224 protein-coding genes, 6 tRNA genes, 1 other RNA gene, 10 pseudogenes and 1 riboswitch (1 of these 242 only partly in view) are annotated in these 230,686 nt (G+C 44.1%); of the genes and pseudogenes, 140 read left to right on the forward strand and 101 right to left on the reverse strand.

Translation table 11 applies throughout. From position 1 onward, the window contains the following. From sufB to IPP67_05345, 3 genes are all read right to left on the reverse strand, one after another. On the reverse strand, window positions 1–514 hold the start of the coding sequence (gene sufB, locus IPP67_05335; protein MBL0338591.1) for a Fe-S cluster assembly protein SufB. 968 nt of this gene lie to the left of the window's left edge; only the first 514 of its 1,482 coding nucleotides appear in the window; its start codon is at window positions 512–514; the stop codon falls past the left edge of the window. After that, window positions 511–996, reverse strand: coding sequence for an SUF system Fe-S cluster assembly regulator (locus IPP67_05340; GenBank protein ID MBL0338592.1), 486 nt, complete (start codon window positions 994–996; stop codon window positions 511–513). Before IPP67_05340 ends, sufB begins: the two co-directional genes overlap by 4 nt. A 161-nt stretch (window positions 997–1,157) precedes the next feature. After that, a complete protein-coding gene (locus tag IPP67_05345; protein MBL0338593.1) occupies window positions 1,158–2,252 on the reverse strand; it encodes a cobalt-precorrin-5B (C(1))-methyltransferase in 1,095 nt (364 codons plus the stop codon). 187 nt (window positions 2,253–2,439) lie between these two features. On the opposite strand from IPP67_05345, the gene IPP67_05350 reads away from it, so the two are divergent. Continuing rightward, on the forward strand, window positions 2,440–2,862 hold the full coding sequence (locus IPP67_05350) for a hypothetical protein (GenBank protein ID MBL0338594.1): 423 nt from the start codon (window positions 2,440–2,442) through the stop codon (window positions 2,860–2,862). 249 nt (window positions 2,863–3,111) lie between these two features. Continuing rightward, complete coding sequence (locus IPP67_05355; GenBank protein ID MBL0338595.1) at window positions 3,112–4,353, forward strand: MFS transporter; 1,242 nt, start codon at window positions 3,112–3,114, stop codon at window positions 4,351–4,353. Between the two features lie 97 nt (window positions 4,354–4,450). On the opposite strand, the gene IPP67_05360 is transcribed toward IPP67_05355, so the two are convergent. Then, window positions 4,451–5,671: a D-alanyl-D-alanine carboxypeptidase gene (locus tag IPP67_05360; protein MBL0338596.1), complete on the reverse strand. Its 1,221-nt coding sequence runs from the start codon at window positions 5,669–5,671 to the stop codon at window positions 4,451–4,453. Window positions 5,672–5,962: 291 nt separating this feature from the next. Here IPP67_05360 and clpS point away from each other — a divergent pair, with 291 nt between their 5' ends. From clpS to IPP67_05375, 3 genes are all read left to right on the forward strand, one after another. After that, window positions 5,963–6,337, forward strand: a complete 375-nt coding sequence (gene clpS, locus IPP67_05365) for an ATP-dependent Clp protease adapter ClpS (protein ID MBL0338597.1) — start codon at window positions 5,963–5,965, stop codon at window positions 6,335–6,337. 2 nt (window positions 6,338–6,339) lie between these two features. After that, window positions 6,340–8,619 (forward strand): ATP-dependent Clp protease ATP-binding subunit ClpA, encoded by a 2,280-nt coding sequence (gene clpA / locus IPP67_05370; GenBank protein MBL0338598.1) that lies wholly within the window; start codon window positions 6,340–6,342, stop codon window positions 8,617–8,619. A gap of 61 nt (window positions 8,620–8,680) precedes the next feature. Further along, window positions 8,681–9,562 (forward strand): sel1 repeat family protein, encoded by an 882-nt coding sequence (locus IPP67_05375; GenBank protein ID MBL0338599.1) that lies wholly within the window; start codon window positions 8,681–8,683, stop codon window positions 9,560–9,562. A gap of 174 nt (window positions 9,563–9,736) precedes the next feature. Here IPP67_05375 and IPP67_05380 read toward each other — a convergent pair whose 3' ends face one another. Together IPP67_05380 and IPP67_05385 are read right to left on the reverse strand one after the other, a co-directional pair. Beyond that, the gene (locus IPP67_05380) at window positions 9,737–10,933 is read right to left on the reverse strand and encodes an acyl-CoA dehydrogenase (protein ID MBL0338600.1); all 1,197 of its coding nucleotides are present in this window, start codon (window positions 10,931–10,933) and stop codon (window positions 9,737–9,739) included. Between the two features lie 85 nt (window positions 10,934–11,018). After that, the gene (locus IPP67_05385) at window positions 11,019–11,411 is read right to left on the reverse strand and encodes a hypothetical protein (GenBank protein MBL0338601.1); all 393 of its coding nucleotides are present in this window, start codon (window positions 11,409–11,411) and stop codon (window positions 11,019–11,021) included. Window positions 11,412–11,637: 226 nt separating this feature from the next. Between IPP67_05385 and IPP67_05390 the strand changes: the two genes are divergently transcribed. From IPP67_05390 to rplQ, 47 genes and pseudogenes are all read left to right on the forward strand, one after another. Next, the gene (locus IPP67_05390) at window positions 11,638–12,552 is read left to right on the forward strand and encodes a branched-chain amino acid ABC transporter permease LivH (GenBank protein ID MBL0338602.1); all 915 of its coding nucleotides are present in this window, start codon (window positions 11,638–11,640) and stop codon (window positions 12,550–12,552) included. Window positions 12,553–12,832: 280 nt separating this feature from the next. Continuing rightward, entirely contained in the window at window positions 12,833–14,053 is a 1,221-nt protein-coding gene (gene livM, locus IPP67_05395) for a high-affinity branched-chain amino acid ABC transporter permease LivM (GenBank protein MBL0338603.1), read from the forward strand. Next, window positions 14,053–14,922, forward strand: a complete 870-nt coding sequence (locus IPP67_05400; GenBank protein MBL0338604.1) for an ABC transporter ATP-binding protein — start codon at window positions 14,053–14,055, stop codon at window positions 14,920–14,922. The genes livM and IPP67_05400 overlap by 1 nt, the downstream gene beginning before the upstream one ends. Window positions 14,923–14,945: 23 nt before the next feature. Beyond that, window positions 14,946–15,683 carry an ABC transporter ATP-binding protein gene (locus IPP67_05405; GenBank protein ID MBL0338605.1) on the forward strand — a complete coding sequence of 246 codons (738 nt, stop codon included), beginning with the start codon at window positions 14,946–14,948 and terminating at the stop codon, window positions 15,681–15,683. A 31-nt stretch (window positions 15,684–15,714) separates the two neighbouring features. Continuing rightward, entirely contained in the window at window positions 15,715–16,068 is a 354-nt protein-coding gene (locus IPP67_05410; GenBank protein ID MBL0338606.1) for a hypothetical protein, read from the forward strand. A 127-nt stretch (window positions 16,069–16,195) separates the two neighbouring features. Then, window positions 16,196–17,332, forward strand: coding sequence for a branched-chain amino acid ABC transporter substrate-binding protein (locus tag IPP67_05415; GenBank protein ID MBL0338607.1), 1,137 nt, complete (start codon window positions 16,196–16,198; stop codon window positions 17,330–17,332). A 115-nt stretch (window positions 17,333–17,447) separates the two neighbouring features. Continuing rightward, on the forward strand, window positions 17,448–18,539 hold the full coding sequence (locus IPP67_05420; GenBank protein ID MBL0338608.1) for a branched-chain amino acid ABC transporter substrate-binding protein: 1,092 nt from the start codon (window positions 17,448–17,450) through the stop codon (window positions 18,537–18,539). A 267-nt stretch (window positions 18,540–18,806) separates the two neighbouring features. Then, window positions 18,807–19,286, forward strand: a complete 480-nt coding sequence (gene rpiB / locus IPP67_05425; protein MBL0338609.1) for a ribose 5-phosphate isomerase B — start codon at window positions 18,807–18,809, stop codon at window positions 19,284–19,286. 74 nt (window positions 19,287–19,360) lie between these two features. Then, window positions 19,361–20,656 carry a serine hydroxymethyltransferase gene (locus IPP67_05430; protein MBL0338610.1) on the forward strand — a complete coding sequence of 432 codons (1,296 nt, stop codon included), beginning with the start codon at window positions 19,361–19,363 and terminating at the stop codon, window positions 20,654–20,656. Between the two features lie 79 nt (window positions 20,657–20,735). Continuing rightward, window positions 20,736–21,212, forward strand: coding sequence for a transcriptional repressor NrdR (nrdR, locus tag IPP67_05435; GenBank protein MBL0338611.1), 477 nt, complete (start codon window positions 20,736–20,738; stop codon window positions 21,210–21,212). A gap of 3 nt (window positions 21,213–21,215) precedes the next feature. Beyond that, complete coding sequence (gene ribD, locus IPP67_05440) at window positions 21,216–22,346, forward strand: bifunctional diaminohydroxyphosphoribosylaminopyrimidine deaminase/5-amino-6-(5-phosphoribosylamino)uracil reductase RibD (protein ID MBL0338612.1); 1,131 nt, start codon at window positions 21,216–21,218, stop codon at window positions 22,344–22,346. Between the two features lie 80 nt (window positions 22,347–22,426). Further along, on the forward strand, window positions 22,427–23,020 hold the full coding sequence (locus tag IPP67_05445; GenBank protein ID MBL0338613.1) for a riboflavin synthase: 594 nt from the start codon (window positions 22,427–22,429) through the stop codon (window positions 23,018–23,020). Between the two features lie 90 nt (window positions 23,021–23,110). Continuing rightward, the gene (ribB, locus tag IPP67_05450; GenBank protein MBL0338614.1) at window positions 23,111–24,226 is read left to right on the forward strand and encodes a 3,4-dihydroxy-2-butanone-4-phosphate synthase; all 1,116 of its coding nucleotides are present in this window, start codon (window positions 23,111–23,113) and stop codon (window positions 24,224–24,226) included. Window positions 24,227–24,261: 35 nt separating this feature from the next. Then, entirely contained in the window at window positions 24,262–24,771 is a 510-nt protein-coding gene (locus IPP67_05455) for a 6,7-dimethyl-8-ribityllumazine synthase (protein ID MBL0338615.1), read from the forward strand. Continuing rightward, window positions 24,771–25,268, forward strand: coding sequence for a transcription antitermination factor NusB (nusB, locus tag IPP67_05460; GenBank protein MBL0338616.1), 498 nt, complete (start codon window positions 24,771–24,773; stop codon window positions 25,266–25,268). Before IPP67_05455 ends, nusB begins: the two co-directional genes overlap by 1 nt. After that, window positions 25,240–26,256 carry a thiamine-phosphate kinase gene (gene thiL / locus IPP67_05465; protein MBL0338617.1) on the forward strand — a complete coding sequence of 339 codons (1,017 nt, stop codon included), beginning with the start codon at window positions 25,240–25,242 and terminating at the stop codon, window positions 26,254–26,256. The genes nusB and thiL overlap by 29 nt, the downstream gene beginning before the upstream one ends. Window positions 26,257–26,674: 418 nt before the next feature. Then, complete coding sequence (locus IPP67_05470) at window positions 26,675–27,046, forward strand: 30S ribosomal protein S12 (protein ID MBL0338618.1); 372 nt, start codon at window positions 26,675–26,677, stop codon at window positions 27,044–27,046. 38 nt (window positions 27,047–27,084) lie between these two features. Then, window positions 27,085–27,555 (forward strand): 30S ribosomal protein S7, encoded by a 471-nt coding sequence (rpsG, locus tag IPP67_05475; protein MBL0338619.1) that lies wholly within the window; start codon window positions 27,085–27,087, stop codon window positions 27,553–27,555. Window positions 27,556–27,592: 37 nt separating this feature from the next. Continuing rightward, window positions 27,593–29,668 carry an elongation factor G gene (gene fusA / locus IPP67_05480; protein ID MBL0338620.1) on the forward strand — a complete coding sequence of 692 codons (2,076 nt, stop codon included), beginning with the start codon at window positions 27,593–27,595 and terminating at the stop codon, window positions 29,666–29,668. Between the two features lie 41 nt (window positions 29,669–29,709). Continuing rightward, window positions 29,710–30,919 (forward strand): annotated as a pseudogene (tuf, locus tag IPP67_05485) (elongation factor Tu). Between the two features lie 23 nt (window positions 30,920–30,942). After that, window positions 30,943–31,257 (forward strand): 30S ribosomal protein S10, encoded by a 315-nt coding sequence (gene rpsJ, locus IPP67_05490; protein MBL0338621.1) that lies wholly within the window; start codon window positions 30,943–30,945, stop codon window positions 31,255–31,257. A 91-nt stretch (window positions 31,258–31,348) separates the two neighbouring features. Then, on the forward strand, window positions 31,349–32,026 hold the full coding sequence (rplC, locus tag IPP67_05495; protein MBL0338622.1) for a 50S ribosomal protein L3: 678 nt from the start codon (window positions 31,349–31,351) through the stop codon (window positions 32,024–32,026). Between the two features lie 19 nt (window positions 32,027–32,045). Then, window positions 32,046–32,666 (forward strand): 50S ribosomal protein L4, encoded by a 621-nt coding sequence (gene rplD, locus IPP67_05500; GenBank protein MBL0338623.1) that lies wholly within the window; start codon window positions 32,046–32,048, stop codon window positions 32,664–32,666. After that, window positions 32,663–32,992 carry a 50S ribosomal protein L23 gene (locus IPP67_05505; GenBank protein MBL0338624.1) on the forward strand — a complete coding sequence of 110 codons (330 nt, stop codon included), beginning with the start codon at window positions 32,663–32,665 and terminating at the stop codon, window positions 32,990–32,992. The genes rplD and IPP67_05505 overlap by 4 nt, the downstream gene beginning before the upstream one ends. 5 nt (window positions 32,993–32,997) lie before the next feature. Then, a complete protein-coding gene (gene rplB, locus IPP67_05510) occupies window positions 32,998–33,819 on the forward strand; it encodes a 50S ribosomal protein L2 (protein ID MBL0338625.1) in 822 nt (273 codons plus the stop codon). A gap of 18 nt (window positions 33,820–33,837) precedes the next feature. Continuing rightward, complete coding sequence (gene rpsS / locus IPP67_05515; protein ID MBL0338626.1) at window positions 33,838–34,116, forward strand: 30S ribosomal protein S19; 279 nt, start codon at window positions 33,838–33,840, stop codon at window positions 34,114–34,116. 2 nt (window positions 34,117–34,118) lie between these two features. Continuing rightward, the gene (gene rplV / locus IPP67_05520; protein MBL0338627.1) at window positions 34,119–34,508 is read left to right on the forward strand and encodes a 50S ribosomal protein L22; all 390 of its coding nucleotides are present in this window, start codon (window positions 34,119–34,121) and stop codon (window positions 34,506–34,508) included. Then, complete coding sequence (rpsC, locus tag IPP67_05525) at window positions 34,509–35,195, forward strand: 30S ribosomal protein S3 (protein ID MBL0338628.1); 687 nt, start codon at window positions 34,509–34,511, stop codon at window positions 35,193–35,195. Window positions 35,196–35,221: 26 nt separating this feature from the next. Further along, a complete protein-coding gene (gene rplP / locus IPP67_05530; protein ID MBL0338629.1) occupies window positions 35,222–35,641 on the forward strand; it encodes a 50S ribosomal protein L16 in 420 nt (139 codons plus the stop codon). Between the two features lie 3 nt (window positions 35,642–35,644). Next, the gene (gene rpmC, locus IPP67_05535) at window positions 35,645–35,851 is read left to right on the forward strand and encodes a 50S ribosomal protein L29 (protein ID MBL0338630.1); all 207 of its coding nucleotides are present in this window, start codon (window positions 35,645–35,647) and stop codon (window positions 35,849–35,851) included. 41 nt (window positions 35,852–35,892) lie between these two features. Further along, window positions 35,893–36,177, forward strand: a complete 285-nt coding sequence (gene rpsQ / locus IPP67_05540) for a 30S ribosomal protein S17 (protein MBL0338631.1) — start codon at window positions 35,893–35,895, stop codon at window positions 36,175–36,177. Window positions 36,178–36,179: 2 nt separating this feature from the next. Continuing rightward, on the forward strand, window positions 36,180–36,548 hold the full coding sequence (gene rplN, locus IPP67_05545; protein ID MBL0338632.1) for a 50S ribosomal protein L14: 369 nt from the start codon (window positions 36,180–36,182) through the stop codon (window positions 36,546–36,548). 82 nt (window positions 36,549–36,630) lie between these two features. After that, window positions 36,631–36,951 carry a 50S ribosomal protein L24 gene (rplX, locus tag IPP67_05550; protein MBL0338633.1) on the forward strand — a complete coding sequence of 107 codons (321 nt, stop codon included), beginning with the start codon at window positions 36,631–36,633 and terminating at the stop codon, window positions 36,949–36,951. Window positions 36,952–36,962: 11 nt separating this feature from the next. After that, window positions 36,963–37,502 carry a 50S ribosomal protein L5 gene (gene rplE, locus IPP67_05555; protein ID MBL0338634.1) on the forward strand — a complete coding sequence of 180 codons (540 nt, stop codon included), beginning with the start codon at window positions 36,963–36,965 and terminating at the stop codon, window positions 37,500–37,502. A gap of 24 nt (window positions 37,503–37,526) precedes the next feature. Beyond that, a complete protein-coding gene (gene rpsN / locus IPP67_05560; protein ID MBL0338635.1) occupies window positions 37,527–37,832 on the forward strand; it encodes a 30S ribosomal protein S14 in 306 nt (101 codons plus the stop codon). Between the two features lie 18 nt (window positions 37,833–37,850). Next, entirely contained in the window at window positions 37,851–38,249 is a 399-nt protein-coding gene (gene rpsH / locus IPP67_05565; GenBank protein ID MBL0338636.1) for a 30S ribosomal protein S8, read from the forward strand. Between the two features lie 12 nt (window positions 38,250–38,261). After that, window positions 38,262–38,801, forward strand: a complete 540-nt coding sequence (rplF, locus tag IPP67_05570) for a 50S ribosomal protein L6 (protein ID MBL0338637.1) — start codon at window positions 38,262–38,264, stop codon at window positions 38,799–38,801. 46 nt (window positions 38,802–38,847) lie between these two features. Further along, complete coding sequence (gene rplR, locus IPP67_05575; protein MBL0338638.1) at window positions 38,848–39,210, forward strand: 50S ribosomal protein L18; 363 nt, start codon at window positions 38,848–38,850, stop codon at window positions 39,208–39,210. A 46-nt stretch (window positions 39,211–39,256) separates the two neighbouring features. After that, window positions 39,257–39,820 (forward strand): 30S ribosomal protein S5, encoded by a 564-nt coding sequence (gene rpsE / locus IPP67_05580; GenBank protein ID MBL0338639.1) that lies wholly within the window; start codon window positions 39,257–39,259, stop codon window positions 39,818–39,820. A gap of 2 nt (window positions 39,821–39,822) precedes the next feature. Continuing rightward, complete coding sequence (gene rpmD, locus IPP67_05585; GenBank protein ID MBL0338640.1) at window positions 39,823–40,035, forward strand: 50S ribosomal protein L30; 213 nt, start codon at window positions 39,823–39,825, stop codon at window positions 40,033–40,035. 55 nt (window positions 40,036–40,090) lie between these two features. Further along, entirely contained in the window at window positions 40,091–40,579 is a 489-nt protein-coding gene (locus IPP67_05590) for a 50S ribosomal protein L15 (GenBank protein ID MBL0338641.1), read from the forward strand. Between the two features lie 62 nt (window positions 40,580–40,641). Next, window positions 40,642–42,003, forward strand: coding sequence for a preprotein translocase subunit SecY (gene secY, locus IPP67_05595; GenBank protein MBL0338642.1), 1,362 nt, complete (start codon window positions 40,642–40,644; stop codon window positions 42,001–42,003). After that, entirely contained in the window at window positions 42,000–42,677 is a 678-nt protein-coding gene (locus IPP67_05600; protein MBL0338643.1) for an adenylate kinase, read from the forward strand. The genes secY and IPP67_05600 overlap by 4 nt, the downstream gene beginning before the upstream one ends. Window positions 42,678–42,755: 78 nt before the next feature. Then, window positions 42,756–43,130 (forward strand): 30S ribosomal protein S13, encoded by a 375-nt coding sequence (gene rpsM / locus IPP67_05605; protein ID MBL0338644.1) that lies wholly within the window; start codon window positions 42,756–42,758, stop codon window positions 43,128–43,130. A gap of 63 nt (window positions 43,131–43,193) precedes the next feature. Next, window positions 43,194–43,589, forward strand: a complete 396-nt coding sequence (gene rpsK, locus IPP67_05610; protein MBL0338645.1) for a 30S ribosomal protein S11 — start codon at window positions 43,194–43,196, stop codon at window positions 43,587–43,589. A gap of 51 nt (window positions 43,590–43,640) precedes the next feature. Beyond that, the gene (locus IPP67_05615; GenBank protein ID MBL0338646.1) at window positions 43,641–44,672 is read left to right on the forward strand and encodes a DNA-directed RNA polymerase subunit alpha; all 1,032 of its coding nucleotides are present in this window, start codon (window positions 43,641–43,643) and stop codon (window positions 44,670–44,672) included. 77 nt (window positions 44,673–44,749) lie between these two features. Then, the gene (gene rplQ, locus IPP67_05620) at window positions 44,750–45,175 is read left to right on the forward strand and encodes a 50S ribosomal protein L17 (protein MBL0338647.1); all 426 of its coding nucleotides are present in this window, start codon (window positions 44,750–44,752) and stop codon (window positions 45,173–45,175) included. Window positions 45,176–45,269: 94 nt separating this feature from the next. Here the strand turns inward: rplQ and gstA are convergent, their stop codons facing one another. Further along, entirely contained in the window at window positions 45,270–45,875 is a 606-nt protein-coding gene (gene gstA, locus IPP67_05625) for a glutathione transferase GstA (GenBank protein ID MBL0338648.1), read from the reverse strand. Window positions 45,876–46,034: 159 nt separating this feature from the next. Between gstA and IPP67_05630 the strand changes: the two genes are divergently transcribed. After that, on the forward strand, window positions 46,035–46,502 hold the full coding sequence (locus IPP67_05630; GenBank protein ID MBL0338649.1) for a winged helix-turn-helix transcriptional regulator: 468 nt from the start codon (window positions 46,035–46,037) through the stop codon (window positions 46,500–46,502). 46 nt (window positions 46,503–46,548) lie between these two features. On the opposite strand, the gene IPP67_05635 is transcribed toward IPP67_05630, so the two are convergent. Next, a complete protein-coding gene (locus IPP67_05635) occupies window positions 46,549–47,181 on the reverse strand; it encodes a hypothetical protein (protein MBL0338650.1) in 633 nt (210 codons plus the stop codon). A 138-nt stretch (window positions 47,182–47,319) separates the two neighbouring features. Between IPP67_05635 and IPP67_05640 the strand changes: the two genes are divergently transcribed. From IPP67_05640 to IPP67_05665, 6 genes are all read left to right on the forward strand, one after another. Further along, a complete protein-coding gene (locus tag IPP67_05640; protein MBL0338651.1) occupies window positions 47,320–48,945 on the forward strand; it encodes a hypothetical protein in 1,626 nt (541 codons plus the stop codon). Window positions 48,946–49,057: 112 nt separating this feature from the next. Next, window positions 49,058–49,300, forward strand: a complete 243-nt coding sequence (locus IPP67_05645) for a hypothetical protein (protein ID MBL0338652.1) — start codon at window positions 49,058–49,060, stop codon at window positions 49,298–49,300. Continuing rightward, window positions 49,290–50,819, forward strand: coding sequence for a hypothetical protein (locus tag IPP67_05650; protein MBL0338653.1), 1,530 nt, complete (start codon window positions 49,290–49,292; stop codon window positions 50,817–50,819). Before IPP67_05645 ends, IPP67_05650 begins: the two co-directional genes overlap by 11 nt. A 54-nt stretch (window positions 50,820–50,873) precedes the next feature. After that, window positions 50,874–52,271: a PQQ-binding-like beta-propeller repeat protein gene (locus tag IPP67_05655; GenBank protein ID MBL0338654.1), complete on the forward strand. Its 1,398-nt coding sequence runs from the start codon at window positions 50,874–50,876 to the stop codon at window positions 52,269–52,271. A 203-nt stretch (window positions 52,272–52,474) separates the two neighbouring features. Then, the gene (locus IPP67_05660; GenBank protein ID MBL0338655.1) at window positions 52,475–53,584 is read left to right on the forward strand and encodes a site-specific DNA-methyltransferase; all 1,110 of its coding nucleotides are present in this window, start codon (window positions 52,475–52,477) and stop codon (window positions 53,582–53,584) included. Window positions 53,585–53,822: 238 nt separating this feature from the next. Next, a complete protein-coding gene (locus tag IPP67_05665; protein MBL0338656.1) occupies window positions 53,823–54,119 on the forward strand; it encodes a hypothetical protein in 297 nt (98 codons plus the stop codon). 100 nt (window positions 54,120–54,219) lie between these two features. On the opposite strand, the gene IPP67_05670 is transcribed toward IPP67_05665, so the two are convergent. Continuing rightward, window positions 54,220–54,468: a helix-turn-helix transcriptional regulator gene (locus IPP67_05670; protein ID MBL0338657.1), complete on the reverse strand. Its 249-nt coding sequence runs from the start codon at window positions 54,466–54,468 to the stop codon at window positions 54,220–54,222. A 296-nt stretch (window positions 54,469–54,764) separates the two neighbouring features. Here IPP67_05670 and IPP67_05675 point away from each other — a divergent pair, with 296 nt between their 5' ends. Further along, window positions 54,765–55,316, forward strand: coding sequence for a helix-turn-helix transcriptional regulator (locus tag IPP67_05675; protein ID MBL0338658.1), 552 nt, complete (start codon window positions 54,765–54,767; stop codon window positions 55,314–55,316). A 56-nt stretch (window positions 55,317–55,372) separates the two neighbouring features. On the opposite strand, the gene IPP67_05680 is transcribed toward IPP67_05675, so the two are convergent. The 7 genes from IPP67_05680 to IPP67_05710 all read right to left on the reverse strand — a co-directional run bounded on the left by IPP67_05680 (window position 55,373) and on the right by IPP67_05710 (window position 61,513). Continuing rightward, window positions 55,373–55,840, reverse strand: a complete 468-nt coding sequence (locus tag IPP67_05680) for a molybdenum cofactor biosynthesis protein MoaE (protein MBL0338659.1) — start codon at window positions 55,838–55,840, stop codon at window positions 55,373–55,375. 5 nt (window positions 55,841–55,845) lie between these two features. After that, complete coding sequence (gene moaD / locus IPP67_05685; GenBank protein ID MBL0338660.1) at window positions 55,846–56,097, reverse strand: molybdopterin converting factor subunit 1; 252 nt, start codon at window positions 56,095–56,097, stop codon at window positions 55,846–55,848. Window positions 56,098–56,220: 123 nt separating this feature from the next. Further along, window positions 56,221–56,772, reverse strand: a complete 552-nt coding sequence (gene pgsA / locus IPP67_05690; protein ID MBL0338661.1) for a CDP-diacylglycerol--glycerol-3-phosphate 3-phosphatidyltransferase — start codon at window positions 56,770–56,772, stop codon at window positions 56,221–56,223. Between the two features lie 136 nt (window positions 56,773–56,908). After that, the gene (gene uvrC, locus IPP67_05695) at window positions 56,909–58,792 is read right to left on the reverse strand and encodes an excinuclease ABC subunit UvrC (protein ID MBL0338662.1); all 1,884 of its coding nucleotides are present in this window, start codon (window positions 58,790–58,792) and stop codon (window positions 56,909–56,911) included. Window positions 58,793–59,180: 388 nt separating this feature from the next. Further along, a complete protein-coding gene (locus IPP67_05700; GenBank protein ID MBL0338663.1) occupies window positions 59,181–59,525 on the reverse strand; it encodes a dihydroneopterin aldolase in 345 nt (114 codons plus the stop codon). Window positions 59,526–59,542: 17 nt separating this feature from the next. Beyond that, complete coding sequence (locus IPP67_05705) at window positions 59,543–60,337, reverse strand: SDR family oxidoreductase (GenBank protein ID MBL0338664.1); 795 nt, start codon at window positions 60,335–60,337, stop codon at window positions 59,543–59,545. Between the two features lie 36 nt (window positions 60,338–60,373). Continuing rightward, window positions 60,374–61,513, reverse strand: a complete 1,140-nt coding sequence (locus IPP67_05710; protein ID MBL0338665.1) for a succinylglutamate desuccinylase/aspartoacylase family protein — start codon at window positions 61,511–61,513, stop codon at window positions 60,374–60,376. Window positions 61,514–61,671: 158 nt separating this feature from the next. Between IPP67_05710 and IPP67_05715 the strand changes: the two genes are divergently transcribed. Both IPP67_05715 and IPP67_05720 read left to right on the forward strand, forming a co-directional pair. Then, window positions 61,672–63,918, forward strand: a complete 2,247-nt coding sequence (locus tag IPP67_05715) for a UvrD-helicase domain-containing protein (GenBank protein ID MBL0338666.1) — start codon at window positions 61,672–61,674, stop codon at window positions 63,916–63,918. 9 nt (window positions 63,919–63,927) lie between these two features. Further along, complete coding sequence (locus IPP67_05720; protein MBL0338667.1) at window positions 63,928–64,845, forward strand: 50S ribosomal protein L11 methyltransferase; 918 nt, start codon at window positions 63,928–63,930, stop codon at window positions 64,843–64,845. Window positions 64,846–64,929: 84 nt separating this feature from the next. On the opposite strand, the gene IPP67_05725 is transcribed toward IPP67_05720, so the two are convergent. Continuing rightward, a complete protein-coding gene (locus IPP67_05725; protein MBL0338668.1) occupies window positions 64,930–65,325 on the reverse strand; it encodes a hypothetical protein in 396 nt (131 codons plus the stop codon). A gap of 668 nt (window positions 65,326–65,993) precedes the next feature. On the opposite strand from IPP67_05725, the gene IPP67_05730 reads away from it, so the two are divergent. Next, window positions 65,994–67,943, forward strand: a complete 1,950-nt coding sequence (locus tag IPP67_05730; GenBank protein ID MBL0338669.1) for an aminopeptidase P family protein — start codon at window positions 65,994–65,996, stop codon at window positions 67,941–67,943. A gap of 96 nt (window positions 67,944–68,039) precedes the next feature. Here IPP67_05730 and ligA read toward each other — a convergent pair. From ligA to rnpB, 22 genes and pseudogenes are all read right to left on the reverse strand, one after another. Next, window positions 68,040–70,134, reverse strand: a pseudogene (ligA, locus tag IPP67_05735) (NAD-dependent DNA ligase LigA). Beyond that, on the reverse strand, window positions 70,131–70,373 hold the full coding sequence (locus tag IPP67_05740; GenBank protein ID MBL0338670.1) for a hypothetical protein: 243 nt from the start codon (window positions 70,371–70,373) through the stop codon (window positions 70,131–70,133). Before IPP67_05740 ends, ligA begins: the two are co-directional and overlap by 4 nt. A 3-nt stretch (window positions 70,374–70,376) precedes the next feature. Beyond that, window positions 70,377–72,110: a DNA repair protein RecN gene (gene recN / locus IPP67_05745; protein MBL0338671.1), complete on the reverse strand. Its 1,734-nt coding sequence runs from the start codon at window positions 72,108–72,110 to the stop codon at window positions 70,377–70,379. A gap of 9 nt (window positions 72,111–72,119) precedes the next feature. Continuing rightward, window positions 72,120–72,896 (reverse strand): outer membrane protein assembly factor BamD, encoded by a 777-nt coding sequence (locus IPP67_05750; protein MBL0338672.1) that lies wholly within the window; start codon window positions 72,894–72,896, stop codon window positions 72,120–72,122. A 146-nt stretch (window positions 72,897–73,042) separates the two neighbouring features. After that, window positions 73,043–74,722 carry a cell division protein FtsZ gene (gene ftsZ / locus IPP67_05755; protein MBL0338673.1) on the reverse strand — a complete coding sequence of 560 codons (1,680 nt, stop codon included), beginning with the start codon at window positions 74,720–74,722 and terminating at the stop codon, window positions 73,043–73,045. Window positions 74,723–74,869: 147 nt separating this feature from the next. Beyond that, window positions 74,870–76,125, reverse strand: a pseudogene (gene ftsA / locus IPP67_05760) (cell division protein FtsA). Between the two features lie 172 nt (window positions 76,126–76,297). Further along, window positions 76,298–77,203, reverse strand: coding sequence for an FtsQ-type POTRA domain-containing protein (locus IPP67_05765; protein MBL0338674.1), 906 nt, complete (start codon window positions 77,201–77,203; stop codon window positions 76,298–76,300). Further along, window positions 77,191–78,120 (reverse strand): D-alanine--D-alanine ligase, encoded by a 930-nt coding sequence (locus IPP67_05770; GenBank protein ID MBL0338675.1) that lies wholly within the window; start codon window positions 78,118–78,120, stop codon window positions 77,191–77,193. The genes IPP67_05765 and IPP67_05770 overlap by 13 nt, the downstream gene beginning before the upstream one ends. A gap of 13 nt (window positions 78,121–78,133) precedes the next feature. Next, entirely contained in the window at window positions 78,134–79,093 is a 960-nt protein-coding gene (gene murB / locus IPP67_05775) for a UDP-N-acetylmuramate dehydrogenase (GenBank protein MBL0338676.1), read from the reverse strand. Continuing rightward, window positions 79,093–80,511: a UDP-N-acetylmuramate--L-alanine ligase gene (locus IPP67_05780; protein MBL0338677.1), complete on the reverse strand. Its 1,419-nt coding sequence runs from the start codon at window positions 80,509–80,511 to the stop codon at window positions 79,093–79,095. Before IPP67_05780 ends, murB begins: the two co-directional genes overlap by 1 nt. A gap of 12 nt (window positions 80,512–80,523) precedes the next feature. After that, complete coding sequence (gene murG, locus IPP67_05785) at window positions 80,524–81,651, reverse strand: undecaprenyldiphospho-muramoylpentapeptide beta-N-acetylglucosaminyltransferase (protein MBL0338678.1); 1,128 nt, start codon at window positions 81,649–81,651, stop codon at window positions 80,524–80,526. Then, window positions 81,648–82,808: a cell division protein FtsW gene (locus IPP67_05790; protein MBL0338679.1), complete on the reverse strand. Its 1,161-nt coding sequence runs from the start codon at window positions 82,806–82,808 to the stop codon at window positions 81,648–81,650. Before IPP67_05790 ends, murG begins: the two co-directional genes overlap by 4 nt. A 1-nt stretch (window position 82,809) precedes the next feature. Then, the gene (locus tag IPP67_05795) at window positions 82,810–84,198 is read right to left on the reverse strand and encodes a UDP-N-acetylmuramoyl-L-alanine--D-glutamate ligase (GenBank protein MBL0338680.1); all 1,389 of its coding nucleotides are present in this window, start codon (window positions 84,196–84,198) and stop codon (window positions 82,810–82,812) included. 2 nt (window positions 84,199–84,200) lie between these two features. Then, on the reverse strand, window positions 84,201–85,289 hold the full coding sequence (locus IPP67_05800) for a phospho-N-acetylmuramoyl-pentapeptide-transferase (protein MBL0338681.1): 1,089 nt from the start codon (window positions 85,287–85,289) through the stop codon (window positions 84,201–84,203). Beyond that, complete coding sequence (locus IPP67_05805) at window positions 85,279–86,061, reverse strand: hypothetical protein (protein MBL0338682.1); 783 nt, start codon at window positions 86,059–86,061, stop codon at window positions 85,279–85,281. Before IPP67_05805 ends, IPP67_05800 begins: the two co-directional genes overlap by 11 nt. A 113-nt stretch (window positions 86,062–86,174) precedes the next feature. Next, window positions 86,175–86,693, reverse strand: a complete 519-nt coding sequence (locus IPP67_05810; protein ID MBL0338683.1) for a hypothetical protein — start codon at window positions 86,691–86,693, stop codon at window positions 86,175–86,177. A gap of 7 nt (window positions 86,694–86,700) precedes the next feature. Next, entirely contained in the window at window positions 86,701–88,152 is a 1,452-nt protein-coding gene (locus IPP67_05815; GenBank protein ID MBL0338684.1) for a UDP-N-acetylmuramoyl-L-alanyl-D-glutamate--2,6-diaminopimelate ligase, read from the reverse strand. A 6-nt stretch (window positions 88,153–88,158) separates the two neighbouring features. Further along, window positions 88,159–89,886, reverse strand: a complete 1,728-nt coding sequence (locus IPP67_05820; GenBank protein ID MBL0338685.1) for a penicillin-binding protein 2 — start codon at window positions 89,884–89,886, stop codon at window positions 88,159–88,161. 57 nt (window positions 89,887–89,943) lie between these two features. Further along, window positions 89,944–90,387 (reverse strand): hypothetical protein, encoded by a 444-nt coding sequence (locus IPP67_05825; GenBank protein MBL0338686.1) that lies wholly within the window; start codon window positions 90,385–90,387, stop codon window positions 89,944–89,946. Window positions 90,388–90,390: 3 nt separating this feature from the next. Then, window positions 90,391–91,350 (reverse strand): 16S rRNA (cytosine(1402)-N(4))-methyltransferase RsmH, encoded by a 960-nt coding sequence (gene rsmH, locus IPP67_05830; GenBank protein ID MBL0338687.1) that lies wholly within the window; start codon window positions 91,348–91,350, stop codon window positions 90,391–90,393. A 1-nt stretch (window position 91,351) separates the two neighbouring features. Next, complete coding sequence (locus IPP67_05835; protein ID MBL0338688.1) at window positions 91,352–91,810, reverse strand: division/cell wall cluster transcriptional repressor MraZ; 459 nt, start codon at window positions 91,808–91,810, stop codon at window positions 91,352–91,354. A gap of 429 nt (window positions 91,811–92,239) precedes the next feature. Continuing rightward, window positions 92,240–92,610: RNase P RNA component class A (gene rnpB, locus IPP67_05840), an RNA gene on the reverse strand. Window positions 92,611–92,727: 117 nt separating this feature from the next. Between rnpB and IPP67_05845 the strand changes: the two genes are divergently transcribed. Beyond that, window positions 92,728–93,381 (forward strand): hypothetical protein, encoded by a 654-nt coding sequence (locus tag IPP67_05845; protein ID MBL0338689.1) that lies wholly within the window; start codon window positions 92,728–92,730, stop codon window positions 93,379–93,381. A 123-nt stretch (window positions 93,382–93,504) separates the two neighbouring features. Further along, window positions 93,505–94,197 (forward strand): N-acetylmuramoyl-L-alanine amidase, encoded by a 693-nt coding sequence (locus tag IPP67_05850; GenBank protein MBL0338690.1) that lies wholly within the window; start codon window positions 93,505–93,507, stop codon window positions 94,195–94,197. Between the two features lie 124 nt (window positions 94,198–94,321). On the opposite strand, the gene IPP67_05855 is transcribed toward IPP67_05850, so the two are convergent. The 4 genes from IPP67_05855 to ugpB all read right to left on the reverse strand — a co-directional run bounded on the left by IPP67_05855 (window position 94,322) and on the right by ugpB (window position 98,547). Continuing rightward, complete coding sequence (locus IPP67_05855; GenBank protein ID MBL0338691.1) at window positions 94,322–95,386, reverse strand: sn-glycerol-3-phosphate import ATP-binding protein UgpC; 1,065 nt, start codon at window positions 95,384–95,386, stop codon at window positions 94,322–94,324. Between the two features lie 15 nt (window positions 95,387–95,401). Further along, the gene (gene ugpE, locus IPP67_05860) at window positions 95,402–96,250 is read right to left on the reverse strand and encodes a sn-glycerol-3-phosphate ABC transporter permease UgpE (GenBank protein MBL0338692.1); all 849 of its coding nucleotides are present in this window, start codon (window positions 96,248–96,250) and stop codon (window positions 95,402–95,404) included. Next, window positions 96,250–97,134, reverse strand: coding sequence for a sn-glycerol-3-phosphate ABC transporter permease UgpA (gene ugpA, locus IPP67_05865; GenBank protein ID MBL0338693.1), 885 nt, complete (start codon window positions 97,132–97,134; stop codon window positions 96,250–96,252). The genes ugpE and ugpA overlap by 1 nt, the downstream gene beginning before the upstream one ends. Before the next feature lie 90 nt (window positions 97,135–97,224). Then, entirely contained in the window at window positions 97,225–98,547 is a 1,323-nt protein-coding gene (ugpB, locus tag IPP67_05870; protein MBL0338694.1) for a sn-glycerol-3-phosphate ABC transporter substrate-binding protein UgpB, read from the reverse strand. A 348-nt stretch (window positions 98,548–98,895) separates the two neighbouring features. Between ugpB and IPP67_05875 the strand changes: the two genes are divergently transcribed. From IPP67_05875 to IPP67_05885, 3 genes and pseudogenes are all read left to right on the forward strand, one after another. Next, a complete protein-coding gene (locus IPP67_05875; GenBank protein ID MBL0338695.1) occupies window positions 98,896–100,479 on the forward strand; it encodes a lysine--tRNA ligase in 1,584 nt (527 codons plus the stop codon). Between the two features lie 50 nt (window positions 100,480–100,529). Then, window positions 100,530–101,590: pseudogene (locus tag IPP67_05880) on the forward strand (quinone-dependent dihydroorotate dehydrogenase). Between the two features lie 102 nt (window positions 101,591–101,692). Then, window positions 101,693–102,346, forward strand: coding sequence for a hypothetical protein (locus tag IPP67_05885; protein MBL0338696.1), 654 nt, complete (start codon window positions 101,693–101,695; stop codon window positions 102,344–102,346). A gap of 178 nt (window positions 102,347–102,524) precedes the next feature. On the opposite strand, the pseudogene tgt reads toward IPP67_05885, so the two are convergent. The 7 genes and pseudogenes from tgt to IPP67_05920 form a co-directional block, all read right to left on the reverse strand. Beyond that, a pseudogene (gene tgt / locus IPP67_05890) lies at window positions 102,525–103,717 on the reverse strand (tRNA guanosine(34) transglycosylase Tgt). A 2-nt stretch (window positions 103,718–103,719) separates the two neighbouring features. Beyond that, a complete protein-coding gene (locus tag IPP67_05895; GenBank protein MBL0338697.1) occupies window positions 103,720–104,520 on the reverse strand; it encodes a queuosine precursor transporter in 801 nt (266 codons plus the stop codon). Window positions 104,521–104,748: 228 nt separating this feature from the next. Continuing rightward, window positions 104,749–105,048, reverse strand: coding sequence for a 50S ribosomal protein L28 (rpmB, locus tag IPP67_05900; protein ID MBL0338698.1), 300 nt, complete (start codon window positions 105,046–105,048; stop codon window positions 104,749–104,751). Window positions 105,049–105,214: 166 nt separating this feature from the next. Further along, complete coding sequence (locus tag IPP67_05905; GenBank protein MBL0338699.1) at window positions 105,215–105,742, reverse strand: DinB family protein; 528 nt, start codon at window positions 105,740–105,742, stop codon at window positions 105,215–105,217. A gap of 158 nt (window positions 105,743–105,900) precedes the next feature. Further along, window positions 105,901–107,745, reverse strand: coding sequence for a cobaltochelatase subunit CobT (locus IPP67_05910; protein ID MBL0338700.1), 1,845 nt, complete (start codon window positions 107,743–107,745; stop codon window positions 105,901–105,903). Beyond that, window positions 107,742–108,788, reverse strand: coding sequence for a cobaltochelatase subunit CobS (gene cobS / locus IPP67_05915; GenBank protein ID MBL0338701.1), 1,047 nt, complete (start codon window positions 108,786–108,788; stop codon window positions 107,742–107,744). The genes IPP67_05910 and cobS overlap by 4 nt, the downstream gene beginning before the upstream one ends. Before the next feature lie 170 nt (window positions 108,789–108,958). Beyond that, complete coding sequence (locus tag IPP67_05920; protein MBL0338702.1) at window positions 108,959–109,546, reverse strand: J domain-containing protein; 588 nt, start codon at window positions 109,544–109,546, stop codon at window positions 108,959–108,961. A gap of 389 nt (window positions 109,547–109,935) precedes the next feature. On the opposite strand from IPP67_05920, the gene IPP67_05925 reads away from it, so the two are divergent. Further along, entirely contained in the window at window positions 109,936–110,295 is a 360-nt protein-coding gene (locus IPP67_05925) for a hypothetical protein (GenBank protein ID MBL0338703.1), read from the forward strand. Between the two features lie 520 nt (window positions 110,296–110,815). Here the strand turns inward: IPP67_05925 and IPP67_05930 are convergent. From IPP67_05930 to IPP67_05940, 3 genes are all read right to left on the reverse strand, one after another. Then, complete coding sequence (locus tag IPP67_05930; protein ID MBL0338704.1) at window positions 110,816–111,178, reverse strand: hypothetical protein; 363 nt, start codon at window positions 111,176–111,178, stop codon at window positions 110,816–110,818. A gap of 26 nt (window positions 111,179–111,204) precedes the next feature. After that, window positions 111,205–113,325: a hypothetical protein gene (locus tag IPP67_05935; GenBank protein ID MBL0338705.1), complete on the reverse strand. Its 2,121-nt coding sequence runs from the start codon at window positions 113,323–113,325 to the stop codon at window positions 111,205–111,207. A 96-nt stretch (window positions 113,326–113,421) separates the two neighbouring features. Next, window positions 113,422–113,937: a hypothetical protein gene (locus tag IPP67_05940; GenBank protein MBL0338706.1), complete on the reverse strand. Its 516-nt coding sequence runs from the start codon at window positions 113,935–113,937 to the stop codon at window positions 113,422–113,424. Between the two features lie 264 nt (window positions 113,938–114,201). Between IPP67_05940 and IPP67_05945 the strand changes: the two genes are divergently transcribed. The 4 genes from IPP67_05945 (at window position 114,202) to IPP67_05960 (ending at window position 118,900) form a co-directional block, all read left to right on the forward strand. Further along, window positions 114,202–115,611, forward strand: coding sequence for a Do family serine endopeptidase (locus IPP67_05945; GenBank protein MBL0338707.1), 1,410 nt, complete (start codon window positions 114,202–114,204; stop codon window positions 115,609–115,611). A 65-nt stretch (window positions 115,612–115,676) separates the two neighbouring features. Continuing rightward, the gene (locus tag IPP67_05950) at window positions 115,677–116,942 is read left to right on the forward strand and encodes a replication-associated recombination protein A (protein MBL0338708.1); all 1,266 of its coding nucleotides are present in this window, start codon (window positions 115,677–115,679) and stop codon (window positions 116,940–116,942) included. A gap of 283 nt (window positions 116,943–117,225) precedes the next feature. Next, the gene (locus IPP67_05955) at window positions 117,226–118,152 is read left to right on the forward strand and encodes an RluA family pseudouridine synthase (protein ID MBL0338709.1); all 927 of its coding nucleotides are present in this window, start codon (window positions 117,226–117,228) and stop codon (window positions 118,150–118,152) included. A gap of 64 nt (window positions 118,153–118,216) precedes the next feature. Then, window positions 118,217–118,900 (forward strand): hypothetical protein, encoded by a 684-nt coding sequence (locus IPP67_05960; GenBank protein MBL0338710.1) that lies wholly within the window; start codon window positions 118,217–118,219, stop codon window positions 118,898–118,900. Window positions 118,901–118,938: 38 nt separating this feature from the next. Here IPP67_05960 and IPP67_05965 read toward each other — a convergent pair whose 3' ends face one another. Genes IPP67_05965 through IPP67_05980 form a run of 4 tightly spaced genes read right to left on the reverse strand, consistent with a single transcriptional unit; the run spans window position 118,939 to window position 125,006 of the window. Beyond that, complete coding sequence (locus IPP67_05965) at window positions 118,939–121,167, reverse strand: VacB/RNase II family 3'-5' exoribonuclease (GenBank protein MBL0338711.1); 2,229 nt, start codon at window positions 121,165–121,167, stop codon at window positions 118,939–118,941. A gap of 31 nt (window positions 121,168–121,198) precedes the next feature. Continuing rightward, window positions 121,199–122,374, reverse strand: a complete 1,176-nt coding sequence (locus IPP67_05970; GenBank protein MBL0338712.1) for a PLP-dependent transferase — start codon at window positions 122,372–122,374, stop codon at window positions 121,199–121,201. Between the two features lie 8 nt (window positions 122,375–122,382). Continuing rightward, on the reverse strand, window positions 122,383–123,750 hold the full coding sequence (locus tag IPP67_05975) for a pyridoxal-phosphate dependent enzyme (GenBank protein ID MBL0338713.1): 1,368 nt from the start codon (window positions 123,748–123,750) through the stop codon (window positions 122,383–122,385). Then, the gene (locus tag IPP67_05980) at window positions 123,747–125,006 is read right to left on the reverse strand and encodes a threonine ammonia-lyase (GenBank protein ID MBL0338714.1); all 1,260 of its coding nucleotides are present in this window, start codon (window positions 125,004–125,006) and stop codon (window positions 123,747–123,749) included. Before IPP67_05980 ends, IPP67_05975 begins: the two co-directional genes overlap by 4 nt. A 246-nt stretch (window positions 125,007–125,252) precedes the next feature. On the opposite strand from IPP67_05980, the gene IPP67_05985 reads away from it, so the two are divergent. The 7 genes from IPP67_05985 (at window position 125,253) to IPP67_06015 (ending at window position 132,562) form a co-directional block, all read left to right on the forward strand. Next, complete coding sequence (locus IPP67_05985; protein MBL0338715.1) at window positions 125,253–126,428, forward strand: type III PLP-dependent enzyme; 1,176 nt, start codon at window positions 125,253–125,255, stop codon at window positions 126,426–126,428. Between the two features lie 52 nt (window positions 126,429–126,480). Then, entirely contained in the window at window positions 126,481–127,467 is a 987-nt protein-coding gene (locus IPP67_05990) for an alpha/beta fold hydrolase (GenBank protein MBL0338716.1), read from the forward strand. 265 nt (window positions 127,468–127,732) lie between these two features. After that, on the forward strand, window positions 127,733–128,989 hold the full coding sequence (gene clpX / locus IPP67_05995; GenBank protein ID MBL0338717.1) for an ATP-dependent Clp protease ATP-binding subunit ClpX: 1,257 nt from the start codon (window positions 127,733–127,735) through the stop codon (window positions 128,987–128,989). A gap of 172 nt (window positions 128,990–129,161) precedes the next feature. Then, window positions 129,162–131,582, forward strand: a complete 2,421-nt coding sequence (gene lon, locus IPP67_06000; protein ID MBL0338718.1) for an endopeptidase La — start codon at window positions 129,162–129,164, stop codon at window positions 131,580–131,582. Between the two features lie 173 nt (window positions 131,583–131,755). Further along, complete coding sequence (locus IPP67_06005) at window positions 131,756–132,037, forward strand: HU family DNA-binding protein (protein ID MBL0338719.1); 282 nt, start codon at window positions 131,756–131,758, stop codon at window positions 132,035–132,037. A 66-nt stretch (window positions 132,038–132,103) separates the two neighbouring features. Further along, window positions 132,104–132,179, forward strand: a tRNA-Val gene (locus IPP67_06010). 125 nt (window positions 132,180–132,304) lie between these two features. Then, entirely contained in the window at window positions 132,305–132,562 is a 258-nt protein-coding gene (locus tag IPP67_06015) for a BolA family transcriptional regulator (GenBank protein MBL0338720.1), read from the forward strand. Window positions 132,563–132,603: 41 nt separating this feature from the next. On the opposite strand, the gene IPP67_06020 is transcribed toward IPP67_06015, so the two are convergent. Next, window positions 132,604–133,923 (reverse strand): HlyC/CorC family transporter, encoded by a 1,320-nt coding sequence (locus IPP67_06020; protein ID MBL0338721.1) that lies wholly within the window; start codon window positions 133,921–133,923, stop codon window positions 132,604–132,606. 295 nt (window positions 133,924–134,218) lie between these two features. On the opposite strand from IPP67_06020, the gene IPP67_06025 reads away from it, so the two are divergent. From IPP67_06025 to IPP67_06065, 9 genes are all read left to right on the forward strand, one after another. After that, window positions 134,219–135,916, forward strand: coding sequence for a hypothetical protein (locus IPP67_06025; GenBank protein ID MBL0338722.1), 1,698 nt, complete (start codon window positions 134,219–134,221; stop codon window positions 135,914–135,916). A 57-nt stretch (window positions 135,917–135,973) separates the two neighbouring features. Then, window positions 135,974–136,963 (forward strand): site-specific tyrosine recombinase XerD, encoded by a 990-nt coding sequence (locus tag IPP67_06030; protein ID MBL0338723.1) that lies wholly within the window; start codon window positions 135,974–135,976, stop codon window positions 136,961–136,963. 114 nt (window positions 136,964–137,077) lie between these two features. Continuing rightward, window positions 137,078–138,034 (forward strand): acetyl-CoA carboxylase carboxyltransferase subunit alpha, encoded by a 957-nt coding sequence (locus tag IPP67_06035; GenBank protein MBL0338724.1) that lies wholly within the window; start codon window positions 137,078–137,080, stop codon window positions 138,032–138,034. Window positions 138,035–138,119: 85 nt separating this feature from the next. Continuing rightward, the gene (locus IPP67_06040; protein MBL0338725.1) at window positions 138,120–138,737 is read left to right on the forward strand and encodes a LysE family transporter; all 618 of its coding nucleotides are present in this window, start codon (window positions 138,120–138,122) and stop codon (window positions 138,735–138,737) included. 248 nt (window positions 138,738–138,985) lie between these two features. Beyond that, window positions 138,986–140,962 carry a right-handed parallel beta-helix repeat-containing protein gene (locus IPP67_06045; protein ID MBL0338726.1) on the forward strand — a complete coding sequence of 659 codons (1,977 nt, stop codon included), beginning with the start codon at window positions 138,986–138,988 and terminating at the stop codon, window positions 140,960–140,962. Window positions 140,963–141,252: 290 nt separating this feature from the next. Next, complete coding sequence (locus IPP67_06050; GenBank protein MBL0338727.1) at window positions 141,253–142,668, forward strand: aspartate aminotransferase family protein; 1,416 nt, start codon at window positions 141,253–141,255, stop codon at window positions 142,666–142,668. A 19-nt stretch (window positions 142,669–142,687) separates the two neighbouring features. Next, window positions 142,688–143,911 (forward strand): 5-aminolevulinate synthase, encoded by a 1,224-nt coding sequence (gene hemA / locus IPP67_06055; protein ID MBL0338728.1) that lies wholly within the window; start codon window positions 142,688–142,690, stop codon window positions 143,909–143,911. A 198-nt stretch (window positions 143,912–144,109) separates the two neighbouring features. Next, entirely contained in the window at window positions 144,110–145,174 is a 1,065-nt protein-coding gene (locus tag IPP67_06060; protein MBL0338729.1) for an aldo/keto reductase, read from the forward strand. Window positions 145,175–145,225: 51 nt separating this feature from the next. After that, window positions 145,226–147,016 carry an ATP-binding cassette domain-containing protein gene (locus IPP67_06065; protein MBL0338730.1) on the forward strand — a complete coding sequence of 597 codons (1,791 nt, stop codon included), beginning with the start codon at window positions 145,226–145,228 and terminating at the stop codon, window positions 147,014–147,016. Between the two features lie 15 nt (window positions 147,017–147,031). Here the strand turns inward: IPP67_06065 and IPP67_06070 are convergent, their stop codons facing one another. After that, window positions 147,032–147,328 (reverse strand): hypothetical protein, encoded by a 297-nt coding sequence (locus IPP67_06070; protein MBL0338731.1) that lies wholly within the window; start codon window positions 147,326–147,328, stop codon window positions 147,032–147,034. A gap of 468 nt (window positions 147,329–147,796) precedes the next feature. Here IPP67_06070 and efp point away from each other — a divergent pair, with 468 nt between their 5' ends. Further along, entirely contained in the window at window positions 147,797–148,369 is a 573-nt protein-coding gene (efp, locus tag IPP67_06075) for an elongation factor P (protein ID MBL0338732.1), read from the forward strand. Between the two features lie 41 nt (window positions 148,370–148,410). After that, a pseudogene (locus tag IPP67_06080) lies at window positions 148,411–149,180 on the forward strand (inositol monophosphatase). A gap of 720 nt (window positions 149,181–149,900) precedes the next feature. Here the strand turns inward: IPP67_06080 and IPP67_06085 are convergent. The 10 genes from IPP67_06085 to IPP67_06130 form a co-directional block, all read right to left on the reverse strand. Continuing rightward, entirely contained in the window at window positions 149,901–150,224 is a 324-nt protein-coding gene (locus tag IPP67_06085) for a hypothetical protein (protein MBL0338733.1), read from the reverse strand. A 175-nt stretch (window positions 150,225–150,399) separates the two neighbouring features. Next, window positions 150,400–151,032, reverse strand: a complete 633-nt coding sequence (thiE, locus tag IPP67_06090; GenBank protein ID MBL0338734.1) for a thiamine phosphate synthase — start codon at window positions 151,030–151,032, stop codon at window positions 150,400–150,402. Continuing rightward, window positions 151,033–151,953 (reverse strand): class I fructose-bisphosphate aldolase, encoded by a 921-nt coding sequence (locus tag IPP67_06095; GenBank protein MBL0338735.1) that lies wholly within the window; start codon window positions 151,951–151,953, stop codon window positions 151,033–151,035. It lies immediately after the preceding gene. A gap of 55 nt (window positions 151,954–152,008) precedes the next feature. After that, complete coding sequence (locus tag IPP67_06100; protein MBL0338736.1) at window positions 152,009–152,416, reverse strand: hypothetical protein; 408 nt, start codon at window positions 152,414–152,416, stop codon at window positions 152,009–152,011. Window positions 152,417–152,473: 57 nt separating this feature from the next. Further along, window positions 152,474–153,484 carry a type I glyceraldehyde-3-phosphate dehydrogenase gene (gap, locus tag IPP67_06105; protein MBL0338737.1) on the reverse strand — a complete coding sequence of 337 codons (1,011 nt, stop codon included), beginning with the start codon at window positions 153,482–153,484 and terminating at the stop codon, window positions 152,474–152,476. A 12-nt stretch (window positions 153,485–153,496) separates the two neighbouring features. Then, window positions 153,497–155,509, reverse strand: a complete 2,013-nt coding sequence (gene tkt / locus IPP67_06110; GenBank protein MBL0338738.1) for a transketolase — start codon at window positions 155,507–155,509, stop codon at window positions 153,497–153,499. Window positions 155,510–155,747: 238 nt separating this feature from the next. Then, the gene (locus IPP67_06115) at window positions 155,748–156,671 is read right to left on the reverse strand and encodes a DMT family transporter (GenBank protein MBL0338739.1); all 924 of its coding nucleotides are present in this window, start codon (window positions 156,669–156,671) and stop codon (window positions 155,748–155,750) included. 80 nt (window positions 156,672–156,751) lie between these two features. Further along, window positions 156,752–157,078 (reverse strand): hypothetical protein, encoded by a 327-nt coding sequence (locus IPP67_06120; protein MBL0338740.1) that lies wholly within the window; start codon window positions 157,076–157,078, stop codon window positions 156,752–156,754. Window positions 157,079–157,254: 176 nt separating this feature from the next. Next, complete coding sequence (locus tag IPP67_06125) at window positions 157,255–157,920, reverse strand: hypothetical protein (protein ID MBL0338741.1); 666 nt, start codon at window positions 157,918–157,920, stop codon at window positions 157,255–157,257. A gap of 152 nt (window positions 157,921–158,072) precedes the next feature. Further along, window positions 158,073–158,813: an alpha/beta hydrolase gene (locus tag IPP67_06130; protein MBL0338742.1), complete on the reverse strand. Its 741-nt coding sequence runs from the start codon at window positions 158,811–158,813 to the stop codon at window positions 158,073–158,075. Between the two features lie 334 nt (window positions 158,814–159,147). Between IPP67_06130 and cysE the strand changes: the two genes are divergently transcribed. From cysE to IPP67_06145, 3 genes are all read left to right on the forward strand, one after another. Further along, window positions 159,148–159,885 (forward strand): serine O-acetyltransferase, encoded by a 738-nt coding sequence (gene cysE / locus IPP67_06135; GenBank protein MBL0338743.1) that lies wholly within the window; start codon window positions 159,148–159,150, stop codon window positions 159,883–159,885. Window positions 159,886–159,962: 77 nt separating this feature from the next. Continuing rightward, window positions 159,963–161,054 carry a cysteine desulfurase gene (locus IPP67_06140; GenBank protein ID MBL0338744.1) on the forward strand — a complete coding sequence of 364 codons (1,092 nt, stop codon included), beginning with the start codon at window positions 159,963–159,965 and terminating at the stop codon, window positions 161,052–161,054. 39 nt (window positions 161,055–161,093) lie between these two features. Then, a complete protein-coding gene (locus IPP67_06145; protein ID MBL0338745.1) occupies window positions 161,094–162,230 on the forward strand; it encodes an aminotransferase class V-fold PLP-dependent enzyme in 1,137 nt (378 codons plus the stop codon). 72 nt (window positions 162,231–162,302) lie between these two features. Here the strand turns inward: IPP67_06145 and IPP67_06150 are convergent, their stop codons facing one another. Next, on the reverse strand, window positions 162,303–162,854 hold the full coding sequence (locus tag IPP67_06150) for a DUF2569 family protein (protein MBL0338746.1): 552 nt from the start codon (window positions 162,852–162,854) through the stop codon (window positions 162,303–162,305). Window positions 162,855–163,317: 463 nt separating this feature from the next. On the opposite strand from IPP67_06150, the gene IPP67_06155 reads away from it, so the two are divergent. The 5 genes from IPP67_06155 (at window position 163,318) to IPP67_06175 (ending at window position 166,931) form a co-directional block, all read left to right on the forward strand. Continuing rightward, window positions 163,318–163,647, forward strand: a complete 330-nt coding sequence (locus IPP67_06155) for a ferredoxin family 2Fe-2S iron-sulfur cluster binding protein (GenBank protein MBL0338747.1) — start codon at window positions 163,318–163,320, stop codon at window positions 163,645–163,647. Between the two features lie 3 nt (window positions 163,648–163,650). After that, window positions 163,651–165,048 (forward strand): hypothetical protein, encoded by a 1,398-nt coding sequence (locus IPP67_06160; protein ID MBL0338748.1) that lies wholly within the window; start codon window positions 163,651–163,653, stop codon window positions 165,046–165,048. A gap of 176 nt (window positions 165,049–165,224) precedes the next feature. After that, the gene (gene mnmA / locus IPP67_06165; protein ID MBL0338749.1) at window positions 165,225–166,289 is read left to right on the forward strand and encodes a tRNA 2-thiouridine(34) synthase MnmA; all 1,065 of its coding nucleotides are present in this window, start codon (window positions 165,225–165,227) and stop codon (window positions 166,287–166,289) included. Window positions 166,290–166,429: 140 nt separating this feature from the next. Then, a tRNA-Leu gene (locus IPP67_06170) sits at window positions 166,430–166,515 on the forward strand. A gap of 74 nt (window positions 166,516–166,589) precedes the next feature. Continuing rightward, window positions 166,590–166,931 (forward strand): gamma-glutamylcyclotransferase, encoded by a 342-nt coding sequence (locus IPP67_06175; GenBank protein ID MBL0338750.1) that lies wholly within the window; start codon window positions 166,590–166,592, stop codon window positions 166,929–166,931. 27 nt (window positions 166,932–166,958) lie between these two features. Here the strand turns inward: IPP67_06175 and IPP67_06180 are convergent, their stop codons facing one another. From IPP67_06180 to IPP67_06200, 5 genes are all read right to left on the reverse strand, one after another. Beyond that, window positions 166,959–167,606 carry an FMN-binding negative transcriptional regulator gene (locus IPP67_06180; protein ID MBL0338751.1) on the reverse strand — a complete coding sequence of 216 codons (648 nt, stop codon included), beginning with the start codon at window positions 167,604–167,606 and terminating at the stop codon, window positions 166,959–166,961. Window positions 167,607–167,718: 112 nt separating this feature from the next. Further along, window positions 167,719–168,336, reverse strand: coding sequence for a GNAT family N-acetyltransferase (locus IPP67_06185; GenBank protein ID MBL0338752.1), 618 nt, complete (start codon window positions 168,334–168,336; stop codon window positions 167,719–167,721). A gap of 29 nt (window positions 168,337–168,365) precedes the next feature. Then, window positions 168,366–168,824, reverse strand: a complete 459-nt coding sequence (locus IPP67_06190) for a VOC family protein (protein ID MBL0338753.1) — start codon at window positions 168,822–168,824, stop codon at window positions 168,366–168,368. A 94-nt stretch (window positions 168,825–168,918) separates the two neighbouring features. Then, window positions 168,919–170,175 carry a putative Na+/H+ antiporter gene (locus tag IPP67_06195; GenBank protein ID MBL0338754.1) on the reverse strand — a complete coding sequence of 419 codons (1,257 nt, stop codon included), beginning with the start codon at window positions 170,173–170,175 and terminating at the stop codon, window positions 168,919–168,921. 421 nt (window positions 170,176–170,596) lie between these two features. Next, window positions 170,597–170,686: transfer RNA gene (locus tag IPP67_06200), tRNA-Ser, on the reverse strand. Window positions 170,687–171,089: 403 nt separating this feature from the next. Between IPP67_06200 and IPP67_06205 the strand changes: the two are divergent. From IPP67_06205 to IPP67_06225, 5 genes and pseudogenes are all read left to right on the forward strand, one after another. Beyond that, window positions 171,090–171,485: pseudogene (locus IPP67_06205) on the forward strand (septal ring lytic transglycosylase RlpA family protein). Window positions 171,486–171,612: 127 nt separating this feature from the next. Beyond that, window positions 171,613–172,361, forward strand: a pseudogene (locus IPP67_06210) (RNA methyltransferase). A gap of 252 nt (window positions 172,362–172,613) precedes the next feature. Then, window positions 172,614–173,228: a 30S ribosomal protein S4 gene (rpsD, locus tag IPP67_06215; GenBank protein MBL0338755.1), complete on the forward strand. Its 615-nt coding sequence runs from the start codon at window positions 172,614–172,616 to the stop codon at window positions 173,226–173,228. Between the two features lie 82 nt (window positions 173,229–173,310). Then, window positions 173,311–173,387: transfer RNA gene (locus tag IPP67_06220), tRNA-Asp, on the forward strand. Between the two features lie 438 nt (window positions 173,388–173,825). Further along, a pseudogene (locus IPP67_06225) lies at window positions 173,826–173,966 on the forward strand (IS1595 family transposase). An 86-nt stretch (window positions 173,967–174,052) separates the two neighbouring features. On the opposite strand, the gene IPP67_06230 reads toward IPP67_06225, so the two are convergent. From IPP67_06230 to IPP67_06265, 8 genes and pseudogenes are all read right to left on the reverse strand, one after another. Then, complete coding sequence (locus IPP67_06230; protein ID MBL0338756.1) at window positions 174,053–174,406, reverse strand: hypothetical protein; 354 nt, start codon at window positions 174,404–174,406, stop codon at window positions 174,053–174,055. Further along, window positions 174,403–174,990: a molybdenum cofactor guanylyltransferase gene (locus IPP67_06235; GenBank protein ID MBL0338757.1), complete on the reverse strand. Its 588-nt coding sequence runs from the start codon at window positions 174,988–174,990 to the stop codon at window positions 174,403–174,405. Before IPP67_06235 ends, IPP67_06230 begins: the two co-directional genes overlap by 4 nt. Window positions 174,991–175,155: 165 nt before the next feature. Beyond that, window positions 175,156–176,436 (reverse strand): molybdopterin molybdotransferase MoeA, encoded by a 1,281-nt coding sequence (locus tag IPP67_06240; protein MBL0338758.1) that lies wholly within the window; start codon window positions 176,434–176,436, stop codon window positions 175,156–175,158. Then, a complete protein-coding gene (locus IPP67_06245) occupies window positions 176,420–176,707 on the reverse strand; it encodes a hypothetical protein (protein MBL0338759.1) in 288 nt (95 codons plus the stop codon). Before IPP67_06245 ends, IPP67_06240 begins: the two co-directional genes overlap by 17 nt. Beyond that, window positions 176,704–177,408 (reverse strand): cyclic pyranopterin monophosphate synthase MoaC, encoded by a 705-nt coding sequence (gene moaC / locus IPP67_06250; GenBank protein MBL0338760.1) that lies wholly within the window; start codon window positions 177,406–177,408, stop codon window positions 176,704–176,706. The genes IPP67_06245 and moaC overlap by 4 nt, the downstream gene beginning before the upstream one ends. A gap of 5 nt (window positions 177,409–177,413) precedes the next feature. Beyond that, a pseudogene (moaA, locus tag IPP67_06255) lies at window positions 177,414–178,393 on the reverse strand (GTP 3',8-cyclase MoaA). Further along, window positions 178,381–178,530: riboswitch (molybdenum cofactor riboswitch) on the reverse strand. Its footprint overlaps the pseudogene before it by 13 nt. A 36-nt stretch (window positions 178,531–178,566) precedes the next feature. Next, a complete protein-coding gene (locus IPP67_06260; protein ID MBL0338761.1) occupies window positions 178,567–179,085 on the reverse strand; it encodes a helix-turn-helix domain-containing protein in 519 nt (172 codons plus the stop codon). A gap of 56 nt (window positions 179,086–179,141) precedes the next feature. Next, window positions 179,142–180,107, reverse strand: coding sequence for a nitrate- and nitrite sensing domain-containing protein (locus IPP67_06265; protein MBL0338762.1), 966 nt, complete (start codon window positions 180,105–180,107; stop codon window positions 179,142–179,144). A 163-nt stretch (window positions 180,108–180,270) separates the two neighbouring features. Between IPP67_06265 and ubiM the strand changes: the two genes are divergently transcribed. Beyond that, a complete protein-coding gene (gene ubiM, locus IPP67_06270; GenBank protein ID MBL0338763.1) occupies window positions 180,271–181,506 on the forward strand; it encodes a 5-demethoxyubiquinol-8 5-hydroxylase UbiM in 1,236 nt (411 codons plus the stop codon). Window positions 181,507–181,692: 186 nt separating this feature from the next. Here ubiM and hemN read toward each other — a convergent pair whose 3' ends face one another. Next, the gene (gene hemN / locus IPP67_06275) at window positions 181,693–183,060 is read right to left on the reverse strand and encodes an oxygen-independent coproporphyrinogen III oxidase (protein ID MBL0338764.1); all 1,368 of its coding nucleotides are present in this window, start codon (window positions 183,058–183,060) and stop codon (window positions 181,693–181,695) included. A gap of 142 nt (window positions 183,061–183,202) precedes the next feature. Here hemN and IPP67_06280 point away from each other — a divergent pair, with 142 nt between their 5' ends. The 12 genes from IPP67_06280 to IPP67_06335 all read left to right on the forward strand — a co-directional run bounded on the left by IPP67_06280 (window position 183,203) and on the right by IPP67_06335 (window position 197,809). Continuing rightward, entirely contained in the window at window positions 183,203–184,522 is a 1,320-nt protein-coding gene (locus IPP67_06280; GenBank protein MBL0338765.1) for a NarK/NasA family nitrate transporter, read from the forward strand. Between the two features lie 16 nt (window positions 184,523–184,538). Continuing rightward, window positions 184,539–185,852, forward strand: coding sequence for an MFS transporter (locus tag IPP67_06285; protein ID MBL0338766.1), 1,314 nt, complete (start codon window positions 184,539–184,541; stop codon window positions 185,850–185,852). Between the two features lie 10 nt (window positions 185,853–185,862). Beyond that, window positions 185,863–189,639: a nitrate reductase subunit alpha gene (locus tag IPP67_06290; protein MBL0338767.1), complete on the forward strand. Its 3,777-nt coding sequence runs from the start codon at window positions 185,863–185,865 to the stop codon at window positions 189,637–189,639. Between the two features lie 10 nt (window positions 189,640–189,649). Then, window positions 189,650–191,176, forward strand: a complete 1,527-nt coding sequence (gene narH / locus IPP67_06295; GenBank protein ID MBL0338768.1) for a nitrate reductase subunit beta — start codon at window positions 189,650–189,652, stop codon at window positions 191,174–191,176. After that, window positions 191,166–191,894: a nitrate reductase molybdenum cofactor assembly chaperone gene (gene narJ / locus IPP67_06300; GenBank protein ID MBL0338769.1), complete on the forward strand. Its 729-nt coding sequence runs from the start codon at window positions 191,166–191,168 to the stop codon at window positions 191,892–191,894. Before narH ends, narJ begins: the two co-directional genes overlap by 11 nt. Beyond that, the gene (gene narI, locus IPP67_06305) at window positions 191,891–192,580 is read left to right on the forward strand and encodes a respiratory nitrate reductase subunit gamma (GenBank protein MBL0338770.1); all 690 of its coding nucleotides are present in this window, start codon (window positions 191,891–191,893) and stop codon (window positions 192,578–192,580) included. Before narJ ends, narI begins: the two co-directional genes overlap by 4 nt. A gap of 2 nt (window positions 192,581–192,582) precedes the next feature. Beyond that, window positions 192,583–193,614, forward strand: coding sequence for a YncE family protein (locus tag IPP67_06310; protein MBL0338771.1), 1,032 nt, complete (start codon window positions 192,583–192,585; stop codon window positions 193,612–193,614). 2 nt (window positions 193,615–193,616) lie between these two features. After that, window positions 193,617–194,087, forward strand: a complete 471-nt coding sequence (locus IPP67_06315; protein ID MBL0338772.1) for a hypothetical protein — start codon at window positions 193,617–193,619, stop codon at window positions 194,085–194,087. Window positions 194,088–194,255: 168 nt separating this feature from the next. Next, the gene (locus IPP67_06320; GenBank protein MBL0338773.1) at window positions 194,256–194,588 is read left to right on the forward strand and encodes a multidrug efflux SMR transporter; all 333 of its coding nucleotides are present in this window, start codon (window positions 194,256–194,258) and stop codon (window positions 194,586–194,588) included. A 199-nt stretch (window positions 194,589–194,787) separates the two neighbouring features. After that, on the forward strand, window positions 194,788–195,822 hold the full coding sequence (locus tag IPP67_06325; GenBank protein MBL0338774.1) for an adenosine deaminase: 1,035 nt from the start codon (window positions 194,788–194,790) through the stop codon (window positions 195,820–195,822). After that, window positions 195,819–196,316, forward strand: a complete 498-nt coding sequence (locus IPP67_06330; GenBank protein MBL0338775.1) for an isochorismatase family protein — start codon at window positions 195,819–195,821, stop codon at window positions 196,314–196,316. The genes IPP67_06325 and IPP67_06330 overlap by 4 nt, the downstream gene beginning before the upstream one ends. An 83-nt stretch (window positions 196,317–196,399) precedes the next feature. Then, entirely contained in the window at window positions 196,400–197,809 is a 1,410-nt protein-coding gene (locus IPP67_06335) for a DUF4139 domain-containing protein (GenBank protein MBL0338776.1), read from the forward strand. A gap of 209 nt (window positions 197,810–198,018) precedes the next feature. Here IPP67_06335 and IPP67_06340 read toward each other — a convergent pair whose 3' ends face one another. After that, the gene (locus IPP67_06340; GenBank protein MBL0338777.1) at window positions 198,019–198,192 is read right to left on the reverse strand and encodes a hypothetical protein; all 174 of its coding nucleotides are present in this window, start codon (window positions 198,190–198,192) and stop codon (window positions 198,019–198,021) included. Window positions 198,193–198,373: 181 nt separating this feature from the next. Between IPP67_06340 and IPP67_06345 the strand changes: the two genes are divergently transcribed. From IPP67_06345 to IPP67_06355, 3 genes are all read left to right on the forward strand, one after another. Beyond that, window positions 198,374–199,063, forward strand: coding sequence for an aspartate/glutamate racemase family protein (locus IPP67_06345; GenBank protein MBL0338778.1), 690 nt, complete (start codon window positions 198,374–198,376; stop codon window positions 199,061–199,063). Window positions 199,064–199,289: 226 nt separating this feature from the next. Beyond that, window positions 199,290–200,630, forward strand: coding sequence for a UDP-N-acetylglucosamine 1-carboxyvinyltransferase (gene murA, locus IPP67_06350; GenBank protein ID MBL0338779.1), 1,341 nt, complete (start codon window positions 199,290–199,292; stop codon window positions 200,628–200,630). 331 nt (window positions 200,631–200,961) lie between these two features. Further along, complete coding sequence (locus tag IPP67_06355; GenBank protein MBL0338780.1) at window positions 200,962–201,405, forward strand: VOC family protein; 444 nt, start codon at window positions 200,962–200,964, stop codon at window positions 201,403–201,405. A 134-nt stretch (window positions 201,406–201,539) separates the two neighbouring features. On the opposite strand, the gene IPP67_06360 is transcribed toward IPP67_06355, so the two are convergent. Then, window positions 201,540–202,874, reverse strand: a complete 1,335-nt coding sequence (locus IPP67_06360; GenBank protein ID MBL0338781.1) for a hypothetical protein — start codon at window positions 202,872–202,874, stop codon at window positions 201,540–201,542. Between the two features lie 318 nt (window positions 202,875–203,192). Here IPP67_06360 and IPP67_06365 point away from each other — a divergent pair, with 318 nt between their 5' ends. Then, window positions 203,193–203,798, forward strand: coding sequence for a Fe-Mn family superoxide dismutase (locus IPP67_06365; GenBank protein ID MBL0338782.1), 606 nt, complete (start codon window positions 203,193–203,195; stop codon window positions 203,796–203,798). A 98-nt stretch (window positions 203,799–203,896) separates the two neighbouring features. Further along, window positions 203,897–204,403, forward strand: a complete 507-nt coding sequence (locus tag IPP67_06370) for a hypothetical protein (protein ID MBL0338783.1) — start codon at window positions 203,897–203,899, stop codon at window positions 204,401–204,403. Between the two features lie 290 nt (window positions 204,404–204,693). Here the strand turns inward: IPP67_06370 and IPP67_06375 are convergent, their stop codons facing one another. Further along, a complete protein-coding gene (locus IPP67_06375) occupies window positions 204,694–204,900 on the reverse strand; it encodes a cold-shock protein (GenBank protein ID MBL0338784.1) in 207 nt (68 codons plus the stop codon). 396 nt (window positions 204,901–205,296) lie between these two features. Here IPP67_06375 and IPP67_06380 point away from each other — a divergent pair, with 396 nt between their 5' ends. The 5 genes from IPP67_06380 (at window position 205,297) to IPP67_06400 (ending at window position 208,450) form a co-directional block, all read left to right on the forward strand. Next, window positions 205,297–205,695 (forward strand): hypothetical protein, encoded by a 399-nt coding sequence (locus IPP67_06380; protein MBL0338785.1) that lies wholly within the window; start codon window positions 205,297–205,299, stop codon window positions 205,693–205,695. A gap of 261 nt (window positions 205,696–205,956) precedes the next feature. Then, window positions 205,957–206,514 carry a CHAP domain-containing protein gene (locus IPP67_06385; GenBank protein ID MBL0338786.1) on the forward strand — a complete coding sequence of 186 codons (558 nt, stop codon included), beginning with the start codon at window positions 205,957–205,959 and terminating at the stop codon, window positions 206,512–206,514. A 472-nt stretch (window positions 206,515–206,986) separates the two neighbouring features. After that, window positions 206,987–207,081 (forward strand) — tRNA-Ser (locus tag IPP67_06390). 185 nt (window positions 207,082–207,266) lie between these two features. Beyond that, on the forward strand, window positions 207,267–207,989 hold the full coding sequence (locus tag IPP67_06395) for a hypothetical protein (protein ID MBL0338787.1): 723 nt from the start codon (window positions 207,267–207,269) through the stop codon (window positions 207,987–207,989). 32 nt (window positions 207,990–208,021) lie between these two features. After that, the gene (locus tag IPP67_06400) at window positions 208,022–208,450 is read left to right on the forward strand and encodes a hypothetical protein (protein ID MBL0338788.1); all 429 of its coding nucleotides are present in this window, start codon (window positions 208,022–208,024) and stop codon (window positions 208,448–208,450) included. Window positions 208,451–208,540: 90 nt separating this feature from the next. Here the strand turns inward: IPP67_06400 and IPP67_06405 are convergent, their stop codons facing one another. After that, complete coding sequence (locus IPP67_06405; GenBank protein MBL0338789.1) at window positions 208,541–208,762, reverse strand: type II toxin-antitoxin system HicB family antitoxin; 222 nt, start codon at window positions 208,760–208,762, stop codon at window positions 208,541–208,543. A 5-nt stretch (window positions 208,763–208,767) separates the two neighbouring features. Then, the gene (locus tag IPP67_06410) at window positions 208,768–209,025 is read right to left on the reverse strand and encodes a type II toxin-antitoxin system HicA family toxin (GenBank protein ID MBL0338790.1); all 258 of its coding nucleotides are present in this window, start codon (window positions 209,023–209,025) and stop codon (window positions 208,768–208,770) included. Window positions 209,026–209,174: 149 nt separating this feature from the next. Between IPP67_06410 and IPP67_06415 the strand changes: the two genes are divergently transcribed. Together IPP67_06415 and msrA are read left to right on the forward strand one after the other, a co-directional pair. Continuing rightward, window positions 209,175–209,432, forward strand: a complete 258-nt coding sequence (locus IPP67_06415; protein ID MBL0338791.1) for a hypothetical protein — start codon at window positions 209,175–209,177, stop codon at window positions 209,430–209,432. A gap of 265 nt (window positions 209,433–209,697) precedes the next feature. After that, complete coding sequence (msrA, locus tag IPP67_06420; protein ID MBL0338792.1) at window positions 209,698–210,234, forward strand: peptide-methionine (S)-S-oxide reductase MsrA; 537 nt, start codon at window positions 209,698–209,700, stop codon at window positions 210,232–210,234. A 77-nt stretch (window positions 210,235–210,311) separates the two neighbouring features. Here msrA and IPP67_06425 read toward each other — a convergent pair whose 3' ends face one another. The 6 genes from IPP67_06425 to IPP67_06450 form a co-directional block, all read right to left on the reverse strand. After that, entirely contained in the window at window positions 210,312–212,540 is a 2,229-nt protein-coding gene (locus tag IPP67_06425; protein ID MBL0338793.1) for an AAA family ATPase, read from the reverse strand. After that, on the reverse strand, window positions 212,537–212,740 hold the full coding sequence (locus tag IPP67_06430) for a hypothetical protein (protein ID MBL0338794.1): 204 nt from the start codon (window positions 212,738–212,740) through the stop codon (window positions 212,537–212,539). Before IPP67_06430 ends, IPP67_06425 begins: the two co-directional genes overlap by 4 nt. 9 nt (window positions 212,741–212,749) lie before the next feature. After that, complete coding sequence (locus tag IPP67_06435) at window positions 212,750–214,360, reverse strand: TROVE domain-containing protein (GenBank protein MBL0338795.1); 1,611 nt, start codon at window positions 214,358–214,360, stop codon at window positions 212,750–212,752. Window positions 214,361–214,959: 599 nt separating this feature from the next. Then, window positions 214,960–216,174 (reverse strand): multidrug effflux MFS transporter, encoded by a 1,215-nt coding sequence (locus tag IPP67_06440; GenBank protein MBL0338796.1) that lies wholly within the window; start codon window positions 216,172–216,174, stop codon window positions 214,960–214,962. A 163-nt stretch (window positions 216,175–216,337) separates the two neighbouring features. Further along, on the reverse strand, window positions 216,338–218,215 hold the full coding sequence (locus tag IPP67_06445) for a heavy metal translocating P-type ATPase (GenBank protein MBL0338797.1): 1,878 nt from the start codon (window positions 218,213–218,215) through the stop codon (window positions 216,338–216,340). A 279-nt stretch (window positions 218,216–218,494) separates the two neighbouring features. Further along, a complete protein-coding gene (locus tag IPP67_06450; protein ID MBL0338798.1) occupies window positions 218,495–218,998 on the reverse strand; it encodes a DUF1993 domain-containing protein in 504 nt (167 codons plus the stop codon). 194 nt (window positions 218,999–219,192) lie between these two features. On the opposite strand from IPP67_06450, the gene IPP67_06455 reads away from it, so the two are divergent. The 6 genes from IPP67_06455 (at window position 219,193) to IPP67_06480 (ending at window position 222,050) form a co-directional block, all read left to right on the forward strand. Then, on the forward strand, window positions 219,193–219,453 hold the full coding sequence (locus IPP67_06455) for a hypothetical protein (GenBank protein MBL0338799.1): 261 nt from the start codon (window positions 219,193–219,195) through the stop codon (window positions 219,451–219,453). Further along, a complete protein-coding gene (locus IPP67_06460; protein ID MBL0338800.1) occupies window positions 219,450–219,854 on the forward strand; it encodes a hypothetical protein in 405 nt (134 codons plus the stop codon). Before IPP67_06455 ends, IPP67_06460 begins: the two co-directional genes overlap by 4 nt. Window positions 219,855–220,158: 304 nt before the next feature. Further along, on the forward strand, window positions 220,159–220,380 hold the full coding sequence (locus IPP67_06465) for an antitoxin VbhA family protein (GenBank protein ID MBL0338801.1): 222 nt from the start codon (window positions 220,159–220,161) through the stop codon (window positions 220,378–220,380). Next, a complete protein-coding gene (locus tag IPP67_06470) occupies window positions 220,373–221,350 on the forward strand; it encodes a Fic family protein (protein ID MBL0338802.1) in 978 nt (325 codons plus the stop codon). The genes IPP67_06465 and IPP67_06470 overlap by 8 nt, the downstream gene beginning before the upstream one ends. Before the next feature lie 110 nt (window positions 221,351–221,460). Then, window positions 221,461–221,688 carry a CopG family transcriptional regulator gene (locus tag IPP67_06475; GenBank protein MBL0338803.1) on the forward strand — a complete coding sequence of 76 codons (228 nt, stop codon included), beginning with the start codon at window positions 221,461–221,463 and terminating at the stop codon, window positions 221,686–221,688. Window positions 221,689–221,735: 47 nt separating this feature from the next. Then, window positions 221,736–222,050, forward strand: coding sequence for a type II toxin-antitoxin system RelE/ParE family toxin (locus IPP67_06480; protein ID MBL0338804.1), 315 nt, complete (start codon window positions 221,736–221,738; stop codon window positions 222,048–222,050). A 94-nt stretch (window positions 222,051–222,144) separates the two neighbouring features. Here the strand turns inward: IPP67_06480 and IPP67_06485 are convergent, their stop codons facing one another. Continuing rightward, window positions 222,145–222,945 carry a DNA alkylation repair protein gene (locus IPP67_06485; GenBank protein MBL0338805.1) on the reverse strand — a complete coding sequence of 267 codons (801 nt, stop codon included), beginning with the start codon at window positions 222,943–222,945 and terminating at the stop codon, window positions 222,145–222,147. A 241-nt stretch (window positions 222,946–223,186) separates the two neighbouring features. Here IPP67_06485 and IPP67_06490 point away from each other — a divergent pair, with 241 nt between their 5' ends. Next, entirely contained in the window at window positions 223,187–223,936 is a 750-nt protein-coding gene (locus tag IPP67_06490) for a cation:dicarboxylase symporter family transporter (protein MBL0338806.1), read from the forward strand. 32 nt (window positions 223,937–223,968) lie between these two features. On the opposite strand, the gene IPP67_06495 is transcribed toward IPP67_06490, so the two are convergent. Next, window positions 223,969–224,520 (reverse strand): GNAT family N-acetyltransferase, encoded by a 552-nt coding sequence (locus tag IPP67_06495; protein ID MBL0338807.1) that lies wholly within the window; start codon window positions 224,518–224,520, stop codon window positions 223,969–223,971. Between the two features lie 114 nt (window positions 224,521–224,634). Here IPP67_06495 and IPP67_06500 point away from each other — a divergent pair, with 114 nt between their 5' ends. Together IPP67_06500 and IPP67_06505 are read left to right on the forward strand one after the other, a co-directional pair. Then, complete coding sequence (locus IPP67_06500; GenBank protein MBL0338808.1) at window positions 224,635–225,261, forward strand: hypothetical protein; 627 nt, start codon at window positions 224,635–224,637, stop codon at window positions 225,259–225,261. A gap of 152 nt (window positions 225,262–225,413) precedes the next feature. Beyond that, window positions 225,414–225,489: transfer RNA gene (locus IPP67_06505), tRNA-Lys, on the forward strand. A gap of 33 nt (window positions 225,490–225,522) precedes the next feature. On the opposite strand, the gene IPP67_06510 is transcribed toward IPP67_06505, so the two are convergent. Next, window positions 225,523–226,158, reverse strand: coding sequence for a cation transporter (locus tag IPP67_06510; GenBank protein ID MBL0338809.1), 636 nt, complete (start codon window positions 226,156–226,158; stop codon window positions 225,523–225,525). A 205-nt stretch (window positions 226,159–226,363) separates the two neighbouring features. On the opposite strand from IPP67_06510, the gene IPP67_06515 reads away from it, so the two are divergent. Beyond that, window positions 226,364–226,921, forward strand: coding sequence for a manganese efflux pump (locus IPP67_06515; protein ID MBL0338810.1), 558 nt, complete (start codon window positions 226,364–226,366; stop codon window positions 226,919–226,921). A 6-nt stretch (window positions 226,922–226,927) separates the two neighbouring features. Here the strand turns inward: IPP67_06515 and IPP67_06520 are convergent, their stop codons facing one another. The 3 genes from IPP67_06520 to IPP67_06530 form a co-directional block, all read right to left on the reverse strand. Next, complete coding sequence (locus tag IPP67_06520; GenBank protein ID MBL0338811.1) at window positions 226,928–227,785, reverse strand: NAD(P)-dependent oxidoreductase; 858 nt, start codon at window positions 227,783–227,785, stop codon at window positions 226,928–226,930. 56 nt (window positions 227,786–227,841) lie between these two features. After that, window positions 227,842–228,960, reverse strand: a complete 1,119-nt coding sequence (locus tag IPP67_06525) for a nucleotidyltransferase domain-containing protein (GenBank protein MBL0338812.1) — start codon at window positions 228,958–228,960, stop codon at window positions 227,842–227,844. A gap of 229 nt (window positions 228,961–229,189) precedes the next feature. Further along, a complete protein-coding gene (locus IPP67_06530) occupies window positions 229,190–229,828 on the reverse strand; it encodes a hypothetical protein (protein ID MBL0338813.1) in 639 nt (212 codons plus the stop codon). Window positions 229,829–230,083: 255 nt separating this feature from the next. On the opposite strand from IPP67_06530, the gene IPP67_06535 reads away from it, so the two are divergent. After that, window positions 230,084–230,584, forward strand: a complete 501-nt coding sequence (locus IPP67_06535; protein ID MBL0338814.1) for a YbjN domain-containing protein — start codon at window positions 230,084–230,086, stop codon at window positions 230,582–230,584. Window positions 230,585–230,686: the final 102 nt, after the last annotated feature.

A 230,686-nucleotide genomic window follows, 5' to 3' on the forward strand; every position in this document is an offset into this window, starting at 1 on the left:
TTTGTACCGCTTCGGAAATGGAGCAAAAAACAACCCCGACTTTGGCTAACTCTTCCCGAAAAGTGGTTGCAACGGAAACGCTGTCAAATACCGCATCAACTGCAACCCCTGATAATTGCTGCTGTTCATGCAGCGGTATCCCTAGTTTCTCATAGGTTTGGCGGATTTTAGGATCAATCTCATCCATGCTTTGTAAGGAGGGTTTTGATTTGGGAGCGGAATAATAATGGGCGTCTTGATAATCAATTTTGCTATAATTCAATTTTGCCCAAGTGGGTTCAACCATGGTTTGCCAAAAGCGAAAAGCTTTTAATCGCCAATCCAGCAACCAAGAAGGTTCATTTTTTTTTGCTGAAATGAACCGAACAATATCTTCATTCAGGCCTTTGGGCGCCGTATCGCTTTCAATATCTGTGATAAAACCATATTTATATTTTTCTGCCATCACCGATTCAACGGATTGGTTAAGATTTTTTGGGGCTGAGGGGAAGGTTTTCAAATCCGCCTGTTTCATAATTTTATCCCGTTTATTTTAGGGTGTTCTTGAAAAATTTCAAAAACAACCGCTGAAGACGAAGCAACCGGCGGCTTCGCTTTTTGGACAAGGTCAGCCAAGGGTACCGCTGCAAAAATCTGCCGAATAGCCTGATTAATTTTTTGCCAACTGGCACGCGATTGACAACTATCTTCCAAAGAGCAGCGAATATTTAGATGATCAGCGCATAAAGTTAAACTAATAGGGCCATCAATAGCCGTAATAATATCAGCCAAAGAAATGTCTGACATATTTTTATTTAGGCAATACCCACCTTTTACACCACGATGGGAGGCTAAAACATCTTTTTTACGCAAACAGGTCAGAATTTTGGCAACTGTTGTTTCCGGTAAATTGGTTAGATGTGCTAATTCCTGGGAATTATAGATGGAACGAGGGGATAAGCTTATTTGGCCCATAATCGCCACGGCGTAATCAGCCAATCGGCTAAGTCGGATCATATCTAGTAACTTTCACATATAATCAAGACCTTTTTAGTCTTGATTGAAAAATAACATACTGAAGGCCGAAGTCAAGGATTGAAAAAATAAATGCAATATTTTTTGCATGGGGAAAGTGCTGAGGATACTAAAAAATAATGGGCAGAAATATTTATAACGGTTCAAGAAGGTAAGGGGGATCTGCCAATTAAATGAGCTTGCCTATCAAAGATTAATATTTCGATATCCATTTGATGTTTTGCCGTATCCAATGCAATTTGCCTTGCATCGCTAGCCACCGCACTGGCTAAAGGAAGCTGATGTTTTTCTGCCTCCAACATAATTTCTAGGGCGCTGTTACCCTCTAGGGCCTTTTGTTGCAAGACTGACGAACCACCTAATTGACCCAGAGTTTTTGCCAAATAGGGGCGATCAATTTGGCTGCGACCGGAATGTAAATCCAAAAATCCAGCCGCCAGTTTGGAAATCTTAGCAAAACCACCTGCAATGGTTACCGTTGGGATGGGGTGGCGGGATAAATATTTTAACATCCCACCAGCAAAATCTCCCATATCAATCATGGCTTCATCCGCAGGCTTGTATAATTGCCGCACACCCGTTTCAGAAGTGCTACCGGTGCAGGCAAAAGCGTGTTGAATATCATTGGCCCGGCAAACATCAATCCCCTGGTGGATAGAGGCAATCCAAGCGGCACAACTAAAGGGGATCACAATCCCTGTCGTGCCCAATATGGAAATCCCACCAATAATCCCTAATCTTGGGTTCCAGGTGTGTTTGGCCAGCTCCAAGCCGTTATCAACAGAAATTGTAATTTCAGCTCCACCGTGATAATTATATTGCTGAAAAATTCGTTTCATTTCCTCCGTCATCATTGCTCTAGGTACCGGATTAATAGCGGGTTCGCCGATGGCCAGGGGTAACCCTGCTTTTGTGACGGTTCCAACCCCTCTGCCCGCTATAAATTGTATGATTTCTGGGTTAGGGGTCAATTTAACGGTTGATACAATCAGCGCCCCATGGGTCACGTCAGGATCATCGCCTGCGTCTTTAATAACCCCTGCTTGGGCATAATTAAGGTTATTACTGGTATAAGCTAACGTAAAATCGGTATGGCCGCCACGTGGCAAATGTATGGAAACCGGATCAGGAAAGTCGCCCGTGAACAGTGCTATACATGCAGCCTTACTAGCTGCTGTGGCGCAGCTGCCTGTTGTCCAGCCTCTCTTGAGGAGTGAAACCTGGGGCTTGATGATCATCTATTCCACCAATTGTTAGGTAAAAAATTAATTTTCTGCATCCTACGGATTATCATGACTTGAATTTTTTAGAGCATAAACAGGCTAGCGAATAAAAATTAAATAGTGGTATTAAATCAAATAATGGTATTGTAGGATAATCAAGATATCTTTATACGGTGCGGATAATATTTTAAGGGAAAAAAAGATGAGAAAATTAAACTTAATGATGGTTTTAGGTGGATTTTTATTTTCTTCGGTTAGTTATGGGCAAACCAGTAACCCAGCTCAAGATAACTCTATTTCCGTGGTTTTACCAATTGATGTGGTCATTGAGGGAAGTTATCAGGCAACGGGCGTGAATCCAGATGGAGGAAGATACGAAGCTGTCGTAGCGGTGAGTAAGTCAGGCCAAACTTATAAAGTTGCTTGGGCGGTTGGCGATCAGCAATATGTAGGTACGGGTATACTTCAGGGAGATTCTTTTGCCGTTGTATGGGTGGGAGGCAATGATCTGCCGCCGGGGTTGGTCGTTTACAAGGTTAATGCAGATCGAACTTTTGATGGCACATATGCGTATTTGGGAAGCACCCAATTGGCTTTCGAAACGTGGAAGCCCCGCAAACGCTAAGTTGTTATTCCCCATTGATTGGTAGTGGGGAGCATTTTTTATAACCATAGGATGGCCCCGGATATTTTGCCGGGGCTTTTTATTTAGGCATAGCGTGATTGCTAAAATTGATTCGGACTATCCATTGCTTGTTTTGATCTTTCTTATCTTTATTTTCTTATTTGCATAAATAAGGATTTTCTTATAAAAACAAAAAAAGCCTGCATATTCCATGAAAAGATTTTGTTCACAAAAATTAGGCACTAAATAATGCATCTCATCCGCTCCATTGCCCCCTTGTTAATTGGTATTGGCATCCTGATTATTGGCAATGGGCTGGCGGGGATTGTGTTGCCAATCAAAATGAGTGATTTGCATTATTCCGAACAAGTTTCCGGGCTGATCATGGCTTGTTATTACATTGGTTTTGCCTTGGGTGCCAGAATGGCCCAACGTATTATTAGCAATGTCGGCCATGTCAGGGCTTTTGCTGCCTTATCGGCAACCGTCGCGGCAGCGATTTTGGCTTATGGCTTAGTGCCGGAAGCAATATCTTGGGGAATGTTACGCGGCCTGAACGGTTTTGCCATGGCCGTGCTTTTTGCAATCATTGAAAGTTGGTTGAGTGAACGCAGCGCCAACCATAATCGTGGCCAGGTTTTATCTTTGTATATGGTGACTTCGTATTTCGGCAGCGGTTCTGGCCAATTGTTGGTCAATGTGCAACCGACCACGGGGATTGAATTATTTTGTTTGGCCGGATTGATTGTGGTTGTTTCCTTAATTCCGATTGTTCTGACAAAAAACGCCAGTCCTGATGTCAAACAAATTAAACCCCTATCATTTCGAAGTTTGTACCGGTTGTCGCCTTTGGGAATAGTTGGCACAATCGGGGCGGGGTTGCTCAGTGGCGGATTTTACGGGATGGGGGCGATTTTTGCTGATAAAGCTGGCTTAGATACGCTCGAGAAATCATTATTTATGTTTTCTGCCATCCTCGGCGGCTTATTAATCCAATGGCCGATTGGGAAATTATCTGATCGTTATAACCGACGTCAAGTATTGTTATGGATTGCAGCTTGTATCAGTATTATTTGTATTTTTGCTTTCAGCTGGTCATTTATTTCCGCCTATTACTTCCATATTTTATTAATTATTGCTTTGATATTTGGGGGTATGGCTGCCACCCTATATCCTCTATGTTTAGCCCACACATTTACTTATGTTGAAAAAAGCAATATGGTATCTGCGAATAGCGGGCTACTGTTGACCTGGGCGCTTGGCGCTTCCTCAGGGCCAGTATTGGCAGGGGTGTTAATGCGGAATTTAGGGGAATCGGGCTTTTTTCTTTACCTTGCTGTAGTTTCTGTATTCCTGGTAGGCTTCATTAAGTACCGGATGGGCCGCCGACCCCCCAAACCTTTGGAAGAACAAGCGGTCTTCCTGCCCATGCCAGAAAATGCTTTAGAAACAAGCGCTTTAGACCCGCGTGCGAGGAATCAAGAACAATAAGAGATAAGGCTTAACCTAAGTGCTTCAATCATTTTAGGGGTTGCTGAACGATGATTGGCTAAAAGCAGTATCAAAAAAAGGGAAGGCGCGACTAAAACTAGTGCCGCTCAGCGGTTGCCGGGACGTTTTTAACCAGGAAACAACTGAAGGTTTTTTTGACTAACAATTTGCAAGCTTCAGATGCTTTTTGATTGGTTAAACCCAGCAACCTGGCGCGATAAAATGTCTTTCCTTTACCTGCCTGATAAACGGTTATGTTGGCTTGCCCATAAGATGATTGCCCCAATACGGTAATCGCTTGATTTAGCTCGTCCTGTGCTAAATTATAGGTTGCAAAAGCGCCTATCTGAATGCCCCAACTCTTTTCCTGGCCCGACGGCTCAGCATATATAGCAACACTTGGTTTCAGAGCAGGTTTTAAAGAAGCAGGATTGGGTAATGGTTTGGAATTTCGGACTGGCTGACGATTGATAGGGGCAAATAAAGTGCTTTGCTGGGTGAGAGGTTTATTAATCTCTTTAAAACCCATATTTAATAAGCGAATCATTTGCTTTGTACGCAGAGCTGAGGAACGAGCACCCATCACAACGACGACTAAGCGATTGTTGCCACGTTGGGCTGACGTAATCAAATTATATCCCGACGCCCGGATATAGCCTGTTTTTAACCCGTCAGCGCCGTCATATTCTTTTAATAAACTGTTATGGGTAAAAAACTGCCGGTTATGATAGGTAAAGCTTTTTTTAGAAAAATATTGATAATACTCTGGATATTCCCGAATAAGGGCCAAAGATAATCTGCCCATATCTGCGGCTGTGGTCACCTGTTTAAAGTGGGGTAGGCCTGAAGCATTACCAAAAGTTGTTTGGATAAGGCCAATTTTTTTTGCCTTCTCATTCATCAACTTTACGAAACTGGCCTCACTGTCAGCCAAGTTCTCTGCGATAACAACGGCCGCATCATTAGCTGAATGAATGATCAATGCTTGGATGGCATCTTCAACTGTAATCGTATCCCCTGTCTTTAGACCGACTTTTGTCGCGGGCATAATCGAGGCACGATGAGAAATTAAAAGTTTTTGATTCAGTTTTAATTGCCCTTTATCCAAGGCATCAAAAACCAACATCAACGTCATCACTTTGGTTAAAGAGGCAGGATAAGTAACGACATTAGATTTTGATTCGGCGATTACCAAGCCGTTGCTGGCATTGACAATGACATAGGAAGAAACGGGCGTACGGGCCTGGACAAAATTTAAGCTGGCAATGATTAAATGACAGGCAGCCAACAATAAGAAAACGGGGGAAAACCGTCGCATAATAGGGTGGGATTGCAACTTTACAGGTGATCCTGAAAATGTAGTTTTTAAGAAATAAAACATGAATGCGCAACATATGTATTTTTATAATAATGTAAAAAGCTAAGTGATTTGCTTTAATCCCGCAACTATAAAAATAATCGAAAGATTTGTAACCATTTTATGGGATGGATGTTGAGAGGATGTATAACAATTAATTCCACGGCCTTGAGATTTTCTGATTTTATGACTACATTAGCACTATCGGTGCGATCATATTTTTGTAAAGCTTAAGGATAAACGATTTATTACATGGACAATACAGCATTTTCCCCGGTGGATAACGGTATGGGTAGCCAGCATAATAAGATGGGTGGTTTAGAACATCACCAAACTGCCGTATTGATTAAAAGTAAGCCAAAAGCTCAAACTAAAAAGCCGCCTAAATATAAAGTTTTGTTGTTAAATGATGATTTTACTCCAATGGAGTTTGTGGTAAATGTATTGAAAAAATTCTTCGATAAAGGTTATGAAGAAGCAACCTACATTATGCTGCAAGTTCACCAAAAAGGGTTGGGAATATGTGGGGTTTATGTATATGATATTGCAGAAATTAAAGTAACCCATGTTAATGAATTTTCTCGTCATCATGGATTCCCTCTTCAATGCACTATGGAGAAAGAATAAACATGCTTAGTGTTCATCTTGAAAAAACTATTCGCCGTGCTTTTGACTTGTCTATCAAATATGGGCATGAATATACAACACTTGAGCATCTTTTATTTTCCTTAACGGATGATCCAGACGCCTTAGCTGTCTTGCAAGCCTGCCAGGTAAATATTGCAAAATTAAAGGCAGATATTACCGAATTTATTGAAGATAATTTTGGCGCCATTATGCTCACTGAAACCAAAGAATCAAAGCCAACTATTGCTTTTCAGCGTTCTATCCAACGGGCTGTCTTGCAAGCAAAATCGGCGGGTAAGCAGGAAATTAGTGGGGCTAATTTGCTAATCGCGATGTTTTCTGAAAAAGAAAGTGCCGCCATTCATTTTCTAGAGCAGCAGGATATGTCCAGGCTTGATGCGATGCAATTTGTCAGCCACGGAATTGGAAAAAATTCTTCCGCCAGTCCTTTAAAAACGGCTAATCATTTGGAAGGCGATATAAGCCCAGACCAAACCGATAAAACAACCAAAAATAACCCGCTGCACACCTATTGTATCAACTTGAATAAGAAAGCCCAAGATGGAAAAATTGATCCCTTAATTGGCCGGGATGTCGAATTGGAAAGAACGATCCAAATTCTTTGCAGACGAACCAAAAATAATCCCTTATATGTAGGGGATCCAGGGGTTGGTAAGACAGCGATGGTGGAAGGCTTGGCTTACAAAATTATCCATCAGCAAGTGCCTGAACCGCTGGCCCAAGCGGTTGTCTATAGTTTAGATTTGGGTGCGTTAATTGCCGGGGCAAGGTACCGCGGGGATTTTGAAGAGCGCTTAAAGGCAGTTCTGAATGCTTTGCAAGCGCAACCACATGCTATTTTGTTTATCGATGAAATCCATACCATTATTGGGGCAGGGGCGACAGGCGGCGGCACTATGGATGCAGCTAATTTATTAAAACCAGCTTTAGCCAGCGGCCATGTGCGTTGCATTGGGTCTACCACATTTCGGGAGTTTCGTACCTATTTTGAAAAAGATCGTGCCTTACTGCGCCGCTTTCAAAAAATTGATATCCAGGAACCTTCTTTGGAAGACAGTGTGAAAATATTGCAGGGAATTAAATCAGCCTACGAGCGCCATCACCAAATTTCCTATACAGACCAAGCGGTCCGTAGTGCAGTGGAATTATCCGTTAAACATATCCATGACCGAAAATTACCCGATAAGGCTATTGATGTTTTGGATGAGGCAGGGGCTGCACAACGCCTAATAGCCGTCGATAAACGGAAGAAAATTATCGATCTCGCGGATATTGAAAGCATCGTGGCCAAGATTGCTCGTATCCCCGCTTCTTCAGTTTCCAGTAACGATTTACAGATGTTATCAAATATTGAACAAAATCTGAAACAAGTGGTCTTCGGCCAAAACCCGGCAATTGAGTTATTAAGCAGCTCAATCAAAATGTCACGGGCAGGTCTTAGGGAGTTAGAAAAGCCCGTGGGAAGTTATTTGTTCGCAGGACCTACGGGGGTTGGTAAAACGGAATTAGCAAGGCAACTGGCCCGCTTCTTAGGGGTGGAATTATTACGTTTCGATATGTCGGAATATATGGAAAAACATACGGTTTCCCGTCTTTTAGGTGCTCCTCCCGGTTACGTGGGATTTGATCAGGGTGGATTACTGACTGATGCTGTCGACCAGCATCCTCATAACGTTTTGTTGTTGGATGAAATGGAGAAAGCCCACCCGGATTTGTTTAATATCCTCCTGCAGGTGATGGATCATGGCAAATTGACTGACCATGTAGGAAAATCCATCAGTTTTAGAAACACTATTTTAATTATGACCACCAATGCGGGGGCTGCGGATATGCAAAAGCAAGCGATCGGTTTTGGTCGGCAACAGCCCTTTGAGCAGGTGCAGGACGCTATCCAGCGAATTTTTTCACCCGAATTTCGTAACCGCTTGGATGCCATTATATCATTCGCCCCATTATCTTTAGACGTGATTGAAAAAGTGGTTGATAAATATTTGACCCAATTATCTGCACAATTGATAGAAAAGCGTGTTGCCATCGAATTTACCAAGGCTGTCCGCCAGTGGTTAGCGGAGGTGGGCTACGATATTGTTTACGGTGCACGGCCTTTAGCAAGGACAATTCAAGAATATATTAAGAAACCATTGGCAGATGAATTGCTTTTTGGTAGACTTAGCAAAGGCGGCAAAGTAATTGTTGATTTAGAGGGGAAAAAGCCGTCTTTTGCTTATGAAAATAAAAACGAGCCAGTGTATCAGATTTAGGGATTAAGTTTTTCAGGCGCTCAAAATGATAGGGATGATTTTTAAGGTATCGCATAGAAAAATGGTTGGTAAAAGAATCAGAAATATTTTTTCAACGGTAGCAGCCAAAGCTATTTTGGCTGTTTTTCTGTTATTTTGTAGCAATGCAACTATATACGCAGCTGATTTAAATAGTGGCTATCTGGCTTTAAGGCAGGGCGATTATGACTTGGCAGCCCAAATATTTAAAGAGTTGGCCGATGCTGGGGATGCACAGGCACAACATGAATTGGGTTATCTCTATTCTCTTGGCTTAGGTGTACCGAAAGATTGGAAAAGAGCCACTGCCCTTTATACGCAAGCAGCTCGGGCAGGATATAGCCCAGCCCAAGCTGCTTTGGCCTATAGCTATAGCTTTGGCTTAGGTGTTCCTCTTGATAGGCAAAATGCAGAATATTGGAATGAGCAAGCCGCCGCCGCTGGCAATTTTATGGCTATCAACAACCTGGCTTTTGTTTGGGCGGATTCTGATAGAAATCTCGAAAAAGCTTTGCGAATGATCTCCATGGTATTGGAGGAGGAGCCTAATGAGGCTGCTTATCTTGATACTTATGGGTGGGTTTTATATAAAATGGGGCGTTATCAAGAGGCCATTTCCCCTGTTTGTCAAGCTGCCCTAAATGAACCCGGCAGCCCAGAAATCCGCCTTCATTTGGGTGATATTTATTGGCGAAATGGACTGAAAGAGAAGGCAGCCGTTGAATGGCAAAATGCTTTTGAATTGACAAAAACCGGCCAGTTTCTAAGTGAATCCGGGCAACATTTTGTTGGCGCACTCAAACTTGAAGAATGGAATGCCTTAATTACAAAAAGACTAAAAGAAGGTTTAGAGGGACCAAGTGGTAGTCCAGATGAACTACCGCAGGACTTCTTAAAAAGCAATTGTTTGCGCCCAATTTCTTAAAGAACGGTTTATAAGGTTATAAACATTGAATGCTGGTAAGGCGATAAGCTAATACCTAAATTGGGGATAGCAAGATTATTAAAGGCCAGCAAATGCTGGCCTTTTTTTTGGGTGGGGTGGGGTTAATAGAAGGGTTTCCGCAACAGTTAGGGATTTCAAAATCATTCGGGATATTTAATCGGCATTACTAAACGCTTGAATGCCAGTCTGGGCGCGACCCAAAATCAAAGCATGGATATCATGTGTCCCTTCATAGGTATTAACCGCTTCTAAATTGAGCATATGGCGGATGACATGGTATTCATCGGCAATGCCGTTACCGCCGTGCATATCCCGGGCAACCCGGCTGATGTCTAAAGCTTTGCCACAGGAATTGCGTTTGATTAGGGAAATCATTTCAGGGGTTGCCTTGCCTTCATCTTTTAAACGGCCTACTCTTAGGCAAGCTTGTAAACCCAGGGTAATTTCTGTTTGCATATTGGCTAACTTTAATTGGATCAGCTGATTGGCCGCTAATGGTCGCCCAAACTGCTTGCGGTCTAAAGTATATTGCCTGGCCGCATGCCAGCATGCTTCTGCTGCTCCCAATGCTCCCCAACCAATGCCGAAGCGGGCATTGTTTAGACAGCTAAAGGGTCCTTTTAAACCCGTCACCAAGGGTAAAAGATGCTCTTTCCCTATCTTCACCCGATCCATCACAATTTGGCCGGTGATCGAACAGCGTAAAGACATCTTCCCTTCGATTTTAGGAGCGGACAATCCTTTCATGCCTTTTTCTAAAATAAAGCCACGAATTAAGCCTTGAGGATCTTTAGCCCACACAATAAAAACGTCGGCAATTGGGGAATTGGTAATCCAAGTTTTGCTTCCCGTTAAAATATATCCGTCGCCTGATTTTTCTGCTTTCGCGACCATACTTCCAGGGTCAGATCCATGATCAGGTTCGGTCAATCCAAAACAGCCAACTTTTTCACCTGTAGCTAGGGTTGGCAAATATTTTTGTTTTTGTTCTTCGCTGCCAAAAGCATCAATCGGGTACATGACCAAACTGGATTGTACGCTCATGGCAGAACGGTATCCTGAATCAACCCGCTCAATTTCCCTGGCAATCAAACCATAACTGACATAATTCGTGCCAGCGCAACCATATCCCTCAATCGTTGATCCCAAAAGGCCCAAAGATCCTAGTTCGCGCATAATGGCGGGGTCAAATTTCTCGTGCCGGAAACTATCTAAAACCCTGGGCATCAAATGCCCTTGGGCATATTGCCTAGCCGTATCCCGGATGAGTTTTTCATCTTCCGCCAATTGTTCTTCTAAAAGCAGGGGATCTTCCCAATTAAAACTGGCAGCTGCTGGTTGTTTTTGCATGTGATACTCCCCGCGTAAAAATGACTATGTGTAAGGTTTAAAATTATTCTTAAAGAAATATAGGAAAATGGTTCCAATTATGAAATTATCGGACAAAGGTCTTAATCTTATCGCGCAATAAAGGGATAATTCTTGTTATATCCCCATCTGCTTCAATAGCAATAGAAATATGGGCTGATTCAGCTATCGGGGTAACAAATTGAAAAAAATTACCGTATCTTACCAAAACATATTCGAAGCCACCACAATCCAATGCTCCTCGCTGAGTGAGGATCTTCATGAGGGTAGGATTTACAAAAAGCTCTTCGTACAAATCAGAAATGCTGCCCGATGGTTGCAGCAGGTCTTGGCGTTGATGGGACAGCACTTTTATACCATCACATACGGCAACATAGCGGATCTCCAGCCCTACGGCCAATATTTGGTGGATCAGTGCTTCTGTTTTTTTTGGATCAATCTGTTGGGTTTTCTTAATCATCAGCCAAAAATATCCCCTTTGCGATTAAAACGTCTATCAACATTCAATTTCTCCTTCCCGCAAAAATAGCCTTGCCATATTTATTGTGTTCGTAATAGGTTAAAATAATTAATTTTAAAAATAAAGAAATTGCAGCAAAAGTAATATCAAAATAATAAAAACCAATACATGAAATGACTTATAAGATTTGGCGGCTTTGCATATATGCAAGAAATGGCAAGAAGTAATGGGATATTTTATCGAACAATTGATTAATGGCCTTAGCCTTGGCTCGGTATATGGACTAATTGCAATCGGTTATACCATGGTTTACGGCATTATTGGCATGGTTAATTTTGCCCATGGCGAAGTTTTTATGATTGGGGCTTTCCATGCCCTTATCACCTATTTACTGTTACAAACATTGGGTGTTGCGATACTGCCTGTGGCTATTATTATTGTTTTGGTGGTTTCCGTTACATTGACCGCAACTTACGGCTGGGCGATTGAAAGGATTGCTTATCGCCCGTTGCGCGGCTCCTTTCGCCTGGCACCTTTGATTTCCGCGATCGGCATGTCAGTTTTTTTACAAAATTATGTTCAATTATTGCAAGGGGCTAGGCCAAAATCCATCCCGCCCGTCATCCAAGGCAGTTTGCATTTGTTTGAAGGGGAGGATTTTTCTATTTCCATCAGTTATTTAAGGCTGTTTATTATTATCGCCACCGTGATCTTGATGATTTTTTTCACGTTGTTGATTACCAAGACTTCCCTTGGCCGTTCCCAACGGGCCTGTGAACAAGATATGAAGATGGCGGCGTTACTCGGTGTTAATGTCGACCGCGTTATCTCCATCACTTTTATTATTGGCGCATCTTTAGCGGCCATAGCCGGGTTGATGTTCATGTTTTTTTATGGCGTGGTTGACTTTTATATGGGATTCATTGCTGGCGTCAAAGCCTTTAGCGCGGCAGTCTTGGGCGGTATCGGCTCCCTGCCGGGGGCTATGCTGGGCGGCTTGTTGTTAGGGGTCATTGAGTCTTTGTTTTCGGGATATTTTTCCGTTGAATATAAAGATTTGGCAGCTTTTAGTGTGTTGGTACTGGTATTGATTTTCCGGCCCACTGGGTTACTGGGCAGGCCTGAGGTTGAGAAGGTGTAACATGGATACAACGCTTCCAAAGCCATCTTCCCCATCCCCTATTGCCAAAATTTTGGGTGATTCAGCTATCATGTCATTGGTAGGGGGAATACTCGGATTTTTACTAATAGGGTTTAAAACGGAGGCGCGGGGGATCAACCTTGAACTAGATTGGCGTTTATCCCAAGTTTTAGCGCTGGTGGTTTTTGTGTTTGTTGGCCGTCTTTGTCTGGGCCTGCGGCAATTTCATTATCGCTTGCCAGCTATCTTCTTGGCTGGGGTAGTCAGCGTTTATTTTGTCATGGGCCTTTTACTAAGGGAGATGTATGGCTTTTCCGACCTACCATTACCCTATATTGATAATAAATTGAATTGGATGACAGCGGCCATTTATATGGGATTAGTTATTTATTTGGCTGCAACGTATAACTCGAAAAAGTCGGCACGGGAGAAGAAAATTGTTCTGCCTACTTCTCCCCCCAAGATTTATTTATCACCCATTTTCCGCTGGATGATAGCTATCGCTGTTCTTTTTATCCTGATTTCTCTGCCTTTTTTGTCGGTTATTGACCGACGTTACCTTAATATTCTAACCCAAGTTCTCTTATATGTGGTGTTAGCTTGGGGTTTGAATATTGTCGTTGGGTTGGCAGGGTTATTGGATTTGGGGTATGTCGCTTTTTATGCGGTGGGTGCCTATAGTTATGCCCTTTTATCGCAATATTACGGCTTTAGTTTCTGGCTTTGCCTGCCATTGGCGGGGCTACTAGCGGGCGGTTTTGGGGTGATGTTAGGGTTTCCTGTTTTGCGGTTGCGGGGAGATTATTTAGCAATTGTCACGTTAGGTTTTGGTGAGATTATCCGTATGATTCTTGTAAATTGGTATCAATTTACAGGGGGGCCGAACGGACTTAATCAAATCCCCAAACCATCATTGCTCGGTTATGTTTTTGAAGAACCGAACGGCCAAGGAAACACCGTATCTGAATGGTTGGGGCTATCTTACAGCAGTGAGCATTTTTACATATTTATGTATTTATTGATTTTAGGTATTGCTATGTTCGTGTTGTGGTTTGTCAAAAAATTGCGCCGGCTTCCGATCGGCCGGGCATGGGAAGCCTTGCGGGAGGATGAAATTGCCTGTCGGGCGCTAGGGTTAAATCCTACCAATGTAAAATTGGCAGCCTTTGCCACCGGTGCAATGATTGCGGGTGTCGCGGGGTGTTTTTTTGCCGCTTACCAAGGTTTTATTAGCCCTGAAAGTTTTACTTTTATGGAATCTGTTACTATTTTGGCAATTGTAGTATTAGGGGGGATGGGCAATCAATTGGGGATCGTCTTGGCAACCGTTATTTTAATTTTTATGCTTGAATTTCGTGATTTGGAACAGTTCCGCATGCTGGCATTGGGCGGATTGGAAGTTTTTATTATGATTTGGCGCCCCCGCGGGCTTATTTCCCGGCGGTATCCGACGATTTTTCGTCGTTTTGCCAGCCCTCCTTTTTCGTTGAATGCCAGATGATGAATACAAAAACACCCATCCTGGATGTTGAACATTTAACGATGCGGTTTGGCGGGTTGACCGCCATCGACGATGTTTCCTTAACTGCTGTTAAGGGGGAGATCACTGCCATTATTGGGCCTAATGGAGCGGGGAAAACCACCCTTTTTAATTGCCTAACCGGTTTTTATAAACCGACAATTGGTCGATTAAGCTTACATCAACCAGCAAAAACCTTTCTTTTGGAGCGGATGGAAGGTTTTAAAATTGCGCGAATAGCTAAGGTCATCCGTACCTTTCAAAATATTCGCCTATTCCCAGCGATGACCTTACTTGAAAATATGATGGTTTCGCAACATACAGCTTTAATGAAAGCTTCCGGCTTTAGTTTATTGGCGCTTCTATCCAGTTCGAATGCGTTGAAAGACAAAAATGGTTTTTATCAAAAATGGCAAGATTTTCTTAAACTTTCCTTCTATGTTAACAAAGAATGTCAGGCAATTGATAAATGTTGTTTTTGGTTAAATCAGGTTGGATTGCTTGAAAGGGCAGATGAGCCAGCTTCTTCCTTGCCGTATGGTGCGCAGCGGCGTTTGGAAATTGCCCGTGCCATGTGCGCGGATCCAACCTTGTTATGTTTGGATGAACCGGCAGCCGGACTGAATCCTAAAGAATCCGCTGAATTAAATAATTTGTTGCTTGAAATTAAGAATAATCATGCGACCAGTATTTTGTTGATAGAACATGATATGAGTGTGGTGATGAAAATTTCTGATCACCTGGTCGTTTTGAACTATGGAAAAAAAATTGCTGAAGGAACGCCTGAAGATATTCAAAAAAATCCCACCGTTATTGAAGCTTACCTTGGACATACTTTAAATGATCAATGACCTTAATGTAATAATTGATGAAAATGACTGAAACCAGCAACCCGGAACCACAAAATATTTTAGAATTAAAAGCTGTCCATAGTTTTTATGGCCATGTGGAAGCATTGCGTGGGGTCAATTTGCAGGTCAAGGCAGGGGAAATAGTGTCGCTGATTGGGGCAAATGGGGCTGGAAAAACAACCTTGTTAATGACTATTTGTGGAAAACCCAAACCCCAACAGGGAGACGTTTTATTTCTTAATCGATCGATCGTTTCTTTGCCGACCCACCAGATTATGCGCTTAGGTATTGCCCATTGTCCGGAAGGACGCCATATCTTCCCAAAAATGACGGTGATGGAAAACTTACAAATGGGGGTGACAAATATCTCCAAAGATTTTTTTGAAAAAGATTTACAAAAGATTTTTGACCTGTTCCCTATTTTATACAATCGCCGCCGCCAGCGCGGGGGGACTTTATCGGGTGGGGAACAGCAAATGTTGGCGATCGCCCGTGCTATCATGAGCCGTCCGAAATTGTTGTTATTGGATGAACCTTCTTTAGGGTTAGCCCCGATTATTGTGCAAAAGATTTTTGAGATTATTCGTCAACTGAATCAGGAATTTAAAATGACCATTTTGTTGGTCGAACAAAATGCCTATCATGCTTTGAAATTGGCGCATCGGGGCTATGTATTGGCGAATGGGCAAATTGTTATTCAAGGAACGGGTCAGGAATTATTGAATAATCCTGATATTAATAAAGCTTACCTCGGCGGCTAAAGCTATAAAAATACAAGGACCAAGTAGAAATATGGAAGAGCTTCTCATAAAATTTGATTTGGCATTGCCAGAATTTTTAGGGGTTACTGTTTTTCTGTTTGGTTTTGCCGCTTATGCGACCGGCCAAGCGGTGGCAGGTAAATGGCAGCCTTGGTGGTATTGTATAGGATATTCCGCCTTGCTCGGATTATTTGATCGTTTTATGCACTATGCTCTCTTTGCAGGGGTGTTGGATAGTTATGCCGCCTATATAGTAGATACGCTGGTTATTTTTCTGATATCTTTAGGGTCTTACCGGCTGACCAAGGTATATAAGATGATCCATCAATACCCTTGGTTATATCAACGTACTTTTATATTTTTCTGGCAAAACAAAGCAAATTGATTGGTCGGCGTTTTAAATAAAATATAATAAAGTTACAATATAAATCGAATTATTGCATTGATTACCTTATAATGAGGGCTAATACTAATAATATTATTATCGGAATCATTTAAATCTGGAGAAAAAAATGGCTAAAAACTTATTTTCGGTTGCTCTGGCAGCGTCTATGATTTTAGTGGGCATGGCCCGCATTTCAGCTGCCCAATCCCAAGAAGAAGTATTGATTGGCTTTGCCGGTCCAATTACCGGCCCTGTCGCGGCACTGGGCGAACAAATGGTCAAAGGGGTTGAGATGGCGGTTGCGGACATTAATGCCCGGGGTGGGGTATTGGGTAAAAAGTTGCGGCTGGTGATTGGCGATGACGTTTGTGATCCTAAACAAGCGGTTGCGGTTGCCAATGACATGGTGAAGAGGAAAGTTGCTTTGGTTGTGGGGCATGCTTGTTCCTCATCTTCTATTCCGGCATCAGCTGTGTATGCTGCGGAGGGGATTTTGCAAATTACCCCAGCTTCAACCAATATTGCCTTAACAGATGATGCCGCTAAAAAAGGCTGGACAACGGTGATGCGGACTTGTGGTCGTGATGACAAGCAGGGAGATTTTGCGGGGCGCTGGTTGGCGCAAACCTATCCAGGTAAGAACGTCGCGATCTTGCATGATAAATCAACCTACGGCAAAGGATTGGCGGATGAAACCAAAAAAAACATGAATGCCAGCGGTCTACGCGAGAAAATGTTTGAAGCTTACAATGCCAATGAACGTGATTTTTCTGCTCTAATTAGCAAAATGAAAAGGGACAAGATCGAAATAGTCTATGTGGGTGGCTATCACAATGATATCGGTTTGTTGGCACGCCAGGCCACTGAACAAGGATTAAAGATAATGATTGTGGGTGGCGATGCCCTGAACAGTTCAGATTTTTGGGCGATCAGCGGGGCTGCGGGCGAGGGGACACGTTTTAGTGATTCTTCCTCTGCCTTAAACTTACCAGCGGCGAAACCAATTGTCGAAAAGTTCCGCAGCCAAGGCTATGAACCGGAAGGCTATACCTTGTCCAGTTATGCAGCTATTCAAGCCTGGGCGGCGGGTGTTGTGAAGGCCAATAGTTTTGATGGTAAGAAAGTGGCTGCTGCCTTGCGTGGGATGAATGTCGAGACGGTCATTGGTACCTTAAATTGGGATCAGAAAGGTGATTTGAAGAATCCTGTTTATGCTTGGTTCGTATGGAGTAAGGGAAAATTCGCCCAGGAAGTAAAAAAATAGTGGCTAAAATTAGGAAGAGTTATAGAGTAGAAAAACGGATTGTATTTTTAGGTTTATTTAGGGAGAGAGAAAAGTGAAAAACAAATTATTAAAAAGTTTAGCGTTTGCTGCAACTATGATGTCAGTTTCCTATCCAATAACTGGGCAATCCCAGGAAGAAATACTTATCGGGGTAGCAGGGCCTATGACGGGATCTATTGCGGCATTTGGGGAGCAATTACGGTATGGGGCTGAACAAGCCGTTGCAGATATCAACGCCCGGGGTGGGATATTGGGTAAAAAGTTGCGGCTGGTGATTGGCGATGACGTTTGTGATCCCAAGCAAGCGGTTGCGGTTGCCAATGATATGGTAAAGAGGAAAGTTGTATTTGTGGCTGGGCATTTTTGTTCTTCCTCCTCCATTCCGGCATCGGCTGTGTATGCTGCGGAGGGGATTTTGCAAATTACCCCGGCTTCAACCAATATTTTGTTAACGGATGATGCCGCCAAAAAAGGTTGGACAACGGTGATGCGGACTTGTGGGCGTGATGATAAGCAGGGAGATTTTGCGGGGCGTTGGTTGGCGCAAACCTATCCGGGCAAGAATGTGGCGATTTTGCATGATAAATCAGCCTATGGTAAAGGATTGGCGGATGAAACCAAGAAGAACATGAACGCCGCTGGTCTACGTGAAAAAATGTTTGAAGCTTACAATGCTAATGAACGTGATTTTTCTGCCCTAATTAGCAAAATGAAAAGGGATAAGATCGAAATAGTCTATGTGGGCGGCTATCACAATGATATCGGTTTGTTGGCACGCCAGGCCACTGAACAAGGACTAAAGATAATGATTGTGGGTGGAGATGCCCTGAACAGTTCAGATTTTTGGGCGATCAGCGGGGCTGCGGGCGAGGGGACACGTTTTAGTGATTCTTCCTCTGCCTTAAACTTACCAGCGGCGAAACCAATTGTCGAAAAGTTCCGCAGCCAAGGCTATGAACCGGAAGGCTATACTCTGTCCAGTTATGCAGCTATTCAAGCCTGGGCGGCGGGTGTTGTGAAGGCCAATAGTTTTGATGGTAAGAAAGTGGCTGCTGCCTTGCGTGGGATGAATGTCGAAACGGTCATTGGCACCTTAAATTGGGATCAGAAAGGTGATTTGAAGAATCCTGTTTATGCTTGGTTCGTATGGAGTAAGGGAAAATTCGCCCAGGAAGTAAAAAAATAAGGGGCTGAGTTTTTTAAGATCAAAAGGAAAGGCCGGTATTCTTTACCGGCTTTTTCTTTTGGCTAACAATTATCGTGAATTTTTTATGTGCTTGAAAAAGATATAGAAAAAAATATAATCTGACGAGCTGAATAAATAATTTGCAAAAAAACACCCAACAACCATACTCAAAATATAAAATTATAGCCGATCAATTTGGTACGGAACATCCATTTTATAGGATTTTCAACCTGTAAATTTTTTCTATTATAGGGCGAGAAGAAGCCAATGAACAGCCTATCCCCCACAAGTTTACCCGCACTTGATTTAAAAGCTACATTTTCTCATGTCTTCTGTGCTGCTGATCATGCGGGTTTTCAATTGAAGAAACAACTGGTCGGATGGCTGCACTCTATCAATTATCCGGCCACGGATTTGGGGGTTTTTGATGAAGTTTCGGTTGATTATCCCGATCTGACCCATCTGGTATGCCAAAAACTTCAAGAAGACGTAAAGGCGGCAGGCTTACTTGTTTGCGGCTCAGGAATCGGGATGTCCATGGCTGCTAACAGATTCAGGCATATCCGGGCTGCGTTATGCCATGAACCGTTGTCGGCGCATTTATCAAGGGCCCACAATAACGCCAATGTATTATGTTTGGGCGGGCGGTTGATTGGCGAAGAAATGGGCAAAGAATGTGTCGTGAAGTTTTTGCAAACTGCCTTTTTAGGTGGCAGGCATCAACGCCGGATACAAAAATTAGGATAAAAGAAAGTTGATTTTATCCCCTTATCTCTTCTTTTTTTATTATTTTCTGATAGCTTTTTAAACAGGTGACTTTTATGAAAAAACTTTCTCAAGCGGCCTTAAGTAAAACTGACTTAAGTAAAACTGACCCCAAAATCTTCAAAATAATTGGGGCAGAAAAACGGCGCCAACAAAACCAGATTGAATTGATTGCCTCTGAAAACATCGTCTCCCAAGCTGTGCTAACGGCCCAAGGTTCCGTATTAACCAATAAATATGCGGAGGGTTATCCCGGCAAAAGATATTATGGGGGATGCAGATTTGTTGATGAGGTAGAAACGGAAGCGATGGAACGGGCCCAAAAACTTTTTGATTGTGGCTATGTCAATGTCCAGCCCCATTCCGGTGCACAAGCCAATCAGGCAGTTTTCCTGGCGTTACTCAACCCAGGTGATTGTATTATGGGCATGTCTTTAAATGCGGGTGGACATTTAACCCATGGCGCTGCCCCCAATCTTTCAGGCAAATGGTTTAAATCGGTGGGGTATCCCGTACATCCAGATGATGACATGATTGATTTTGCGGCTTTAGAAAGTTTAGCCCTGCAACATCGCCCTAAATTAATTATTGCTGGCGGCTCAGCCTATCCCCGAATTATTGATTTTCAAAGGATACGGAGGGTTGCTGATCAGGTGGGTGCTTATTTAATGGTGGATATGGCCCATTTTGCAGGGTTAGTGGCCGCCGGATATTATTCAAATCCGTTCGCGCATGCCCATGTTATCACGACTACCACCCATAAAACCCTTCGCGGGCCAAGGGGAGGGATGATTTTAACCAATGACGAAGACTTATCCAAAAGAATCAACAGCGCGGTTTTCCCCGGTCTTCAGGGTGGGCCCTTAATGCATGTGATTGCAGCCAAGGCGGTAGCGTTGGGCGAAGCGTTGCAACCATCTTTTAAGAAATATATCAAAGGGGTGGTAGAAAATATCCAAGTTCTTGCGAAGCAATTGCAAAATTTAGGCTGGCGTTTGGTTTCAGGGGGTACTGATACCCACCTTATTTTACTTGATTTAAGGTCCAAAAAATTAACCGGTAAAGTTGCTGAAGAATCTTTGGAGCGTGCTGGTATCACATGCAATAAAAATAGCATCCCTTTTGACCCGCAAAAACCGACCATCACTTCGGGTATCCGGTTGGGGTCGCCTGCCGTTACCACCCGCGGGTTTGGTGTCAAAGAATTTGCCCAAATTGCCGAGTGGATTGATTACGTCTTAAACGCAGCGAGGAAAGATCAAGAAATAGAAAAAGCCGAAAAAAAAGTTTTAAGACAGGTGCGAAAACTGTGCCAGCGGTTTCCTATTTATTCCGATGACAATCAAGAATAAACCCCCTATATTACTTCTCGCTTATGGTATTTTATGAAGGGGTTAGTTGCTCTTCAATTTTTTTTAAAGAGTTGTTTTCATGCGATGCCCTTTTTGCAGCACGGATGACACCCAAGTTAAAGATTCCAGGCCAACGGATGATTTTGCAGCCATTCGCAGGCGGCGGCAATGCGTTTCCTGTGGGGCGCGATTTACAACTTTTGAACGCATTCAATTGCGAGAACTGACTATTGTGAAACAAAATGGTCGTCGTCAACCTTTCGATCGGGATAAATTATCACGCTCGATGCAAATTGCTTTGCGCAAAAGGCCGATTGATTCCGGACGATTGGAAAGGGTTATCAACGGTATTGTCCGACAATTAGAAAGTTTGGGCGATACGGAAATTACCAGCCAGACCATTGGCACGATGGTAATGGATGCCCTGTATAATTTAGATCCAGTCGCTTATGTCCGTTATGCCTCTGTTTACAGGAACTTTAGGGAGGCAAAAGACTTTGAAAATTTTATTGAAAATTTGGCAGTGGCGGAACCGAATAAACAAGAAGAACCTTGATTAATGCCTATTGTTCCTGAGCAACCTCAAGACCAACTATTTATGAATCAGGCGTTGCGTTATGCCGGGCTTGGCTTAGGTGAGACTTGGCCCAACCCTTCGGTTGGATGTCTTATTATAGACGCCCAGTCAACCCTATATATTTCACGCACCGCTCATACAGGTAGGCCCCATGCAGAGGAGAGAGCGCTTTTAAAGGCAGGCTCCAGGGCATTTGGGGCAACTTTATATGTGACTTTGGAGCCCTGTGCCCATACTAGCCAGCGCCTATCTTGTGTAGATGCAATTATTCAGGCGGGGGTAAAAAGGGTGGTGATCGCTACAATTGATCCCGATCCGCGCACCAATGGCCGGGGAATTGAAAAGTTTTTGCAAGCTGGGTTGTCGGTGACCACCCCTTGTTTAGAAGACGTTGCGAAAAAATACCAAGCTGGTTTTTTATCTATCCAAAAAAGGCAACGTCCATGGATAACCTTAAAAATGGCCGCTTCCTTAGATGGAAAGATTGCGGATGATACTGGAAATGGCCGGTGGATTACCAATGAGCGTTCGAGAAAACGTTCGCATGTACTGCGTGCTTTTCATGATGCCATCCTGGTTGGTATAGGAACGGTATTGAAAGATGATCCTTTATTGAATTGCCGCTTGAAAAGATTTGGACATAGGCGGGCGTTGCGCATTGTTTTGGATAGCCATTTGCGTATTCCGCTTGACAGTCAATTGGTTCAAACGGCCAGCCAATATCCTACGTGGATTATTTGTTTATCCGGGCAAAATCCTTTGAAATTCCAACAATTGACGGAAAAAAGGGTGGTTGTTTGGCCGCATGCGGATTTATCGATCCCCCATCTGGTTCGATTTCTGGCAGAACGGGGGTTAACGAGGGTTTTAGTGGAAGGAGGAGGAACATTAAACGCTGCTTTTTTGAAGGAAAAAATGGTAGATCAACTGATTATTTTCCGTGCTCCTATATTTTTAGGGGAACAAGGAATCAGCATGACCAAAACCCTATCTCCTGTTTCCATCCACCACCCCTACCGATTTCAACGCTTGAGAATCAAAGATTTATCAGGCGATATCTTTGAACAATACCAAATGATTTCAGCGCCTGATCTTGATAAGGTGGTTGATTGATTGAAGGCCAATCCCTATAACAAGATTGTATGATTTTATAAGGTATATTTAATCCAGATTTAAATGCAGGTCAGGGTATTATGTTCACGGGGATCATTACGGATAAAGGTACTGTTCGTAAAATTGAAAATAAAGGGTTACTAAGGATAGATATCCAAACTTCCTATCCCACGTCAGAAATTGTTTTTGGCAGTTCTATCGCTTGCGATGGCGTGTGTCTTTCAGTGGTTGCTATGCAAGGCCATCACTTTACGGTGGAAGTTTCCGTGGAAACACAAAAATGTACCAATATTTCCACCTGGAAAGTGGGAACCGTGATTAATTTGGAACGGTCATTGAAAGTGGGCGATGAAATGGGGGGGCATTTTGTCAGTGGGCATGTGGATGCGGTTACAACCATCCAAGATGTGTTAACTGAGGCAGGCAGTTTACAATTATTCGTCCGTATCCCGCCCTCTTTGCGTGGTTTTATTGCCCCGAAGGGGTCCATTACGATTAATGGCGTGTCGTTAACGGTAAACCATGTTTCAGAAGGTGTTTTTCAAGTTAACCTTATTCCCATTACGCAGCAAAAAACCAATCTGGGATTATTAAGAATTGGTTCGCTTGTTAACATCGAAATTGATATGTTGGCGCGCTATCTTGCCACCTATCTCAAGGAGCATGGCCGATGAACGATTTTCATGAAGATTTTTCTCCCCCCCCCCAAAAAAGGAAAAAGGGGAAAGAAAGGGGGGGGGTTTTTTTTTGCCATATTCAGCGCGATGAACGATTTTCATGAAGTTATTTCCTCTATTCCCGAATTAATTGAGGATGCCCGAAAAGGAAAAATGTTCGTATTGGTGGATGATGAAGACCGGGAAAATGAAGGTGATCTCGTTATCCCTGCCCAGATGGTAACTCCGGTATCGATTAATTTTATGGCCCGTTACGGAAGGGGGCTTATTTGTTTGGCGTTAAACCGGGAAAGGGTTGAGCAATTACGCCTTCCCTTAATGTCAGCTAATAATCAAACTCGCCATCAAACCGCATTTACGGTTTCCATTGAGGCGAAAGAGGGGATATCCACCGGCATATCAGCAGCCGATCGCGCCAAGACAGTGGCGGTGGCTATTGATCCTGCAAAAGATTCCCGCGACATTGTAACCCCTGGCCATATTTTCCCATTAGTTGCACGGGATGGCGGGGTGCTCGTGCGGGCAGGGCATACGGAGGCTGCAGTCGATATTGCAAAATTAGCAGGCTTAAATCCCGCGGGTGTTATTTGCGAAATTCTTAATGAAGACGGCACCATGGCCCGTCGCGATGATTTGGTCAGGTTTGCCCAATATCATCATTTAAAAATTGGTACCATTGCCGATCTTATCGCCTATCGCCGACGTTCTGAAAAAGTGGTGGAACGTAAAATGCAGACTATTTTACACAGTTCTCATGGCGGGGAATTTCAAATGTTTGTCTATATCAACCGCTTTGCTTATGCCGAACATATTGCCTTGGTAAAAGGGGATATCCGGCAGCCAGGTCCGGTTTTGGTGCGCATGCACGCCCTAAATATCCTGGAAGATGTTCTAGGCGATCAGAGATTCGCCAAAAACAGCCCATTGCAGCTGGCTATGCAGGAAATTTCTAAGGAAGGAAAAGGGATATTGGTTTTGATCCGTGAGCCTTCACCAACCAGTTTAAGCGATCGTATCCTAAGGCGAGAACAAGAAGAAGTGAAAGATACGAACGAATTAAGGGATTACGGTGTTGGAGCACAAATTTTAAGCGATTTAGGTGTTAAAGAGATTGTCTTGCTTAGCAATCACATTCGCAATATTGTCGGGATTGAAGGGCATGGGTTAAAGATTATGGGTCAACGGCCTTTATATCCTTTATAATTTTTTTAGAGAAAGGGCTTGCTATGGTAGCCAGTATGTCAAACGATCGGAAAAAACCAGCGATCCCGATTCTTTTATCATCGCCTGCACATGTTTTGATTGTAATTGCAAAATTCTATCATGATATCTCAGAAGAATTGCTGCAAGGGGCGTTGGCGTGCTTAAAACAAAACAAAGCTTCTTATGACTTGTTGGAGGTGCCGGGTGCTTTTGAAATTCCTGCTGCAATCCATATGGCATTGGCTGCCAGCGATTATAGGAGTAATCAATTAAAACAAAAAATTGAGGGATCGATTGCGTTGGGATGTGTGATTCGCGGTGAAACCAGCCATTATGATTATGTGTGTGGCGAAAGTGCCAGGGGATTGCAGCAGGTTGCTTGCCAACAATTACACCCCGTAGGAAATGGGATTTTGACGGTTGAAAATAAGAATCAAGCCTGGGACCGTGCCAAAAGGAATAAGCAAAATAAAGGCGGGGAAGCAGCAGCTGCTTGTTTGTCCATGATTATGACTAAACGCCGTCTCTTTCAGGATAAAAAATAATGTCGGTTGTCTCCAAAAAATACCACCCCATGCAACGCCATTTGACCAGGTTAGCTGCGGTTCAGGCCTTATATCAGCAAGAAATAACGCACGAATCGATCAAGCACATTATCAGTCAATACCGCCAACATGATTTGGTGCATTGGTCGGATTTGTTAAATAATGTCAAGTTAGATTGGCCTTTTTTCGATCTATTGGTAACGGGAGTGGCAGATAATCAAGAAAAAATAGATCAATTATTGCGTAATAATCTGGAGAAAGAGTGGCCGATTGATCGTTTGGAAACTGTTTTGCGGGTTATTTTACGTGCCGCAACCTTTGAATTTAGTAATTTTTCTGATATCCCAATTAAGGTAATTATTACGGAATATGTGAACATTACGGGTTGTTTTTATGAAAGTAAAGAAATCGGCTTTATCAATAAAATTCTGGATTTGATTTCTTCTCAAATTAGACCTACTAGCCCCCATGACCAGCCAGAAAAAACCAGCCTCTAATTTGCCGGGCGAATTTGAAGTTATCCGCAGGTATTTCTTACCTTTAGCGGCCGCGTATCCGGCAAGCTTACGCTTGCAAGATGATGCGGCGTTGCTTTCCCTGGATCAGGCTGCCCGCTTAGTAATAACGGCTGATGCTGTGGTTGCGGGCGTTCATTTTTTTGCGGATGACCGGCCTGATTGCATTGCCCGCAAGGCTTTACGCGTCAATATTTCTGATTTGGCGGCAAAAGGGGCGGAACCTATTGGTTATTTGATGACGATTTCTTTGCCCTCTAATATTTCGGAGGCATGGATTAGCAGTTTTGCAAAAGGGTTGTTCCAAGATCAGCAGGAATTTGGCATTGGCTTGCTGGGTGGCGATACCGTTTCGACCCCCGGGCCTCTAACCATTTGCATTACCGCCATTGGCCAATTGTCGAAATCAGCCATACAAATGCCGCAACGACAGCATGCCAAACCGGGTGATTTATTGCTGATGACGGGTACATTGGGTGATGCGGCGTTGGGGCTAAAACTATTGCAAAAAACTTTAACAGTCGAATCGGAAGATTTTTATCAATTTTTAACACAGCGATATTGGGTCCCGCAGCCGCGCTTAAGCTTGGGAATAAAATTAGTTCAAAATAACCTGGTCCACGCGATGATGGACATATCCGATGGCTTGCTCGGCGATTTGCAGCATATTTGCCAGGCTTCCGGCGTGGGGGCCATCGTTAGAAGCAGTCTTATCCCATTTTCTCCAGCTACCAGTCTCTTATGCCAGCAAGAACCTGACCTCCTTGAAACTGTTTTAACGGGGGGAGATGATTACGAATTATTACTTTCCGTCCCAAAAGAAAAATTACCTCTTGTCAAAAAAATAGCCCAGCAAGAACAGGTTTTGTTGAATGTTATAGGGGAAATAACGGCAGGAAAGAATATTGAGGTGTTTGACCTGCTAAATAAAAATTATCCGATTGCGGTCAAAGGTTTCCAACATTTTTGAATATGAATATGTTGATTTGATAGGTTTTAAGGAATCATAAGCGCCTTGGTAACAAAGCCTTCAGCAAACCCTTCTTTCGCCCTATCATTAATTTCCAGCGCAATCCTGGGGCGCATGATAAGCGTGGTAAAATTTATAAACACCAGAAATTAAGGGAATATTTAGGCCTTTGCGGGGTTTTTTCTGCAAGGAAATATGCAACCCATGAAGATTCGTGCTTGACGGGAAGAAAACATGTTCATATTATGCAGCAACATTGTGAAACTAGCTGTAGGCGCGACCAGGCTTAGACGTGGTTTCTTCGTAAGATTGAGCTGAAAATTTCAAGGAAATTCTTGGCTTTCGGTCAGCCGCTCGAAGATTTTAGCTTCAGAGCGGTTATTGTTTGTTATTATAGTCTGTGATAGGAAATTTTTGAATGCCAACGATCAGTCAGCTTATTCGTAATCCTCGTCAGGAACGTAAAAGAAGAGAAAAAGCCCCTGCTTTGGGCGAATGCCCGCAGAAGCGAGGCGTTTGTACCCGTGTTTACACGACAACGCCAAAGAAGCCTAATTCCGCTTTGCGTAAGGTCGCGCGTGTGCGCTTGACGAACGGAAATGAAATTACCGGTTATATCCCAGGTGAAGGGCACAATTTGCAAGAACACTCTGTCGTGTTAGTGCGTGGCGGCCGTGTGCCTGATCTGCCGGGGGTGCGTTATCATATCATCCGTGGATCTTTGGATACACAGGGAGTTAAGGATCGCCGTCAAGGTCGCTCGAAATATGGTGCTAAGAAGCCTAAGTAGTTTATTGATAGTTTATTATTGAAACAAAGGAGTCTCTAATGTCGCGTCGCCACTCTGCTGAAAAGCGCGAAATTATTCCAGATGCAAAATACGGTGATGCCGTTTTAGCAAAATTTATGAATGTGCTAATGTATGAAGGCAAAAAATCGGTTGCAGAAAAAATCGTTTATGGGGCGTTTGATCAGATCAATCAAAAATCTGGGAATGATCCCTTGGAAGTTTTTAAGCAAGCTTTAGAAAATGTTTCTCCTCAAATTGAGGTGCGTTCAAGACGGGTTGGTGGCGCAACGTATCAGGTGCCGGTTGAAGTAAGGGCGCAGCGATCTCAAGCGTTGGCCATCCGCTGGATTATCTCTTCTGCCCGGGCACGCTCGGAAACAGAAATGACTAAAAGGTTAAGTGCTGAATTAATGGATGCCTCCGCTAATAAGGGAGCTGCCGTTAAAAAACGTGAAGATACGCATAAGATGGCAGAGGCAAACAAAGCGTTCTCTCATTATCGTTGGTAATAAATTGGATTTGATGCAATAAGATTGGGTATTTAGGATGTCACGAGTTACGCCGATTGAACATTATCGCAATATTGGAATTATGGCTCATATTGATGCCGGTAAGACCACTACGACCGAACGTATTCTTTATTATACGGGTAAATCCTATAAAATGGGTGAAGTCCATGAGGGTACGACGGTGATGGACTCGATGGAGCAGGAGCGTGAACGTGGTATTACGATTTCAGCGGCGGCCACCACTTGCTTTTGGCGCAAGCACCGCATTAATATCATTGATACTCCGGGTCACGTCGATTTCACGATCGAAGTTGAGCGGTCCTTGCGTGTCCTCGATGGAGCTGTGGCTGTTTTTGACAGTGTTTCAGGGGTTGAGCCGCAGTCAGAAACTGTTTGGCGGCAGGCAGATAAATATAAAGTGCCGCGGATTTGCTTTATTAATAAAATGGATCGAGTTGGGGCTGACTATCCCCGTTCTATCGAAATGATCAAGGATCGTTTGGGGGCAAAACCGCTGGTGCTGCAACTTCCGATTGGTGAAGAAAGCTCTTTCACCGGCGTGGTGGATTTGGTTTCCATGAAGGGAATCGTCTGGAAAGATGAGACCTTGGGGGCGGAATTCGTTGTTGGGGAAATCCCTGCCAATTTAAAGAAAAAAGCTCTCGAGGAAAGGGCTAAACTGATCGAAATGGCCGTGGAAGTCGATGATGCGGTTATGGAAGCTTATTTGGATGGGGTTGAGCCGGATGAGGTGAATTTACGCCGCTTAATCCGTAAGGGTACGATTAAAGGAAATTTTTTCCCAGTTATTTGCGGCAGTGCCTTTAAAAATAAGGGTGTGCAATTATTGCTGGATGCCGTGGTGGATTACTTACCCTCACCTAAGGATGTTGGTTCGGTAATTGGTCATAGTTTGGACGGGGCGAAAGAGATTGAGCGCCGGTGTAATGACGATGAGCCATTTTCAGGATTAGCCTTTAAGATTATGGCGGATAAACACCGTGTTCCCTTGACTTATGTCCGTATTTATTCGGGGATTCTCTCGACTAGTTCGACTGTCTTGAATACGGTAAAGGATAAAAAAGAGCGAATCGGGCGTATGTTATTGATGCATGCTGATGAGCCTGAGGAGATTAAAGAAGGCCGGGCAGGGGACATTGTGGCGTTAATAGGATTAAAAACAACCACAACCGGTGATACGTTATGTGATGTGACGAACCCAGTGCTGCTGGAACGTATGGAATTCCCCGAGCCCGTTATTGAAGTGGCGGTGGAGCCTAAAAGCAAGGCTGATCAGGAGAAGATGGGTGTTGCTTTAAACCGATTGGCACAGGAAGATCCGTCTTTCCGTGTCAGCGTTGATCAGGAAAGTGGCCAAACTGTTATTAAGGGGATGGGTGAATTACACTTAGAAATTATTATTGATCGGATGAAGCGCGAATACAGTGTCGAAGCCAATGTGGGTGCGCCACAAGTTGCGTACCGTGAAACGATTACCAAAATGATTGAGTATGATTATACACATAAGAAACAAACCGGTGGATCTGGGCAGTATGCGAAAGTCAAAATCCGTTTTGAGCCTCTCCCCGCTGGCAGTGGATTTGAGTTTGTGAATGCGGTAGTGGGTGGTGCGGTTCCTAAGGAGTATATACCGGGTGTTGAAAAAGGCTTGACGGCGGTAAAGGAAACAGGGGTGATTGCAGGGTTTCCGGTCATTGATTTTAAGGCAACCCTAATTGACGGCGGATATCATACCGTTGACTCTAATGCTTTAACTTTTGATATTGCCAGTCGCGCTTGTTTCCGTGAAGCTATGCCGAAGGCCGGTGCACGGTTGTTGGAGCCGATTATGCGAGTCGAGGTCGTGACTCCCGAGGACTACATGGGCGATATCATTGGTGAATTAAATAGTCGGCGCGGTCAAATTAACAATATGACTGCCCAAGGAAACGCTAAAGTTATTGCTGCCATGGTTCCATTGGCAAACATGTTTGGCTATGTCAATAGCTTGCGTTCAATGAGCCAGGGGCGTGCGCAATACACGATGCACTTTGATCATTATGAACAAGTGCCGCCAGCGGTTGCCGAGGAAGTTAAGGCTAAATACGCCTAAAAATTTAGTATGATGATTGTTTAGCAATAAGGAATAAAGAGATGGCGAAAGCGAGATTTGAGCGGACGAAGTTGCACTGTAACGTAGGGACGATAGGGCACGTTGATCATGGTAAGACGACGACGACTGCGGCGTTGACGAAGATCTCTGCGGAGGTATATGGGAAGACGAAGTATGTGGCGTATGATGAGGTAGCGAAGGCGTCTGAGTCGCAGGGGCGGAGGGATCCGACGAAGATATTGACGATTGCGACGTCGCATGTGGAATATGAGACGAAGGGGCGGCACTATGCGCATGTGGACTGTCCTGGGCATGCGGATTATGTGAAGAACATGATAACGGGTGCGGCGCAGATGGACGGGGGCGATATTGGTGGTATCAGCGGAAGACGGGCCGATGCCGCAGACACGTGAACATATATTATTGGCGCGGCAGGTGGGTGTGCCGGCGTTGGTGGTATTTTTGAACAAAGTGGACAAGGTGGATGATCCGGAGTTATTGGACTTGGTGGAATTGGAGATTAGGGATTTATTGACGCATTATAACTACCCTGGGGACAAGATACCGATTGTGCGAGGGTCTGCGTTGAGTGCGGTGAATGGGACTAATCCGCAGCTTGGGAAGGAAGCGATACTGAAGTTGATGGAAGCGATTGACACGTATATTCCGCAGCCTGTGCGTCCGAAGGACAAGGCATTTTTGATGCCGATTGAGGATGTGTTTTCGATCTCTGGGCGAGGGACGGTGGTGACAGGGCGAATTGAGCGGGGTGTTGTGAAGGTAGGGGAGGAAGTGGAGATTATCGGGTTGAAGGATACGGTTAAGACGACAGTGACGGGAGTTGAGATGTTCCGGAAGTTGTTGGACAGTGGAGAGGCAGGGGACAATGTGGGGGCGTTGTTACGCGGGACGAAGCGAGAGGATGTGGAGCGTGGGCAGGTATTGGCGAAGCCTGGGTCGATTACGCCGCACACGAAATTTAAGGCGGAGGCGTATATTTTAAAGAAAGAAGAGGGCGGGCGTCATACGCCGTTCTTTACGAATTACCGGCCGCAATTTTACTTTCGGACGACGGATGTGACGGGAGTGGTGCAGTTGCCTGCTGGTACGGAGATGGTGATGCCGGGTGATAATATAGCGGTGGATGTGCAGTTGATTGCGCCGATTGCCATGGATGAGGGGTTGCGTTTTGCTATCCGTGAGGGCGGCAAGACTGTTGGTGCCGGTGTCGTCACCAAAATCGTCGAATAATTAACTCTTGTAAGATGTAGAAAATGGAAAATCAAAATATACGTATTCGTTTAAAAGCTTTTGACCATCGTTTGTTGGATCAATCAACTAGCGAGATTGTAAATACTGCTAAAAGAACGGGTGCAAAAATTAGGGGTCCGATCCCCTTGCCAAATCAGATTGAAAGATATACAGTCCTGCGCTCACCACATGGTGATAAGAAAAGTCGTGAGCAATTTGAAATTCGGACTCATAAAAGGTTAATGGAGATTGTTGAGCCCACACCGCAAACGGTTGATGCTTTAATGAAACTAGATTTGGCCGCAGGCGTGGATGTGGAAATTAAGTTAAGAAACTAAGGCTAGGGGAAGTTGTTCAATTAAGTTGTTTTATTTGAATGATGGCTATTAAAAAAGTTAGTAAAATATAATTTTTTGATTTGGTGGTTTTATGCGTACTGGTTTAATTGCCCAAAAAGTGGGTATGACACAATATTTTCAGCAAGATGGGACGCCTGTTCCGGTAACGGTTTTGAAGATTGAATCTTGCCAGGTTGTCGCAGTGAAGACGCAAGAAAAAGATGGATATAGTGCCATCCAACTTGGGGTTGGTAAGGCGAAAGTCAAAAACGTCAGCAAGCCACAACGCGGCCATTTTGCAAAAGCTAAAGTTGAGCCGAAGCGTAAGCTTGCAGAATTCCGGGTTTCAGATGATGCTTTATTGCAGGCGGGTGTGGAAATCACTGTAGATCATTTTGCTACCGGGCAGTTTGTTGATGTGGCGGGCATTACAATCGGTCGGGGATTTGCTGGGGCTATGAAGCGCCATAATTTTGGTGGGTTAAGGGCCAGCCACGGTGTCTCCGTTTCTCACCGTAGTCATGGTTCTACAGGTAATCGCCAAGATCCTGGACGTGTTTTTCCGGGTAAAAGAATGGCTGGTCACATGGGCCAGGTGCGTGTCACCGTACAGAATTTACAAGTTGTTATGACCAATAAAGAAAAGGGGTTGATTTTAATAAAAGGTTCTGTCCCGGGTGCAGAAGGTGGGTATTTATTGGTGCGTGATTCGGTTAAGAAGATCCACAAGGATTTACCTTTCCCGGCCGCTATCGCCCAAACAGTATAATCGAATAACAGGTATCATTATGAAAGTTCAGCTTTATTCTTTGGATAATCAACAAGTCGGTGAAATTGATTTGTCCGATCATGTCTTTGGGTTGCCTAGTCGTAAGGATCTTCTGTCCAGGACTATTAATTGGCAATTAGCTAAGCGCCGTTCTGGAAACCATAAAAGTAAAGAAATTGGTGATATTAGTGGAACGACCAAAAAGCCATGGGCGCAGAAAGGAACTGGTCAAGCGCGTCAAGGTAGCTTGCGTTCGCCGCAGTTCCGTAAGGGAGCCGTGATTTTCGGTCCGGTTGTTCGTAGCCACGCTCATGATTTGAATAAGAAAGTTCGTAAACTTGCTTTAAAAACCGCTTTATCTGTCAAGCAAGCAGAAGGTAAATTATTAATTTTGGACAATGCTGCTTTAGATTCGGCAAAAACTAAAGATTTAGCTATGACGGTTGAAAAATTTGGTTGGAAGTCAGTATTGCTTATTGATGGCAACGAGTTAAATGAAAATTTGGTGCGCGCGTCTTCTAGTTTATCTCATTTTGACATTTTACCACAGCAAGGGGCGAATGTTTATGACATTTTACGTCACGATATGCTGGTGCTAACTCAGTCGGCTGTGCGTAGTTTAGAGGAGAGATTGGCATGATAAAGAAGAAAGAAGCCGCTGTTGAGGACAATAAGAACTTAGCATCGATGTATGACATGATCCGCTCGCCAATTATTACGGAAAAAGCAACTTTTGTTTCGCAATTTCGGCAATTTACCTTCCATGTTCCTTTGACAGCAACCAAAATTGAGGTTCGGGAAGCAGTCGAGACGGTTTTTAAAGTGAAAGTTGTTGCTGTAAATACGCTGCGTCAGAAGGGCAAGGTGAAATTGTTTCGCGGTCGCCGCGGTGTGCGTTCTGATTATAAAAAAGCTATTGTTACTTTGGCAGAAGGCCAAAGTATTGATGTAAATACTGGAGTTTAGGAACTATGGCATTAAAAACTTATAGGCCGGTTACCCCATCCAGTCGCGGACTTATTTTAGTTGACCGTTCTGATTTATATAAGGGGCGGCCTGAAAAATCTTTAACAGAAGGTTTGCGAAAATCAGGTGGGCGTAATAACAACGGCCGTATTACCGCTTGGCGGATTGGCGGCGGTCATAAACAACTGTATCGTTTAGTTGATTTTAAGCGTCGTAAATTTGATATGCCAGCAGTTGTTGAGCGGTTGGAGTATGATCCAAATCGCACCGCTTTTATTGCTTTAATTAAGTACGAAGATGGTGAGCAAAGCTATATTTTAGCGCCGCAACGCTTGAAAGCTGGTGATCAAGTGATTTCAGGTGAGCGGGTTGATGTGAAGCCGGGAAATGCCATGCCTTTAAAAAGCATCCCAGTTGGTACGATTGTACATAATGTGGAATTAAAACCAGGTAAGGGCGGCCAGTTTGCTCGTGCCGCAGGTTCTTATGTGCAAATCGTCGGTCGTGATGGGTCTTATATCCAGTTGCGGATGAGTTCAGGCGAGTTGCGTATTGTCCGGGCTGAATGCATGGCAACAATTGGCGCAATTTCAAATCCTGACCAACAAAACGTCAAAATTGGTAAGGCGGGTCGTCATCGTTGGATGGGTGTTCGGATGACCGTTCGTGGTAACGCCATGAACCCAGTTGACCATCCTCATGGGGGACGTGGTAATAAAGGAACGCATCCCAAGACTCCTTGGGGTAAGGGAACAAAAGGTAACAAAACGCGCCATAACAAGAAAACCGATGGCTTCATTATCCGCAGCCGTCATGTTGTGAATTAGGTAAGGAGATTATAAGGTATGCCCCGTTCGATTTGGAAAGGCCCTTTTGTTGACGGTTATTTGTTAAAGAAGGCTGATGTATCGCGTGCTTCGGGTCGCAATGAAGTCATTAAGATTTGGTCTAGACGTTCGACTGTTCTTCCTCAATTTGTAGGATTAACTTTCGGTGTTTACAATGGCCGTAAGTTTTTGCCGGTATTTGTTACGGAAAATATGATTGGTCATAAATTTGGTGAATTTTCTCCAACACGCACCTTTGTGGGTCATGCTGGTGATAAAAAGGCTAAAAGGACATAAAAATGAGTAAGAAGAAAACAGTTCGTCGCTTCGCCGATACGGAAGCTGTGGCAAAAGTTTATAATTTAAAAGGCAGTCCACAGAAGTTAAATTTGGTGGCTCAGATGATCAGGGGATTGCCTGTTCAGCCAGCCCTTGCCCATTTAACATTGTCGAAACGTCGAATCGCCAATGAAGTTAAGAAAGCCTTGCAGTCAGCCATCGCGAATGCAGAAAATAATCATCAATTAGACATTGATCGTCTCTATGTGTCGGAAGCTACGGTTGGCAGAGCTTTTATCATGAAGCGTTTTCATGCCCGCGCGCGTGGACGTGGGGCCCGGGTAGAAAAAATTTGGAGCCACCTTACCGTCGTGGTGCGTGAGCAAAGTCAGCAGAAGGAGAATTCTTAAATGGGTCAGAAAGTTAACCCTACCAGCTTACGTCTGGGAATCAACAAGACGTGGGATTCACGCTGGTACGCCCCAGCCGGTAAATATGCAGAGTTATTACATCAAGATTTGGAATTACGCCGTTATCTGATGAAACGTTTGGAACAAGCTGGTGTTAGCCGTATCGTTATTGAAAGGCCAACCAAAAAGGCTAAGATTACTATTCATAGTGCGCGCCCTGGGGTTGTGATTGGTAAAAAGGGAACGGATATTGAAAAATTACGTAGCGATCTTAGTAAGTTAGCGAAAAGCGACGTCAGTTTAAATATCGTGGAGATTCGCAAACCGGAGCTCGATGCTAAATTAATTGCGGAGGGTATTGCGCAACAATTAGAGCGTCGGGTTGCTTTCCGCCGTGCCATGAAACGGGCTGTGCAGTCCGCCATGCGTTTAGGGGCTTTGGGTATAAGGATCAATTGTGGCGGCCGCTTGGGCGGCGCAGAAATTGCGCGGGTTGAATGGTACCGTGAGGGGCGTGTTCCCTTACATACATTGCGTGCCGATATCGATCATGGCCAGGCAACGGCAATGACAACGTATGGAACATGTGGAATTAAGGTTTGGGTTTATAAAGGTGATATTATGGCCCATGACCCAATGGCACAAGATAAGAAGCTGCAAGAATCATCACCTACGAAAGCGGTATAAGGAAAACGGGTAAAAGGTAGTTTAACATGTTAGCACCAAAAAGAACGAAATATCGTAAGGCTCATAAAGGGCGCATTCATGGGTTGTCGCGGTCTGCGACTTCCCTGAATTTCGGCTCCTTTGGCTTAAAGGCAACGGAACCTGGGCGAGTATCTGCAAGGCAGATTGAGTCAGCCAGACGAGCCATTACTAGGCATATGAAAAGGTTAGGTCGTATTTGGATCAGGATTTTTCCGGATGTCCCTGTGTCGGTCAAGCCCGCTGAAGTCCGGATGGGTAGTGGCAAGGGATCGCCCGAATTTTGGGTGGCACGGGTGAAGCCTGGGCGGATAATGTTTGAGATTGATGGGGTTCCGGTGGATTTAGCTAAGCGTGCTTTTGAGTTAGCTTCCGCTAAATTACCTATAACAACGCGCTTTATTGCTCGTTTTGTTGAGGAGAAGTAAGTTATGAAGCAAGAAGATTTGCGTGGGAAAACGGTAGATCAATTACAGGCTGAACTCGTTTCTTTGAAAAAAGAAAGTTTTAATTTGCGTTTTCAGCAAGTCAATGGTCAATTACAAAATAGCAACCGCATTCGTGTAGTGCGTCGTCAGGCTGCTCGTGTATTAACGTTTTTGAATCAACAACATCAGGCTACCAAAGAGTCAAATTAGTTTATCGCTTTGGCTATAGAATTTATTAAGGATTTTTTAAAATGTCGAAACGTGTGTTACAAGGAGTTGTGGTTAGCGATAAGATGCAGAAAACCGTTGTTGTTCAAGTGGAACGCCGAGTCATGCATTCGCTTTATCATAAATATCTGCGCAAGTATAAAAAGTATTCTGCCCATGATGCAGAAGGTGCCTGCCGGATGGGAGATGTTGTTGAAATTCAAGAATGTCCGCCGATTTCTAAAACCAAGAAGTGGGAAGTGATTTCTCGCAAAGGGACACAATCAAACGGCGCGAATGAATCAACAGCTTCGGCCCAGGAGATATAATTATGATTCAAATGCAATCAAATTTAGAAGTTGCCGATAATTCTGGAGCCAAGCGGGTTCAGTGTATAAAAGTTTTGGGCGGCTCTATGCGGCGCTATGCAACAGTTGGTGACATTATTGTCGTTTCTGTTAAAGATGCCATCCCTCGCGGTCGTGTTAAAAAGGGAGATGTCCATCAAGCGGTTATTGTGCGTACCTCACGCCATATACACCGTAATGACGGAACCTCCATCCGTTTTGACGCTAATGCAGCAGTATTAATTAATAAGCAGCGTGAGCCGATTGGAACCCGTATTTTTGGTCCCGTCACCCGAGAACTAAGGTCAAAGAATTTTATGAAGATCATTTCTTTAGCCCCAGAGGTTTTGTAAAGCTAAAGGTTATCTTGATTAGTATTCATCAATAATTATTGTATGTTTTGGTTAGCAAGAAAGATAAATATAGGTTCTTAATATGCCAGCGAAATTTAAAATTAAAAAGGGCGATAAAGTTGTTGTGATTTCAGGTCGCAGCAAAGGGCAGCAGGGCGAAGTCCTAAAAGTCTTACGGGAAGATGAGCGGGTCATTGTGCAAGGTGCTAATTTGGTTAAAAGGCACACGAAGCCATCTGCAAAATCCGCTGGTGGAATGGTAGAAAAAGAGGCAACTATTCATATTTCTAATGTTGCCCATATTGATCCAGTTGAAGGGAAGCCGACAAAAGTTGGCTATCAAATTTTGGAAGGTCGTAAGATTCGCGTTGCGCGTCGCTCCGGCCAACCTATCGATCGTTAAAGAGGTAAATTATGGCACGCTTTAAAGAAAATTATTATAATGTGATCCGCCCAAAGTTGATGAAAGATTTTGGTTACAAGAACGTGATGCAAACTCCCCGTTTGGAAAAAATTGTGGTCAATATGGGGGTTGGTAAGGCGGCACAAGACAGTAAAAAAATTAATACCGCTGTTGAAGAATTAACATTGATCACGGGGCAGAAGCCTGTTGTAACAAAGGCAAGAAAATCAATTGCGACATTTAAACTGCGCCAAGGGATGCCCATTGGTTGCAAAGTCACGTTACGCGGCAACCGGATGTATGAATTTTTGGATCGCTTGGTAACCATCGCTTTACCCCGTGTCCGCGATTTCCGCGGTATTTCTGGTAAAAGTTTTGATGGTGCTGGCAATTATTCTTTCGGATTAAAAGAACAGATCGTGTTTCCTGAAATCAATTACGACAAAATTGATCAAATCAGAGGAATGGATATTATCATCGTGACGTCTGCTAAAACAAATGATGAGGCAAAAGCTTTGTTAAAGGCTTTTGATATGCCTTTAACCGCTTAATTGAAATGTCTTAAGGGAGACAAAATGGCAAAGACTAGCTCAATTGAAAATAATAAAAAACGCGAACGGCTAACCCAGCAATATGCTGTTCGCCGGCAAGTGTTGAAAGATTTGATTATGAATGCTGATACCCCGATGGAGGAACGTTTTACGGCTCAGATGAAACTGGCCCAACTTCCAAGGAATTCATCAAAAACACGTGTCCGCCTGCGTTGTTTGTTGACGGGTCGTGCCCGTGGGAATTATCAGAAATTTAAATTATCACGATTATCACTTCGGAAGCTGGCCTCAAATGGTCAGATCCCTGGTATGGTCAAAGCTAGTTGGTAAGTAATTGAGGACGAAAAGATGTCAGTAACAGATCCTTTAGGTGATATGCTCACTCGTATTAGGAACGGCCAAAAGGCTGGTTTATCCAAAGTTTCCGCCCCTAAATCTAAATTGCAGGAAAACGTTCTTGCGGTTTTGAAAAAGGAAGGTTACATTCGCGATTACCAGGCAATTGATGGAGATTCAGGAAAAAATTCTTTAAATATTGAATTAAAGTATTTTGAAGGCCAGCCTGTGATTCGCGAAATTACTCGTGTATCGAAACCCGGGCGCCGCATTTATGTGGGTGTCGTTAGTATTCCAAGGGTTTATAATGGATTGGGGGTTGCTATTTTGTCCACACCGCAAGGAGTGATGACGGATAGTGAAGCTCGTGCTGCCCATACAGGTGGCGAATTACTATGTCGCGTTTTTTAGGAAAATTTGATTATGTCTCGTATTGGAAGAAATCCCGTTATACTCCCTGCTGGTGTTAATATCCAAGTGGTTGGAACAACGGTGAAAGCAAAAGGTAAAATGGGTGAGCTTGCGTTGTATGTAGGTGATCAGGTCAAGATTGAGCAACAAAGCGATAAGCTAATTGTCAGCCCTGTCAAGGATAATAAGCAAGGGAAAGTTATGTGGGGAACAGCCCGTAATTTACTGCGGAATTTGGTAATGGGGGTTTCAGAGGGATATTCAAAAATTCTTGAAATTAATGGTGTTGGATTCCGTGCTGCCGTCCAAGCAAAGTCGTTGCAATTGCAGGTTGGCTATAGCCATGATATAGTTTACCCGATTCCTGCGGATGTGACGGTTAAAGTTAGTGGAGATAAAGCTAACGTTGTTACGGTGAGTGGGCTTGATAAGCAGCGTGTTGGCCAGGTTGCATCCGAAATAAGATCTTTTAGGCCGCCTGAGCCTTACCAGGGCAAGGGGATTAAATACAGCACAGAAAAAGTCCGGCGTAAAGAAGGCAAGAAGAAGTAATTGCTTATTGGTTGTTTAATGTTTTTTTAGATGTAGAGAGTTAGCCATGTTGACAAGACTTGAATTAAAAGAGCGCCGTAGCCGTCGGTTACGCAAGCAGTTGCGTGAGAAGTCCGCGGGTCGTCCACGCTTATCTGTGTTTCGCTCCGGTAAAAATATTCACGTACAAGTGATTGATGATAGTCGTGGCCATACGGTTGCTGCTGCTTCCTCCCTTGACCAGACTTTAAAAAGCCAGTTAAAAACGGGTGCTGATATTGAGGCTGCTCAAGCGGTTGGCAAGTTAATTGCTGAAAGGGCCATTGCAGCTGGTGTCAAAGAAGTTGTTTTTGACCGCGGAAGTTATATTTATCACGGCCGGGTCAAAGCCTTGGCTGATGCCGCAAGAGAAGGCGGACTAGCGTTTTAGGTATTAATTTACAAATATATCACAGAAGATAGAGAACAGAAACAATATGGCCAAGAATGATCGTAACGACCGTCGGGATCGTAGTCGCGAAAGAACGAAGGATGAGGCAGAGCTAATTGAGAAGTTAGTCGGCATCAACCGTGTTACCAAGGTAGTAAAAGGTGGTAAAAGGCTTGGTTTTGCTGCCATTGTTGTGGTTGGTGACGGGAAGGGACGTGCTGGTTATGGGGCTGGGAAAGCTAAGGAAGTGCCAGAAGCTGTACGTAAGGCTACGGAACGTGCGCGCCGGACGATGGTGCGCATTCCTTTAAGGGAAGGCCGCACCATCCATCATGATATTAAGGGTAGATTTGGCGCAGGCAAAATTATCTTGCGTTCAGCGAAACCTGGGACGGGTATTATCGCAGGTGGGGCTGTACGGTATATATTTGAAGCTTTGGGTGTTCAAGATATCGTTGCCAAATCTGTCGGCTCATCTAATCCGCATAACGTTTTGAAAGCTACTTTTGATGCCTTGACTTCTTCTAATTCACCACGCCACGTGGCCACTAGACGCGGAAAGAAAGTAACGGACATCCTTAGTAAAAGACAAGCAGAGGTTAGGGAATAATTATGGCTAAAAATAGCAACGCTGCTGCACCTGCGAAGCAGTTGAAAATCACCCAAATTGGTAGCGGAATTGGTCGAGAATATAGCCAGCGCATAACATTGCAAGGATTGGGATTAGGAAAAATGCATCGTTCGCGTGTACTGCTTGATAATCCTTCTATCAGGGGCATGATTGTTAAAGTTCAGCATTTGGTAAAAGTTGAGGCGGTTGACTAAAGTTATATTGATTCGTAAGTAAAATTACCCTTTGCATGTTTTTTAGAGGACTATAATGAAATTAAATCAATTATCAGATAAACCTGGGGCAAAAAAGAAGCCTATCCTTTTAGGAAGAGGTATTGGTTCGGGTAAGGGTAAAACTGCTGGACGTGGCGGTAAAGGACAGACGGCACGCAGCGGCTGGTCAGGAAATGGTTTTGAAGGCGGACAAATGCCTTTGCATATGCGTATGCCCAAGCGCGGATTTAATAATTATACCCGCCGTCGGCATGTTGCTGTTAATCTTGGCCGAGTCCAGGAATTTATTGATCAGGGTCGTTTGGATATTAATGAAATGATTACGGGTCCAATGCTGCGTGATGCAGGTGTTATTGGGCATGACCGGGATGGTGTTCGGTTGCTTGGGGCTGGGGAATTAAAAAGCAAAATTAATATTTTAGTTGCAGGCGCTTCTGTGACTGCTATCCAAGCGGTTGAAAAATTAGGCGGCACCGTCACAGTGGAACGGGCACCTCGAGCCAAGCTCGAGGAAGAAAAATAACCGAATAAGGTTGTTTTGGATTATCATTTTGAAAAAGTAAAAAGTATAGGTTAAAAAGAAAAATGGCTTCTGCTGCCGAACAACTTGCTTCAAATATAAATTTAGGCGCCTTTGGTAAAGCTAAGGAATTAAAGAAGCGCATTTGGTTTACCTTAGGCGCTTTGTTAGTTTATCGGTTGGGTACATATATCCCATTGCCGGGAATAGATACCAACGCTTTTTCTAGTGTTTTGCAGCAAAATTCGGGTGGTATATTCGGTATTTTTAACTTGTTTAGTGGCGGTGCTTTACAGCGGATGACCATATTTGCTTTGAACATTATGCCCTATATTTCTGCCTCTATTATTGTCCAATTGTTGACGGCCGTGTTACCGCGCTGGGAAGCCTTAAAAAAGGAAGGGGAAGCGGGCCGTAGAAAACTAAATCAATATACCCGGTTGGGGACTGTTGTTCTGGCTGCCTTGCAAGGGTTTGGTATCGTAACTTTTATCGAAAGCATGAGAACCCAAGGCGGTGCCTCAATTGTGCTTGATCCAGGTTTGTTCTTCCGTGTTAGTGTGATTGTTACCTTGGTGGGCGCCACCATGTTTTTAATGTGGTTGGGGGAACAGATTACGGCCCGTGGTATCGGCAATGGCATATCCTTGATTATTTTTGCAGGTATTGTTGCAAATTTCCCCTCTGCTATTGCTAACCTTTTCAGTTTGGCGCGCGCCGGTTCCATAAAATTTTTGGGTAGCCCAACATTGGCTTTATTAATGACACTGGCATTTATTGGGTTGGTTGTGTTAATCGTAGTGTTTTTTGAACGTGCCCAGCGTCGTCTGGTTATTCAGTACCCTAAGCGCCAAGTAGGTAATAAGGTTTTAGGCGGCGATAATTCGCATCTTCCTTTAAGGTTGAATACGGCTGGCGTTATTCCACCGATTTTTGCAAGTTCTTTATTACTATTGCCGATCAGTATTTTCCAATTTTCTGCTTCAGGCCAAGGTGGTATGCTGGCGTGGTTGCAAAATAATTTGAACCATGGGACTTGGTTATATATTGCTTTATATTTGCTTTTGATTTTGTTTTTTGCTTTTTTCTATACAGCTATTGTTTTCAATCCTGAGGAAACTGCCGATAATTTGAAAAAAAACGGGGGCTTTATCCCTGGTATACGTCCTGGCAAAGCAACGGCTGAATATATTGACTATGTTTTGACAAGATTAACGGTTCTGGGCGCTCTTTATCTCGCCTTTATCTGTGTTTTACCGGAAATTGTTATCGCGGACAGCAGCTTACCTTTCTATTTTGGGGGCACTAGTTTATTGATTATTGTTTCTGTTACCATAGATACGGTGGGGCAAATACATTCGCACTTATTAGCCAATCAATATGAAGGATTGATCCGCAAGTCAAAATTAAAGGGATCACGCGGATGATTGTGGTGTTGTTAGGTCCCCCTGGTGCTGGCAAAGGAACCCAAGCTAAATGTTTGGAAGAAACAATGGGTTTGGTGCAATTGTCTACAGGTGACATGCTGCGAAAAGAAGTGAGCCTGGGTAGCTCGTTAGGCAAGCAAGTGAAGCAGGCTATGGATGAGGGGAAATTAATCTCTGACGAAATCTTGATCGCTATGATTAAAAAAGAATTACAAGTCAGTCGGAAAGGGTTTGTCTTCGATGGGTTTCCCCGCACTTTAGTCCAGGCAAAGTCTTTAGATGAAATGTTGGGGGCACAAAAAAAATCTGTAAATGCCGTGATTGAGCTGTTGATCCAAGAGGACATTCTGGTACAAAGGATTGCTGGCCGGTTTCAATGTAAGAATTGCGGCGCTGCTTATCATGAACAGAATAAGCTGCCTGTACATCAGGGTATATGTGATGTTTGTAAGGGGAAAGAATTTACCAAAAGAAAAGATGATAATGCGGAAACTGTTCGTGCCAGATTGCAGATTTATCAGCAGCAGATAGGGCAAATTCTGCCTTTCTACCAGAGCCAAAAAAAATTATACCGGGTAGATGCAATGCAAAAGCCAGGTGAAGTCAACCAACAAATTCTAAAAATAGTTAAATCTTTAGAAAGTAAACCGTCAACCACGCAGATTCTTCATTGACAGGCAGCCAATAATTTCTTATAAACTGCCCTTCAATGTTTATTTTTCTGTCTATTGAATAGTTAAAGGAGATCCCCTGTGGCGCGTATCGCTGGTGTCAATATTCCCACTCAGAAGAGAGTGCATATTGCCCTAACCTATATTTACGGTATCGGTCGTATTAATTCCTTAGAAATTTGTGAAAAAGTCGGTATCCCTATTGAACGCCGTGTTCACCAATTGTCTGATGAAGATGTGCTGAGAATCAGAGAAGTCATCGACCGCGATTATCGCGTCGAGGGCGATTTGCGCCGCGAAATTTCTATGAATATCAAGCGCTTAATGGATATGGCTTGCTATAGAGGGTTGCGTCATCGCAAGGGATTGCCAGTGCGTGGACAACGAACAAAGACTAATGCTAGGACCCGTAAAGGACCGATTAAAACGGTTGCTGGTTCTAAGAAATCCGTTTAAGAGCATTGCATACAATTAATCCGTATTTAGCCAGATTTTAAAAAATAATAATTAGGGTGATAAATGTCTAAAGCAGCTGCTGCCCCACGCTTGCGTCGTAAGGAAAGAAAAAACATTGGTGCCGGTGTCGCCCATGTGAATGCGAGTTTTAACAATACTGTTATTACTATTACTGATTTACAGGGCAATACAGTTGCCTGGTCGTCTGCAGGTGGGGAAGGTTTCAAAGGATCGCGGAAATCAACGCCCTATGCCGCCCAGATGGCTGCCGATACAGTTGCAAAAAAAGCGAAAGAGCATGGCGTAACTTCCTTGGAAGTTGAGGTCATCGGACCTGGTTCTGGTCGTGAATCAGCTTTGCGTGCTTTGCAAGCTGCTGGTTTTGTCATTAGTTCGATTCGTGACATAACTCCTGTGCCTCACAACGGTTGCCGCCCACCGAAGCGCCGCCGCGTATAGGGCGTCGACAGATCAAAAGAATTAGTTATCAAGTTAAGGCAAGGAAAGAATATGAAGTCTTTTTCCGCTATCCAGAAAAATTGGACAGAGCTTAAGAAGCCTGAAAAATTGAGTATTACCCCAGGTCCTGATGCAACGAAGGAAGCGACCATTGTTGCCGAACCTTTAGAAAGAGGGTTCGGTCTTACCTTAGGTAATGCGCTGCGCCGCATATTGCTTTCATCTTTGCAAGGTGCTGCCATCACTAGATTTCAGATTGAAGGCATTTTGCATGAATTTTCTTCTATTCCGGGTGTACGCGAAGATGTAACCGATATTATCCTGAATATTAAATCCATTGCTTTAAGAATGCATGGCGAGGGCCCTAAACGGATGCGTTTGCGTGCGGACAAGGCTGGTGAAGTCACTGCCCGTGCAATTGAAACCGGCCATGATATTGTCATTATGAACCCGGATTTGGTAATCTGCACTTTAGATCAAGGGGCAAAAATTGCCCTAGAATTTACCGTTGAAAATGGTAAAGGTTATGTATCTGCCACCCAAAATCGCCCGGAAGATACAGTGTTGGGGTTGATCCCGGTAGACGCGCTGTTTAGCCCTGTCCGCAAAGTTACTTATAAAGTGGATAATACCCGTGTTGGCCAACAAACAGATTATGATAAGCTGACGATGCAAATTGAAACCAATGGCACCATTTCTCCGGAAGATGCGTTGGCACGCGCAGCTTATATTTTGAAAGACCAAGTGCAGCTTTTCATCAATTTTGATGAACCAAAGCCTGTCCAAGTTGATAACCGTCCGGCGGAGCCATCGTTTAACCGTAATTTATTGCGGCGCGTGGATGAGCTTGAGCTTTCTGTCCGTTCAGCCAATTGCTTAAAGAACGATAATATCGTTTATATTGGCGATTTGGTGCAAAAAAGTGAAACAGAAATGCTGCGCACCCCTAATTTTGGGCGTAAGTCTTTAAATGAAATTAAAGAAGTGTTAGGGCAAATGGGACTGCATTTGGGAATGCAGATCCCGAATTGGCCGCCAGAAAATATTGAAGAAATGGCTAAAAAATTAGAAGAGCCATTTTAAATAAAAGCTGATACAAATTGTTGATGTTCTTTAAAAAAGTTGATTTAAAAGTTTTGCAGTGAAATGGAGAGTCTGTCATGCGGCATCAAATGCGCGGGCGTAAATTAAACCGGACCAGTACCCATCGTATGGCGATGTTTGAAAACATGGCAGTTGCCTTGTTGAAGCATGAGCAGATTAAAACAACTTTGCCGAAGGCAAAGGATTTGCGGCCCTTTGTTGAAAAGCTTATCACGTTAGGTAAAAAAGGTGGATTACATGCCCGTCGTCAGGCAATATCCTGCCTGCAGGATGAGGGCGTGGTTGCCAAAATGTTTAGTACGTTGGCAGATCGTTATCGTGAACGCGCTGGCGGTTATACGCGCATTGTCAAAGCTGGTTTCCGCTATGGCGATACAGCGGATATGGCTGTTATCGAACTGGTTGACCGTGATCCTGAAGCAAAAGGCAAAGATTCTGGCCCCACTGCTGAAAAGCAGTCTGAAGATACTGCTAACGCTTAAGATTTTTTAGTTGTTCTGTTGATAGATAATAGAAAAATTTTTGGACTGCTATAGGAATATAGCAGTCCTTTTCTGTTGATAAATAGAATATCAATTATTTGGATTTTTCAGCTGTGTGCGCTGCTTTTACAGCGGGCCGATCACCAACCCGTTTTACAAAAGCTTGTAAAGATGGCCAGCGGTTTAGGTCTATGCCAACATAGCCTGACCATGTTAAAGTGGTATATAAATAGGCATCAGGTGCTGTGAAATCATTGCCCATTAAAAAGTTGTTTTTGGTTAATTTGTCACTGAGATAGTCAAAACGCTTCCCTAAATTTTCCTTGACCATTGTTTTATAAGCATCGGGAACGGCTGGGTTAAATAACGGGGAAAAACCCTTATGAATTTCGGAGGTGATAAAATTCAGCCATTCTTGTAAACGGTAGCGTGCCATCGTTCCTGCGGCTGGGGCTAATTTGCTGGTTGGGGCCTGATCGGCAATATATTGCATAATGGCAGGGCCTTCGGTTAAAACCTCGCCATTATCTAATTGCAGGGTTGGAACATAACCCTTTGGGTTGATTTTCTTAAAATCTTCGCCTTTTTCGGTGATTTTGGTTTTCAGGTCAACCTTTTCCAAGGTATATTTTGCTTTGCTTTCCTGCAGTAAGATGTGCGGTGCTAAAGAACAGGCACCGGGACTGTAATATAGTTTCATAGTTCTATCCTTAATGTTAATGATAAAATTCTTGTAAGTCGTGATTAAAGTAGGTAATTTAATGCAATTGCATCTTAATTAATGTAGTTGCATTGAATTGTCAAGCCTCACATTAAGGGAATTTATTTGGTGATTTTATCAAAATTGAAAAAGAATGATATTCCGTTATTGCCAGTGGATGAAAAAGTGGTGGCCGTTTGGATTAAACTGTTTCGCTTGGAGCGAAGCTTGCTCAATACCGTCAACCAGAATCTGCGAAAAGCAGGCTTTCCGCCGCTTGGTTGGTATGATATTTTATGGGAATTAAAAAAAACTCCCACCCATAGATTGCGCCCCCTAGAAATTGAACAACGCGTGCTTTTAACGCAATATAATTTGTCGAGGCTGATTGATCGAATGGTAAAAAAAAGCTATGTCAGCCGCGAGTCCTGCGGTAATGACAAAAGAGGACAATGGATTGTTTTAACAGAGCAGGGAAAAGTCCTGCGAGAGCAGATGTGGCCAATTTATGCGGCTTCAATCCAGCAATATCTGGGTTTACGGCTGCAAGTAGAAGAGGTTAAATTTTTAAACGACATTTTAACAAAATTGCTGGTTCAAGAAAAAGCAGCCAACGGGGCTAGCTAACAATTTGTCAGACGGCAACCGGCCAATTTTTTATGGGATAAGAAAGTTATTCGCTTGGCAAGGCAAATTGCCAAGCCAAGAATTTCTCGGAAATTTTGACCGCTTTGCTATCAACCAAGCCGCTGGCACGACCCGCCCCGATAACTTTTGTGCCGTTGAACTCACCCTCTTTTGGAGAAATAGCCCATAAAGCATTGCGTTGGTCCAATAAGGGTCGTACTCGATCAAAATAGGCGGTGAGGGGTTCCATACGCAAATAAACAAAAATCAGGTCAAAACGTCCTGGCATTTTTGCTAGTTCTGCGGCGGGCGTGTTTTCGGCAAAAGTTGCAAAAGCCTGGGTATTTTTTTCAACCGTGCTGATAATTTCAGCGGGTAGAACACCCAACAAAGCAATCTTATGGGAATGATCTATGCCAAGTTTTTGGCTAAGGCTGCTGGGATTGGTGATTTTATCCATCCATTTTTCGACAGTAGCCTGACCTAAGTTTAGTTGAATTTGGCCTTGCAATGTATCAAGCCGCAACCATCCATCCTGTGCCTGACAGTTAAAAATTTGTTTGAACGGCAGATCGAAGCGAAAAGGTCCACGAAACGAAATAAAAGCAGACTCTAGTTTTACCAACCCTTGTCCTTGTTGATTTTGATAAATGCAGGTCGATTGACATTCAATTTCCATGGTACAAATCCCCCTCGCTATTTCATCACTTTTAATCAGAACATCTGAAGCACTATTATGTTTATTTGTCACGATAAAAACATAATTTTGCCATAATTGAGGGGTTAAATGTCAAAGTTACTAAAACAGGAGAATCAAATGAGAAGAATATTATTACTGTCGACCTTACTAACTACGGCCAGTTTAATGACAGTATCAGCCCACGCCCAACAGGCGATCCTATCAGGAAACGACAGGGTTGAACGGTTAAAAACAACGATACCTGCAGAAGTTTTACAGAATTACCGGGTTAATGCTTGCTCATTCTTGCAATCCCCCAATCAAAGCCAGGTTTTTTTGCAATGTAGGATGGAACCTGCTTATCCCTTGAATGTACCAACAGAAACCTCTGATATTAGAACGCTGACTGATCCCACAGAAAATCCAGAAACACCTGTTACGGATGGTAGAGTTGCGGCAAAGGAAAGAAAGGAAGATTTAACTTCTGAGGATTTTACGGCGGATCCAAATAATAATTTGGGTGCTACTACAAGGGATGAGGCAATAAAGCCTGCCTATATATCCGAGGCCGATATATCCGAAGGGGAAATGGGATGCGGCGGTGGGGAATGGATACCCAGCGCGTTATGGGTTGGAAAAATTGATGCCCAGGGCACATTAACGCAAAACTGGTTGGTTAACGAATCGATCTTAACTGAAAAAAACTTCAGTAGCATTGATAGCGTCAGTGACCAAGGCCAATTATTTGCTTTATCAAGTGGTTTCGATAATGCTGACGATCATTTATTAACAAAGATCTTGGGTTCTTTCACCAACCAACCAGAGCTTTCTTTTCAAGAAACCACTGTCTTAAAAGGGGATTTTACCTTAAAGGTTCTTGCTAATCAGCAAATAATTGGTATGGAAATTTCTGAAGAGGAAGGAGTAATTTTTGCCAACATCAAACGTATGCAGCCCACGGATGGCCAAGTTTTGTGGAATGTGGATATAGCCAAATTGGCCGCCGACAATCATTGGCACTTAAGTTATGTTGCGTATGATGTTACGGAACGGCCTAATCATAGCCTGTTGGTTTATGGGGCAATGGAAATGCCAGAGGAAAAAGAGCAATCAAGACAAAAGAGGGACCAACCGAGTGTTTTGTCTTTGGATCAGTTAAATGCCCAGCCAATCGATGAAGAGATAAGCCCAGAATTTTTATTATGCTTATCAGAAGCCGGTCAAATCATGGGTGCTGGTATGATCCAGCAAGAATATTCCCAGGTTGTTACCATGCCAGATAATACGGTGCGCTTCATCAGCATGATTGACCCGGATATGAGCAACAAATATCCCCAGTTGGTATTGCGTAGCGTTGATAACAATTGCCATGTTTCTGCGCGCCAAAGTGTTAATTTACCAGCGCGGCCAATTCAGGACGGAGTGGAAATATATGTTGTGCTTGAGTCAATTGTTCTGTTAACCGGTAATGAAATGGCGGTTCTTTACAAGCAAACCACGATTGCAGATGCAAAACAGGAGACAATTGTCTATATGCTGGCCAAAATTGATCAAAATGGCAAAGTGGTTTTGGATATTCCCATAACCGAAGTTTTCAATGATACAGATGGAAATTTTGGCGGCTTAAATGCCAATCTCTTAAGCATTCCTTCGGTAAACCAAGTGTTCATTGCGATCGTGAACGACACCATCTTGGAAAATGCGGCGGACCCAGAAAGATTCCTGGCCGTTCCCAGATTATACAAAGTTAACTTGAATGAATAAGGGATATAAAACTTAGAAGTTAAAAAGGTGGCTTATTTAAAAATGAAATAAGCCCCCTTGCATTTGAGACGAAATTCTTCTTTTTAATGGGCGAAGGTTTTGGAGCACCAAGATGGGCTACAGAGGTTTTTGTTTCATCTTTTCTTTTATGCTTTGTGCAGGGAATGCGCTTGCCCAAGAATTAACCATTGAAAGCATTGCGCCTGCCTTATCCTGCTGTGAATGGCAACAGGCGGAGGGGGTTCAATCTTTACCCTATATCCAACCCCCCTTGCCAGCGCAGATCAGTAATTTGAAAGACCGGATTGATTGTAGGATTAATAAGTTTTGTAAGGAGAGAAAACGTGGCTTTTAATCGCATTTGGCCTAGCCTGATTTTGATGGGCTTAACCCTTGGCAGTATGGCAGCGGTTGCACAGCAACCGGTGAAAACATTCTTGCCAATGCCCCCGGATTTTAATGACGAACGGTACCGTAGTCCGGGTATAGCTTATGTTGAGCGTTTATGGGCTTTGCCTGATTGCCAGCTGCAAACGGCTGCCGGAAGCGGCCAGCTTTTTTGGGCTTGCGTCATCTCGAACCCCCATCCAAGCCCCCATGATGGCTGGATGTGGATTGGGGAAATATCGCCCGGGGGGCAATTGCTGCATTCTGGGTATCTAAGTGGCGGGGATAAGGATTCCCAAAGCTTGGGTAAGGGAAAAATATTGGCCTTATCCCATAATATATTGATCCTAGGTCAAGGTACTAAATTGCTGGCTTATCAATTATCCAATGATACTGAAACTCAACCGTTGAAACCAATGTGGGTAGTTGATGTGGGGTTTGAGATTGCCGAGGCCAACATCGGCGCTAATCAGCAGGTTTTGATTTGGGGATATGAAAAACAAGAGGGTCAAATCCAAAAAGTCCTGATCAAAGTATTTGATGCAAAAGGCAAGCTAATCAATGAAAAAATTGAAATGGTTGATACCAGTGCCAGTAAAATCATAGACCATCAGTTTTTCCTGACGGATGATGGGCAAATCCAAGTGATCGGCCAGCAAAATAATTATATCAGGCAATCCGGGGAAGTGCCTGGGTTGCCAGGTTCACGGTTGCCGCAAGATTGCCCGCAAATAGAGGGGTTGGGTTTAGATATCAATGATTTTCCGGCATGCTCAGCTGAAAACATTCTGGAAGAATGTAGGGATTTAGAAGAAAAATGCCCGGTTCCGGCACCACCGGAAAAAGATGAACCCTATTATTTGTGGATTGAAGAATACAGGGAAAATTTCTTTTCTTGTATTTCACCAGATGAGAAAAAGGAAGTCGAGTTTGAGGAATATTTTGAATTGCCAAATCAAGCTGTTCAAGCAGGTTTTCAATATAAGAACTTTGCCTATGCGTTTTTTATCATTAATACAGAAAAGGTTAAAAATAGCCTGCAGATATACAGCTACCCAACTTGCGGCGAGTTTTCCAATAAATTCGCCGCCACAATATTTTTAATGTCTTTACCGGCGGACCTGATCGATGCTCAAATCAAACAGGTGAAAATACTACCGGATGAAACGGTGTTAATTGCCTATACAAGCGTAGTGGGGGACGGTTCGCAAATGCAATTGCTATTATCAAGAGTGGATTTGCAGCAGCAACAAATCCTGTGGACGAAGATGGTGATGCCTGCAACCCCTACAAATGATGCGTATTTGCGCTTGCATGAGGATAAAGGAAAAGTGCAAATTGCAATTGCTTATGATGAGAAAACCAAGCAAATCGGGGTGGCAGTTTTCAACAATTCCATCAATCCAAACAACTGGGATGATTTTCCAAGACCGTTGGATGATCAGGAATTTTTTCCAAGGATTTATACTTTCCGGTCGGATCAGTAGTTGATCGAAAATATAAGCAGTTAAAATTAGTTTATTTTAAACAGGGAAAAGAAAATGCGGTCGAATGGTTCTAGTAAGGTTCGGCAATATATATGGTCCATGTCAGTTATTTTATGCTTTTGGCCCATTCAATCGAGTATGAGTCAAACTCCCCAGGTTTTAGCAATTCCTGAACTGGCGGTAGACAAATCTTATCAAGCGGACAATTGTAAATTTATTGGCGAACACGCAAACTTAGCGTGGGTTTGCCTGATGACGGAAAAGCTTAAAATGCAAGCACGGCTTCCGCGCCATCATATCCGTGTTATTTTTTGGGATATATATGGCGGCAAAAACCGGCAGGTATTTTTAGGCCAGCAAGAATGGGCAGAACAAAATTTACAAAATATCTTAGCCATTTCAAGCAAAGGACTATTATTGGCTGCCGCTAATCAAACTCAAGACCGTATTGTTGCCTTCGATGCTGCCGGGAAAAAAATTGTTTGGCAGGTGAAATCTTTAGAGCATGCGTTTCGGACAGTCCCCACATCGGACGGGGGTTTTATCCTTTTGGAATTGAAGCATGGCCAAAATTGGGATAAGGATGGCTTCAGCCTCCATAAATTTGATGCCCAGGGTAAAAGAATTTGGCAATATGACGATAGCCAAATCACGGGGTTCTTGGCGGCAATCAAAGCCAAGCAGAATATGGCGGGAATACAGATAAGCAAAAACCTGATTATCGGGCCTGATAACCGGGTGGTTATCTTCGGTAAGGCTTGGCAACCGCAAAAAGGCAATCCGAACGGGGTGATGGGTTCATTCGTCTTATGCCTGGATGCAAGTGGCAAAAAAACCGGGCAAGGTTTTTTTGAAGGACGCGATTGGCAGCAAGCCGTATTCAATTCTTCCGGCCAATTGGTTTTCCTGGATCAAATTATCATGTATGACACCGATTGGTTGCGTTTAACCATGCTGAACCAACAATGTCAGAAAACCAGCGAAAGAATCTATGCTGGCTGGATACCAGGCAATCCGGCGCAGGACGATGCCCCCATGGTTGTTCATCAGCCGCTGATGTTGCCAGTCAATTTATCTGATAAAGGCCTATGGGTGGTTTACCCTGCCTGGCAAGAGCAACCGCAAGTGGATGGCTCAAAAGATCGGGCCAAAATATACCGTGCCGAGCTGATGGGGGCTTTACTCGCAGATAATGGCAAAGTAGGTAAAATTATTTCTTTAGTGGACAAAAATTCTTTAATCTCCTGCCGATATGAGTTCCTGGATGATTGGAGCAGCTTAAAACCTTTATTCCAAGAAGGGATAAAAATAAGCGTGACCCAAACTAATCAAGGATATGTGATTGGAATTTTTGCGCCGGAATCAGGAGTTTGCAATATCTTAACTGACCGTGCGCATCCCTTAGCAGAACAAGATAGATCATTATTTATTGTATGGCCGTTTAAAAAATAGGTATTTGGGATTGTTGCTAGGTTGCCAAGGTGTGTGAGATTTTTTAGGGATCCAACGCATAGGATGTGCATAAAAACAGGATGGACATTCGGAATCGGATCAGTCAATCATAAAAAAGATTGCCGTAGGTAGCTTGGCTATTGGCAAAAATATAAAGGATGATTGGGTCCGGTGCCGTGAAAAAAACACCTTCTTCCGTCTCTATGCAATTAACGTCAGCAACTTATGCGCTTGATCAGATCCATCAAGCGGATTGTATTGAAGCCATGGCTAAATTGCCGGAAAAATCAATTGATATGATTTTTGCTGACCCCCCTTATAATTTACAGTTACAAGGGGAATTGCGCCGGCCGGATGATAGCCAGGTGGATGGGGTAACTGAGGAGTGGGACCAGTTTTCCTCATTCCAGGCCTATGATGATTTCACGCGTTCCTGGTTAAAGGTCTGTCGTCGTTTATTAAAAGATGAGGGTACCATCTGGGTGATTGGCAGTTACCATAATATATTCCGGGTCGGTTTTATCATGATGGATTTAGGTTTTTGGATACTAAATGATGTTATTTGGCATAAAACCAATCCGATGCCTAATTTTCGGGGCACCCGTTTCCAAAGCGCTACCGAAACCATGATCTGGGCCAAAAAATCGATCAGCCAGAAAAAATATTATTTCAATTATCGCGCCATGAAAAATTTAAACGATGATAAGCAAATGCAAAATGTATGGCATATCCCCATTTGCCAAGGGGGCGAGCGGCAAAGAATTAACGGTCGTAAAGCGCACCCCACCCAAAAACCAGAGCAATTGCTATACCGGGTGATTGCGGCGGCAACCAAGCCCGGTCATATTATCTTAGATCCTTTTATGGGGACGGGGACAACCGCCGTCGTTGCCAAAAAAATGGCCCGTCGTTTTATCGGTTTTGAACAAGATGCCCATTATGTGGAAATTGCGAGGCAGCGGTTAAGTTCTGTACGTATAGATCCTGCATCCATTGAATTATTAGAAACTAGGAACCGCCGAGACCAGCCGCGGGTTAAATTTGGCTCACTCATTGAAAGTGGCTTATTAAGCATCGGCCAAACATTATATTGTCAAAATGGACGGTATGAAGCCTCGGTTAAAGCGGACGGTACATTGTTGACTAGTGAGGGTACTTTATCCATCCACCGGGCTGCCGCCAAGTTACAAGGAAAAAATTCCTCAAATGGCTGGGATTTTTGGCATATCCGCCACATCGATGGCAATTTATATTCGATTGATCAATTGCGGCAAAGCTATTTGGCACGCCAATTAACCCTGCCTGGCATGTGAAAAAATTCTTTCTAGGCAGTTAGGAAAAAGGTAAGGCCAAGGGATTTAGCCACAATCATCCCATTTCCTCCATATATTATTCGCGTGACGATCCATTCATATAAAAATTATATTCTTGTTAATCTTTCATTAACTATTTTTATATAAAAATTCTAGCAACAGTAGTAAAGGCATCATCGTTTTGCAAATCAAGCAAGGTGATAGAGGATAGCAATAATTTATAATAGTAAGGAATATCATGATGAAAATTTTTGTTCAATATATAGTCTTTGGGGTTGCTTTATTAGCATCACCTATTTCTGCACCAGTCGCCCAAGAAGTTAATGGCGGACAATGCAGTTTTTCCTATGCAAGTTTGGACAAACCCGAGTGCCAAACCTTATCAATCACAATTTTGAATGAACGCATGGGTTTAAGAGATGGTAAGTTTTCTGGCCATGAAGGTGGGACAGGCAGTCCATCGTCAACGTCAGGCGTTGGGCGTAATCTTGAAGTAAGGCCAAGGGAAGGACCGATTTGTGAGTGCGCTCCATAAATCTTTGCGAGAGCAATTTATCATCCCTTGATCAATACCCCCGAACTGGGGGTATTGGTTTTTATATCCATTGACAATCATAGAAAATTGGTTCAGTCCTTTATTTTTCTGGCATCTGCTGGGGTTCGTAGAATGTTAATAGATGAACGACCGATGTTTTTAAAGCTGTTGCTAGTGTCTCTAATGTGTTTAATGTTATATTTCTTTCGCCGCGTTCGACCGATCCGATATAGGTCCGGTGCAACCCGCACCGATGTGCTAGTTCTTCTTGTGATAACCCCATACCCCGGCGCTGGCGGCGCAAATTTTGGGACAATGTTTTTTGTAATGGCGGTAAGTTTTTGTTCATTATACCGATAATAAAAAAAGTTTCTATAAAAGTATTGTAATTAACATGCAAAATTTCTCTTTATAAACAATAAAAATTGCGCTTTAACCGTCTACAGACTATAAGTAGCTAAGTCCTTAAACAACTGAATAAAATAGCGGAACAAAAATTTAATAGAGCAGGTGAACTATGATCGCTTACCGATACAATGTTAAATTGTAGCCGCAATTATCCGACTGATAATCCCCTGGAGGATTTGGACTGTTCAATAGGCAATCACTTTACTAACAAAAAACTTTTAAAAGGAGAGAACGATAGTGGCGAGGCAAGATGAAAACAGCCCGGAAAATCGTCCGCTTACAACAAATGAAATTAACCAGATGTTGGGCAAACGATTGAAGGAAATACGAAAAGCACACCATATAACACAGCAATCATTGGGTCAGCATTTAGGCGTTAGTTTTCAGCAGGTTCAGAAATATGAAAAAGGCACTAGTGCCATGCGCGTTGAAACCCTGTATGAAATTTGTGAGTATTTGGGGGTTCACCCTGGATTTTTTATGTATGCCATTCCATTTGCAATGATGGATCAAGATCCCACAGAAGAAAAGCAGGAGACATATGACATACAAAGATTAGTGGGTGCTGTTGTAAAATTTCCGCCTGACCTTCGGGGGCCATTTGTGAGTTTATGTGAAGTGATCCCAACTATTAAGAGTTGGTACGCACGATCCAAGAACATGCCAACAGAAAATATGGAAAAAATAGCGGAGGAATATAATACTTCCCCCAACCCATCTTATAATCCTGCCACTTACCAACGAAGCTTCAGCATCTCTTTCCCGAAGAAAAAAGATCAAGATAAATAAGATAGGGTCCACATTTATGAAACCTGCTATTATCGTTGCTTAAAACAGCAAAAAGATTAAACCTCTAAACCTGGAAGGCGCCCCCATTTCTGGGCGGCTTCCAGGTCAGAGGCCCTGGTTCCAATCCAATCACTGTTTAGACCTTGCTGTTCTTTTTTCCAAATGGGCACGTTTACCTTAACCATATCCATGATAAACTGGCAACTATTAAAGGCGTCAGCGCGGTGAGAAGACAGGCTGACAGCCAGGACAATCCTAGCACTAGGCTGTAAATAGCCGTAACGGTGAATAATAAGGCAGTCAATCAAACTCCAGCGTTTTTTGGCTTCCTGTTCAATCATATGTAGTTGTTGCAAAGCCATCGATTGGTAACATTCAAGTGTCATGGAATCTAAGGGTTTGTTTAAAGAATCACGGACATACCCCACAAAACTAACCACGGCGCCAATATGGCGGTTACCACGTAATAACGTTTCTGTTTCATGGTCTGGGATAAAATCTTCAGGTTGAATACGATAAGGCAATTATTTTATCCTCCACTGATCGGTGGGAATAAAGCAATCTCATCGTTTAATTGAATGGGATGCGAAAAACCCACATATTTTTGGTTGACCGCAACTTTCACAACCGTGCGGTTCTTTAATGCTGCCTGATAATTGGGACCTTTTTGCTCCAGCCAGTTTAAAAGATGTTCAACTGTCTGAATTTGGGCAGGTGGATTGATAATCTCTTCTGCTAATCCCACCTTACTTCTAAGCCAAGCAAAATAAATGATCTTCATTGCATCGTTCCTGGGTTTTCTTAAAGTCTTTGTCAATTTCCCAATGATTGGGTTTTCGGTTAATTAATGGATCCTAGAGTTGTTGCAACCATATCCAAAGATTCAGGTTTATGGGATGCTATATTATTTAGGACGCAATTGCTTAACGCTGGCCATCAGATAATCATACCCAGTAACAAGGGTTAATCCAGCGGCCATCCACAGGCCTATAATCGCTGCTTCTAAAAGATAATTTGGGTACAGGGGAGCAAGCAGCAGCATGCCTAAGGAAACCATCTGTACGGCGGTTTTCCATTTTGCCAAACGGCTGACCGGCAACCTGACTTGCAATTCTGCTAAAAATTCACGAAGCCCAGAGACAAAAATTTCCCGGCTTAAGATAATTAAGGCGGCGATGACAGTCCAGCCTTCAATAATTTGCAAGGCCGTCAACATCATTAAAACGGTGGCCACTAGCAATTTATCTGCAATAGGATCAAGCAGCCGGCCTAGAGGGGATACTTGTTTCATCCTTCTTGCGAAGTAACCATCCAAATAATCTGTAATACAAGCGAAGGAATATAAAACAATACTTAGGTAACGGGCCCAATCATAGGAAATATACATGAGCCCCACCAGTATGGGCAAAACGCCAATACGTAAAAAAGTTAAGATATTGGGTAAATTTGATGGCATCATTCATCCTAATTTTTTAGTGGTCTACCCATGCTGCCTAATTTTGCCTATGAAAACAAGGTAAAAGTATGTCAAGGGCCTGAATTATAAAATTGGGTAGGTGGGGAATAAATATTCTACCTGGTGCCCCCCGATGTTATTTATTTTCAGCCAAGTCATGAAAATATGAATATACGCGTTTGGCAATATCCTGGCTAATTCCTGGTATTCTTTGCAAATCCTCAACGCCTGCCCTGGATACTTCGCGGGCGGAACCAAAGTGAAGGAGCAATAATTTTTTACGTTTAGCACCAATTCCCGGAATATCATCTAAGGCCGATTTATATAGTTGCTTTTGACGTCTCTGCCGATGGGCGCCGATTGCAAAACGATGGGCTTCATCCCGCAGCCTTTGCAGAAAATAGAGTAAAGGATCTTGGGGTTCTAATGTAAAAGGTTCTTGGCCGACCAAGAAGAACCTTTCCCGACCCGCATTCCTATCCGGGCCCTTGGCAATGGCTATTAAAAAAATGGACGTAATCCCAAGCTCTTCTAAAACCTGATTGACAGCTTGTAGTTGTCCTTTGCCGCCGTCAATCAGCATTAAATCAGGCCAATTCTGGGTTGCATCAGTTGAGGGAGAAGGATCACACTTTAAACGTCTGCGTATGACTTGGCGCATCATCCCATAATCATCATTTCCCATGGTTCCGTCATCCGTCCGAATCGCAAATTTGCGGTAAGAACTTTTGATAAAGCCTTCCGCACCTGCGGCGATCATGGCGCCAAAGGCATGGGTTCCCATTAAATGGCTGTTGTCGTAAACCTCAATACGCGCTGGTACTTTAGGCAAGTTGAAACGGGCGGCAAGCTTTTGTAACATATCCGTTTGCAATGATACATCCGATTGCCGACGTTGTAGTGATTCCCGGGCATTTTGTTCCGCATGTTCAATGATTTTATATTTTCCACCCCGTTTAGGAACGGAAAAATGGACGGGATAACCGGCTTTGCTGCTGAGAGCTTCCTGCAAAAGGGATTGATCTTTTAAAGATAGGGACAACAAAATTTCCCGAGGTGGCAATTTATCCGCATAAAACTGGCCCACAAAAGCGCTTAGGATTTCATCCGCGCTGGCTTCTGCAGGGTGACTGGGAAAATAAGACCGGCTTCCATAATTTCCGCCACCCCGGTATAAAAACACCTGAATGCAACTTTGCCCAGCTTGCTGGTAAAATCCTAAAACATCGGCTTCGGTTATGCCTTCAACAAAAATATGTTGGCGTGCCTGGATTTGGGTAAGGGCTTGCAACCGATCCCTGAAGCCCGCGGCGGCTTCAAAATCCAATTGGGCGCTGGCTTCTTGCATTTGCTTGGCCAGCTGTTCTTGAATAATCACGGTTTTACCGGATAGAAAATTTTGTGCTTGTTGCACCAGCAAGCTATAATCTTCGTTGCTGATACGTTGGACACAAGGTGCTGCACAGCGTTTGATCTGATACAGTAAACAGGGGCGATTCCGGCTGGCATATATGTTATCCGAGCAGGAACGTAACAAAAAAGCACGCTGTAAATCCATCACGGTGCTATTAACCGCTTGCCCGGAAAGGAATGGCCCATAATAACTTCCAGGAATTGTCTTGGCACCCCGATGTTTCAGAAGTTGGGGGGCAGGATGGTTATGGGTAATTACAATGTACGGGAAAGATTTATCATCGCGCAGCAAAATATTATACCGGGGCAAGATTTTTTTAATGAGGTTGCTTTCCAGTAATAATGCCTCAGCTTCTGTGTGCGTGATTGTCACTTCAAGCGACCGGGTTTCTGCAATCATGCGTTGGATACGTAATGTTAAACGATCAGGAACGGTATAATTGGTAACCCTTTTCCGTAAATTATGGGCTTTGCCAATATATAAAACTTCCCCCTTGTCATTCAACATTTGGTAAATACCAGGTTTGTTACCTAAAAGCTTGATTTGCTTTTGTAACACGGCAATACCTTGACTCAAAGGGTTCAAGTTTTCTTGTTTCTTATTCATTGTGACGATTTCCGACAACTAAAAATATACAATTAATTATTTATCAATATGTTACAAAAAAAGCTTAATCCGGCAGTTTTCGGGAAATATTTAAAAACCTGTTCTTAACGTGGGCTCACAGTTGCACGGATCTGTGGATAAGTTTGTGGATAACGTCCAGTCAATAGCGGTTATCTGTCATCTAAATCATGTTGAACAAATTTTAGCACCGAATTGATCATTCGCATCAATATTATGTTTATCTTATTGATAAATATCAATATTTAATCTTATTGTAAAACTTCTATTTTATGTGGATTAAAGCCGTTTCTTTAAAAAAACCTGCATCTTAACAGGCATGTGCATAATTTCTGCCATTTTCCACCGTTTTACAGATTAAGGGCCTGTTTTAATCCCGATGCCGGTTAACTTCAACCGCGACAATACAGTCATTGTAAACATCTAATTTCTCAACTTGAACCTTGACAGTTTTTATTTTTTTATCAGTTAAGCAATTCGTGGCTAGTAAATCTGCGATGGTTTCAATTAACAAGTGTGGCTGTTCTTTCAAAACTTCCTGCAACCGTTTTTTTAGCAAGTCATAACACACCACATGCTGGATTTTGTCATCAATGGGGTATTTAGCATGTATCTCCATCTCCAGATGGATACGAATGCGCTGTAAAATATCTGCTTCCTTGGGATTAATACCAACTTTGGTATATACAACCCAGTTTTTAATAAATAATTTCATTGGCATGAGCCTCAACATTATTCAGGCAAGATGTAATTTCTTGAAGGTACCGACCAACCCAAATGTTGACCACCGTCAAGCGCCAGCATCTGACCAGTCATTGCAGGCGAATCAACAATAAACTGTATAGCGCGGCTGATTTCTTCGGGACTTGTACCATGTTGTAACGGCATCGCCAAACATTGGTCCTGAAATTGCTTGGGTGTTTGCCTAGGGCTTGGCAGGGTAGGGCCGGGGCCAATGGCATTCACCCGGATATAAGGGGCCCAGGCTAAAGCCAGGGTTTGGGTTAGTGTCCATAACCCTGCCTTACTGATGGTGTAGCTGGTGAAATAGGGTGTTAAACATAAAACACGTTGGTCAATGATATTGATGATATTGGCATGTCTACCCGCAGGTAACTGCTGCTGGAATTTCTGACTAAGGATGAAGGGGGCCCTTAAATTAATTTGCATGTGAAGCTGCCAAGATTGGCTGGTTGCAGTTGCTGCATCATCCCGTTCAAATATCGAGGCGTTATTGACCAAACAATCAATTGGTTTTTGAATGGTTTTCGCAATTATGGGGATCAAATCTGCTGTTTCTTGTTCCTGGCTTAAATCTGCAGCGAAGGACATGGCTGTTCCTCCCTGGGCAGCAATTGTTTTTACCAATGCTTCGGCCGCTTCATGCGATTGATGGTAATGAAGCATGACATTCCATTTTTTCTCTGCAAAACCAAGGGCAATGGCTTTACCAATTCTTTGGGCTGAACCCGTAATCAGAACCGTTTTCCTATTGGGAAGAAGGGCCGACGACGATTTATTGGCCATATCAAGATTCCTATCAACACGCCATTGTTGCGTTCATTAATCTTCCAGTAACAGACCATTCCGGTGTGGTAAAGGAATTTTGCCAACCACTTTGGCAACCGTATCGCTGGGCCGAAGGAAGTGATCCAGTCGCCTGGATAAAATAAAACCATCTGTCACACTGACAACCGGGATCCTTGCTTGGGAAGGATCAATTGCGGCTGGGTCTACAATTTCAGCAATAACTTCCCCCTTTTTAACTGGCGCGCCTAATTTTTTGCGGTAAACAACGATCCCCCCCGTCGGTGCTTTGATAATATCGCAGGCCGTAAAGTCTGTCGCTTGGTTAAGCAAAGGCGGTAAAGCCCCAGGATTGCCAGCAACCAGCTGGCGGCGCTGCAGAAAGCGGAAAATGCCTTGTGCGTCTTTTAAGGCTAATTCGTCATTGACATCGGCTGAACCCCGATGCTCAACCGTTGCCGCCATACAGGCGGCAGGAATTGGCCAATTGGGAAAATCTGTCGCCAATTTAATCCAGGGCGTGCTAAGGCTTTCATCAAAAGATTGCCCGCCCGAATCAGCACTTAGTAAACTGGCATAACTGCCCAGTTCTGCAGCCAAATCGGTTGCATCCGGCCAATGGGCAGGGGTTAGAAATAAATGCATCAAGGCTTCGTCATCGCAATGTAAATCCAAAACAAAGTCACTATCAAAAGCCAATCGTGCCAATGTCAATTTCAGGCTGCTCATTTCACTGAAAGGCGTGGCTTGGTCTAAAATTTGCTGGATTCCCTGGCGGATAATTTGGGTATTGCGGTCGGCGTTAGGGGTTAAAAGATGGCCGATGGTTTCGGGTAATGCCGAATATAAATCCGGCCAATTGCGGTTGAAATTCCCGGCCCCCCCTAGTTCATACCGGCCAGTTAATTTGGCATTCATAAATTGGCTTAGGCCGATGGGATTAGCAACCGGTATAACAACAATTTCACCGCAAATTTGTTTTTTTTGATCGGCCTGATCCAATAATTTTAACAAATGATGGGCAACTAACATCCCAGGAATTTCATCCGCATGCAAAGAAGCTTGGATATAGGCTTTAGGTCTTGCTCCTCTAACGCCAAAACGATGGACAATAATTTGCCGCTGGGTCAAGGTGGTCCCAGTTAATAAAGGGATGTATTCAGTTATTTTGGGCATCGATAAACTTTCAAATTTTTTTCAGAATTGAGGCGAACGTTAAAAATCGTACTTTATCAAGAAAGAAATGACAAAAAGCCATTCCGTGCTAGGGTGAATAAGTAATAAAAATTAATTTCGGCAATATATATAATAGTCTTTGATGGAAAAAGCAAAATATGATCCCTTCCTTGAAGCTTGACCTGAATAAAGAACAACAGGAAGCCGCGGAAACCATTGATGGGCCGTTGCTAATTTTGGCAGGTGCAGGTACCGGTAAAACACGGGTTTTAATCGCCAGGATAGCGCATATTCTTGCCACGGGCCGGGCTTATCCCAATCAGTTATTGGCGGTTACTTTTACCAATAAGGCCGCTCAGGAGATGAAATCCCGGGTTGCTGCTGTTTTACAGCGGCCAGTTGAGGGGTGGTGGTTAGGTACTTTTCATTCTTTGTCTGCCCGTCTTTTGCGGCGTCATGCGGAATTGGTTGGATTAACCCCCCAATTTACAATCTTGGATGAAGATGATCAGCAACGATTGATTAAACAATTATTGCAAAGTGAAAATATCGATGACCAAAAATTGCCCGCCAGGCAAGTGGCAGGGATATTTTCAAGATGGAAAGATAAAGGTCTTTTCCCAAGCCATGTCCAAAATTTATCGGTCAATAACTTTGTCCATGTTAAGTTACCACTTTTATACGCCGCTTACCAGGAGCGACTGAAAAACCTTAATTGTTGTGATTTTGGTGATTTGCTATTGCATAATTTGCAGATATTGGGCTCTCATCCTGATGTTTTGGGCCAATATCACCAGCAATTCCGCTTTCTAATGGTGGATGAATATCAAGATACTAATACCGCCCAATATTTATGGATACGGTTATTATCGCAAAAGCATCAAAATCTCTGTTGTGTCGGCGATGATGATCAATCCATTTATGGGTGGCGGGGGGCAGAGATTGGCAATATTTTAAAATTTAGCCAGGATTTCCCCACGGCAAAAATTGTACGGCTTGAGCAGAATTACCGTTCAACCCCCCATATTTTGGCGGCAGCCTCAGGCATTATTTCCCATAATAAGCAAAGGATGGGTAAAACCTTGCATACCAATATGGTTGGCGGAGACAAAGTGCAGCTGGGTAATTTCTGGGATGGGACGGAGGAGGCAAGATATGTCGCGGAAGAAATTGAAGCATTGCAACGCCGTGGCCATAGTTTGGGGGCCATTGCTATCCTGGTGCGAACGGGTGCCCAAACCCGGGAGTTTGAAGAACGGTTTCTAACATTTGGCATTAAATACCGGGTGATTGGGGGGCCAAGATTTTATGAAAGACTGGAAATTCGTGATGCCCTAGCATATTTAAGGTTAGTGTATCAGCCGCGGGATGATTTGGCTTTCGAGCGCATTATTAATAAACCCAGGCGTGGAATTGGCGATACCACTATTCGGTTATTATATCAGCTGGCTAAACAACATACGTGCAGTCTAACGGAAGCAGCCAAACGTTTTGCAGCCGAACAACAGGGAAACACGTCGGCACGTCGTTCTATAGCCAGTTTTATGAGTAATTTTGAGCGTTGGCGGGCACTGTCATCGCAGCAACGCCATACCGATCTGGCCCGGCTTATTTTAGACGAATCAGGGTATACGGAGATGTGGCAAAAAGATCCATCTCCCGATTCGATTGGCCGCCTTGAAAATTTAAAAGAACTGATATCGGCAATGGAGCAGTTTGATAATTTGGCAGGATTCTTGGAGCATGTCAGCTTGGTTATGGAAAACGCTGAGGGTAATCCCGAAGATATGGTAACCATTATGACGCTGCATAGTGCGAAAGGCCTTGAATTCAACATATTATTTTTACCTGGATGGGAGGAAGGGTTGTTTCCCCATCAGCGGGCGCTTGACGAGACCGGTAACCAGGGATTAGAGGAAGAAAGAAGACTGGCTTATGTAGGGATCACCCGGGCTCGCCAACGCTTATATATAACCTATGCCAATAGCCGCCGTTTATATGGGTTGTGGCAGCACGCTTTGCCATCTCGGTTTATTTGGGAATTACCCAAAACGGCAGTTGAGCCTATACAAACAAGCTTGCTGGCGGAAAAATGGAATTACATATGGGCGCAAAAATCTTCCTCCCAATCCGCTGAATTGGTCCCTGAAAAAAACACCCGGCCGATACGCCAACCTTTGCCATTCCTGCAAAATAATTCCATCCGGGGTGATTTGGCGATCAACAGGCCAACGGTTATAGGGACAGATAAAAAATTTTTACAAGGCGATAAGGTATTCCATCAAAAATTTGGCTATGGTATAGTGCTTAATCGTGAGGGGGAGCATTTGGAAATCGCCTTTGATAAAGCGGGGACCAAAAAGGTCATGGCTGCTTTTTTAGTGGCCGCAAATGTAGCAGGATAGGGGAGACAAATGGATAATCTATGGATATTGCAAGTGACTTTGCCAGAGGGTGCTGCTGATCGGCACCGCGTTAAATTAGAAGAAATGGGTGAAGGTTTAGGGATTGCTGTTTCCAGTTTTGAAAATAACCTGAAGCAGTGGGTTGTTGAAATCTTAGCGAACCATTCTCTCGCATCAAAGAAAACTTTCTTTCAAGAATATTTAGACCAGCAATTGATTGATGGATATTTGATTGATGCAGCTCCACTCCCCGCCAAAGATTGGGTGAAAGAAAGTGAGCAAATATTAGCGCCTTTTAAGGTGGGCAGATTTTTTATCTACGGCTCATTTTACCGGGGAAAATTACCTATCCGCCTAACCCCTTTAAAAATTGATGCGGGATTGGCTTTCGGCACTGGGCGCCATGAAACCACCGCCGGATGCTTAAATGTGCTGCACACTTTCTATAAACGCAAGCGGCAATTTTATAATATTTTGGATATGGGATCAGGCAGTGCCATTTTGGCAATGGCGGCCGCTTCTTTATGGAAAAAAGCAACAGTATTGGCAGTTGATAAGGACTATGAAGCTTTGGAAGTGGCCCGGGCAAATATCCGGCTAAATGAATTAAAAGGTCGGATCAATGTGCGTTGGAGTAATGGGTATGGTACATGGGTTAAAAAACAGGGTCCCTATGATTTAATAATGGCCAACATACTGGCGCGTCCCTTATGTGATATGGCTTATGGTTTGGCTAAGAATTTGGCGCCCAATGGAGCAGCCGTTTTATCCGGTTTGTTGATTTCCCAAGAAGACCAGGTTGAAAAGGCTCAGCAACAACAGGGATTGGTTGTGGAAGAACGCTTGCGGATGCAAGAATGGACCGTGTTGGTTGTTAAACATCAGGCAAAGCCAGCGGATGATAGAATAAATGCTGAGGAAGTGTAATAAGGAAGGGATGAAAAAAGATCGGTAATGAAAAGTGGCGGATTAATAAATAATTATGCGCAACAGGGAAGGGTTTCCCTTGTTTTAGGCAACTTGTTTCAATTTTAAATCGTTGCTTTCCTGGGGGCAATGGAGGTAGCCATCTGTTGTCTTGCTGCCGACGGCTAGCGGGCAAAGCATGAGATGATAATGATCGCTAGATGGTTTGTTTGTGAAGGACGCATAGTGGCTGGTGCTATCCCCATTTTGGGAAACGTCACCCGCCACGCCAATATCTTCCATCATATGGCTGCTGAAACCGTTTAATTCACGTCTTGCTAACGCTTGGCGTGAAGACAGTCGCCGCTGGTTTTTCATAAACCGGATTGAACGGACCATCTGGGTAAAAGTCGATACAGACGTCTTGATAGATGTATTTTGAGCCTGCTTTGTCTTTAAACCAGGTGGGGATTTAGTTTTAACTATTCTACTATTTTTCATGGATTTAAACCTTTGTAAAAATGACTGATGCGGAGACGCATTATTTCTGCAACAAACAAAACGAAAAATTGTTTTGCTGCAATTGCTAATTTTTAATTGCACGCCTTCACAGCCACCTTTGTAGCATAATAATGGAATAATAACAAGATTATTTTGCATTGCAGCATATTAATCGTAAAAATCATGGCTAATGCTTTTTTATGTAATAAACATGCGATAATAAGCGGTATATAAGAAATATTATTGCAAAATTAATCCTTGAAGTAAAAAATATAACCAATAAAAGATATTAATATCCTTGGCTAACAAAGGCCTTTTTCTTTTTATGAATAATTGTTGCATATTTGCATCACGCGAATTCAGCTGGAATTGCTGTAAATTCCCGATAATATCCACAATAGATCAGCAACCAAGTTAAAATAACAAAGGAATTGGGGAAAATGACAAACTATCGGGGGGACGCTTATTTAGAAGGGCTTTTAAAGAAAACTGCTTTTAAACAGGGCGTATCCGATATTTATGAGTTGATCCAAGGAGTTTTAGCAGCCCCGGTTGATATCCATGAAAATATGTGGTTGTCGCTGGTTGCGGATCAAAAGAATGTGAATTTAATCCAGACCATTGGGTTTAGCGGCGAAAGTGCGGGATTGTCATCAAGGGACGCTAAAATGAATTCGGGTTTGGTTCAAAAATCAGATGCTCATAAAAGTCCGTGGTCGTCAGTCATTAAAGATCCGAATGTGGCGGATTTGGTTCAGCAGTTACTGGCTTTAAAAAATCAGTTACAAAAAGATTATCCCACGAACTTATCCTTGGCTGCAACCAAGCAAGGCTGCCGTCAACGGTTACAACAATTGCGTGGGTATCTTCTGCAACAAAAATTAGATGGATTCCTTATCCCGCGTACCGATGAATATCAAGGGGAATATGTGGCTCTCTATGCCGAAAGATTAGCTTGGTTGACCGGGTTTACCGGATCCTACGGCTTGGCGGTGGTGTTGCAAGAAAAGGCCGCTTTATTTGTGGATGGCCGCTATATTTTACAAGCTGGACAACAAACGGATGCTGAATGTTTTATCCCCTTCCTAGACCGCGAACAACCCAGCGATGGATGGTTAGTCAAGAATTTACAAAAAGGTCAGCGTTTGGGGTATGACCCGTGGTTACATACCCCCAACCAATTGCAGCGTTTCATGCAGGCTGCTGAGAAAGTGGGGGCGGTCTTAGTAAGGCTGGATAAAAACCCGATTGACCAAATTTGGGTAGATCATCCGAAACTGCCGATTTCGCCCGTGGCCATCCAGCCAGTGCAATATGCCGGTCGGAATGTCCAGGAAAAAAGCGCTCTCTTGGCGCAAGAATTGCAACAAAAACAAGCGGACGCAGTGGTCTTGACCGCACCCGAATCAATTGCCTGGCTTTTGAATATCAGGGGTGGGGATGTTCCTAATACGCCTTTCGCCCATAGTGTCGCTATTTTTCATCAAAATCAACAAATCGATTGGTTGATTGATCTGCGCAAACTGCCTGCTAATATTAAACAGCAATTACCGCCAACCATCCAATTGCATCCGATTTCCCTATTAGGCACAAAGATTGATCAATTAGGCCAGCAGCAGAAAACAATTATGGTGGATCCCGATATTACGGCAGAGTGGTTTTTTAACCGGTTGGAAAAATCCGGCGCGGTGATCAAGCGGGCTTCCGATCCTTGCCAATTGCCACGCGCTTGTAAAAATGCAACCGAGGTTAAAGGAACGCGTGCCAGCCATCAGCGTGATGGCGCCGCGATTTGCAATTTATTGGCATGGCTGGAGGAAGAGGTTAAAAACAAACGCCCCTTAACCGAATTGTCGGTTGCGGATCAACTGTATCAATTTCGCCAGCAAAACGCCTTATTCCGCGGCATCAGTTTTGAGACTATTGCAGGGGCCGGTCCGCATGGGGCGATTGTCCATTACCGGGCAACATCTGCAAGCAATCGCTTATTAAAGGAAGGCGAGCTGTTGTTACTTGATTCCGGCGGGCAGTATTTGGATGGCACGACAGATATAACTCGCACCATCAGCATTGGCAATCCAACCGCTGACATGAAAAAACATTTCACCTTGGTGTTAAAGGGGCATATTGCCTTGGGGGCTGCTAAGTTCCCCAAAGGGGTGAGTGGCCACCAACTGGATGCAATTGCCCGCTACCCACTGTGGCAATACGGGTTAAATTATGACCATGGCACGGGCCACGGTGTGGGCAGCTATCTAAGCGTGCATGAAGGGCCGCAGCGCATCAGTGCAGCGCCGAACCAAGTGGCTTTACAACCCGGCATGATTTTGTCGAATGAACCCGGTTATTATAAAGCGGGTGCTTACGGCATCAGGATTGAAAATCTGGTGCTCGTGGTGCCTGCAACCATTGCCGGAGCTGAGCGGGAAATGTTGGGGTTTGAAAACTTAACCTTGGCGCCGTTTGACCGCCGCCTGATCGATATATCATTGTTAACGTCTGAGGAAATTGCCTGGGTTGATGCCTATCATCAACGCGTGTACCAAGAACTGCAGCCTTTGATTTTGGCAAATACCCAGAAATACCTGGCTTGGGCAACAGCGCCGTTAAAAACTTAGAGGTTTTAGATAATATCGGCACAAATATGACTAATGATGATTTTACGCAGCAGAATCAGGGTATCAACTAATAAATCAGATGGCTAGTCTAATATTTTAATGAATCAACTGCAGCCATTCTTTCTCTAGGATAATTTTTATACCCAATTCCTTCGCCTGTTTTTCCTTGGAACCGGCATCGGCCCCACATACTAGCAAATTGGTTTTTTTGGAAACGGCGCTGCCCACCTTGGCACCTAATTTTTCCGCAATGGCTTTGGCTTCCCCGCGGGACATTTGCTGTAAAGTACCCGTGAAAACAACGATTTTTCCACTTAGGGGATGGGTGCTGGAGGCAGAGCGGGGGTTCATAGGGCAATACCTGAATTTCCTGCAATAAATCACGGATGATGGCTTGTTGATGGCTGTCATTCAGCGAGTCAACAATATCTTCCGCCATGGCTTCGCCAATGCCTTCGATGTCATCTAATTCTTGGTAGGAAGTTGATTGCCGATCCTGGGCGTTCTGGATGGAATGCCTTAAAGACGGCCAGTCATGATAATGTTTGGCGAGTAACTGGGCGGTAACCGAACCAATTTGGGGAAGGCCAAGCGAATAAATAAAACGTTCCAAACTGATCCGGCGCCGGTCATTAATGGCTGACAATAAATTCCGTACCGACAAACTGCCCCAACCCTCCCGTTTCATTAAATTCTCCCGATGCTGGTGCAGGCGGAAAATATCTGCAGGGCTTTGGATCAGTTTGTCTTGGTAAAATTCTTCTAAGTGACGAATACCTAAACCCGTAATATCAAAAGCATCGCGGCTGACAAAATGCCTGAGGCGTTCAACTGCTTGGGCAGGGCAGCTGACCCCACCCGTGCAACGCCAGGCGGCCATGCCAACCAAGCGTTTGGCAGGGCTGCCACAAATAGGACATTGCTGAGGGAATTGAAACGGTTGGCTGTCTTGTGGCCGATCCGCCAATATCACTTGGATGATTTGCGGGATAACATCGCCTGCCCGCCGAACCACCAGCTTATCACCAATTCGGATATCTTTGCGTTCAATTTCATCTTGGTTATGTAAGCTGGCACGCGCAACCACAACGCCGCCCACCGTTACAGGTTCCAAATCGGCTACTGGCGTCAAAATGCCAGTACGCCCCACCTGGATATTAATGTTTTTAAGGATGGTGGTGGCTTGTTCCGCCGAGAATTTATGGGCAATGGCCCAGCGTGGGGCGCGGCTGATGAAACCCAAACGCTGCTGTAAAGCCAGGGTATTAATTTTATAAACAACCCCGTCAATATCATAATCCAACTGGTGGCGGGCATTTTCTAATTCTTGGTGAAAAGCCAGTAAATCATCTGTTTGATGGCACAGACGGTACAGCGGGTTGACCGTGAATCCCCATTGTTGCAATTGTTGCAACCAGCCTAAATGGGTATCCGGTTGTTGCCAAATCCCCGCTTGTATAGCCCCTGTGCCATACGCAAAGAAGCGCAACGGGCGGTTGGCGGTGATTTGTGCATCCAACTGGCGCAAACTGCCAGCAGCGGCATTGCGGGGGTTGGCAAACGGGGGATCACCTGCCTGTTGCCGTTGCTGGTTTAATTGTTGGAATTGCGATTTGGGGATATAAATTTCCCCCCGTATTTCGATTTGTTCTGGCAACTGCTTGTCCACTAATTGGGAAGGGATCGAAGCAATGGTGCGTGCATTGGTAGTGACATCCTCGCCAACCGTTCCATCCCCCCGGGTGGCGGCTTGCACCAAAACCCCTTTTTCATAGGTGAGATTAGCCGATACGCCGTCAATTTTAGGTTCCGCAATAAAATCGAAGGAATGGGTCAAAGGCAACCCTAAAAAACGACAAATACGGTTTATGAAATCCTGGACTTGCTCCTTAGAAAAAGCATTATCCAAAGACAACATGGCTTGGCGATGGGTGATTTTTTGAAAACCGGATGACGGTGTAAATCCTACTTTCAAGCTGGGGCTGTCCGGGCGCTGCAGGGCAGGAAACCTTTTTTCAATGTCCTGATTGCGCCGCATTAACGCATCATAGGCAGCATCGCTGATGGTGGGATTATCTTGTTGATGGTAGCGTTGATTATGTTCAGCAATTTCCTTGGCTAAATGCTCAAGCTCGATCGTGGCTTCTTCGGGGTTTAGGTGATCAATGGGAATTAGACGATGGGAATTCATTTAATTTCTTTCCCCGGCCAGAAAAAGGGCCAGCTTTCATAGGCTAAGTCTGGGAACTTTTTTTCAATATTTTGGTATCTTTCTTTGATCGCTTCATAATCATTATCGATGATCGGAGGGTTAATCTGTTCTTTATACCTTTCCTGATAGCGAACGATTTCAGCAAGCAAAATGGTTAATTCTTCTTTTGCCTGTTCTTTAGTTAAGTGATTGATGGGGATATGGCGATAAGGAGTCATGAATTAATCTGCATGCTTGGAGGGAAGTGGCAAATTCTTTAAATGTTTTTTAGAAGAAGCAATGGGATTTTGTTTTTGAAGCAGTTTTTCGGCTGCTGCCCGCGCTTCATCACTAATAGTACTACCGGCGATCATGCGGGCAATCTCTTCCCGGCGTTCAGGGGCGGTTAATAAATGGATTGTGGTACGGGTTTGTTCATTGATCACTTGTTTGCGGACATGCCAATGGTTTTGCCCTTGACTGGCGACTTGGGGCAGGTGGGTTACCACTAACAATTGTACCGAACCCGCCAGCGTCGCCAATGCCTGCCCAACCGCGGCTGCGGTAGCACCGCTGACACCTGTATCTATTTCATCAAAAATCATGGTGGATACCGGATCGGCGTGTTGAAGCGCCAATTTCAACGCCAGCATGAAGCGCGATAATTCCCCGCCGGAGGCAATTTTATGCAGGGGTGCGAATGGGCTACCAGGGTTGATCGCCGCCAGGAAACTGACCTTGCTGCCGCCCCGCTGGTTCCAGCTTTCTTCTGGCAATAGGTCAAGCTGGGCTTGAAAAAGCGCCCGCTCCAAATTCAATTTTGCCAAATGTTGGGTCACTTCCTGCGATAAGGCTTCAGCGGCTTGCCGACGTTTTTGATTTAACATATTGCCAGCCTGTACGAAGATTTTCCGAGCTGCTTTTTCTTCTTCTGCCAATAGGGTTAAATGGCCATTTGCCAATTGGAAATTTTGCAATTTTTGGTGCAAGTTTTCATGAAATTGAGGCAGATTATCGGGGGTAACCTGATGTTTGCGCGCCAATTCGCGCAAGTCGAGTAAACGTTCTTCAATTTTTTCCAATTGCCGTCTAGGATCGCCTCGACGCTGCTGAATGATCTGTTGCAGCAAGCTGCCTGCTTCTTGGCTGCTGGTTGTGGCCTGATCCAAAATGGTTTTCAAAACAGCCAGCTGAGGGATAGGTAAGGATGTACGATCCATGCGGCGGTTCGCATGGGACAAGCTTTTGATTACCCCTTTTTCACCCAGCAGGTCATGTTGCAAATCTTGCAATAACACCAATAATTTTTCTTGGTGTCCCAATAATTGCCGCTCATCCAAAAGTTTTTGTTCTTCACCGAGTACCGGCTTAAACTCATCCAGTTCTTCTAAAATATGCTGACGGTATTCTTGCTCTTTTTTTTCTGCCTCAAACTGTTGGCATTTTTCTTGATAGGCCGTACTTATTTTTTGCCAATCTCGATACAACTGCTCCATCAGTTTCACTTCAATGCTTAATCCGGCAAAATTATCTAACAATTCCAATTGAGTTTGAAGATTATGCAGACGGCGCTGATCGAATTGAGCAACTACATCCACTAGTAACAAGCCTACTTGTTTCAAAAGGCCTGCCGTCACACTATGATCATTAATGAAACAACGGCTGCGGCCGTCTTGATACAATTGCCGGCGTAAAATTAACGGTTCGGTTTTATCGACAGGTAGTTCGGCGGAGGCCAAAATATCATAAACCGGATGTTCTTGGGGAAGTTCAAAAACAGCCTGAACCAAAGCCTGCGAGCACCCAGTTCGGATCAGCTGCAGTTCAGCCCGTTGTCCTAAGGCAAGGCCTAACGCATCTAGCAAAATCGATTTACCGGCCCCGGTTTCCCCGGTTAAAACATTCAACCCTGCTGATAAATCGAGCTGTAATTTGTCGATTAGCGCAACATTTTGGATGTTGAGGCTGGTCAACATATCTGTTGCTTAAAAAATGAGTTTCAGCCAGGAATTTTGTTTGCGTAAAGGCTTCAGATTGCTTTGGACCAAAAGTTTGTAACTATCTTGGTACCATTCGCTTCCCGGAAAATTATATCCTAAAACGGCCGCAGCATTCTGCGCTTCATCTACCACACCTAACGATAAATAACTTTCCGTTAACCGGTGTAAAGCTTCTGGCACGTGGCCAGTGGTTTGATAATTTTGCAATACATTCCGAAAACGGTTAAGGGCTGCCAAATATAATTGTTGTTTTTGATAAAATCGTCCAATCTCCATCTCTTTGCCAGCCAAGTGGTCGCGAATAAGATCTAACTTATATTGGGCGTCACGAGCGTAGGGCGATTCAGGGAACCTACCCACAACCTCTTGAAAACTTTGTAAGGCCAATTCGGTGTTTCGTTGGTCGCGTCCTACATCGACAATTTGTGTATAAAAACAAATTGCCCTTAGATAATAAGCGTAAGGAACATTTGGGTTGCCTGGATGTTGCTCGATAAAGCGCTCAAGAACTAGTACCGCATCGTCATATTGTTTGCTGGAATAATACGCATAGGCTGCCATCAGCTGCGCTTGAAGGGCCCAAACGGAATAAGGATGTTGGCGCTCAACTTCGTTAAAAAGCTTGGCTGCATTTTTAAGGTCGCCTGCAGATAAAGCATTATAGCCTAAATTATAAATGACTTCGGGGGATTCTTCTAAATATAATTCTTTTTCTGAACTTGAACATCCTGCTGTGCCAGCCGCTAACCAGGCACAACCCATCAAAACAAATAAGTTTCCACGAATTTTTGAATACATCCTATCCCTCGGAATCAGCAAATATCATCATAATAAATTTATATATACAGAATATAAGCAGAATACAAATAGCCGGTCGATCGTGTAAATACCAATCCGGCTACATATATTTAGTTTGCTTGGCGTCTTAAGAAAGCAGGAATATCAAGCATCTCCTCATCCGCTTTATTAGACGGGGTCCTGTTCTCTTGGCTTGTTACCCGTACTTGTAAAGTGGGTGGGGTGGAATTATTGGAAGATGGAGCGTTTGTCGTTGCCCCAGTCATTGGTTTTGGTGGAATAGCGGTTTTAGGATTGCTAGCGCTATTATTGGGGCTTGCAGAAAACCGCGGATCACTTTGAGCGACAGGGCGATTCTGTGACCCGTACTGAGGAGATGGCTGCGGGGAACCATTGCCGCTGACGCGCGTAAATAAATTTGCAGAAGGTTGCGACCGCGAAGGGATATTAGGATTAGCAGGTTGCATCATCGGGGCTGAACTTGAAGCCATCCCCCGGTTTTGTTCTTGGGAATGTTCTTCCTCAATATGTTGTTTAATCATGGTTGAACCCGGCCCAGGCATAGGCTTCCAAGATTGTTGTGTTTTGGAAGAATCACGAGAGGGTGAAGCAAAAGGTTGGCCTTGTGCCGGTTGTTGTGTGGGTGCGCGCCCCTGATCCGGATAATAAGGCCGTTGTGCGGTTGTAGGTTCTGGCCGCCTTGCAGTTGGCGCAAAAGTTTGGACGGGTTGGGTAATCCCAGGCCTCAGATTAGGGCGATTAGAAGACAGGGAGTTATTAACCGCATGCGACATTTGGGTGCTACGCGGTTGAATGGCTGCTTCTGATTCAATGCCGGTTGCAACCACGGAAATCCGCATTTTACCAACCAAGCTCTCATCAAAAGTGGAACCAAAAATAATATTTGCTTCTGGATCGACTTCTTCCCGAATGCGATTGGCTGCTTCATCTACCTCAAACAAAGTCATATCTAAGCCGCCGGTAATGTTAATCAAGACACCACGGGCACCCTTCATTGACACATCATCCAACAATGGATTCGAAATTGCAGCTTCAGCGGCTTTGACAGCGCGATTATCACCTTCCGCTTCGCCGGTACCCATCATGGCTTTTCCCATTTCCGACATGACGGTACGGATATCGGCAAAATCCAGGTTAACCAGCCCAGGCATGACCATCAAATCGGTAACGCCACGAACGCCGGAATACAAGACTTGGTCGGCAAGATGGAAGGCGTCGGCAAAAGTCGTTTTTTCATTGGCGATACGAAATAAATTTTGGTTAGGGATCACAATCAAGGTATCAACATATTGCTGTAATTCGTTGATCCCAGCCTCAGCCAAGCGCATCCGGTGTAACCCTTCAAAGTGAAATGGTTTAGTGACCACACCAATAGTCAAAATGCCTTGCTCACGGGCAGCACGGGCAATAACAGGAGCAGCGCCTGTCCCGGTTCCTCCGCCCATCCCAGCGGCAATAAAGACCATATTGCTATTTTGAATATAGCGAATCACTTCCTCCAAGCTTTCTTCAGCAGCCGCTCGGCCAATTTCGGGCCGGGCGCCTGCGCCAAGGCCCTGGGTAACTTGTGACCCTAACTGTACCCGATGTTGGCAAAGTGATTGGGAAAGGGCTTGTGCGTCTGTGTTGCAAACGACAAACTCAACGCCTTCCAAATTGGAACGGATCATATTGTTGACCGCATTGCTACCAGCACCACCTGTACCTACCACGGTGATTCTGGGTTTTAGCTCGTAAGATGTATTGGGCATCGATAATTTAAGGCTCATGGCCGACTCCGTTTTTTTCTGCACAGGGTTGGGGGGAATAGAAATAGAAGGGGTTGATGGAGAATCCGGTTTAGCAGATAACAAATCGTTGTTTAAAGAATTTTGCATTGTTTCCGGGGTGTTGGAAACAGTTTTTTTACGTTTCATTTAAAAGTTCTCCCTTAACCAATGGCTGATTTTTCCTAAAAAGCCGCTATGATCAATATTTTTAGGGGGTTCAGAGCGACCAAAGCTTAAATTATGTTGCTGCCCGTAAATTAATAAACCGGCGCAGGTTGAAAAGGCGGATCCGGCAGTAATATCGTCTAATCCCAATATGCCAAGGGGCCGCCCTAAACGGACTTGTTTATTAAGGATAAGGCTTGCCAAATCCCTAACTCCCCCAAGCTGGCTTGCGCCACCGGTTAATACCACCCGCCGTCCCGATATCTTTTCAAAACCGCTCATTTCCAAATGCGATCTCACGAGTTCAAAAGTTTCTTCCAACCTTGGTTGGATAATACCGACCAAGATTGAACGTGAAACTTGGTGGGTGTGATGTGGGTCATGCTCACCAATTTGCGGTACATGGAGAATCTCATGCTGATCAACCGTTGATGGGATGCAATGTCCATAAAGTGTTTTTATGCGTTCTGCCTCGACCAGTGGGCTGGAAAGGCCACGCGCGATATCATTAGTGACATGATTCCCGCCAATAGGCAAGCAATCAGTGTAAACAAGATTGCCATCGAAAAACACTGCAATCGTGGTGGTTCCAGCCCCCATATCGACTACCGTAACCCCTAAATCAATCTCATCATCAACCAATGTTGCCAAACCAGAAGCATAGGAAGAAGTCACGATGGAATTAAGCCCGAGATGGCACCGTGTAATACAGGATGTTAAATTGCGTACGGCACTGGCAGCTGCTGTCACCAAATGCATATCAACCCCAAGTTTTTGGCCACACATACCGCGAGGATCCCGGATGCCCCGGTTGCCGTCCAAGCTATATCCAACGGGGATGGAGTGGATAAGGCGCCTTTCTAAATGATGCCCGGACAAGCTACCATGATTTAAGATTTTCCGTAAATCTTTATCGCTGATTTCTTGGCCATTTATATCAACCTCAATGTTAACCGTTTGGGAAGTGGGATAACCACCAGATAAATTAACAATAACTTTCTGTACCGTTACACCTGCATTTTTTCTGCATCATGAACGGCATTAATAACAGCCGATTGCATTTCTTCCATATTCACGATTGAACCATTGCGCAAGCCGCGCGACATATGATGGCCAATCCCCAGAATGCGCATCCTGTGTTGTTCATCGGCTTGGGCAATCAAGCAACAGATTTTGTTAGTCCCAATATCCAACGCAGCCAACATCCCTTGGCGTGGGATGTTTTTATTTTTCTTCATATTGCTAGCCGTGGTTGCTGAAGAATCTGACTTTGGCTGTCCCATCTTATTCTGCATATAATCTTAAAAAAACTTTCAGTAACTGGCAGATAAATAATTTTTCGCCATAATTTTCAATAATCCAACCGCAGCCACAAAGCCAAGTAATTTTTTTTAAAAAAATATTTTGGCCTTATAAGCCATGAACAGCGGGGGACGTAGAAAATATTTCACCGAGTGCTGACATCGTCAGGCGGCCTGGAATCCTCAAATCGATTCGTTTGACCTGCTGATTTAGAATTTTCTGTTCTTGTTGGAGTTTGGCTAAAAATGCCCATGCTTCTGCAGGATTTTCTTCAGGTAAAATAATTTCAACACGATTATCAATCCGCAAATCCCAACGTCGATTACCGACCCAAACAGCAGCGGTTACTCGTTCTTGTAAGTCAGGTTGCGAAGCTAATATTTTGATTAAATCGGGTGTTTGTTTAGGGGCATTTTCACCAACCACCACCATTAATTGGGAGAACTGTCTGACATCATTCACCGGGATAATAAAACCCTCCACATCAATCAAAGAAAATTTGCCCTGGTATTGCCAAATAGCTACCGGTGTTTTTTCTTCAATTTGTAAATAAATGGTATTTGGAAAACGTCTTTCAACGATAACTGATTTAATCCAAGGCAGTTTTTCCAAATTTTCCTTTACCATCCATAAATCAATGGCTAATAAAGGCATGCCATCCTTCAATTGGCTGGCTTCAAGCAGCGAGTCGGCACTGCTGTGAACACGTCCCTTAACTTGAATGCTTTGCAAACCAAATCCTTGGCGTGCACTGAAATCACCAGCCATTTTGCCCGTGCTATCCCATAAGCGGTCAATCCATCCCGTCCAAATGAAAAGGGCCACTAATATTAATAATAAGCCCAGATAAATCCTTTTATCTAATTGACGAATGGCAACCAGCTTTTGCCAAAAAGGCCTTAATTTCCAACTCCATAATGCTGGGGTAGTGGTTGGTGTGGGGTGGTCAAGGGAAATTTTAACCTCTGGTAAAGGGTGTTTTGTGGCCTTTAGAAAATCTTTTAATGATCGCATCTTGCGTTCTCCACCATCCAATAAACGAGTTCTTTGAATGTCATGCCAATATAAGCCGCTTGTTCCGGTGCCAAAGATAAAGGGGTCATACCGGGTTGGGTATTGATTTCAAGAATGTACAAGCCTTTTTCGTGATAGCGTTCATCCCACCTAAAATCGGTTCGGGTAAGCCCCCTGCAGCCAAGGCCTTGATGAGCTTTTAGGGCCCAGTCTTTGGCCAATTGAGTAATTGCCGGTGGAATTAAAGCGGGGATAATATGCCGGGTTTTGCCAGCGGAATATTTGGATTCATAATCATAGAAACGCCCAACGGGTTGTAGTTCTGTGACGGCAAGCGCTTGATTGCCCAATACGCCAACGGTTAATTCGCGTCCTTCAATATATTCCTCAACTAAAAACATATCCTGATTAGGGCACAAAATATCTGGTGTTTGTAAGGTGATATTATCGCCATTTCTTAAAATAACCACCCCTAAGCTTGATCCTTGATCGATCGGTTTAATCACATAAGGCCTTGGCATTAAATCTTTTGATTTTAAAATTTCCTGGCGGCTCTTGACAAAACCTTTGGCAACCCGCAACCCTAATTGTTGGAAGACCAACCGGGCCATGGCTTTATTCATAGCAAGGGCTGATGACAACATCCCGGAATGGGTATAAGGGATTCCTAACATATCCAATATCCCCTGAATGCGCCCATCTTCCCCAAATTTACCATGAAGGGCATTAAAGACCACATCAGGGCTCGGTTGTAACTGTTGAAGCAATTGGGAGATATCGGACGATACATCAACTGCTTTTACCTGATAACCGGCTTTCTTTAAAGCTTCTACACAAGCCTTGCCGCTGACCAATGATACCTCTCGCTCACTGGAATATCCTCCCATCAAAACGGTCACGTTGGTATATTTTTTCATATTCATGACCTGCCTACCTTTTTGGGGAAATGGGGTTGCCAACCCGGTCAATTTCCCATGTCAAATTGATGCCGGAATATTCAAGGACACGCAAGCGGACTTGTTCACCTAATGCTTCAATATCCGCGGCTGTTGCCCGACCGGTATTAATTAAAAAATTACAATGTATGTCAGAGACCATGGCATCCCCAAGCCTTAATCCCCGGCATCCGGCTGCATCGATCAACTGCCAGGCCTTCTTGCCACCACTTAAAACAGGATCAGGGTTGGCAAACGTGCTGCCGCCTGTTTTAGAACGGATAGGTTGGGTTGATTGGCGTTGTTGTTGGATATCTTGCATCATGGCTGCAATCGATGCGGGGTCACTGGGTGTGCCTTTCAAGGTTGCTCCAATAATGATGTCGCCTACTCCCAAATGACTATGGCGATAAGAAAAACCGATATCTTTGAGCTGTATTTGCTTCACTAGTCCGCCTATCCCCACCACATCAACCGATTCGACAATATCTTTAAATTCCCGGCCGTAACAGCCTGCATTCATGCGGATACCGCCGCCCAAGGTGCCAGGGATACCACACAGGAATTCCATGCCGCCGATGCCTTCTTGTTGGGCGGTACGCGCTATGTGCGTATCTAAAACAGCCGCGCCAACATATAAGTGGGTTGCGGATTTTTTTTCAATCTTGTTGAATTCCCGTCCCAAGCGAATGACAACCCCGTCAATTCCTCCATCCCGTACCAACAAATTAGATCCGACGCCAATGACCGTTACCGGCAGGGTGGATGATTTCTGCCTTAGAAATTCTTGCAGATCCAGCACATCTTGGGGGCGAAACATGATTTCGGCTGCTCCCCCAACTTGGAACCAAGTAATTTCTGCAAGTGAAGCCTGATAGCTAATCTTGCCACGTACTTTAGGAATATCTGTCCTTATCCCAGATATAGCGGAGGAAGGGGGTGTTTTGCTGGCCATCACCTTTTATTTCCTAATAATACCCTGAGTTCGCTTGGTAAAGCATAGGCCCAATTGGTAATGCTTCCGGCCCCTAAGCACACCACCAGATCCCCAGATTTAGCAACAGCGGCTATTTTCTTCGCCAAATCCGCTGGGTTCAGTAATCCTTCGGCAGGAGTTTTCCCCCGCTTATGGATCGCTTTTAACAAATTGTCTCGGTTAATGCCTGCAATTGGCTGTTCACCTGCGGGATAAACCTCGGCTACAATCATATAATCGGCCAAATCCGCACAAGCTGCAAAGTCTTCAAACAAATCCTTAAGCCTGCTATACCGGTGCGGTTGCACAACTGCAATAATTTTGCCCTGGCAAACCTGCCTAGCTGCTTTTAAAACCGCTTCAATTTCAACGGGATGATGACCATAGTCATCAATAACAGTAATGCCGTGGACTTCGCCGGTTTTGGTAAAACGACGCTTAACGCCACCAAAAGAACTTAACCCTTGTAATATTTGGGTTGCATCCAACCCAATCTCATTAGCAACCGCAATAGATGCTAAAGAATTTTGGATATTATGCATACCGATCATCGGTAAACGCACATTTTTAAGGTTTTTTAATTTCCCCTGTGTCCGATTGCTGAAAACCACATCAAAAGTAGCGCCATTAATATCGGTACGGATATTGGTGGCATATAGATCAGCATCAAGGCTGAATCCATAACTGATTAAGCGCCTATTTTGAATTTTTTCATATAATTGGCGTACCACAGGATGGTCGATGCATAAAACAGCAAAGCCATAAAAGGGGATATTGCTGATAAATTGATGAAACCCTTCATGCAAAGCCGCTACGGAGCCGTAATGATCTAGGTGTTCAGGGTCAATATTGGTGACAATGACGATGGTAGAGGGCAGTTTAATGAAGGTGCCATCTGATTCATCGGCCTCTACCACAATCCATTCCCCACTTCCCAAGCGGGCATTAGTCCCATAATTATTAATAATTCCGCCATTTACTACGGTAGGATCAAGTTTGCCTGCATCCAATAAAGCGGCGGTTAGGGAGGTTGTGGTGGTTTTACCATGGGTGCCTGCGATAGCTACGGATTGTTTTAGGCGCATTAATTCAGCCAACATCTCGGCTCGCCGGACAATAATGAGACGGCGCAGCCGTGCTTCTTTCAATTCTGCGTTATCATCCTTAACAGCTGATGATACCACAACAATTTCAGCGTTGCCAAGATTGGCAGCGTGATGGCCAACGGTGACTGTAATGCCCATTTTCTTCAGCCGGGCGACATTGGAATTGTCGGTCAAATCGCTGCCTTGCACCTGATAGCCAAGATTATGCAGAATCTCGGCAATACCACTCATACCGATGCCGCCAATCCCGATAAAATGGATAATACCGATTTTTTTTGATACATATTTCATAGGGTGTATTCTTTATTCTTCATGGGGTTGATTGCTAATCAGGGATAGAACGGCATTGGCCAGATAATGAACGGCTTGATCATTTGCCAAGGTTCGGGCACGTTCAGCCCTTGAAGATAATTCGTCCGGGTTTTCCATTAATTCTTGTAATTTTTTAGCCAGTGCTTCGGGGCTAGCTTTAATCATTGACTCTGTCATCATCCAACCTGCTTTATTATCCACGAGTATTTGAGCATTGGCTTCCTGGTGGTTATCTGCCGCCGATGGTAAAGGGATAAGGAGGGCAGGGCGGCCAACCAGACACAATTCCGCAATGGTTGAGGCGCCTGCTCGGCTGATGAGTAATTGACATGTTGCCAACCGCGAAGGGACATCTTGGAAGAATTTTCCAAGATTTGCCTTGATGCCAATGGTTTCATAGAAATTTTGGACATTTTCCAGGTCTTCGCTGCGGCATTGTTGAGTGATGATCAATGATTGCCGCAACCGCAAAGGTAAAAGGGCGATTGCCGGTGGAATAAAGCGCGAGAAACTTTGCGCCCCCTGGCTTCCTCCCAGGATGAGTAAATGAAAAGCTTGGGCTGGTTGCGGCTTGATATAGGGATGACGGGCCGCCTGAATAATTTCGGTGCGGACAGGATTACCACTCACATGCATTTTGGACATGTAATCGGCAGGTAAATTAGTAATTTGAGGCAATCCTAAACAAATGATATTGGCACCGGCCAGCAAATGCCGGTTGGCTCGACCGAAGACAGCATTTTGTTCATGAAGGACGGTCGGGATTCCTAAACTTTGGGCAGCTCGCATGGTGGGGAAAGAAGCATATCCCCCGAACCCTACCACCACAGCTGGTTGCAGAAACCGCAGCAATTTTTTAGCTTGCCGCAAGCCCTTAAAAACTTTCCATAAATTGCTTATTTTTTTAAAAATACCGATGCCCACAACACCGGCCGAATCAATAAAATGCCAGTCTTCCTTATCTTCAGGTTGCCGGAATGGGATAGCCCGTTTGTCCGAGATAAAAGCCACCTGATAGTGACGGTTCTTAAGCTCCGCGGCCAAAACTTTTGCTGGGAATAAATGGCCGCCGGTGCCGCCAGCCGCCATAATAATTAAATTTTTCTGTGGTTTTTTCATGGCAATCCTTCAATTTGTCCTGGGCGTTGGCGGGTGAGGGATAAAAACATGCCCATTGCCATTGATACAGCTAGCATGGATGAACCACCATAACTGATAAAAGGTAAGGTCATGCCCTTAGTTGGGATCAAATTGATGGCAGAGGCAATATTAATCATGGCTTGTAGGGTGAAAGACAGAAGGATGCCGGAGGTGGCTAACAGAATAAAAAGTGAGGATTCACGCAACAAGCGGGACATGCCGCGCAGGAAAATAAAACAATAAATCCCCACCACGAAAACGCAAATAATCAACCCTAATTCCTCACCGATGACAGCAAAAACGAAATCACTATGGGCATCTGGAATATTTTTCTTAACTGTTCCTTCCCCCGGCCCCTTGCCATATAAACCACCATGGGCAAAAGCCGCAAGCGATTGATTGATCTGAAAATTATCGCCACTTTCAGGATTAAGGAAACGGTCAACCCGTGCGGCGACATGGGGCAAGAAAGTGTAAGCTGCCAGTAATCCAACAACCCCCCCAACCAAAACAATAAGAATCCAGAACCGATGTAATCCTGCAAAGAACAGTTGGGAAAACCATGTTAGGGAAACAACGAAAGCCATCCCTAAATCTGGTTGCCGGATCAGTAGGGCAATAATCAATCCATATAATAAAAAGGAGCCACCCCAAGAAGATAAAAAATCTTTCCAATTTTTTAGCCGGGATGGTTGGCGTGACAATAACCAGGCGGCCACCAGGGCAAAAGCAGGTTTGATAAATTCGGACGGTTGCAAGGAAAAACCTGCAAGCCTGATCCAGCGTCTAGCCCCTTTAATTTCGCTGCCAATCAAGGGGGTCAGCCCTGCTAAAAAGATCATGCCGATTAAAATAATGCAGGATAACCAAAATAACTGCCGCAGCGTCATCAATGAAAAAAACAATAAAATGATCACTGCTGCTGGGATCATTATTAAATGGTGCCTGGCGAGATAAAAAGTATCCAAACCAATCCGTCCACCGGTTGCGCCACTAATCGACAAACTCATAAAACCGCCGATCAATAAAAGCGTGAAAATGGCCACCATGGTCCAGCGGTCAACCGTCCACCACCAAATGTTTAAAACACTGCGGTCCGTACGGTTAAAGATTTTGCTGCCTGATACGTGATCCATATCATTCCTTCTGGGATAATTTACGAACAATTTGTTTAAAAGTGTCGCCGCGATGTTCAAAATCACGAAATTGGTCAAAAGACGCGCAAGCAGGGGAAAGCAAAACTACCCCATCTTTTTTTTGCTCTTGCCAGGCCATATCGGCAGCTTGGTGGATAGCAACCTCAAGGGTGCCGCACTGGCTGTAGGGAATGTGATGTTGCTTCAAATAGTTGGCAAAATTATCTTGAGCTTCGCCAATTATAAACGCTTGTCGTACCCGGTTTAATAAAGATTCCAGTCCTTGTAAACCGCCTTCTTTCGCCTTGCCCCCGATAATCCAATAAATATGTTGATAGCAAGCCAAAGCCTTGCCCGCAGCATCCGCATTGGTAGCTTTGCTATCATTGATAAAGCGGATATTGCGGATAGTGCTGATTAATTCTTGACGGTGGGCCAAACCCGGATAGTTTTTAAAACCATGAACAATTTGTTTTTTATCCAAGCCAACCGCCCGGCAGGCAGCATAGGCTGCGGCTGCATTCTGGGCATTGTGTGATCCGGGTAAAGCCGGGGCCTGCGCCATATCGAAAATAGGATGGGTGCTTCCTGAAATATCGTCAATAAGGCAGCCATTTTTAACATATACTCCCCCCTTGATTGCCTCGACGCCTGAAATAGGGATTACTTGCTGTTGACCTTGTTTTTTCAATGAGGGATAAATTTGATCGCGCCCGTAAGCGTCATCCACCCCAATGATTGCTGTTTGCGAAGCCTGTTGCCGCAAGAAAATATGTTGTTTAATTCTGACGTAATCGTTCATTGTGCCGTGGCGGTCTAAGTGATCGGGGGTAATATTTAACAATACTGCCACATCAAAAGAGAAGGTTTGCATTAATTCTAGTTGGAACGACGACAATTCTAAAACATAAACGCCTTTGTCATTCATAGGTTTCAGGTCAAGAACGGGGGTGCCAATATTTCCACCAACTTCTGCAGATATTCCAGCATTTTTTAAAATATGCCCGATCAAATGCGTGGTGGTTGACTTGCCGTTTGTACCCGTAATGCCGATACGTTTAGTTGTTGGTTGCATCCGCAGCAACAGTTCGATATCACAAAAGATGGGGATATTAGCTTTTTTCATAGCGGCCGCAACCGGGTGAATGATCGGTAAGCCGGTTGGGATACCAGGACTGATAACCAAAGCTGCCATTTGTTTGGGATCAACCAATAACAAATCTACGGGTGTTAAGGAAAATGAGTCAAGCTGCTGGCGTTTTGCAAGGGAATCATCCCATGCCCAAACTTTTGCGCTACCCTGCAGCAGGGCGCGCACGGTGCTAAGCCCTGATCTTGCGAGGCCTAAAACGCCGATAGTTTGATTGGTAAAACAGGTGACCCCGATCATCATTACCTCAATTTAAGGGTTGATAAACCGATCAAGGCCAAAATGGAGGCGATAATCCAAAAACGGATGACAATGGTCGCCTCTGCCCATCCCTTCTTTTCGAAATGGTGGTGCAGGGGTGCCATTCGAAAGATTCTTTTCCCGGTTAATTTAAAGGATAGCACTTGCATAATCACTGATACGGTTTCGATCACGAAAAGACCGCCAACGATGGCTAATACAATTTCATGTTTGGTGATGACGCTAATTGTCCCCAAGACACCACCCATCGATAACGAGCCGGTATCGCCCATAAAAACCATGGCAGGCGGAGCATTAAACCATAAAAAACCTAAACTGGCACCTACCAAAGCCCCCCCAATGATTGCTAGTTCCCCGCTACCAGGGACATAAGGTATTTGTAAATAGGTGGAAAAATCGACTCGACCGACCAAATAAGCGATCAAGGCAAAACACCCAGCCGCTAGCATGGTGGGGACAATGGCCAACCCGTCCAGACCATCTGTTAAATTAACGGCATTGGAGGCGCCGACCATCACAAAAACGGACATCGGTATAATAAAAAGCCCTAAATTAAAAGCAAAATCCCTAAAAAAAGGCAACGCAAATTGCCCGCCAATATTTTCAGGGGAAAGCCACCAGATAGCAAGTGAGGCAATGGCTGCAACTATTAATTGGCCTAAAAATTTATAACGGCTGCGTAAGCCTTTGCTGTTGCGTTTGGTCAGTTTAAGGAAATCATCAACAAAACCAATCCCGCCAAAGGCCAGGGCTACAAATAAAACCACCCACACAAAACCATTGGTGAGATCAGCCCATAAGAGGGTACTAACGATCAGAGATAGTAAAATCAATACTCCCCCCATGGTAGGCGTACCTTTTTTCGTCAATAAATGGCTGGCAGGTCCATCTGTTCGAATGGGTTGGCCTTCTTTTTGTTTAGATTTCAACCAGCGGATAATGCGGGGGCCTAAAATAAAGCTAATACATAAGGCCGTGAGAATGGCTCCAAAGCTACGAAAAGTAATATAACGGAAAACGTTAAAAACAATGGAGTCTTGCGCCAAAGGACTTAACAAATTATACAGCATGGTAGTTTTTCCCGGATTCAATAAGCTTATTCACAATTATTTTCATACGACTGCCAAGGGAACCTTTGATGAGGATGACATCGCCATCTTCTATATAAGATAATAAATGATCGGCAAGAAGCGTACTGTTTTCATAATGTTGTGCCCGTATTTCTTTGGGCAAAGCCTGATGTAAGTTTTCCATCCAGGACCCACAAGTGAACACAAGGCCAATTTTATTGCTCAGAATGCTTTGATGAAGCGCCGCATGCAGCATGGCAGATTGATCCCCCAGTTCCAACATGTCCCCCAAAACGGCAATCCGGCGACCAGGGGTTTGGGTATATGAATGCTGTAAAACATTAAATGCCGCCTTCATAGAAGCCGGATTGGCATTATAACTATCATCAATAAGAATGATTCTTTTATTGATTGCCAGCGTAATATGCAATTTTTGGCCGCGTCCCGTCGGGGGGATAAATTTTTGTAATCCTTGGATTATTTTTTGATCCGTGATTCCTAAAGCTGCTGCTGTCCCAAAAACAGCTAAACTGTTCACTGCCCAATGATCGCCAGTTACCGGTAAAATATAAGAAACAGGTCGCCCAAAATAATCCATATCAATTTCTAGGGCGGAGGGTAGGTATTGAATTTTTTTTAACCGTATATCAGCGCCGGTTTTTTGGCCAAAGCTGATGACATGTTTGATAGAGTTTTTTTGGGCATGGAGAAAAAGACGCTTATACTCCGAGTTATCATAAGGCAGGATGGCGATTGACCGGCCCTGTTTCATCCCCTGAAAAATTTCCGCCTTAGCATCGGCAATGGCTGAGATATTGGCAAAAAAAGCTAAATGAGCCTCAGCAATTGTGGTAATAAGGGCAATATCGGGGCGAACCTGTTTCGTTAATTGATCAATTTCCCCGCGTGGTTCATCCCCATTTCAAAAACCGCAAATTTTGCGGCCGGGGGCAATTGCGCTAAACTAAAAGGCACTCCCCAATGGTTGTTATAACTGGCCTGACTGACATGGGTTTGGCCATTTTCTGATAACACTAGCCGCAACATTTCCTTGGTGCTGGTTTTGCCAACACTTCCGGTAACGCCGACCACAGTTGCTTGTGAGCGATTGCGGGCTGCATCTCCAAGTTTGATTAAAGCTTGTAAGGTGTCGGCTACATACATCACGGGCACAGCAGGATTGTCAATCGATTGCTGACTTAAGATGGCGCCCGCACCGGCGGCGATGGCCTGGGGAATAAATTGATGCCCATCTTGCACGAGACCCTGTAAAGCAATAAAAAGTTCGCCGGGTTTAAGGGTACGGCTATCAATTGATAAACCGGTTACCGACCAGTCGGTGGTAAGCGATTGCCCATTCGTTGCCTTTGCTATATCTTTTCCTGACCAAAGTTTTTTTTGCATGATGTTTTTATGGGGCTTGCGGGTTTAAATAGTGTCTAGCCACTTCACAATCGTCAAAAGGCAGGATTTCTTTTCCAACAATTTGACCTGTTTCATGGCCCTTGCCAGCAATCAATAAGACATCGCCAGCTTGCAGATGCTGAATGGCCTGTTGGATAGCTTGCGCCCGATCTGGAATTTCAAGGGCTTGCGGGCAAGCAGTGATAATTTGCCTGCGAATCTCAACGGCGTTTTCTGTGCGGGGATTGTCATCGGTGACGATCACGCTGTCTGCTAGCTCATGGGCAATTTTGCCCATAATCGGCCGTTTTGTCCTGTCACGATCCCCACCGCAGCCAAATAAGACCACAAGTCTTCTTTTAGTGAGCGGCCGCAATGTTTCTAGGACACGCTTCAGGGCGTCAGGCGTATGGGCATAATCAACAAAGACCGGGGCATTATATTGATTTGTACCTACAGATTCGAGTCGCCCATGAACTGGTTTTAGGGTTGATATACATTCCAAGATTTTATGAAGATGGGGATATTTTGCCAAGACCATGCCAACCGCACATAAGATATTGTAGATTTGAAATTCACCTGCGATAGATGTCAAAAACTTTTGCTTATCCTGGCCTTGGATATCAAGGGTAACCAGTTGACCATTATTTGTTTGGCGGATATCGGTGATTTTCAAGTACCTAGCTTTACGACCATAATCAACTAGTTTTAGATGGCGTTGGGTGCAAATTTCCTGAAGGGCTAGGTATTCCGGGACATCAGCATTGATGACCGCCAGGCTGCCGGGCGGTAATAAATGGGTAAATAGGCGAAATTTCGCTTGCCGGTAATTCTCCATGGATTGGTGGTAATCCAAATGGTCAATGGTCAAGTTGGTAAACCCACCCGCCGCCAGTTCAATGTGATCGAGGCGAAGTTGATCAAGACCGTGGCTTGAGGCTTCCAAGGCAACTGCTTGAATTTTTTCCTGGGCCAGTCTCATGAGATGGCAATGAAGCTCTTCGGCAGGCGGGGTAGTATGGGATCCGGTTTTTTGGTATGAGGGGCTTATAATCCCTAAGGTGCCGATGCTTGCTGCCCGCAAGCCAAGTGCTGTCCATATTTGCCTTGTAAAATCAACCGTCGAGGTTTTGCCGTTTGTTCCTGTTACCGCAACAATTAAGGAGGGTTGGGGTGAATAGAATTTTGCAGCCAATTGCGATAATAACAGGCGAGGTTGTTCAACAACAATAACCGGTATCTGTAGGGCGGCAGACATATTGGTGATGACTGCAATGGCTCCTCGCCGTTGGGCTTCTTGGACATATTGGATGCCATTGTGTTGAGTGCCATCCAACGCCACAAATAAATACCCTGATTTTACATGACGGGAGTCAGCAGTGATGCCTAAAACTTCTATATCAGGCCATTGATTATCACGGTAGGGAAGAACGGATGCAAGAAGGGAATCGAGCCGCATTTCTCATCATTCTCCTGCCAAACTAGTTTTAATAAATATATTGTTTTGAACGAAAACAGCTGGCATATCACTAACCGGCAAAACATCAAGCAGGGGTGCTAAGCGCTTAATAATCCTGCCCGAAACCGGTGCAGCGACCCAACCACCCGTTGCAAATCCATGTGATGTTGCGTTGGGTTTGGGTTCATCAACCATCACTAAAAGTAAATATCGCGGTTCATAAACAGGAAAAATACTAATAAAAGAGGCTAAACGGGAATCTTTTTTGTAAGCGCCAGCGATTTGTTTTTCGGCAGTCCCTGTTTTGCCCCCCACAAAATATCCCCCTAAATCTGCTTTTTTGCCAGTTCCTGATTCTACCACTAACCGCATGATTTGCCTAAGCTGTTGAGAGGTTTGTATTTTAATGACTTCCCTATTGGCAACAACATCGTGAGGGGAACGGGCCACAAGGGTTGCCGGATGAAACTTACCATCATTCACAATAGCACTGACGCCGACGGCCAAGTGCAAGGGAGTTACCGCAATACCATGGCCGTAAGCAATGGTCATGGCGCTAATGTCCCGCCAAACCTTTGGGTAAAGGGGGTGAGCAAGTTCAGGTAATTCCAAAGATACCGAATCTAATAGGCCAATTTTTTCAAAAAATTCCTGCTGCTTTTTGCTGCCGATAACCATGGCCATCCGAGCTGATGCAATGTTAGAGGAAAGCATCATGATTTCAGGCACTGTTAACATACGGTTAACCCGCTCATAATCATGAATAACAAAGCCACCAACTTTAATAGGAATTCGGGGGTCAAATTGGTCGGTGATTTTGACCAACCCACTATCTAACGCCAAGGCGGTATTAAAAATTTTGAACGTGGAACCCATTTCATAAACGCCCAAAGTGTTACGGTTGAATAATTCTTCTGGAGAAGCGGCACTTGGGTTATTTGGGTCAAAATCCGGTAAAGAAACCATGGCCAATACTTCACCGGTGCGAACATCTAAAACTAGTCCCATTCCGCCAATAGCCGAAAAATCTTTAATGGCAGTTGATAATTCTTGCTTTACAATATGTTGAATGCGGATATCAATTGATAACCTTAAAGGCTCACCGGTTTCCGTTAGCTGGCTATCGAAAGACCGCTCAATGCCACTTAAACCTTTATTGTCAACGTCGGTAAAACCAACCACATGGGCAACTAAAGATCCTAAAGGATATCCCCGTCGTTCCTCTTGAACAAATTGCAGTCCAGGAATTCCCAATCTCCAGATGACTTGACTTTGGGCAGGGGACAAATTCCGTTTAACCCATACAAAACTACGGTCACTGACAAAACGATTGAGTAATTGATCATAATTGAGATCAGGAAAAACTTTTACCAATTTAGCGGCAGCTTCCGCCCTGTCTAACATTTCTCGAGGGTTGGCATACAGGGAGTAAGTCGGCAAACTGGTTGCCAAGATCACCCCATTGCGATCAACAATATCAGCTCTTTTGACAATGGCCAAATTGGTATTTATGAAAGATTGGGTCGTTCTGGGAGAGGTTGAGCTGTTCCATAAGCTGACATCAATTAACCGCAGAAAAATTGCCATTAACCCCAAAATTAAAAATGAACCAGCGATAACCAGCCGATTTTGTGCCCTGTCCAAATTAGATTGTGTTAGATTCTGGCTTTCGGAAGGATGATACGGTTGATACCTTGGGTCAGCTAGTTTGCTGAACTTCCATGAACGTTCCATTTGCCATTTTAGGGGGGGTGCATCTTTAGCAAATTTTTCCATTTGTCTACAATGTCATTACCTTGTTCTTGGAGGGGATTGCTGCAGTGATATAGCCTGCATGTAAGGATTTTGGGTGGCAACAGTAACAAAATTTGATAAATTGCCGCTATTGCTTAAATTATTCCGGTTATTTGCTAAGCCTGAGGAAACTGGCGTTGAATTCAAAGACGCCAACGTCTGGCTTAAAATGGTGTCTAAATTTCTGATACTGCCCAATTGTGTGGGTACTATCGGTGCAAGCTTTAAATATTGTTCGGATAGACGGCTGAGGCGAGCAGGTTCAGTCAGGTGGACCCATTCTGCTTTCAACAAATGGATGTTTTGACGGTCTTGAATAATTTGCCGTTTCGTTTGTTCTAAATAAGCCTCTTGCTGTATCACTTCATATTTAATGTGGAACAAAAATATTCCTGCCCCAACAATTAAAGCTGACCATAATACATTACTTAATCGGATCATGGGTTATTCCTCCGTTATTGATGCTACGTTGGTTCGTTCAGCAAGGCGTAATTTTGCCGAACGGGCCCGTCTGTTGAAATTCATTTCCTCAAGGGAAGGGGTGACAGCATCCCGCCTAACCAGGCGAAAAGTTGATGGGGATGCTACTTCATTAGTCACTGGTAAATATCTTGATTGGTTGCTTGGAGGCGCGCTGCGGGAACGCAAAAAATTTTTCACCCGGCGATCTTCTAAGGAATGGAACGACACAACCGCTAGCCTGCCTCCTTCTTTGAGCAAACGTTCTGCAGCCTCTAGGCCCATTTCTAATTCGGCCAATTCATTATTGGTAGCAATCCGTAAGGCTTGAAAAGTGCGGGTTGCGGGATCAATTTTTTTGGTGGCAACCGTGTTGCTAACCTCTTGAGCGATTTTTGCTAATTGGATCGTCCGCAAGATAGGGTTATTGCTACGGGAATAAACAATTGCGCGGGCAATACGTCGTGCGCTGGGCTCCTCACCTAATTCAAAAAACAGGTCAGACAATTGCTTTTCGCTCCAGTTATTGATGATGTCTGCGGCCGATATCCCATTCATGCTCATGCGCATATCCAAGGGTCCGTCCAAGCGGAAGGAAAATCCACGCTTCGGATCGTCCAATTGCCGTGAGGATACCCCTAAATCTAAGGCAATTCCGTCAACTTTCCGAATGTTGCAGGCCAAAAGCAATTGATCCATTTGGCTGAACAGACCTTGGACAAATTCAAATCGCCCCGGATATTGTTGGCTTAATTCTTGTGCCCTGCTAATAACTTGGGGATCACGGTCAATTCCCACTACCTTACAGTTAACCCGGGATAGAAAAGCCGCACTATAGCCGCCATTACCAAAGGTTGTATCTACATACACCCCTCCGTCATGTAAATTTAAACCTTCCACGACTTCTTCTAAAAGAACAGGATGGTGGGTGAAATCAGCGTGCATATTATTCATGACCCGGATTGGGGGTTAAGGTGCGACCCTTTTCGAGTGCCCGGCGGCGAGCTTCTGTCTTATAGCTTTCAAGCGCTGCTGGTTGCCATATTTCAAAAACTTGGCCACGACCCACAAAAGCGGCATTCTCTTCAATATTGGCATGGGATAATAAAGATTCGGGCAAAATTACCCGTCCTTCACTATCGAAAGCCAATTGTTTAGAATCAGCAAAAAGGGTGGCGGTTAAATCGTCATGAGCATCAGAAAACAAATCCACCCGCCCAACTTGCTGGCTGAGTTTTTCCATCCAGTCAATACCTGCACAAATAATTGCCTGATGTTTAAAGGATGGTAACGCGACAATTCCCTGAAAGCTCATCATGGCCAAGGCACTACGATAAGGCGCAGGAATAGAAATGCGGCCTTTTTTATCGATTTTGTTGATGAATGTATCGAGAAAGAGTGCCATTGCACCATAACCTTTGTCGCAAACAGGTTCAAAACAGCAAAAATAATTTAAGGAGCAAAACAAATTTTAAAATAAATGTATTGTCTTATTTTGGGATATCATGGGATATTATGGGAGTCAATGGGAATATTTGGCAATGTATGGGAATAAGCCATAAAAATCAATATCTTAATGAAAGGCAGGGATTCTCAGAGATAGTTTTATGATAAGTCTCATAATGTTCTATATAAATTTATTATATGTATTTTGTTTGTTCTAAAATAAAAAAATAGCTGTGGTTAAGTTGCAACAGCCAGTGGGTTGGCCAGGAATTTTAGTAACCAAAATCAGGAATAAGGAAGCTATTACTACTTTAGGAAATGGTCATTGTTATAGTCGTACCAAGGCTACTTGCTTTTAGCATTTGACGGATCGACAAGGTATTATCAATGAACCAGATAGTCTATAAGCCGGGTTCTGTCTGCGCAATATCGCAGGGCAGCCATTCATCTGGGATAAATGTTACCATTTACCTCACGCGACCTACCCGGGCAACGGTGCGAGTAAACACCCAACCTTACGGTTTGTTGCCCCTACTTGGTCTTGCTCCTGATGGGGTTTTCCCTGCCATACCCATTACTGGCTATGCGGTGCGCTCTTACCGCACCTTTTCACCCTTACCGGCAAGCCGGTGGTATATTTTCTGTGGCACTTTCCCTAGGGTTACCCCCGCCGGGCGTTACCCGGCATCACTCACTCGTAGAGCCCGGACTTTCCTCCATCAACCTATAACGGTCAACAGCGGCTGCCCGACTATCTGGTATATTAATGTAGGGTGGTGAAGAAGCATGGTCAAGTTCTATTGTTTTAATATAGCTTTATGCTATTATACCTTACAACTTAACAAATAAAATAATAAAATTGCTAAGGAAACAAATATGTTGATGAATTCAAAATTCTTTGTTGAAAGCTCTACGCTGATCAGCCGGGCTTATGCCAAAAAATTACAAAAGGAATTGGCCATCTCGCAGGCGGTTGAGGCCGACACGCTGGAGGCCAATCCAGAAAAGAAATTTTTTGCCTATATGTTGCGCGGTATAACGGACGAATTTTTCCGCGGTTCCAAACATAAAAAATTATTTACCGTTGTGGCAACCATCAAAGAACCGCGGGTCATCCAGGTTGAAATTCCTATTTCTAAAATACCCGAAGGGGGTGCTTATGGCGGGATTCTTTATTACTCCACCCTTATTCCCATACCGCTTCAGGGCGAGATATCGTTTAATGGGGTTAGATTTTCTGCCTTAACCGATGGTCCAGATACCACCCTAGCCAAACGTATAAATGCGAATTCAGCTTTACTGAATATGGCCAATTCTTTTGCCCGAACTGCGGGTAAAGTCGCGGGTTATTCCTTATCTGCCCCGCGTTATTTCCAAATGATACCGCAAGAGGGAGGCTGTTTGTTAAAAGTTGCTACCTTTCCCATCATCACCATGTTCGGCTTTAGTTGTTCGTTGCGGGCACAAGAATTTGTTACATTAACCGGTGCCATTGAAAAAACCTTACAAGGGCCAGTTAGCGCTTCCTGATCGGAAAATACGACAATATAGCTATAGATGAACAGATTAGGAGGTTTAAGGATGTCTCTTCCTGCATATATCTCTTATCCGTCTCCTAATTATAATAACCGGCCAGTTAACCAATCCGTTGACATGGTGGTTATCCATTATACGGGTATGATCACGGGTAAATCCGCGCTTCAGCGTTTATGTGATCCGTCTTCAAAAGTGAGTGCCCATTATTTGATTGAAGAAAATGGCGATATATACCAATTGGTGGCGGAGGAGAAAAGGGCTTGGCATGCTGGTGTCAGTTATTGGATGGGACAATCGAATTTGAATGATTGTTCAATCGGCATTGAATTGGTCAATCCCGGCCATGAACATGGCTATCGGCCATTTCCATTAGCACAGATGCAATCCTTAGTACTAGTCATTCGCCATCTGCAGCAACATTATCCCATTCCGGCCCGGCGGATAGTGGGGCATTCTGATATTGCCCCAACCCGGAAAATTGACCCAGGTGAGTTATTTGATTGGCAATGGCTGGCGAAGCAGGGGATTGGCGTATGGCCACAACCGCAAGTATTTTCCCTGTCACCGAAAGCAAATGCTTTCTATCCTTCCTTAGTGGGTGAGGGGTTGCAGCGGGTGGGGTATGAAATAAAATCAGCAAGTGCTGAAGATTTATCCGTGGTGGTCATGGCCTTTCAAAGGCATTTCCGCCCCCGCCAGGTTGATGGGAAAATTGACTTGGAAACCATGGAAATACTGAATGGGTTGTTAATGAGCCTTGGGGAGAAATCTTTGCCCGAGATTCAAATGGAATTAAAGGGTTATAGGTGAAATCCTGCGCATATCATCTACAATTTAGGCAAGGCTTGGGGCTGCCAATCGCCAATTTTTTGCTAGGAGTTTGGATCTAATCTCAGGAAAGCAACTGTCTGAGTTGACCGTCTGAAGCCACAACCTAATTGGCTATTTTTTTGCCCGTATCGGCTGCAAAAAAAGTCACTCGATCGCTGGGAATGTGAAAACTAAGCTTATCGCCTAAACTGACCTGATGATGCCCGGGCAGCCGCGCCACGATCCGCTGTTTGCCAAGATGCGAATAAACCAGGGTATCTGCCCCTAAGGTTTCAACGAGATCGATCGTTAACTGCAAAACACCTTGAGGATCGAAAACCAAATGTTCCGGCCTAATTCCCACGATAATTTTATCGGCAACAGACGTTGATAAAATTGGCAAAGGCATAATCGCGCGCTGGTCTAGCATAACATTTTTTTTGTCTGCGCTAATCGTGCAATGTAATAAATTCATCGGTGGTGATCCGATAAAACCAGCTACAAAAGTGCTTTGCGGATTTTCATAGATTTCCATAGGGGTGCCGATTTGCTCGGCAACGCCTGCATGCATCACCAGCAATCGATCGGCTAAAGTCATGGCCTCCACCTGGTCATGGGTAACATACAGGGTAGTAATCCCCAAACGTCGCTGTAATTGTTTAATTTCAATGCGCATTTGCACCCGCAATTTAGCATCCAAATTCGATAGTGGCTCGTCAAATAAGAACAAAGCCGGGTTGCGGACAATCGCCCGCCCCATGGCCACCCGTTGGCGTTGGCCGCCAGAAAGCTGACGGGGTTTTCGGTCTAGTAAAGATTTTATTTCCAAGGTTTCTGCAACCTCATGGACGCGTTTTTCAATATCGGCCCGACTCATGCGGGCGATTTTCAAGCCGTAAGCCATATTATTATAAACGCTCATATGCGGGTAAAGCGCGTAATTTTGAAAGACCATGGCAATTTTGCGGTCTTTCGGTTCCACATCATTGACCTTTTGGCCATCAATATAAATATTGCCGCTGCTGATGGTCTCTAACCCTGCCACCATCCGCAATAAGGTGGATTTACCGCAACCGGATGGGCCAACGATGACTAAGAATTCCCCATGATTGACTGCTAAATCAATTTGGTGGATAGCTGGCACCAAACCGTAATTTTTACGAACATTTTCTAACTTTAATTGCGCCATTCTTTATCAAATTCCTTATTTTTCCGTCTCAACCAAGCCTTTAATAAATTGTCGCTGCATGACCATGACCACCACAACCGGCGGTAACATGGCGAGTATTGAGGTTGCCATGATCAAATGCCAGGCAGGTTCACTGTCACCCACCGTGATCATACTGCGAATTCCCATGACAATCGTGTATAAGGACTGATCGGTGGTGACCAATAATGGCCATAAAAATTGGTTCCATCCATAGATGAATTGGATGACAAAAAGGGCAGCGATGGATGTGCGCGACAAAGGCAGAAGGATGTCTTTTAAAAAACGCATGGGCCCCGCCCCATCCATACGGGCCGCCTCTAGCAATTCATCTGGTACGGTCATGAAAAACTGACGAAACAAAAAGGTAGCCGTAGCTGAGGCAATCAGGGGTATGATAAGTCCCCCATAAGAATTTAACATACCCAAATTGGCTACAATTTCAAAGGTGGGCAGAATTCGTACCTCAACCGGCAGCATTAAAGTCACAAAGATCATCCAAAAAATCGTGCGGCGGAAAGGAAAACGGAAGTAAACAATGGCAAAAGCAGATAAAAAGGAAATGAATATTTTGCCGATGGCAATCGCCAAGGCCATAATCAAACTATTGACCATCATGATACGAACCGGGACGCCGCCAGCCTTTTTCATGCCTTCATCCAGGACAGTGCTGTAATTTTCTAGCAAATGGCTGCCGAGCCAAAAAGGCATTTGCTCATTAACCAAGCGGTCTGCTGAATGAGTGGATGCAACAAAAGCCAGCCAAATAGGCAGGAAAATGATTAACACGCCTAGGATCAGGATAATATGCGCGATGTATCTGCTGAGGGGGCGATTTTCAACCATTAGTAATGGACCCGCCGTTCAATAAAACGAAACTGGATAATGGTTAACAGGCAAACAATAATCATTAAAACAACGGATTGCGCCCCAGCGCCGCTCCAATCATTCCCTTCCACCCCATCTTTATAAACTTTATAAATTAATGTCTGCGTGGCCTGGGAGGGGCCACCACGGGTGGTTGAATGGATGACGGCAAAAGTATCAAAAAAAGCATAGACGCAATTGACAACGATCAGGAAAAAGGTCGTCGGTGACAATAAGGGAAAAATAATAGTCCAAAAACGTTTGTTGCTGGAGGCGCCATCAATGGCGGCCGCTTCAATTAACGATTTGGGAATCGACTGCAATCCCGCCAAGAAAAACAAGAAATTATAGCTGATTTGTTTCCAGGCAGAGGCTATAATAACTAAAATCAGGGCATCTTCGCCATTCAAAAAATGGTTCCAATCATATCCCAGTCCTCTGGCAGCGTAGGCTAACAAGCCGATGGTGGGATTGAACATAAACCACCACAAAGCCCCGGCAACGGCGGGGGCAATAGCATAAGGCCATAGTAAAAAGGTTTTATAGGTTTGGTTGCCTCGCATTAATTTATCTGCTTTGCAGGCCAAGAGCAAGGCAAAACCCATCGAAATGCCAGCAACTGCCACACTAAAAACAATAGTGACAACAAAGGAATGTTGATAAGAAGGGTCGGCAAATAATTTCAGAAAATTATCAAACCCTACAAATTCGCGGTTAATGCCGAAGGCATCTTCCTGCCATAAGGATTGATATAAAGCCTGGCTAGCTGGCCAAATAAAAAATAGCAGGGTAATGATTAATTGGGGCGCAACCAATAACCAGGCAATTCCTGACTTGCTAAACGTGACGCGTTTTTCAGACATTATACAACGGATAAATAAAAGGTAATAAAAATGGATCGTTCCCCACTAAAAAAACCAGGGCTGTTTTTCAACCCTGGTTTTATCTAGCATTTATTTATTGGTGCGTTCAAATTGGCGCAGCAATTCATTGCTACGTTGAACGGCATCATCAAGAGCGGCTTTCGCCGTTTTCTTGCCTGCCAACACTGCCTCAATTTCGTCTTCAATAACATCACGGATCTGGGCGAAATTCCCTAAACGTAAACCCTTCGAATTTGCATTCGGCGTGCCACGGGTTAACTGTTTAATGGGAACATCCGTGCCTGGGTTTTTATCATAAAAACCTTGCTGGCGGCTTAATTCATAGGCTTTGGTAGTAATGGGGAGATAACCGCTAAATTGATGCCATTCCGTTTGTATTTCTGGTGATGACAAATAGGTAAAAAATTTGGCAACACCTTTATAATCGCTCTTCGGATAGCCGTTTAGTACCCATAAAGTGGCACCACCAATAATGCTGTTTTTAGGGGTTTGGATGGCGTCAGGCCAATAAGGCAACATGCCCACACCAAACTCAAACTTCACACTGGCCTTAACGGCAGCATAAGCGGAAGATGAATTCATGTAGATAGCACATTCGCCACTATAAAATTTTGGCCCGCTGTCGGAACGCCGACCACCATAATCAAAAATTTTGCTTTTTTGCCATTCCGCCAATTTGGCGATATGGCGAACTTGTAAGGCCCCGTTCAATTGTAAGACGGTATCCAATCCATCAAAACCATTGGCCCTGGTAGCAATCGGAATATCATGCAAAGCACTGAAATTTTCCAATTGTATCCAAGATGGCCAGCCTGAAGTAAACCCACAAGGATAACCCGCTGCCTGTAATTTTTTGGCAGCAGCCTCGAGTTCCGGCCATGTGGCCGGGGACTGATCGGGATTTAAGCCAGCTTTACGGAAAGCATCCTTATTGTAATAAACGACGGGGGTGGAACTGTTGAAAGGTAAAGAAAGGATATTACCCTTGCTGTCTGAATAATAACCGACCACGGCCCCTAAATAAGCTTTCGGGTCAAACGCTTCTTTTTGATCAGCCATCAATTGATAAACCGGGTATATGGCGCCCTTCGCGGACATCATGGTGGCCGTACCCACTTCAAAAACCTGAACGATGTGGGGTTGTTGCTTGGCGCGGAAGGCGGCAATAGCGGCCGTCATGGTTTCCGTATAGTTTCCCTTATAAACCGGGACGATTTTATATTCTTTCTGTGAGGCATTAAAGCGGTTGGCAAAATCGGTTAATTTTTCCCCGAGTTCGCCGCCCATAGCATGCCAGAACTGAATTTCAGTTTGGGCCTTGGCTGTCATGGTGGCAACACATAACATGGAAGCAATCAAGGCGATGAGGCGGATAAAACGAATTCCTATCATGGCGGTTCCTGTCCTAAAATAATTGTTTTTAAGTAGCGTTGTCGGGTGACATTATGAAAGCAAAAATGGTCTAGCCAACAATCCACTTCTTATTAGTACTACTAAACAAACATGACAATTTGATGAAGTAAAGTTTTTTTATAAGGGAATTTCAAATTAATTTTAGGATGTCTTGTGAAAATAAATGAATCATTGGCTTTTTAACACTTAAATTATAGGGCGAACAATGAAATTTTTTTATGGGTGCGCTTGCTTTTTCATTGATCTATCAATTGACCTGGGGCAAATTTTTGTTAGGCTAGGAAAAAATTGCAAGCTATCCCAATCGATATCAGTTAGGAAAAACAGATGACAACCCAAATGAAAGAGTTTGCCCAAGCGGCAAAAGCCTGGCCCTTCGAAGAGGCGCGGCGCATTGTGGAACGCTTGGCTGGCAAAAAGCCCAGCAAAGGCTATGTTTTATTTGAAACCGGTTATGGCCCGTCCGGCTTGCCGCATATCGGTACATTCGGTGAGGTGGTGCGAACCACTATGGTGCGCCAAGCCTTTCAGCAATTAAGTGATATCCCCACCCGGTTGTTTGCGTTTTCCGATGATATGGACGGGTTGCGCAAAGTGCCAACCAATATCCCCAACCGGGAGATGGTTAGCCAACATTTGGGCAAACCATTAACATCGATACCCGACCCTTTCGGTAAATATGAAAGCTTTGGGCACCATAATAACGCTAGGTTACGATCTTTCCTTGATTCCTTTGGCTTTGAATATGAATTTCAAAGCGCTACCGAATGGTATAAAAGCGGCAGATTCGATAAGGCTTTGCTGGCCGTGCTTACAAAATATGAACAAATTATGGAAATTATGTTGCCGTCATTGCGGGAAGAACGCCAGCAAACCTATAGCCCGTTTTTGCCGCTTTGCCCCAAAACCGGGCGGGTGTTACAAGTGCCGGTGATTCGTCATGATATCAAAGCGGGGACGATTGTTTACCAAGGTGAAGATGGGAAACAAGTGGAAACCCCCGTCACGGGCGGGCGCTGCAAATTGCAGTGGAAGCCCGATTGGGCAATGCGCTGGATGGCTTTGCAGGTGGATTATGAAATGTCAGGCAAGGATTTGATCCCATCGGTTAAATTGGCCACGGAGATTTGTGAAGTGTTGGGCGCACCGCCCCCGGTCTGCCTGAGTTATGAATTATTCTTGGACGAAAATGGCGAAAAAATTTCGAAATCACGCGGTAACGGCTTAAGTGTGGAAGAATGGCTGGCTTATGCCCCGCCGGAAAGCCTATCGCTTTATATGTATCAAAAACCCCGCACCGCCAAAAGGCTGTATTTTGATGTGATTCCCAAAGCGGTTGATGAATATGTGGATTTTTTGGAAAAATTCCCGAAAGAACCGTTGGCTACGCAATTAGAAAACCCCGTATGGCATATCCATAATGGCAAGGTGCCAGCGCTTGGGGCCATTCTGAATTTCAGCATTTTATTAAATTTGGTTAGTGTTTGTAATGCCGAGGATAAGCAAGTGTTATGGGGCTTTATCTCGCGCTATGCCAAGGGTGCCAACCCCGCTAATTCACCGTTGTTAGATAGGCTGGTTGGTTATGCCATTGCCTATTATGTGGCGCGGGTGAAACCCACCCGCAAATTCCGGTTGGCCAATGATATGGAGAAGGCGGCGATTGCCGATATCCGGCAATTACTCCAGAAACTGCCTGATAACCCCCCGACAGAAATGATCCAAACCCAGTTTTATGATGTGGGCAAACGCCATGCTTTTGCTGATTTGCGGGCTTGGTTCAAAGCCCTTTATGAAATTTTGTTGGGGCAAGAGCAGGGGCCGCGTTGGGGAACTTTTGTGGCCCTTTATGGCATTAAGGAAATGATTGCGCTGCTCGAGAAAGCAGAAAAAGGCCAATCAATCGCTTGATTTTAAGCCAATTAAAATTGGGGAGCGGGTAAGTAAGGGAAGATTTGTTCATGTTACAACGCTTGCTATTTTTGCTGGCCCCGGAAACCGCTCACCGTTTGGTGATAAGGTCTTTTCAGCAATTGCCAAAATTGCTGCCAGCGATGTTAGGTAGCCCCAAACCATCCGCAAATGATTCTTTCTTAAGCCAGCAATTATGGGGAAAAACTTTCCCCAACCCCATCGGGTTGGCGCCCGGCTTTGATAAAAATGCTGAGGTTTTTGCCCCCATGCTGCGGCTTGGTTTTGGCTTTGTGGAAGTGGGGACTTTAACCCCCAAGCCGCAGTTAGGAAACGATAAGCCCCGCCTTTTCCGTCTGCCGGAAGATCAGGCCGTGATTAACCGCTTGGGTTTTAACAATCACGGGCAAGCAGTAGCTTATGAGCGGTTGCAGCGAGGAAGGGCGAAAACTGCTGGCATCATTGGCGTAAATATTGGCAAAAACAAAGACAGTGCCGATGCCGTGGCCGATTACGTGATGGGTTGGCAAAAAATGGCAGGGGTTGCTGATTATATCACGGTGAATATTTCTTCGCCCAACACGGCCGGATTACGGGATTTGCAACATAGCAAACAATTGGAAGGATTATTGGCGGCGTTAAGCCAAGCACGGTTGCAAACGGCCACTAATCCGCCGTTATTATTAAAAATTGCCCCTGATTTAGAGGCCAATCAATTACAAGACGTTATCCAACTTTGCCTGCAATATCAGCTGGATGGTTTGATCATCAGCAATACCACCATTAAACGCCCTGCTTCCCTAAAAACCCGCATGCCTCACAAGCGGGCGGCCTAAGCGGCCAACCCTTGTTTGACTTATCCACTGCAACCTTGGCTGCAGCCTGCGCACTGACCAAGGGCAAAATACCACTCATTGGGGTGGGGGGAGTGGCCTCAGCAGAGCAAGCCTACCAAAAAATCAAGGCTGGCGCCAATTTGGTGCAGCTTTACACCGGGCTAGTGTATGGGGGTTTCCCCTTACTTTACCAAATCCAACGTGGTCTTCGCCAATATCTGAAGCAAGACGGCTATGGTAATGTTCGGGAGGCAGTGGGAACTGCAGTGAATTAAGTAACTTAAAATAATAAGGGATGAAAAGGAAAATCGAGTGAGTTTTTCATAGGTGAAAAAATTGCTAAAATCAGCATTACTCGTAATTTTAAAGGAACTTGCATGGAAAAAATCCAAATTCTACTGAGCCAAATACTTTTTTTATTTATGTTCAGCTTCAACCCAGGATTTGCTCAGCAGCCTTATGAGGTAGAAGATATAGATATGGCTTTAATTTATTATAAATTATCCGGTGCACAGATTCCCTGGAAAGAAATTGCTTTAAACTATCCAGAATATTTGATAAATCCCAACGCGTTTGCGAGGCAAGATTTTCTAGAAAAGCTCGAGCCAATAATTCTAGAACAAACAAATAGTTTATTTCAGAAAAAATCCTTGGTTGTTTTTACGAATCTAGAACTTCAAGAATATGATTCTGATCAGACGGCATTTTTCCTAGATTTCTCAGATAATAGCTATTTATCGTATGATTCATATCCATCTGCTCATGAGGATATCGCGTTAACTTTTGACAATGGTGCTCAGTTCGCAACTTGGTTTGTTAACAAGGAAGAAGCTAGAAAAATCACGCAACAAATAGGTAGGAACAGAGCCGTAGTGGCGATTATTGAATTTGTTCCTGTTGCAGCTAAACGTGGGAAATTATCTGATTCTGATATGGAGAGTAAAATTATCCAAGCTAATATTATTAGGATTACCTTTCAGACACTTGATACAAGAATACAATTAGGCTCTATTGAAGCAAAAGCTAAATAACAATCCTATTATCAAGTGCAGGCAATCCTAAATAGAAAGTTTTTTTTAATAGAGTTCACATAACGCCAATTAACGTCAATAAAAATATTCCTTTTATTACCAAAAAGCTCTAACTAGAAATTCATTCTTGAATAATTTGGAAAAATAGAAACACACGATTACAAGTAAGCCTCTTATCTCAACCCAACCATTTCGCTTCACCTCCGCTAACTACCATTTTGCGGGATTGCATTGCCTGCGGGATGTCACGCAGCAGGCGATTCATGATGGAAATGTTATGGATGGTGACCAATTGCATGCCAAGTATCTCTTTGCTTTTTAGCAGATGGTGCAGATAGGCGCGGGAAAAGTTTTTGCAGCAATAACACAGGCATTCATCCCATAAGGGATTCGGGTCTTCGCGGAAACAGGCATTGTTCAGATTAATCCGCTCCTTATCCGCCTTGGGTAATAACGCGCCGCCATGGCGGGCCATGCGAGTGGGGGCCACGCAGTCGAAGGTGTCAATGCCTTGCTCAACCCCGCTTAAAATATCGCTGATGCCGCCAATGCCCAACAAATGAATGGGCCGGTCACGCTTTAAATTTCGGGTGGCATAAGCCACCACTTCCTGCATTTGGGCTTTATCACCCCCCAAGGTGCCGCCCACCGCGTGACCGAAGAAAGGCTGGCTGTTCACGAAATCAGCGGCTTCCTGGCGTAAATCCTCATACACGCCGCCTTGAATAATACCATACAAGGCTTGCTGGTCATTGCCTTTATCATAACCGCGGGCGAATTCATCCATACAGCGCTTGCCCCACCGGTGGCTCATGGACAAAGAACGCCCGGTATAAGCCTTATCGGCATGGAAGGGGGTGCATTCATCCAACACCACAATCAAATCAGCCCCGAGTTCTCGCTGGATGTGAATGGACCGCTCAGGCGTCAGCATATGCAACCGCCCATCAATGTAGGAACGGAAACGCGCCCCTTCTTCGGTAATTTTCAGCAAAGTTTGCGGACGATTCGGTGACCCTCGGCCTTTAATCTCATCAGCAACCGACCCATGCCCCAAACTGAATATCTGGAACCCGCCGGAATCGGTTAACATCGGCCCGTTCCAGCCGCAAAATTTATGCAACCCCCTTGGCGGGCAATCAATTCCGATCCCGGTTGCAGCATGAGATGATAGGTGTTGGATAAAATAATCTGGGTGCCGCTGGCCACCAAATCAGCTGGGGTTGCCGCTTTCATCGCGGCGCGGGTGGCGCAGAAAATGAAAGCAGGTGTCTCAAGGCCCCCATGTGGGGTGGTCAAATACCCGACCCGCGCCAAGCTGTTCGGGTCGGATGCTTGAATGGTGAAATCAAAGCGCGGATACAGGCTCATACTTACGCAGCTTTCGCTTGACGGTCGCGTTTCGGCACAAAGAAGCGGGCCAATTCAATCACTGGGGCTTCGGTGATGGCCAATAGCAGCCGGATCAGATAGGTGCCAAAGATATAAGATAACAACACCTCAAAGCTTACGGGATTTTCGCTAAACACCACCCAGGCCAACGTGCTGAAGATGATATTGTCAACAAGCCCTGAGAAAGCAGTTGAAAGGCTGGCCCGCAACCACAAAAAGCGGTTCTTGGTCAGCCATTTGATCAACAGGAAAACCCAAATATCATTCATCTGGCTGATGAGGAATGAGCAAACACTGGCCGCGATAATCGCAGGGATCGGCATGAACAACGCCATCATATGCCCCTGGTTCTCCATAGCCCAAGCCATATCCGTTCCCGCCTCAGCCACACTCAAGGGGCGATAGCTTAAAGCCACGAACATCATCAGGGTAAACAAAATGGCGCCAGCGAAACCCAACAGCACGCTGCGCTGGGCGGCTTTCTTGCCGTAAAATTCAGTTAAACTGTCGGTCGCTAAATAGCTTGCGGAGAAAAGAATAGTGCCGAGCGGCATTAAACCGCTTTCCAAAAATCCGTTGAGATGGGTGAAATTGGAAGCAGTCAACACTTGGATATTTGCACCAATAACTGCAACCACAATAAATAAGGTCAGGCCGAAGGCCCCGAACAAGCGTAATAATAATAAAATGGCAGCGTTGCAGATCAGCCAATCAATCAACAGCATCCATTCCGGTGCCAGGGATTGGGAAAGGTTCAGCCAGTCTTGGATAAGGGATGCCATATCTACTCTACTCCTTGGGAAAAATCATAAAGCCCGTATTCGATGATAATTTTTAGGAACGTTGTTCCTGAGGCGAACCATAATAGGCCCGGTTGTTTTTGCAAGACATAATTCACATAAATGCCAAGGCTTCGAAAATGAGGGTTAATAGGGATAAGTGATGAAGGCCGCATCAATAAAAAAGGGCAGTTAAACTGCCCCTTTTTGAATAATTCTAAAATAGATGTTTTAACTGGCGGCAGCCTGACGAAGGCCAGCTTTTTCAATCCGCTTTTTCAAGCGACGGGCCTCAAGGGATAATTTATCACTGCATTGGGTTAAGATGAACGCATCCAACCCCCCATTGATTTCCACGGAACGCAAGGCATTGGTACTTAAACGTAAGCGGACGGTTTGCCCCAAGGCATCGCTAGTTAAGGAAACATGCTGTAAATTGGGCAGAAAACGACGGCGCGTTTTATTGTTGGCATGGCTAACTTTATTGCCATACAGTACTTTTTTGCCGGTAAGATCACAACAACGAGGCATATTAATTTCCTTTTATTCTTTTATAAAAAAACAGCATAGCCAGCCGGATAGTATCATATACCACTGCGGCCATTCGCAACCTAACGAGCTTGAGCCTATTTTGTCAATATATTTTTGCTGCAAGAAAAACAAACTATATTAACCAAGATGAATAAGCCTCATAGAATTACTTGGTGGTGCAGGTAAAGCAATCTTGTGCCATTTGCTTTTCTTGCAAAAAATAAACCAAATCCAAAGCTGGGGCTTCAATACCACTTTGGGTCACTAACAGGTGAACATGCCCGCGATGATGGGTCTGATGATTGAAAAGATGCGCCAACAGCAATTGTAATTGTTGATGTTGCGCCTCTCCATCCATGTCGCGGTAGCTGAAATCTTTTCCAAGTGATGAATGGGATAAAGAGTCAAGATACCATAACACCCGTTCATCCTCAGCTTGTCTGGCTTGCTTTAAGGATTGAAAATCATCATACAAAATTTCATCAAGCTTGGTTGGCGATGTGCCTTTGCCCGTTAGGCGGTAAAGCCACAAACGGTCGACCACTAATAAATGGTTCAACGTTCCATGAATGGAGTGGAAAGGTGCCTTCCGGTTTTCACGGTATAACGTTGAGGAAAGACCAGCAACAGATTGGTATAAACGTTGGTTGGCCCAGCGGTTGTATAAAGCTAATTCCTTAAAAAATTCCAGCATTCTTGAACCATTTCTCCTAATCTATAAAAAGGCTATCATAGGGTATTTTCCCCTAAAAGTAAAAGCTTCTTTATGGGGTGAAAAAACATTATTGTCGCATCGGGAGGGATTAAAAAAGCTTGTCCTGTTCAACGAATCAAATAAAAATATTGGCAAGCTTAAAAACCAAGATTTTGTTGAGTGAAAAGGGCACTGAGTTGTTCCAGCATAGCTCCCCCCAATTCTTCCGCCTGATTTATTTTAACGGCACGTTTGTAATAGCGCGTGACATCATGGCCGATGCCGATGGCAATAAGTTCTAGGGATGACTGTTTCTCTATTTGTGCAATCACTGCTTTCAGGTGGTTTTCTAAATAGGCCGAATGGTTGACCGATAAAGTTGCATCATCAACCGGTGCCCCATCCGATATCACCATCATGATTTTTCTGTCTTCCGAACGTTTGATTAGGCGATCAGCCGCCCATAACAAAGCCTCGCCGTCAATGTTTTCCTTAAGCAACCCTTCCCTTAACATTAAGCCCATATTCTTGCGGGTTCGCCGCCAGGGCAGGTCAGCAGCTTTATAAATAATATGCAGCAAATCATTTAAACGTCCGGGGGTGCCGAGTTTGCCTTCTGTGATCCAACGTTCTCGGGAAGATCCCCCTTTCCAGCTGCGGGTGGTAAACCCCAAAATCTCCACTTTTACGCCGCAACGCTCTAAGGTTCTAGCTAAAACATCCGCACAAATGGCGGCGATCGTAATCGGGCGTCCCCGCATGGACCCTGAATTATCCAATAGCAGACAAACCACCGTATCTCGAAAATTGGTATTTTTCTCTATTTTAAAAGATAAGGGGGTGAAAGGGTTGGTGACGACTCTGCTTAAGCGGGCGGCATCAAGTAAGCCGTCTTCGGCGTCAAATTGCCAGGCTCTGGCTTGCTTCGCCATTAATCGTCGTTGCAATCGATTGGCTAATTTGGCCACCAATGGTTGGAATTTAGCTAATTGCTGGTCAAGTTGTAGACGAAGCTGGGCCAATTCTGTACTATTTGCCAAATCATCGGCATGCTTGATTTCATCATAATCCCGGCAGAAAATTTTGTAGGCGGTTTCTTTCGAACTATTATGACCGGCGGGTGGTGTATGCAAACCATCACGGCTGCCTTCCTTGGCCTCTTGGTCTTGGGATGAGGTTGCGAAATCCGGTAACTGGGCGGTATCTTCCACATCTGACGGATCATCCAAATTTTCAGGATCGGTTGATTGGGGGGTGCCAGCCAACGGATCCTGGTCATCTGCAGGCTTAGGTTTTTCCGGTTCAGCGAAGGCATCACCCTCCAAATCCTGTTCGTTTTCAGGATGCTTAGTTGATTGCTCCAGGCTGTCCAGATGAAGTTGTACCAATAACCGCCTGCAGGCTTTGGCATAGGCAGATTGGTTATGTTGTAAGGGATCTAAGGCGGACAGGAAGTTTTGGATGACTGGCAGTTCATCCGCCAAGTGACTGTGGACAAGCTGCTGGGCTTCCTCTGAAAGTTTTTGTTTGGTTAGGTGATGATTGGCCAAGGCTTTGAAAGCCAGAATTTTCTTTTGCTCGTCTGTTGAGCTTGAGAACATGCTTTGCTTGATTTGATGCTGTAGGCTTGCTGCCATATTTTCAGCAGCCCCCAGATATTTTTGTGATCCTAGGGATTCAACGCGTGCTTGCTCAAAACAATTGAAAATTTCTTTGGCATACTCTTGCTCAGGGCTTTCCCGATCATGAATTTTCGGGTTGTGATACCGTTGCCACATGGCGATTGCATCGCTTTGGCCGCGTAAATATTGGTAGTCGGCAGCATTGAGGGGGATAGGGGGGGGTGGCAGGGAAAAATGGGTGCCAACCGTCTTGGCCTCAAGCCCCTCTAAGGACAAGGTAGCATTTGGATTAGCTGATAAAGCTCTGATACTGCTGCCCAGCAAGCGTTGCAATTCATCCGTTAGCTCATGGGAAGAATGATTGGGCAGGGTCGCGTTCATTGTTTTTGGAGAGTGGGCAGCGGGGTTATATCTTTGCCGAAACAACGCTGGTAATATTCATTAACCACTGGTCGTTCCACCTCATCGCATTTATTCCAGAAGGTCAATTTAAAAGCTAAAGCCAAATCCTGAAATATATGGGCATTTTCCGCCCAACTGATCACGGTGCGCGGGGACATGACGGTTGAAATGTCACCAGCCATAAAACCTTTGCGCGTTAATTCCGCCAAAGCCACCATGGCTTTGACTTGGCGTGTTCCTTCATCTGTGCGGTAAGATGGTTGTTTGGCAAGCACGATGGCAATTTCTTCTTCAGCGGCCAGATAGTTTAAGCTTGCAACAATATGCCAGCGGTCCATCTGGCCCTGATTGATGGGTTGCGTGCCATGATATAAGCCGCTGGTATCGCCAAGGCCGATAGTATTGGCTGTGGCAAACAAGCGGAAGGCTGGATGTGGATTGATCACCCGGTTTTGATCGAGTAAGGTTAATTTGCCTTCTACCTCGAGCACCCGTTGAATCACAAACATCACATCCGGCCGCCCGGCATCATATTCGTCAAATACCAACGCTACCGGATGCTGCAACGCCCAGGGTAATAACCCTTCTTTATATTCGGTTATCTGTTTCCCGTCTTTTAGCACGATAGCATCACGACCGATTAGATCGATACGGCTGATATGGCTATCCAAATTAATGCGGATGCAGGGCCAGTTTAAGCGGGCGGCTACTTGTTCAATATGGGTGGATTTACCGGTGCCATGATACCCTTGGATCAGGACGCGCCGATTATACATAAAACCCGCCAGTATAGCTACCGTAGTGGCGGGATCAAAACGATAATTTGGATCGATTTCAGGCACATGGGCACTGGGTTTGGAGAAAGCAGGAACCCGCCAATCTACGGTTAAACCGAATAAATCTTTAGCTGACTTAACGCTGTCGGGCAGATTAGGCAAGATGCCACTCACCGCATCCGGTGATGAGGTGTTTGTATTGGTTGGGATTATATTGCTGGGTTGGCGTTTATTATTTGGGTTCATATGATAGAGACCTATAAAAAGCATATCAGGGACTTTAAGAAAGATGACTTTCCCTAATACGCTTTTAAAAATATATTAACAGGAAGTATTCACCAGATTTTTTCCGAAGATCAAAAAAATAGCAAGAAATAAAGAAAAGGACTCCATCTCAAAGCTAGACCAAGATGGCTTCAGGAAGCCTTATCATTTTTCTTTGCATCAACCGCATGGGTTTTTAAAAATTGATAAGCGCGATTAATTTCTTTAAGGCGCTCTTCGGCCCCATTATCACCGCTGTTTAAATCGGGATGATGCTGTTTGGCCAGTTGTTTATACTGTTTCTTAATGTCTTGGAAACTGACGGGTGGCGCTAAATTTAACAATTGTAACGCTTTCCTTTCCTCTATAATAATGTGGGTGGGTCTTTCATCGGCGGGCGGCTTTTCTTGCGAGGAATAGGGTTCATTTTCTTCATCAAAAAATTGGAAACGCTGGTTGATTTTGGTAAAAGGGTTGCCCCGCAGCGGCCAAGAAGGTTTTTCCCAAACCGTATCTTGACGGATGGACCATTCAATTTGCGATTCTGACATGCCCTCATAATAATTCCATTGCTTGTTATAATCCCTGACATGGGGCAGGCAAAACCACCAATATTCGTATAATTGTTGGGGCGATTTAGGGGCGCGGAACATGCCTGCTTCGGTACAACAAGCATGGTCACAACCGCGGGGTGGCGGCATTTCTTTCTTATAGGTCGTAAAAATTTTTCGATTACGCATAGTCCATAATATGTGCTGCCAACGATTAATAGGCAAGATAGGCAAGAACAATTTTTAAGGCTGCTGTGTTTTTTCTTGACACGTATTTTTTACCCAATGTCGGATGGCGATCAAGGAATAGGCTAGTTTATTGCCAGCTATATATCTGTGTTATTTTGTGGCTATTATTTGATAGTAACTGCGGCAGGTAAATGCTTGGCAAAAACGCCCTTCCGGTGTTTCCGCATCTGCCTTGGAAGATGAAACTCAACAGGTGCTGGCAGATTACCTGACAGATTGCGGAGTTTGTTGGTAATTGATATAAGACCTAGAGAATTTATTCCGTGAGAAAAACCTAGGAGTTAAAATTCCATCTTTTGTTAATTTTTAACAGATAAGGCAATTGTACCATGAGCATAGATAAAATGAAAGACATGGAAGATAAATTTGCAGAAGTTCAAAATAGATTTCTTGAAAAAAAGAATGAAATAGATGCGAAGGAAAAATCTGTAGATGAAAAGCGACATATTCATGTTACTAATGTGGTTAGCGAATATAAAAATTCTGAACAAAATAGGATTATTTACATTGTTTACGGGACCGCTTTGACCAATGTTGTCGCTATAAATTCCTTAGGGCAACATCCTAATGTAACTTTTTTTATTGCTGCCCTGGTATGGTCTTTAGCTGCTTATGTAATATGGCTTTATATGGAAAGATGGGCTTTTTATTCCAGAACCATTAAAGTAGAAAATTATTATTTAAAATGAAATGTTAGAATTGAGGCAAAAGACTCTCGACAATCTTGGGGATTTTTTTAAACAGATAGACCCAAACAACCTTGCTAAAGACCTACAATTACATTTTATCAATAAAATTAATGAAGAAATATCTGCAGGCAAGGAAAATTTTGCAAGATATAATAATAAAATGTCCGAGAATCAGAGACATACGGATATAGCGGAAATAACCTATGCGCTTTTCCTAATAATTTCCTGGATATTTAGTTTAATCGCCAGCCTATGCACTTTCGTTTATATAACATTTATTCCAGTTTGTTTGGGAGAGATAGCAATCTACACTTCGTTAATTGTCTTGCTAGTATCAGCCACTATTTCTATTTATAAAAGACGCAAACTGAGCTTGTTATTGAGAGGATTGAAGTAAGCTAAAATGAGAATTTTGCTTAAAAACCTAAAAAAGATGTGCTTACTCGGCGTGCCCGAGTGAGCAAAAAAGGGCAGCCGAGCTGCCCTTTAATTTAATTAATGACGAAGGAAAGGGTTACCCCTAAGCAGGTTTTTTCCAGCCCCGCCGCTCAGCTTCGGCCAATAAAGCTGGGATGACTTCATCCCCCAACCATTTTTTGGCATCATCCCTGCCATCAAGACCGGTATAAGCGGCATCACCAATCACTTCCCAAGAATCCATCTCTTTTGCCAACATTGTTTGCAAATCCGTAATGCTTTGCCAGTAATCATTAACATACGTTTTATCATTTGATCTAAGTTCTGCATATCCCTTAGCAAAATCATCATAATTTTTATATTTACAATCTGGGTCTCCAAAAATGCTCATATTCATCCCTAGAAACCATAAGAATTGTATACCCCATTCATATTCTTTATTTAACTGATCTTTTGTTTTTTGCATTTGTAATCTCCTTATTTAGAGGATTTTTATTCAAAACTGGGAAAGTGATCAAACAGTCTGTAGCCATTCTGTGTGCGTACAATCCAAACCGTCATTTTATAGGTAGGCATAAAGTGAGTGCCGCCACGTGGTATGCCAAAACCTGTTAATTCCCCGTTGGGCGGGATATATTTTAGCACTAAGCTTTTACCTGCTGTAACCGTTGGCAGCCAGCTTTCAATGATACTGCCATTATGTCTAAGTGTCTCTTTTACCAAATAATCCTCATGATCAGCACTAAAGGTATGAGTTGAAGCGGTTGGAATGCGTGCGCCCGGCTGAGGGTTCAAAACGCGATCTGCCGTCGCTTTTGGCCCATCATAAACATGTTTCAGTCCATGACCGCTTAATAAATCTTGCACTTCAATGTTCCAATCCGTTCTTGTATGCCAATCACTGGTGTGGTTGCGGTAAATCTCCAATTGTTCAGGCGTATAATTTGGTAAAGGTCGGCGTACAATCGGCGTATTGTCATAAATAGATGGAATATCATGAATGGAATATACAGTTCTTGTAGTGTTCTGTAAAGGGGTTTGTGAAGTTAACGGGATAGGTTCTTGTTTCAGGGTTGAAGGGTTAACAGGGGTGATAGGCATTTCCTGGGTTGCAGAGTGGGTTGGGGAAAGTGGCTGGGGTTCAAGATTGCCAGGCTTTAGGGTAGCATTTGGTTGGGCTGCGTCACGCTCAAGGCTTGCTACCAGGGATTTGCCGTTTCGAGCCAGGCCCGCAAGTGCGCCACCGCCACTGAGGATACCGAACAGGTTTTGGACATATTCCGGGTACCCCGCTTCCTTGGCAGATTGCATAGTCAGGTTGCCAAGACCACCAGCGATCATGCCAGCCTTACCGATGGCGCCACCGCCGGTAACGCCACTGACAAATGCTTGCCATAAGCGCCCAAGGAGTGTTTCGGCATCTGCCTTGGGAATAAAACCAAAGAGGTTCTGACGCCAGTAATCAGGTTTTTCGAAGATGCGCCTGGGTTTTATGCCATGTTGGCGAGCGATGATTTCTAAGGGTCCAGGACCAATGAGTTGTTTTAACTCATCTTCTACCACTCCAGGTAAGCCTAAGAGAAGCGAAGCACCATCGGCAGCGGCGGATAAGGTACGGTCGATGAAATCGGGTTGATTCAAGAGGGGGGTGATGGGCAATACCCATAGGGCTTGGGGTAGATTAGAATCTTTGGAATACTGGGCTAGTTCTAATCTTCTTAGGGCAAGCAAAGGTAGGATCCGTTCGCGGATGGCGACATCGGGATGATTGGCAGCTTGCTGTTCTAAGCTTTGCAAATCATCCTGCAATTGGTGCATGGTTTCAACCAGGGTGGTGACGGATGTAAAATCCCAAGCATTGGGCACCGGCGGCAAGGTTGGGGAAGTGAGAAGGTAATAGAGGCGGTTGTGGGGATCGGCGGCCCCGCCTAATTGCCAATCGGGCAAGAGGGTGGAGGCTGCAAAATTATGGGCCAACACCTCCTCCGGCAATTGGGCGGCCAGGGAGGGGTTGGTTTGCCAAACCTCCGCCAGGCGTTGGCTGAACTTCAAGCCATCCCGGCCGTGGATCAGGCGGCTTAAGGCAGGCTTGGCAGATTTGGGGATAATCTTGGTTAAGCGGAAGAGATCAGGTAAGGCGCCTGCTAATTGTTGATCGCTGTCTTTGCCATGATTAAGAAGGAAATGGTAATCCGCGGCTTGCAGATCATCTGGGTTGTGGGGATCAAGGGGTTGATCCTTAAACCCCTGCTGGATACGGTCCAAATAAGCTTGATGTTTGGCGCTTTGCTTAACCGCATGGGCGCTTAATTGTGACAATAGATTGAGGGTGTGTTGGGGTAAGGCCTGGGTCAATTCCAGATCAGCCAGCTCAGAGGGGGATAATTGCCCGGCCTTGTCCAGATAATCCTGGGATTTGCTGAACCAACCCTTCAGACGGTTATCGGTCTGTTGCAACAAGGCTTGTTGCTGTTGATGTTGTTGATCAAGCGGCAGGGAATGCAAGCGGCGCTCGGCCCGTTGCTCAAGCCGTTGGCGGTCTTGTGGGTTTAAGCCGACCAGCAAGGGATTGGTATGCAAGGCTTGGGCGATGCTATGGGGGGCGTTGTTCAATAACAGGTTAGCCTGGTCTTGGGCTAAGGAACGTTTAAAGCCATCACCTAAGCGTTCGGCATCTTCCCCTGGGATAATCCCCTCATCCCGGGCGTCTTACAACAGTTGCAATCCCTTATGCAAATGCCAGGCTTGCTGTTGGGGCAGGGTGGCCGAGGAGGCAAGGGTTTGATGTTTTTGCAGTGATTTGGGCAAATTGCTGGCGGCTGATTGGTTCAGGGTGGCCGCATCCTGGGCTTGTTGTTGCAAGGCCAAGCTGTGGGTTAACAAATCCGCATCCTCCAGCACCTGGCCGGGTAGATATTTGCTGGTGGGCAGTTTCTTGCCCTGCATCAGGCTATCCAGCATCAAACTATGGGCGTTGATCAAGGTTGCGGCAGGCTTGGGGGTTAAGGCGGGCAAGGGCGAATGCAGCGTGAAATCATCCATGCCCCCCTCATCCATCCCGCCATCAAAGCCGGTATTACCCCACCCCGCCGCCTGCCCCCACCCGCTATTGAGGCTAAGGCTGATGCCATTTGAGTTAAAGGGTGAATCCTTATCCTCCCCCCAGCCTTTAGTTGCCGGATCATCCTCTCCTCGGTATTTTGTACGTTCTTTTAACTCACCCATCCTTACCTCCACTCCGGTTGAAAATACTTGAATAGGACTGCCCTTGAAATCAACATATGTTCATTATATGTTCTTTTAGGGGCTGCAATAATCCCCAGGGGAAATTACCCTTCTTGCCACATTAATAATACGGGATTATATAAAGGCTGTTATATGATGTTGACTTGTTGATGATCCCACCATAACCCTTTATCATCCATCACGCAAGATACGGCATGTTTTTCATTTATGATTAACCAACTAGAATAGCCATCAGGAGAAGATATGAAATCTATATCCATAAAATTTTTCTTATATATTATTTTTGTTTTAGGAGCGGTGGGTTCTTTAAGCGCGCAGGAACTTCCCACCAGCCAAGAACAAATACAGCTGAGTTTTGCGCCGCTAGTTAAAAGAGTATCACCAGCGGTCGTCAATATTTATACGCAAACGGTTAACAGAAACCCTGTTTCCCAAAATCCCTTATTTGACGATCCTTTTTTTAAGGAATTTTTTGATAATACTTTAATGATGCGAGCACCGCAGATACAGCAATCATTAGGTTCCGGTGTCATTATTTCCCCGGAAGGGTTAATTGTTACCAATAATCATGTTATTCAAGATAGTGATGAAATTGTTGTCGTATTGAATGATGGGCGGGAATTTGGGGCCAAGGTAGTGGCGGCTGATCCAAGGTTTGATTTGGCGCTGATTCGGATAAGCGGTGGTAATCAACCATTTCCTACGTTGCAGTTACGTGATTCAGATGAAGTCGAAATTGGGGAACTGGTCTTGGCGATAGGCAATCCCTTTGGATTTAACCAAACCGTCACTAGCGGGATCATTTCGGCCTTGGCTAGGACGGATATAGGGATTGCCGATTTTTCTTTTTTCATTCAGACAGATGCGTCAATAAACCCTGGTAATTCAGGTGGGGCATTGATTACGATGGATGGTCGTTTGGTGGGGATTAACAGCGCTATCTATAGCCGCAGTGGTGGTTCGGTGGGCATTGGCTTTGCCATTCCCTCTAACATGGTTCGTGCCTTTCTCAATGCAGAAAAAACGGGTGGGCGTTTAATTCGACCATGGCTAGGGGCGGCTGGCGAGGATTTATCTCTGGATAATATGCGAAAACTGGGATTAGTGGACCGTAAGGGTTCCATCATCACCCAATTGTTTCCCAATAGCCCTGCAGAACAAGCGGGCTTGAAAATAGGTGATGTGGTGACGGCTTTGAATGGTCGAACGATTGAAAATTCCCAAGCCTTGCGCTTCCGGCTGGCAACTACCACTGTTGGTGATAGCATCAACCTAACCATTTGGCGGAATAAGCAAGCCATGAATTTTGCCGTTACGCCTATTTCACCACCTGATAAGCCCTATTTGAATGAAACAACCTTAAAAGGCGACAATGCCCTGGCAGGTGCTGTGGTTGGTAATATCTCGCCTGCTTTTGCAGAGCGGTATTCTTTGGACGGTTTTTGGTCGGGGGTCATTATCCTGAACACAGAACGGGGCGCGTTAGCTGGTCGCTCGGGGTTCATCCGCGGGGATATTATTTCCTCGGTTAATGGGCAGAAAATTGAAACCATTGCGGATTTAACAGCGGCTTTAGAAAAAGTGAAAGGTACTCGAACCTTGCAAGTACAAATATACCGTCAAGGACAATTAAGGACGATCAATTTTCGGTGAAGCAAAACCAATTTCATAACCAAACCACCCTTTTCCAGCAGACAGCAGTTAAGCCGCTGGCAGATATGTTGCGCCCCACTTCCATCAACCAAGTGGTGGGGCAGGAACATTTGTTGGGAAAAGACGGCCCTCTAGAGCGCATGGTAGAAAACCAGAAATTATCTTCCATGATCTTATGGGGGCCACCGGGTTGTGGAAAAACCACGCTGGCTAAACTTCTGGCGGGCTCCGTAAAAGCCGATTTCCACTCATTCTCCGCCATTTTTTCAGGCGTGCAGGATCTAAAAAATCTGTTTGAGTTGGCTAAACGCAATCGCCAAATAGGGCAGGAAACCATTTTATTTGTGGATGAAATCCACCGGTTTAACCGTACCCAACAAGATAGTTTCCTGCCCGTGGTTGAAGATGGTACCATTATCTTAATTGGCGCAACCACCGAAAACCCATCTTTTGCAATTAATGCTGCCTTATTATCCCGTTTAGAAGTTTTTGTACTGAAACGTTTGGAGGAAGCCGTTCTTCGTCAAATGATTGAACGGGCCGAAAAGATCTTGGGCAAGAAATTGCCGTTAACACCGGCAGCCTTACAAAGTATGATCAGTTTGGCTGATGGGGATGGGCGCTATCTATTAAATATGATTGAAGCGGTTTTCGCCCGCAAACAAAAAGAGCAGGATTTAACCCCAGAAGATTTGGCGGGCCTTTTATCACGGCGTGCCCCAGTTTACGATAAATCGCAAGAAAGCCATTATAATTTAATTAGCGCTTTGCACAAATCCTTGCGCGGGTCAGATGTGGATGCGGCTTTATATTGGTTTGCCAGGATACTCGAAGGTGGGGAAGATCCGCGTTATATCGCCCGCCGTTTAATCCGTTTTGCGGTTGAGGATATTGGTTTGGCTGATCCCCAAGCGTTAAGCCAGGGGATAGCTGCCCTACAAGCCTATGAAAAATTGGGAAGCCCCGAAGGGGAATTGGCGCTTTGCCAAGCCGTTATTTACATGGCGTTGGCCCCTAAATCAAACGCTGCTTATATGGCCTTTAAGAAGGCTAAAAAAATGGCTATAGAACATGGTTCTCTAATGCCACCTTTATCTATATTGAATGCCCCCACTGGTTTGATGAAGGATTTGGGATATGGGGATCATTACCACTATGATCACGATTATCCCGACGCTTTTGCCGGACAAAGTTTCCGCCCCTCAGGATTGCCGGAACAGCCGCTTTACGCCCCTAACGACAGGGGTTATGAAAAGCAATTGCAAGAAAGACTGGAGTGGCTGCAAAGGCGCCGGTTGGCTATCCAACAAAAAGCTGGGAAAAAAAACTGATATGTTGAACATAATTTGGGTAGGGATTGGTGGCGCGATAGGATCAATATGCCGTTATCTGATCTCAAGCAAACTGGCTATATGGGTTGGCCGCCATTTTTCTTGGATTTTCTTTCTCTTTATTCCCGCGGTTTAATTGGACAATCTCTATTATATGTTGGATTATCTCTATTTCTTTCTTTGAGCGCCGCGTTTTTAGGGGTATTAATTGTGGAGTATTGTTGCCGTGGGTAATAAAACGGACCTATCTAACCGCCATCAGGTAACGCTTGATGAAAATGATATGCGCCTGGATCGTTGGGTACAGCGGCAATTCCCAGCTTTAAATTTCGTCCGTGTCCAAAAACTATTACGAACCGGGCAGGTGCGGTTAGAAGGGAAAAGGGTGTCTGGTTCAGAACGGTTGGTAGCCGGGCAAGAAATCAGGTTCCCGCCAGCATTATTGGATCCGCCTGTCGATAACCCAGAAATTGCCGAGGCAAAGCCTTTACCCAAAAATTTGAGAAATTTTCGAGATTGGATCATTTATGATGATGCAGATTTATTGGTGCTTAATAAGCCCGCGGGTTTAGCTGTACAGGGGGGGAGTAAAACGTTCATTCATTTGGACGGGATGCTGGATCATTTTCAGTTCGATTATCAGGCGCGCCCCAAATTAGTGCATCGTTTGGATAAAGAAACCAGTGGGCTGCTGGTTTTGGCCCGCCATATTAAGGCTGCACAATATTTAACCGAAGCTTTCCGGGATCATTCCATCCGCAAAACCTATTGGGCGTTGGTCAGTGGGGTACCCAAAATCCAACAAGGGGAAATTAAAGCCAAGCTTCAGAAAATGAGGGCAGGTCAGGAAGAAATGGTTAGGGTGACGGAAGAGGGGCAAACAGCAATTACCGATTATCAAGTGGTTGAAAATGCCGGACAAAAATATGCCTGGCTGGCTTTATGGCCAAAAACTGGACGTACGCACCAATTGCGGGTTCATTGCCAATTGATGGGCACGCCCATTTGCGGCGACGATAAATATGGTTTTCGCTCAATGGCTGAGGAAGAACATAATTTTGATAAGAATTTATATTTGCATGCGCGCGCCATCACCATTCCTTACCCAGGGAAAAAGCCTTTGACTTTATCGGCGCCTCTTCCGGCCCACATGCAGGAGGCTTGGAAATTATTAGGTTTTGATGAAAAAAATAAATTAGGAAAAAATTAATCAAGTGACGTTGATAATGTTAGGAAATACCAAGGGGTTATTGCAGGATTAGAGTGATACAGAGATGAAGAAACAGGGATCTATATTACCGGTTGTTATAAAAAAACAGGACAAATCTTTTTTTTTAGAGCAGGGGAATAAAGCTTTCTTAACCCCCAAGGGACATAAACTGCTGTTACCAAATGAACGCTTAGCCAGGGCTCTTAGCTCTGAATATCAGATGCAGTCCAGCCATGCTGGTTTTTTGCTTAAATTATGTTATACAGCGGTCGATTATATTGCCGATAATCCAAAAAAGATGGTTGAAAATTGGCAAGCAGATATTGATCATGATTGTTTATTTCACTGGTCAGAATTACCCGTGGATCTTTATCTTGAACAACAAGAAAAATGGCAGCCAGTCATCTATTGGTTTAACCAAACCTATCATACCGATTTTGTCCCGTTTTATACTTTCCATGTTCAAAAACAACCTGATTTATCTAAAAAGCATTTTGCTGAATTGATAGCCCCCTTTAATCATTGGCAGTTAGCGGTATTTATGAATTTGGCACAAGAATTATCCTCATCCCTTCTCGCCTGGGCAGTGATAGAAAAATTTATTTCTGTCCCAAAGGCTGTGGATTTAAGTTTGCTTGAGGAAAAAAACCAAATTGGGAAATGGGGGGATGATCCATTTTTGCAGAATAGGCGCGACCTGGTTTTGCAAGAGTGTTTGCAGGCGTATAATTTTCTTGAGCTGTTATAAAAAATAACGAAGATAATCTGTATGACATAAAAGCTGGGTCAGCGTTTTCTAAATCTGCGCGGGCTCACAGGTTTACGCGATCTTGCCAAAGTCGCGGAAGGATTTCTTGTGGGTGTTCCTTTTTCCCGAATGCCAAATAATAATTTACCATCCGCCAAACTTATGGCTTCCAAAGTGGCTTGGACAATATCGCCTAATCTAAATCTCTTCTTTGATGATTGACTAGCGAACTCGGCATCTTTGGCGGAATAAGCATAATAGTCTGTTCCCAGCATGCGGCTGGGAATTAACCCCTCCGCACCTCCTTCGTTCAACCGGATAAAAATCCCAAAATCCATCACTTGGACAATGCGCGCCGTAAAAACTTTGCCAACCATTTCTTCAAAATGCAGGCAGGTGAGGCGGTCGAGAGTTAAACGTTCGGCACTTGCTGCTTGTCTTTCCGTGGTTGATATTTCTTGAGCAACAACGGGCAATTCTGCTGCATCTTCAGGCCTTAGCCCATCATAACCTAAACGAAGGGCAGAGATTAAGCCGCGGTGAACGATCAAATCGGCATACCGACGGATTGGGGAGGTGAAATGGGTGTATTCTTTCAATCCCAATCCGAAATGCCCCTGATTATTGGCCATATACAGGGCCTGTGTTTGCGTGCGTAGAACCATTTCACTGATAACCGAGGAGAGCGGGTGCGAGCGTGTTTTTTTTAGGATCTGGTTAAAAAAATTACCGTTTAAAGGGGAAGGCTTGGAAAACTCTAAATCCAATTTTGCTAGATATTGCAACAATTCTTGGACATGGGTCAAATCGGGTGGTAAATGGTTTCGGTAAACACCTGCTTGGCCGGTTTCTTGGAGAATCTTAGCGGCGGCCACATTGGCGCAAATCATGAATTCTTCAATTAATTGGTGGCTGGGTAGGGACTGGCGTAGTCCTAAAAATTCAATTTTTCCATCGGTTGATACGCTAGCTTTCCGTTCAGCAATATCCAATTCCAAGGTACCGCGGTGTTGACGGTTTTTAAGAAAACTATGATAAGCGCCATATAAAGATAGTATAGCTTTTCCCAAAGGTTTCGTTATTTCATCGGGTTTGCCGTCATAGGCATTTTGCACTTGCTCATAAGTCAACCTTGCGGCCGAACGCATCAATGCCCGGTTAAACCGGTATGAAATAAGATTGCCTTCCTGATCGATGCGTAAATGGGCAACAAAACACCCCCGATCTTCCAATGGTTTTAAGGAGCATAATTCATTAGAAAGGTTAAAAGGTAACATGGGGATAACGCGGTCTGGAAAATAAATAGAATTTCCACGTTGACGCGCTTCCTCATCCAACGCAGTACCTGGGCGGACATAATAGGCAACATCGGCAATCGCCACCATGATTTGCCAACCACCCTTATTGCTTGGGCGTTGATCCGCTTCTGCCCAAACCGCATCATCAAAATCACGGGCATCACTCCCATCAATTGTTACAAAAGGAACATCCCGTAAATCTTGACGATCAGCAAGATCCGGCACTTTAATATTTTTGGTTAATGCCAGTGCTTCTTCTGAAAACTCTACCGGGAAATGAAACTCATGGGCGGCCACTTGGCTTAAAAGCAGGGGGTTTTTAGAGGATCCTAAAGACCTGATAATCCGGGCGGCTTTCTTTGGATTGTCCGGCAGTTCGGCAATGACCCAATCCCCTCTTTCAGCCAATTGGGTGGATGATTGGATCAATGGATAAACTGGTTGGGTCGATTGTTTGCGGGCGATTTGGATGATCGCCTTGCCATCTTTTTGATAAAAAATACCAACCTTTTCCAAAGCCGGCTGATCCGTCGCCCGATCCTGAATGGCCCCATGGTAAACGTGAGAAGCACTTTCGGTTAATTTGAAGTGAATCATATCGTTTGGGCGGTAAGACAAGCCAAGCGAGTTTTTATCGGTAATAACCTCCAGCGTTTTTGGCAGTTTTTTCTGTAAATTATGTCGGTTAACGGTAAAATGGATTGTGTGCTTTTTAGGAACTATTTTGCTCACCCGACCGATAAGCGATAAAGTCGATTCCGGCGAAAGATCAATTTTTTTTAAGCGGGAGGGTAACAGGCCCTCCAGCTTTAGTTGTTTAATATAATCGTTTAAAATCAATGTTTGATCACGGGGAATGGAAAAAGCCCTGGCGATTTCGCGTTTACTAATGGCTTGAGGACCTTTATATTCTCGAACAAACAGGCGAATATCATCAAAAGATGGAAAATCTTTTCGTTTTTTTGTCAAATGGACAAAACTTTTTTTGTAAGCATTATTTCTATAATCCTTGCAAGGCCTGTTTTAGGTCATTGATCAAATCTTCCACATTTTCAATCCCGACTGAAAGTCTAACTAATCCATCCGTAATGCCAAGTTCTGCACGCCTTGGAGCCGGAATGGAGGCATGAGTCATAATCGCCGGATGTTCGATTAAGCTTTCAACACCGCCTAGGCTTTCCGCTAAAGCAAAAATTTGGCATCTTTCCAAGAAACGTTTGGCAGGTTCTAACCCGCCCTTGATATCCGCAACCATCATGCCGCCAAATCCATCCATTTGCTTTTTAGCTAACGCATATTGGGGAAAATTTTTTAGACCCGGATATATTACTTTATTGATCGCTGGATGGGTGCTTAACCACTCGGCAATTGTTAAAGCATTTTGACAATGCCGTTCCATCCGAAGGGATAAGGTTTTTAAACCCCTTAATGCCAGAAAACAGTCGAATGGGCTTGGGATAGCACCTAAAGAATTTTGTAAAAAAGCCAGCTTTTCTTTAATTTCTTGATTTTGACCAACAATGGCAATGCCACCGATCATATCAGAATGCCCATTCAGATATTTAGTGGCCGAATGCATCACCACATCAATCCCCATATCTAAGGGTCTTTGTAGGATAGGGCTGGCGAAGGTATTATCCGCTACTGTCCATATTTTCTTTTGCTTGGCGAGGATTGCCACTGCTTCTAAATCAACCATTTTTAAAGTGGGATTGGTGGGTGTTTCCACCCAAATCAACCGAGTTTCTGGTTTGATTGCTTGTTGTAATTTTTCGATGTTGCGCAAATCAACATAGGTAAATTGCAAATTCGCAGATATTTTACGCACCCGTTCGAACAAACGGTAAGTGCCACCATACATATCATCCATAGCAATGATGTGGGAGCCGCTGGGCAAACAATCTAAGATAGTTGCAACGGCAGCCAAGCCGGAACTGAAGGCATAAGCAGCTGTCCCATTTTCCAAATCTGCGACACATCGCTCATAAGCCTGCCGGGTGGGATTATGGGTACGGGAATATTCATAACCTTTATGTTTGCCGGGGCTTTCCTGCACATAAGTTGAGGTTGCATAAATGGGCATCATGATGGCACCCGTTGTCGGATCAGGGTGTTGCCCTGCATGAATGCCGCGGGTTGCCATGCCTAATTGATTGCGCGTGGTATTTTTTGCCATGATTTTTTTTATGAAATAGGGGTTGAGATGAAATGATTGATTAAGTCAGCACGCGTAATGAAGCCAACAAATTGATCTTGATGTAGGACAACAACATAAGGGGTAGTTTTAAGGGTTTCTTTTACTTTTTCTATGCCAACATCAGACTCAACTTTGCTAAACTGGCGTGACATGATTTTTGACACCAACAGCTCAGACAAAGGTTGACGAAAGTGATATTGAAGAATCATATTGTCATCAACCATTCCCATTATCTTTGATTTATCTAAAACCGGCAGTTGCGACACATCGTGTTGGCGCATACGCTTATAAGCTGTTAGTACCGTATCGGTGGGACTTACAGAAACTGTACGACCTGATTGCTGTGGTCTGGCTACAAGATCACGTAAATCCCCATTTTTTTCACGAACCAATAAACCTTGTTCTTCCATCCATTGGTCGTTAAAAGCTTTTGACAAGTACTTGTTGCCGCTGTCACAAACAAAAGTAACCACCCGCTGCGGATAACGCTGTTGTCGGCAATAACGTAAAGCGGCGGCAATTAAGGTGCCGGACGATGAACCGGCTAAAATGCCTTCACGTTTCAACAGTAACCTTGCTGTTTCCATGCTTTCCGCATCATCGATGGTATAAGCGGTTTGAATAAGTCCCATATCGAGAATGGCGGGGACAAAATCTTCCCCAACCCCTTCAACCAGCCAAGAACCAGGAATATCATGAGTGCCCTTATTGACTAAATCGGCAATAATTGACCCTTTCGGGTCGGCGACCACCATTTTGACGTGAGGGGCGGTTTTTTTGAAAAAACGGCCCAGTCCAGTTAAAGTTCCCCCAGAACCCACACCGCAAATCACCGCATCCAATTTCTTGCCCATTTGCTGCCAAATTTCTGGCCCGGTTGTGCTTTCATGCGCCCAAGCATTGGCAGGATTTTCAAATTGGTTGATATAAAAGGAGCCAGGAATTTCGCGGCTGAGGCGTTCTGCTATATCTTGATAATATTCAGGGTGGCCTTTGCCAACATCAGAGCGGGTAGTGTAGATTTCAGCACCCAAGCCCTGTAAATGGACAATCTTTGCCTGGGACATTTTATCGGGTATTACTAAAATCAGCCGGTATCCTTTACGCGCGGCAACCAAGGCTAGCCCAAGTCCGGTATTGCCTGCGGTGGCCTCGATAATAATGCCGCCGGGTTTTAACTTACCCTCTTTCTCAGCAGCACTAATCATGGATACGGCAATCCGATCCTTAATCGACCCCCCCGGATTTTGGTTTTCTAATTTTAGAAATAACTGGCAAAGGCCAGTATTTATTTGGGTTACCTGCACTAAAGGGGTTTGCCCGATGGTTTCTAAAATGGAATGGAAAGGCATCATGGTTTTTTCTTCATATCCTCTTGTTCTGCATCACTATCATCCGAACGGCTGGCCAAGCGCCTAGTTGGAAAGCCAGCTTCATTTAAAGCACTTCGTATTTGCTGAATATGCCCTGCGTTCCTGGTTTCAATCACCACGTCTACATCCGCCGATTTAACCGGCAAGTCTGAAAACATGCGCTGATGATGGATCTCAATAATATTGCCGCCTTGCTCACCGATTAAGCCAGCAACTTTTGCAAGCACCCCAGGCTGATCTTGAATTTCAACACGTAAGGTGACCAAACGCCCATCCCGTAACATGCCCCGCATTAATATCTGTGACAATAAGCGAGGATCGATATTGCCGCCGCAAATGGGAATAGCCACGGTTTTTCCGCTAAAAAGGTGCGGATGGCCTAAAACACCTGCAAGGCCAGCAGCCCCAGCCCCCTCAGTAACAATTTTTTGTTGGGTAACCAGCAGTTCAATCGCGCGCTCCAACATATTTTCATCAACTAAAATAATGTCTTTAACCAATTCTTGGATGATGGGCAAAGTATGTAATCCAGGGGTAGGTACGGCAATGCCTTCCGCTATTGTTTGGCCTTGGCTGGCACTGGTTGTTTTATGAAAAGCATTATAAATCGCCGAATAAGACTTGCTTTGCACCCCAATAACATCAATTTTGGGGTTCATATATTTCACCGCTAAAGCGATGCCAGCAGCCAATCCACCCCCGCCAACCGGAACCACAATCACATCCAAATCTTTGACTTTTTCGAGTATTTCAAGGCCCATTGTGGCTTGTCCGGCAATGATTAAAGGATCATCATAGGGATGGACAAAAGTCAGGTTCTCTTTTTTGGCCACTTGTTTGGCATAATCAGCAGCTATATCAAGCGAAGAACCATGCAACAAAACGCGTGCGCCTAAATTTCTGGTGCGCTCAATCTTATTGAAGGGGGTGGCTTGGGGCATGACAATCGTGGTGGGGATTCCCAGGCGCTTGGCATGATAGGCAAGTCCTTGGGCATGATTACCAGCTGACATAGCGATAACGCCGATTTTTGCCTGTTCGGGTGTTAAATTGACTAATTTATTTAAAGTGCCGCGGTCTTTAAAAGAGCCAGTATATTGGTATAAATCCAGTTTCAAATATAATTTTTTAAGATTGAGTAATTGGGCTAACCTTAAGGATTCAATGGTGGGTGTATCAATGATTTGTTTGGATAAAACGGTTCTTGCTTGCTGAATATGCTCAAGAGTGACTGTCATGGAAATTTTCTATTCTTGGTTAACAACGTAAGAGAACGACGGTGATTGCTACGCGCAGCTTAACGCTGAAAAATTTTGTAAACAAGTGAATAATCAACCGGCAAGAAGTCTAGCAACTGTTTTTTGTAATACAGCTCCATTTTTTACTTCATGAATGGACAATTACCAAAATTTCTTTATTTTACGATTTATCATGGCGGTCATTTTAAGAAATTCGTGAATAAAATAAGCAAGGATTTTTGTATTTTGGTAAAAGTTTTTAAAACAGTTGATGCCGTAGTTCGGGCTTTAACACCCAGCTACCCGGTTTATTGTTTCCGTCCCCACGTTTTTCACAATCTTGCCAGTAGTTTTTTGCAAGAGTTTCCGGGAAGGGTTTTATATGCGGTTAAATGCAATCCCCATCTCGAAGTTTTAAAGGCATTATATAATGCCGGAATTAGGCATTTCGATACGGCATCACTTCCTGAAATTGCGCTTATCCGAGAAAATTTTCCTGATGCTGCCATTTATTTTATGCACCCGGTTAAGGGACGGGCAGTCATTAAAACTGCTTATCACGTTTATAACGTGGATAATTTCGTCGTGGATTACCAAAATGAACTGGATAAAATTATTGAGGAAACAGGTGGTGGCAGCGGCTTAACAATCTTTGTGCGCCTGAAAACCCCGCCGGTTGAAGGCACATTTTACCATTTGGCTGATAAATTTGGTGCTTCGGTTGCGGAAGCGGTGCAGATGTTGCAACAGGCGCAATCGATGGGGTGCCAATTAGGATTAGCTTTTCATGTTGGCTCGCAATGCCTTCATCCGGAAGCTTACCTACAGGCCTTAAAGATTGTTGCAGAAACATTGAAGCAAGCTAAAGTTAATTTACATTTTTTGGATGTGGGGGGCGGCTTTCCTTCCCAATATATGGGACAGAAAATAGCAGGATTGGCCGAATATGTGAAGTCAATTGAAACGGGTCTTCAAGCAATTTCTTTAAGGCGCGATTGTGTCTTAATGTGCGAACCTGGCCGTGCCCTGGTTGCTGAGGGGATGTCTATGGTGGTTCAAGTTTTATTAAGGAAAGGCAATCAGCTTTACATTAATGATGGGATTTATGGTTCTTTAAGTGAAACAGTCACGGCCAAACTAAAACTGCCCACTCGGTTAATTCGGTTCAAAAAACCTGTGTCCACTGATATTATTTCTTATACGATAAACGGGTGTAGTTGTGATTCCTTAGATGTTTTGTCAACCACCTTTGATTTGCCAGCAGATGTGGTAGAGGGGGATTGGATTGAAATCGACCGCATCGGTGCCTATTCTAATGCGTTGGCCAGTCATTTTAACGGGTTCTATCCGGAAGCGGCGGTGATTGTTGAAGATGAACCTTTTTCAAGTCTCCATCCACGTTTTTTGAAAAGCAATGATTAACAATAAGGCGATATCCAATTAAAATTCGGGAAGAATTAGGAAGCGGCAAATATTGGGTGATGATCTGAAATTTCCTGATTTCCAACCACGGTTTCCTTGGATCAATGCCGATCTACAAACGATCAGGAATTTTCTTGTCGATCCCAACCCCGTTATTACAGCGGTCAAAATTGAAGAAAAAATATTTCAAACTCATGACGGCAGCCAAGATCAAGTAACGGCAATCATTCATTGGCCTGTTTTGTCTGATCCACAACGACCCTTAATTATCTTGATTCACGGGATAGCAGGCTCAGCCAATAGTATCTATATGAAAATGGCTGCTGCTTTCTTCTCAAAGCAAGGATATCCGGTAATGTGCCTGAATCTAAGGGGGGCCGGGTCTTCCGCAACATTATGTAAAAGCAGGTATCACGGTGGATTTACGCGTGATCTACAGCCAGTGATTGATCAAATAAAAGTGGCTTGCTCCTTTTCAAGTTTGTTTTTTATAGGCTTTTCTTTAGGGGGAAATATCGTGTTGAAGTGGGCGGCAGCAAAGCCTGATCCCATCGTAAAAGGGTTTATAGCGGTCTCTGTTCCCATTGACTTAGCTTTAACGGAACGACAAATTGCCTTGCCTAGAAACTGGTTTTACCATCAATATTTGCTTCATTGCCTGAAGGAAGAGTTTCAGGGTCACCCCCTATATCAATCATTGGCCCTGAAGGAACGCCGGGCCATCAAAACGATTTATGAATTTGATACCCGCATTACGGCGCCAATGGCAGGATTTAGTACAGTCGAAAAATATTATCAATGGGCGAGTGCGATAGATGACTTACATGTCATCCGTGTCCCGACCTTATTCATTCAGGCCCAAGATGATCCTTGGATCCCTTTTTCTGCATTTAACACTGTCAAGGAGGGGATGAACCCACCTTTAACCTCATTATTTCCCAAAAACGGTGGCCATTTGGGTTTTCATGGCACTGGTTCTCTGGTGCCTTGGTATAATCGCTGTGCCCAGGTTTTTATTGAGCAGTGTTTGCAAAAATAAGATTGCGAATTTTTTTTGTTAATCGTTATTTATACCGGACGATTGCATCTGCAAGACCCGTAACGAATAAAAATAAGTGAATCTCGGAAGGAGATTTTTTAATAAAAACCCTCAGCCTTATTGTAAACACGGAATAATTAGCTAAGTATTAAAAATAACAATTTGATTATGCTAATAAAATAAATTGTACAATAACGTAGGAATAGATATTCTGACAAAGAATGTAAAATGTCATATCAAACGTTATTTATTAATTGGATGGAAGATGACGAAGGCAATTGGCTCGGATAAAAATAATCTTTATTGTTCTTTTTGTGGCAAAAGTCAGAACGAAGTTCGCAAACTCATTGCAGGGCCAACGGTTTTTATCTGTGATGAATGTATTGATCTTTGCACCGATATTATCAAAGAAGAAAATAAGACAAATGTTGTTAAATCCCGTACCGGGTTACCAACACCCCAAGAAATTTGTAAAACCCTGGATGATTATGTCATTGGGCAGGAGCATGCCAAAAGGGTCTTATCAGTTGCGGTGCACAATCATTATAAAAGGTTGGCCCATAGTAATAAAAGCCATGACACGGAATTGTCTAAATCAAACATTTTGCTCATTGGACCTACAGGAAGTGGCAAAACCTTGCTTGCCCAGACCTTAGCACGGATTTTAGATGTTCCCTTCACAATGGCGGATGCAACCACCTTAACCGAAGCTGGCTATGTGGGGGAGGATGTGGAAAATATCATCCTGAAATTACTCCAGGCTTCAGACTATAATATTGAACGCGCCCAACGCGGCATTGTTTATTTGGATGAGGTGGATAAAATCAGCCGCAAATCCGAAAACCCTTCCATCACCCGGGATGTTTCCGGTGAAGGTGTTCAGCAGGCGTTATTGAAAATTATGGAAGGGACTGTTGCTTCAGTGCCACCGCAAGGTGGGCGGAAACACCCCCAGCAAGAATTTTTGCAAGTTGATACTACCAACATACTATTTATTTGCGGCGGTGCTTTTGAAGGGCTTGAGAAAATCATTGCTGCCCGTGGACAACCTTCATCAATGGGTTTTGGAGCGTTAGTCCGGGCACCTGATGAAAGGCGGGTCGGGGCTCTTTTGAAAACGATTGAACCGGAAGATTTGCTAAAGTTTGGACTAATACCAGAATTTATCGGCCGGTTGCCAGTGATTGCCACCTTGGAAGACCTGAATGTGGCCACGTTAGTTAAGATTTTAACGGAGCCTAAGAATGCTTTGGTTAAACAATATCAGCGTTTATTTGAAATGGACAATGCGAAGCTAGAATTCACACCGGAAGCTTTGCAATCCATTGCAGAAAAAGCTTCTGCCCGTAGAACAGGGGCACGTGGATTGCGCTCGATCTTGGAAGAGTTGCTATTAGATCCTATGTTTGAATTGCCAAGTAAGCGGGATCTAGAATCGGTTGTTATTGATAAGAGTGTTGTTGAGGGCAAGAAAAAGCCTATTTATTTGCCGCGTCAACATAAAGAAGAAAAAACAGCTTAAACAATAAAAAATAATGGCTACTTGATATTCTCGTTATTTGCCCAATTTTAGCATATAAGGGATTACTCATGATGATTGGCCAAGTATGAGTTTCGTTATGTACCAGTATATATTGGTAAAAATTAGTCTTTATTTTGGTCAATTTGTTTAAGGATGATGAAAGGTAAATCGAATGGAAAATTCCCAACAAACCCTCTATCCCATTTTGCCGTTACGCGATGTTGTTATGTTTCCCTATATGATTGTCCCGCTATTTGTTGGGCGTGAAAAATCTGTTCGGGCACTCGAAGATGTGATGAAAGAGGATAAGCAGATCCTATTATTGACTCAACTTGATACCAGTTTAGATGTCCCTTCGAACAAGGATCTATATACGGTTGGAACGGTTTCCAGTGTTTTACAGATGCTGAAACTTCCAGATGATACCGTCAAGGTATTGGTTGAAGGTAGGTATAGGGCCAAGGTGGCCTCTTTTGTTGAGAGTGAGCACTTCCTGCAAGCACATGCCAACATTTTGGAAGAGAAAACAGAACGATCGGTGGAAATAGAGGCTTTGGCACGCTCCATCCTTTCACAATTTGAGCAATATACCAAACTGAACAAAAAATTACCCCCGGAAGTTTTGGTTTCGATTAATCAGATTGAAGATTATAACCGTCTTGCTGATACCATTGCTTCCCATTTGACGATAAAATTGTCTGAGAAACAAGAATTACTCGAAACCGCGGGATTACTGAAGCGTTTGGAAAAAATCAGTGGTCATATTGAAGCTGAAATAGGGCTGTTACAAGTTGAGCGACGGATTCGCAGCCGGGTTAAAAGACAAATGGAAAAAACCCAGCGTGAATATTATTTAAATGAGCAATTAAAGGCTATTCAAAAAGAATTGGGTGAATCCGAAGATGGGCGCGATGAATCTTCCGAGCTTGAGCAGAAAATTAAAAAAACAAAACTAAGCAAAGAAGCCAAAGAAAAAGCCCTGGCCGAGTTAAAAAAATTGCGGACGATGGGCTCAATGTCGGCTGAGGCCACGGTGGTGCGCAATTACTTAGATTGGTTGTTAAATATTCCCTGGCACAACCCTTCTAAAATGAAGAAAAACCTGAATTGGGCTAAAAAGATTCTGGATCATGATCATTATGGTTTGGATAAAGTCAAAGATCGCATCTTGGAATATTTAGCGGTGCAACAGCGGATGGATAAGGTGAGGGGTGCTATATTATGTTTAGTTGGCCCTCCTGGTGTTGGTAAAACGTCTCTTGGTAAATCAATTGCCCGTGCTACGGGACGGAATTTTATCCGCATGTCATTGGGCGGCGTCCGTGATGAAGCAGAGGTGAGGGGACATCGCCGGACTTACATAGGATCTATGCCAGGAAAAATCATCCAGGCCATGAAAAAATCAAAGTCCTCAAACCCCTTATTTTTACTTGATGAGATTGATAAACTGGGCGCTGATTGGCGGGGTGACCCGTCATCGGCATTGCTGGAAGTATTGGACCCTGAACAAAATTCAACTTTTGCCGATCATTATCTGGAAGTTGATTATGATTTGTCGGACGTTATGTTTGTCACCACGGCCAATAGTTTGCAAATGCCGCAACCATTACTTGACCGTATGGAAATTATCCGGCTGCCCGGTTACACCGAAGATGAAAAGGTTGAAATTGCCAAAAGGCATTTAATGCCGAAAATATTTAAGGAAAGCGGGGTTAAAAAGGCAGAATTAACCATTACAGAAGATGCTATTCGAGGTCTCATCCGGTATTATACAAGGGAAGCAGGTGTGCGAAGTTTAGAACGTGAATTAGCCAACCTGGCCCGCAAAGTACTCAAAGATATCTTGATGGACCCTAAATCTCGTAAAAGAATTATTGTTACGGGAAAAAGTTTGGAAAAATTGGTCGGTGTCCGCCGTTTCAATTACGGTCAAGCCGAGCTTAACGATATGATTGGCGTGACCACCGGGTTGGCGTGGACAGAGGTTGGGGGTGATATTTTAACCATTGAGGCAGCGACTGTGCCAGGCAAGGGGAAAATTATTGCGACTGGTAAATTGGGTGAAGTCATGAAAGAATCCGTGCAAACCGCTGAAAGTTTGGTCAAGGCGCGGTCGGCCGATTTCGGCATTAAGCCAACGATTTTTCAAAATAAAGATATCCATGTCCATGTTCCTGAGGGGGCGACACCAAAAGATGGACCTTCCGCAGGGATAACAATGGTGACCTCGATTGTCTCTATCCTTACCGGTATACCCGTACACCGTGACGTGGCGATGACGGGTGAAATCACCTTAAGGGGCAGGGTTTTGCCGATTGGGGGATTAAAGGAAAAGTTACTGGCAGCTTTGCGTTCTGGAATTAAACATGTGCTGATCCCTTTGGAAAACAAAAAAGATTTAGCCGAAGTTCCTGATGTGGTGAAAAAGGGTCTTAAGATCACCTGCGTTCATGAGATTGATGAGGTTTTAAGGGAAGCGCTGATCCGTCCTTTAATCCCCATTCCGTGGATAGAGAACGATGAAGGCCAGGTCGTTCCTTCGTCATTGGTTCCGGCGAAAAAAAATCGTTCAAAAACTGTTTTGGCGCATTAAAGAGAAGCAGGTGTTGGTAATAAAGTCACGTTAGGAAAAAAAAGTGACAGAAACGCAACATCTGCAGTTGACGAAACCAAAAAATCTTGTCTAAAATCATGAAAATCCTTAGTTCATGTAGAACTTGGTTTTCTTTTGTGAGGTTTAACCAATATTTTTAGGGGGAAATTACTGTGAATAAGAATGATCTGATTAATGTCGTTGCTGAAAAAACTGAACTTTCTAAGGCAAAAGCTGGCCAAACGATTGATGCTGTTTTTGCAGCCGTTGAGGCAGCTTTGACCAAGGGTGATGATGTTCGCTTAGTTGGTTTTGGCACTTTCAGCGTTATTAAACGCAAAGCTGTTGACGGGCGTAACCCGAGAACAGGCGCAGCCATTAAAATTCCAGCTTCCAAACAAGCAAAATTCAGGCCAGGTAAAGGTTTGAAGGATTCTGTAAACAAGAAGAAGTAGTTTGTTTTTGTTTAGAACAAGTCGGCTAGTGATAAGTTGATTATTGCTAGCCGATTTGGCTTTTAAGGGCGGTTAGCTCAGCTGGGAGAGCATCTCGTTTACACCGAGAATGTCGGCGGTTCGATCCCGTCACCGCCCACCATATCTTATCGATTTCAACGTCTCCGTTTCACGTGCCTTTGAAAACAATTTTATTGACGTGGCCTTTGGCCTTATTCCTGTCTTCATCCATGATCATTCAGAAAACAAGTGTCGATTTGGTATAAAATGGATATTACAGATATTATCCGTACGAAATTGTTGACTTTGCAACCCCGTCATTTGGAGGTGCAAGATGAATCAGACAAACATGCAGGACATGCAGGACACCGGCCCGGACAAGTAACCCACATTCGGATTACGGTAACATCGGATCAGTTTAAAGGCAAAACCCCTTTACAACGTCATCAACAAATTTACCAGTTGCTAGCATCGGAAATACAACAACTGCATGCGATCCAGCTTTCTTTAAAACTGCCTGAATAACCTTTATTGGGCAGTGTGGGTGAAACTATTCTGTAATATGGCTAATTATAATGCTCGGAAGGGGTTGATAATTCCTGGTTGGTTTCTGATAGGGATTTTTCTAAGAAAGAGACCGGCGTGATCCGCAAGGTTTTAATTTGGTAGCGTAACATATCCAATACCTCAAAGCGTAATCCATGAAATATAAAAACCTGTCCTTTGTCCGGGATACGCCTAGCTTCATGTAAAACCAGACCAGCAATGGTTGAGGTTCGCATATCCGGCAAACGCCAATTAAATTCCCGATTTAAATCCCTTAAAGTTACTTGGCCGTCGACAAGATAGCTGCCATCTGTTTGGGCCCGTACGCCAGCGACATTAATATCTGTTTCATCTTCAATATTTCCTACAATTTCTTCCAAAATATCTTCTAAAGTCACAATGCCCATTAAAACGCCATATTCATCCACCACCAGCGCAAAATGTTCCCGCCTGCTGCGAAAAGCTTGTAGTTGCGATAATAAATTCGTGGTAAAGGGGATAAACCAGGGCCGGTTGGCGATTTTAACTAAATCGATATTTTCGGTTCTGCCTTGATTGGCTTGCAAGGCATGTAATAAAGATCTTGCATGTAAAACGCCAATGACATTGTCTGGATTGTCGCGCCATAGGGGAATACGGGTATGTGGACTTTTAACCACTAAATCAATGATTTGGCCAATAGGTTGATCAATGTCGATCATGGTCAGGTTGCGTCTATGCATCATGATACTGCCCACCTGTACTTTATTTAAATCTAAAATGCTATGTAACATCGCGCCCGTTTGGCGGGGCTGGGAAGTCACCGCAGAAGCATGAAGGTCAATGGCACCGCGTAACTCTTCTTGGGCAATTTGGGAACCGAGTGCACTGGTATGATTGAGATGAAGTATTCCCTGCAACCCAAATAAAAATTTATTGGTCAGCCACGTAAAAGGATAAAGCAGATAAGTAATAAGCTGGATAACCCGGGAAACTGCTAAAGCCATGCGGTCAGCGTTGTTGATGGCAATGGTTTTAGGTAACATTTCACCGAACACAACCACCAAGAAGGTCATCAATATGGTGGCATATATAACACCGCCTTCATCAAAAGACGTAATCAGTAAATTAGTGGCTAAGGCGGACGCCAAAATATTTAACAAATTGTTGCAAATCAGGATGCTGCCGATCACTTGTTCCATATTCTGGCGAAGCTTATTGACACGCGCGGCTTGTTTCTTGCCCTGTCTTTCCAACGCATGCATGCGGGAGCGGGAAGCGGCAGTTAAGCTCATTTCTGCAGCGGAAAAGAAAGCAGAAAGAACCAAAAGTAAGAAGATAATACCAGCCGTAAAGATCATATCGTACCCATCCGTTATTAAAAATCATTAAGAAGGTTTAAAGTATTATTTAGCGATAAATAGGAAAAAACATACCATTATCTCTTGATTACTATTACCGTAAAAGTCACAAAATATAGAAATTTAACTTCACTGTAAGCATACTTATGTAAGGTGATAACATCAAGGATAGCGTTCAAAAGCTTTTTCATTATACAGGAACGTAAGATTACATTTTGCCTATCAGGCAAAATTGGGTTACAGGTTGAAGGACAGTATTACTTTGAATGTTTTAAGCGAGGAAGGGTACGGACATATGTTTTTGTATCGGGTGCTTGCCAGCATTGGGGTTCTAGGTTTTTTAATAGGGCAACCTGCTTTTGCCCAAATTGGACCTTTGGGAAAATTGCCAAATTCCTTGACCATTAGTCAATTCGCCCAAGATCATAGATACCCTTTATATTATGGCCCAATGGCAGAGAAAAAATTTGAAGAAAACTGGGTTGGCAGCAATATCACCCAATTAAATGAAACCTTCGCGCAGCTGTCGGTTAAAACCGCTTCACCTGCTTGGAGAAGAATTTTACTGGCGCTACTGATCCAGCAATCGCCCGCACCTGTTTTTTCCGCAGATGATGAAAAACCTTGGGCGGAAATGCAAAAACTATTGGAATGGCGTTTGTTATATTTGGTTAAGATGGGCGTACCCCAGCTAACAATCGAGATTTTAAAACAGCAGCCGGAAATTTTAAGAAAAGCTGCCACGATAATCAGTTCCCAAATGGACTTACTGATCTTAATAAACCAACCATCGGCAGCCTGCGACTTGTTAAAAGCCAATCCCAATACGGCTCAAACATTGATAGAATATTCTTTATATTGTGCGTTTATGGCAAAAGATACCCAGGCTATTGATAAAATCACCCAAAATACGGCAACTTTACCCGCCACCTCAAAGGCTAATATAATTTTTTTGATGCAAATTGCTAAAGGAAAGTTGAATGCTTTGCCACCCTCTTGGAAATTAACCAAACCTATTGAGTGGGGCTTTTTAAAGTTGGGTCCAAAGAAATTATGGGAATTGTCCTTATTAAAAATTGACAATCCAGGTATTCAAGTGGCCCTAGCCTTAGATAATGCAATTTCGGTAGACGTTAAACTGGGAATAGTTGAACAAGCTTATTACCGTAATGAAATACCCACAGATATATTACAAACCCTATACTCCACAAAAATTTTCACGAAAGCTGAACAGGAGCAAGCCTTATCATGGCCAACATTGCAATTATCGTTAAGGCAACGGGCGGTGATTTGGCAAATGATTAATCTGGCTGATGCAAACAATTCAGATAAAATCAAGCTAATCCTTAAAATTTTGGAATACGCCCAAACAAATGGTACCTATCTGAAAACGATTGAATTATATGAGGGGAAATTAGCAAACATCTTGCCCGACAATGAATTTTCCGCCCAAGCATTCATGATGGCCCATGCCTTATATGTGGGTGGGTTGCCGCAGCAGGCAGAAAAATGGCAAAGCCTGTTTAAGCCACAGCTGGATAATGTACAAGATCAAATTAATTCGCAACGCTTGGCGATTTTAGCCATGCTTTATGATCAAACAGGCACGGCATCGGTTAACTTGACGGATTTACCGGCAACGGTTTTTACAAAAAATAAGAATGAAACCCAACAACGAGTCTCCAGGGTCTTTGCTATTTTAGAGGGGATGAACCTGACCAAAGGGAAAATTTGGCCGGAAATGGCAGCGGATTATGCCAGTGATTCGGAAGCAATGGTTGATGTCAAGGAATGGTTCTTCATCAGCGATGCGGTGCGTGAACGCAGCCAAGGGGAGGCACTGCTGTTGTTATCGTCCCACATTGATTCAAAGGGGTTTGGCTATACCAATGCCCAATGGGCCGCCCAAGCGCTTTTCATTTTGCGGCAATTGGGGCTAAGGGAAGAGGCAAGACAGTTAGCGATTGAGGGATTAATAACGAATGGTTTATAAGAAATAATTGTTCTTATAGCGATTTTTCTATGTTTTTGATGAAGATAAGGGTGGAAAATGGATAAAGAAAAATCACGTCGGTTGCCAAAAGAAGCAAAAGGTAATGTGGAACCGGAAAGCCTTAGGCAAATTGAAGCATTTCTGGACATGATGCGGGGCGAGCGGGGTTCCAGCAAAAATACCTGTGAATCATATCACCGCGACCTCGTCAATTTTACCCTTTTTCTGCATCAAACCAAGAAAAAAATAAAGACAGCGAGTGCGGCCGATATCCAATCATACCAGCGGCATCTGGGGGCTGCTGATTTCTCGGGTAAAACCATTGCCCGGCGCTTATCTTCCCTTCGGCAGTTTTATCAATTCCTGTTAACTGAGGAATGGCGCCAAGATGATCCGATGGTTTTGATTGAAACACCAAAATTAAAAAGGTCTTTGCCCAAAACCGCTACCGAACAAGAAATTATTAAACTGCTGCAAACGGCCGCCCAGCAAAAAAATGCCGATGGGTTTCGGATGTTGGCAATGATGGAACTATTATATGGCAGCGGTTTGCGGGTTTCAGAACTTATTTCCTTAAAAATTTCCCAAATACCCCAACATGGCGGTGTTATCATGATCCAAGGGAAGGGTGGGAAAGAAAGGATGGTCCCGCTGAGTCCGCCTGCTCAAACCGCAATCAAAGAATGGCTTGCACACCGAGCGGAAACGTTAAAAACTGCAAGTGATGGCAAAAAAATCCCATCTATCTGGCTTTTCCCATCTTATAGTAACCAGGGGCATATGACGCGGCAAAATTTTGCCGTCCAACTGAAAAATTTAGCGATCACTGCCAAATTGGATCACCACAAATTTTCCCCCCATGTCCTGCGCCACGCTTTTGCCACCCATCTTTTGGAGCATGGGGCAGATTTGCGGACTGTCCAGCAATTGCTGGGACATGCCGATATTGCGACGACCCAAATTTATACGCATGTGACGGACGATCGTAAGAAGGCACTGGTGCAGAATTATCATCCCTTAAGACAAAAGCCTTTAAAGAAAAAGTGACTTTAATTCCAGTTCGTATATCTTAGGGAGAATAGGTGTTATTATATTGCACAATTTGCGCTTTTAAGTATCTATAATGGTTGTTTATTTTTTAATAAAATGGATATAAACGGAATGCCTACATTTCTGGAATTTGAGAAACCCATTGCCGAACTTGAAGGGAAAATTGCTGAATTCCATCACCTTTCTGGTAACAGCGGGGTGAATATACAAGAAGAAGTTAGCAAGCTAAAAAACAAGGCTGAAAAACTACTCAAGCAAACATACGGCAAACTATCCGCCTGGCAAAAAACCCAAGTTGCCCGTCATCCGGAAAGACCCCATTTTAAAGATTATATCCGTGTTCTGTTCCCCGACCTGCTTGCTTTAGCGGGGGACCGATATTTTGGTGAGGATCAAGCAATTATCGGGGGGATGGCTACTTTCCGCCAGCGTTCGGTCATGGTTATCGGTCATGAAAAAGGTGCGGATACGGCCACCCGTATGCACCATAATTTTGGCATGGCGCGGCCTGAGGGTTACAGGAAAGCCCGCCGTTTAATGGAACTTGCGGACCGCTTCCACCTGCCTATCATTACCTTGGTTGATACCCCCGGCGCTTATCCTGGGGTGGATGCGGAAGCACGCGGGCAGGCCGAAGCGATTGCCAAGTCCGTTGAAACTTGCTTAAAAGTCAATGTACCAATTATTTCGGTCATTATTGGGGAAGGCGGTTCAGGAGGGGCGATTGCCCTAGCTGCCGCCAATCAAATATTAATGTTGGAACATTCGATCTATTCAGTCATTTCACCGGAAGGATGTGCTTCCATCCTCTGGCGCAGCGCCAATTATTCTAAAGATGCAGCCGAAGCTTTAAAATTGACTGCCAGCGATCTTCATCAATTGAAAATCATTGATCGGATTATTTCCGAACCCCTTGGCGGTGCCCATCGCCACGCGGAAGAAGCCATTCATAATGTGGGGCAAGCTATCGCCGAATCTTTGGAGGGTTTGTTGGGTGGGCCAGAAAAAAATTACCGGGAAATGCGTCAGCAAAAATTTTTAGATATGGGCCATCACGGATTAAACTAAGGCATACCATAGAAAACTTTGTTGCCTTATAAAACTAGAATAATTTTGAGCAATTTTTTATCCAACCTATGGCAGATTCCAACTGATGATTCATTCCTGGTTCGATGGGCTGATGATTGGCTTGGGCTTATTTATGGCGATTGGTGCCCAAAGCGCTTTCGTCCTCAAGCAAGGCTTAATAGGGGATAAAGCATTTTTAGCCGCCACCGTCAGTTTTTTATGTGATACCTTTTTACTAACCCTGGGGGTGATAGGGTTGGGCAAGGTCATTGCCCAATCTGATTGGCTTTTAAAATTTGCATCGATTGGTGGCGGATGCTTCCTCATATTTTATGCCTTCCGCTCGCTTTATCAGGCATATCGGGCAATTGGCATAGATTTGTCTGGGACAGCGGGTTTCTCTGCATCATCCCGCGCCATTATTTTATCCTCCATCGGTTTTAGTTTGATAAATCCGCATGCATGGTTAGACGCAGTGGTGTTGATCGGCAGTATTTCCAGCCGCTATGACGGCAATCATCGGTGGGGGTTTTATTTGGGAACCATCGCCTCATCCGCCGCGTGGTTATATGGGTTGGCAGTGGGTGCCAAAATTTTACAACCGCTTTTCCGTTGGCAATTAACTTGGCGGTTATTGCATATACTTATTGCGGCAATGTTACTGGTGATAGCATGGGGCTTGCTGTACCCTTATTTTACGTAAAGAGAGGGTTATAAAAGTTTTATCACTCGTTAAATCTAATCAATCATAAAGGAAGCACTATGTCGTTCAGGTCTGTCCCCATGAAGTGCCATGGATGGGATCCGATATTTTATTGCTAATTATGGAACTTTTTTGTGATAAATGTTCGCCAAATATTTTTATTTTGCAGGTATTGAATAAATAGTGTAGGGTGCGCCTGTGAGTAATTATCAAATATAGTTCGCTATTACATAAGAAATAGGGCACAAATGTTAGCAAAAAACCGATCTTTGCGGCTACGTGGAAGTGTGGCAGCCTTTGCTTTGATCAGCGTGTTTCCTTTAGCTGCTGAAGCGCAATTATCAGGCATTAATCTGGGAATAGAAGGCAGCTGGAGCAATGGGGAGGAGGATTGGGGTACGCAAGCAACGATCTTAGTGCCACTGATCAACAGCCCGGCTGGAATGTTTTATACCATGGCCAGTGGTGGTTGGCAACATCATGATCCCGCTGGTTCAATAGGGTTTGGTTACCGCCATCTTTACGAAGGGGGATGGGGTTGGGGGGTATATGGTAGCGGTGATGCCCAGCGCAGTATCAACAACCATAAATTTTTTGGGGCTACCACGGGGTTGGAAGTTTTTATCCCATCAGGGATTTCAGTATCAACCAATGTTTATGTGCCGCTTGGTAAAAAAAATAAAGTTGTCAATGGAACCGGAAATGCGGGAACAGTGGTTTTAAAGGATAAAACGACTGGCGGTGCCTGTAATCCAACAGCTCCCGCTCAAGTTTGCAAATTAGTGACTGATGGGAGCCAGGCTGCCACCGTTGAACATAACCGTTTTGGGGTGGATTTAACGGTTGCATATGAAATGCAGATGGGTGGTATTTCTGTAACGCCATTCGTCGCTGGATATGTTTTTGATCGCGTTAATAATACAGGATTGGCTGGAATTATGGCAGGGGCAGACCTTAATATTTCCCTGACCGGCGGCATCGCCCTGAATGGGGGGATTAAAGTCCGGTATGATAAAGAACAGAAAGCGGATGTGATTTTAGGCTTGGGTTTGAACATTCAATTAGGGAGTTCGGTTGCGAATATGCCTACTGCTATGCAAAAAGCACCGCGGCGTTTGCCAGCGAGCATGCGGATCCAGCAGGACAAAGGCGCAGTTCTTTTTGATGAACCGGTTATTTGGGATCGGAACACTGCCAATTCCCCGGTTTCCGAAGTGCGGTTTGTGAATGTTAATAATATGGCTCAGGCAGAGATGATTGTTGCCGCTACCGCCAAGGATGGCATTGTTGTATTTAATGGAAATATTACCGCCAATGCGTCGCTGAATATTACCAACGATCATGTGGGGTTAATTAGCGGCTCCACCATCTTAAACCTCAAGGGGGCCAGAACCGGATTAAACACGACATTTACAATGGCCGGGACCAAAGGCACCATTACCCAAAATAATGCGGTTGATATCATTACCGCTACCAACCGGAATAACGTTATCTTAGAGGATTTGACAATCCGTCAGGGTTCTGTAGGGATTTTCTTAAACGGAACCCCTAATGCAAGATTAATCAACCTTGATATTGCTGATACCCAAGACAATGGAATATTTGCGACTTCAGCTGATAATTCCCTTTTTGATAATTTGACAATTGATAAGTCCATGGGTACTGGCATTCGGTTGAATGCCACCAACGGTGCATTATTGAATAATTTGACGGTCACCAACTCTGGTAACTCTGGGATCCATTTGGATACTGTTTCTAATACAAGGTTATTAAATTCTAATGTGACAACAACAACAATGGGTGACGGGGTTATTGTTGAAAGTGGAACTAATGTGCTGGTCGATCGGGTGGCTACGAGCTCTATTAACGCTAGAGGGTTTAATATTATTGCCGGTCAAAATATTACTCTCAGCAATAGTACCAGTAATAATGCCCAGATTGGGGTTTCGGTAGAGAGTTCGAATGGGGTCGCTCTAACCAATTTATTGGTCCAACGCGGGGCAGTGGGTATGAATACAATTGGTATTCAAACAATTGCTGCATCGACAGTGACCCTTACAAATGTGGATGTACAAAACTTTGCTATAGGTTATGTATTCCCAGCGGGTGTAACCCTCACTGACGGCGGCTTCAGTAAAGCCAGTGGTAATACTGCCAATTGTGATGGGGCCAATGATGCCAACGGTAGTATTAGTATTAATATGGGGGCGCAAACCTGTAATTAATGGTACCTGTGAACAGGGCTTGTTTAATCAGATTTTTAATCATACCCTGCTTCCTTTAAGGAAGCAGGGTTTTTTATGTAAAAATAGAATCCATATCATGCAAATGGGTTACTCTATTCAGCTGAAAAAAACGGCCTGGTTAAGATGCGGCATGATGGGGTCATCCGTTTTTCATGTTGCATCTAAGACGTCAGCCTTCTAAAATGCAGGGCAAGATTTTTTCCTGATCATTGATCAGGGCCGATCGCTTCCGGAAAATAGGTAATGATTTTTTTTAGCAGGTTGATGATATGAAGAAACCTGATGTTCCATCTGCAATTTCCAGCCAATCCCATAATTTGACGATTTCGGGCAAAGATATTGCTTACCATTTCCACTCCTATACCAATCCAGTGCTTCATGAAGAAATTGGACCGCAAATCATTAGCAAAGGACAGGGAATTTATGTTTATGACGAAGCTGGTAAAAAATATATAGAAGGGATGGCAGGTTTATGGTGCACGTCCTTAGGATTTAGTGAAGAAAGGCTGATTGAGGCGGCAACTAAGCAAATGCGTCAACTGCCTTTTTATCATACCTTCAATCACCGTGTTGCCCCAATCGTGGCTGAACTTGCCGAACGATTGATTGATATGGCACCCGTACCAATGTCAAAGGCGTATTTTACCAATTCCGGTTCGGAAGCCAATGACAGTATCATCAAGCTGATTTGGTATTATAATAATGCGTTGGGAAGGCACCAGAAAAAAAAGATTATTTCCCGCCATCGCGCCTATCATGGGGTAACCATTGCCACCGCCAGTTTAACGGGAAGGGCAAACAGCCATATTGATTTTGATTTGCCCATGGCAGGCATCATCCATACCGATTGCCCCCATTTTTATAGGCAAGGATTGCCGGGCGAAACGGAGGCAGATTTTGGGGCGCGCTGTGCGGATAACTTAGAAAAGCTCATTTTAAAAGAAGGTCCTGAAACAATCGCTGCGTTCATTGCAGAACCGGTGATGGCAGCGGGCGGGGTTATCATCCCCCCTAAAGGTTATTTTGATAAAGTCCAAGCAGTTTTAAAAAAATATGATATTTTACTGATTGCTGATGAAGTGGTTTGCGGTTTTGGGCGTACCGGGAAAATGTTTGGCTGCGAGCTTTACAATTTAAAGCCTGATTTTATCACATTAGCCAAAGGCCTTTCCTCAGCTTACTTGCCCATAGGGGCGGTGTTGATCAGCGAAAAAATTTATGAAGTGGTGCGCCAAAATGCCGATAAAATCGGCACTTTTGCCCATGGGTTTACCTATTCCGGCCACCCAGTCAGTGCAGCCGTAGCGGTTGAATGTTTAAAGATTTATGGGGAAGAAAACACCCTTAACCATATTCAACAAGTCAGTGTGCTATTCCAAAAACAACTGCAAGCATTACAAAATCACCCTTTGGTGGGGGAAGTTAGGGGTATTAGTGTCTTGGGGGGGGTAGAATTGGTTGCCGATAAAAAGACTCGCCGGGCATTTGATGTGAAAATGAATGTAGGTCGGGAAGCTTTAAAATTCTTGTTAAAAAAGGGGTTGATTTTAAGAAACTATGGGGACACCATCACCTGTTGCCCACCGTTAATTATTAATGCCGAACAAATAACCATGTTATTTAAGTTATGGCGGCAAGGACTTGATGATACCCAATTTTGGCTGAATAATTCCTCAGCAAGTTGATAGATAAAGGAATAAACCAATGTCTTTTAAAATTGAAAAGCTTTTGCAGCAGCAACTGGATCAGTTAAAGTCTGAGGGAAGATACCGGTATTTTGCTAATATTCAGCGCTTATCCGGTCGTTTCCCGCAAGCCCTTTATCGTCCCACGGATCATGAAAAACCCTATGAGGTCACTATCTGGTGCAGCAATGATTATCTCGGCATGGGCCAGCACCCAAAGGTTTTGGAAGCGATGCACGCAGCCCTTGATACCTATGGGGCCGGGGCCGGAGGTACCCGTAATATCTCTGGTACCCATCATTTGCTGGTGGAGTTGGAGCAAGAATTAGCGCTGTTGCACCAGAAACCTGCGGCCCTTTTATTCAGCTCCGGCTATGTATCTAATGAAGCAACCCTTACAACCCTTGCCAAGATGATACCGGATTGTGTGGTATTTTCTGATGAATGTAATCATGCGTCCATGATTGCAGGCATCCGGCATAGTGGTGCGGAGAAACATATCATCAAACACAGTGACCCTGGTCATTTACGTAAATTATTGGGCCAGGTAAAATCAGATCGCTTGAAACTCATTGCCTTAGAGTCCTTATATTCCATGGAAGGGGATATTGCGCCTTTAAAAGATTTTTGCAAGGTTGCTGAAGAATATGAAGCGTTACTTTATTTGGATGAGGTTCATGCCGTTGGCATGTATGGAAGCCAGGGCGGGGGGATATCTGATCGGGATGGGTTAACTTCTTCCTGTACAATCATTGAGGGGACACTCGCCAAGGCTTTTGGATTGATGGGTGGGTATATTACAGGCTCAGCTGGTATGGTGGATTTTATCCGTAGTTTTGCACCGGGTTTTATTTTTACCACTTCCTTGCCCCCGGTGGTTGCCGCGGGCGCACTTGCCAGTATTCGGTTGGTTAAAAAAGACCAACAATTACGCAACCGGCATCAACAACAAGCGGCATTTTTAAAAAAAATGTTAAAAGCATCTGGGATACCTATCATGCCCTCGCCAAGTCATATTGTGCCTGTTATGGTGGGTGACCCCTTACAGTGCCGCCAATTAAGCGAAGCTTTGTTAAAACGGCATGCAATCTACGTGCAACCCATTAATTTTCCAACTGTATCGCGGGGTACCGAAAGATTACGTTTTACCCCCAGCCCTTTACATACAGAAGAAGATATTAAACATCTGGTAAAATCTTTAAGGCTGGAATGGGATAGGCTAGGATTAAAAATAGCAGCATAAAGAAATATTGTTTGAAGTTATAACAACTATTCGTCATTGCTTCTGCCAATTTCTTCGTTGTCCGGTTTTATCTTAGCAATGATAGGCGTTTTTAAGGATTGTTTTTATGGGGATAAAGCCTATCCTGCTTTTGCTTCATGAATTGTTCGGTTTACGGCGAATTCATCTCAAGAATCTATCTGCATAAGAGGACGGAAAATGCTTTATCAAACATTAGGTTCTTCGGGGTTAGTGGTTTCAAAGATTTGTTTAGGCACCATGACATTTGGTCAAGGGCCCATGTTTGGCAATGTCGTCAATTCCATTAACCAGCAAACCGCTAATAAAATGGTTGATATGGCAATTGCCGCGGGGGTTAACTTTTTTGATACGGCTGATGTGTATACGGCAGGCCAGGCGGAAATTTTGTTAGGCCAAGCTTTAAAGGGCAAGCGCCCTCAAGTGATTGTAGCCAGTAAATGTGGGTTTCGCAATGGGCCTGCTATCACCGACAGGGGCCTTTCGCGGCACCATATCAGGCAGGCCGTTCAGGCAAGCTTGAAAAGGTTGGAGACGGATTACCTTGATGTTTTATATTTACACACTCCTGATCCCCTAACCCCGCTTGAGGAAATTGCTGCAACCACTGATGATTTAGTTAAAAATGGTTTGGTGCGTTATGTGGGGATTAGTAACTTTCCGGCCTGGTGGGCGCAAAAATTTTTAAGCACCCAATATCATTACCAATATCAACCTTGCGTCAGTGCCCAAATGTATTATTCTTTGGTTGGGCGGGATATCGAAAATGAATTTATTCCCTTTGTCCGTCATAACAAAATCGGTTTGACCGTGTGGAGCCCTTTGGCTGCAGGCTTTTTAAGCGGACGGTACACGAGGCAAAATCCTCACCCCCAAGATGGGCGGCGCAGTAAAGCTGAATTTCCCGTTGTTGAATATGAGCAAGGTTATCAAGTGATTGATCAACTAAAATTAATTGCCGCGGTCCATCAAATATCAGTTGCAAACGTGGCTTTGGCTTGGATCTTTGCCAAGAAATTTATTACGAGTGTCGTTATTGGGGCTAATCGTTTGGAACAGTTGGAAGATAATTTGCAAGCTTTGAATTTAAAATTATCCACAGCAGAAATGGAAAGATTAGATACTGTTTCTCAACGACCTGAAACTTACCCCGCGAGTTTTTTGAAAATGACCGGGGATCAACAAATGAGAGAAAAACTGGGGGAAGAAAAATGGCAAGAAGCACAGAACATTTTTTTTGCCTAAGGCCCCTTTTGAACAATTTTCTGTTTTTTAAATAACGAACGGTTATCAGCGATGAAATTTAACAAAAGTCTTGATCCTTCATCTCTTAACAAGGGATCAATTAAAAATCTTAAAATGATGAGAAATTTTTTGAAACCTTACCGGTTGGCGATTGTCGGGGCGTTGGTATGCTTGACCTTGGCGGCTGCTACCGTCCTTGGTTTAGGGAAAGGTGTGCAGGCCTTAATTGATTATGGGTTTGTCGCCGGGAAAGAAGCATTTTTAAATGAAGCTTTATTAATCCTGGTCAGTATATCCATCATCCTGGCTTTAACAACTTATGGGCGTTTTTTCCTGGTTTCTTGGATTGGGGAGAGGATTGTTGCAGATGTCAGAGCGGTCATCTACCGTCATATTTTAACATTAAGCGCTGCCTTTTTTGAAAAAACAAAAACCGGGGATATCCTCTCCCGGTTAACCACCGATACCACTTTATTGCAAAGCGTGATTGGTTCAACCATTTCGGTTGCTTTGCGCAATCTGCTTTTATTAATAGGCGGATTTGGGATGTTAGCAGTCACTAGCTTGCGCTTAACCGGATTGGTGGTGGTTGTGGTGCCGGTCGTAATCATACCCATCATATTTTTAGGCAGGCGCGTACGTCATTTATCCAAAGAAAGCCAGAAAAAAATTGGCGATTTAAATATTCATGCCAATGAAACTATCCATGAAATTCGAACAGTACAGGCTTTTACCCATGAAGAAGAAGATAACCAAAAATTCCAACAATTGACCAAAGAAGCTTTTCATACGGCCGTTCGGCGCATTAAATGGCGATCAGCTTTAACAGCAATTGTTATTGCCCTTATTTTTGGTGCCGTTAGTATTGTTTTATGGATTGGTGGACATGCCGTGTTAAAAGGTGATTTAACCACCGGCGAATTATCCGCTTTTGTTTTTTATGCAATTGTTGTTGCGAGCTCAGTAGGTGCTTTAAGTGAGGTCAGCGGTGATTTGCAACGTGCCGCCGGTGCGGCAGAACGTCTGACGGATATACTGGCGATTAAACCGGAAATTGCTTCCCCCTTACATCCCAGATATTTAACTTCCCCTGTCAAAGGAAAGATTTCCTTCGACCATGTCAGTTTTTCTTATCCATCACGCCCAGATGTCTTTGCCCTTAAAGATATCACCATTGAAATTAATCCAGGGGAAAAAGTCGCCTTAGTTGGCCCATCGGGGGCCGGTAAAACAACGGTATTTCAGCTATTATTACGTTTTTATGATCCGTACTTGGGTAAGATTTTAATGGATGATTTAGATATTCGTGATTTAACCACCTATCATTTGCGTCAGCAAATAGGTCTTGTTTCCCAAGATCCCGTGATTTTTGATAGGAGTGTGCTGGAAAATATCCGGTACGGAGCGCCCCAAGCAACAGAGGCTGAAATCCACCAAGCCGCTGAGGCAGCTTTTGCCATGGAATTTATAAAAAAGCTTCCCAAAGGCTTTGAGACGGTTTTGGGTGAACGCGGGGTTAGGTTATCTGGGGGGCAGCGTCAACGTTTGGCAATTGCCCGGGCTTTACTGCGTAACCCAACTTTGCTTTTACTGGATGAAGCGACCAGTTCCTTGGATGCTGAAAGCGAGCAAATGATTCAGCGAGCCCTTGTTGATTTAACCAAGGATCGTACAACTATCATTATTGCCCACCGCTTATCAACGGTCAGGCAGGTTGATCGTATTTTAGTGGTTGATCAAGGAAAAATTGTGACCCAAGGAACGCACACGCAATTACTGCAGCAAGGGGGTTTGTATGCCAGGTTAGCAGCGTTGCAGTTTCAACCGGCTTTAACTCTTTAACGAATAAAATATAACTTATTTAAGCTTTTTTGAGGGTACTGCCTGGATTGGTTGTTCCGTGGGTGATGGTTGGGGATTCTGAGCAATTGTTTGTGCTTGGCAGCAGGTCTGAAAAATAGGTTGAACAGCAGCCCCTTTTGATGAAAATGCCACATTGTTTAATAAGAGATATAAGCCGATAACGCCTCCCCCAAAAACCAATAACCAGAATCCACGCCTACTGGGGGCGGCCCGTTGAACAGGGCTGCCGGTACGGCGACTGATAAATTTTGCTTGCAAGATGGTTGCGGCTGTTCTTTTTTGTTTGGTCATCACTGATCACTCCCATAATCTTAAAATATAATAAGCACAATCGCTGCATGAGTCCAAATTGCCTAATCAATCCCAGCATTTAAAACTCTTCCCCAATATGCTCCACAAATTGATATAAGCAATGAATATATTTTACCGTTAATCTTAGTTTTAGTTTAATGCTATGGATAATAATGCACGCTACGTTTTTATAAAAGTGAGACATGGGGAGTGTCTACTTGCGTGAAAAAATTGTTAATCATTATGGGGTGTTGTCAAGGAAAACCTGCTATTGTTTTTTTTGAGGCCAAACAATTACAGGGGATGTCTTGATTGAAAAATTTGTGCAGGGAAAGAAATTTATTGATAAGCATTTACAAGTTCGGCAGATGTTGATAGGTTGCCCCAATAAGATGCCGTTTGATAAAGGCATGAAAAGCAAATTGAATATATAATTGCCTGATAATAGTTGGAGAGAAGTTAATAAGAATGAAAGTAACAGCCAGTAATATCCGTTTGGGATCATTGATTGAACATCAGGACAAATTGTGGCGCGCTATTAAAATTCATCATTCCCAAAAAGCTCAGGGTGAATCTTATTTGCAAATGGACTTGCGCAATATAAAGAACGGAACGAAATTGAGCGAACGGTTTCGGTGGACCGAAATTGTTGAGCTCGTGAAATTAGATGAAAAGCCTTATCAGTTTCTTTATACAAATGGCACCGATTACACGTTTATGGATACAGAAACCTACGATCAGATTACCGTAAATAAGGATTTAATAGGCGATGGCGCATCGTTCTTACAAGAAGGAATGGTGGTGAATATTCAAATGTATGATGGCGAGACCGTGGGTATCACCTTACCGCAAACTGTCATAATGGAAATTACGGAAGCAGATCCTGTTGTTAAGGGACAAACCGCTTCCTCTTCTTATAAACCAGCCAAATTGGTGAACGGCGTCAGGATTTTGGTTCCACCTCATATTGGCAGTGGGGTCAAGGTCGTTGTCAACACCAGTGACGCAACTTATGTCCGGGTTGCAAAAGATAAAGAATAGGCCCATTTATTTTGGATCATACCCCCACATTATCGCCCTTGATGAATGTTATGGTGCGGGCCGCTTTAAAAGCTGCCCGTGCCTTAAAACGTGATTTTGGCGAAATAGCTCATCTACAAGTATCGGTCAAAGGTCCTGGCGATTTTGTGACTGCGGCTGATCTTAAGGCTGAGGGAATTTTACTTGAAGAGTTAAGTAAAGCTAGACCTGCTTTTGGCTTTTTGAGCGAAGAATCCCCAGAAAAAATTGGCGCTGACCCAGCTTATCGCTGGATTATAGATCCTTTAGATGGCACCAGCAATTTTATGCATGGATTGCCGCATTTTGCCATTTCGTTAGCGTTAGAAAAAGATAAAGAATTGGTGGCGGGCTTAATTTATGACCCGATCAAAGAAGAAATGTTTCGGGCTGAAAAAGGGGGAGGGGCATTTCTAAATGACCAGCGTATTCGTGTTTCCTCCAGAAAAAATTGGAAGAATCGTTGCTTGCCACCTGGCATTCCTTTCCAAAACGCCCCCACCAACCAGAATTTTTATCCCAATTACAAAAACTAATGCCTAAAGTTTCAGGCATTAGGCGGTGGGGGGCGGCAGCGTTAGACCTTGCCTATGTTGCAGCGGGTCGTTTTGAGGGATATTGGGAAAACACTATTTCTGCCTGGGATATTGCGGCAGGTATTGTTATTGTTCGGGAAGCTGGCGGAAAAATCACCGATTTTAACGGCCAACATGATTTTTTTGGCAAAAGGGAAATTTTCGCCAGTAATGGCCATCTCCATACCTCCATATTGCATCTAATCCAGAAAAAATAAATTTATCAGAATAGGGTAGAAGGCTAAAAAATTCTTACAGGGATTTTGGCGGCCTTTACATCTAGCAGTATTTACCTGCTCTCTATCATTTGGTTGCAATAAACCCAAGGCCTACATAACATCCTAACACCTGCCTATGACAAAGGCCATTTTTAGCAGATCGGGGAAGTGTAAGTTTATAAGGATTGCTGGACAGATTATAACGTTAGCGACCTATCGCGCTCCATCATATGTGCATCAATCATAGCGAACTGTTGAGCTGACAAGACTAACCATATCAATGGTATTTTAGAACTTCTGGAATCAGGTAAAACGTTGCTGAAATACCTTAATCTAGGCTAGCCCTGAAATAAATAAGCCAGCAGGGGATAATTAAAAAGTTATCCTGTGTTTTTTGTAATCAAATATAAAGCTTATAAACAGAGATAACCAAAAAATGCTAAACCCATTGAGATAGAGATTTAAATCAAAAATTATCCTGCCGCCGTCGGTGTAAGGGGGACGGCGGCAGCGGACGCTAAAAGCGCCCGTTACCGGGGCTTGGGTTGGGGTGGGTTAGCCCCGGTAACTTGCTGGGGACGAAACCCCAATTATAAAAAACCTATCTCCCCATTGTAATTGGTATTTTCCTAGGAATCAAGAGAACTTATCAAAATTATTTTTTATAAATGAGGTAATTGGGGGTAAAATAACAGGGGTACAGACAGGTAATTTAGGTTGTTATTCCAACGTTATATTTATTCCGGCTGTTATACCCGGCCCTCTTAAAACGATAGTAACCTGATCTCCTTTTTGTAACAAGGGTGGAGGTAAAGATTGCTCAAAACCGGCAGGAATTTTTCTAAAGTTTAAAACGGAGATTTTTTGTGGCTCACGGGCACCAAGTGACCAGCGATGGGTGTAGTCATCGACTTGATAGATTTCGATAGATGTAAATTTAGGGTTTTTGATACAATCACCGTCTTCCATAATTGCTAGGCTTAAAGTTGCCGCACGCTTATCTAAAACCTGTACACAAGCCAGGTCACCTTGACAAGAATTCAAGAATAACCCAACCAATAGAAATGGAAAGCACTTGCTTAAGAAATACATGTGAGAATTATTTGCCTTTAAATGATCGGGGTTAAAATGTATGTTCTCTTAATTAGCTACATAACCAATGATTTATAATGTATTGATGAACCAACATTGTGTAAAAAAAATAAAATTGGCAAGTTGCTTATTTGGATTGGCGGAAGATAAAATTGAATTTTTTTGCGGCATGAACCGCACCCTCCGGGTGATTCCAAAGTCCATTGCTAACGGCTAGAAAATCAGCGCCCGCTTCAATTAACGGTAAACAGTTTTCTGTGGTAATCCCCCCTATCGCAACGCAGGGGGTAGTGGTGGTGAGATGCCAGTCTTTTATCAATTCAAGGGTGGCTTGGCCTTCTGGTTGAGGCTTGGTGGCACTCGGAAAGAAAGCGCCAAAAGCCACATAATCAGCACCGGCCTCTGCGGCTTGATAAGCCAGATCTTTTGAGGCATGGCAGGTGACGCCAATCATTTTATTTGGACCCAACAGCTTTCTACTTTTTGCATAATCCATATCTTTCTGGCCAATATGGACACCATCCGCGTTAAGCTTCTTCGCCAAATCAGGTCGATCATTAATAATAAAAGATGTACCAAAATGATCGGTAATTTTTTTTATTCTCTGGCCGTATACGATAACCATTTCTTCTTGTAATGGTTTTAACCTTAATTGGAGGCAAGCAACCGGAACCGCCTGCAAAATTTGTTCCAAGGTTTTACAAAACGAATCTATTGCCAAATGTGGCGGCGTAATAAGGTAAAGTTGGCTGGTATCCAATTATTTTTTGCCCAAATAGATAGCAATTAAATTTTCGAGTAATTGTAAAGCCTCTTGCCGCGGACGTTGAAAGCAATTGCGGCCGATAATAGAACCGTTGCCGCCGCCATCTAGGATAGCGCGCGCTTCTAACAGTAGAGGATCGCTTTCCTTCGTGGCCCCCCCGGAAAACACAACCAACCGGCGGCCGTTAAAACAGGCCTCGACCACATGGGCAATCCGCTCTGACAAATGTTCATAACGGGCTTGCTGTGGTTGGTACAATTTTTTTGCTTCTTCCTGTTCGATATAATTGCTGGGTATTTTGACTTTAATGATATGTGCGCCCATCAGAGCAGCTACATGGGCCGCATACGCACAAACATCTAAAGCTGTTTCCCCATTTTTTGAAAGGGAAGGGCCACGCGGATATGACCAGATGACAGCTGCTAAACCGCAAGATTTTGCTTCTGCAATGATTTCACGCCCTTCCTCAATCATCTCATATGATTGATCAGCTCCTGGATAGATTGTTAAGCCCACAGCCACACAACCCAATCTTAAAGCATCTTTGACAGTACTGGTAAAAGCCTGATCTTTTATTGTTGTTAAGCTATTTGAACTATTCATCTTTAAAATTAGTGGCAAGGCACCAGCAAAAGTATTGGCGCCCGCTTCTAATAAACCTAATGGGGCTGCAAAAGCGGACAAGCCAGCATCAACCGCTAATTGGAAATGGTAATGCGGGTCATAAGCAGCAGGATTGATCATAAAACTTCGGGCAGGTCCATGCTCAAAACCTTGGTCAACCGGTAAAATAACCAAACGCCCGCTTCCTGCCAAATGGCCATGCATCATGATTTTGGCAATATTGGCTTTTGTGCCGGGGTTATCACTTTCATAATGTCCCAATATTTTTTTAACGGTGGAAGTCATGTACATCTCGGGTTTTTCCTTTTCTTATAAATAATCAAAACCTAGATTCTGCAAAATTCAATTAAGCGCCCATTGAGTTTAAATATTCTTTTATATTTTTATCTGTATTATTGAGGCAAGATATATTTAATATTTCTTGTTCGGGTCGATCATAAAGATCTGCCTGATAAAAAGCCGCAATTTGCTGTAGTTTTTTAAAGACTGTATGCTCTCCTTGAAAGCAAACTTTCTTGATCCCCAAAGACAAAGACTGTTGGACAAGATCGGGGCGATCACCGCAATCCAGGATTGCTTGGATAGGAAACATTATTTTTTCTTGGGCCTGGCGGGTCAAATGAAAAAACCAACTAGGCCCGTGGGTGACAGCGGCATTCTTGGGGCTCCAAAATATGATGCGAGGAAGCAAGGGATGGCATTCTTCAGCAACCAGCATAACATCCGCCAAGGTTTCAAAAGCGATCTGAATCATCCTTTGCTTCGCTATAATGTTAACAAAAACTGGCAATCAAATCCCCATAAAGTCTTATTATTTATTTGCTTTTGCCATAGCGACAGCGGTATCAGACATGCGGTTGGAAAAACCCCATTCATTATCATACCATGCCATGACGCGGACAAACTGGCCGTCAATGACTTGGGTCTGTTTCAAATCAAAAATCGAGCTGGCCGGGTTGTGATTGAAATCGCTGGATACCAGCGGCTGATCATTGGTGATTAAAATACCTTTTAAGGCACCCTTGGAGGCGGCCAGTATGGCTTCGTTGATCTCTTGGACGTTGGTTTTGCGGGTGGGAACGAATTTAAAATCCACCATAGAAACATTGGGTGTGGGCACACGGATAGCGGTGCCATCTAATCTGCCAGCAAGTTCAGGTAATACCAGGCCAACCGCTTTGGCAGCCCCAGTGGTGGTCGGGATAATAGATAAGGCTGCAGCGCGGGCACGATATAAGTCTTTGTGCATCGTATCAAGGACCGGTTGATCGCCGGTGTAACTATGGATAGTGGTCATGTATCCCCGTTCAATACCAACTGCTTGATGTAAGACATAAGCGACAGGTACCAAACAGTTTGTGGTACAGGAGGCATTTGATATTAACGTATGTTTGGCCAAAATCTTATGGTGGTTAATACCGTAAACCACGGTTAAATCCGCATCATTAGAGGGGGCTGAAATCAAAACTTTCTTGGCGCCAGCGGTTAAATGGGCAGAAGCCTTATCACGCGAGGTAAAAATACCGGTGCATTCCATCACCACATCAATATTTAAATTTTTCCAAGGTAGTTTGCTTGGGTCTTTCTCGGCACTGACATGGATCCAATTTCTTCCTGCATGGATAGCATTTTCTTTACTTTCAACTTTGCCAGCAAAAGTTCCATGGACGCTGTCATAACGCAATAAGTGGGCATTGGTTTCGACAGGGCCTAAATCATTAATGGCAATAACCTCGATATCTTGGCGGCCGCTTTCCATAATCGATCTTAAAACCAAGCGGCCAATACGCCCAAATCCATTAATAGCAACCCGAATAGCCATGTTCATTCTTCCTTATTTTTTTGGGATTGTTGATAGTCGTTGCACAATTTTTTCTACCACATTTTCAGCAGTTATTTTAAAATGTTTATAAAGATCGCTGGCAGGGCCTGACGCGCCGAACCCGGACATACCAATAAATATACCATTTTCACCAATATATTTATGCCAGCCAAAATCGGCAGCGGCTTCAATAGCCACTTTCAAAACACCGGATTTTCCTAAAACTTGCTGCTGATAGGAAGCGGGCTGTTCATCAAATAAACGCCAGCAAGGCATCGATACCACGGTGCTGCCGATATTATTTTTTTCCAATTGGTTTTGCACATCCAATGCCACCGATATTTCTGATCCGGTAGATATAAGGGTAATTTGGGAAGGGAGTGGAGATTGCTTCAAAACATATCCGCCGCGTTTAGACAAATTTTCGGCAAAGGGGGATGATCTTACCAAGGGAACAGCTTGCCTTGTCAAAACAATTGCACTGGGCCGATTGGTTTGTTCTAAGGCAATTTCCCAACTTTCTGCTGTTTCAATGCTGTCGGCTGGGCGTAATACCAAGATATTGGGTATAGACCGCAGGCTGGCCAGTTGTTCGATGGGCTGATGGGTAGGGCCGTCTTCCCCTAAACCAATTGAATCATGGGTTAAAACATAAATAACCCTTAATCCCATTAACGCAGATAAACGGATAGCGGGTTTGGCATAATCACTAAATACTAAAAACGTCCCGCCAAACGGGATGATTCCACCATAAAGGGCTAATCCGTTCATCATGGCGGCCATTGCATGTTCGCGGATGCCGTAATGGATATAATGACCGCCGGGGGACTTGGCATCTAAAAGCGATGTGTTTTTAGCTTTTGTATTATTGGATCCTGTTAAATCAGCCGATCCGCCAAGCAATTCCTTTAACAACGGCATCAATGTATCAAGCACTAATTGAGAAGATTGGCGTGTAGCCAATTTGCTGCCGGATGCAGCCATTTGTTGTTTTAATTGCAACAAGGGTTGCTGGATATTGTCGGTTAACTGATGGTTAAGCCGTTGCTGAAACTTTTTTTGCAAAGGATGTTTTGCCAGCATATCCAACCATTTCTTCCGGGTGATTTGATGACGGGAAGCAGCTGTTAGCCATGCTTGCCGGATAGGTTCAGGAATAAAGAAAGCAGGATGATCCCATCCTAATTTTTGCCTTGCCCCCGCGATTTCATCAGCCCCTAAAGGACTGCCGTGGGTGGCGGCAGAACCAGCCTTTTTAGGTGCACCGTACCCAATGATGGTGCGACAGGCAATCAAACTGGGGCGCTGGCTTTGCTGTGCTTGAAGGATTGCTTGGCTAATTTCTTTAGGATTATGGCCATCAATCGATTGCGTGTTCCAGCCGCACGCCTGAAACCGGGTGATTTGATTTTCTGAGGTGCTTAAAGAAGTGGCGCCATCAATTGAAATTTTATTATCGTCAAAAAGCACAATTAATTTATTCAAATTGTAATGAGCAGCAAAGGTAATCGCTTCCTGACTTATTCCTTCCATTAAACAGCCATCGCCAACTATGACATAAGTATGATGGTTTAAAAGGTCGCCACCAAATTCGGCTGATAAATGTTTTTCAGCAAGCGCTATACCAACGGCATTGGCCAACCCTTGCCCTAAAGGGCCAGTAGTGGTTTCAATGCCTGACGCATGCCCATATTCTGGGTGGCCCGCTGTCCGGCTTCCCATTTGACGAAAATTTTTAATTTCATCCAAGGTCATATCCGCATAACCGCATAAATACAAAACCGCATACAACAACATCGATCCATGCCCTGCCGATAAAACAAAACGGTCGCGATTCGGCCAATGAGGGTCTTGGGGGTCGAATTTTAAAAATTGGGTGAACAAAACTGTTGCCACATCTGCCATTCCCATCGGCATCCCCGGATGCCCGCTTTGGGCTTTTTCAACCGCATCCATAGCTAACGCTCGGATGGCATTAGCCATATCTTGATCAGAAACGACGGAAGGCCTGGATCTATGATTCATGGGGACCTTTTAAAAAAAAGATGCAAATATAATCTTGGATCAGAACCGCTCATAAAGAGGCTCAAATATTTCAATCCATTATAAGCTATAAGATACAACCAAAAAATCAACAAAACGTTTGAAAAAGCATAAAAGATTTAATTTCGAAGATAGTTTTTGTTTCAAAACTGCCTATTCTCAACTCTGGTTTTGGATGCAGCCAAGATCATTTACACTTAGATTTACTAAAAATGGATGATTATTTGGCATGGATTTTATGTTCTTGATATATGATATAGAGCCCGCTGCCAATAATAATTCCTGCACCGCCAACCAGGTAATAATCGGGTATTTCTTGCCAGAAAAAATAACCGAGCATCCCCGAGAAAACAATTTCCATATAATCAAAAGGGGCAAGGATAACCGGGGAGGTTAACCGAAAGGCTTGTGTCATCATTAATTGGGCAATTCCCCCGATTAACCCTATGAGGCAAATCACCGCTAAATCACGGAAGGGTAAGGCTTGCCAGCCGATAATATCCTGCCGAACCAAGAAACTTTCGGGTTGTAACCACTGCCAGGGGATGGTAAGGCTGGCGCCAACCAAGCAAACAACCGTGAAATAAAAGGTGGTACTGCCCAAATTATCACGTTTTCCTAAATAGCGGATCATGGTGATGGATACAGCAAATAGGATAGCCGATGTTAGGGCAATCAGCGAGACAGGATTAAAAAGATCTGCACCAGGTCTGGTTATGAGTAACACTCCCGCAAAGCCAAATAAGATAGCCAACCAATATTGACGATTGATTTTTTCTTTTAAAAAAACAAACGCCAGAATTGGAATAAAAATAGTTCCGGCTAGAATCAGGGCAATCCCTTCCGCTAGAGGCAAAAGCTTCAACGAAATAAAAAAACAACCCATGGCAAAGAAACCAATGATGCCCCGTATTAATTGAAGCTTCAAATGGCGGGTTCGATAAAAACTTTGTTTTTGTATGATTTGGGAAAAAAGGATGATTGGCAACAATCCAATCAGCATTCGAAATAAAAGGATTTGACTAATGGGATAATTATCGCTGGTCAATTTAATTAACGCACTGCCCGTGCTGCTTAAGAATACTCCGGCTACCATTAAAAAGATCGCTAAAAAGGTACGATAACGTAGGGATGATTGGGACATTAGGGGGTCTTAAAAAATAGGTTGGATCAAAAATAAAAAAGCAGGGTTGAAGCCATAACATAACTGAAAAGAAGGTAACGCTAATAAATAAAAGTTAGGCGTACACGCTTAGATTTTATGAAATAAATGACTTGAATGACAAAGATAATGATGGCTGAAAAAAATCTAAAATCGGTGAAAGCAATCAAATTGATCAGCGAAACCAAGATAGCAACACTAAAATAGGTAATCGCTAAAGGGATAAATAAGCGTTTTTGTGCAAACATCCATAGCCACAGCCATAAAGTCAACAACATATTAATAGCGGCTATCCAGGTTTTTATAGATCCGGCATCAAAGTTACGGAGGAGTAAAATCAACAGGGAACTAACAAAACTTAAAATAATCAGCAAACAGGGAATAATCAAAAATCCCCCTAGGCCAAAATATTTTAAAGAATTGGGCGGGGAGGGACTATTGAAATACTTCCTTATCATATGGGGTGCCTGAGATTCCGGGTTTCTCAAATGACAAATGCAATGGGGTAGAAAGAAAGCCAGCAATTATTTTGCTGGCTTTCTTAAGAAAGTAAAAAAAGGACTTTTTATTCTTGGTTCATGGTTTCATTGGTACAAGCATCCAAGGTTTTACTGATCGAGCCATATTCAGCTACCACGACGGCAACCTCTTCCGGCATATTGCGGCCAAAAATAAATATCGATAAATCACAAGACACGCGGATGTTGGTGGTTGCAATTTGACTATCTGTCAGGGTAATCCCTAATTTAGGGCCTAACAGCTTGCTATAAACATCGGTTGGGGCATCTGGTTGATCTGGAAGTGACGGTTGTAAAATCCTTTTATCAGGATTTTGTTTGATCAACGCTTCTAAAGCTGGTGCACAAGCGGCTTTTTTATCGGCAGACAGCCAGGTTGAGCGGTAAATATCACAAAAATAAGCTGCTTCCAGTTTAATGGCTTGATCCACTGAAACAGCACCGTTTGTGAAAACAGTTGCATCCAGTGTGCCTAATTTTTCTTGGCAATAATTTAAATCTTGAGCAAGCTCCGTCGCACTCAATTTTTCCTTCGCAGCAACCAGCAAGCTTTGGCATACCTGCTCGGTCGTTAAAGTTGGTTGTGATGGAGGGGTGGTTTGGGCAGGTGGAGTTGTTGTTGGTTGTTGGGCGTAGGCGACCGCTGGCAGGAAAGCCGTGGCTAACAACGTAACGAATCGCACGGATTTAATTTTCAAAAACATTGCTGTCAAAATATGTTGCTCCATTTAATAAGGGTCATTAATTACATTTGAATATAGGATAAAACTTGGCCATTATAAAGTAACGAAAAGAATAGGAAAAACTATCATTTTATTTATCTAAGCCTCTCGATTTTTTTTGTTAGGCATTCATTAGGTTTCCGTTAATCTTGGCCGTCATCATCATCCATTTCTGTGATTAGTTTATCAATATTTCCTTGATTGAGATGCTGACGCCTTCTGGAAGTAACCGAGACTGTTTTGGCGATTTTTGAAAAATTTGTCAAATATTCTTCAATTTTTTGGGACAAAGGATCCAAATGTTGGTTAAAGAAATGATCGGCATTTGCCATTAAATGATATTGTAGATTAATCCCCCGTTGATGAGAAAGTTTCTTCAAAAGTTTTTCAACTGCTTCATGGGGGACAACTGCGTCGTTTTGCCCATGAACAATGAATCCAGAGGTTGGGCAGGGGGCTAGGAAAGAAAAATCATACATATTTGCGGGCAATCCAACCGCCACAAAACTTTCAATTTCCGGGCGACGCATTAGTAGTTGCATCGCAATCCACGCACCGAAAGAAAAACCAGCAATCCAACAACTTTTTGCATTGGGGTTGTAGTTTTGTAACCAATCGAGGGCAGCGGCAGCATCGCTTAGTTCACCCTCTCCATTATCAAATTGCCCTTGTGAACGGCCAATTCCACGGAAATTAAAGCGCAGTACCGAAAAACCTTGTTTCGAAAAAGTATTGTACAGGGTGTAAACCACTTTATTATTCATAGTTCCACCGTGCAAAGGGTGTGGATGTAAAATTAAAGCTACCCCTGCATCTGGTTGGCTGCTTGGCAGATAACGCGCTTCGATCCGCCCAGCAGGGCCATTAATAATAACATCTGGCATAATTATACTCGCTTTATAAAATGAAGAACCACCATAACTATTTTATCAAATAACGACAACCATTTTTTGGCGTTACCCGGGATAGATTTTGTAGCAAGAAAATATTGTCATGAAATAAGGGGGATTATATTCCAATAAAAAATTACAACAGGAATAAAATCATGACTTTATAATCAGCTATTTATAATATTTAGACGATAATTTTATTATCCCTGATAATTGTTCCGGATTAGGATAAAAAAGTTAAAAGATTTTTCATAGATACTGGAAGAAAATAGTGCACTATATTATTTAAACATTGCAATAGATCATGTAACTAACCCAACTATCAAGAATGTTGGCAAGAAATGATAGGGGAAAAATAGTTGCAATTGTTGAGTATAAGAGAAGAATTGTGAAAAAAATAATTCAGCAAATTGATTCGATGAAACTTCGGGATCCAGCCGCACGCTCCCGTTGGGAAATCGTTTTTTCTTATCCTGGGTTCCATATTTTATTTTTCTATCGTACGGCTTCTTGCCTATGGCATCACCGTCTTTATTTTCTAGCGCGGTGGGTTTCCCATTGGGGGCGTTGGTGTACGGGGATAGAAATCCATCCTGCTGCTAAAATCGGCAAACGATTATTTATTGATCATGGGATGGGGGTAGTCATTGGCGAGACAGCAGAAATTGAAGATGATGTTACCTTATATCATGCGGTGACATTAGGGGGTGTTGCACCTGCCGTAAATGCCTTGTCCCAAATTAACCGCAAGCGCCATCCTACGTTGAAAAACGGGGTGATCATTGGCGCGGGCGCACAGATTTTAGGCCCCATAACAATCGGCAGGAATGCCAGGGTCGGGGCAAATGCCGTGGTTTTACATGATGTGCCGGAAGATACCACGGTCAGCGGTATACCAGCCCGTGCTTTGCATAAGCCTCATCATGCGGCCAATAAATTTGCGGCTTATGGAATCTCTGACCATCATATCCCGGATCCGATTTTACATATTTTAGAAAATCAGCAACAAGAAATTTTGGAACTAAAGAAGAAAATGGATATGTTCATGACGGTAAAAGATAGATAAAATAAGTAATGAAACTGACTTTATAGCTTAAGAAAATATATGGGTTGTATTGGTAAAGAAAGGTCGTTCCTGTGCAAATGAAACGCATTTACTTTGACCATAATGCGATGTCCCCTATCCGCCCGCAAGTATTGACAGCTATGATGAAAATACTTGCACAAGTGGGCAATCCATCCTCTGTCCATTGGTATGGGCGGAAAGCTCATAATGGACTTGAAGAAGCAAGGGAAACAATCGCTCAATTATTTAAGGTGACGGCCAGTCGGTGCCTATTTACCGCCAGTTGTACGGAGGCCAATAATATGGTTTTATTGGGAAGCGGCTGCCAGCAAATTGCGATTTCCGCTACAGAACATGAATCGGTTAAAGCGGTCGTATCCAGCGCCCACGTGATCCCAGTTGATCAACAAGGGGTAACCGACCTCAATTATCTTGAACAATTTTTAAAAAAACAATTGGCTAAAACCCTAGTCTCGGTGATGATGGCGAACAGTGAAACAGGCGTTATTCAGCCGATTGATGATATCGCTGCCCTTTGCCAGAGATTTAATGCGTTACTTCATACCGATGCCACCCAAGCAATCGGCCGGCTTCCCTTGAGCAATCAAAAAATTGATTTTCTAACTTTTTCCTCCCATAAAATTGGTGGCCCGGTTGGATGTGGTGCTATTATCACGGGAAGTGGCGAAGAAGTTGCCCCTTTAATCAAAGGAGGGGGACAGGAACGTGGTAGGCGCGGTGGAACCGAGAATGTGGCTGCGGTCACTGGATTTTCTGTGGCGGCAAGTCAGGCTTTTGCAGAACAGGCAGAATTATATATTAGGTTAAAACAATGGCGGGATGAAATAGAAGAATATTTACTCCAATCCAATGCGGAAATTCTCATTCATGGTAAGGGTGCAGATCGTATTCCTAATACCAGCTGTTTTTCCATGCCTCATATAACGGGCATGCAGCAATTGATGAAATTGGATTTAGCGGGAATTGCAGTTAGTAGCGGCAGCGCCTGTTCATCAGGGAAAGTAAAAGAATCTGCGGTATTAAAGGCAATGGGTGTTCCCCAGGCGCATGTTGGGGGCGCGGTGCGGCTGAGTTTTGGTTGGGATACGACCCATAGGGAAATATCTGATTTTATTTCAATTTGGGAAAGATTATACCCAAGGATATAAAGACCAATTATTTTTATTTGTGCGTGTTATAGGTGTTAGATGGAACAACAGGTCCTTTACTTTGATTATCAGGCTTCAACACCAACGGATCCAAGGGTGGTTGAAAAAATGTTGCCTTGGTTCTCCAGGTATTTCGCCAATCCCCATGCTATTGATCATCAGCCGGGGCAGTTCGCCCAGCAAGCAATTGAAAATGCTCGGCAGCAGATTGCTGGTCTTATCGGGGCGGAGCCGCGTGAAATCATCTTTACCTCTGGGGCCACGGAATCCAATAATCTGGCTATCCTTGGCGGTATGAGGGGGATGGGGGGGCGTAAGAGACATCTGATCACCTGGGTGACGGAGCATAAATGTGTGTTGGAATCTGCCAGGCAATTGGAAAAAGAAGGGTTTCAAGTCACCTTTTTGCCCGTTCAAGCAGATGGATTGGTTCATTTGCAGGATTTAAAGCAGGCCATTCAGCCGGATACCGGGATGATTTCCCTCATGATGGTGAATAATGAAATCGGGGTTATTCAAGATGTTGATAAAATTGGCCAAATATGCAGGCAACAAGGCATATTGTTCCATTGTGACGCGGCGCAAGCGGTTGGTAAATTAGAGATTTCCGTTAACCCGATGAATATTGATCTTTTAAGTATCTCCGGCCATAAAATTTACGGGCCCAAGGGGATAGGCGCCTTATATATACGTCACCGGCCGCGGGTTCGTTTGCAGCCATTGTTTTATGGCGGCGGGCAGGAACGCGGCTTGCGTTCGGGTACCCTGCCAACCCCTTTATGCGTAGGTCTTGGGGCCGCCTGTGAGATTGCACAACAGGAGATGAGGCAGGATACGAAACATATAAAATCGCTGCAACAGCAATTATGGCGGGAATTGCAGAATGTTTTTCCAAGCATTCGATTAAACGGCCATGAACAGCAAAGATACGCAGGGAATCTTAATGTTTGTTTTACCCATTTGGCAGGTAAAAAGGTTTTAAATATGTTGCCGCAATTAGCTGTATCTTCAGGTTCCGCTTGTAGCGCCAGCGATATTGAACCTTCTTATGTATTGCAGGCTTTGGGGTTACCGAAAGATTTGGCCCAAGCTTCTATCCGTTTTAGTTTAGGCAGGTTTAGTCGCACGGAAGATATTCAACAAGCGATTGATTATTTACAAAACAAGTTATTGTAAATTTAAAAAATTCAAATTGGAAGGATAGTGGGGATATTTTGTCCTATTCAGGCATTTTTGTTATTCGGCGTCTTACCAAGAATTGATGAAGGTCGCCTTAACTCGCCGCGAACGCCGTAAATAAACGACGATACAAGCTATGGGTAACATCATTATTAATACAAGTAATACAATGCCCAGCATTGAATAAATATCAATATCTTTCCATAATGAAATTTCTACCATGGAAACACCCCAAAAATACACCCCAAGAGACCAAATTGTCTCAGTGATCAGAAAAAAGGTATATAGGGCAGGAAATTTTTTATTTTTAGTAAAAAGCAGGACAATTAAAAAACCAGCAAAAATTATATAGATCACCGCCATTATTTGGTAAATTAAAACCAAATAAAATAATTGCGTTAATGCCGGGTCTTCACTGTGCATCAGCAGTCTAAGATTATTAAAACCAAATCCTGGTTGAGGGTCGACGATATCTCTCAATGACAACACGAACGAGCCAATAACAAAGAAACAAATCAAAACCATCCACCCGCCCAGACCTTGGGGATAGGTGTCTATTTCTTCAGCGACGGGCAAAGGCTTATGGGTATAGGTCAGGGGATTTGATGATTCTTCAGCCATCGCCCACCTTAAAGGTCGCGGGGGAAGTTAAGGTAATTTCTACTGTAAAAAATCTGTTTCTTTGATAAAAAAAACGTCAAAAAAATTTGAAAAACCAATGTTAAATAGTTTCTAAACATTGAATTAAATATTGTCAAGGTGATTTTAAGTAAACCCGGTATTCAACTGCCTAATAGGGCTGAAATTATTTTTATATAAATGTAATTAATATTACAGATTATTATTGTGAATGTGCTACTTATATGCGGCGGAGCAATGGGCTATTTATTCCTCCTCACGATAACATATTCCATTGCTTCGCCCTTCCGGTAGAAAAAATTTTTAAGACGTTGCTGAAATCCAGTTATTTTTCTTCTTTTCCAATATTTTAAAGATTATTTTAAGGTAACCTGGTAATCTTCTATTGACAGGTTGCGATAAATTGTTATCCAAATTTGGATATAGTCTTATTGGAGAAAACGTGATGCCAAAGGTAATTTTCATTAATCCAGATAACAGCAAGCTTGAAGTGATTGCCCCGATTGGGTTATCTCTTCTAGAAGTTGCCCACCGTCATAATATAGATTTAGAAGGGGCGTGTGAGGGTTCACTGGCTTGTTCAACCTGCCATGTTATTATTGACCCGACTTGGTTTGAATCATTGCCGGAACCTTCGGAAGACGAAGAAGATATGTTGGATTTAGCTTTTGGCGTAACAAAAACTTCAAGGCTTGGATGCCAAATCCGGTTAACAGAAGAACTGGATGGGATTATTGTCCGCGTTCCGGCAAGCTCCAGAAATTTGCTGAAATAACGATTGGTTACGCAAACCCCTAAAGGCAGTAAAGGCTTGCCACCCAAACATATTCAATTACCGGCCTGGCCTGCTTGGATCAGATCATTTTACGTCAATCGCATGATCGCCCGACCATGGGTAGACCCCATCTGTTTATGGGCCATAACCCAAAAAATCATGCCGTTGTCAAAATTATGGGCCTTGGTTGGCGATCCCAATGGCAGTATTGAACAATTATGGGCGCAAATCCCCCCCTTAAAGCATCGTCCTAATTTTGTAAAAATATATGACCTTTTAAAAGGTTGGCAGAAAGAGGCTGTGGCACAAGAACAGCTTTGGCAAAACATCATGTGGGCTAGCCAGGATTTTTCTGATGAAAAAATATGGGAGGCAAATCAGCATCAGCAGCAAGCCTGGCAACGCTGGATGATCCAAGGGAAAAGAAAATTACTGCCCTATGCCTCAAGCTTGCGATTACCGAAAATCAATTTTCATGTGCCGGATGCGTCCCATCAGCCTATAAAAACGGACGCTATATTCCAGCAGGTCATCAGCTTATCCCAAAAACTACCAGTCATTAATGTTTCCAAGAAATTGCCGACCCAAAAGGGCCAGCAATATTGGCTGACTTTTTCGAATGGGTTGGAAAATGTTTGGGCTAGGGTGTTTGAGCCCCCCTCATCCAAAAACCAAGGAACATTTATTTATTGTCATGGCTGGGGGATGGAAGGGGAATTATCGGGATTGCCGCTGGAGCCGGAAATTGGACATTTGATCAATTGCGGTATTCGAGTCATCCGCTTGGAATCATCGGCGCATGGAAGGCGGTGCCCGCCAGGATATTATGATGGTGAGCGTATCTTTGCCGGTGCGCCACCCGCTTTGGTTGAATTCATGATGCAGCAGGTGCATGAGATTGGGGTTTTGCTGCATTGGTGTAAACTTGAAAATAAAGGTCCGGTGGCTTTGGGCGGCACCAGCTTGGGGGCTTTAAGCAGCCAAACTTACGTCTCTTTAAATAAGCGGTTACAACTTTACCCGCAACCAGATATTTTATATTTGTCGGCTACAGATCCCGATATTTTAGCCCTTGCTGGCGACAGCCAATTATGCATAAAATCCGGCCTATCTGCGGCATTAACGCAAGCAGGATGGTCAAAAGACAAATTAGATGGTTATCAACCGCTTGTCCAAGTGAGCGTTGAACCGCCCATCAACCCTAACCATATTATCATGGTGATGGGAAATAAGGATCAAGTGACCAGTTATCAGCGTGCTAAGGAACTGGCGATCAAGTGGCAAGTGAAAACAAATCATTTATTTGAGCGCCGCCAAGGTCATTTTTCGTTGCAATTGGGGTTGTTAGGGGATCCGGCGCCCATCAATAGCCTTTATCACTTGTTACAACATTTGCGTTGATTTTTGCACCATTTAAAAATCATCAGCCTCAAACATTGATAAAAACATTTACCTATGCCATATATGATGGGGTTTGGCATAAAATAAGGAATAACTTGGACGTGCGGATTGCAGATATAGGTCATCTTGATTTGGATTTACCGAAAGCTCCCTCAAAAACGCGGGTGGTGGTGGCGATGTCGGGTGGGGTCGATAGCTCGGTGACCGCTGGAATATTATCCCAAATGGGATATGATGTCATCGGGATCACGCTGCAGCTTTATGATCATGGGGTGGCGGTTGACCGCAAAGGCGCTTGTTGTGCAGGCCAAGATATCCACGATGCCCGGCGGGTGGCCGATCAATTGGGAATTCCCCATTACGTGTTGGATTATGAAGAAAAATTTCGGCAATCCGTCATCAATAATTTTGCGGACAGTTATTTACAGGGGGAAACCCCCATTCCTTGCGTCCAATGCAACCGTCAGGTGAAGTTTAAAGATTTATTGGGAATGGCCAAAGATTTAGGGGCGGAAGCTTTAGCAACCGGGCATTATGCCCGGCGGTTGCCAGGGCAGGGCGGGGCGGGCCTTTACCGCTCGCATGATTTGGATCGGGATCAAAGTTATTTTTTGTTTGCTACCACCCAAGCGCAATTAGATTTTTTGCGTTTCCCCTTGGGCGGCATTCCTAAATCCGTTACCCGCCAGATGGCTAAGGATATGGGGCTTGAGGTTGCAGCAAAACCGGACAGCCAAGATATTTGTTTCGTCCCGACCGGTAATTACAGTAAAATCGTTGAAAAATTACGTCCGGGTGCTATCACAGCCGGGGACATTATCCATACGGATGGGCGGGTTTTAGGTAAACATGAAGGGATTATACATTTTACCGTCGGCCAACGCCGTGGCATCGGCATTGCTTTGGGTGATGGCGAGCCTTTATATGTTATTAAATTAATCCCGGAAAAAGCCCAAGTAGTGGTGGGGCCAAAATCGGCCTTGGCTGTCCCTGAAATTTTGTTACGGGATATTAATTGGTTAGGGGGCCCATTCGCTGGGTATGAAGGGCGCAGCCTTACGGTGAAGGTACGTTCGGCCAGCCAACCGATTGCCGCCACTTTATATACGCAGGATGGGCAAACCGGCCGGATTGTTTTCGATGAAGCCCAATTAGGGGTTTCCCCCGGCCAGGCTTGTGTTTTTTATGAAGGTGAGCGGGTGTTAGGGGGCGGATGGATTACCCGCCAGCATGTTTCCTAGTTTTTGCTAAAGCATGATTTGGCTGCTTCCTATTTGGGCGAATAAAAATATTTTACGAAAACAGTTGCATATTTGGCTGCTTTTTTTTATTTGTGTATAGGTTGATCAATCAGCAATAGCATAAAATGGTTGTTTCAAATGCGGGCGTGGAGAAACTGGTAGACTCACAAGACTTAAAATCTTGTGCCGAATAGGCGTGCGGGTCCGAGTCCCGCCGCCCGCACCACTTAATAAAAGCAAGTCATTTTATCTTAAGTTATTTTGCAAATCCCTTTTCATTCTACCTTGAGCTGAAAAAAAATGATAAAAATGGCCAAGCTTTTTTCTTATAATAACCTGCAATTTGGAGAAGACCAATTAAACATTTTCGGGCGCAGGGTGGCAGGTCAACCAGATGTTTTACCAGGGTATAGATTATCTGAATTGATCATTAGAGATCCGCATATTATGAGAGTGAGCGGAAAAATTATCCATATCATGGTAAGATATACAGGCCAAAGGCGGAATCTGATAAAGGGCACCCTTTTTAAAGTGACTTGGGCCGAACTGCTGGCTGCCGATCGATATGAAGCCGAGGATTATAAACGCGTATCGGCCGTCCTCCTATCCGGCGCATTGGCTTGGATTTATGTCAGCAAATAACTTTATGGCCTAAAAACCTGGTGGGCTTTACTTTTTATCGCGCCTTGCTTCTAATTTTTGCATGATGTCACCAACCGCTCGGTCATGAAAATTGGCGGAAGACTTTAACCCCTCTATCACGCCCAACCTATTTTCTTGCGGATGATGCTGGTTCATTTTTAAAGCAGCCTCAAATCGCTCCACTTGAAATTGGATTCCCACAATTGCCCGGGTCAAGCCATCAATATAATCCTGTGGGGCATCCGGAATTTTCCAAGGATTTTTTTGATCAGCTTCGTTGTGCGTGACCAGTTTTTCCAAATGATTGAGAAGCCAGCCTGGTTCTTCCTGCTTTTCAGCAAATCCGTGAAGGTGAATGACCTGATAATTCCAGGTGGGCACCACTTTGCCGGTGGTTTTTTTTGTTTCATACCAGCCGGGATGGATATAGGCATGCTCGCCTTGGAAAATGACCATCGCCGGATTTTCTTTGGCAGCATGTTTCCATAATTCGTTGGCGCGGGATACATGTCCTTCTAAAATCATCTGATTGTTTTCTTCCCGAATGATGAAGGGTAGGTGGGAAGAGAAAAACCTTCCTTCGGAAAAAACCACTAAAACCCCAAACCTTATGGTTTTTACAGCTTCCATCACCATATTTTTGTCATCTTGCCGGAATTGTTTGGGAATAAACATGATTTTCGTTATGTTCTTTCTAAGAAATTTTATCTGGTTGGCCGTGTTTTATACCTCATTATGCGAACAGCTTTTTACCAACGATAGGGGTCGAATATTTTGCTAATAAATTTTACGCATCTGTCACATAAGATGTTGATTTTTTCATAATTTCTTTAATCTTTGCCATGTCAAGCATTTTTTCTTCGCTACGGATTTGCTGAAATCCTGCGTTTAAATAGGTTGATAAAGCTTTGGGGTGATCTAGGCTGCACGTATTCACCAAGATTTTTTCAGGGTTAAACGCCCAGATATAATGCAGGCTCCAATCCAACAGCCACTTGCCAATGCCTTTGCCCAAAGCCCACGGCATTAAACCAAAATAAGACAGATCCACTACTGGCATGGATTGGAGGCTGATCTCGGTATAACCGATGGGCAATCCATGCTGGTAAACAACACAGAGATGGATACCTGAATGATGGAGCAGGGGTAACAATTGTTGGTCATTTAACATCCGGCGTTCATACCAAAACCAAGGTTCCCCCACTGAATTATAGAGAAACCGGTAAAAAGGAAGTGGGGGATTAACAATCCGGGTAATTTGCAGTCCACTATCCGGCATTATTAGCGGGTTGGTTGTTGGTTTTTGAAATTGAGCTAAGTAGTGGACGGTGATAGCGGACAAAGATGGTTTTTGTTTGGATAAATGTTTTGTTTCCAAACCGCTCATGCTAGATTTCCCCATCATTTAAGAAAATACTACCTGAATTAGCCCATTTAAGGCAGCACCACATTCCCGTTCTTATCCATTTTCCAGAAGGGGTTATAGGCTACTTCCCACAAATGACCATCGGGATCGGCGAAATAGCCGCTATAACCGCCCCAAAAAACTTTCTGGGCTTTTTTCACAATTTTTGCCCCCAATTTTTCAACAAACTGCAAAAGTTCATCCACTTCTTTTGCGCTGCTTGTATTATAAGCCAGGGTAATGCCTGAAAAACCGCTGCCGGTGCTTGGCACATGCGCGTCCTCAGCTAATTTCTCGCGCGGGTATATAGCTAGGATAATACCGTTAAGCGGGAAAAAGGCCACATCATCCTGAACCTGGGCCTTCCATCCTAACCCGTCGCGGTAAAAAGCCAGGGACTTATCAAAATTCTTAACACCCAAGGTCACGAGGTTGATTTTAGGCAATAATCTGTTAGCAGAAGATTTTATTTGGGTTTTGTTATTCATCGCTAACTTCCCTTTCAAAATTTTAACAATCTATGAAATACCTTTGCCCTGCAATAACATCAGTATCGGTATCAGTAACGACAGTATCAGGCAATTATAAATACTTGAATGCCAGTGCCGCTACGATGGTCGGGGGCAAGGCCGCCAGGAATAGTTTTAGCGGATGCACCGCTTTTTCATCGAAATATTTTCGCAGGATCGAAATACCTGCGGGGTTGGGCGCATTGGCAATGATGGTCAGCCCGCCGCCCGTGACGGCACCGGCAACCAAGGCATATTTAAATTCATCGGATAATCCGGTAACGAGTGAGCCAAGGTAAGTTAACGCCGCGTTATCCGTGAACGCCGTTAAAACGGTTGTACCGATGAAAACGGCATTGGTGCTCATGCTCATCAGCACCGGTTGCAGCCACCATTGCTGTTGCCCACCCAAAACAACTAATCCTGCCAGAAAAAAGGCAACCAACAGCCCTTCACGCAGAATGAGGCGGTCTTGATGGTGTTGATAGGCAGTGGCCACTCCCAGGAAGAATAGGAACAGGCCCATGAAAATGGCGGGATGATGGGCGAATATCACAATTCCTGCGAGGAACGCCAAATGCACCAATATTAATAAGGGAGGCACAGGTTCATTATTGTCTGTATTATCTGGCGACAATTGGCTTAATTCCTTACGGAACAACAGGGTGGCGCCTAATGAATTTATGGCGACTGCGATGGCGACTTTCCAGCCAAACATAGACATCATAAAGCTGATATCCCAGCCCCATTTTCCTGCCACCATTAGCACCGGTGGTGCGGCGAACGGCGTCAATGTGCCGCCGATTGAAATGTTAACGAACAGCACGCCTAGCGTTACGTATTTCAAGCGGGAGGAAATGCCACGGCTAAAGAAGCTGTTGCCCAGTATCAGAGCGGCCAGTGTCATGGCCGCGGGCTCCGTTATAAAAGATCCAAGTAAAGGCACCAACGCCAAAACGGTGAAGTAAAATCCTATGCTGCCTGGCAGGGGAATGGCTCGGGCTAACAAGCGCGTACTGGCCATTGCCGTTTGCAAAATGGGGCGGGTGGCAGCAATCACCATAATCGCGAAAATGAACATCGGTTCAGTAAAATTACGGGAATCAATATAGCTGATGGCGGCTGTAGAACCATTAGCAACAAACATCACAACCACCAGGACTAACGCCCAAAACCCAAATACCACCTCAACCTCGCCTAACAAATGCCATAATCCGGCATGAGCGGGTCGGGTATGTGCTAAATGCTCAAAGAATTTGGTTGAAAAGATATGCAGGATGGCAATGGCAAACAGGCTTGCACCGATAACTTCAATCATTGTTGGGGTCACAAATTTCTCCTTGCCATGTCCATTATATTACGAAGCTTATCATTAAAACCCGCAAATTTATCTAGCACATATTCCTCATTTTCCCTTTTAAGGTTACAAAGTCAAATGAATAGCTTTTAGGAAAAATCAAGTTATATGGCATAGAATTTATTACTATAAGGATTTTTTCACAAGTAAAACGAGGTTAAAATAAAAATTACTGTTGAGCCTATTTTTTTAACTTTGATTGACTTGAGACGTGTTGATTTCATCAAAAAACCATGAAACCCTTGCCCTTAAACTTCAGCAGCATATTGGGGTGAGGAAGCTAATTGCGTATTATATGTTCTCTTTAGTGGGGTTAGGAATCCTTATCATCCCGGGGATAGCCCCGCAAATAAAAATGACCTTAAGTTTTAAGAGATTGTTCTAGAAGCGAGCTTGGCGGAAGGGGTGGGATTCGAACCCACGGTAACGTTGCCGTCACGCCGGTTTTCAAGACCGGTGCCATCAACCACTCGGCCACCCTTCCAAGCCTTTGTTTTACTCAGTTGCTTTTTTCTTGTCTATTATTATTTTTAACCTTTTTCAAAAAGGCTTATTAGGCTATGCCGTGACAAAAGAAAGTATAAATCCTATTGATGATACATTAGCCTCATAAATTAATTGAAATGACCCAATTATCCATAAAAAAACATCCATTAAATTTTCAATTTTTTCACAAATTAAGTTTTTATTAAAAAACACTTGAATTATAAATAGATAAATAATAAAGCTAATATGTTATATTAACTAATGGTTGGATAGGATCGATATCATGCGCATAATTAGCAACGGCCGTATCATCAAAAATTCATAGGGCTATTAACGCTTATATTTCTGGCATCTTGTGCCTCAACGGAGCGATCTGCGAATTACCGCCCGCATTATAAAGTGGGAAACCTTATGAAGTTGCTGGTAAATGGTATCATCCGCAAGAATATCAACAATATAAGAATACGGGTGTTGCATCTTGGTATGGAAAACCTTTTCATGGCCGTGCTACAGCAAATGGGGAAGTTTATAACCAAAATTCTTTGACAGCCGCCCATCCAACCTTACCCCTTCCCAGTGTTGTGCGGGTGACAAATTTGGAAAATGGCCGCTCCGTTATTTTACGGGTAAATGACCGTGGTCCTTTCGCTAAGAATAGAATTATTGATGTTTCCAGCCAGGCGGCAAAAGTTTTGGGATTTTATGAGCAAGGGACGGCGCGGGTAAAGGTCGAATTGTTACCCAATGAAAGCGCTATTGTTGCTAAGCAAATCCAGATCGGCATGCTGCGGAAATAGGCAAACCACATGCAGTGTCTGCGATAACATTATGGTTGTTGGGCATTGCGCATGATAAACGGTGATCTGCGTTGCCCCTTGAGTTAACCGGTAATTATTTTTTCTTACGTATAAGTGCGTTTGCGTGATGCAGCCAAAAACACCAGAAGGTTTTGCCGTTATCCTATGCCGTCCGCAATTGGCTGAGAATATTGGGGCAGTGGCACGGGCGATGGGCAATTGTGGATTGAATGATTTGCGCCTGGTGGCCCCGCGTGACGGTTGGCCAAATCCGCAAGCTTGGCCATTGGCTGCCGGGGCTGACTGGATTTTGGATCAGGCCACATATTATGAAGATTGTCATCAAGCGGTTGCCGATTTACATCAGGTTTATGCGACCACCGCCCGCCAACGCCATGTGATTAAAAACTGGTTAACCCCGAAAGCGGCAGCCCAACAACTTCATACAGAAATTTTGCAAGGCAACCGTTGTGGCATTTTGTTTGGCCCGGAGCGTGCGGGGTTGAACAATGAAGAAGTCGCCCTAGCCAACGATATTATTTCTGTGCCATTAAACCCTGATTTTTCTTCATTAAATTTAGCCCAATCTGTGCTGATTGTCGGTTATGAATGGTTCCAAGCAACGGCAGAAAATATTCAGCCACAAAAACTGGTGCTGAATGAAACAATGCCTGCCAATCAGGAACAAATCAGGCAATTTATCAATTTTCTGGAAACAAGGTTGTTGGATAAGGGTTTTTTGTCGGATGCGGATCGTCGGCCGATCACCCTTCGCAATATCCAAGGCTTTTTAAAGCGGGCGGATGTGACGAACAGGACATTAAAACCCTATATGGGATCATCCGGGCTTTGGAGCGTCCTTTAAACAACTCATAAATACAGGGTGTTACCTGGTTTCTATAATAGCAAATGATGATAGATTTGGTTGGTTTATTCTTGACATCGCTATTATGACAGAGTAGAAAAATGCGTCGTCAGTCGTTTTTGGCTGAGAAATTTTTTTGATTGTTGCTAGTGCCAGATTGCTAAAGCAGCCATCTAGGACTGGCTTGGGAAGTTTATGGTAGATAAATTTCTTTCGAATTTGTACAAGGTTTTAATTGAAACTTATAGGTTGAAGAAAACAGGATGACCAAAAGAATCCAATCGAAATATAAAATTGACCGCCGCCTGGGTGTTAATCTGTGGGGCAGTAGCAAAAGCCCGTTGAATAGCCGGGAATATGGTCCGGGGCAACATGGTCAACAGCGCCGCAAACCGACAGGGTACGGGGTGCAGTTATTGGCGAAGCAGCGCTTGAAGGGATATTACGGCAATATCGGCGAACGCCAGTTTCGCCGTGTTTATCAAGAAGCGGTGCGTCGGCGCGGCGATAACGACCAGAACTTGGTTGGGTTGCTTGAAAGCCGTTTGGAAAGCTTGGTTTACCGTGCGAAATTTGCCCCGACTGTGTTTGCAGCGCGGCAATTGGTCAATCATGGCCATGTTTTGGTTAATGGCAAATCGGTGAATATCGGTTCCGCCAAGTTAAAAGAGGGCGATGTGCTGGAAGTTCGTGAAAAATCCAAAGAGATGATTTTGGTCATGGAATCAGTTGCTTCCAATCAGCGCGATGTGCCAGATTATTTGGAATTGGATAGTAAGGGGATGCGCGCCACTTTTAAACGCGTACCGTTGCTTGAAGATGTGCCGTACCCGGTTCAAATGCAACCGAAATTGGTTATTGAGTTTTACTCACGCTAAATCCGGCGTGGGGGTTTTCGCCGCTTTGTTGTGCTTGCCTCAAGGCGGCTTCCATATACACAATCGCCTGATTGTGTTTTGTGGGGGTGTAGCTCAGTTGGTTAGAGCGACGGCCTGTCACGCCGTAGGTCGCGGGTTCGAGTCCCGTCACTCCCGCCATTTTCCTATCTTAAACAATCTTAAATAGTCCAGCTACCCTTGTGACAGATCATTGATCTGCTGGGCATTTTATGTCCAAGGCCGTCTATCAGTCTTTAAGAAAGCTACAACATTCTGGGGCATAAATTAATTTACATGCCCCCGCATGCCTTTAACCAACGAAGCTTGTAAAAACGCAAAGCCTGCTGAAAAAGCCCAAGAAATTATCCGATGCGAATGGCTTGTATCTAGAAATTATGCCAAATGGGCAAAATATTGGTGTATGAAATATTGCTTTACGAGCAAAGAAAAACGCCTTGCCATTGAAGTTTATCCCGAAATAGCTTTAAAAAAAGCAAGAGCAAGGCTTCGACATAATAGTGATCCATCCGCTGCGAAAAAGGCAGCCAAAACAATTAAGGGGCTTTAGCAGAATAGCAAGTAAGGTAAGCTACTGCAATGAAGGTAAATTATTGTAAATTAAGGAAGAAAAAGCAGATGAGGGTGTTAGAATTTTTTGTGCTGGAAGTGACGGCGCGATCTGCTGCAGATTTGGTAGGCATCCAAGTGAACACAGCAGCCCTATTTTACCACAAAATCTGGAAAAAATGGTCCTATTAATAACTCAATCTACTACAGCCCCCCTGATTAATAATATTTAGATTGGGGCTGATTTCATAAGTGATTTAGGCCATCTCCCTATAGTGTTTATATGTTGCGCCTAGTGGGGAATCGCGCACATCTACCTCAAGTGCCAGCAACCAATCTTCTCCGCCCAACCTGGTTTCCTGCACAATTCCCTCGCGTGATGGCAATTTTTGTTTCAATTTTTCTAAAGCGCTACGGTCCACCAGCAGTGTAAGCCCCATCCCTTCTTCACGAAGGGTCAGGGGGGATGAAAGTGATTCACAGCGGACATGGTAATAAGGAATGGGCGAAAATGGCAGCCTAATCCTTAACATATTTCCCTGAAGCAACTCTATAACCTCCTCCCGCGTGATACGGAAACGCAATTGCCCTTCACTAATACGCACATTCATAAGCTTGTGATCCTTTTCCAATCTTCTGGGGTGTTAACGTTGGTCAGCTGGACGGCTTCCATATCTGAATGCGTGGCCCTACATATTTTTAGCTGTTCCAGTAGTTGACGCACGGCCACCTGTCCGCCTGCGGCTATTTTGGCGGCTGCCTGATTGATTGCTGCCAGCACATGATTGTGCAGGCGGATAAAAAGGGGGAGAGGCTTGTCGGTAAAACAAGCGCCATCACAGCCATCGGTCAAGTGGTATGACAGCAGGCGGTTTAGTAAGGCAGGGGTCAGCAGCGGCATATCCACCGGTACGAATAGCCAGGCGCGGGGCCATTTCTCTTTTACAGCTGCTTGCGTTATTGCATAAATGCCGCCGACAGGCCCCGCGTGAGGGAAAATATCCTCAACTGCGGTATACCCTGTTGCTTTTCCACTAACAACAACAGGTGAGCAGCCCAGTTTGTCCAAGAGTTGTAGCATATGGTCGATCAGGCGCATATCCCGGAAAGGGAGGTATGCCTTGTCGCGACCCATGCGTGAAGATTTCCCGCCTGCCAATACCACCGCGCCAATGGGTTCAATTTTTGAGTGCAAGGCTATGTCCCAGTTCATTGTGACGGTTGTATAATATGAACCCACTGGGTACCTGTGTAGGGCGACATCTGTGCTTCCTGTTTAAAGTAAGAAGTCATGCTGATTTTCCTAATCCTGTATGTTCCAGGGAGATAAGGGTGTTGTAGGCAAAGACGGAAACATTAATCAGTTTTTGCACGTGAAAGGGACATCCCTCAAAGGTTGCAGTGATAGGGGGGTTCCGCCCGCACCAAAGAAAAAAACGGGAACAAAGCTACCTGGCATACATTCTAAGCGATCTTCATCCAAGACAACCCAGGCGTTCGTTTCTGCAAGCGGTTTTATTTTAAACGATTCCTGACCGGAAACAATAGTGGCTCTCAATTCGCCCTTTGGTCCAACCTTAAGTGCAGTTTTGAGGAACTGACGGAAATTTCCATTTTTCGTAAAACTGTTTTCGGCCCGGGCCATAATCGGTTGTTCTACAGGTAATCCTTGCAATACCCGTAGTAAGGGCTTTACAAAAAAACGAAATCCAATAGCGGCAGAAATCGGGTTGCCTGGCAATCCAAAAAACCAACTGCCATTCGGTAGTGTGGCAAACAATACAGGCTTCCCGGGGCGGATATTGACACGGTGAAAATGCGTAGTTGCCCCCAGACGCTTCAGGCTTTCAGGAATAAAATCCCTGACGCCTTTTGATACGGCGCCGGTGGTAACAATGATGGAGCCAGCCTTAACTAAGCTGATGCGTTCCTCGAATTGCGCGGCGTCATCGGCAATAATACCGCTATAATGGGCCGTGAATCCTTCCTCTCGGCAACGTGCCATCAAATATGGGGCGTTAGAATTATAAATTTTTCCTTCTGGCAATGATGTGTCTGTGTTATCGATGATTTCTTGGCCTGTGGCAAAAAGATACAAATCTGGCAATTTCCACGTATTTATGCGACCGATACCGAGGGAGGCAAGGAGCATAATATGTTCAGCGGTAATCACTTCACCACGGCGAAGTACTGTCTGGCCGTGGCGCACATCTTCACCCGGGAAGCGGATATTTTCATATTCCCGGGCGGGGCGAATGAAGGTTGCTTTATTGCCTGCAACCGCCACTGCTTCAATAGGGATAACCGCATCAAACGGTTCCGGTATGAACGCACCGGTCGTGATCTGCACGGCGCATAAATCCTTTCCGTGGCTAGCAACGATATCCCCGGCGGCAATTGTCCCGGTAATTTGCAAGGTAACAGGATGTGTCACAGTAGCGCTGGCGATAGTAGCGCGGCGTATAGCAAACCCATCCATTGCCGAATTGCGGAAGCTTGGCACATCCATTGCACTGGTGATGTCGGCGGCAGCGATTTTTGCCAGGGCGGCAAGTAATGGCAATTTTTCCGACTGTAGGGTGCAGCGTGCCTCAAGATAATTTGCAAGGCTTCGGGATAGCTTATCATCCTTTTTCTCCACGCATAATGCGAATCAGGATGGGGGATAAGATAGGCAGTAACACTTCCATACCCTCTTTCACGGCCGAGGGATTGCCAGGAAGTGTGATGACCAACGTCTTGTTGATGGTTCCGGCAATGGAGCGGCTGCTCCAGGAAAGCGCTGTGTGCTTCGCTCCGTCGCTACGCAGTAATTCGCCAACACCTGGAATTTCCTTGTCAAACAATGCAGTCAGCGCTTCCGGTGTTACGTCACGCGAAGAAACGCCCGTGCCACCCGTACAGGCAATCAGCGCGGGCGCATGTCCTTAACGATCTCCTGGACGGTGGAACGTATGGTATCCAATTCATCGGGGATTACCCGATAATCGACAATAATAGCGCCATGCTGCATGAGCATATCTTTAAGCACTGCGCCCGATTTGTCTTCGTACACTCCCTTATATGCCCGGTCACTCATGGTCAGCACAACGACTTTCCTAGCGGAAAGGGTGGGTTGTGGTGCCGGTCGGATTACGGCCATTACCCAGTCGGGCACACCCGCAGGATTTAACCACAATCCCTTCTTGCCACCCATCTTGGCGAGGAGGAGGATATTGCCTATTTGCAAATCTGGCTCAACCATTTTGGTTAAGTCCCATATGGTAAGCAGTGCGGCGTTGACCCCTGCCAATGCCTCCATCTCTACCCCGGTTCTAGCATGGGTGGACGTAAAACAGAACACTGTAACAGATGACTTTTCTTCATCTAGTTCTGTGATTATTTTTACATGATCCAGTCCCATCGGGTGGCATAGGGGGATCATCTCATAAGCTTTTTTTGCCCCGTTGATACCCGCTATTTCAGCTAACATCAGCACGTCGCCCTTAGGGAGTTGGCGGTCACGAATTAAGGCGAAGGCCGTACTGCCAACGTATATTTTCCCCGATGCAACAGCTATCCTATGAGTCACGGGCTTATCCCCCACATCGATCATGCGAAACATATTTTGCATTTTTACTATCCCCCAATTGATGCCAGATGTGGCGTGATCCCGGTGATACCTTGTCCCAGGTAATGGCTTTTGTGCTTAAAATGCAGGAGCCCCAGAATTTTTTCTTTTAGTGCTTCTATCTGCCCATCTGATTCAAGCAACGGACGCAAATTGTATCCCTGTTCCCCAAAGAGACATAGCCGTAATTCCCCACGGGCTGTTACACGCAAGCGGTTACAGCTTGTACAAAAATCTTTGGAATAAGGAGCAATTAAACCAATTTTCCCCGCGTAACCAACACACCCAAATTCTACAGCCGGGCCAGCGTCATGTGCGCGCAAGCATAAAGAAAAGCCATATTCCAGTAATTTTTGTTTGATGGTATCTGCGCTTAGGTGATGTTTTTTGAAATAGTCCAGATTGTTACCGGTCTGCATCAGTTCAATAAATCGGATGGAGAGTTGTTCTTTTTTTATCCAGTCAAGAAACTCAGGTAAATCATTATCGTTCACACCCTTCAAAAGCACCGTATTAATCTTTATGTTGCGGAATCCGGCCTGACGGGCAGCTTCAACCCCCCCCAGCACCTCTGCTAATTTATCATGCCCAGTGATGGCATGAAATTTCTGTGCGTTCAAACTATCCACACTGACATTAAGGGCGTTGATACCGGAAGCAAAAAAAACGTCAGCCTTGTCTTTCAGGTTATAGCCATTGGTAGTCAACGCGATAGTTTGGATTCCGGGAATACGGGAAATGGAAGTAGCAATGGCTGAAGATCCCGCCGAAGCGTTGGTTCCCCCACCGGTAAGCCGGATTTTTCTACGCCCAGGCTAGCAAAGGCTGTGACTAGACGAATAATTTCCTGCTCAGAAAGGAACTCAAAGGCCTCAGTTTTTTGATAGCCATTGGGCAAACAATACTGGCAACGGAAATTGCAGGCATCAGTCACAGACAATCTCAGATAGGGGAACTTTCTGCCAAAACTGTCTTCCAAATTACGCATGTTATCCTTTCCAAATTCGAGGGAGGTAGAGGCGTTTCCACAACTACCTTGGCAACCACGCACGGTTGCGGCCCTGATCCCATATGTCAATAAAACGCTGGCACTTAGGCATTCAAGGCTAGGACGTGCAGAGACTAGGACAGAAAATACCTGCAGCACTTGATACAGATCAACTATTTACATAAATCGGGGTTTGGGCATTCCTTGGTACCGGCACGGCTGCACTTGGTTGCTAGTTCCATGTCGCAGTAGTTACACAGGGCCAATACCTCTAGCAGTTCAACACTCTTATGATTGATGTCAATTCCTTGTTCCTTCAACTGCTGTAATGTACGCGAGAATGTCTCAGGCTTCATTCCTAAAAAACCAGCAATCAGGGATTTGTCGTAAGGTAGCTTCAAGTTTTTCTTGCGTTCACCGTTTTCTAGGAACAGTTTTAATAAGAACCAGCCGATTCGTTGCGGAACTGTTTTCAAGGTCAATTGCTCGAATTGGGTAATTAGTGCTTGTGATCTTCCGGCAACATTAGAAAGCATGTTAATGGCCAATTCTTTGTTGTTCTGAAGTTGTTCACGCACGACGGATGCTGGGATGGAAAGCAATTTTACATTATCCACCGCTTGCGCACTAACTGGAAATGGAAGGTTATTAAAAATAATCGTTTCCAACAGCGTTTCTCCGACCGTTAACATCTGAAGGATTGATTCTTGCCCACTTACATTACCCTTGAAAAGCTTTACCCAGCCTTCTAGTACAATATAAAGCGAGATGCTTGCTCGCCCTGTATAAAGATTATCGTACCCTTATGGGCGCTGATAACGCGGGCATGTTTAAGGATATCTTGCAATCTTTCTTCATCCAACCCGAAAAACAGGGGTAGTGCCCGGATGGTATCCATATAGGCGCGGACCCCTTTTTCAATAAGGGCTTCTTTAGGTGTCTCTGACAATGATTTCGGGGTCGGTTTAATGTCGCCGTTTGTCGCAAGATTTTTTGCAATCATTTTTCCTACCCCATGTAGCAAATCCATTTGGGCGGTAAACAAATCAAACCATTCCTGCACGGTAATCGATTGCATGGCCTCTGGAAGGGTTCCTTTAGAAAAACCTTGATTGATATTTTGGATCTTTTGAAAAATGTTATTGCCTATTTTTAAATCTTCGATAGCCTTCCGTTCTTGATTATCCGCAAGCATTAGAAACATGCGCTCATAGGCTTGCTGTTCAGAAATAATATGTTCCATCCTACTTTTAAAATCAGTGGCGTTCGACCAATCAAGGCTGAGTAACTCGGCGCCCAACGCGCGCTCTAGCCCTATACGTTCTTTCCAATGCAGAAAATTGATGAAGGCAGAAACTTTGGCAGGATGATTGGAAGGGTCGAACACTACCATCTCCTGTACAATATCAATGACGGGAGCAATGATGTCACGAGTATAAAACGCCAGCACCTCAGCGGGTTTCAACATTCTGGCAATCACATATTTCCTTTTTGCGGACAGGTAGCGGATGGTGTTAAGTAATAACGTAATCTTCGGGTTTTTTTTCGTTGCTAATAGAGCTAAAAGCTTGATATATCCATCAACGATGGAGAACTGTTTTTCTAGGTTTACAGCAACATCTTTATTGTTGTGCAAATATAAATAACAATAGCCGCGTTCTTTTTGGGCGGCTTGCATAAAATCACATAAAATACTAATAAACTGCTGTTTCATTGTTTTTTATAAAAAGAGATGACAACGACTCAGCCTGATAATAGGACAAATGATCTAAATAGGCAATGAAGTATCGATAGGTTTAGCAACCAATACACCAAATAACATCAAGGGCCTTAAAGTGGGGAACTGGTTTTCTGGTTAAAAATTTAAGAGGGTAAATATGGAAAATTCCTATGATGTGTTAATTGTCGGCGCCGGTTCAGCAGGGTTGTGTTTAGCTAAGTCATTGGCGATGTCAGGTCTTTCGGTGGCAGTTATCGAAAAACAAACTAGGGATGCCATTGCAGAACCGGTAGTAGACGGCAGGGATATTGCTCTGACCCCTTTTTCACGGGAACTTCTTGAACAACTTGGGGTTTGGCAAAATATCCCATCTAATTCTATTTCCACTATCCGGCAGCTAAAGGTTTTTGACGGGGTATCAGCAAGCTTTATGGATCTATCATCAAGGCGATCCGATCAGCTGGGATTTATCGTGCCTAATCACCAGATTCGCACAGCTGCGTATGAAGTCGTGAGGAGCTGCCAGAATATCACTTTAGTTAATGGCGTGGTACCCGCAGATTTAGAATTACACACTTTGCATGCTAAAGTGATCCTTTCAGATGGGCGTTGTTTAACAGCAAAACTGCTGATAGCGGCTGACAGCCGTTTTTCCGAAACACGCAAAAAAGCTGGAATTACCGCCAGGAGGCTGGATTTTAAGAAAACAATGGTTGTCAGTCAAATGGAGCATAGCTTGCCCCATGATGGGGGCGCGCACGAATGCTTTTTTTACGGGCACACATTGGCGATCCTGCCACTTAATTATAACCGCTCTTCAATTATTATTACGATGCCGCCATTGGAAGCACAGCGAATCAAAGAATTACCGGCTGCTGATTTTAACCTTTGGGTTTCAAAACAATTTAAGTATAGGCTAGGCGAAATGAGATTAGTTGGTGAACGCTATGCTTATCCACTGGTTGGAATGTATGCAGAGAAATTTATCAGCCGCCGATTTGCTTTAGTAGGCGATGCGGCTGTTGGTATGCACCCTGTGACAGCCCATGGGTTCAATTTCGGGTTGAGAAGCCAACATATTCTTAGTAAACTTCTCAAGGAAGCCTTGCAATCTGGCCGGGATATCGGAGAAGAAGAAATATTAAGCCGCTACCAATATTTACATCGACGTGCAACCCGACCGCTTTACATGGTGACAAATATGATTGTTGGTCTTTACACAGACGATAGCCCGCCAGCCAAGGTGGCAAGGAAGATGTTGCTGAATGCAGCGAACAAAATGGTTCCAGTAAAAAATTATTTAATGGACAAACTGATAGAAAAAGACGATTTATCCCCTAAATTTTCCTCACCATTAGGCATCAAGCGGAAATTGATCCAATTACTATCTTAAAAAAAGATCTTGATCGTATTCTTAAAGAAGGTGGTTTTCCAAAATCCCAATTTTTCAGGGGTCAACAAGGCCAAACCCATTTTTTGATCGAAGGGCTAACTTGATCTTGACATATATAGGGAAAACCCCCTTGGCTGGTTTGTTCAGGTAACGCAAAGAAGCCAATGGTTGCGGTGAATCTATCCTTTAAACCACCTTGGAATATCTACCGGCCATGGTACTATGGTACTTATCGAAAACAGAGGCAACTACCCGTGCTGTCATGCGGTACTGACTAACGATTTCAACGACGTACCCACTGGTTTTTACAATACCCAACGATTCCAAAGATTGTAAGGTATCTAGTTCTTTTTTGAAATAAGAGGGATCGACAGCAAACCGTTTGCTGATTTCTTCAAGATCGACACGCATAAAACATAATAACTCATCGATAACAGTTTTTTGTAACTGATCATCTTTGCTCATTTGCCATCCCCGGATGGTAGGTAGCGTGTTGTTGCCAACAAGATCTTGATATTCTGGCATATTGGGGCTGTTCTGCACGTATCCTTGAGGGAAGTGGCTAATGGCAGAACTGCCAATCCCGATCAACACTTCCGTATCATCGCTAACGTACCCTTGGAAATTGCGCTTCAGGGTATGGTTTTTGAAGGCTATGGTTAGTGGGTCAGCCGGTTTAGCAAAATGGTCAATGCCAATGGCTGTATATCCATTTTCTTGCAAAAATTCATGGGCAAGCAAATATAACGATAGTTTTTCCTTGGGTGAAGGTAACCATGTAGCATCAATCATCCGCTGGTGTTTTTTGATGTGTGGGATATGGGCATAAGAAAAAATAGCAATCCGCGAAGGATTAAGGGAGATGGTTTTTTCTAAGGTATTACGAAAGTTTCCCAAGGTCTGATGGGGTAGACCGTAGATCAAGTCACAGTTTATTTGGTCAATGCCAGCGGCACGTAAATTTTTTACCACTTTTTCAACGAGAGAATAAGGCTGAAACCGATTGATTGACAGTTGTACTTTGGGATCAAAATCTTGAACACCGATGCTAACCCGGTTAAAGCCAAGGGAACTGTATAATGCAACTTTCTCTGGGGAAGTAGTGCGAGGATCAAGCTCAATTGAGGACTCGCGTAATGTGACAATTTTAAAGATCGAAGAGACGTTTGTTAAAATGGATCGTAGATCGCTATCTTCTAACAAGTTAGGCGATCCCCCACCAAAATAGATGTTAACCAGGGTTCCTTTGCCCTTTATGAAATGTTGGAGCATTTTTATTTCCTGGAGCATAACCTGGATATAGTCGTAGATAGGTTTATGGCGGCGAGTAATTTTGGTGTGGCAACCGCAGAACCAACAAAGTTCGCGGCAGAAAGGGATATGGATATAGACTGAAACAGCTTTATGATAACCAATGTTTTCCAGCCACTGGCGGTAGGGGCTTTCGTTAGTTTGTGGGACAAAGTGATGGGCGGAAGGATAACTGGTGTAGCGTGGTGCTTCCAACTCTAGCCAGCTCATATTATCTCGTTTCACAACTGCATCACTTGACACGGATTCATCCTCTTTCAGGTATCCCTACGATTAGGTAGGAAAAAAGTGCTGAGGATTGATCTAGATCAATCTCTTGTTTTTTTTTGCGTGGAATTCTTAACACGTAATAAAGGGCTAATAGCTAACTCAGTAGGGGAAACACATGCTGGATATGCAACAAGTTAAATATGGGGGACAGGTGAAAGCCTTATCCCTAACCACCATTGCCTTTACGGCATGTTTTGCCGTGTGGACAATTTTTGCCATCATTGGCGTGCAAATCAAACAGGATTTGGGGCTAACAGAGACCCAGTTTAGCTTACTCGTTGGCATGCCGATCCTAACTGGATCACTGATTCGTTTATTCCTGGGCATCTGGGCGGATCAATATGGTGGCAGGCCAATTCTGCTGGTGGTGATGATCTCCTCCGCTATCTGCACGTGGCTGTTGGTGTATGCGGATACTTATCCATTGCTGTTACTGACCGCACTTGGTGTGGGTATTTCCGGCGGCAGTTTTGTGGTGGGAATCTCCTATCTTTCCAAATGGTATAGCAAAGAACGCCAGGGGACGGCACTGGGTATTTACGGAATGGGCAATATTGGTGCAGCGGTGACGAAATTCGTCGCACCGTTTGTTATGGTTGCCTATGGCTGGCATATGGTTGCGCAAGTGTGGGCGGTTGCACTGTTCGTTGTTGCCATCCTGTATTGGGTGTTGACCAAGGACGAGCCAGAACTGGTGGAACGCAGGAAAGCTGGTAGCAAACCTAAAACCATTGCTACAGCGCTGGCGCCGCTGAAAAAACTCCAAGTATGGCGTTTCTCACTGTATTATTTCTTCGTATTTGGCGCATTTGTGGCACTTGCCCTGTGGCTGCCGCGTTATTATGTTGGTGCGTATGGGTTGGATATAAAAGTTGCTGGTATGCTTGCCGCCATTTTTTCGGTGGCCGGTTCAGCCTTCCGTGCTGTTGGCGGCTACCTATCCGATCGGTACGGCGCGCGCAAGGTGATGTATGTGACATTCATTGTCTGCGTCGCTTGTTGCTTTATTTTAAGTTACCCGGCAACTAATTATACCGTCCATGGTATTAAAGGCGACATTACTTTCAGTATGGAGCTTGGGCTTGTACCATTCACCATCATTGTGTTTGTACTGGGGCTGTTTATGTCCTTCGGCAAGGCGGCGGTTTATAAACACATTCCTGTATATTATCCTGACAACGTTGGTTCAGTGGCGGGTATCGTCGGCCTGATTGGTGGCCTAGGCGGGTTTTTCCTGCCACTGTGTTTTGGCATACTAAACGATCTTACCAATATTTGGACGAGTTGTTTCATGTTGCTTTTCGTCTTAGTTGCCATTGCACTTGCCTGGATGCACGCAGCCATCAGGCTGATGGAAAAACAACAATATCCTGAACTGCAAGGACCTAAATTCCTACCGGAATTGGATGTTGCACTAGTAATACACAAAAATTAACGAAAGGAACTCTACTATGGTTGCAAATATCCAACAATGGAATCCAGAAGACAAACAATTCTGGGATTCACAGGGCAGGGCGGTTGCCAATCGTAATCTCTGGATTTCCATCCCGTGCTTATTACTAGCGTTCTCCACCTGGATGGTTTGGTCGGCGGTAGCGGTCAATCTCAATAGCATTGGGTTTAACTTTACCAAAGAACAGTTGTTTACGCTTGCCGCCGCACCAGGGCTTACGGGGGCAACGCTACGGATTGTCTATTCTTTTGTGGTGCCGATTTTTGGCGGGAAAACTTGGACGGTGTTCAGTACCGCCACCCTATTAATTCCGGCGATTGGTATTGGTCAGGCAGTGCAGGATCCGACTACCTCGTATGAAATTATGTTAATGCTAGCGCTTTTTTGTGGTTTTGGCGGCGGCAATTTTTCTTCCTCCATGTCAAACATCAGTTTTTTCTTTCCCAAGAAAAAACAGGGTACGGCACTTGGGTTGAATGCAGGTTTAGGAAATTTGGGCGTCAGTGTCCTGCAGTTTGTCGTTCCCATAGTGATTGGCTTGTCACTCTTCGGTGACATAGGCGGTGCGCCGCAAGTCATCACGCTGGCGAATGGCACAACAAAGCAAGTTTGGTTGCAGAATGCTGGGTATGTCTGGGTGATCCCCATTATCCTTTGCACGTTGGCAGCCTTATTGGGTATGGATAACCTTAAAGCTGCTAAAGTGCCGCTGAAGGATCAGTTGGTGATTTTCAAACGCAAGCACATGTATATCACCACATGGCTTTATGTCATGTCATTTGGTTCGTTCATCGGCTATGCGGCGGCGTTCCCGCTATTGATTAAAACACAGTTTGCCGGTGTTAATCCCTTGCAATACGCTTTTATAGGCCCGTTGCTTGGTGCCTTGATTCGTCCGGTCGGTGGATGGCTTTCGGATAAAACCAGTGGGGCGAGTGTTACGTTCTGGAATCTGTTTATGATGATTGCGGCTGTTGTGGGCGTAATTTACTTTATCCAGCCAGAAAGCAAAAATTTCTTCGGGTTCTTCGCCATGTTCATGCTGCTATTTACGACCACTGGTATAGCCAACGGATCAGTGTTCCGCATGATCGGCGTTATCTTTCCACCAAAAGAAAAAGCGCCAGTGCTGGGTTTCAGCGCGGCGATTGCAGCCTATGGTGCGTATGTCTTGCCCAAATGTTTCGGTTGGTCAATTGAGTCAACGGGAGCGGTAGATACGGCACTTTATGGTTTTATAGCTTATTATGTCACCTGTATATTGGCTACCTATTACTGGTATTTCCGCAAAAATGCGGAAGTAAAATGTTAAGGAGAAACCCATGAGCCATTTTATTGATAAATTGACTTTCTTTAAGCGTGAACGAGAGGGTTTTTCTAACGGCCATGGCGTGATGACTGATGAATCACGGGGGTGGGAACAGGCATATCGTAGCCGTTGGCAACACGACAAAATTGTGCGCTCGACGCATGGGGTAAACTGTACTGGCTCATGCAGCTGGAAGATCTATGTCAAGAATGGCCTTGTTACGTGGGAAACCCAGCAGACGGATTATCCGCGCACGCGTCCGGATATGCCAAACCACGAGCCGCGAGGGTGCTCTCGTGGCGCGAGCTATTCGTGGTATCTCTACAGCGCCAACCGCCTGAAGTATCCGCTAGTGCGTAGCCGGTTGCTGAAGGCATGGCGTGCGGCGAAGGCGATTGCGAAAGACCCTGTAAATGCATGGGAATCCATCGTGGTTAACGAAGCTACGCGTAAATCCTACCAGCAAGTACGTGGTAAAGGCGGCTTTGTGCGTGTCGATTGGGAAGAGGTGAACGAAATCATCGCAGCGGCGAACGTCTATACCGCAAAAAAACACGGTCCAGACCGCATCATTGGCTTTTCGCCCATTCCTGCCATGTCGATGGTGTCATATGCGGCGGGTTCCCGCTACCTGTCGCTCATCGGTGGCGTTTGCATGAGTTTTTATGACTGGTATTGCGATTTGCCTCCCTCCAGCCCGCAAACATGGGGTGAGCAGACGGATGTTCCAGAATCGGCGGATTGGTATAATTCTAGCTTTATTATAGCGTGGGGTTCCAACGTACCCCAAACGCGCACACCAGATGCACACTTCTTCACCGAAGTGCGCTATAAGGGCGCAAAAACTGTGGCAGTTACGCCCGATTATTCCGAAGTGGCGAAGCTGGCCGATCTCTGGCTGCACCCGAAACAGGGTACTGATGCTGCGCTCGCGATGGCAATGGGGCATGTCATCATGAAAGAGTGGCATGTAAAGGGAAAAAGCGACTATTTTGACGATTATTGCCGCCAATACACCGACATGCCGTTCCTTGTGCGGATGGTGAAACGCGGTGATGCACTGGTACCAGAACGTATGCTGCGTGCTTCGGATTTTAAGGCGAATCTCAATACCGAGAATAATCCCGATTGGAAACCCGTTGTCATCTGCGGTAAAGAAGAACGTGTGCGTATTCCTAACGGCACTGTGGGCTCTCGCTGGGGACAAAAAGGAAAATGGAATCTTGAGCAGAAAGATGAAATAACGGGTGAAGAAATATGGCCATTGCTGTCGCTCATCGAGCATAGCCAAAAAGAAATAGGCTCAGTGGCATTTCCCTATTTCGGTAATATCGAACACGAACATTTCAACAGCACCGATCATGCAAGCATCCTTGAGCGTAATGTACCTGTTATAAAGATGAAGCTCAAAGAAGGTGATGCCTATGTTGCCACTGTCTATGATCTTTTCATTGCTAACTATGGTGTGGATCGTGGACTAGGCGGTGCAAATGTCGCTACATCGTTTGATGACGATACACCATACACCCCTGCTTGGCAGGAGAAAATCACCGGTGTAAAACGTGAGCATGTGATTAACGTGGCGCGTCAATTTGCTGAGAATGCGCATAAAACGCATGGCAAGTCCATGGTCATTATTGGCGCGGCGATGAACCACTGGTATCACATGGACATGAACTACCGTGCTATCATCAATATGCTGGTGATGTGTGGCTGTATCGGCAAATCTGGCGGTGGTTGGGCCCATTATGTCGGCCAGGAAAAACTGCGTCCCCAAACCGGCTGGGTGCCACTGGCCTTTGCAACCGATTGGAACCGTCCGCCACGCCAACAGAATTCGACTTCATTCTTTTATGCCCATACCGATCAGTGGCGCTACGAGCGGCTGAAGATGGAAGAAATCCTATCGCCACTGGAAGACAACCCAGAATGGAAAGAGCTTTCGTTTATCGACTGCAACGTAAAGTCTGAACGAATGGGGTGGTTACCATCTGCACCGCAGTTGGAGCGAAATCCGCTGGAAATTGGTGCTATCATCAAAAAATCAGGCAAGAATGTTGGCGAGGCCGTGGCGGAAGGGCTGAAGTCAGGCGATCTAAAACTCTCCTGCAATGACCCCGATGCACCCGCCAACTGGCCACGCAATATGTTTGTCTGGCGTTCGAATATCCTTGGCTCCAGTGGTAAAGGGCATGAGTATTTCCTGAAGCATTTGCTGGGCACCAGTCATGGTGTGCAAGGTGTTGACCTGGGCAAGTTTGGCGGCACCAAACCGAAAGATGTCGTATGGCACGAGACCGCACCGGAAGGCAAGCTGGATTTGCTGGTAACGCTTGATTTCCGTATGTCTACCACCTGTATGTATTCCGATATCGTGTTGCCAACCGCAACATGGTATGAGAAGAACGACCTGAACACCTCGGACATGCACCCATTCATCCACCCGCTCTCGGCGGCAGTTGATCCGGCGTGGGAATCGCGCAGCGACTGGGATATTTACAAAGGTATTGCCAAGAAATTCTCGGAAGTCTGTGTTGGGCATTTAGGTGTGGAGCAAGATGTGGTGCTGAACCCCATCAAGCATGATACCGCAAATGAGCTGGCACAGGGCATGGGTGTTTTAGACTGGAAGAAAGGAGAGTGCCAACCTATCCCCGGAAAAACCATGCCAAGTGTAACGCTGGTGGAACGGAATTACCCCAATACCTACAAGAAATTTACTTCGTTAGGGCCGTTGCTTTCTAAACTTGGTAATGGTGGCAAGGGTATATCATGGAATACGGAAGATGAATTGAAGCTTTTAGGAGAACTGAATTATATTGTCACGGAGGATGGGATTAGCAAAGGGTTGCCGAAGATTGAATCCGCTATTGATGCGGCGGAGGTGATATTGTCACTTGCTCCGGAAACCAATGGACATGTGGCGGTGAAGGCTTGGAAGGCGCTGAGTGAAGCCACAGGCCGCGAACATGCCCACCTTGCCGATACACGTGAGGATGAAAAAATCCGCTTCCGCGATGTGCAGGCTCAGCCGCGCAAAATTATTTCTTCACCTATATGGAGCGGCATTGAGTCCGAGCATGTCAGCTACACGGCAGGTTATACCAACGTACATGAGCTAATTCCGTGGCGTACCCTCACGGGGCGCCAGCAGCTTTATCAGGATCATTCTTGGATGCGCGCATTCGGTGAATCGCTGTGCGTGTATAAGCCGCCGGTAGACATGAAAACCACCGAAAGCGTGATCGAGAAATTTGCTAAAGGCCGCAAACAGGTGTTGCTGAACTTCATTACCCCCCACCAGAAATGGGGCATTCACTCGACCTATACCGATAATCTGCTGATGCTCACGCTCTCGCGTGGTGGGCCGATTGTCTGGATTTCAGAGAAAGACGCGCTCAAGATCGGCGTGGTTGATAACGATTGGGTTGAGGCGTACAACACCAACGGCGCACTGACTGCGCGGGCAGTGGTCAGCCAGCGTGTGCCGGAAGGTATGATCATGATGTATCACGCACAGGAGAAAATCGTTAACGTTCCTGGCAGTGAAATCACTGGCATGCGCGGCGGGATTCATAATTCCGTCACACGAACGGTGCTGAAGCCCACCCACATGATTGGTGGTTATGCCCAGCTTGCCTATGATTTTAACTACTATGGCACGGTTGGCTGTAACCGCGATGAGTTTATTATCCTTCGTAAAATGGAGAAAATAGACTGGATGAACGAAGATAATTATGGCGCAGCTTTGGGCGGTGAAATGCCTCAGCTGGAACCGGCAGTGAAATAGGGGAAATACCATGAAAGTACGCGCTCAAATCGGAAAAGTTCTTAATCTTGACAAATGCATTGGGTGCCATACTTGTTCGGTGACGTGCAAGAATGTATGGACATCCCGCCGGGGTGTAGAATACGCCTGGTTCAACAATGTTGAAACCAAGCCGGGTATTGGTTATCCTAAAGACTGGGAAAATCAAAATCGCTGGAATGGTGGCTGGGAACGCAAGAAAAACGGCAAAATCCACCCCAAACAGGGCGGAAAGTGGCGTACATTGGCTAATATCTTCGCCAACCCGAACTTGCCATCGATTGATGATTATTACGAGCCGTTTACCTTCGATTACGAGCATCTGCACAAATCGCCAGAAGCCAAAACCATGCCTACCGCGCGCCCAGTTTCCGTTATCACGGGCAAGAAAATGGACAAAATTGTCGGTGGGCCAAACTGGGAGGAAATCTTAGGCGGTGAATTCGAGCATCGCAGCAAGGATTACAATTTCGAGAATATCCAGAAGGAAATGTATGGCCAGTTCGAAAACACCTTCATGATGTATCTCCCGCGCCTGTGCGAACACTGCTTAAACCCGTCTTGTGTTGCGGCTTGCCCAAGCGGTGCTATCTACAAGCGCGAAGAAGACGGCATTGTCCTCATTGATCAAGATAAATGCCGTGGCTGGCGCATGTGCGTATCGGCCTGCCCTTACAAAAAAATATATTTCAATTGGGAGTCGGGCAAATCCGAAAAATGCACATTCTGCTATCCACGCATCGAAAATGGTGAGCCGACGGTATGCTCAGAAACCTGCGTTGGGCGTATCCGTTATCTCGGTGTACTGCTTTATGATGCTGATAAAATTGAGTTGGCAGCTTCGATCGAAGCTGAACAGGATTTGTACCATGCTCAGCTCAATATGTTTCTTGACCCAAACGATCCAGAAGTTATCAAGGCGGCGCGCGCGGAAGGCATCCCGGAAAATTGGCTAGAGGCTGCCAAAAAGTCACCGGTCTACAAGATGGTGATGGAGTGGAAAGTGGCTTTCCCCCTGCATCCTGAGTACCGCACCTTGCCCATGGTGTGGTATATACCGCCGCTCTCACCCATCCAAAATGCTGCGGAAAGTGGTGATATGGGTATGAATGGCGTCATTCCTGATGTTAAAAGCCTGCGCATCCCGCTTGCCTATCTTGCCAACCTGTTGACGGCGGGCGAAGAAAAACCAGTGCAGATAGCACTAGAACGTATGCTGGCCATGCGGGCCTTTATGCGCGGTAAATATGTTGATGGTGTTCTTAATACCCAAATATTGGAGCAAACGGGCTTAACTCAAACGATGGTTGAGGAAATGTACCGCTACATGGCCATCGCCAACTACGAAGACCGTTTTGTGATTCCTAGTTCACATCGGGAATATGCTGAACAAGCCTTTGATATGCGCTCCAGTTGCGGATTTTCCTTTGGTAATGGGTGTGCGGGTGGTAACAGCGAGGCCAACCTATTTGGCAAACCCAAACGCAAAAATCTGTTCGGAGGCGCTCATGCATCTTAATCAATACAAAACGTTCAAAGCGTTGGGCATCCTTCTTTGGTATCCAGATGAGAAGTGGTTGCGGGGTATTGATAGCTTATGCAATCTTATTGAACAGGAAAAATTAGTGAATGATGAAGATGTGAAAGCGATTCGTGCCTTTGCTAGCCAGTTGCGTATCCAAGATATTTTTGACGTGCAAGAAGCCTATGTGGACACGTTTGACCGTTTGCGCTCACTTTCGCTCCACCTTTTTGAACATGTTCATGGCGAGTCACGTGATCGTGGGCAGGCCATGGTAGACTTAGCTGAAATTTACAAAAAACAGGGATTTTCGCTCGCTAAAAACGAGTTGCCGGATTACCTACCGGTGTTTTTGGAATATCTCTCCTCTCTCCCAAAAAAAGAGGCGTTAGAGATGCTTGCTGATCCATCGCATGTGCTAGTAGCACTTGGTAAACGCCTGGCCGAACGTGGCAGCCCCTACAGCGCAGTTTTTAATTGCCTGATCCGGCTGGCTGGTCGGGTGCCTGAAGAAGTTTCTGGCGTTGTGGTTGCCACGCCGCTGTCTTTCATACAGTTGGATAAAGATTGGGAAGAAAAAACGGTTGATTTTCTCGGTGCGGAAGCCCCGAAAGCAGCCAGTTGTGGCAGTGGTGGATGCGGCGGATGTAGTTGCGCACCAGAAAAGTCACCAGGAAATACCTTAGAAAAAATGACGCAAGGAGCAAGGACATGACCGATTATTACTATTCCTTTTTCTTCGGCACGTATCCATATATATGCCTAACCGTTTTTGTATTGGGTACATTGGTTCGTTATGATCGCGAACAATATAGCTGGCGTGCCTCCTCCAGTCAGTTGCTGGCCGATAAAGGGTTAAGGCTGGGCAATATTATGCTCCATATCGGCGTGATTTTTATTTTCTTCGGCCATCTGGTGGGGTTGCTTACACCCCACGTTGTCTATGAGCAGTTTGTTACAGCAGAGCAAAAACAGTTATTGGCGATTATAGCCGGTGGGATTGCTGGAGCAATTGGTTTTATCGGACTTACGATCCTGGTTTTCCGCCGTCTGTTTGTGGTAAGAATTCGTGCCACCAGTTCTAAAAGCGACATAGCTGTGCTGCTGATATTATGGGTGCAGATTACGCTGGGGATGGTGACAATCCCCTTTTCCTTGTCGCATCAGGATGCTGCGATCATGCTAAAGCTTTCCGAGTGGGCGCAACATGTGATGACCTTCCGCGGGGGTGCATCGGACTACGTTGTGGGCATGGACTGGCCGTTCCAGGTGCATTTGATTCTAGGTATGACCATCTTCCTGCTGTTTCCCTTCACGCGCTTGGTACATATGCTGAGCGTGCCGGTGAAATATATAGGCAGGCCATACCAAATCGTACGTAACCGCAAGGCCAGGAAATAATCATGTTAAAAAAAATAAAAGCATGGGAGTGGGTTTTACCCTTGATGCTGCTTGCGGCATGCCAGGGATCAACAACGGTAAAGATGCCAAATCCAGTACCATCTTTCATTACAGCAGACGAGTCAGGAAAGACTTTAACCATAGTGCATTCTGACGGCGTGCATCAAACTATTGCATTACCCATGGCGCCTCATAATGTTCAAGTAAGCACAGACGGAAAATGGGTGCTTGTAACTGGCATGGAGGTAAAGGATCATCAGCAGGATTCCCAGGTGATGCGGGGGATGTTGGTGATAATAAAAGCGGATCCTTTGAACAAAAAAACGTTGCGTGCTATCTCTTTGGGCGAACATCTGGCACATGTCGTTACGGATGTCAGTGGAAAAACTGCTTATGTCACGGACTCAGCCAGCAATCGTGTGGCAGTTGTTGATATTATATCTGGGAAAGTAAAGGATTGGATTAGTGTCGGGATTTTTCCGCATGGCATTCGCCTAAATCCTGTCCGCGGGGAATTTTATACAGCAAATTTGAAAGACGGTACCATTTCGATTGTGAATATTGTTAGCAACAAGGAGGAGAAACGGATACCCGTAGGCGGCATGCCTACCCAGGTGGCCGTGTCGCCGGATGGCAGAAAAATTTACGTGACGCTGGCGGCAGACAACGTCGTTGGCGTTGTGGATGTAGCGCAGCGCCGCAAGATCAAAACCATTCCGGTGGGGGGTACACCTGCACAGATATATGTTGACCCGTTGGGAAGGTATGCGTATGTCGCCAACCAGGGTGACAAAAACCACCCCGGCAATACGGTCTCTATCGTCGATATATCATCTGATAAAGTAATCAAAACCATCCGTACTGGCCGCATGCCCCACGGTATTGTTGCAAGTGCGGATGGACGTTTTATCTATATTACGAATATGGGTGATAATACTGTGTCGCAGATAGATACGGGCAGTTTTACTATTCTGAACAACTTCGGTGTTGGTAAATCACCTAATGGCATCACACTTATCGAAGGGAATCACTAACCATGCCAGTGATTGTCAATAATACGGAGATTACGGATGATTCGATATTCGCAGAAATGCAGTATCATCCAGCATCTTCGGTGGAGGAAGCACAATATAAAGCTGCGGTTGCACTTACTATTCGGGAGTTGCTATTACAGGAAGCCACCCGCTTGGGCATCGTTGCGCCCGTTGATACTTCTACCCAAGAAATGCAAGAGGATTTTAAAATAAGCAGGTTACTTGAACAGGAAGTCGTGACACCAGAACCGGACGAGGTTTTCTGCCAACACTATTACAGCCGCAATCAAAAAAAATTTCATGATAGCGAAGGTAAGTCCGTGCCGTTTGAATATGTTAAAACACCAATAGCGGACTATTTGAAAGAAGTGTCCTGGCAAACGGCGGTGAAACAATATATTAAGATCCTTGCTGGAAGATCCAGCATAGCTGGCATCCATTTGGAAAGCACCGATAGTCCACTGGTGCAGTAGCAAGGGCGGGCTAATTTTAGATCGTAGCCTAAGCGGATGCTGTTTAAACGCGCTCCTTTAAGCATAAGGGGCTGGCCTAGATAAATATATTCCTGATTTAGGCCATCAAAGGATGGTTGATTAAAATATCGGTGTCGTCTATCTTGGTCGCGGAAAAAGGGTCAGACCATGGTTTATCTTTATTTATGCCTATCCATTATTGCGGAGGTTATCGGTACGGCGGCGTTAAACGCATCCGAACAATTTACGAAACCTATCCCCATTATCATTACAATTGTTAGTTACGGGGTCACTTTTGTTTTTCTTTCCCTGGTTTTAAAAACGATGTCGATGGGAACGGTTTATGGGATATGGGGTGGTTTGGGAATTGTTCTCGTGACCTTGGTTGGGTATGTTTGGTTTGATCAGAAAATTGATCTGGCCGCAGCTATCGGATTGGGGCTGATTATCGTGGGGGTGGTGATTATCAATTTGTTTTCAAAAACCCTTATGCGTTTTTAAGCCCTTATATTGCAACGAACCGGTGTAAAATGATGGGGATTTACTTTTCAATTCATGGGTTACATGAGAAAGTTTTTTTAGTTTTTGCCTATTTTAATATATTCCTTATTATTAAGTAGCAGATATTTTTGATGATAGCGTTCAGGCAAACCGGTTACTGTGAAATAGTTGCAATTGAATATTCCAGGGAATCATGATCATGAAACCGGCGGATGAAAATTTTATTCGGGGAATACCTAAAGCTGAATTACATGTTCATATCGAAGGGACATTAGAACCGGAACTTTTATTCAAGTTGGCGGAACGGAATCAAGTCAAGCTCAAATACAGCTCTGTTGAGGAACTCAAAAAAGCCTATCATTTTAAGAATTTGCAAGATTTCCTGGATATTTATTACGCTGGCGCATCGGTGCTGCAGGAAGAGCAAGATTTTTATGACCTGACTTGTGCATATCTTGAAAGGGCCCATGCCGATCATGTGGTACACACCGAAATATTTTTTGACCCCCAAACCCATACGGACCGGGGCGTTTCCTTTGATAAAGTTATCCAGGGTATTCACCGGGCTTTAAAAGACGGGGAAAGTAAATGGAATATTACCTTTAAGATTTTTATGTGTTTTCTGAGGCATTTGGATGAGGATAAAGCCTTTGCGCTGCTCGATTTAGCCATCCCTTACCGCCATTGGATCGCAGGGGTTGGGTTGGACTCTTCCGAAAGGGGCCATCCTCCGGCCAAATTCCAGCGGGTTTTTGAGAAAGCTATTCGGGAAGGCTTTCTTCCAGTTGCCCATGCGGGGGAGGAGGGGCCACCTGCTTATATATGGCAGGCCTTAACATTGCTAGATGTCATGCGTATCGATCATGGCAACCGCGCGATTGAGGATGAAAAATTGATGCAGGAATTAGCACGCACCAAAATACCGCTTACCATGTGCCCTTTATCCAATTTAAAATTAAAGGTGGTGAATAATTTAATCAATCACCCTTTAAAAAAGATGTTGGACCGGGGATTGGTGGTGACGGTTAATTCGGATGACCCCGCTTATTTTGGGGGCTATATCAACGAAAACTATCTGGCAATTGCCAAGGCTTTGAAACTATCCCAAAAGGACATTTGCCAATTGGCCAAAAATTCATTCCGTGCTAGTATAGGGGACAGAAGAAAGATGTTTGACGCTCAAATTGACCAATATTACGAGGATCATCATGATCCTTTAGGGAGCAAAAAATGAAACCAGCCTTAATAGTGATTGATATGCAGAAAGCTTTTTATAAAGGCCAGACAGCCCCATCCATGGATCAAGCCTGCGACTATATCAATGCGGCCATTCCTTTATTTAGGCAGAAAAAATTGCCGGTTATTTGGGTGCAGGATATGGACAAGGAAGATGGCGTTGTTCCAGGGGTTGAGGGGTTTGAGCTGATTAATCCCTTAAAACCCCAGAAAAGCGATAAGAAAATTATAAAACAATATGGCAACGGCTTTAATAAAACCGATTTAAAAAGCTTTTTGGATCAAAGCGACATCGATACTGTTATTTTGTCGGGATATTGTGCCGAGAACTGTGTGTTATCGACTTACCGGGGGGCACAAGACCTTGATTTCACCGCGGTTATGTTGCGGGGTTCTTTGGCCAGCGGCAAAGAAGAGAATATCACTTTTGTTGAAAATATCAGCCAAATTATCAGCTATGGGGTTTTAAAGAAAATCCTTGCCATAATTTAGCCATAAAGGGGCCGTACACTCAAAAATATGTCAGGGAAGAACAGCGGTTTTTCAACGATTAACCCGTGTCAAAGGAGCAGCCAATGAGCATCAAACAACTATTTCTATCAACGGTCGCCACCACATTTTTAGGGGGGATGGCCTTGCAAGCCCAGGAACAACAAATAGGGGTGGATACCCAAACCCATGTGGCGGTGACGATTTATAATGAGAATTTGGCGTTGGTGCGGGATCAACGCAGTATTAATTTTAAGCAAGGGGTTAACGATATTGCCTTTGTGGGGGTCAGCACCCGCATTCGCCCGGAAACCAGCTTGTTTCACGTAGAGGGCGGGGGAGTGGGCATGCTGGAGCAGAACTTTGATTTTGATTTGCTGACACCGGCGAAGTTACTCGAGAAATCGGTGGGCGGTAAGGTGCGCTTTGCGGTATGGGACGAAGCGTTGAAGCAAGAGAAGATTGTGGAGGCGGAGGTTTTAAGTGTGGTTGGGGGGGTGGTATTAAAGATTGGTGACCGCATTGAAACCCAGTTACCGGGGCGGATTATTTATGATCAAGTGCCCGCCAATTTGCGCGCCAACCCAACCTTGGTGCTAAAGTTGAACAGTGAGGTGGTAGGGCAAAAGCAGGTGGAGTTGGATTACCTGACGGGTGGTTTATCGTGGAAGGCAGATTATGTGGCCTCATTAAGCGCAGACGAAACCCAGCTAAACCTGACCGGATTGGTGACGTTAACTAACCAAAGCGGGATCAATTACACGAATGCTCAATTGCAATTGGTGGCGGGTGATTTAAATTTGGTACGAAACAACATGGATGAAGTTTTAGCACCCAGGAACTTGGCTGGCTCAGGGGCTCAACAAGAATTACAGCAAGAATCATTATTTGAATATCATTTATATAGCTTAAGTCGGCCAACCACGGTTGCGCAAAATCAAACCAAACAGGTGGTGATGTTAACGGGCGAAGGGGTGAAGGTTAATAAAGAATACCGGTTTGGGGGGATCACTAACGGTTATACCGATGTGATGGGTGACCGTGAGATGGTCAATGCCTCGGTACGCATCCAGTTTAGTAACACGCAAGCTTTTGGTTTAGGGCTGCCCTTACCCAAAGGGATTGTACGGGTTTATAAGAATGACAGCAAAGGCCAGGCGATCTTTGTAGGGGAAGATGCCATTCAGCATACGCCAAAGGGCGAGGATGTGACGTTAACCTTAGGCAATGCCTTTGACGTGACGGCGCGGGCGAAACAGACCGATTTTAGTAAGATTGCCAAGAATGTCTATGAAAGTGCCTATGAAATTGAGTTTAAGAATGCGAAATCTGAGGCGGTAGAGGTGACACTGGTTGAAAGCGTTCCAGGTGATTGGCGGGTATTGCAGCAAAGTGTGGCGGGCAAGAAATTAAATGCCCATCAAATGGAGTGGAAAATTACCGTTCCTGCCAACGGCAAAACGGTCTTTACCTACCGCGTCCGGGTAACCTACTAGCCTTATCTATCCTACCTAAAATACAGCCGGACAAGGGTAGCTTTGCTCCGGCTTGTTTTTTTGTGATAGATGGGCGAAAGGGGGTGACCGCAAATCATTAGGATCTCCATGAAAAAAAACAGGGTTAAGACTGGATTGATGGGGCTTTGCGAAGTGATCACTTTTTGTTCTTATCATACTTTACCGTAATTCCCCCTCTTGTCAAGAATTTATGCTTGCCAGCATGTTTGCCGAAATGATTGGCAAAAATAGCCAGGCTGTTCAGTTGATGCTGATGCTATTTTTTGAGCATTATAAGTATCAATGAAGGAAAAAAAATAGGGAGGGGGATGGTTTTGCCAAAAACCAAATCTCCCTCTCTTTTCTTTTTCTTTTCTTTTCATCTCTTTTCCCTCTCCTCTCTCAAGAGAGGGAGAGGAGAGGGACGCACAGAACTGTGGACAGTATTGTGCACAGAACTGTGGATAGCTCTGTACACAGCTATCCATATTGCTATAACGTCCAGACAAATAAATTTCCATGATGTGGATCAAATAATCATTGTTTTGTTGGAGGTAAATGATCATGAAAACCATTGGGTTAATTGGCGGAATGAGTTGGGAATCATCAGCCGAATATTACCGCTTGATCAATCAGCAGGTGAAAGCGAGATTGGGCGGCCTGCATTCCGCGAAAATTTTGATGTTTTCACTGGATTTTGCCGAAATTGAAAAGCTGCAATCTCAAGGACAATGGGATCAAGCGGGCGAAATTCTCATTGATGCCGCGCAAAGATTAGAAAAAGGGGGTGCGGATTTTTTGTTGTTATGTACCAATACTATGCATAAATTAGCCGGTGACATTCAACAAAACATATCCCTACCGTTGTTGCATATTGCCGATGCCACGGGCTTGGAAATTAAGAAAACCACCATCAAAAAAATAGGTTTATTGGGCACCAAATTTACGATGGAGCAGGATTTTTATAAGGGGCGTTTAAAGGATCAATTCGGATTTGAGGTTTTGATCCCTGATGCCGCGGACAGGCAGATGGTGCATGATGTTATCTACCGGGAATTATGTTTGGGTACTATTCAGTCAGCCTCTAAAGAAAAATATAAAAAAATAATTCATAATTTAGTCAATAGGGGCGTTGAAGGGGTGATTTTGGGATGTACGGAAATCTCTTTGCTGATTAACCAGAAAGATTCCTCGGTGCCGCTTTTTGACACCACCAAAATCCACGCCGCCGCAGCGGTGGATAAGGCTTTATAAAAAAGGGCTTAGGGAAAATTAGCAAGAAGATCCATTTTGCTAAAAAGGTCAAAGAAAAACCTAGCTATTCCCCATAAAAATTTATGTGCAGTCATTTGATGAGAACCTAAGAGTAAGCGAATCCTAATTTATTCTTGGTCTAACATTGCTTCATTCCACGTTCATAAAAAAGCCGTAATTCATTTTTAAATTGAAAGGATAATCATGAAAGAAAAGGCTATTGATGATGTTTGTGGAAACAACTGCTACCTCTATAAAATCCCATCGGGCAACCCAACCGGAAAAACCAATATTACGGATTGAAGGCGGGCGGCCATTAACTGGCATTATTCCCATCAGCGGCTCAAAAAATGCGGCCTTACCATTAATGATTGCCACCTTGTTAACGGCCGATAAAGTAACTTTACAACATCTGCCGCGGATTAGGGATGTATGGGTACTGGCTGATATTTTGCGTGATTTGGGCGCTGTGATTGATTGGGAACATGCAACCAGTGGATTGGCCCAATTGCAAACCAGCCATATAAAGCAAGATAAACTCAACCACCCCATGATGGGTTCGATGCGGGCTTCATTTTTACTGGCAGGCCCGTTGCTGGCGAGGCTGGGCAAAGTTTCATTGCCCCTGCCGGGGGGGGATGCCATTGGTTTGCGCCCGGTGAATTTTCACTTGCAGGGGTTCCAGCAAATGGGGGCAACCGTTCAGATCAACGATCCTTACATCACGTTGGAAGCGCCTCGGGGACTGAAAGGGGCGATGATCATTTTGCCGTTTCCATCGGTTGGGGCCACCGAGAATTTGATGATGGCGGCTTGTTTGGCGCATGGGGAAACCACTATAACCAATGCGGCTGCGGAACCCGAAATTGTTGATCTTGCCAATTATTTGCGTTCCATGGGGGCCATTATTAACGGGGCCGGAAGCTCGATCATCCACATCCAGGGTGTATCCTCGCTGCATGGCTGCAACCACCGGGTGATGCCAGACCGGATTGAACTTGGAACTTATGCCTGTGCGGCGGTCATGACCGATGGGCAGTTAACTTTCCCCCAAATTGATAAAAAGATTTTAGGTGAGGGGACAGAGGCGGTATTGACGGCTCTGGGAGTGGAATTACAGCAAGAAAGCGGCTGTTTGATCGCGCGGCGCGGCCAGCATATCGACCACAACAGAAATTTTATCACGGCTCCGTTCCCCGGTTTTGCCACCGATATGCAGCCAATGATCATGGCTTTAGCAAGCATAACAGCAGGAAGCACCCATATCACGGAAACTTTATTTGAAAACCGTTTCCAGCATGTGGCGGAACTTCAAAAAATGGGGGCTTCTATTAAAATCAATGATCATATGGCCTTGGTTCGGGGCGTTTCTGCTTTACATGGGGCTGCCGTACAGGCAACTGATATCCGTGCCGCCGCGGCCTTGGTGATCAGTGCGTTGGCAGCCAAGGGGACAACAGACATTCACCATCTGGAACATTTGGAGCGTGGCTATGACAAGATGGAAGCCAAATTGTTGTCCGTGAATGCTAGGATATCGAGGAAATCAGGGGTGGATAAAGACTGATAAATTCCTCAAACCACCCTTAAAAAAACCGCCTGTTCTAGGCGGGTTTTTCTTAACGCTAGTATCATCACATTTTATGTGAGTATCTTTCCTTTTTGTTAGGTATTATTGCCCCCGCTGCCCTTAAATTTCTATATAACCCATTCAAAAATATGTTGCGGCCACGGGAAGCTGTTGGTATTTTTAGGGAGTGACCTTAAAAAATTGCCGCTCAGGATTTAGGGGGAACCAAAACCGGATTTTTTCCCCTATAAAAGAATAATGGTCGCGGGAATATGAAGATGATTGCCAAACCCTTATCACCGCCTTAGCACTACAAAAAGGAATAAAAATGGCTTTCTCAAACACCCCGTTAGCGCCCTATTTGATTATTAAAAATGCGGCAAAAGCCATTAAATTTTACCAAAAGATATTTGGATTCAAAGAAATCTTTCGCCTGGTTGATGCCGATGGTAAAATTGGTCATGCGGAATTAAAAAGGGGTGAATCGAAATTGATGTTGGCGGATGAATATCTTGATTTTCAGGCATTAAGCCCGGAAACTGTTGGTGGAACCTCTGTTACCATCCATTTATATGTGGGTGATGTTGATCAGGTGGTTGCCAAGGCGGTTGCAGCGAAGGCCATCGTCCTTCAGCCAGCTAAGGATCAATTTTTTGGCGACCGTTCTGCTCTCATCCAGGATCCTTTTGGACATAAATGGCACTTGGCCACCCGCAAGGAAGAAATTTCACCCGAGGAAATGCAAAACCGCTGGGATGTGATGGTTACGTAATCAAACCGTATGATGGACAAAAAACGTCACTAATTTTCTTGGGTTCCGAAGATGCCAGCCAACAAAGCCTATGGGACATTGAGGGCCCGTAGGCTGGTGTCTCCGTTTGACAGAAAATCTACTGGTCTTTTATTTTACTTTATGTCCAGGCGGTAAATCCGGGGTTCGGCGGGGTAATATTCAGGCGTTTCCTGGCTTTTATAAACCATCGGGTGGAGCCAGATTTGCATCATTTCGGGGAAAAAGGCCATGCTGAAGCGCTGATCTTGATGCGGATTGGCGGAGAAAGCCTCGCTGGCCGGATCAAATGATGAAATCACCAATTTATCCCAGATAATATCTTTGGGTTGGCGGGGATTAAATTTGATTGCCCATAAATTGGCACGGGTCTCTTCTTCGGGGCGTCTTACTTCGAACAGAATGTTTCTTATATCCCATTGCTGGGCATAAAAGGCAATCACCTCGCCCTCAGGGGTAACCACCGCATGCTCTAGCCAGCTATAGGTTTTCAAGCCATCCCAATGTTCAGGAAGTTGGATTTTACCCCATTCACGGCCCGCGCAACCCTTGTTAACATTAATCAACCAGCCGATAAGAAAAGAATGCCCGTTTTCTTCTTCCGTTCCTAACAATAAGATTTCATTCTGTGGTAAGGCGAGGGCTAGGCGAAAACGATCAACGGGATAATTAATTTTTCCGCGAGCTGCCTTCGCGCCATCAACTACACAATGAAAATCGGTTGTTTCTTGCCCATTTTCTGATCTTCCTGCTGCCCAAATAAATGTTGTCCCCCCCGCGCTGATGGTTAAGCCCCTAAATGCCATGTACCCAGAAGGGTTATTCACGGTTGAAAGGATCCAGTCTCTTTCCCCTTTTTCATCTAAAACCACTATTTGCGTATCGAAGCCCTTTGGCTGTTCTCTAGGATCTGATTTTGATAATTGGTCCCAGATTAACCATCCATCTAATGGAAAGGCTAAGACTTGTTGCGGATTAAAAAAGCTTACGGGAACCTTTTGCACCTGATATTGCTGCGTGCCTGAAACAATGGGTTGGACAATATATAAAATTGATGAATCAATGGCTGCGCCTGGTGGTTGGGCTGGCTTCCGTACCACCCATTCATGATTGTTATTGATCGCTAATATTTCACCAATTAACGGATTGTTTGAAAAGGAAGAATTTGCTAAGGGGTCAAAAACAGTTGGGTTACCCCATTTTCCCAGCTGATTGATAGGAAGCATCCAAACAATTTCATTGGCTATCCCTTCTGCTGCGGGAAAAGCTTGGGGGTTTTGCGGCAATAGGCACTGCCACATGGTTATATGATAGGTAGGGCTTTGGATAAAATTACACAGGCGGGGGGTTGTGTCATAACCCGTTGGCAATGCGGGTGTAAAAAAGGGAACGGAAGATTTTAAGTGCCCTTGACTTAAAGCGGAATGATTAATCGCTACTAAATTCAGCATCGAGAAAAACAGGCAAGAGAGAAGAGGGCGTTTAAAAATTTTAGGGCGGCCATAGCTGCGAAAATAGTTCAAAAAATCCTCTCTTTATCACGAAAAGAATTAGAAAAACAATATAGCCAATAAAACCGGTGTGGGCGACACATATTTTTTTTCCCGTAGCGACTTTATTGGTTTTGCCGTTTTTGTGGACGGTAAGAAGATGATTTCTGACAGCATTTTCTTGATTGAGAGCTTTTTAGCGGTTCATTTCTTGGTAATAACGACATTTGATGATAAGCTTAGGGATGCAAGAGCAAAACGAAGGACAAGGAAAAGAAAATGATCAAACAAACTGCCCCAATAAAAGACTATCAATTGAAAGCTTTCACCTTTGATGTGGACGGCATATCTAAAAAGACCCTGGAAGAGCATTATAAATTATATGAAGGATATGTGAAACACACCAACTTGCTCAACAAAAAAGTTGCCGAACTGACGGGGCAGGGAAAAACGGCAACCCCCGAATTTCATGAGGCGCGTCGTCGCTTTGGCTTTGAATATAATGGCATGGTTTTACATGAATATTATTTTGCGGCTTTAAAATTTGGCCAAAAAACACTGGCGGAACAAACCAAATTATATCAAAGGATCACCGATTCTTTCGGCAGCTATCAGGCTTGGGAAGATGATTTCAAAGCTATGGGTAAAATCCGGGGTAATGGCTGGGTCATTTTATATCAAGATTCCGCAAGGGGACTGTTGCAGAATTACTGGATTGGCGATCACCATATTGGTCATCCGGTCAATTTAACGCCCATTTTGGTGATGGATGTGTGGGAACATGCTTACGTGATGGACTTCTTGCCTTCTGGCCGCAAGGATTATATTGAAGCATTTTTTAAAAACATTGATTGGAAGTTGGTTGAAAGCCGATTAAAAGCTTAACCACCGGATAAAATTCCTGTAAGGATGTGCAGAGGCGAAATTCTTGCTTATTTTTTTGACGAACAAATAAATACAGGTGAACAACGGGATTAAAAACAATGGCCAAATTACGCCATGAAAATTTAAAGAATTTAGTTCAACCAAGTTTAAGGCAGGGGGAAAACCTCGAGCATGTGGCTTATGGGGTTAAACAACCGCATTTTCCCATCATTTTTCTCATTATGCTGCTGTGCATCGCTGTTCCGATGTTTCTAACCCGTGATAGTGGCTTATCATCTATTCTGATGGCAGGGGTTGGGGGCGGGTTAGGCAGTGCCCTGATTTATATAATGACCAAACATGTTGCCCTGGCTTTAACGGATCAGCGGATGTTAATTATTCAGTTCCGTATGGGCAAAAATTGGGCCAAGATTGCAGAATGGCAATATTCCCGCGCGCAAGTAAAAACCAGTGGTTTTAAAAAACTGGCTTTCATCACCACGGCAAAATTTCAGGCGGGAACAGAAAACTGGGCGCTGAAATTCAACCGCAAGCTGGCTTTTGCCCAAAATGGCGCAGAGATTGATGCCATTGAACAGGAATTAGCGACCAAACCCTTATTATAGCAGTATGGAAAAAATACTTACATTAAAACCATATATGGCCACTTATCTATTCGCATAAAGGCCAGTGCTTGGGTTCCCATAGGGTATAAGGCATGATCTGATATTTAGGAAAATCATCCCGCCCTAGGAATTTGATGGGTGAGGATATTTTAAGCTCACCCAAAGGTTTTTTTGTTAAGGGGCGCTGGTATTGGATTTCACTGCTGAATATAAAAAGGACGGGAGATTTTCATCTACCCGTCCTTTCTTTATCGTGAGTGACCTATCAAAGGCCACCACAATCCTTTAGGCTAGCTGACCAACTTTAAGTTGGTGGCAGCCAATTTGCCCTTGTCAGTCGCAACATCAAAGCTGATTTTTTGACCTTCATTCAGATTGCGAAGACCCGCTTTTTCCAAAGCGCTGATATGTACGAACACATCATTCTTGCCTGTTTCCGGAGTAATAAAACCATAACCTTTTGTTGGATTGAACCACTTTACTGTACCAATTGCCATTTGCTTTTCCTTTAGCTTTAGCGTAAGCACCGCCTCACCGTGAGGCGATGTCAAAGAGCCCTTATGATCCGACCAATTTGCCGGCACTCTCTGTCAAACGCTAACGAATCAACTGAAGGAAGATCGTAAGTATCAAGACTGAATACGCTCATTGGATATAGCGGCCGGTAAATGCGAAAATTTCATATAAGCAACTTATGCGTTCTTTATACAGCCTTATCAAAAAAAAGCAAGCAAAACAAAATATTTTATTTTGGGTTATAAATTTTATGAAGTGAATGGCTTGCTGAAAGGTGGAGAAGGGCGGAAAAATTCACTTTAGGCCTATTCATTATTGATTTTAGCAAACTGCATGACTAGGGTAAACATTACCATTAATTTTCGGAAGATGCCTTTATGAAAAAATTATATACTTTCCCCGACCAACCGATTCATTTTCTTACGGATTGTCCCGGTGAGATCCAGGAAATGGTAGCTAAACTAAGGGCAGAAATAGGGCAATCCTTTCCGTCTTTAATAGAAAAAATATATTTCGGGTGGAAGGCAGTGGGGTATACCCATCCCCAAGCGGGATATGTGGGGGCGATTTTCCCCGCGGCAAATCAAGTGAAAATGGGTTTTGAACACGGGTTTTTTTTACCGGACAAAAAGCAACAATTGGTTTTTGGTAAAAGTGTCGGCAAACAACTAAAATACCTGCCTATTCACCAACTCAACCGGGTTGTTTTAAACGATGTTAAGGGATTTATAGAGCAGGCAATCGCTTATCGCCTATCTCGGGTTTCTTGCAAATAAGGGAATATGCAAAATCAGCCAAGCCAGCTTCCTGCAACGACATACAACATACACTCAATCCCCATGCAATCTAAGCTTGTGCAATCTAAGCGTTGAAGCTGATCCCCCCATCACCGCCATAAAAATTATATTTTCGTTGATGGGCTTGTTCGAAAATTGGCGGTTAAGGCTTGACCAAATAAATTTTTTTTATATAGTTGCTAAGGTTATGTTATAAGTTTCTTTATGAACCAAGATTACCCAAGACTTTCGAGGATATCGATGGCAGCTCTGAAAATTGCTTATGCGTGTTTATTAATGTTGCTTCTTAGCAATTGTGCCTATCAATCTGAAAACACAGCGTTTTATAAGGGCGAATCGTCGATCATGAGACCTGCTGAGGCTGCTGATTATAGCCATGTCGTCATTGCGGCGGCCGTACAATGCGTTCCCTATGCCCGTGAAATATCGGGCGTCAGTATTTATGGTGATGCCTGGACATGGTGGGACAAATCAAAGGGACGTTATGCCCGCGGCAGCAAACCCGAAGAAATGGCGGTGTTGGTCTTAAGCAAGACCAATCGGTTGAAATTAGGTCATATTGCGGTCGTGACGCGGGTATTAGGGCCTCGTCAATTGCTGGTTACCCATGCCAATTGGGGCAGTAATCCGGTTGAACGGGCAAAAATCCGCCTGAACATGCCGGTTTTAGATGTTTCCACCAAGAATGATTGGTCGGTGGTGCGCTTCTGGAACCCGAATACCGGCGTTTACGGCAATGAATATAAGGTTGCCGGGTTTGTTTATAGTGCCCCGCTTACCCAGCAAGCATCTCGCTAAAAAACTTCTTTGCATATTGGCTAAAGATTCATAGAAATTATTTTCCGGGAAATTATTTTCCGGTCTGATTGCTTTTCAATCAGATGATGCCCTATGCAAGAACTTAAAATATTGATGGAAACATTTGGGCGGCACGCCCTTCCGGTGGGCTTGCTAAGCTTTTCCTTAAAATTGCCCCCGTACTTTGATCTTTTGGCTTTTGATCCCACACGGGGTTTTTAATCAAAGGTATACTCCTTGATGCTACGGACCAAGGGTAAAGGGTTAGGGGCCATTGGGCCAAAATTGCGAAACGAACCGATCGATCCAGAGGTCGATGCCCAGAGATTGATACCAAGAATTTTTTGTAGCGGCCCATAAAAAATGAATGATGAGCGCGGGTCATGGCGTTTATGATTGACAATGGGGAATAAGGCTTTTAAAACTAAAAACGCATACGGCGTGATGCAAGCTTGCTCAATCCAAACCTTGCGGAGGGGTGGCCGAGTGGCTGAAGGCGCCGGTTTGCTAAACCGTTATAGGGACTTCAAACCCCTATCGGGGGTTCGAATCCCCCTCCCTCCGCCAATTTTCTTTGATAATTTTTAACATTCAAAAGTTCTAAATTCCTTTTGATACTTTAAAAAGATCCATAGTTACTGATTTGAATATTTAATTTACAAAATAGTATGTGAGTTCATTTAATCAATGAACTACTAGTTAATAATACAAAGCTGTTTAATGGAACTTTGTAATACAAAGGATATGAACATATGGTAGGCGTTTTTATTTTAGTGGGTATTTTTGCCATATGTATAATAGGCGTAAAAATCTCTCAAGCTATTGAGGATAGTGTTAACAATAGGGCGAAAATATTAAGTGATAGTATTTTCAAAAACAGACAAAATGAGCTTGCAGCTATAATAGACAAAAAGAAAGTAGAAGTTCTTAAAGAAATTCAAGAACGCTTAAAAAAACTAGAAATAAAAGAAAAATATGTAACCGATATTAAAAGTTCTTTTGAAAAAAGTTTTGTAACTGGAAGACAGTGGCTCGCTCAGTTTGTTGGAGAAGCTGACAAAGTTATTGATGAACAGCTTATTAATTATTTAACTACAAAAAACCATCCGGCTTACTCAGCTGCAGAGATTGTTAAAGAAGCTAAAGCTGAAAAACGTGATGCATTGAAACAAGCAAAATTTTTACAATACCAAATCAATACATATAAAGAATATTTCCCTTTTCTGGATGAGTATGAAGAATTAATCCTGGATGAAAAAATTGATTTCTCCGGTGCTAATACTGAAAAAACATTGGAAGAGGTTGATCGTACAGTTCTTTTTTTAAGCAAAGAAGAGTTTGAGAAATTATCCACTAAAGAAAAAAACCAATTAGCCTTGGATCGTTACCTAGAAAAGCATAAGGAGAAATGGGAGATCGGCAGATTTACGAGAGATACCTTGGGTTTAGGTACGAAATTGATAAATGGGATGTAAAGTATATCGGAGCAATAAAGGGTTTTGAAGACATGGGCCGCGATCTCATATGTCAAAAAGATAAAAAAGTTCATATCGTTCAGGCAAAATGCTGGGCAGCTGAAAAAACTATACATGAGAAACATATTTTCCAGCTTTACGGGACAACTTTATCTTATGAATTAGAAAATAAGTTGCCGCCAGGGAGTGTATCTGCGGTTTTTGCTACTACTGCAAAACTTTCTTCAATAGCTTCTGAAGTTGCTCAAAGATTAGGGGTGATAGTTAAGCAGATCCCGTTGGAGACAAAATACGCCATGATCAAATGCAACTTAAACCAAGGTAATAAAATTTATCATCTTCCTTTTGATCAACAATATGATCGTGTAAAAGTTCAAAGCGATGGAGAATTTTATGCTAAGACAGTGGAGGAAGCAGAGAAAAAAGGTTTTAGAAGAGCAAAGAAGTATTTCTCCATATAAATTAGTAACTAGAGAAGAAGCACAATTAATGTTTGATCTTATTACGAGCATATTACGTTTTTTCAAGCGGACAGAAAACGCGATATAAAGCTAAGCGGCAACTTTTGATTTCTGAGGCCTATATTTTGGTTTAGGGATAGGGCTTCCATTTCTTTTGACTTCCAAAACTGCATTAATTGCAATTTTTAATTCAGCCAAAGCCTCATCTGGGGTATCGCCATGAGCAGAACAAGGGTCAAGATCAGGGGCTGTTGAAATCCAGCACTTATCTTCATCAGACCAAAAAACAACCATTGCGTAATGATATTCCATCTCAACTACTCCGTCATCATAAGCTTAAATGTTTTTATCTTTTCAAGCAATTGTTTAATTTGATATGGCTTTGCCTGATTTTTTCCTATTGGTTGAATAGGTATGGTTACGTCAATTTTAGCATGGTAAAGAATGTGATGGCTGCCAGTGATGCGTTTAAGTCTAAAATCAAAAGCCTTGGCTAATTTTAAAAAGTCTTCAAAAGAAACATTTTCGAGATGTCCTTGTAAAATTCTATCAAACAATTTATGTGGTTTAATCATCTTCAATGATCCATGTTAAAGTGGCAAGACTAGTACTTGACCCCATTCAAAATAGAAAAACACTCTAATTATCAATGAATAACCTATTGAATGAGATGAATTGTTGCACTATCTAAATAGCAGTATGCATCTCTATGATAGGCAAACTTATGAACCCTCATCTATTTTCTGGTTTGGACCCGCATACGAAGCATATGATTGTTACCCAAATTGTTGTTGGAATCTATAACAAAACTAGCTGTACAGATCCAGGTCAATATTTACAAACATATCATGATGTTTGGGAAAAATTTTTTCCATCTACTGAACCAAAAAGTGCTGAAGAAATAAGAGAACTAGATGGTGCTCAACAGCAGCAAAATGCATATAATAAAAATGCCTGGGCTAACAGGGATACCTTAGAATAAGACGTGATAGTATCTCAGTTTAGGAAACTAGTGATGCTGGTATATATTCTTGGATCGCTATGACCGTTTGACAATGTTGCCCTCCATTCGGTCTTTAGGATTAGCCGCCTGTGTTCTGTAAGTATAAAAATACTAAAAAATCGATTCATCTTCTTATTCATCCCTCTCTCCAAACTGAGACACTACCTACTTTTCAGCTGCTCTTGTCAAAAGCAGCCGGTTTCCCCATCTTATAAATGAACCGATTAATTCAGGAAAGGATCCTATGATGACTTTAATTGCCACATTTGCCGGGGGTTGTTTTTGGTGTATGCACGGGGAATTTGCGGCCATCGCTGGGGTTAGCAAGGTTGTTTCCGGCTATACTGGCGGGATCAGCAGGAATCCCACCTACGAACAGGTATGCACCGGCATGTCCGGCCATGTCGAAGCCATCCAGGTCACTTATGATCCCGCCAAGGTAACGTATGAAAATTTGCTTGAGGTTTTCTGGCGGAATATTGATCCCTTGGATGATTACGGCCAGTTTTGTGATAAGGGGTCGCAATACCGCGCTGGTATTTATTATCACAGCCCAGAGCAGAAAAAATCGGCTGAGGCTAGCCTTGAAAAGGTCAAGCAATTATTCAAATCGCCCGTGGCCACCATGATCAAGCCAGCGTCCGAATTTTTTGCTGCGGAAGATTATCATCAAGATTACCACATTAAAAACCGCAGCCGCTATAAAATGTACCGCCAGGGTTGTGGCCGTGACCAGCGCTTAGAAAAGCTTTGGGGCGGGAAGCCTGCCTTAAAACCTTGATCTTTCCTCATACGGGGAGGGCAATTTTAAGGATCGGACGCTGATGATAAAAAATAACAATTTTATGTTAGGCGGATTTATCGGCGGTCGGCAAAGCTTCGCCTATATAAATGGCGCACGCTAATGATATCTTTTGCCAATATTTCATCGGGTTGGGTTAGGGCCCAGCTATAAAAATCGCCTTCTTCCGGTGATTTGGGTGCGTGTGGCAGGGTAATTTTTTGGGCGCGGTTTTTGATAATGCGGTCTTTTAAGGCGCGCATCTGTTTCCAAAAACTGTAATAAGGCAGCTTGATTTTAAACATAAAATCTTTGTTATCTTCGACCACAAATCCTTCGATATGTTTGCCTTTAAAGGTATAATCCAAGCCCTGCCGCTGGACTTTGTCATACCAGCCTTTAAACCCTGCCCAATCCTTGAAGATAATGCCTTTTTGCTTACAGGCCAGGGTATAAGAAGCAGCGAATTGCTGTAATTCCTTAAATTCCAACCGCTTGAATTGTTCGGTGCGGTAAACAGCGTCCAGCAACACCACATGAGGTTGGTTATATTCAATCATATGAGGATCATTGACGGGATCATTCACCTCAAACACTAGGGATAGGTTGCGGTCACGCACCATCCGGCGTAAATGTTCCAAATGTGACTCGTTGATTGACGAGGTTAGAATGTCCCTAAACAACTGAGCAAAGGGGGATTCCGGCGTGGATTTTGAGGTGAAGAACAAACTTTCTTGGCTGGCATCATAGCCAAGCAATCCCAAAAACCCGTTTTCCTTTACAAATAAATTGATCGGGAAAGCCAAGTTTTTTTCCAAATGATCCAAGCTCGTTTCCGGGCGTTCATCCAGGTTAAAAAATTTATTATACGCACGGGCCACAATATGGCGGTTATCGTCCACAAATAGGGCGCGCGCCGTTAAGCTAACCTGATCCCAAACCCCTTTCTTGAAAGCTTTGCTGGTAAAATTATAGGAGGTAATATGCGGGTGTGAGGTAAATTTTTTGCACTGAACAAAATCATGGGCTCGCAAATTATCTAAGGCCAATTGGCTGATTTTATCGGCATCGGCCGTTTTTATGGAGGCCATTTTACCGGATTGACGGAAGATGTTATTGCGGATTTGAATTTCCTCAACTGACCCATCGAGGGTTAAAGTCATAATCCGCTGATAGCCGCCAAATTCAACCTCGGCCTCTAAATTGAAGCTTTTGGCCGCGGCTTGCATGGGTAATAATTTTGAATTGCGGTGCCCATGCACCTGGATCCAGTTGGTATCTTTCATCGTATCAGTAAATTGCTGATCGATTGAATGGTCATAGGTTCCTGTTCCTTTCCAGAGTTGCAAGGAAGGAATCAATGTCAGATTTTGGGGGATGGTTGCAATTCCTGCATGTGTTACCAGGCAATTGATTTGACCATAATGATAGGGAAAACAATCCACCAATCGGTTGCATAATTGGTTGGCCTCATGTTTGGTAAAATTGGCTTCTTCCAGTTGTGGCAGGGTATGCAGTTCAAATTCCCGACTAACGGGGGGTTGGCCGGTCGCATAGCGGTGGATATGGGTTTCATGGTTGCCCCATAACAGCACGACATTGGGCCTGCCCATCGCGTGATCCACCAACCAGCGGATCACCTCGCCGTTTTGGATGCCGCGGTCCAGATAATCGCCGACGAAAATATAAAATTCGTCATCCTTAAACCCATTGGCAAAATATTCCGCCATCGGGGCGTAACAGCCTTGCAAATCACCGATATGATGGATTTTTTGATAGGCGTTCAAATCGATGGGGTTAACCTCCAGTTGGTCGACTAAGGATCGGTGTTCAAAATCCGTATAGGGGAATATTGTCACCTCCGCGGGAATTTTTGTTTCGGCAAAGCGCTCATAAGCACGGGTGATAACATCGGCGGGAACTTGTTTATATTCTTCCCGTTGCTGGTTACGTTGCTGAGCAATTTCTTCGGGTACCATCGAAAAATCAACGCAATACACCTGATACCGATGTTTGTGGGCCAATTGAAGCGGCATTTTAAAATCACGGCTACGTTGGGTGGTGGCATCAAAGACAATGAATTCGCCGCGGCTCATTTTTTCATCCAACCGCCGTTCCACTTCTTCCCAAACCTTGTTATCCATACTTTGGTTAATAGTGAGGCGGCCCTCAGGCGACATGACGATACCCCCTATCAGCAGGCGCAAATGATCGGGTGATAGGCCAAACCCCTCCAAACCCTGCTGCCTAATGAAGGTTGATTTGCCAGCCCCTTGCGCCCCCCGTAATAAAACCAGTTTTCTCATTGTTCTTTGCCCAGTTGCCGTTCATATTCTTTTAATAATAATTCCAAGGCCACCGCAGCGGGGCCCGGAATAGCGGTTGTTCCCGCAATCCAGCGCCGCACTGTACTGCCATCCACCCGAAGGGCTTGGGCAATCTTGGTTTGCCAACCCCAGCGTCCATAAAGTGTTTCCCCAATGCACCGTAATTCTTGTGGGGACATGTTCATTTCCTAAACTGTCTGGCGGATGAAATCGCTGACTAATTCGGGAACGTTGGCGTCAAACCCGGCCACCCCAAAAGACAGGGGATCATTCGGTTCGACAATACTGCCCGCATTTGCGGTTGTTGCCAGGACAACCAGCTTGGCCTTGGGGTTAATCCGTTGCCGATATTCCTGCAGCGTTTGCACCGGGTGTTCACGGCCAGCCCAGGTTTCGCTATCCGTAATGATCACAAAAACATCAACTACTACCTTTTTGTCTAAGGCATATTTGACAGGCAGAGATATGTCCGTGCCGCCACCCCATTGCTTAATGCGAGCGATAATATCATCTAGCCGCTGACTGGCCGTAATAGGAAATTCATAATACTGGGTATCAAAGGTAATGCTATGCACTTGCTTTTCCGTCCGAACAAATAAGGCGGCCATAGCACTGGCTGCTTCAATTGCTTGTAAGGCCGATGATCCCAGGCAACGGACATGTTGCATAGAACCCGAAACATCAATCCCAACCAAAATGCGTTTGCCGCTTGGTTCAACTTGCTTGAACGCCAGATCAAACGCCTCATTTAATGCGGTGATGATTGCCGTTACCGGTGTCCAGGCTAAGGATCCTAATTCACCACGTCCTTGGGCATAAGTGCGTAAGGCAATTAACAATTGGATGGGATGGATGCGGGCTTTCTTTAGTTGTTCTTGATCTTGCAACCGCTTGGCCACATAAGTGGCCGCATGACTAAAAGGTTTTAAAAGATCAACCTGGCTCATTTTGCCGAGATTGCGAATCATCGCGGTCATGGGCATATCCACCAGTAGGGCATCCCACACCTTTGCATCATTCAGATGTTGGTTGGGAACAGCTTCCCTTGGCAAGGAATATTCGCGAATAATTTCGGCTACCACATCGGCGTTGATAGCTTCTTTCGCTTTTTGAAAACCTGTAATTAGGCGAAAATTTTCCTGGGCTTTGGCAATTGCCGCTGGGTTTTCTGGATGCACAATCCAATCAATCAGGGCTGTTTGTTTTTCCTCGGTCGGTCGAACATGGCTTAAACGTAATGTATCACGTAAAGACCATCCGTCACGTTGCCTATATTTGACTGATTGTAAGGATAAATTCTCAACCGGCATATCTAAAAACCAATTGGCGAAAGCCTTGCGTAAGCTGCGCCCCCAGCCGCGTAATGGGTGAACAAAGCTGATAAACATTAAAAGATGGGCGCCCGTACGGGCCACTTTCGGCAGGGCAGCCAGGGCGGCTTGCCGGGTTTTAACATCATCAGCGGCAGCAGCTAGGGCCAAGGCAAAAAGAGCCGAGTCATTTTTTGGTGCGCGGCCCTTGCTACTCATTTCTACAATTCGCTCAACTACCCTGATCCCATCCGTTTTTAGTAATTGTACCACCAGCTGGGCGTTGTCCTTTGTCAATTGCTTGGGGGCAACATAGTAGGTGCCTGAGTCGCTGCCTAAAATGAGGAAACGATCTAAGCGTATCCAATCATCAAGCGCATAATAAAATCCGCCTGCCTGATTAGCAATTTGCTCCGGCAAAGGTTGGTTTTGCGGTGTTTTTCCTTTTTTGCTAGGGAAAATCATTTGTAAAAAACTCTTATATGACATTTCAATTATCCATTGGTGCAGCGTTGATACAATGACAATTAGTGCATATTGCACTAATTGTCAAGATGATAATGGGAAATGACGCTTATATGGATATATTGGCGCAGATGGAACACACATGTACTGCTCTTTCAGCTGAGCTACAGGGAAACCCCTGGTTGGACTTGAACCAACGACCTGTACGGACGATAACCCATTTGCTTCGACCCATATAAGCATACATGCAATTAGCGCATATTGCACTAATTGTCAATAGCTATAAAATAGGGATAAAAAAATTAGAAAAGCGCTGGGCATGGGGTTGTAGATCGATATGACACCCTATGAGGGTGTTCGGGATAGCGATAACCGATTTACTTCGGCCCAGCTGATACACTATAGTGCAATATGCACTAATATGCAAGCATATATTTGCTGTCCATTAAAAGGAATTCATCTGCATTAACTTGCCTATTTACCACGGCCCGGGCAGGATTGGCTGAAAAATCAGGAATTTTGGGGAAAGGAACCATGACCAGTGTTGATCCAGAACAACTAAGGGCACGTGCCTATAAGCGGTTTCTTGGAAACTAGCGGAGGGGAATATTTACTTGTAAGTGTTAAGATGATGGCAGGGGATCTTTCGGGATATTTCTTTTCCCCACCATTAAAATGATAAAGCCTATAAAAGGCATAGCGGCCATTAAAATGGCAGCTGGCAGAATCTTGTTACTAGAGGCTAAAAAGCCAATGCCACTGGACACGACTGAGGCAATGCCGATTTGTAAAAAACCAATTAAGGCTGAAGCACTGCCGATATTACGGGTAAAGGGGGTTAAAGCGATGGCCGCCGCGTTGGGATACGTAAAACCCAGGCACGCCAACAAGAAGAATATAAACCCAAAGGTCAAATAAAGATCATACCAGTTGTTCATGGTGCCAATCAGGAAAAGGGCAGCGATCACCATCTGGGCAATCAAAGCCGTTTGGAAAATATGGCTGCTGGCGGCGCGTTTGGATAAAAAAGCATTGATTTGGCTGGCGCCAATAAAACCAATGGATAACAGGGCAAATATAATGCCATAGGTGGTTTTGGTCACTTGGAAAACATCCATAAAGATGATGGGTGAGGCTGCAATATAAACAAACAAACCGGTCATGGATAAGGCCCCGGCAAGGGCATAGGTATGGAAACGCGGCTCTTTTAAGATTTGGAAGTAATTATAGATAATAGAGCCAAAGCGCAGCGATATGGTGGGATCAGCCTGATACCCTTTCGGTAAATAGAAAAAGATAATGGTGATGACGGCGATGACAATTAAAATCAGCGCCATAAAAATGGATTGCCATCCCAACGAACTTGCCAAGAGACCGCCAATGCTGGGGGCCAATAACGGCGATACGCTGAGCACCAAGATCAACAGGGAAATAACCTTAGCAATTTCCTTGGGTGGAAAGAAATCACGCACCATCGTCATCGACCCCACTTGGGCCGAACAGCCCCCTAAAGCCTGAAGAAAGCGAAAGGCAATTAATTGCTCAACCGATTGGGCAAATACGCAACCGACCGATGCCAGCATAAAAATGGTTAGCCCAACATAGAGGGGTTTGCGGCGACCGAAGCGATCCAGTAAGGGGCCATAGAAAAGTTGGCCCGCCGCAAGACCGATGAAATAACTGGATATGGATAAAGATAAGGTGGCGGTGGTTGTATGCAAATCTTTAGCAATATCGCCAAAGGCTGGCAAATACATATCAATCGAAAAGGGGGTTACCGTGGTTAATATCCCCAAGATCAAAATGATCAGGTTTTTATTAGGTAAAGTTGTGTTCATCGGCAACTTTCGGTTCATCAATGGGATAGGGAAGTTTGGAAAACAAAACAGAAACTTATTTATCCCATTTCGCCCAATTTGGCAACAAGTAATTATGGGAATAGAGTAAAAGATTAATAAATTTTAGGAATGGATCGTGAAATTTAAACGATAATCCTGGCCGTTAAATTTCGCTTTCAATTTTTCTTTGCCAAGTTAAACGTAAGGCCCACATGATGGCCAGCACGTCAATTCCTTCCTGTAGTAACGCGCCATCGACAGGTGTTAGATATCCGGCAGCGGCAAACCCCATGCCAAGGATGCTGAGCAACATGCCGCCTATGGCGCTTTGTAGGGCAATTTTGCGCATCGTCAGGCCCAGGTGAAGTAATTCATCCACTTTGGCCAGCGTATTCTCTAATATCAAGGCGCCAGCCGCCTCAGCCGTCACATCGCTGGCTTGGCCAAAGGCTATACCAACAGTGGCGGCGGTGAGGGCGGGTGCATCATTGATACCGTCCCCCATATACAAGGTGGGTGCTTTCGCGGTTTCTGCCCGTACGATGGCCAATTTCTGCTCCGGGCTTTGCGATGCCATGGTTACCGTAATGCCAACATACTGGGCGAGATAGGCCACTTCCGATTCCCGGTCGCCGGAAACCAGCATCAGCCTTGTGAAATGATGGGAGGGGGCCAGGTGCCCGATAAAGGATTTTCCGTCTTTCCTGGGTTCATCCCTAAAGTGGAAGGTGGCGGCATATAAGCCATTCAGGAGGATAATACATTCCAGTCCGGCGGTAATGGGCGGGATGATGGATAAAATTTCTGGCCTTACTTGTAATAATTTTTTGCGGTGGGTGACATGGATTTCTTTGCCATCAATGGTACCCGTAAGCCCCATGCCGGGTTTTTCGGAAACACTGGTGGCATCAAGAAGCGGTAGTTTCGATTTTTCTGCCGACCTCAAAATTGCATCTGCCAGCGGATGTTTGGAATAACGCTCTAGGCTTGCGACTTGCTGCAAAATAATATTCGGGGCAATGCCCTGGGCGGCAATAATTTCCGTTAATTCCGGTTTACCGTAAGTGAGCGTGCCGGTTTTATCAAAAATGGCTGTGCGACAGGTGGGTAAGCGCTCGAGAACGGTGGGGTCTTTAATAATGATCCCGCGCTTGGCGGCCATAGACACGGCGCTTATCAGCGTGATGGGGATGGCAATCAATAATGGGCAAGGTGTAGCTATTACGAGAACCGCCAGGAACCTCGTGGCCTCCCCTGTTATTAGCCAGACCAGGCTTGCGACTGTCAGGGCAAGCGGTACAAAGACTGCCCCGATTTGGTCGCCAAGCCGGCGTAGGGCTGGGCGTTTCTGCTCGGCTTCCCGCATGACTTCCATAATTTTTACATAACGGGAATCGGACGGCAATTTTTCCGCGAGTACCACCAGGACGGATTCGCCATTGATTGAACCGGAAAGCACGCTGGTTCCTGCAACTTTTGATACTTGATAAGGTTCACCGGTTAAATAGGATTCGTCCATCGAACCATGGCCTTCGATCACCACGCCATCTACCGGACAGGTTTCATGGGGAAATATGACAATTTTATGGCCAATACGAATATCACCGATCGGGATTTCTTCTATCCCCACATCCGTTTTCAGATGGGCAATGGAGGGCATGCGTGCGGCCAAGGCAAGCAATGCTGAGGATGCTTTCCGCATGGCATATATTTCCAAGGCCTGCCCGCTGGCAATCATCACAATAATCAATACTGCCGCAAGATATTCCCCTAAGATAGCGGCGGTAATCAGCGCCAATACCGCCAAGATGTCCGCCCCAAAATTAAGTTTCAGTAATTTATGCCCGATCTGCCAAAGCACGGGGATGGATCCTGCCGTGATAACAGCCATCAGGGGCATATCAGCCACTTGGATACCCGCTAAGTCAGACAATGCGGCAAAGCGTAAGGCAAAATGTGCGGCAATTGCCACCAAGGATAGCAACACCAACAGCAAATGTCCCCAAAGGGCTTGCGAGGTGGCAGGAAAATTCTTTTTCATATGTTGGTTGCCCAGGGTGGTTTGTTATTGTTGTTTATTATTGTGTTTGATTATGGAGTATGATCACAAGTAATTTTTATTGAACGAAAATACCATAATCATTAGATGATTATGGTATCATGCGAAACTTATTTTATTTCTTGCAATTATGCGATATAAAATCAGCCACTTTCCCATAGGAAAAATGGCTGAAAAAAACAATTTAAAATATAAAATCAAAAAGTATTTTTTTATCTTAAGCAGCTAAAAAAATGGGAGCTTCTTGAATGGTATGAATGATTATTTACCCATAAAATCGCCTTTGCCAATTTCCACGCCATTGTGGCGTAAAATGGCATAAGCGGTGGTGATATGAAAATAAAAATTGGGCAGGGCAAAATTCAACAGATAATCTTGGCCTTTAAATTTTGCTTCCCAATCCCCCATTTTTAAATGGATAGGTTTCTCTTCGGTACCATCAATTTGCTTGGGTTGGCAGGTTTTGATAAAATCTACGGTTTTCTTAATACGGGCTTGCAATTCGGCGAAGGTGGTTTCGGTGTCGGGGAAACTTGGCACCTCAACCCCGGCCAGGCGGGCGGCACAACCCTTGGCTGAATCGCTGGCAATTTGAATTTGGCGGGACAAAGGAAACATATCAGGGGCCAAGCGGGCATTGATGAAAACCGCTGGTTCAATTTTCTTGGCCTTGGCATGGGCCTCAGCCTTGGTTAAAATGGCCGATAAATTAGCAAACATACGTGTAAAAACGGGAACAGATGCTTGATACATGGAAAGAGGCATAAAGTAACTCCTGAATAAAATGATGAAAAGGACTTTAGAAAGAAATTGGCTAAAGATCAACTGGCAGACATATGATTATTGCAACACACCCAGTTTATTGGTCGCTTCTATAACATGGTATTAACATCCTATAAATCAACCACCGATTTTATCTTTGTGTTATTATAAATTTGTAAAGAAGTAAAAATAACGACATGATCGGAGCTATGGTCAGGTTACAAGAAAATACATATGACAATGTTAAGAGATTTATTATTGGGAAAAAAGATCATACCGGTAAAAGATTAAGTCTTGGCGCGCTCACTCAATATGTGTTTGATCTGCTAATCAGCAATAAAAATTTACAAAATATGTTGGAAGAAGCAATATTGATCCAACAAAAAGAATACAAAACCGAAAATAAAATGGTTGATTTGAAAAAATGGAAACATCAACACGAGGAACCAAAAGAATGAAAATACTTATAGCGATATTTTTAGCCATTGGCATTAGTTTGCCAGCTTTAGCACAGGTTCCAGGTAGAGAAGAAAAAAAACAGTATATCCAATCTCGTTGTGACGAGCTTCAGAAAGAAAACTTGCTGAGGGAAAGAAAAGGCTGTGAAATATTTTTTGGTGGGAGATTCACCACAGGTTATATGTACTACCCACCTACGAGCTATATTATTAGCCATCCTGGCGAGAAATTTTATCTATTAATGGATGAGTATAAGTTTGTGGAGATAGATTCATATTGCGACGGTTTTTTTGGAATTTCTCCTTGGTTTGGATATAGAAATGACCCGGGCCATGAGAAATCTTATGAGGCTTGTGTCAGTTTTTATACTAAGAAGAAGCAGGAAGCTTTGAGGCAGTAATAAATGCCAGCGCGAAGCAACAAAAGAATGTACGAACTTCGTTAATTCTTTGGCAACACCCCGGGAAAAAGAGGATAAAGCAGCTTTGCAAAAAACTATAAATGATTGCATTGAGGATGAAACAGCAAAGAAGATGCGGGAAATAAACCGGTCTTCTAAATAATTAAATTTGCTAAAAAAGTAATATTTTTTGAGGCTATAACAAAGTATCCGAGCTCTTATAGGAAGAAGCGGTTTTGCTTTTAACGTTGAATTTGTGTATAATTCTAAGATTATTTGAGATACTTAGAAAGGGAAAACAAGAATGTTGGGCGCTAGAAAAAAAAATCAATCCGAGTTGATTGATGATACAGAAAAACAACGCCGTTTTGAAGCTTTCAGAAAGGCTGAGGCTTCGTTGCGGATTGAAGGAATTTTTCTGGACAAAGAAACTAGATCTATTTTTGAAATGTGGGTTGCCGGGACAATTACAAGTGAAGAAAAAACTCAGAGAATTCAGCAAATAGTGAGTCAATTAAGTGATTGATCCATACGTTCTAAAAAATGGAATCCTGAAGAATAAGCTTAATATTACGAATGAACAAAAACTTGTTAAAGCAGAAGCTGCTTTAACAAGTGATAGGTTGGCTGAAATAGAGATTAAGGGTTCGAAGGGGTCTTTTGATTTTGAAAGGTTAAAAGCCACCCATTACTATATTTTTCAAGATATTTATGATTGGGCAGGTCAGCCAAGAACAATTGGCATATCAAAGGGCAATAGCAATTTCACTCCTAGCTATTTGATTGACCATAAAATAGAAAGCCTTTTTAGTCGGCTTGAAAAAGATAATTTCCTAAAAAATTTAAAACCGAAAGAATTTGCTGATAAGGCTAGCGAGTTTTTTACCGAATTAAACCAGATTCATCCCTTTCGGGAAGGAAACGGACGGACACAACGCGCTTTTACGGAAGCGTTAGCAAAACAAGCGGGATATAATTTGGCTTTCGATATTTCAACTAAAGAACGTATGATTGATATTTCAATCCGATCACATCAGGGGGATTTAGGCGGTATGAATCGCTTATTTAGCGAGATGATAGACCCTGAAAAAGTAGAAATGATGCGTAAGGCCTTAGGTTTCTTATCACAATCAACAATTCCTTGGAATGATATTTACATCGCCACAACAGAACCTGGCCAAGCTTATCATGGTTCCTTTGTTGGTCAGGCCGGTCAGGATTTTATGATGCGGACAAACCAAAAGAAAATAATTATTGGACATATTAAAGAGTTTCAAAAGATCCCCGAAAGGGGTGAGACCATTAATTTTACTAGTCAATTTCAGACCACCCTTCAAAACAAATTGTCAGAGAAAAATTATTCAGCAACAGCACAAGAGTACGGATTAACGGGTGAGAAAGCTGCCGAGTTTAGTAGACGAATGCAGCAACGCTTCCCGGAAAAAAGTGTAAATCAATCAAGAAATTTAGATAAAGATCAAGATGTTGAACGCTGAAATAATTGACGGTGTGTAGGGCTTGCCTCTGCTATAATGTCATCTATTGACATTGTTTTTGGAGAGGCAGATTATAGAAATGACAATTTAAATGGAAGGAGTAACAGAACATGTCTAGCAGCTTGCATGTTAGTCTGCCCGATGAGATGCGGGCATTTGTTGATCAGCGCACCAATAATAAGCATGAATACGCAACCCCGAGCGAGTATATCCGTGACTTGATCCGTCGTGATATGCGGGATGAGGCTGGCATTGCCTCTCTTGTCCGCAGCCAGTACGAAATGGAGCGCGGCGCCGGTATTGAAATTACCCCGAGCGCCATTTTTGACGAAGAATAATGAAGAGCAAGCCAACATATCTTCTCTCGCCCGCAGCTGTCCAAAATTTGCGCGATCAAAAAGAATGGTCGATCAAACAATGGGGCTACGAGCAGACCAAAAAGTATTTTGATATCTTAACAAAAGGCTTCGACTATATTACCGAGAATTACAAGCGGTTTCCGGCCCGCAAGGAGTTGACGGGCGATACTGACTTCCTGATTTACCTGATCCGCGAGAATTACGTTGTTTTTCAGCCGATGAAGGACGGTCGGATTTTCATTCATGGCATATTGGGCCAAGATCAGGATATTCCCAATATCCTTCGCCGGTCACAACGGCTGTACCAGCAAGAGCGATCAAAAGCTGGCAAATATGGATAACCGGCAAGAAAGCCGCGGAATTTGGCAGAGGGATGCAGCAGATGTTTCCTGAAAAAAACGCAAAACAAACCAAGTGTTTGAGGCTATTAATACCTTATGCTACGACAGCCCTATGTATAAGTTTCGCCACCCATTCCTGACCCAACTTGCGGGTGGCTTCTTTGCGGGCAACGGTTTTTAGCTTTGGCCAATGTTGGTTAAGAAAGGTAATGACCCGTTTGGGGTTGTGTTTGCCCAAGTCGCGCAGCCACCAGCCGATTGCTTTTTGGATAAACCATTCTGGGTCACTGGCATATTGGCTGGCCCAACCCAGCATCCGTTCGGGGTTTTGTCCTGGTTTAGCATAGGGCAGGGTGAAAATCAGGGCGGCCCGCCGCATCCAGAAATTGGCATGTTTTGTCCATTGTTCCACTTGATCTAGCAATTGTTCATCGGCTGCTATACATTTCCAACCGGTGCGAGCCAAATGATCCTCAAGCGCCCAGCCATCGACATCTTTTAAATAGCTGCAAACCATTTGCCAAAGTTCGGTGGAAGCTTTTATCTTGGGCAAAGCCAAAATTTTGCTAGCAGCGGTCATGGCGTCAAAAATACCGGTTTGCCACAAATCATTGGCTAGGGCGATTAGGTGTTGTTCACTTAGTTTCTTGCCAAATTGCCGCGCCAATTTTGTGCAATCCGGGACGCTAACCCCCCAATGCTCGCGGCTGGATTTATGATATTTCTTTTCGATGACCGCGCGTTTTGGGTTTTGTAGAAGTGATAATTCCTGCAGGAATTGGGGTAAAAGGGTTGTGTTTGTTGATATGTTGGTCATTGTCACACCCGCTAACGGATATTGATGGGGGATAGGGATATTATGTTGGGCTATGAAAAACTTGTCAACCAGCGGCATCAGATAGGCCTGATAAGACAGGTCGCTAGCTCATTGCTCAATCACATGACCATTGGAGCCTTTTGAATTCAACGAAGGCCGCCTGACTGTCTAAGTTTTTCAATGGCATTGGAATCAAGCTGCATAACCGTTCTTAAGCCTTGTGGTCGCAATCCGCCCATGGTCGGCGCGCGGCCCTTTTTTCCAAGCATCGCTTGCATAAAAACGATAACGTATCGCCTTCAAAATTCTTGGATTTTTGATGCTGTTCTCGCCTTTTGCGGCCTTTGGCGCCATCGCCTTTACTGTTGGCAAATTTGGTTTCGGCGCTTTAATCAGTATGGCTTGGGCGGTTGGTTCAATGGCACTGGGCTGCGCTTTATTTATTCTATTAGTGCTGGGCGGTATTGCCCGCCTGAATGGTTTTCGTATCACGAAATTGATTAATTATTTGAAAAATGAGTTGCTGATCATCTTCGGCACTTCTTCCAGTGAAACGGTCATCGGCCCGTTAATGCAAAAACTGCAAAAATTAGGGGCGCCGAAAGCGGTGGTTGGCGTTGTTGTTCCTGCCGGTTATTCCTTTAATCTGGATGGCACCAATATTTATTTGGCTTTAGCGATTGGTTTTTTGGCCCAAGCGCTTGATATTCCGTTGTCTTTGGGTTCTCAATTGTCGCTGTTATTGATCCTGATGGTTACCTCTAAAGGTGCATCCGGTGTGACAGGGGCAGGGTTTGTAACGCTGGCCGCTACCTTGGCGGCAGTTAATGGCGAAATTCCGGTGGCTGCCATCGCCTTGCTGTTAGGTGTTGATAAATTCATGTCAGAATTACGTGCTTTGACCAATATGGTGGGCAATGCGGTGGCTTGCTTGGTGGTAGGTAATTGGGAAAAAGTCTTGGACAAGGAAAAACTGAACCAAGAATTAAACTTGGGATACCAAGAAATCAAAAGCAATAGTACACCTGTGGAAGAAGCCTATCCGCAACTGTCTAAAGCCGAAACATAATTTGGCTTCCTATCATGGGATTTAGGGATAATCTATTTCCCATGGGTGGAAAAATCAGCCCGATGGGTATAATTGGGGTTAAACCAGGCCATGGGGATATCCGCCTCAATGCTGCCATTATGAACCCTAATTTTACCAGCCAACCGTCCCTCCCGGACAAAGCCCATGCGTTCATATAAAGCCAAGGCCTTGACGTTTTTTTCGTTGGTATAAAGCTCAACCCTAAAAATATCGGGGCGGTGCTCCTGGATATGGGAGAAGAGGGTGCTAAATAAATTTTTGCCAATGCCTTGGCCGTGAAAATCTGGGTCAACGGCAATGGTCAATTCCCCGAGTACATGACTGAAGGCGCTAGGCTCTAAAGTATAGCAGTGAATTTCCCCAATAATTTGCCGGGGATTCTGCGGGTGATCGACCACCAGGTTAAAGCCACTTTCTTTTGATTTTTTCATAACATCCTGAATGTAGGGAAGGGTGATTTCCTGCTCACGCCTGGCAATTCCCCCACTGAGGCGAGCTACCTTCTTATATAATGCTTGAATTTTTTGAAGATCATTGTCTACAGCTGCGCGAATACTTGACATAGCAAATATTTACTTAACCCCCAGAATAGTTAGTATATTTTCCCTTGAAATATACCATATGTTGTATAGTAATCAACTTTTGAAACTGCTTACCGTTTGGGATATATAAGGTCAATGACGATAGATATACATTTTCTTGTTTTACATATTAGCGCCATTACTGCTCTTTATACTGTTCCTGTTATCTTATTATGCTGGAATACAACGCTGCTCCAAGGCATAAAATCAGGAATAGCAGTCGCTTTGGGTGGGACACTATCCCAAATATTATATGGGTTGATCGCTATCTTCCATTTGGTTCATTTCTCTATTTCCTCTTTGCAAATTGTAACCATAATTTCAGGAATAGGGGGATGCCTGTTATTATATTTGGGATTGCGGGAATTTTGGCTCAAGGGGGAAAATCATCCACGATCTTATCAAGCAAAATTTTGGTTGATTGTTTTATTAAATTTTCTAGTGATGTCACCAAATATTCAATTTAACACTGCTTCTTCTATTTTTTTTCTGCCAAATTATTCAACGGAAAAATCGATTTCATATTTCTTGGCATTGTGTGCCTTATTCATAGGATTTATGAGTGTTTGGACAATTATGGTGTTGATAACAGGAGTAATTAAACATTTTCTATCAGTTCAGGGGCAGAATTATTTAAGATATTTAGGAGGTTTCTGTCTGGCAGTCTATGCCCTATGGCTTGTATTAGGGCCTGTCCTTTTTCCGTTAATGTTTATTCGGTGATGTTAATAAGATTAAAATTTTTAAAGCTGTCATCATCTTTAATAATATCTTTAACAATAAAATTATTTACTTTTTTTCTTGGTATGCGGAAGTTAGGAGAGGACTTGACACACTCTCAGGAAAAGTCTACCACTGGGCACGTGTTGGGTATTGGGTGATTAGCTCAGGTGGTAGAGCAGCTGACTCTTAATCAGCGGGTCCGCGGTCCGAGTCCGCGATCACCCACCAATTTTATTTTCAAAGAATTTGGCTGGGTGGGTTTTAATCACTAGCTTTTGGCAAGTGATTTTTGTGATGCGTCATTTCCAGCCAAGACAGTCGCAAAATGCTGATGGCGCTTGATAAGAACAGCAGAACCAAAATACCTGCGGCCAGCAAATCCGGCCAACCGGATTGAAACAGGAAAACCGCGCCGGCTGCTACCATCACCAACAGGTTGCCAATGGCGTCATTGCGGCTGCATAACCACACCGACCGAATATTTGCATCGCCATCGCGGAAGCGGTATAGTAAAATGGCACATAAAACATTGACGACTAAAACAGCGGCAGCGACCCAGCCCATGGTTATGGGCAGGGGGGTATGTTGAGCAAAAATATGGATGAGGATATCAATGAAAATAATCAGGGCGAAAAGTAATAAGCTGCCACCTTTCAGCATCGCCACGATGGATCGGTGGCGGGGTGTTTGATGGATAGCCCATAGGCTAAGGCTATAGGTTAACCCATCTCCCAGCAGATCAAGCGAGTCGGCCAATAACGCTTGAGAAGAAGCGGCAATTCCCCATCCCAACTCTACCCCAAACATCAGGAAATTTAACCCAGCCACAATCCATAATATCCGCTGATAAGCAGCAGATTGACCCGTAAATACATGGTGGCCGCAATGATCCGACATGGGTGATTTATCCTATAAAAGCGATAATAAATTCGTGCGTTTTTGGCATTATAATCCTTACCGTGAGGGCAGGGTCAATGTTTTTATCCTAACTTCAGAGGGGCTTTTATAATCGCGCCAGTGCTTGACTTTACCCCGGTAAAACCTTATCACCGAAAGCTATGGGGAGTAGCCAGTGGTCTATCTGCCTGGTTAGGTATAGGTAATGTTTTCTATTTTCGCTATGGCGTTTAGCTTATCAACGGATTCTTTTGTCGTCGCTTTAGCCAAAGGGGCCGCCTTGACTCGCGCCAATTGGCGGGTGGCCATAAAAACTGGGCTTATCTTTGGTTTGGTACAAATGGTCACGCCCTGGCTTGGGTGGCTGTTAGGCAATGCCGCCAGCGGTTTTGTGGAAGCCATTGATCATTGGATCGCCTTTATATTGCTGGGTGCGGTTGGTATCAAAATGATTTGGGAAGGGTATTACCATCAGCTTGAAAGAGAAAAATCTCCAAAAGACTCCTGGATGATTCTAGTCTTGGCGGCAATCGCGACTAGTATTGATGCCCTGGTTGTAGGCGTCACTTTGGCATTCTTGGAAACCGATATTTTAATGAGTGCCGCGGTTATTGGGGGCATTACGTTCTTTATGGTAACAATCGGTATGATGATTGGACGTTATATCGGGGCAACCGTTGGCCGAGCGGCCGAAGTTTTAGGCGGGGTGACCTTGATTGGCATGGGAACGCATATCCTCCTCACCCATTTGGCTATCATATAGGGGTTCCTATAAGCTTTTAATCAAGCTGCTGATATCCATATCGGCCATGCCATGATCAAACAGCTTTTTAAACAGCCGCTGACTGACCTTGGTGGACGGCAGTTGTAAGCCCAGTTTTTTAGCTGCCTTTAAGCATATATTTAAATCTTTGAGGCAGATCCGAACACTGGCTTGGGGTTTAAAATCTTTTTGCAGCATCCGTGGGCCGCGTTGTTCCATTTGTCGGGATTGGGCGGAACCATTTAGCATGACTTTTAACAATTGTTGGCCATCTAAGCCCGTTGCTTCAATGAAACGCAATCCCTCAGCCAAGCCTTGAAGTACAGCAATCGCACAAATTTGATTGGCCATTTTGGCCAAACAACCGGAGCTGCTGACCCCCATCCATTCATAACTGCTGGCGTATAGTTGAAACAAAGGAACAGCTTGTTGATAAGCTGCTGGGGTGCCACCTGCCATGATGGTCAGCTTGCCTGCGTCAGCGGCAATTTTACCCCCTGATACCGGTGCATCCAGAAAGGGGATTTTTTTAGATGAGGCAACCGCATTAATTTTTAAGCAGGTATCTTTAGAAATAGTTGAATGATCGATCAGCAAGCTGCCAGGCTTCATCTGATGAAGGATACCTAAGCGTCCTAACGTAATTTCTTTAAGGGCCTTGTCATCTAAAACGCAGGTGAAGACAATTTCTGCGTCCGCAACAGCCGCAGATATGTTGCCAGCGACCATCCCCGGATATTGCTTAACCCATCTTGCCGATTTATCCGGGCTGCGATTGAAAACCGTTATTTGGTGACCCGCTTGTGCCAGATGCCCGGCGATGGGGTAGCCCATAATTCCTAGACCAATAAATCCGATTTTCATGATTGATCCTTTTGACTGAATTGATAGAGTAGTTGGGGGTAAAAATGAGGGGTTAATTATGCTGCCACCGCTTTATTTTGTAAGGTTGAAAAACTAAAAGTCAGCCACCATTTTTGGGCATAAGGGGCGCGCAGGGCGTCAAGCTCCCGCAACAGTTGCTCCCGCGAATAGTTTTTTATGGCAGAACCCAGCAGATGGCTTAATTTTTCTGCAGCTATTTCCCAGTATTTTCCCGAAAAATTATCCTGCCCTGCTCTGGCAATATAGGCAATGATGGCAGTGGCTGCAAAAACATCCAATAAATCGGAACCCGGATATATTTCATCCCCGATGTTTTCAATCATTTTTAAAGTCGTGAGGGTATTGGTGATAGCACAAAGTGTGCGGGTAAGAACACCTGCAATAAGGGGGGTCATATGCAAATTTCTGTTTTCAACCCAGAATTCCCTATGGTGCAGTTGTTTTTCAATCATGTCGGCTGGAAGGATTTGTTGCATTTGCTGCTGACGCCGATGCAAAAAAACATTTTGATAGGTGGGGTTAAGGTCATCAAAAAAATGGACAGCTGCCATGCGTAAAATCTCCAGCAGCATTTTAAGTTCTTGATAATCAGGATTGCGGTGCCAGAAAGTAAGATTGCCAATTTTCACGCCGCCCGGGTTGCTTGCCGCGAAAAGAACGCCAGCTAATTGATAAACGACAATGCTTAGGATGTTTTTATAATTTAAGGGGGGTAAAGACGGTTGGGTTAACGTAAAACTTTCATGAAGCGGATGTTGCATCCCTTCAAAGCAATCCCTTGCTAAAGCAAAACTAAGTTTGGGAATGGCGGCGCTGCTTAAGAAACATAGGGTGTCATGAAATTGAGGAAAGCGCTTTTGCAAGATTTGTTCCAGTTCAGCCAAATCAAATGCCGGTTTGTCCTTGGCCACCACCACCATATCGACATCAGATTTCAGCTCCTGCAACTGATCATTATAACGAATTGATGGTTCACCCCGGGCCAGTGACCCCCCCACATATAAATTAAAATTTTGCCCTTGCAGATACTCAAGAACAACGTCTTTGGCTTGATCCAAATGCTGGCTAACTAATTGATTAATTGACTTTTTCTCTGATAAGGACAGAAAGTTGCTGCGTTTGGTATAGTCTGCCGCTGATTCTAAATAACCCATTCATTTTCCTTACAACAAAATAATTATTGATCTGGTTGTATACGGAAAATAAATTTTTTTGAAATAATTTTTGTATAAAAAGTAATCATGATACGTATTTGTATCACATTCGGCATCAATTTAGCCAATCTTATAGAAGGGTAATCCGTTCGTCAGCGGCAAGCATGGAAATAACCGAGGAATACAGGAAGTTACTTGCATGATGAATTCGTATAAAACAAGGGGAAAGTTAGTTTTGTCTTTCCCTTAAAAATTTTTGCAACCCCGCGCCAAAATTTTTAACCCAATGTTCTATCATTTTTTGAAACATGATATTGCTGGCTTTGTGCATCAAAGAACTTTTAGGAATGGATAACAAATTTATATGAATGAAAATGGTCAAGGTTGATTCAGGTTTCTGCGTGTGACTCTTCTGTATTTGTTGCACCTCAAATTTCACTTCCAAGGGTCCGGGCAAATGAGGGTCATCCCCCACGCGTAGGATGGATTTGGAGTATTGCGGTACTTCCTGGAATTTCAAAACCATGTCATTAACAGCGGTTTCTTCGTAAATCAGCGGATTGGTTGACAAGATATTAACTTTCTTCAGACCTTCCCGCCATTTTGGATAATCAGCAATGTTGCCGATTACAGTGAAAACGTCTTCTCGTAAGATATTTGGGAAAACAAAGCTTTCTTGGTAGGCAATGCTTGAGGTATGGTCTAAAGGATTGACTTTAATTTTAACGGAAGATCGTGGTGAGGATAGGGCGGGGGATTGGTTTGAATTTTTTCTGGAGCGTTCTCGGACGTAACGGATCACAAGATACACCGTCAAAAGATCCAATATCACAAAACCTGCAATCAAATATTTCCATTCAGCCAACATTTACGTATTCTTCATAAAATTTATCTAAAAATGATTTGGCAATTTTCATGATCTCAAACTTTTATCCAATTGCCACAAAAAAGACATAATTGGATAAGAAGATTAAACAATAAACAATCTTTCGTAAGAATTTTTAGAATTGTTTATCCCAGCGAATTGTAATATATTGCGGGTGCTAAATGACCGATAAATAGTTTTGATTGTTTACCACCAAGTTATACGAGTTAAAATTTACTGAATAAAGGAGAAATAACAATGAAGATTTGGAAAATGGCGGTTACAATGTTTTCCGGCATGCTATTGGTAAGCAGCTTGGCCTTAGCCCAACAACCGAGTAGTAGTGGCGTGATATATACCTCAATAACGGCCGTGGAACTTGCAAAAATTATGCAGCAGAAAGGGTTCCGTGCGGAAATTTCAACGGATAAAGATGGTGATCCAACCATCGCTTCTGCTGACTCGGGCTTGAAATTTGATGTTTATTTTTATAGTTGCGATAAACAAGTTGTCAAATCTTGCAAGGTTTTACAGTTTGTGCGTGGTCTTGATTTAGATAATGGCACCAGCATGAAAGTCGTTAATGATTGGAACTCGGATCGTTTATATGGCACGGCATGGCTGGATGATGAAAATGACCCATATTTGGGCATTACCTTGACCTTGGTGGGCGGGGTTACACAAGAACATCTGGTTGAAACCTTATCAATTTTTACAACTAACATGGCACGCTTTAATAAAAGCTTATATGAAAAATAGGCGGTTATTATTTTAAAAACGGGTATAGCTGGGCTTAGCGCCAATTAAGCCCGGCTGTTTTTTTGCGTATGATGTTCGCTGCTTGTTGACATAATTTTGCCA

It is taken from the genome of Rhodospirillaceae bacterium (genome assembly GCA_016722635.1).
Classification (GTDB): domain Bacteria; phylum Pseudomonadota; class Alphaproteobacteria; order JAEUKQ01; family JAEUKQ01; genus JAEUKQ01.

Bases quoted from the DNA above. Each gene is read 5' to 3' on its own strand.
- rpsE (MBL0338639.1), top strand. From the start codon at position 39,257: ATGGCCAAGAATGATCGTAACGACCGTCGGGATCGTAGTCGCGAAAGA.
- IPP67_06520 (MBL0338811.1), bottom strand. From the start codon at position 227,785: ATGAAAATCGGATTTATTGGTCTAGGAATTATGGGCTACCCCATCGCC.
- IPP67_05590 (MBL0338641.1), top strand. From the start codon at position 40,091: ATGAAATTAAATCAATTATCAGATAAACCTGGGGCAAAAAAGAAGCCT.
- rplR (MBL0338638.1), top strand. From the start codon at position 38,848: ATGTTGACAAGACTTGAATTAAAAGAGCGCCGTAGCCGTCGGTTACGC.
- IPP67_05945 (MBL0338707.1), top strand. From the start codon at position 114,202: ATGAAATCTATATCCATAAAATTTTTCTTATATATTATTTTTGTTTTA.
- IPP67_05855 (MBL0338691.1), bottom strand. From the start codon at position 95,386: ATGGCGCAATTAAAGTTAGAAAATGTTCGTAAAAATTACGGTTTGGTG.
- rpiB (MBL0338609.1), top strand. From the start codon at position 18,807: ATGAACAGCCTATCCCCCACAAGTTTACCCGCACTTGATTTAAAAGCT.
- IPP67_06150 (MBL0338746.1), bottom strand. From the start codon at position 162,854: ATGGCTGAAGAATCATCAAATCCCCTGACCTATACCCATAAGCCTTTG.
- rpmC (MBL0338630.1), top strand. From the start codon at position 35,645: ATGAAGCAAGAAGATTTGCGTGGGAAAACGGTAGATCAATTACAGGCT.
- IPP67_05350 (MBL0338594.1), top strand. From the start codon at position 2,440: ATGAGAAAATTAAACTTAATGATGGTTTTAGGTGGATTTTTATTTTCT.
- IPP67_05380 (MBL0338600.1), bottom strand. From the start codon at position 10,933: ATGCAAAAACAACCAGCAGCTGCCAGTTTTAATTGGGAAGATCCCCTG.
- IPP67_05765 (MBL0338674.1), bottom strand. From the start codon at position 77,203: ATGCGATCATTAAAAGATTTTCTAAAGGCCACAAAACACCCTTTACCA.
- IPP67_05445 (MBL0338613.1), top strand. From the start codon at position 22,427: ATGTTCACGGGGATCATTACGGATAAAGGTACTGTTCGTAAAATTGAA.
- IPP67_05645 (MBL0338652.1), top strand. From the start codon at position 49,058: ATGGGCTACAGAGGTTTTTGTTTCATCTTTTCTTTTATGCTTTGTGCA.
- IPP67_06310 (MBL0338771.1), top strand. From the start codon at position 192,583: ATGTTAAAAAAAATAAAAGCATGGGAGTGGGTTTTACCCTTGATGCTG.
- IPP67_06285 (MBL0338766.1), top strand. From the start codon at position 184,539: ATGGTTGCAAATATCCAACAATGGAATCCAGAAGACAAACAATTCTGG.
- rplV (MBL0338627.1), top strand. From the start codon at position 34,119: ATGAGTAAGAAGAAAACAGTTCGTCGCTTCGCCGATACGGAAGCTGTG.
- IPP67_05660 (MBL0338655.1), top strand. From the start codon at position 52,475: ATGCAATTAACGTCAGCAACTTATGCGCTTGATCAGATCCATCAAGCG.
- IPP67_05770 (MBL0338675.1), bottom strand. From the start codon at position 78,120: ATGAAAAAATATACCAACGTGACCGTTTTGATGGGAGGATATTCCAGT.
- rpsJ (MBL0338621.1), top strand. From the start codon at position 30,943: ATGGAAAATCAAAATATACGTATTCGTTTAAAAGCTTTTGACCATCGT.
- IPP67_06140 (MBL0338744.1), top strand. From the start codon at position 159,963: ATGAAACGCATTTACTTTGACCATAATGCGATGTCCCCTATCCGCCCG.
- IPP67_06530 (MBL0338813.1), bottom strand. From the start codon at position 229,828: ATGTTGGCTGAATGGAAATATTTGATTGCAGGTTTTGTGATATTGGAT.
- IPP67_06535 (MBL0338814.1), top strand. From the start codon at position 230,084: ATGAAGATTTGGAAAATGGCGGTTACAATGTTTTCCGGCATGCTATTG.
- IPP67_06500 (MBL0338808.1), top strand. From the start codon at position 224,635: ATGACGATAGATATACATTTTCTTGTTTTACATATTAGCGCCATTACT.
- IPP67_06450 (MBL0338798.1), bottom strand. From the start codon at position 218,998: ATGCCTCTTTCCATGTATCAAGCATCTGTTCCCGTTTTTACACGTATG.
- IPP67_05980 (MBL0338714.1), bottom strand. From the start codon at position 125,006: ATGACAGTCACTCTTGAGCATATTCAGCAAGCAAGAACCGTTTTATCC.
- ribB (MBL0338614.1), top strand. From the start codon at position 23,111: ATGAACGATTTTCATGAAGTTATTTCCTCTATTCCCGAATTAATTGAG.
- IPP67_05740 (MBL0338670.1), bottom strand. From the start codon at position 70,373: ATGACTCCTTATCGCCATATCCCCATCAATCACTTAACTAAAGAACAG.
- IPP67_05505 (MBL0338624.1), top strand. From the start codon at position 32,663: ATGATAAAGAAGAAAGAAGCCGCTGTTGAGGACAATAAGAACTTAGCA.
- rpsC (MBL0338628.1), top strand. From the start codon at position 34,509: ATGGGTCAGAAAGTTAACCCTACCAGCTTACGTCTGGGAATCAACAAG.
- IPP67_05905 (MBL0338699.1), bottom strand. From the start codon at position 105,742: ATGCTGGAATTTTTTAAGGAATTAGCTTTATACAACCGCTGGGCCAAC.
- moaD (MBL0338660.1), bottom strand. From the start codon at position 56,097: ATGAAGATCATTTATTTTGCTTGGCTTAGAAGTAAGGTGGGATTAGCA.
- IPP67_06430 (MBL0338794.1), bottom strand. From the start codon at position 212,740: ATGTCCCCACAAGAATTACGGTGCATTGGGGAAACACTTTATGGACGC.
- mnmA (MBL0338749.1), top strand. From the start codon at position 165,225: ATGTCGGGTGGGGTCGATAGCTCGGTGACCGCTGGAATATTATCCCAA.
- IPP67_05835 (MBL0338688.1), bottom strand. From the start codon at position 91,810: ATGGCACTCTTTCTCGATACATTCATCAACAAAATCGATAAAAAAGGC.
- narI (MBL0338770.1), top strand. From the start codon at position 191,891: ATGACCGATTATTACTATTCCTTTTTCTTCGGCACGTATCCATATATA.
- IPP67_06435 (MBL0338795.1), bottom strand. From the start codon at position 214,360: ATGTCATATAAGAGTTTTTTACAAATGATTTTCCCTAGCAAAAAAGGA.
- IPP67_06340 (MBL0338777.1), bottom strand. From the start codon at position 198,192: ATGAAAAGAAAAGAAAAAGAAAAGAGAGGGAGATTTGGTTTTTGGCAA.
- secY (MBL0338642.1), top strand. From the start codon at position 40,642: ATGGCTTCTGCTGCCGAACAACTTGCTTCAAATATAAATTTAGGCGCC.
- IPP67_06370 (MBL0338783.1), top strand. From the start codon at position 203,897: ATGGCCAAATTACGCCATGAAAATTTAAAGAATTTAGTTCAACCAAGT.
- ftsZ (MBL0338673.1), bottom strand. From the start codon at position 74,722: ATGAGCCTTAAATTATCGATGCCCAATACATCTTACGAGCTAAAACCC.
- IPP67_05930 (MBL0338704.1), bottom strand. From the start codon at position 111,178: ATGCAAAAAACAAAAGATCAGTTAAATAAAGAATATGAATGGGGTATA.
- IPP67_06115 (MBL0338739.1), bottom strand. From the start codon at position 156,671: ATGTCCCAATCATCCCTACGTTATCGTACCTTTTTAGCGATCTTTTTA.
- murB (MBL0338676.1), bottom strand. From the start codon at position 79,093: ATGGCCAGCAAAACACCCCCTTCCTCCGCTATATCTGGGATAAGGACA.
- IPP67_06515 (MBL0338810.1), top strand. From the start codon at position 226,364: ATGTTTTCTATTTTCGCTATGGCGTTTAGCTTATCAACGGATTCTTTT.
- rpsS (MBL0338626.1), top strand. From the start codon at position 33,838: ATGCCCCGTTCGATTTGGAAAGGCCCTTTTGTTGACGGTTATTTGTTA.
- IPP67_06365 (MBL0338782.1), top strand. From the start codon at position 203,193: ATGATCAAACAAACTGCCCCAATAAAAGACTATCAATTGAAAGCTTTC.
- IPP67_06415 (MBL0338791.1), top strand. From the start codon at position 209,175: ATGAACCCTCATCTATTTTCTGGTTTGGACCCGCATACGAAGCATATG.
- murG (MBL0338678.1), bottom strand. From the start codon at position 81,651: ATGAAAAAACCACAGAAAAATTTAATTATTATGGCGGCTGGCGGCACC.
- IPP67_06400 (MBL0338788.1), top strand. From the start codon at position 208,022: ATGGGCCGCGATCTCATATGTCAAAAAGATAAAAAAGTTCATATCGTT.
- IPP67_05875 (MBL0338695.1), top strand. From the start codon at position 98,896: ATGACAACCCAAATGAAAGAGTTTGCCCAAGCGGCAAAAGCCTGGCCC.
- rplB (MBL0338625.1), top strand. From the start codon at position 32,998: ATGGCATTAAAAACTTATAGGCCGGTTACCCCATCCAGTCGCGGACTT.
- recN (MBL0338671.1), bottom strand. From the start codon at position 72,110: ATGTTGACCAGCCTCAACATCCAAAATGTTGCGCTAATCGACAAATTA.
- IPP67_06100 (MBL0338736.1), bottom strand. From the start codon at position 152,416: ATGATTCAGATCGCTTTTGAAACCTTGGCGGATGTTATGCTGGTTGCT.
- IPP67_06065 (MBL0338730.1), top strand. From the start codon at position 145,226: ATGAAATTTAACAAAAGTCTTGATCCTTCATCTCTTAACAAGGGATCA.
- gstA (MBL0338648.1), bottom strand. From the start codon at position 45,875: ATGAAACTATATTACAGTCCCGGTGCCTGTTCTTTAGCACCGCACATC.
- murA (MBL0338779.1), top strand. From the start codon at position 199,290: ATGTTTGTGGAAACAACTGCTACCTCTATAAAATCCCATCGGGCAACC.
- ubiM (MBL0338763.1), top strand. From the start codon at position 180,271: ATGGAAAATTCCTATGATGTGTTAATTGTCGGCGCCGGTTCAGCAGGG.
- hemA (MBL0338728.1), top strand. From the start codon at position 142,688: ATGTCTTTTAAAATTGAAAAGCTTTTGCAGCAGCAACTGGATCAGTTA.
- IPP67_06130 (MBL0338742.1), bottom strand. From the start codon at position 158,813: ATGCCAGATGTTATTATTAATGGCCCTGCTGGGCGGATCGAAGCGCGT.
- nrdR (MBL0338611.1), top strand. From the start codon at position 20,736: ATGCGATGCCCTTTTTGCAGCACGGATGACACCCAAGTTAAAGATTCC.
- IPP67_05455 (MBL0338615.1), top strand. From the start codon at position 24,262: ATGTCAAACGATCGGAAAAAACCAGCGATCCCGATTCTTTTATCATCG.
- rplQ (MBL0338647.1), top strand. From the start codon at position 44,750: ATGCGGCATCAAATGCGCGGGCGTAAATTAAACCGGACCAGTACCCAT.
- IPP67_06460 (MBL0338800.1), top strand. From the start codon at position 219,450: ATGAAAATACTTATAGCGATATTTTTAGCCATTGGCATTAGTTTGCCA.
- IPP67_05825 (MBL0338686.1), bottom strand. From the start codon at position 90,387: ATGATCCGATTAAGTAATGTATTATGGTCAGCTTTAATTGTTGGGGCA.
- IPP67_06095 (MBL0338735.1), bottom strand. From the start codon at position 151,953: ATGTACATGACTTCCACCGTTAAAAAAATATTGGGACATTATGAAAGT.
- IPP67_06040 (MBL0338725.1), top strand. From the start codon at position 138,120: ATGATTCATTCCTGGTTCGATGGGCTGATGATTGGCTTGGGCTTATTT.
- IPP67_05415 (MBL0338607.1), top strand. From the start codon at position 16,196: ATGGCTAAAAACTTATTTTCGGTTGCTCTGGCAGCGTCTATGATTTTA.
- IPP67_05780 (MBL0338677.1), bottom strand. From the start codon at position 80,511: ATGAAATATGTATCAAAAAAAATCGGTATTATCCATTTTATCGGGATT.
- thiL (MBL0338617.1), top strand. From the start codon at position 25,240: ATGACCAGCCAGAAAAAACCAGCCTCTAATTTGCCGGGCGAATTTGAA.
- IPP67_06425 (MBL0338793.1), bottom strand. From the start codon at position 212,540: ATGAGAAAACTGGTTTTATTACGGGGGGCGCAAGGGGCTGGCAAATCA.
- IPP67_05360 (MBL0338596.1), bottom strand. From the start codon at position 5,671: ATGCGACGGTTTTCCCCCGTTTTCTTATTGTTGGCTGCCTGTCATTTA.
- IPP67_06060 (MBL0338729.1), top strand. From the start codon at position 144,110: ATGCTTTATCAAACATTAGGTTCTTCGGGGTTAGTGGTTTCAAAGATT.
- narJ (MBL0338769.1), top strand. From the start codon at position 191,166: ATGCATCTTAATCAATACAAAACGTTCAAAGCGTTGGGCATCCTTCTT.
- rsmH (MBL0338687.1), bottom strand. From the start codon at position 91,350: ATGCACGCTGATTTCACCCACCATCCTGTTCTTTTAGAAGAAGTCGTG.
- IPP67_05800 (MBL0338681.1), bottom strand. From the start codon at position 85,289: ATGCTGTATAATTTGTTAAGTCCTTTGGCGCAAGACTCCATTGTTTTT.
- IPP67_05420 (MBL0338608.1), top strand. From the start codon at position 17,448: ATGATGTCAGTTTCCTATCCAATAACTGGGCAATCCCAGGAAGAAATA.
- IPP67_05375 (MBL0338599.1), top strand. From the start codon at position 8,681: ATGGTTGGTAAAAGAATCAGAAATATTTTTTCAACGGTAGCAGCCAAA.
- IPP67_05345 (MBL0338593.1), bottom strand. From the start codon at position 2,252: ATGATCATCAAGCCCCAGGTTTCACTCCTCAAGAGAGGCTGGACAACA.
- ugpA (MBL0338693.1), bottom strand. From the start codon at position 97,134: ATGTCTGAAAAACGCGTCACGTTTAGCAAGTCAGGAATTGCCTGGTTA.
- gap (MBL0338737.1), bottom strand. From the start codon at position 153,484: ATGGCTATTCGGGTTGCTATTAATGGATTTGGGCGTATTGGCCGCTTG.
- IPP67_06155 (MBL0338747.1), top strand. From the start codon at position 163,318: ATGCCAAAGGTAATTTTCATTAATCCAGATAACAGCAAGCTTGAAGTG.
- IPP67_05640 (MBL0338651.1), top strand. From the start codon at position 47,320: ATGAGAAGAATATTATTACTGTCGACCTTACTAACTACGGCCAGTTTA.
- lon (MBL0338718.1), top strand. From the start codon at position 129,162: ATGGAAAATTCCCAACAAACCCTCTATCCCATTTTGCCGTTACGCGAT.
- IPP67_06015 (MBL0338720.1), top strand. From the start codon at position 132,305: ATGGATATTACAGATATTATCCGTACGAAATTGTTGACTTTGCAACCC.
- IPP67_06325 (MBL0338774.1), top strand. From the start codon at position 194,788: ATGAAACCGGCGGATGAAAATTTTATTCGGGGAATACCTAAAGCTGAA.
- IPP67_06315 (MBL0338772.1), top strand. From the start codon at position 193,617: ATGCCAGTGATTGTCAATAATACGGAGATTACGGATGATTCGATATTC.
- rpmD (MBL0338640.1), top strand. From the start codon at position 39,823: ATGGCTAAAAATAGCAACGCTGCTGCACCTGCGAAGCAGTTGAAAATC.
- IPP67_06260 (MBL0338761.1), bottom strand. From the start codon at position 179,085: ATGTTAACGGTCGGAGAAACGCTGTTGGAAACGATTATTTTTAATAAC.
- IPP67_06495 (MBL0338807.1), bottom strand. From the start codon at position 224,520: ATGTCAAGTATTCGCGCAGCTGTAGACAATGATCTTCAAAAAATTCAA.
- IPP67_06360 (MBL0338781.1), bottom strand. From the start codon at position 202,874: ATGCTGAATTTAGTAGCGATTAATCATTCCGCTTTAAGTCAAGGGCAC.
- IPP67_06440 (MBL0338796.1), bottom strand. From the start codon at position 216,174: ATGAACACAACTTTACCTAATAAAAACCTGATCATTTTGATCTTGGGG.
- IPP67_06185 (MBL0338752.1), bottom strand. From the start codon at position 168,336: ATGATGGGGAAATCTAGCATGAGCGGTTTGGAAACAAAACATTTATCC.
- rplN (MBL0338632.1), top strand. From the start codon at position 36,180: ATGATTCAAATGCAATCAAATTTAGAAGTTGCCGATAATTCTGGAGCC.
- IPP67_06475 (MBL0338803.1), top strand. From the start codon at position 221,461: ATGTCTAGCAGCTTGCATGTTAGTCTGCCCGATGAGATGCGGGCATTT.
- IPP67_06030 (MBL0338723.1), top strand. From the start codon at position 135,974: ATGGATAAAGAAAAATCACGTCGGTTGCCAAAAGAAGCAAAAGGTAAT.
- nusB (MBL0338616.1), top strand. From the start codon at position 24,771: ATGTCGGTTGTCTCCAAAAAATACCACCCCATGCAACGCCATTTGACC.
- IPP67_06335 (MBL0338776.1), top strand. From the start codon at position 196,400: ATGAGCATCAAACAACTATTTCTATCAACGGTCGCCACCACATTTTTA.
- IPP67_05405 (MBL0338605.1), top strand. From the start codon at position 14,946: ATGACTGAAACCAGCAACCCGGAACCACAAAATATTTTAGAATTAAAA.
- IPP67_05710 (MBL0338665.1), bottom strand. From the start codon at position 61,513: ATGCCCAAAATAACTGAATACATCCCTTTATTAACTGGGACCACCTTG.
- IPP67_05705 (MBL0338664.1), bottom strand. From the start codon at position 60,337: ATGGCCAATAAATCGTCGTCGGCCCTTCTTCCCAATAGGAAAACGGTT.
- IPP67_06320 (MBL0338773.1), top strand. From the start codon at position 194,256: ATGGTTTATCTTTATTTATGCCTATCCATTATTGCGGAGGTTATCGGT.
- narH (MBL0338768.1), top strand. From the start codon at position 189,650: ATGAAAGTACGCGCTCAAATCGGAAAAGTTCTTAATCTTGACAAATGC.
- IPP67_05790 (MBL0338679.1), bottom strand. From the start codon at position 82,808: ATGGATCACGTATCAGGCAGCAAAATCTTTAACCGTACGGACCGCAGT.
- tkt (MBL0338738.1), bottom strand. From the start codon at position 155,509: ATGAATCATAGATCCAGGCCTTCCGTCGTTTCTGATCAAGATATGGCT.
- IPP67_06070 (MBL0338731.1), bottom strand. From the start codon at position 147,328: ATGACCAAACAAAAAAGAACAGCCGCAACCATCTTGCAAGCAAAATTT.
- IPP67_06230 (MBL0338756.1), bottom strand. From the start codon at position 174,406: ATGAATGTGCGTATTAGTGAAGGGCAATTGCGTTTCCGTATCACGCGG.
- IPP67_05700 (MBL0338663.1), bottom strand. From the start codon at position 59,525: ATGAAATTATTTATTAAAAACTGGGTTGTATATACCAAAGTTGGTATT.
- IPP67_06050 (MBL0338727.1), top strand. From the start codon at position 141,253: ATGAAGAAACCTGATGTTCCATCTGCAATTTCCAGCCAATCCCATAAT.
- IPP67_06025 (MBL0338722.1), top strand. From the start codon at position 134,219: ATGTTTTTGTATCGGGTGCTTGCCAGCATTGGGGTTCTAGGTTTTTTA.
- IPP67_05845 (MBL0338689.1), top strand. From the start codon at position 92,728: ATGTTGATGAATTCAAAATTCTTTGTTGAAAGCTCTACGCTGATCAGC.
- IPP67_06355 (MBL0338780.1), top strand. From the start codon at position 200,962: ATGGCTTTCTCAAACACCCCGTTAGCGCCCTATTTGATTATTAAAAAT.
- IPP67_06375 (MBL0338784.1), bottom strand. From the start codon at position 204,900: ATGGCAATTGGTACAGTAAAGTGGTTCAATCCAACAAAAGGTTATGGT.
- IPP67_05850 (MBL0338690.1), top strand. From the start codon at position 93,505: ATGGTGGTTATCCATTATACGGGTATGATCACGGGTAAATCCGCGCTT.
- IPP67_05975 (MBL0338713.1), bottom strand. From the start codon at position 123,750: ATGATGCCTTTCCATTCCATTTTAGAAACCATCGGGCAAACCCCTTTA.
- IPP67_05355 (MBL0338595.1), top strand. From the start codon at position 3,112: ATGCATCTCATCCGCTCCATTGCCCCCTTGTTAATTGGTATTGGCATC.
- IPP67_06525 (MBL0338812.1), bottom strand. From the start codon at position 228,960: ATGGGTTATTTAGAATCAGCGGCAGACTATACCAAACGCAGCAACTTT.
- rpsK (MBL0338645.1), top strand. From the start codon at position 43,194: ATGTCTAAAGCAGCTGCTGCCCCACGCTTGCGTCGTAAGGAAAGAAAA.
- IPP67_06380 (MBL0338785.1), top strand. From the start codon at position 205,297: ATGAAAAAATTATATACTTTCCCCGACCAACCGATTCATTTTCTTACG.
- pgsA (MBL0338661.1), bottom strand. From the start codon at position 56,772: ATGCCATCAAATTTACCCAATATCTTAACTTTTTTACGTATTGGCGTT.
- rpsN (MBL0338635.1), top strand. From the start codon at position 37,527: ATGGCAAAGACTAGCTCAATTGAAAATAATAAAAAACGCGAACGGCTA.
- rpsQ (MBL0338631.1), top strand. From the start codon at position 35,893: ATGTCGAAACGTGTGTTACAAGGAGTTGTGGTTAGCGATAAGATGCAG.
- IPP67_06190 (MBL0338753.1), bottom strand. From the start codon at position 168,824: ATGAATAACAAAACCCAAATAAAATCTTCTGCTAACAGATTATTGCCT.
- rpmB (MBL0338698.1), bottom strand. From the start codon at position 105,048: ATGCCTCGTTGTTGTGATCTTACCGGCAAAAAAGTACTGTATGGCAAT.
- IPP67_06510 (MBL0338809.1), bottom strand. From the start codon at position 226,158: ATGTCGGATCATTGCGGCCACCATGTATTTACGGGTCAATCTGCTGCT.
- IPP67_06345 (MBL0338778.1), top strand. From the start codon at position 198,374: ATGAAAACCATTGGGTTAATTGGCGGAATGAGTTGGGAATCATCAGCC.
- IPP67_05655 (MBL0338654.1), top strand. From the start codon at position 50,874: ATGCGGTCGAATGGTTCTAGTAAGGTTCGGCAATATATATGGTCCATG.
- IPP67_05670 (MBL0338657.1), bottom strand. From the start codon at position 54,468: ATGAACAAAAACTTACCGCCATTACAAAAAACATTGTCCCAAAATTTG.
- IPP67_05960 (MBL0338710.1), top strand. From the start codon at position 118,217: ATGAAGAAACAGGGATCTATATTACCGGTTGTTATAAAAAAACAGGAC.
- IPP67_06035 (MBL0338724.1), top strand. From the start codon at position 137,078: ATGCCTACATTTCTGGAATTTGAGAAACCCATTGCCGAACTTGAAGGG.
- IPP67_05715 (MBL0338666.1), top strand. From the start codon at position 61,672: ATGATCCCTTCCTTGAAGCTTGACCTGAATAAAGAACAACAGGAAGCC.
- IPP67_05950 (MBL0338708.1), top strand. From the start codon at position 115,677: ATGTTGCGCCCCACTTCCATCAACCAAGTGGTGGGGCAGGAACATTTG.
- IPP67_06405 (MBL0338789.1), bottom strand. From the start codon at position 208,762: ATGGAATATCATTACGCAATGGTTGTTTTTTGGTCTGATGAAGATAAG.
- IPP67_06395 (MBL0338787.1), top strand. From the start codon at position 207,267: ATGGTAGGCGTTTTTATTTTAGTGGGTATTTTTGCCATATGTATAATA.
- IPP67_06045 (MBL0338726.1), top strand. From the start codon at position 138,986: ATGTTAGCAAAAAACCGATCTTTGCGGCTACGTGGAAGTGTGGCAGCC.
- IPP67_05600 (MBL0338643.1), top strand. From the start codon at position 42,000: ATGATTGTGGTGTTGTTAGGTCCCCCTGGTGCTGGCAAAGGAACCCAA.
- IPP67_05805 (MBL0338682.1), bottom strand. From the start codon at position 86,061: ATGAAACAGGGCCGGTCAATCGCCATCCTGCCTTATGATAACTCGGAG.
- IPP67_05940 (MBL0338706.1), bottom strand. From the start codon at position 113,937: ATGGGTGAGTTAAAAGAACGTACAAAATACCGAGGAGAGGATGATCCG.
- IPP67_05635 (MBL0338650.1), bottom strand. From the start codon at position 47,181: ATGGAAATTGAATGTCAATCGACCTGCATTTATCAAAATCAACAAGGA.
- fusA (MBL0338620.1), top strand. From the start codon at position 27,593: ATGTCACGAGTTACGCCGATTGAACATTATCGCAATATTGGAATTATG.
- IPP67_05895 (MBL0338697.1), bottom strand. From the start codon at position 104,520: ATGGCATCCCTTATCCAAGACTGGCTGAACCTTTCCCAATCCCTGGCA.
- IPP67_05470 (MBL0338618.1), top strand. From the start codon at position 26,675: ATGCCAACGATCAGTCAGCTTATTCGTAATCCTCGTCAGGAACGTAAA.
- rplF (MBL0338637.1), top strand. From the start codon at position 38,262: ATGTCTCGTATTGGAAGAAATCCCGTTATACTCCCTGCTGGTGTTAAT.
- rplE (MBL0338634.1), top strand. From the start codon at position 36,963: ATGGCACGCTTTAAAGAAAATTATTATAATGTGATCCGCCCAAAGTTG.
- ribD (MBL0338612.1), top strand. From the start codon at position 21,216: ATGCCTATTGTTCCTGAGCAACCTCAAGACCAACTATTTATGAATCAG.
- clpA (MBL0338598.1), top strand. From the start codon at position 6,340: ATGCTTAGTGTTCATCTTGAAAAAACTATTCGCCGTGCTTTTGACTTG.
- IPP67_05885 (MBL0338696.1), top strand. From the start codon at position 101,693: ATGGAAAAAATCCAAATTCTACTGAGCCAAATACTTTTTTTATTTATG.
- IPP67_06330 (MBL0338775.1), top strand. From the start codon at position 195,819: ATGAAACCAGCCTTAATAGTGATTGATATGCAGAAAGCTTTTTATAAA.
- IPP67_05340 (MBL0338592.1), bottom strand. From the start codon at position 996: ATGATCCGACTTAGCCGATTGGCTGATTACGCCGTGGCGATTATGGGC.
- rpsH (MBL0338636.1), top strand. From the start codon at position 37,851: ATGTCAGTAACAGATCCTTTAGGTGATATGCTCACTCGTATTAGGAAC.
- IPP67_06455 (MBL0338799.1), top strand. From the start codon at position 219,193: ATGATCGGAGCTATGGTCAGGTTACAAGAAAATACATATGACAATGTT.
- IPP67_06290 (MBL0338767.1), top strand. From the start codon at position 185,863: ATGAGCCATTTTATTGATAAATTGACTTTCTTTAAGCGTGAACGAGAG.
- cysE (MBL0338743.1), top strand. From the start codon at position 159,148: ATGTTGGCAAGAAATGATAGGGGAAAAATAGTTGCAATTGTTGAGTAT.
- IPP67_05910 (MBL0338700.1), bottom strand. From the start codon at position 107,745: ATGAACGCGACCCTGCCCAATCATTCTTCCCATGAGCTAACGGATGAA.
- efp (MBL0338732.1), top strand. From the start codon at position 147,797: ATGAAAGTAACAGCCAGTAATATCCGTTTGGGATCATTGATTGAACAT.
- msrA (MBL0338792.1), top strand. From the start codon at position 209,698: ATGATGACTTTAATTGCCACATTTGCCGGGGGTTGTTTTTGGTGTATG.
- moaC (MBL0338760.1), bottom strand. From the start codon at position 177,408: ATGCAAAATATGTTTCGCATGATCGATGTGGGGGATAAGCCCGTGACT.
- IPP67_05430 (MBL0338610.1), top strand. From the start codon at position 19,361: ATGAAAAAACTTTCTCAAGCGGCCTTAAGTAAAACTGACTTAAGTAAA.
- IPP67_05820 (MBL0338685.1), bottom strand. From the start codon at position 89,886: ATGGAACGTTCATGGAAGTTCAGCAAACTAGCTGACCCAAGGTATCAA.
- clpS (MBL0338597.1), top strand. From the start codon at position 5,963: ATGGACAATACAGCATTTTCCCCGGTGGATAACGGTATGGGTAGCCAG.
- IPP67_06385 (MBL0338786.1), top strand. From the start codon at position 205,957: ATGGCAGCTCTGAAAATTGCTTATGCGTGTTTATTAATGTTGCTTCTT.
- IPP67_05920 (MBL0338702.1), bottom strand. From the start codon at position 109,546: ATGCGTAATCGAAAAATTTTTACGACCTATAAGAAAGAAATGCCGCCA.
- rplD (MBL0338623.1), top strand. From the start codon at position 32,046: ATGAAAGTTCAGCTTTATTCTTTGGATAATCAACAAGTCGGTGAAATT.
- IPP67_05815 (MBL0338684.1), bottom strand. From the start codon at position 88,152: ATGCGGCTCGATTCCCTTCTTGCATCCGTTCTTCCCTACCGTGATAAT.
- IPP67_05385 (MBL0338601.1), bottom strand. From the start codon at position 11,411: ATGATTAAGAAAACCCAACAGATTGATCCAAAAAAAACAGAAGCACTG.
- IPP67_05955 (MBL0338709.1), top strand. From the start codon at position 117,226: ATGCGCCTGGATCGTTGGGTACAGCGGCAATTCCCAGCTTTAAATTTC.
- ugpB (MBL0338694.1), bottom strand. From the start codon at position 98,547: ATGATAGGAATTCGTTTTATCCGCCTCATCGCCTTGATTGCTTCCATG.
- rpsG (MBL0338619.1), top strand. From the start codon at position 27,085: ATGTCGCGTCGCCACTCTGCTGAAAAGCGCGAAATTATTCCAGATGCA.
- cobS (MBL0338701.1), bottom strand. From the start codon at position 108,788: ATGAACCCAAATAATAAACGCCAACCCAGCAATATAATCCCAACCAAT.
- IPP67_06465 (MBL0338801.1), top strand. From the start codon at position 220,159: ATGTTGGGCGCTAGAAAAAAAAATCAATCCGAGTTGATTGATGATACA.
- IPP67_06485 (MBL0338805.1), bottom strand. From the start codon at position 222,945: ATGCCGCTGGTTGACAAGTTTTTCATAGCCCAACATAATATCCCTATC.
- IPP67_05615 (MBL0338646.1), top strand. From the start codon at position 43,641: ATGAAGTCTTTTTCCGCTATCCAGAAAAATTGGACAGAGCTTAAGAAG.
- IPP67_06445 (MBL0338797.1), bottom strand. From the start codon at position 218,215: ATGAAAAAGAATTTTCCTGCCACCTCGCAAGCCCTTTGGGGACATTTG.
- IPP67_05725 (MBL0338668.1), bottom strand. From the start codon at position 65,325: ATGAAAAATAGTAGAATAGTTAAAACTAAATCCCCACCTGGTTTAAAG.
- clpX (MBL0338717.1), top strand. From the start codon at position 127,733: ATGACGAAGGCAATTGGCTCGGATAAAAATAATCTTTATTGTTCTTTT.
- rplP (MBL0338629.1), top strand. From the start codon at position 35,222: ATGTTAGCACCAAAAAGAACGAAATATCGTAAGGCTCATAAAGGGCGC.
- IPP67_05400 (MBL0338604.1), top strand. From the start codon at position 14,053: ATGAATACAAAAACACCCATCCTGGATGTTGAACATTTAACGATGCGG.
- IPP67_05720 (MBL0338667.1), top strand. From the start codon at position 63,928: ATGGATAATCTATGGATATTGCAAGTGACTTTGCCAGAGGGTGCTGCT.
- IPP67_06280 (MBL0338765.1), top strand. From the start codon at position 183,203: ATGCTGGATATGCAACAAGTTAAATATGGGGGACAGGTGAAAGCCTTA.
- IPP67_05750 (MBL0338672.1), bottom strand. From the start codon at position 72,896: ATGGGTTGTGCCTGGTTAGCGGCTGGCACAGCAGGATGTTCAAGTTCA.
- IPP67_05730 (MBL0338669.1), top strand. From the start codon at position 65,994: ATGAATTCGGGTTTGGTTCAAAAATCAGATGCTCATAAAAGTCCGTGG.
- uvrC (MBL0338662.1), bottom strand. From the start codon at position 58,792: ATGAATAAGAAACAAGAAAACTTGAACCCTTTGAGTCAAGGTATTGCC.
- IPP67_05925 (MBL0338703.1), top strand. From the start codon at position 109,936: ATGAGCATAGATAAAATGAAAGACATGGAAGATAAATTTGCAGAAGTT.
- rplC (MBL0338622.1), top strand. From the start codon at position 31,349: ATGCGTACTGGTTTAATTGCCCAAAAAGTGGGTATGACACAATATTTT.
- ugpE (MBL0338692.1), bottom strand. From the start codon at position 96,250: ATGGTTGAAAATCGCCCCCTCAGCAGATACATCGCGCATATTATCCTG.
- IPP67_06020 (MBL0338721.1), bottom strand. From the start codon at position 133,923: ATGATCTTTACGGCTGGTATTATCTTCTTACTTTTGGTTCTTTCTGCT.
- IPP67_05810 (MBL0338683.1), bottom strand. From the start codon at position 86,693: ATGCAAAAAAAACTTTGGTCAGGAAAAGATATAGCAAAGGCAACGAAT.
- rpsD (MBL0338755.1), top strand. From the start codon at position 172,614: ATGACCAAAAGAATCCAATCGAAATATAAAATTGACCGCCGCCTGGGT.
- IPP67_06265 (MBL0338762.1), bottom strand. From the start codon at position 180,107: ATGAAACAGCAGTTTATTAGTATTTTATGTGATTTTATGCAAGCCGCC.
- IPP67_05390 (MBL0338602.1), top strand. From the start codon at position 11,638: ATGGGATATTTTATCGAACAATTGATTAATGGCCTTAGCCTTGGCTCG.
- IPP67_05410 (MBL0338606.1), top strand. From the start codon at position 15,715: ATGGAAGAGCTTCTCATAAAATTTGATTTGGCATTGCCAGAATTTTTA.
- IPP67_06410 (MBL0338790.1), bottom strand. From the start codon at position 209,025: ATGATTAAACCACATAAATTGTTTGATAGAATTTTACAAGGACATCTC.
- IPP67_06145 (MBL0338745.1), top strand. From the start codon at position 161,094: ATGGAACAACAGGTCCTTTACTTTGATTATCAGGCTTCAACACCAACG.
- rplX (MBL0338633.1), top strand. From the start codon at position 36,631: ATGCCAGCGAAATTTAAAATTAAAAAGGGCGATAAAGTTGTTGTGATT.
- IPP67_06180 (MBL0338751.1), bottom strand. From the start codon at position 167,606: ATGTTTATTCCCAAACAATTCCGGCAAGATGACAAAAATATGGTGATG.
- IPP67_06175 (MBL0338750.1), top strand. From the start codon at position 166,590: ATGATAAAAATGGCCAAGCTTTTTTCTTATAATAACCTGCAATTTGGA.
- IPP67_05665 (MBL0338656.1), top strand. From the start codon at position 53,823: ATGATGAAAATTTTTGTTCAATATATAGTCTTTGGGGTTGCTTTATTA.
- livM (MBL0338603.1), top strand. From the start codon at position 12,833: ATGGGCCTTTTACTAAGGGAGATGTATGGCTTTTCCGACCTACCATTA.
- IPP67_05795 (MBL0338680.1), bottom strand. From the start codon at position 84,198: ATGATCGGGGTCACCTGTTTTACCAATCAAACTATCGGCGTTTTAGGC.
- IPP67_05970 (MBL0338712.1), bottom strand. From the start codon at position 122,374: ATGGCAAAAAATACCACGCGCAATCAATTAGGCATGGCAACCCGCGGC.
- IPP67_06490 (MBL0338806.1), top strand. From the start codon at position 223,187: ATGCTGTTCTCGCCTTTTGCGGCCTTTGGCGCCATCGCCTTTACTGTT.